The organism is Bosea beijingensis (assembly GCF_030758975.1).
GTDB lineage: Bacteria > Pseudomonadota > Alphaproteobacteria > Rhizobiales > Beijerinckiaceae > Allobosea > Allobosea beijingensis.
This window is the reverse complement of record NZ_CP132359.1, coordinates 1341556-1569673: the sequence shown is the minus strand read 5'-3', so window position 1 is coordinate 1569673 and position 228118 is coordinate 1341556. Positions and strand designations below refer to the sequence as shown.

205 protein-coding genes, 3 tRNA genes and 1 pseudogene (2 of these 209 running past the window's edge) are annotated in these 228118 nt (G+C 66.7%); 109 read left to right on the top strand and 100 right to left on the bottom strand.

Annotated features, from left to right (window positions below):
- The 8 genes from rplI to Q9235_RS07585 form a co-directional block, all read left to right on the top strand.
- Nucleotides 1–350: the 3' portion of a 50S ribosomal protein L9 gene (rplI, locus tag Q9235_RS07620; RefSeq protein ID WP_306226208.1), read on the top strand. The gene continues 214 nt to the left of window position 1, outside the view; the window shows 350 of its 564 coding nt (coding positions 215–564); its start codon lies off the left edge, out of view; the stop codon is at nt 348–350.
- Between the two features lie 217 nt (nt 351–567).
- Entirely contained in the window at nt 568–2055 is a 1488-nt protein-coding gene (locus tag Q9235_RS07615) for a replicative DNA helicase (protein ID WP_306226207.1), read from the top strand.
- On the top strand, nt 2055–3182 hold the full coding sequence (alr, locus tag Q9235_RS07610) for an alanine racemase (RefSeq protein ID WP_422678354.1): 1128 nt from the start codon (nt 2055–2057) through the stop codon (nt 3180–3182). The genes Q9235_RS07615 and alr overlap by 1 nt, the downstream gene beginning before the upstream one ends.
- A gap of 158 nt (nt 3183–3340) precedes the next feature.
- Entirely contained in the window at nt 3341–4741 is a 1401-nt protein-coding gene (radA, locus tag Q9235_RS07605) for a DNA repair protein RadA (RefSeq protein WP_306226205.1), read from the top strand.
- Between the two features lie 106 nt (nt 4742–4847).
- Entirely contained in the window at nt 4848–5465 is a 618-nt protein-coding gene (locus Q9235_RS07600; RefSeq protein ID WP_306226204.1) for a CvpA family protein, read from the top strand.
- A gap of 46 nt (nt 5466–5511) precedes the next feature.
- Nucleotides 5512–6984 carry an amidophosphoribosyltransferase gene (gene purF, locus Q9235_RS07595; RefSeq protein WP_306226203.1) on the top strand — a complete coding sequence of 491 codons (1473 nt, stop codon included), beginning with the start codon at nt 5512–5514 and terminating at the stop codon, nt 6982–6984.
- A gap of 162 nt (nt 6985–7146) precedes the next feature.
- A complete protein-coding gene (locus Q9235_RS07590; protein ID WP_306226202.1) occupies nt 7147–7887 on the top strand; it encodes an SDR family NAD(P)-dependent oxidoreductase in 741 nt (246 codons plus the stop codon).
- A 32-nt stretch (nt 7888–7919) separates the two neighbouring features.
- Nucleotides 7920–8729 carry a tetratricopeptide repeat protein gene (locus Q9235_RS07585; RefSeq protein WP_306226201.1) on the top strand — a complete coding sequence of 270 codons (810 nt, stop codon included), beginning with the start codon at nt 7920–7922 and terminating at the stop codon, nt 8727–8729.
- On the opposite strand, the gene Q9235_RS07580 is transcribed toward Q9235_RS07585, so the two are convergent.
- The 3 genes from Q9235_RS07580 to Q9235_RS07570 form a co-directional block, all read right to left on the bottom strand.
- Nucleotides 8716–9813: an NAD(P)/FAD-dependent oxidoreductase gene (locus tag Q9235_RS07580; protein WP_306226200.1), complete on the bottom strand. Its 1098-nt coding sequence runs from the start codon at nt 9811–9813 to the stop codon at nt 8716–8718. The two genes, Q9235_RS07585 and Q9235_RS07580, sit on opposite strands and share 14 nt — an antisense overlap.
- A complete protein-coding gene (gene der / locus Q9235_RS07575; RefSeq protein WP_306226199.1) occupies nt 9813–11210 on the bottom strand; it encodes a ribosome biogenesis GTPase Der in 1398 nt (465 codons plus the stop codon). Before der ends, Q9235_RS07580 begins: the two co-directional genes overlap by 1 nt.
- Before the next feature lie 83 nt (nt 11211–11293).
- A complete protein-coding gene (locus Q9235_RS07570; protein WP_306226198.1) occupies nt 11294–11956 on the bottom strand; it encodes a tetratricopeptide repeat protein in 663 nt (220 codons plus the stop codon).
- Nucleotides 11957–12136: 180 nt separating this feature from the next.
- Here Q9235_RS07570 and Q9235_RS07565 point away from each other — a divergent pair, with 180 nt between their 5' ends.
- A complete protein-coding gene (locus Q9235_RS07565) occupies nt 12137–13165 on the top strand; it encodes a purine-nucleoside phosphorylase (RefSeq protein ID WP_306226197.1) in 1029 nt (342 codons plus the stop codon).
- A 119-nt stretch (nt 13166–13284) separates the two neighbouring features.
- Here the strand turns inward: Q9235_RS07565 and queA are convergent, their stop codons facing one another.
- The 26 genes from queA to Q9235_RS07435 form a co-directional block, all read right to left on the bottom strand.
- Nucleotides 13285–14370 (bottom strand): tRNA preQ1(34) S-adenosylmethionine ribosyltransferase-isomerase QueA, encoded by a 1086-nt coding sequence (gene queA, locus Q9235_RS07560; protein ID WP_306226196.1) that lies wholly within the window; start codon nt 14368–14370, stop codon nt 13285–13287.
- A 101-nt stretch (nt 14371–14471) separates the two neighbouring features.
- Nucleotides 14472–14942, bottom strand: coding sequence for a peptidylprolyl isomerase (locus Q9235_RS07555; protein ID WP_091859044.1), 471 nt, complete (start codon nt 14940–14942; stop codon nt 14472–14474).
- Nucleotides 14942–15586, bottom strand: a complete 645-nt coding sequence (locus tag Q9235_RS07550) for a hypothetical protein (protein ID WP_306226195.1) — start codon at nt 15584–15586, stop codon at nt 14942–14944. The genes Q9235_RS07555 and Q9235_RS07550 overlap by 1 nt, the downstream gene beginning before the upstream one ends.
- A 44-nt stretch (nt 15587–15630) precedes the next feature.
- A complete protein-coding gene (locus Q9235_RS07545; RefSeq protein ID WP_306226194.1) occupies nt 15631–16182 on the bottom strand; it encodes a peptidylprolyl isomerase in 552 nt (183 codons plus the stop codon).
- Nucleotides 16183–16662: 480 nt separating this feature from the next.
- Complete coding sequence (locus tag Q9235_RS07540; RefSeq protein ID WP_306226193.1) at nt 16663–17295, bottom strand: DUF1062 domain-containing protein; 633 nt, start codon at nt 17293–17295, stop codon at nt 16663–16665.
- A 397-nt stretch (nt 17296–17692) separates the two neighbouring features.
- The gene (locus Q9235_RS07535; protein ID WP_306226192.1) at nt 17693–17923 is read right to left on the bottom strand and encodes a DUF1467 family protein; all 231 of its coding nucleotides are present in this window, start codon (nt 17921–17923) and stop codon (nt 17693–17695) included.
- Entirely contained in the window at nt 17920–18327 is a 408-nt protein-coding gene (locus tag Q9235_RS07530; protein WP_306226191.1) for a RidA family protein, read from the bottom strand. Before Q9235_RS07530 ends, Q9235_RS07535 begins: the two co-directional genes overlap by 4 nt.
- Before the next feature lie 5 nt (nt 18328–18332).
- Nucleotides 18333–18737: a methylmalonyl-CoA epimerase gene (mce, locus tag Q9235_RS07525; RefSeq protein WP_306226190.1), complete on the bottom strand. Its 405-nt coding sequence runs from the start codon at nt 18735–18737 to the stop codon at nt 18333–18335.
- 33 nt (nt 18738–18770) lie between these two features.
- The gene (locus tag Q9235_RS07520; protein WP_306226189.1) at nt 18771–20441 is read right to left on the bottom strand and encodes a ribonuclease J; all 1671 of its coding nucleotides are present in this window, start codon (nt 20439–20441) and stop codon (nt 18771–18773) included.
- 110 nt (nt 20442–20551) lie between these two features.
- Nucleotides 20552–21310, bottom strand: coding sequence for a biotin--[acetyl-CoA-carboxylase] ligase (locus Q9235_RS07515; protein ID WP_306226188.1), 759 nt, complete (start codon nt 21308–21310; stop codon nt 20552–20554).
- An 11-nt stretch (nt 21311–21321) separates the two neighbouring features.
- The gene (gene nuoN, locus Q9235_RS07510; protein WP_306226187.1) at nt 21322–22749 is read right to left on the bottom strand and encodes an NADH-quinone oxidoreductase subunit NuoN; all 1428 of its coding nucleotides are present in this window, start codon (nt 22747–22749) and stop codon (nt 21322–21324) included.
- A 9-nt stretch (nt 22750–22758) separates the two neighbouring features.
- Complete coding sequence (locus Q9235_RS07505) at nt 22759–24279, bottom strand: NADH-quinone oxidoreductase subunit M (protein WP_306226186.1); 1521 nt, start codon at nt 24277–24279, stop codon at nt 22759–22761.
- Nucleotide 24280: 1 nt separating this feature from the next.
- Nucleotides 24281–26302 carry an NADH-quinone oxidoreductase subunit L gene (nuoL, locus tag Q9235_RS07500; RefSeq protein ID WP_306226185.1) on the bottom strand — a complete coding sequence of 674 codons (2022 nt, stop codon included), beginning with the start codon at nt 26300–26302 and terminating at the stop codon, nt 24281–24283.
- 29 nt (nt 26303–26331) lie between these two features.
- A complete protein-coding gene (gene nuoK / locus Q9235_RS07495; RefSeq protein ID WP_047575211.1) occupies nt 26332–26640 on the bottom strand; it encodes an NADH-quinone oxidoreductase subunit NuoK in 309 nt (102 codons plus the stop codon).
- Complete coding sequence (locus Q9235_RS07490) at nt 26640–27263, bottom strand: NADH-quinone oxidoreductase subunit J (RefSeq protein WP_306226184.1); 624 nt, start codon at nt 27261–27263, stop codon at nt 26640–26642. The genes nuoK and Q9235_RS07490 overlap by 1 nt, the downstream gene beginning before the upstream one ends.
- Nucleotides 27264–27543: 280 nt before the next feature.
- Nucleotides 27544–28032 carry an NADH-quinone oxidoreductase subunit NuoI gene (gene nuoI / locus Q9235_RS07485; protein ID WP_306226183.1) on the bottom strand — a complete coding sequence of 163 codons (489 nt, stop codon included), beginning with the start codon at nt 28030–28032 and terminating at the stop codon, nt 27544–27546.
- A gap of 20 nt (nt 28033–28052) precedes the next feature.
- On the bottom strand, nt 28053–28289 hold the full coding sequence (locus Q9235_RS07480) for a hypothetical protein (protein ID WP_306226182.1): 237 nt from the start codon (nt 28287–28289) through the stop codon (nt 28053–28055).
- Nucleotides 28286–29338 carry an NADH-quinone oxidoreductase subunit NuoH gene (gene nuoH / locus Q9235_RS07475; protein WP_306226181.1) on the bottom strand — a complete coding sequence of 351 codons (1053 nt, stop codon included), beginning with the start codon at nt 29336–29338 and terminating at the stop codon, nt 28286–28288. Before nuoH ends, Q9235_RS07480 begins: the two co-directional genes overlap by 4 nt.
- A 6-nt stretch (nt 29339–29344) precedes the next feature.
- A complete protein-coding gene (gene nuoG / locus Q9235_RS07470; protein ID WP_306226180.1) occupies nt 29345–31408 on the bottom strand; it encodes an NADH-quinone oxidoreductase subunit NuoG in 2064 nt (687 codons plus the stop codon).
- 4 nt (nt 31409–31412) lie between these two features.
- Entirely contained in the window at nt 31413–32717 is a 1305-nt protein-coding gene (nuoF, locus tag Q9235_RS07465; RefSeq protein WP_306226179.1) for an NADH-quinone oxidoreductase subunit NuoF, read from the bottom strand.
- An 11-nt stretch (nt 32718–32728) separates the two neighbouring features.
- Complete coding sequence (gene nuoE, locus Q9235_RS07460) at nt 32729–33946, bottom strand: NADH-quinone oxidoreductase subunit NuoE (RefSeq protein ID WP_306226178.1); 1218 nt, start codon at nt 33944–33946, stop codon at nt 32729–32731.
- Nucleotides 33946–35136 (bottom strand): NADH-quinone oxidoreductase subunit D, encoded by a 1191-nt coding sequence (locus Q9235_RS07455; RefSeq protein ID WP_306226177.1) that lies wholly within the window; start codon nt 35134–35136, stop codon nt 33946–33948. The genes nuoE and Q9235_RS07455 overlap by 1 nt, the downstream gene beginning before the upstream one ends.
- Nucleotides 35133–35573 carry a GFA family protein gene (locus tag Q9235_RS07450; RefSeq protein WP_306226176.1) on the bottom strand — a complete coding sequence of 147 codons (441 nt, stop codon included), beginning with the start codon at nt 35571–35573 and terminating at the stop codon, nt 35133–35135. Before Q9235_RS07450 ends, Q9235_RS07455 begins: the two co-directional genes overlap by 4 nt.
- The gene (locus Q9235_RS07445) at nt 35573–36178 is read right to left on the bottom strand and encodes an NADH-quinone oxidoreductase subunit C (RefSeq protein WP_306226175.1); all 606 of its coding nucleotides are present in this window, start codon (nt 36176–36178) and stop codon (nt 35573–35575) included. Before Q9235_RS07445 ends, Q9235_RS07450 begins: the two co-directional genes overlap by 1 nt.
- 41 nt (nt 36179–36219) lie before the next feature.
- The gene (locus Q9235_RS07440) at nt 36220–36804 is read right to left on the bottom strand and encodes a NuoB/complex I 20 kDa subunit family protein (protein ID WP_306226174.1); all 585 of its coding nucleotides are present in this window, start codon (nt 36802–36804) and stop codon (nt 36220–36222) included.
- Nucleotides 36805–36869: 65 nt separating this feature from the next.
- On the bottom strand, nt 36870–37250 hold the full coding sequence (locus tag Q9235_RS07435; RefSeq protein ID WP_061968175.1) for an NADH-quinone oxidoreductase subunit A: 381 nt from the start codon (nt 37248–37250) through the stop codon (nt 36870–36872).
- A 342-nt stretch (nt 37251–37592) separates the two neighbouring features.
- On the opposite strand from Q9235_RS07435, the gene Q9235_RS07430 reads away from it, so the two are divergent.
- The 9 genes from Q9235_RS07430 to Q9235_RS07390 all read left to right on the top strand — a co-directional run bounded on the left by Q9235_RS07430 (nt 37593) and on the right by Q9235_RS07390 (nt 45433).
- Nucleotides 37593–38285 (top strand): YcbK family protein, encoded by a 693-nt coding sequence (locus Q9235_RS07430; protein ID WP_306226173.1) that lies wholly within the window; start codon nt 37593–37595, stop codon nt 38283–38285.
- 210 nt (nt 38286–38495) lie between these two features.
- Nucleotides 38496–39152, top strand: coding sequence for a TetR/AcrR family transcriptional regulator (locus Q9235_RS07425; RefSeq protein ID WP_306226172.1), 657 nt, complete (start codon nt 38496–38498; stop codon nt 39150–39152).
- Nucleotides 39149–39913 (top strand): ABC transporter ATP-binding protein, encoded by a 765-nt coding sequence (locus tag Q9235_RS07420; protein ID WP_306226171.1) that lies wholly within the window; start codon nt 39149–39151, stop codon nt 39911–39913. The genes Q9235_RS07425 and Q9235_RS07420 overlap by 4 nt, the downstream gene beginning before the upstream one ends.
- Nucleotides 39910–40632 carry an ABC transporter ATP-binding protein gene (locus tag Q9235_RS07415; protein ID WP_306226170.1) on the top strand — a complete coding sequence of 241 codons (723 nt, stop codon included), beginning with the start codon at nt 39910–39912 and terminating at the stop codon, nt 40630–40632. The genes Q9235_RS07420 and Q9235_RS07415 overlap by 4 nt, the downstream gene beginning before the upstream one ends.
- 44 nt (nt 40633–40676) lie before the next feature.
- Nucleotides 40677–41882 carry an ABC transporter substrate-binding protein gene (locus tag Q9235_RS07410; protein ID WP_306226169.1) on the top strand — a complete coding sequence of 402 codons (1206 nt, stop codon included), beginning with the start codon at nt 40677–40679 and terminating at the stop codon, nt 41880–41882.
- Nucleotides 41879–42742 carry a branched-chain amino acid ABC transporter permease gene (locus tag Q9235_RS07405; RefSeq protein ID WP_306226168.1) on the top strand — a complete coding sequence of 288 codons (864 nt, stop codon included), beginning with the start codon at nt 41879–41881 and terminating at the stop codon, nt 42740–42742. Before Q9235_RS07410 ends, Q9235_RS07405 begins: the two co-directional genes overlap by 4 nt.
- Nucleotides 42742–43653 (top strand): branched-chain amino acid ABC transporter permease, encoded by a 912-nt coding sequence (locus Q9235_RS07400; RefSeq protein WP_306226167.1) that lies wholly within the window; start codon nt 42742–42744, stop codon nt 43651–43653. Before Q9235_RS07405 ends, Q9235_RS07400 begins: the two co-directional genes overlap by 1 nt.
- Before the next feature lie 15 nt (nt 43654–43668).
- Nucleotides 43669–44157 carry a GAF domain-containing protein gene (locus tag Q9235_RS07395; RefSeq protein WP_047576679.1) on the top strand — a complete coding sequence of 163 codons (489 nt, stop codon included), beginning with the start codon at nt 43669–43671 and terminating at the stop codon, nt 44155–44157.
- 40 nt (nt 44158–44197) lie between these two features.
- On the top strand, nt 44198–45433 hold the full coding sequence (locus Q9235_RS07390) for a metal-dependent hydrolase family protein (RefSeq protein WP_306226166.1): 1236 nt from the start codon (nt 44198–44200) through the stop codon (nt 45431–45433).
- Between the two features lie 34 nt (nt 45434–45467).
- Here the strand turns inward: Q9235_RS07390 and Q9235_RS07385 are convergent, their stop codons facing one another.
- Complete coding sequence (locus Q9235_RS07385) at nt 45468–46325, bottom strand: LysR substrate-binding domain-containing protein (protein ID WP_422678287.1); 858 nt, start codon at nt 46323–46325, stop codon at nt 45468–45470.
- Between the two features lie 175 nt (nt 46326–46500).
- On the opposite strand from Q9235_RS07385, the gene Q9235_RS07380 reads away from it, so the two are divergent.
- The 11 genes from Q9235_RS07380 (at nt 46501) to Q9235_RS07330 (ending at nt 60723) form a co-directional block, all read left to right on the top strand.
- Nucleotides 46501–47595 carry an ABC transporter ATP-binding protein gene (locus tag Q9235_RS07380; protein ID WP_306226164.1) on the top strand — a complete coding sequence of 365 codons (1095 nt, stop codon included), beginning with the start codon at nt 46501–46503 and terminating at the stop codon, nt 47593–47595.
- Nucleotides 47592–48446, top strand: coding sequence for an ABC transporter permease (locus tag Q9235_RS07375; RefSeq protein WP_306226163.1), 855 nt, complete (start codon nt 47592–47594; stop codon nt 48444–48446). The genes Q9235_RS07380 and Q9235_RS07375 overlap by 4 nt, the downstream gene beginning before the upstream one ends.
- A 2-nt stretch (nt 48447–48448) precedes the next feature.
- Nucleotides 48449–49252 carry an ABC transporter permease gene (locus Q9235_RS07370; protein ID WP_306226162.1) on the top strand — a complete coding sequence of 268 codons (804 nt, stop codon included), beginning with the start codon at nt 48449–48451 and terminating at the stop codon, nt 49250–49252.
- A gap of 19 nt (nt 49253–49271) precedes the next feature.
- Nucleotides 49272–50390, top strand: coding sequence for an ABC transporter substrate-binding protein (locus Q9235_RS07365; RefSeq protein WP_306226161.1), 1119 nt, complete (start codon nt 49272–49274; stop codon nt 50388–50390).
- A 68-nt stretch (nt 50391–50458) separates the two neighbouring features.
- Nucleotides 50459–51388 carry an arginase family protein gene (locus Q9235_RS07360; RefSeq protein ID WP_306226160.1) on the top strand — a complete coding sequence of 310 codons (930 nt, stop codon included), beginning with the start codon at nt 50459–50461 and terminating at the stop codon, nt 51386–51388.
- Nucleotides 51389–51516: 128 nt separating this feature from the next.
- Nucleotides 51517–52893: an ABC transporter substrate-binding protein gene (locus tag Q9235_RS07355; protein WP_306226159.1), complete on the top strand. Its 1377-nt coding sequence runs from the start codon at nt 51517–51519 to the stop codon at nt 52891–52893.
- Nucleotides 52890–54833, top strand: a complete 1944-nt coding sequence (locus Q9235_RS07350) for an ATP-binding protein (RefSeq protein ID WP_306226158.1) — start codon at nt 52890–52892, stop codon at nt 54831–54833. Before Q9235_RS07355 ends, Q9235_RS07350 begins: the two co-directional genes overlap by 4 nt.
- Nucleotides 54830–56185, top strand: coding sequence for a sigma-54-dependent transcriptional regulator (locus tag Q9235_RS07345; RefSeq protein WP_306226157.1), 1356 nt, complete (start codon nt 54830–54832; stop codon nt 56183–56185). The genes Q9235_RS07350 and Q9235_RS07345 overlap by 4 nt, the downstream gene beginning before the upstream one ends.
- Nucleotides 56186–56378: 193 nt before the next feature.
- Nucleotides 56379–57716, top strand: coding sequence for an ABC transporter substrate-binding protein (locus tag Q9235_RS07340; protein ID WP_422678286.1), 1338 nt, complete (start codon nt 56379–56381; stop codon nt 57714–57716).
- Between the two features lie 191 nt (nt 57717–57907).
- On the top strand, nt 57908–59623 hold the full coding sequence (locus tag Q9235_RS07335; RefSeq protein ID WP_306226156.1) for an ABC transporter permease: 1716 nt from the start codon (nt 57908–57910) through the stop codon (nt 59621–59623).
- Between the two features lie 2 nt (nt 59624–59625).
- A complete protein-coding gene (locus Q9235_RS07330; protein ID WP_306226155.1) occupies nt 59626–60723 on the top strand; it encodes an ABC transporter ATP-binding protein in 1098 nt (365 codons plus the stop codon).
- 179 nt (nt 60724–60902) lie between these two features.
- Here the strand turns inward: Q9235_RS07330 and Q9235_RS07325 are convergent, their stop codons facing one another.
- Genes Q9235_RS07325 through Q9235_RS07310 form a run of 4 tightly spaced genes read right to left on the bottom strand, consistent with a single transcriptional unit; the run spans nt 60903 to nt 66442 of the window.
- Nucleotides 60903–62507: a hydantoinase B/oxoprolinase family protein gene (locus Q9235_RS07325; RefSeq protein ID WP_306226154.1), complete on the bottom strand. Its 1605-nt coding sequence runs from the start codon at nt 62505–62507 to the stop codon at nt 60903–60905.
- Nucleotides 62507–64558 (bottom strand): hydantoinase/oxoprolinase family protein, encoded by a 2052-nt coding sequence (locus Q9235_RS07320; protein ID WP_306226153.1) that lies wholly within the window; start codon nt 64556–64558, stop codon nt 62507–62509. The genes Q9235_RS07325 and Q9235_RS07320 overlap by 1 nt, the downstream gene beginning before the upstream one ends.
- A 15-nt stretch (nt 64559–64573) precedes the next feature.
- Nucleotides 64574–65410: a PfkB family carbohydrate kinase gene (locus Q9235_RS07315; RefSeq protein WP_306226152.1), complete on the bottom strand. Its 837-nt coding sequence runs from the start codon at nt 65408–65410 to the stop codon at nt 64574–64576.
- An 18-nt stretch (nt 65411–65428) separates the two neighbouring features.
- Nucleotides 65429–66442, bottom strand: coding sequence for an SIS domain-containing protein (locus tag Q9235_RS07310; RefSeq protein ID WP_306226151.1), 1014 nt, complete (start codon nt 66440–66442; stop codon nt 65429–65431).
- 86 nt (nt 66443–66528) lie between these two features.
- Between Q9235_RS07310 and Q9235_RS07305 the strand changes: the two genes are divergently transcribed.
- Nucleotides 66529–67404: a GntR family transcriptional regulator gene (locus tag Q9235_RS07305; RefSeq protein ID WP_306226150.1), complete on the top strand. Its 876-nt coding sequence runs from the start codon at nt 66529–66531 to the stop codon at nt 67402–67404.
- Between the two features lie 54 nt (nt 67405–67458).
- Entirely contained in the window at nt 67459–68784 is a 1326-nt protein-coding gene (locus Q9235_RS07300; RefSeq protein WP_422678353.1) for an NAD(P)/FAD-dependent oxidoreductase, read from the top strand.
- Between the two features lie 170 nt (nt 68785–68954).
- On the opposite strand, the gene Q9235_RS07295 is transcribed toward Q9235_RS07300, so the two are convergent.
- Nucleotides 68955–70481 carry an ABC transporter substrate-binding protein gene (locus Q9235_RS07295; RefSeq protein WP_306226148.1) on the bottom strand — a complete coding sequence of 509 codons (1527 nt, stop codon included), beginning with the start codon at nt 70479–70481 and terminating at the stop codon, nt 68955–68957.
- A gap of 395 nt (nt 70482–70876) precedes the next feature.
- Here Q9235_RS07295 and Q9235_RS07290 point away from each other — a divergent pair, with 395 nt between their 5' ends.
- The 11 genes from Q9235_RS07290 to Q9235_RS07240 all read left to right on the top strand — a co-directional run bounded on the left by Q9235_RS07290 (nt 70877) and on the right by Q9235_RS07240 (nt 81321).
- The gene (locus tag Q9235_RS07290; RefSeq protein WP_306226147.1) at nt 70877–71749 is read left to right on the top strand and encodes a transporter substrate-binding domain-containing protein; all 873 of its coding nucleotides are present in this window, start codon (nt 70877–70879) and stop codon (nt 71747–71749) included.
- 73 nt (nt 71750–71822) lie between these two features.
- A complete protein-coding gene (locus Q9235_RS07285) occupies nt 71823–72491 on the top strand; it encodes an amino acid ABC transporter permease (protein ID WP_306226146.1) in 669 nt (222 codons plus the stop codon).
- A 4-nt stretch (nt 72492–72495) separates the two neighbouring features.
- The gene (locus Q9235_RS07280; protein ID WP_306226145.1) at nt 72496–73131 is read left to right on the top strand and encodes an amino acid ABC transporter permease; all 636 of its coding nucleotides are present in this window, start codon (nt 72496–72498) and stop codon (nt 73129–73131) included.
- Nucleotides 73132–73143: 12 nt separating this feature from the next.
- A complete protein-coding gene (locus Q9235_RS07275) occupies nt 73144–73956 on the top strand; it encodes an amino acid ABC transporter ATP-binding protein (protein WP_306226144.1) in 813 nt (270 codons plus the stop codon).
- A gap of 7 nt (nt 73957–73963) precedes the next feature.
- Nucleotides 73964–74452, top strand: a complete 489-nt coding sequence (locus tag Q9235_RS07270; protein WP_306226143.1) for a RidA family protein — start codon at nt 73964–73966, stop codon at nt 74450–74452.
- 42 nt (nt 74453–74494) lie between these two features.
- Entirely contained in the window at nt 74495–75694 is a 1200-nt protein-coding gene (locus tag Q9235_RS07265) for an aminotransferase class V-fold PLP-dependent enzyme (protein WP_306226142.1), read from the top strand.
- Between the two features lie 82 nt (nt 75695–75776).
- The gene (locus Q9235_RS07260) at nt 75777–77300 is read left to right on the top strand and encodes an ABC transporter substrate-binding protein (RefSeq protein ID WP_306226141.1); all 1524 of its coding nucleotides are present in this window, start codon (nt 75777–75779) and stop codon (nt 77298–77300) included.
- Nucleotides 77301–77361: 61 nt separating this feature from the next.
- Nucleotides 77362–78303, top strand: coding sequence for an ABC transporter permease (locus Q9235_RS07255; protein WP_306226140.1), 942 nt, complete (start codon nt 77362–77364; stop codon nt 78301–78303).
- Nucleotides 78303–79175 (top strand): ABC transporter permease, encoded by an 873-nt coding sequence (locus Q9235_RS07250; protein WP_306226139.1) that lies wholly within the window; start codon nt 78303–78305, stop codon nt 79173–79175. Before Q9235_RS07255 ends, Q9235_RS07250 begins: the two co-directional genes overlap by 1 nt.
- A 1-nt stretch (nt 79176) precedes the next feature.
- Nucleotides 79177–80382, top strand: a complete 1206-nt coding sequence (locus Q9235_RS07245; protein WP_306226138.1) for an amidohydrolase/deacetylase family metallohydrolase — start codon at nt 79177–79179, stop codon at nt 80380–80382.
- A gap of 96 nt (nt 80383–80478) precedes the next feature.
- Entirely contained in the window at nt 80479–81321 is an 843-nt protein-coding gene (locus Q9235_RS07240; protein ID WP_306226137.1) for an IclR family transcriptional regulator, read from the top strand.
- Nucleotides 81322–81460: 139 nt separating this feature from the next.
- On the opposite strand, the gene Q9235_RS07235 is transcribed toward Q9235_RS07240, so the two are convergent.
- The 4 genes from Q9235_RS07235 to Q9235_RS07220 form a co-directional block, all read right to left on the bottom strand.
- Nucleotides 81461–82801 carry an HlyD family type I secretion periplasmic adaptor subunit gene (locus Q9235_RS07235; protein WP_306226136.1) on the bottom strand — a complete coding sequence of 447 codons (1341 nt, stop codon included), beginning with the start codon at nt 82799–82801 and terminating at the stop codon, nt 81461–81463.
- Between the two features lie 22 nt (nt 82802–82823).
- The gene (locus Q9235_RS07230) at nt 82824–84908 is read right to left on the bottom strand and encodes a type I secretion system permease/ATPase (RefSeq protein WP_306226135.1); all 2085 of its coding nucleotides are present in this window, start codon (nt 84906–84908) and stop codon (nt 82824–82826) included.
- Nucleotides 84909–84951: 43 nt separating this feature from the next.
- On the bottom strand, nt 84952–86949 hold the full coding sequence (locus Q9235_RS07225; RefSeq protein WP_306226134.1) for a hypothetical protein: 1998 nt from the start codon (nt 86947–86949) through the stop codon (nt 84952–84954).
- A 132-nt stretch (nt 86950–87081) separates the two neighbouring features.
- Nucleotides 87082–87930: a hypothetical protein gene (locus Q9235_RS07220; RefSeq protein WP_306226133.1), complete on the bottom strand. Its 849-nt coding sequence runs from the start codon at nt 87928–87930 to the stop codon at nt 87082–87084.
- Between the two features lie 643 nt (nt 87931–88573).
- Between Q9235_RS07220 and Q9235_RS07215 the strand changes: the two genes are divergently transcribed.
- Entirely contained in the window at nt 88574–89209 is a 636-nt protein-coding gene (locus tag Q9235_RS07215; protein WP_422678284.1) for a transposase, read from the top strand.
- A 55-nt stretch (nt 89210–89264) separates the two neighbouring features.
- Here the strand turns inward: Q9235_RS07215 and Q9235_RS07210 are convergent, their stop codons facing one another.
- Entirely contained in the window at nt 89265–89726 is a 462-nt protein-coding gene (locus tag Q9235_RS07210; protein WP_306226131.1) for a hypothetical protein, read from the bottom strand.
- Between the two features lie 149 nt (nt 89727–89875).
- On the opposite strand from Q9235_RS07210, the gene Q9235_RS07205 reads away from it, so the two are divergent.
- Complete coding sequence (locus Q9235_RS07205; RefSeq protein ID WP_306226130.1) at nt 89876–90352, top strand: hypothetical protein; 477 nt, start codon at nt 89876–89878, stop codon at nt 90350–90352.
- A gap of 73 nt (nt 90353–90425) precedes the next feature.
- On the opposite strand, the gene Q9235_RS07200 is transcribed toward Q9235_RS07205, so the two are convergent.
- The gene (locus Q9235_RS07200) at nt 90426–91736 is read right to left on the bottom strand and encodes an amidase family protein (protein ID WP_306226129.1); all 1311 of its coding nucleotides are present in this window, start codon (nt 91734–91736) and stop codon (nt 90426–90428) included.
- Nucleotides 91737–91778: 42 nt separating this feature from the next.
- A complete protein-coding gene (locus tag Q9235_RS07195) occupies nt 91779–92219 on the bottom strand; it encodes a LysR family transcriptional regulator substrate-binding protein (protein WP_422678283.1) in 441 nt (146 codons plus the stop codon).
- A 471-nt stretch (nt 92220–92690) separates the two neighbouring features.
- Between Q9235_RS07195 and Q9235_RS07190 the strand changes: the two genes are divergently transcribed.
- The 4 genes from Q9235_RS07190 (at nt 92691) to purU (ending at nt 98348) form a co-directional block, all read left to right on the top strand.
- Nucleotides 92691–94151: an NAD-dependent succinate-semialdehyde dehydrogenase gene (locus Q9235_RS07190; RefSeq protein WP_306226128.1), complete on the top strand. Its 1461-nt coding sequence runs from the start codon at nt 92691–92693 to the stop codon at nt 94149–94151.
- 13 nt (nt 94152–94164) lie between these two features.
- Nucleotides 94165–94935 (top strand): DeoR/GlpR family DNA-binding transcription regulator, encoded by a 771-nt coding sequence (locus Q9235_RS07185; protein ID WP_306226127.1) that lies wholly within the window; start codon nt 94165–94167, stop codon nt 94933–94935.
- Nucleotides 94936–95009: 74 nt separating this feature from the next.
- Nucleotides 95010–97427, top strand: a complete 2418-nt coding sequence (locus tag Q9235_RS07180; protein ID WP_306226126.1) for a GcvT family protein — start codon at nt 95010–95012, stop codon at nt 97425–97427.
- 15 nt (nt 97428–97442) lie between these two features.
- Nucleotides 97443–98348 (top strand): formyltetrahydrofolate deformylase, encoded by a 906-nt coding sequence (purU, locus tag Q9235_RS07175; protein WP_306226125.1) that lies wholly within the window; start codon nt 97443–97445, stop codon nt 98346–98348.
- Nucleotides 98349–98350: 2 nt separating this feature from the next.
- Here purU and Q9235_RS07170 read toward each other — a convergent pair whose 3' ends face one another.
- Together Q9235_RS07170 and pbfA are read right to left on the bottom strand one after the other, a co-directional pair.
- Entirely contained in the window at nt 98351–99361 is a 1011-nt protein-coding gene (locus tag Q9235_RS07170) for a 2-hydroxyacid dehydrogenase (RefSeq protein WP_306226124.1), read from the bottom strand.
- Nucleotides 99362–99372: 11 nt separating this feature from the next.
- Nucleotides 99373–100734 carry a (R)-1-hydroxy-2-aminoethylphosphonate ammonia-lyase gene (gene pbfA / locus Q9235_RS07165; RefSeq protein ID WP_306226123.1) on the bottom strand — a complete coding sequence of 454 codons (1362 nt, stop codon included), beginning with the start codon at nt 100732–100734 and terminating at the stop codon, nt 99373–99375.
- Between the two features lie 143 nt (nt 100735–100877).
- Between pbfA and Q9235_RS07160 the strand changes: the two genes are divergently transcribed.
- The gene (locus tag Q9235_RS07160) at nt 100878–101747 is read left to right on the top strand and encodes a LysR substrate-binding domain-containing protein (RefSeq protein WP_306226122.1); all 870 of its coding nucleotides are present in this window, start codon (nt 100878–100880) and stop codon (nt 101745–101747) included.
- Nucleotides 101748–101753: 6 nt separating this feature from the next.
- On the opposite strand, the gene Q9235_RS07155 is transcribed toward Q9235_RS07160, so the two are convergent.
- The 7 genes from Q9235_RS07155 to Q9235_RS07125 all read right to left on the bottom strand — a co-directional run bounded on the left by Q9235_RS07155 (nt 101754) and on the right by Q9235_RS07125 (nt 110409).
- A complete protein-coding gene (locus tag Q9235_RS07155) occupies nt 101754–102485 on the bottom strand; it encodes a metallophosphoesterase family protein (protein ID WP_306226121.1) in 732 nt (243 codons plus the stop codon).
- A gap of 10 nt (nt 102486–102495) precedes the next feature.
- Nucleotides 102496–104211, bottom strand: coding sequence for a putative 2-aminoethylphosphonate ABC transporter permease subunit (locus tag Q9235_RS07150; protein ID WP_306226120.1), 1716 nt, complete (start codon nt 104209–104211; stop codon nt 102496–102498).
- Nucleotides 104208–105299, bottom strand: a complete 1092-nt coding sequence (locus tag Q9235_RS07145; protein WP_306226119.1) for a putative 2-aminoethylphosphonate ABC transporter ATP-binding protein — start codon at nt 105297–105299, stop codon at nt 104208–104210. The genes Q9235_RS07150 and Q9235_RS07145 overlap by 4 nt, the downstream gene beginning before the upstream one ends.
- Before the next feature lie 118 nt (nt 105300–105417).
- The gene (locus Q9235_RS07140; RefSeq protein ID WP_306226118.1) at nt 105418–106437 is read right to left on the bottom strand and encodes a putative 2-aminoethylphosphonate ABC transporter substrate-binding protein; all 1020 of its coding nucleotides are present in this window, start codon (nt 106435–106437) and stop codon (nt 105418–105420) included.
- A gap of 108 nt (nt 106438–106545) precedes the next feature.
- Nucleotides 106546–107997 (bottom strand): phosphonoacetaldehyde dehydrogenase, encoded by a 1452-nt coding sequence (phnY, locus tag Q9235_RS07135; protein ID WP_306226117.1) that lies wholly within the window; start codon nt 107995–107997, stop codon nt 106546–106548.
- 1 nt (nt 107998) lies between these two features.
- Complete coding sequence (gene phnA / locus Q9235_RS07130) at nt 107999–109246, bottom strand: phosphonoacetate hydrolase (RefSeq protein WP_306228148.1); 1248 nt, start codon at nt 109244–109246, stop codon at nt 107999–108001.
- A 17-nt stretch (nt 109247–109263) separates the two neighbouring features.
- The gene (locus tag Q9235_RS07125) at nt 109264–110409 is read right to left on the bottom strand and encodes a 2-aminoethylphosphonate--pyruvate transaminase (RefSeq protein ID WP_306226116.1); all 1146 of its coding nucleotides are present in this window, start codon (nt 110407–110409) and stop codon (nt 109264–109266) included.
- A 107-nt stretch (nt 110410–110516) separates the two neighbouring features.
- On the opposite strand from Q9235_RS07125, the gene Q9235_RS07120 reads away from it, so the two are divergent.
- The gene (locus Q9235_RS07120) at nt 110517–111395 is read left to right on the top strand and encodes a LysR substrate-binding domain-containing protein (RefSeq protein WP_306226115.1); all 879 of its coding nucleotides are present in this window, start codon (nt 110517–110519) and stop codon (nt 111393–111395) included.
- Between the two features lie 78 nt (nt 111396–111473).
- Here Q9235_RS07120 and Q9235_RS07115 read toward each other — a convergent pair whose 3' ends face one another.
- From Q9235_RS07115 to Q9235_RS07090, 6 genes are all read right to left on the bottom strand, one after another.
- Nucleotides 111474–112319 (bottom strand): inositol monophosphatase family protein, encoded by an 846-nt coding sequence (locus Q9235_RS07115; protein ID WP_306226114.1) that lies wholly within the window; start codon nt 112317–112319, stop codon nt 111474–111476.
- Nucleotides 112320–112360: 41 nt separating this feature from the next.
- A complete protein-coding gene (locus Q9235_RS07110; RefSeq protein WP_306226113.1) occupies nt 112361–113167 on the bottom strand; it encodes an inositol monophosphatase family protein in 807 nt (268 codons plus the stop codon).
- Nucleotides 113157–113885, bottom strand: coding sequence for an ABC transporter permease (locus Q9235_RS07105; RefSeq protein ID WP_306226112.1), 729 nt, complete (start codon nt 113883–113885; stop codon nt 113157–113159). Before Q9235_RS07105 ends, Q9235_RS07110 begins: the two co-directional genes overlap by 11 nt.
- Nucleotides 113886–113887: 2 nt before the next feature.
- Nucleotides 113888–114586 carry an ABC transporter permease gene (locus tag Q9235_RS07100; protein ID WP_306226111.1) on the bottom strand — a complete coding sequence of 233 codons (699 nt, stop codon included), beginning with the start codon at nt 114584–114586 and terminating at the stop codon, nt 113888–113890.
- A 73-nt stretch (nt 114587–114659) separates the two neighbouring features.
- The gene (locus Q9235_RS07095; RefSeq protein ID WP_306226110.1) at nt 114660–115457 is read right to left on the bottom strand and encodes a transporter substrate-binding domain-containing protein; all 798 of its coding nucleotides are present in this window, start codon (nt 115455–115457) and stop codon (nt 114660–114662) included.
- 11 nt (nt 115458–115468) lie between these two features.
- Nucleotides 115469–116245 carry an ABC transporter ATP-binding protein gene (locus Q9235_RS07090; RefSeq protein WP_306226109.1) on the bottom strand — a complete coding sequence of 259 codons (777 nt, stop codon included), beginning with the start codon at nt 116243–116245 and terminating at the stop codon, nt 115469–115471.
- Nucleotides 116246–116420: 175 nt separating this feature from the next.
- Between Q9235_RS07090 and pdxR the strand changes: the two genes are divergently transcribed.
- The 5 genes from pdxR (at nt 116421) to Q9235_RS07065 (ending at nt 121315) form a co-directional block, all read left to right on the top strand.
- Nucleotides 116421–117947, top strand: a complete 1527-nt coding sequence (pdxR, locus tag Q9235_RS07085; RefSeq protein ID WP_306226108.1) for a MocR-like pyridoxine biosynthesis transcription factor PdxR — start codon at nt 116421–116423, stop codon at nt 117945–117947.
- A 50-nt stretch (nt 117948–117997) separates the two neighbouring features.
- Nucleotides 117998–118780 (top strand): 2-keto-4-pentenoate hydratase, encoded by a 783-nt coding sequence (locus tag Q9235_RS07080; RefSeq protein ID WP_306226107.1) that lies wholly within the window; start codon nt 117998–118000, stop codon nt 118778–118780.
- Nucleotides 118781–118798: 18 nt separating this feature from the next.
- Complete coding sequence (locus tag Q9235_RS07075; RefSeq protein ID WP_306226106.1) at nt 118799–120004, top strand: aminotransferase-like domain-containing protein; 1206 nt, start codon at nt 118799–118801, stop codon at nt 120002–120004.
- A 60-nt stretch (nt 120005–120064) separates the two neighbouring features.
- Entirely contained in the window at nt 120065–120727 is a 663-nt protein-coding gene (locus Q9235_RS07070; RefSeq protein ID WP_306226105.1) for an RraA family protein, read from the top strand.
- Between the two features lie 123 nt (nt 120728–120850).
- A complete protein-coding gene (locus Q9235_RS07065; protein WP_306226104.1) occupies nt 120851–121315 on the top strand; it encodes a hypothetical protein in 465 nt (154 codons plus the stop codon).
- 1 nt (nt 121316) lies between these two features.
- On the opposite strand, the gene Q9235_RS07060 is transcribed toward Q9235_RS07065, so the two are convergent.
- Entirely contained in the window at nt 121317–123218 is a 1902-nt protein-coding gene (locus Q9235_RS07060) for a caspase family protein (RefSeq protein ID WP_306226103.1), read from the bottom strand.
- 266 nt (nt 123219–123484) lie between these two features.
- Between Q9235_RS07060 and Q9235_RS07055 the strand changes: the two genes are divergently transcribed.
- The 14 genes from Q9235_RS07055 (at nt 123485) to Q9235_RS06990 (ending at nt 138814) form a co-directional block, all read left to right on the top strand.
- Nucleotides 123485–124564 (top strand): LacI family DNA-binding transcriptional regulator, encoded by a 1080-nt coding sequence (locus Q9235_RS07055; RefSeq protein ID WP_306226102.1) that lies wholly within the window; start codon nt 123485–123487, stop codon nt 124562–124564.
- 80 nt (nt 124565–124644) lie between these two features.
- Nucleotides 124645–125520: a carbohydrate ABC transporter permease gene (locus Q9235_RS07050; protein ID WP_306226101.1), complete on the top strand. Its 876-nt coding sequence runs from the start codon at nt 124645–124647 to the stop codon at nt 125518–125520.
- The gene (locus Q9235_RS07045) at nt 125510–126343 is read left to right on the top strand and encodes a carbohydrate ABC transporter permease (protein ID WP_306226100.1); all 834 of its coding nucleotides are present in this window, start codon (nt 125510–125512) and stop codon (nt 126341–126343) included. Before Q9235_RS07050 ends, Q9235_RS07045 begins: the two co-directional genes overlap by 11 nt.
- A gap of 25 nt (nt 126344–126368) precedes the next feature.
- On the top strand, nt 126369–127664 hold the full coding sequence (locus Q9235_RS07040; RefSeq protein WP_306226099.1) for an ABC transporter substrate-binding protein: 1296 nt from the start codon (nt 126369–126371) through the stop codon (nt 127662–127664).
- Nucleotides 127665–127737: 73 nt separating this feature from the next.
- Nucleotides 127738–129177, top strand: coding sequence for an FAD-dependent oxidoreductase (locus tag Q9235_RS07035; protein ID WP_306226098.1), 1440 nt, complete (start codon nt 127738–127740; stop codon nt 129175–129177).
- 1 nt (nt 129178) lies between these two features.
- Nucleotides 129179–130834, top strand: a complete 1656-nt coding sequence (locus Q9235_RS07030; RefSeq protein WP_306228147.1) for an FGGY-family carbohydrate kinase — start codon at nt 129179–129181, stop codon at nt 130832–130834.
- Complete coding sequence (locus tag Q9235_RS07025; RefSeq protein ID WP_306226097.1) at nt 130831–131559, top strand: SDR family oxidoreductase; 729 nt, start codon at nt 130831–130833, stop codon at nt 131557–131559. The genes Q9235_RS07030 and Q9235_RS07025 overlap by 4 nt, the downstream gene beginning before the upstream one ends.
- Nucleotides 131560–131715: 156 nt before the next feature.
- Nucleotides 131716–132537: a metallophosphoesterase family protein gene (locus Q9235_RS07020; protein WP_306226096.1), complete on the top strand. Its 822-nt coding sequence runs from the start codon at nt 131716–131718 to the stop codon at nt 132535–132537.
- An 80-nt stretch (nt 132538–132617) separates the two neighbouring features.
- On the top strand, nt 132618–133805 hold the full coding sequence (locus Q9235_RS07015) for an ABC transporter ATP-binding protein (protein WP_306226095.1): 1188 nt from the start codon (nt 132618–132620) through the stop codon (nt 133803–133805).
- A gap of 2 nt (nt 133806–133807) precedes the next feature.
- Entirely contained in the window at nt 133808–134731 is a 924-nt protein-coding gene (locus tag Q9235_RS07010; RefSeq protein ID WP_306226094.1) for a carbohydrate ABC transporter permease, read from the top strand.
- A gap of 110 nt (nt 134732–134841) precedes the next feature.
- Entirely contained in the window at nt 134842–135606 is a 765-nt protein-coding gene (locus Q9235_RS07005; protein ID WP_422678352.1) for a carbohydrate ABC transporter permease, read from the top strand.
- An 89-nt stretch (nt 135607–135695) separates the two neighbouring features.
- The gene (locus tag Q9235_RS07000) at nt 135696–136967 is read left to right on the top strand and encodes an extracellular solute-binding protein (RefSeq protein ID WP_306226092.1); all 1272 of its coding nucleotides are present in this window, start codon (nt 135696–135698) and stop codon (nt 136965–136967) included.
- Between the two features lie 186 nt (nt 136968–137153).
- A complete protein-coding gene (locus tag Q9235_RS06995; protein WP_306226091.1) occupies nt 137154–138026 on the top strand; it encodes a phosphodiesterase in 873 nt (290 codons plus the stop codon).
- Complete coding sequence (locus Q9235_RS06990) at nt 138023–138814, top strand: inositol monophosphatase family protein (RefSeq protein WP_306226090.1); 792 nt, start codon at nt 138023–138025, stop codon at nt 138812–138814. Before Q9235_RS06995 ends, Q9235_RS06990 begins: the two co-directional genes overlap by 4 nt.
- Nucleotides 138815–138824: 10 nt before the next feature.
- Here Q9235_RS06990 and Q9235_RS06985 read toward each other — a convergent pair whose 3' ends face one another.
- Entirely contained in the window at nt 138825–139775 is a 951-nt protein-coding gene (locus Q9235_RS06985; protein ID WP_306226089.1) for a sugar-binding transcriptional regulator, read from the bottom strand.
- 193 nt (nt 139776–139968) lie between these two features.
- Between Q9235_RS06985 and Q9235_RS06980 the strand changes: the two genes are divergently transcribed.
- The 9 genes from Q9235_RS06980 (at nt 139969) to Q9235_RS06940 (ending at nt 149836) form a co-directional block, all read left to right on the top strand.
- Nucleotides 139969–141009 (top strand): zinc-dependent alcohol dehydrogenase, encoded by a 1041-nt coding sequence (locus Q9235_RS06980; protein ID WP_306226088.1) that lies wholly within the window; start codon nt 139969–139971, stop codon nt 141007–141009.
- Between the two features lie 37 nt (nt 141010–141046).
- On the top strand, nt 141047–142507 hold the full coding sequence (gene xylB / locus Q9235_RS06975; RefSeq protein WP_306226087.1) for a xylulokinase: 1461 nt from the start codon (nt 141047–141049) through the stop codon (nt 142505–142507).
- Nucleotides 142508–142580: 73 nt separating this feature from the next.
- Nucleotides 142581–143264 carry an HAD family hydrolase gene (locus Q9235_RS06970; RefSeq protein ID WP_306226086.1) on the top strand — a complete coding sequence of 228 codons (684 nt, stop codon included), beginning with the start codon at nt 142581–142583 and terminating at the stop codon, nt 143262–143264.
- A gap of 7 nt (nt 143265–143271) precedes the next feature.
- On the top strand, nt 143272–144219 hold the full coding sequence (locus Q9235_RS06965) for a sugar-binding transcriptional regulator (protein ID WP_306226085.1): 948 nt from the start codon (nt 143272–143274) through the stop codon (nt 144217–144219).
- Between the two features lie 155 nt (nt 144220–144374).
- Complete coding sequence (locus tag Q9235_RS06960; RefSeq protein WP_306226084.1) at nt 144375–145688, top strand: extracellular solute-binding protein; 1314 nt, start codon at nt 144375–144377, stop codon at nt 145686–145688.
- Nucleotides 145672–146679, top strand: a complete 1008-nt coding sequence (locus tag Q9235_RS06955; protein WP_422678282.1) for an ABC transporter permease subunit — start codon at nt 145672–145674, stop codon at nt 146677–146679. Before Q9235_RS06960 ends, Q9235_RS06955 begins: the two co-directional genes overlap by 17 nt.
- A 4-nt stretch (nt 146680–146683) precedes the next feature.
- Nucleotides 146684–147574, top strand: a complete 891-nt coding sequence (locus tag Q9235_RS06950; RefSeq protein WP_306226082.1) for an ABC transporter permease subunit — start codon at nt 146684–146686, stop codon at nt 147572–147574.
- A gap of 30 nt (nt 147575–147604) precedes the next feature.
- Nucleotides 147605–148345 (top strand): glycerophosphodiester phosphodiesterase family protein, encoded by a 741-nt coding sequence (locus Q9235_RS06945; protein WP_306226081.1) that lies wholly within the window; start codon nt 147605–147607, stop codon nt 148343–148345.
- Between the two features lie 3 nt (nt 148346–148348).
- Nucleotides 148349–149836: a mannitol dehydrogenase family protein gene (locus tag Q9235_RS06940; RefSeq protein ID WP_306226080.1), complete on the top strand. Its 1488-nt coding sequence runs from the start codon at nt 148349–148351 to the stop codon at nt 149834–149836.
- 234 nt (nt 149837–150070) lie between these two features.
- On the opposite strand, the gene Q9235_RS06935 is transcribed toward Q9235_RS06940, so the two are convergent.
- Nucleotides 150071–150147 (bottom strand) — tRNA-Asp (locus Q9235_RS06935).
- Between the two features lie 116 nt (nt 150148–150263).
- The gene (locus Q9235_RS06930) at nt 150264–150716 is read right to left on the bottom strand and encodes a hypothetical protein (RefSeq protein WP_306226079.1); all 453 of its coding nucleotides are present in this window, start codon (nt 150714–150716) and stop codon (nt 150264–150266) included.
- Nucleotides 150717–150846: 130 nt separating this feature from the next.
- On the opposite strand from Q9235_RS06930, the gene Q9235_RS06925 reads away from it, so the two are divergent.
- A tRNA-Val gene (locus Q9235_RS06925) sits at nt 150847–150922 on the top strand.
- A gap of 26 nt (nt 150923–150948) precedes the next feature.
- On the opposite strand, the gene Q9235_RS06920 is transcribed toward Q9235_RS06925, so the two are convergent.
- The 6 genes from Q9235_RS06920 to Q9235_RS06895 all read right to left on the bottom strand — a co-directional run bounded on the left by Q9235_RS06920 (nt 150949) and on the right by Q9235_RS06895 (nt 158146).
- Nucleotides 150949–151074 carry a hypothetical protein gene (locus tag Q9235_RS06920; protein ID WP_306226078.1) on the bottom strand — a complete coding sequence of 42 codons (126 nt, stop codon included), beginning with the start codon at nt 151072–151074 and terminating at the stop codon, nt 150949–150951.
- Between the two features lie 222 nt (nt 151075–151296).
- Entirely contained in the window at nt 151297–153723 is a 2427-nt protein-coding gene (gene lon, locus Q9235_RS06915) for an endopeptidase La (RefSeq protein ID WP_306226077.1), read from the bottom strand.
- Nucleotides 153724–154068: 345 nt separating this feature from the next.
- Nucleotides 154069–155340: an ATP-dependent Clp protease ATP-binding subunit ClpX gene (clpX, locus tag Q9235_RS06910; RefSeq protein ID WP_199092832.1), complete on the bottom strand. Its 1272-nt coding sequence runs from the start codon at nt 155338–155340 to the stop codon at nt 154069–154071.
- A 266-nt stretch (nt 155341–155606) separates the two neighbouring features.
- The gene (locus Q9235_RS06905; protein ID WP_306226076.1) at nt 155607–156230 is read right to left on the bottom strand and encodes an ATP-dependent Clp protease proteolytic subunit; all 624 of its coding nucleotides are present in this window, start codon (nt 156228–156230) and stop codon (nt 155607–155609) included.
- A gap of 262 nt (nt 156231–156492) precedes the next feature.
- Nucleotides 156493–157923 (bottom strand): trigger factor, encoded by a 1431-nt coding sequence (tig, locus tag Q9235_RS06900; RefSeq protein ID WP_306226075.1) that lies wholly within the window; start codon nt 157921–157923, stop codon nt 156493–156495.
- Nucleotides 157924–158061: 138 nt separating this feature from the next.
- Nucleotides 158062–158146 (bottom strand) — tRNA-Leu (locus Q9235_RS06895).
- Between the two features lie 189 nt (nt 158147–158335).
- Here Q9235_RS06895 and Q9235_RS06890 point away from each other — a divergent pair.
- Nucleotides 158336–159769: a multicopper oxidase family protein gene (locus Q9235_RS06890; protein WP_306226074.1), complete on the top strand. Its 1434-nt coding sequence runs from the start codon at nt 158336–158338 to the stop codon at nt 159767–159769.
- 9 nt (nt 159770–159778) lie between these two features.
- Here the strand turns inward: Q9235_RS06890 and Q9235_RS06885 are convergent, their stop codons facing one another.
- The 3 genes from Q9235_RS06885 to Q9235_RS06875 all read right to left on the bottom strand — a co-directional run bounded on the left by Q9235_RS06885 (nt 159779) and on the right by Q9235_RS06875 (nt 162243).
- On the bottom strand, nt 159779–160303 hold the full coding sequence (locus tag Q9235_RS06885; RefSeq protein ID WP_306226073.1) for a gluconokinase: 525 nt from the start codon (nt 160301–160303) through the stop codon (nt 159779–159781).
- A gap of 4 nt (nt 160304–160307) precedes the next feature.
- The gene (gene gnd, locus Q9235_RS06880; protein WP_306226072.1) at nt 160308–161294 is read right to left on the bottom strand and encodes a phosphogluconate dehydrogenase (NAD(+)-dependent, decarboxylating); all 987 of its coding nucleotides are present in this window, start codon (nt 161292–161294) and stop codon (nt 160308–160310) included.
- A 79-nt stretch (nt 161295–161373) separates the two neighbouring features.
- Nucleotides 161374–162243, bottom strand: a complete 870-nt coding sequence (locus Q9235_RS06875) for a helix-turn-helix domain-containing protein (RefSeq protein ID WP_306226071.1) — start codon at nt 162241–162243, stop codon at nt 161374–161376.
- On the opposite strand from Q9235_RS06875, the gene Q9235_RS06870 reads away from it, so the two are divergent.
- From Q9235_RS06870 to rpmG, 5 genes are all read left to right on the top strand, one after another.
- Nucleotides 162242–162652, top strand: a complete 411-nt coding sequence (locus tag Q9235_RS06870; protein ID WP_306226070.1) for a DUF2000 family protein — start codon at nt 162242–162244, stop codon at nt 162650–162652. The two genes, Q9235_RS06875 and Q9235_RS06870, sit on opposite strands and share 2 nt — an antisense overlap.
- A 423-nt stretch (nt 162653–163075) precedes the next feature.
- Nucleotides 163076–165445 (top strand): ribonuclease R, encoded by a 2370-nt coding sequence (gene rnr, locus Q9235_RS06865; protein WP_306226069.1) that lies wholly within the window; start codon nt 163076–163078, stop codon nt 165443–165445.
- Nucleotides 165445–165891 (top strand): DUF983 domain-containing protein, encoded by a 447-nt coding sequence (locus Q9235_RS06860; protein ID WP_306226068.1) that lies wholly within the window; start codon nt 165445–165447, stop codon nt 165889–165891. The genes rnr and Q9235_RS06860 overlap by 1 nt, the downstream gene beginning before the upstream one ends.
- Entirely contained in the window at nt 165888–166622 is a 735-nt protein-coding gene (locus Q9235_RS06855) for an NUDIX hydrolase (protein WP_306226067.1), read from the top strand. Before Q9235_RS06860 ends, Q9235_RS06855 begins: the two co-directional genes overlap by 4 nt.
- Nucleotides 166623–166762: 140 nt before the next feature.
- The gene (rpmG, locus tag Q9235_RS06850; RefSeq protein WP_038367996.1) at nt 166763–166930 is read left to right on the top strand and encodes a 50S ribosomal protein L33; all 168 of its coding nucleotides are present in this window, start codon (nt 166763–166765) and stop codon (nt 166928–166930) included.
- A gap of 202 nt (nt 166931–167132) precedes the next feature.
- On the opposite strand, the gene Q9235_RS06845 is transcribed toward rpmG, so the two are convergent.
- The 5 genes from Q9235_RS06845 to Q9235_RS06825 form a co-directional block, all read right to left on the bottom strand.
- Entirely contained in the window at nt 167133–167447 is a 315-nt protein-coding gene (locus Q9235_RS06845; protein ID WP_306226066.1) for an I78 family peptidase inhibitor, read from the bottom strand.
- Nucleotides 167448–167535: 88 nt separating this feature from the next.
- The gene (locus Q9235_RS06840; protein ID WP_306226065.1) at nt 167536–168222 is read right to left on the bottom strand and encodes a DUF2161 domain-containing phosphodiesterase; all 687 of its coding nucleotides are present in this window, start codon (nt 168220–168222) and stop codon (nt 167536–167538) included.
- Between the two features lie 202 nt (nt 168223–168424).
- Entirely contained in the window at nt 168425–169993 is a 1569-nt protein-coding gene (gene guaA / locus Q9235_RS06835; RefSeq protein ID WP_306226064.1) for a glutamine-hydrolyzing GMP synthase, read from the bottom strand.
- Between the two features lie 126 nt (nt 169994–170119).
- Nucleotides 170120–170806 carry an alpha/beta hydrolase gene (locus Q9235_RS06830; RefSeq protein ID WP_306226063.1) on the bottom strand — a complete coding sequence of 229 codons (687 nt, stop codon included), beginning with the start codon at nt 170804–170806 and terminating at the stop codon, nt 170120–170122.
- A gap of 114 nt (nt 170807–170920) precedes the next feature.
- Nucleotides 170921–172219, bottom strand: a complete 1299-nt coding sequence (locus Q9235_RS06825; RefSeq protein ID WP_306226062.1) for an RsmB/NOP family class I SAM-dependent RNA methyltransferase — start codon at nt 172217–172219, stop codon at nt 170921–170923.
- 181 nt (nt 172220–172400) lie between these two features.
- Between Q9235_RS06825 and Q9235_RS06820 the strand changes: the two genes are divergently transcribed.
- Both Q9235_RS06820 and Q9235_RS06815 read left to right on the top strand, forming a co-directional pair.
- Nucleotides 172401–172538, top strand: a complete 138-nt coding sequence (locus Q9235_RS06820; RefSeq protein WP_170843263.1) for a lipoprotein — start codon at nt 172401–172403, stop codon at nt 172536–172538.
- Between the two features lie 501 nt (nt 172539–173039).
- Nucleotides 173040–174200 (top strand): glycerophosphodiester phosphodiesterase, encoded by a 1161-nt coding sequence (locus Q9235_RS06815; protein ID WP_306226061.1) that lies wholly within the window; start codon nt 173040–173042, stop codon nt 174198–174200.
- A gap of 84 nt (nt 174201–174284) precedes the next feature.
- Here Q9235_RS06815 and Q9235_RS06810 read toward each other — a convergent pair whose 3' ends face one another.
- Complete coding sequence (locus Q9235_RS06810) at nt 174285–174566, bottom strand: hypothetical protein (protein WP_306226060.1); 282 nt, start codon at nt 174564–174566, stop codon at nt 174285–174287.
- 165 nt (nt 174567–174731) lie between these two features.
- On the opposite strand from Q9235_RS06810, the pseudogene Q9235_RS06805 reads away from it, so the two are divergent.
- The 6 genes and pseudogenes from Q9235_RS06805 to Q9235_RS06780 form a co-directional block, all read left to right on the top strand.
- Nucleotides 174732–175082: pseudogene (locus tag Q9235_RS06805) on the top strand (ABC transporter permease); the annotation flags it as partial.
- Between the two features lie 113 nt (nt 175083–175195).
- Nucleotides 175196–176131 (top strand): N-carbamoyl-D-amino-acid hydrolase, encoded by a 936-nt coding sequence (locus tag Q9235_RS06800; protein ID WP_306226059.1) that lies wholly within the window; start codon nt 175196–175198, stop codon nt 176129–176131.
- Nucleotides 176132–176155: 24 nt separating this feature from the next.
- Nucleotides 176156–177319, top strand: coding sequence for an amidohydrolase/deacetylase family metallohydrolase (locus Q9235_RS06795; protein ID WP_306226058.1), 1164 nt, complete (start codon nt 176156–176158; stop codon nt 177317–177319).
- Between the two features lie 7 nt (nt 177320–177326).
- On the top strand, nt 177327–177875 hold the full coding sequence (locus Q9235_RS06790; protein ID WP_306226057.1) for a GNAT family N-acetyltransferase: 549 nt from the start codon (nt 177327–177329) through the stop codon (nt 177873–177875).
- Nucleotides 177876–177887: 12 nt separating this feature from the next.
- Entirely contained in the window at nt 177888–178346 is a 459-nt protein-coding gene (locus Q9235_RS06785) for a RidA family protein (RefSeq protein WP_306226056.1), read from the top strand.
- Entirely contained in the window at nt 178343–179464 is a 1122-nt protein-coding gene (locus Q9235_RS06780) for an alanine racemase (protein ID WP_306226055.1), read from the top strand. The genes Q9235_RS06785 and Q9235_RS06780 overlap by 4 nt, the downstream gene beginning before the upstream one ends.
- 122 nt (nt 179465–179586) lie before the next feature.
- On the opposite strand, the gene Q9235_RS06775 is transcribed toward Q9235_RS06780, so the two are convergent.
- The 6 genes from Q9235_RS06775 to Q9235_RS06750 all read right to left on the bottom strand — a co-directional run bounded on the left by Q9235_RS06775 (nt 179587) and on the right by Q9235_RS06750 (nt 186245).
- Nucleotides 179587–180246 carry a hypothetical protein gene (locus tag Q9235_RS06775; protein WP_306226054.1) on the bottom strand — a complete coding sequence of 220 codons (660 nt, stop codon included), beginning with the start codon at nt 180244–180246 and terminating at the stop codon, nt 179587–179589.
- Between the two features lie 83 nt (nt 180247–180329).
- A complete protein-coding gene (locus Q9235_RS06770) occupies nt 180330–181058 on the bottom strand; it encodes a DUF1028 domain-containing protein (protein WP_306226053.1) in 729 nt (242 codons plus the stop codon).
- A gap of 11 nt (nt 181059–181069) precedes the next feature.
- Nucleotides 181070–182869: a gamma-glutamyltransferase family protein gene (locus tag Q9235_RS06765; RefSeq protein WP_306226052.1), complete on the bottom strand. Its 1800-nt coding sequence runs from the start codon at nt 182867–182869 to the stop codon at nt 181070–181072.
- A 17-nt stretch (nt 182870–182886) separates the two neighbouring features.
- Entirely contained in the window at nt 182887–183768 is an 882-nt protein-coding gene (locus Q9235_RS06760) for an ABC transporter permease (protein ID WP_306226051.1), read from the bottom strand.
- Complete coding sequence (locus Q9235_RS06755; RefSeq protein ID WP_306226050.1) at nt 183768–184712, bottom strand: ABC transporter permease; 945 nt, start codon at nt 184710–184712, stop codon at nt 183768–183770. The genes Q9235_RS06760 and Q9235_RS06755 overlap by 1 nt, the downstream gene beginning before the upstream one ends.
- 27 nt (nt 184713–184739) lie before the next feature.
- Nucleotides 184740–186245, bottom strand: coding sequence for an ABC transporter substrate-binding protein (locus Q9235_RS06750; RefSeq protein ID WP_306226049.1), 1506 nt, complete (start codon nt 186243–186245; stop codon nt 184740–184742).
- Nucleotides 186246–186549: 304 nt separating this feature from the next.
- Between Q9235_RS06750 and otnK the strand changes: the two genes are divergently transcribed.
- The 3 genes from otnK to Q9235_RS06735 all read left to right on the top strand — a co-directional run bounded on the left by otnK (nt 186550) and on the right by Q9235_RS06735 (nt 190767).
- Entirely contained in the window at nt 186550–187815 is a 1266-nt protein-coding gene (gene otnK / locus Q9235_RS06745) for a 3-oxo-tetronate kinase (RefSeq protein WP_306226048.1), read from the top strand.
- Between the two features lie 58 nt (nt 187816–187873).
- On the top strand, nt 187874–189208 hold the full coding sequence (locus tag Q9235_RS06740; RefSeq protein ID WP_306226047.1) for a malonyl-CoA decarboxylase: 1335 nt from the start codon (nt 187874–187876) through the stop codon (nt 189206–189208).
- A gap of 65 nt (nt 189209–189273) precedes the next feature.
- Nucleotides 189274–190767: a malonate--CoA ligase gene (locus tag Q9235_RS06735; RefSeq protein ID WP_422678351.1), complete on the top strand. Its 1494-nt coding sequence runs from the start codon at nt 189274–189276 to the stop codon at nt 190765–190767.
- A 132-nt stretch (nt 190768–190899) separates the two neighbouring features.
- Here the strand turns inward: Q9235_RS06735 and Q9235_RS06730 are convergent, their stop codons facing one another.
- Nucleotides 190900–191664 carry an MBL fold metallo-hydrolase gene (locus Q9235_RS06730; protein WP_306226045.1) on the bottom strand — a complete coding sequence of 255 codons (765 nt, stop codon included), beginning with the start codon at nt 191662–191664 and terminating at the stop codon, nt 190900–190902.
- 200 nt (nt 191665–191864) lie between these two features.
- On the bottom strand, nt 191865–192458 hold the full coding sequence (locus Q9235_RS06725; protein ID WP_306226044.1) for an NADPH-dependent FMN reductase: 594 nt from the start codon (nt 192456–192458) through the stop codon (nt 191865–191867).
- Nucleotides 192459–192534: 76 nt separating this feature from the next.
- Between Q9235_RS06725 and soxR the strand changes: the two genes are divergently transcribed.
- Nucleotides 192535–192990 (top strand): redox-sensitive transcriptional activator SoxR, encoded by a 456-nt coding sequence (gene soxR, locus Q9235_RS06720; RefSeq protein WP_306226043.1) that lies wholly within the window; start codon nt 192535–192537, stop codon nt 192988–192990.
- 3 nt (nt 192991–192993) lie between these two features.
- Here the strand turns inward: soxR and Q9235_RS06715 are convergent, their stop codons facing one another.
- Nucleotides 192994–193794, bottom strand: coding sequence for a creatininase family protein (locus tag Q9235_RS06715; protein ID WP_306226042.1), 801 nt, complete (start codon nt 193792–193794; stop codon nt 192994–192996).
- Nucleotides 193795–193941: 147 nt separating this feature from the next.
- Between Q9235_RS06715 and Q9235_RS06710 the strand changes: the two genes are divergently transcribed.
- From Q9235_RS06710 to Q9235_RS06700, 3 genes are read left to right on the top strand one after another with little or no spacing between them, the layout of a single operon-like run.
- On the top strand, nt 193942–194973 hold the full coding sequence (locus Q9235_RS06710) for an ABC transporter substrate-binding protein (protein ID WP_306226041.1): 1032 nt from the start codon (nt 193942–193944) through the stop codon (nt 194971–194973).
- Between the two features lie 23 nt (nt 194974–194996).
- Entirely contained in the window at nt 194997–195815 is an 819-nt protein-coding gene (locus Q9235_RS06705; protein ID WP_306226040.1) for an ABC transporter ATP-binding protein, read from the top strand.
- Nucleotides 195816–195874: 59 nt separating this feature from the next.
- Nucleotides 195875–196687 (top strand): ABC transporter permease, encoded by an 813-nt coding sequence (locus Q9235_RS06700; protein WP_306228146.1) that lies wholly within the window; start codon nt 195875–195877, stop codon nt 196685–196687.
- A gap of 18 nt (nt 196688–196705) precedes the next feature.
- On the opposite strand, the gene Q9235_RS06695 is transcribed toward Q9235_RS06700, so the two are convergent.
- On the bottom strand, nt 196706–197563 hold the full coding sequence (locus tag Q9235_RS06695) for a hypothetical protein (RefSeq protein ID WP_306226039.1): 858 nt from the start codon (nt 197561–197563) through the stop codon (nt 196706–196708).
- A 310-nt stretch (nt 197564–197873) separates the two neighbouring features.
- On the opposite strand from Q9235_RS06695, the gene Q9235_RS06690 reads away from it, so the two are divergent.
- The 5 genes from Q9235_RS06690 to Q9235_RS06670 all read left to right on the top strand — a co-directional run bounded on the left by Q9235_RS06690 (nt 197874) and on the right by Q9235_RS06670 (nt 202509).
- Entirely contained in the window at nt 197874–199019 is a 1146-nt protein-coding gene (locus Q9235_RS06690) for an ABC transporter permease (protein WP_306226038.1), read from the top strand.
- A gap of 2 nt (nt 199020–199021) precedes the next feature.
- Nucleotides 199022–199852: an ABC transporter ATP-binding protein gene (locus Q9235_RS06685; RefSeq protein ID WP_306226037.1), complete on the top strand. Its 831-nt coding sequence runs from the start codon at nt 199022–199024 to the stop codon at nt 199850–199852.
- A 3-nt stretch (nt 199853–199855) separates the two neighbouring features.
- Complete coding sequence (locus Q9235_RS06680) at nt 199856–200998, top strand: MlaD family protein (RefSeq protein WP_306226036.1); 1143 nt, start codon at nt 199856–199858, stop codon at nt 200996–200998.
- 3 nt (nt 200999–201001) lie between these two features.
- Nucleotides 201002–201607: an ABC-type transport auxiliary lipoprotein family protein gene (locus tag Q9235_RS06675; RefSeq protein ID WP_306226035.1), complete on the top strand. Its 606-nt coding sequence runs from the start codon at nt 201002–201004 to the stop codon at nt 201605–201607.
- A gap of 188 nt (nt 201608–201795) precedes the next feature.
- Nucleotides 201796–202509, top strand: coding sequence for a DNA helicase (locus Q9235_RS06670; protein ID WP_306226034.1), 714 nt, complete (start codon nt 201796–201798; stop codon nt 202507–202509).
- Nucleotides 202510–202584: 75 nt separating this feature from the next.
- Here the strand turns inward: Q9235_RS06670 and Q9235_RS06665 are convergent, their stop codons facing one another.
- A complete protein-coding gene (locus tag Q9235_RS06665; RefSeq protein WP_306226033.1) occupies nt 202585–208794 on the bottom strand; it encodes an apolipoprotein A-IV repeat region-like domain-containing protein in 6210 nt (2069 codons plus the stop codon).
- Nucleotides 208795–209056: 262 nt separating this feature from the next.
- Here Q9235_RS06665 and Q9235_RS06660 point away from each other — a divergent pair, with 262 nt between their 5' ends.
- The 3 genes from Q9235_RS06660 to Q9235_RS06650 all read left to right on the top strand — a co-directional run bounded on the left by Q9235_RS06660 (nt 209057) and on the right by Q9235_RS06650 (nt 210584).
- Nucleotides 209057–209395, top strand: coding sequence for an Hpt domain-containing protein (locus tag Q9235_RS06660; RefSeq protein ID WP_306226032.1), 339 nt, complete (start codon nt 209057–209059; stop codon nt 209393–209395).
- An 83-nt stretch (nt 209396–209478) separates the two neighbouring features.
- On the top strand, nt 209479–209799 hold the full coding sequence (locus Q9235_RS06655) for a 2Fe-2S iron-sulfur cluster-binding protein (protein WP_306226031.1): 321 nt from the start codon (nt 209479–209481) through the stop codon (nt 209797–209799).
- Nucleotides 209800–210161: 362 nt separating this feature from the next.
- Nucleotides 210162–210584: a universal stress protein gene (locus Q9235_RS06650; protein WP_306226030.1), complete on the top strand. Its 423-nt coding sequence runs from the start codon at nt 210162–210164 to the stop codon at nt 210582–210584.
- Nucleotides 210585–210587: 3 nt separating this feature from the next.
- Here Q9235_RS06650 and Q9235_RS06645 read toward each other — a convergent pair whose 3' ends face one another.
- From Q9235_RS06645 to xdhA, 10 genes are all read right to left on the bottom strand, one after another.
- Nucleotides 210588–211196 (bottom strand): hypothetical protein, encoded by a 609-nt coding sequence (locus Q9235_RS06645; RefSeq protein ID WP_306226029.1) that lies wholly within the window; start codon nt 211194–211196, stop codon nt 210588–210590.
- The gene (locus Q9235_RS06640) at nt 211193–212368 is read right to left on the bottom strand and encodes a vWA domain-containing protein (RefSeq protein ID WP_306226028.1); all 1176 of its coding nucleotides are present in this window, start codon (nt 212366–212368) and stop codon (nt 211193–211195) included. The genes Q9235_RS06645 and Q9235_RS06640 overlap by 4 nt, the downstream gene beginning before the upstream one ends.
- Nucleotides 212369–212453: 85 nt before the next feature.
- The gene (locus Q9235_RS06635; protein ID WP_047582325.1) at nt 212454–212726 is read right to left on the bottom strand and encodes an HU family DNA-binding protein; all 273 of its coding nucleotides are present in this window, start codon (nt 212724–212726) and stop codon (nt 212454–212456) included.
- A gap of 314 nt (nt 212727–213040) precedes the next feature.
- Entirely contained in the window at nt 213041–214120 is a 1080-nt protein-coding gene (locus Q9235_RS06630; RefSeq protein WP_306226027.1) for a BMP family ABC transporter substrate-binding protein, read from the bottom strand.
- 31 nt (nt 214121–214151) lie between these two features.
- Nucleotides 214152–215075 carry an ABC transporter permease gene (locus Q9235_RS06625; protein WP_306226026.1) on the bottom strand — a complete coding sequence of 308 codons (924 nt, stop codon included), beginning with the start codon at nt 215073–215075 and terminating at the stop codon, nt 214152–214154.
- A gap of 256 nt (nt 215076–215331) precedes the next feature.
- Complete coding sequence (locus Q9235_RS06620; RefSeq protein WP_306226025.1) at nt 215332–216396, bottom strand: ABC transporter permease; 1065 nt, start codon at nt 216394–216396, stop codon at nt 215332–215334.
- Complete coding sequence (locus Q9235_RS06615; RefSeq protein WP_306226024.1) at nt 216389–217933, bottom strand: ABC transporter ATP-binding protein; 1545 nt, start codon at nt 217931–217933, stop codon at nt 216389–216391. The genes Q9235_RS06620 and Q9235_RS06615 overlap by 8 nt, the downstream gene beginning before the upstream one ends.
- The gene (xdhC, locus tag Q9235_RS06610) at nt 217917–218759 is read right to left on the bottom strand and encodes a xanthine dehydrogenase accessory protein XdhC (protein ID WP_306226023.1); all 843 of its coding nucleotides are present in this window, start codon (nt 218757–218759) and stop codon (nt 217917–217919) included. The genes Q9235_RS06615 and xdhC overlap by 17 nt, the downstream gene beginning before the upstream one ends.
- Complete coding sequence (gene xdhB / locus Q9235_RS06605) at nt 218756–221098, bottom strand: xanthine dehydrogenase molybdopterin binding subunit (RefSeq protein ID WP_306226022.1); 2343 nt, start codon at nt 221096–221098, stop codon at nt 218756–218758. Before xdhB ends, xdhC begins: the two co-directional genes overlap by 4 nt.
- Entirely contained in the window at nt 221091–222581 is a 1491-nt protein-coding gene (gene xdhA, locus Q9235_RS06600) for a xanthine dehydrogenase small subunit (RefSeq protein ID WP_306226021.1), read from the bottom strand. Before xdhA ends, xdhB begins: the two co-directional genes overlap by 8 nt.
- A 254-nt stretch (nt 222582–222835) precedes the next feature.
- On the opposite strand from xdhA, the gene guaD reads away from it, so the two are divergent.
- Nucleotides 222836–224140, top strand: coding sequence for a guanine deaminase (guaD, locus tag Q9235_RS06595; protein ID WP_306226020.1), 1305 nt, complete (start codon nt 222836–222838; stop codon nt 224138–224140).
- Between the two features lie 130 nt (nt 224141–224270).
- Here guaD and Q9235_RS06590 read toward each other — a convergent pair whose 3' ends face one another.
- From Q9235_RS06590 to Q9235_RS06580, 3 genes are all read right to left on the bottom strand, one after another.
- Nucleotides 224271–225128 (bottom strand): D-amino-acid transaminase, encoded by an 858-nt coding sequence (locus tag Q9235_RS06590; RefSeq protein WP_306226019.1) that lies wholly within the window; start codon nt 225126–225128, stop codon nt 224271–224273.
- 112 nt (nt 225129–225240) lie between these two features.
- Entirely contained in the window at nt 225241–226839 is a 1599-nt protein-coding gene (locus Q9235_RS06585; protein ID WP_306226018.1) for a peptide ABC transporter substrate-binding protein, read from the bottom strand.
- 143 nt (nt 226840–226982) lie between these two features.
- Nucleotides 226983–228118, bottom strand: the end of a protein-coding gene (locus Q9235_RS06580) for an NADP-dependent malic enzyme (protein ID WP_306226017.1). 1165 nt of this gene lie beyond the right edge of the window; only the last 1136 of its 2301 coding nucleotides appear in the window; the start codon falls outside the window, past its right edge; the stop codon is at nt 226983–226985.

The window sequence follows — 228118 nt, the reverse complement described above, 5'->3', positions numbered from 1 at the left end:
TGAACGGCCAGAGCGTCACCATCCTGCGCCAGTCGGGCGAGTCCGGCGTGCTCTATGGTTCGGTCTCGACCCGCGACATCGCCGAGGCCCTGACCAAGGACGGCTTCAATGTCTCGCGCGGCCAGGTGACGCTGAACACCCCGATCAAGACGCTCGGCCTGCACACGGTCCCGGTCGTGCTGCACCCGGAAGTCGCGGTCTCGATCACCGTCAACGTCGCCCGTTCGGCTGAAGAGGCCGAGCGCCAGGCCGCCGGCGAGAACGTCACGGCCCGCGAGGAGTTCGATCTCGACGATCTCGGCCTCGAGGTCGGTGCGGCGCTGGCCGAGGCCGGCGACGCCGAGCTCTGAGCCGAAACGCTCTCAAATCGAGTCAAGGGCGCCGTGGCAACACGGCGCCTTTTTCATTGCGGGGGCTGTGCAAAGGGGTGGATGGAACCGGAACCTGCTGGCACCGATTGTCAGAATGTTAAGTTAGCTTTCTGCCCGACTCAGCCATGCCGAGCTGCAAGGTTCCGCGGCTGATTGTCGGCTTGAATTCATCCAGCATTGATTTATCGGGACGGCCATGGCCACCGCTACTGCACTCGTTGCCCGCCTCGACAATCGCGAGGCCGAATTCCGCGTCCAGCCTCACAATATCGAGGCTGAGCAGGCGCTGCTGGGCGCGATCCTGGTCAATAACGACGCGTTCTACCGCGTCTCCGACTTCCTGCAGCCCGAGCATTTCTTCGAGCCGGTCCACCAGCGCGTCTACGAGCTGGTGTCGAGCATGATCCGCGCCGGCAAGATCGCGACGCCGATCACGCTGAAGACCTTCGTCAACGATATCGATCTCGGCGAGATCACGCCGAGCCAGTACCTCGCGCGTCTCGCCGCCGAGGCGACGACCGTCATCAACGCCGCCGATTACGGCCGGACGATCTACGACCTCGCCGTGCGCCGGCAGTTGATCGGCGTCGGCGAAGACCTGGTCAATATCGCCTATGACGCGCCGGTCGAGATGGCGCCGCGCGAGCAGATCGAGGATGCCGAGCGCCGGCTCTACGAACTCGCCGAAAAGGGCCGCTACGAGGGCGGCTTCCAGAAATTCGACGGGGCGCTGCGCCTCGCCATCGACATGGCGGCGAGCGCCTACCAGCGCGCCGGCGGTCTCTCCGGCATCTCGACCGGCCTGCGCGATGTCGACCAACGCATGGGCGGCCTGCAGCGCTCCGACCTGCTCGTACTCGCCGGGCGCCCCGCCATGGGCAAGACCTCGCTCGCCACCAACATCGCCTTCAACATCGCCAAGGCCTGGCGCGGCGAGCGGCAGGAGGATGGCTCGATCAAGTCGGTCGACGGCGGCATCGTCGGCTTCTTCTCGCTCGAAATGTCGGCCGACCAGCTCGCGACCCGTATCGTCGCCGAGCAGTCGAGCATCTCCTCCTACAAGATCAGGCAGGGCCGCATCACCGAGGGCGATTTCGCCCGGCTGACCGATGTCGCCGCCCAGATCGAGAAATTGCCGCTCTATATCGACCAGACCGGCGGCATCTCGATCGCGCAGTTGATGGCGCGCGCCCGGCGCCTGAAGCGCCAGAAGGGGCTCGACGTCCTGTTCATCGACTACCTGCAGCTCCTCTCCGGCTCGTCCAAGAACAGCCAGAACCGCGTGCAGGAGCTGACCGAGATCACGACCAGCCTGAAGGCGCTGGCCAAGGAGCTCAACGTTCCCATCATCGCGCTCTCGCAGCTCTCGCGTCAGGTCGAGAATCGCGACGACAAGCGCCCGCAACTCTCCGACCTGCGCGAATCCGGCTCGATCGAGCAGGACGCCGACGTGGTGATGTTCGTCTACCGCGAGGAATACTACCTCAAGGGCAAGGAGCCGCGGCCGGGCACCGAAGAGCACAACAAGTGGCAGATCGAGATGGAGGCGATGCACGGCGTCGCCGAGCTGATCATCGGCAAGCAGCGCCACGGCCCGACCGGCGCGGTGGCCTTGCAGTTCGACGCGGATGTGACACGCTTCTCCGACCGCGCCGACGAGTTGCGCCTTCCGGACCGTGAATGATGCCTGCCGACCTGACTGATTCCACCGCGTTCGGCGCGACGCTCACCATCGATCTCGACGCGCTGGTCTCGAACTGGCGCCTTCTCGGCAAGCGCGCCGGCACCGAGGCCGGCGCCGTGGTCAAGGCGGACGCCTATGGCATCGGCATCGAGCCGGCCGTGACAGCGCTGGCCAAGGCCGGCTGCAAGAGCTTTTTCGTCGCGCATGTCTCGGAAGCGATCCGGGCCCGCAAGGTCGCGCCGGACGCGACGATCTACGTGCTGAACGGGCTCCTGCCCGGCACCGCCGAGACCTTCGCCGCCCATGGTCTGTCGCCGGTGCTGGGCTCGCATGAGGAATTGCTGGAATGGGCCTCGTTCCGCCAGACCGGCGCGCAGGTCCGGCCGGCGGCTTTGCATGTCGACACGGCGATGAACCGGCTCGGCCTCTGGCCGGGCGAGGGGCTCAACCTCGCCCGCGAGCGCTCGGGCGTGATCGCAGCGGCGGGGATCGGGCTGTTGATGAGCCATTTCGCCTCCTCCGAGGACGAGGCCGACCCGGCCAATGCCCGCCAGATCGCCGCCTTCGCGGAGATCGCGGCGGCCCTGCCCGGTGTGCCGGCCTCGCTCAAGAATTCGTCGGGCCATTTCCTGAAGGACTGCCCGTCCTACCAGCTCACGCGGCCGGGCTACGCGCTCTATGGCGGCAATCCGACGCCGGGGCAGCCGAACCCGATGAAGCCGGTCGTGGGACTGGAAGCCACGATCATCCAGACCCGCGAGGTCGAGGATGGCACGCAGGTCGGCTATAACGGGCGCTGGACCGCCAAGGGCAAGCGCAAGCTCGCGACGATCTGCCTCGGCTATGCCGACGGCTATCCGCGCAATGGAAGCTGGACCGATAGCTCCACCGGCGGATCGGTGCTGATCGACGGCGTCTCCTGCCCCTTCGTCGGTTCGGTCTCGATGGACCTGATCATCATCGACGTGACCGATGCGCCGGCTGACGCGGCCAGGCGCGGCGCGAGCGTGACGCTGATCGGCGGCCCGCTTGATCTCGAAACGGTAGGCGGCGGCGCCAAGACGATCGGCTACGAGATCCTGACCAGCCTCGGCCGCCGCTACCACCGACGGTATGTGGGGCTGTAGAGAGTGGCTCATTCCCTTGTCATTCCGGGGCTTCGCGCCAGCGGAGAGCCCGGAATCCACGACCGGGCGAGCGGTTGCCACCGCGCTCGGCAAAGGTCACGCCAGATCGTGGATTCCGGGTTCACGGCTGCGCCGTGCCCCGGAATGACAATTTAGCGATGGCCAAGCGCGGACCGACCTATCACTGCCAGGCCTGCGGGGCGGTCTATCACCGCTGGCAGGGCAAGTGCGACGCCTGCGGGACGTGGTCCTCGCTGGTCGAGGACGCGCAAGCAGCGCCCGTTCCGGGTGGTGGCCGGCCCTCCTCCGGCGGGCGGGCGCGCGGGCGCGTCTTCGCGTTGGAGACGCTGAAAGGCGAGACGCAGGACGCACCGCGCATCGCCTCCGGCATCGGCGAGCTCGACCGCGTCACCGGCGGCGGCTTCGTGCCGGGCTCGGTGCTGCTGATCGGCGGCGACCCCGGCATCGGCAAGTCGACGCTCTTGATGCAGGCCTGCGCGGCGCTGGCACTGGGCGGTCGCCGCGTCGTCTATGTCTCGGGCGAAGAATCGACCGGACAGGTCAGGCTGCGGGCCGAGCGGATGGGACTGGCCGAGGCGCCGGTCGATCTCGCAGCCGAGACCAATGTCGAGGATATCGTCGCGACGCTGGGTCAGGGCGAGCGCCCTGCCCTCGTGGTGATCGATTCGATCCAGACGATGTGGTCGGGCGAGGTCGAGAGCGCGCCGGGCACGGTGACGCAGGTGCGCGGCTCGGCCCAGGCGCTGATCCGCTATGCCAAGACATCAGGCGTCTGCCTGATCCTCGTCGGCCACGTTACCAAGGACGGGCAGATCGCCGGCCCCCGTGTGGTCGAGCACATGGTCGATGCCGTGCTGTCCTTCGAGGGCGAAGGGGCGCATTCCTTCCGCATCCTGCGCGGCCAGAAGAACCGCTTCGGCGCAACCGACGAGATCGGCGTCTTCGAGATGACCGGCAAGGGCCTGTCGGAGGTCACCAACCCGTCGGCGCTCTTCCTGGCGGGCCGCGACCAGCCGGCGCCGGGCGCAGCCGTCTTCGCCGGCATGGAGGGCACGCGGCCGGTGCTGGTCGAAATCCAGGCGCTGGTCGCCCCGACCGCGCTCGGCACCCCGCGGCGCGCCGTCGTCGGCTGGGAGAACAGCCGGCTCGCCATGGTGCTGGCCGTGCTGGAGACGCATGGCGGCCTGCGGCTGGGCCAGCACGACGTCTATCTCAATGTCGCAGGCGGCCTGCGGGTCAACGAACCGGCCGCCGATGTCGCGGTCGCCGCGGCGCTGGTTTCCTCGCTCAGCGGGGCCACCCTGCCGCAGGAAGCGGTCTATTTCGGCGAGATCGCATTGTCTGGCGCGATTCGCCCCGTCGCCGTCGCTGCGGCGCGGCTCAGGGAAGCGGCCAAGCTCGGCTTCGAGGCCGCGCTGATGCCGGCCGGCGGCGCCGATCACGGAGACGGCAACGGGCTGAACCTGCGGCGTTTCGGCCATGTCACGGAACTCGTTGCGGATATCGCCGCACGTGCTCCTCGCAGAGATGTGAAATGACTTCGCCGAAAGGGTGACGGAAAGCCCCGGAACGCGTATAGCAAAGCCGAAACGGCCGCCCTGCTCCGGCCGGTCGGCACCTGACCACAGCAAAGCGGCCCTCCCAATGCCTGTCACCATTCTCGATCTCGTCGTCATCGGCGTGGTTCTGATCTCGGCTTTGCTCGCGGCCGTGCGCGGCTTCACGCGCGAAGTGCTCGCCATCGCCTCCTGGGTCGCCGCGGCGGCCGTCGCCTGGGTGTTCCATCCCCAGCTCGTGCCCTTCATCAAGCAGTACATCCCGGCAAGCTCGGCGCAGGACACGATCGCGCTGGTCGCCGCGATCGCGGCCCTGTTCCTGGGCACGCTGATCGTCGTCTCGCTGATCACGGCCCGGATTTCCGATTTCGTGCTGGATTCGCGCATCGGCGCGCTCGACCGCACGCTCGGCTTCGTCTTCGGCGCGGCGCGCGGCCTGCTGCTGGCAGTGATCGGCTACCTGTTCTTCGCCGCGCTGGTCGGCGCCGAGAAGATGCCGGTCTGGGCCAAGGACGCCAAGGCCAAGCCGATGCTGGAAGAGACCGGCCGCTCGCTGATCTCGATGCTGCCGCAGGACGTGAACGCCGATTTCATCAAGAACCTGCTGAAGAAGCCGGCCTCCGAGACCGCTCCGGAAGCACCGGCCGAGGAGCCGCGCAGCCCCGCGACGCCTGCACCGGTTGCACCTGCCCCAGCCCGTCCCTAATTAGCGCGTAGAACGAAAGCTCAAGCCCCGTCGCCTGGAGCCAGACATGATCTCGCAAACCGAGCGTGATGCCGCCTTCGACCCCAATGCCGACCGGCTGCGGGAGGAATGCGGCGTCTTCGGCATCTATGGCCATGCCGATGCCGCCGCGCTGACCGCGCTCGGCCTGCATGCGCTCCAGCATCGCGGCCAGGAGGCGGCCGGCATCGTCTCCTTCGACGGCAAGCGCTTCCATTCGGAGCGCCGCCTCGGCCTCGTCGGCGACGCCTTCTCGGAAGCCAGCGTCATCGACAAGCTCAAGGGCAAGCAGGCGATCGGCCATGTCCGCTACTCGACGACCGGCGAGACGATCCTGCGCAATGTCCAGCCGCTCTTCGCCGAACTGCATGGTGGCGGCTTCGCCGTCGCGCATAACGGCAACCTGACCAACGGGCTGACGCTGCGCCGCAATCTCGTCCGCGACGGCGCGATCTATCAGTCGACCTCCGATACCGAGGTATTGCTGCATCTCGTGGCGCGCAGCCGCAAGCAGCAGTTCGTCGACCGCTTCATCGAAGCGATCCGCCAGATCGAGGGCGCCTATGCCTTCGTCGGCATCACCAACAAGAAGCTGATCGGAGCCCGCGACCCTCTCGGCATCCGCCCGCTCGTGCTCGGCGAACTCGATGGCTGCCCGATCCTGACCTCGGAAACCTGCGCGCTCGACATCATCGGCGCCAAGTTCGTCCGCGAGGTCGAGAACGGCGAGGTCGTGATCATCTCCGAATCCGGGATCGAGAGCCACAAGCCCTTCCCGCCGGTGGCCGAGCGCCCCTGCATCTTCGAATACATCTATTTCGCCCGCCCCGATTCCATCGTGAAGGGCCGCAGCATCTATGAACGCCGCAAGGCGATGGGCGCTGTGCTGGCGCAGGAAGCGCCGACCGAGGCCGATGTCGTCGTGCCCGTGCCGGATTCCGGCGTTCCGGCGGCGCTGGGCTATGCCCAGGCCAGCGGCATCCCGTTCGAGCTCGGCATCATCCGCAACCACTATGTCGGACGCACCTTCATCGAGCCGACGCAGAAGGTCCGCGAGCTCGGCGTCAAGCTGAAGCATTCGGCCAATCGCTCGGTGGTCGAGGGCAAGCGCATCATCCTGGTCGACGATTCGATCGTGCGCGGCACGACCTCGTTCAAGATCGTGAAGATGATGCGCGAGGCCGGCGCCCGCGAGGTGCATTTCCGCATCTCGTCGCCGCCGATCACCCATCCCGACTATTATGGCATCGACACGCCGGACCGGGAGAAGCTGCTCGCCGCGACCCATTCGCTGGAGGAGATGCGCCAGTTCGTCGGCGCGGATTCGCTGGCCTTCATCTCGGTGGACGGGCTCTACCGCGCCATGGGCCACGAGCGCCGCGACCCGCAGCGCCCGCAATTCACCGACCATTGCTTCACCGGCGACTACCCGACCTCGCTGACCGACATGGTCGGCGAGAGCGCCAAGCAGCAGATCTCGCTGCTGGCCGAAGCCGGCTGAACGTTTCACGAATGGGGCTGTCATCCCGGGCGAAGCGAAGAGCAGACCCGGGATCCATGCCTGAACCTTCATCGGAAGCGCTCCGGCATGGATCCCGGATCGGCGCCGCTATCGCGGCTCGTCCGGGATGACGGCGCGTAGGGAAGCGGGACAACTCTCATCATGACCCAACCGCTCAAGGGGCGCGTCGCGCTCGTCACCGGCGCCTCGCGCGGCATCGGCCGTGCTGCGGCTCTCGCCTTCGCCGAAGCAGGCGCGCATGTCATCGCGCTCGCCCGCACCGCAGGCGCGCTCGAGGAGCTCGACGACGAGATCGCCGCGATCGGCGGCAGCGCCACGCTGGTGCCGCTCGACCTCGGCGATGCCGGCGGGCTGGAGAAGCTCGGCCATGCGGTGACGCAGCGCTGGGGCAAGCTCGACATCCTGCTCGCCAATGCTGGCGTGCTCGGCTCGCTGAGCCCGCTCGACCACGTCACCGAGAAGGACTGGGCCAAGGTCCTCGACATCAACGTCACCGCCAACTGGCGCCTGCTCAAGGCGCTCGATCCGGCGCTGCGTGCATCGGATGCCGGCCGCGTGCTGCTGATGACCTCGGGCGCCGCGCATAAATGCACGGCCTATTGGGGTCCCTACACCGTCTCCAAGGCCGCCGTGGAAGCGCTGGGGCGCACCTACGCGGCCGAGACCGCCACGACGCCGGTCAAGCTCATGCTGGTCAATCCCGGGCCGCTGCGCACCAAGATGCGGGCCGAGGCGATGCCGGGGGAAGACCCGGAAACGCTGAAAGCGCCGGAGGAGCTGGCCCCGCATCTGGTCCGGCTGGCTTCGCCCGACTGGACCGAGAGCGGCAAGATCTTCGACTTCCCGCAGGGCAAGGTGCTCACCCCGCAACTGCCTGTCTGAGACGCAGCCATCACCAAGACGAAGGAGACAGAGTGCTCTCGCCTTCCGTCCGCTGGTTCCTCACCGCTTCAGCCCTCGGCTTCACCGCCGCCCTGGTCGCGGCGCCGGCGCGTGCCGATGACGGCGCTGCGGCCGGCACGGCCACTTCAGTAGCGGAACTGCGCCAGACCTGCCGCTCGGGACATGACGAGCCTCCACCCGATCCGCTTGCGATCATCGCACGCCATGACAAGGCGCTCGCCGCCTGCAACGCGCTGATCGACCGTCACAATCTTGCGGGGCAGGCGCTCGTCACCACCCTTCTGGATCGCGCCGATCTCCTGGCACCGGGAACGGGCACAGCCTACACGCAGGCACTAGCCGACTATGCCCGTGTCATCGCTCTTGCACCGAAGATGTCCGTGGCGTTCTGGAAGCGCGGCCAGGCACGGCTGCTCTATATGCGGGACCTGCCGAGGGCGCTGAGCGACCTCGACACCGCCATCGGGCTCGATCCATCGCAGGCAGAGTTCTTCGTCACGCGTGCGTCGATCCAGGCCTCGCTCGGAGAGCCGACAAAAGCTTTGGGGGATCTCGATCGCGCCATCACCCTGGTGCCACATCTCGAACGGGCCTGGTCGCTCCGCGGCCTGACCCATTTCAACAATGGCGACACCAACCGGGCCATCGCCGATTTCGATGAAGCAATCCGCCTCGCGCCGGATGCCGACGACAATTATCGCTTCCGCGCCGCGGCCAAACGCGCCGCCGGCCGCGAGGCCGAGGCGGTTGCCGACGAAGCGAAAGCCGAGGCGCTGTCGGCGCGCTCTCCGGGCACGCCCGCGCCAGTCACTCGGCCCTGAGCCAGCGCAGCAGGCCGGCCTGGTCGCCGCTCTCGACGGCGGCTGCGACGCGCCGGCCGACCGCCGCGCCGAACTTGTAGCCGTGGCCGGAGCAGGCCGAGACCGCCGTCACCCGGCCGATCTGCCGCGACAGGAACTTGCGGTCAGCCGTGAAGGTGTAAGCGCAGGTCACGACGCGCTCGACCCGGTACTCGGCGATGCGCGCGAAGGGCGGCGCGAAATAGTCGCGAATCTGCTCGCCCTCGCCCGCCCGCGGCTCGCGCTCCTCGTCGGGCTGGCGCGGGCGCTTGTGGACACCGGCGCCGACCTTGAGACCCGTGCCGTCGACCGGCGGCAGGACATAGCCGTCGACCGAGCCGCCGACATCGACGATGACAGGGACAGCCTCCCAGGCCGCCTTCAAATCCGACGGCGGGTCGAGATAGGCGACGGCGGTGCGGTAGGTCGTCAGCACATCGGCAAGCTCCGGCAGGAGCTTCAGGACCCACGCTCCGGAACTGACCACGATGCGGTCGAAACTCGCCGCCTCGCCGTTGGCAAGGCCGATCCGGCCGGTCTCGGGATCGATCGCTGTGACCGTCGCGCCCTCGCGCAGGGTGACGCCGCGCTCACGCAACAGACGCACCATGTCGGCAGCGATGCGGGCAGGAAAGAGCGCGCCGCCTTCCGGGCTGAGATAGGCGTAGCGGATCGTCGCGGCGTCGACGAAGGGATAGCGCCGGGCGGTCTCCGCGGCGTCGTACAGCTCGTAGGGCGAGGCCATGCGGTCGAGGCCTTCGCGATACTCCTCGCCGTCGTCGCCCTCGGTCTGGGAGATGCCGAGCACGCCGCAAGCAGCATAATGCTGCTTGCCGAGATCGGCCCAGAGCTCGCTCCAGGCGTCGAAAGCCTCGGTGATGGTGCGGGCATAGCCGTCGGCGCCGCCATAGGCGCGGCGGATGATGCGGTGCTGGTCGCCCGAGGCCGCATAGGGGTTGGGGATCTGCCGCGCCTGCTCGAAGAGCGTCACCTCATGCCCGCGCTTGCTCAGCGACCAGGCGGTGGAAAGCCCGGCGATACCGGCGCCGACGACCGCGACCTTCATCAGCCCTTGCGCTCCTTGTCATAGGGATTGGCGCCGCCGCGACGATGCAGGCGGATCGGCGTGCCCGGAAGCTCGAAAGCGTCCCGGAGGTTGTTGACGAGGTAGCGGGTATAGGACACCGGCAGATGGTCGAGCTGGTTACCGAACAGCGCGAAGGTCGGCGGCCGGGCCTTGGCCTGCGTCATGTAGCGGATCTTGATGCGACGACCGGCGACAGCCGGGGGCGGATGCGCCGAGAGCACGCCTTCGAGCCAGCGGTTGATGCGCGCGGTCGAGACGCGACGGTTCCAGACCCCGTAGGCCGAGAACACGCCCTGCATCAGCTTGTCGATGCCTTCGCCGGCGAGGCCGGAAAGCGGAATGATCGGCACGCCGCGCACCTGCGCCAGCAGATGGTTGGCCTTCTCCTTGAGCTCGGCCAGCAGGCCCTGCTTGTCGGCGACGAGATCCCATTTGTTGAGGCCGATCACGACGGAGCGGCCCTCGCGCTCGGTCAGATCGACCAGCGTCAGGTCCTGCTTCTCGAAGGGGATGGTGGCGTCGAGCAGCACGACCACGACCTCGGCGAAGCGGATCGCGCGCAGCGAATCGGCGACCGAGAGCTTCTCCAGCTTCTCCTCGATGCGAGCGCGCTTGCGCATGCCAGCGGTGTCGAAGAGCTTGACCTTGCGACCGCGCCATTCCCAGTCGACCGAGATGGTGTCGCGGGTGATGCCGGCCTCGGGGCCGGTCAGCATCCGCTCCTCGCCGATCATGCGGTTGACCAGCGTCGACTTGCCGGCGTTCGGGCGGCCGATGATGGTGACGCGCAGAGGACGATCGGGATCGATATCCTCTTCGTCATCCGAATCAGCCGCGGGAACATCGGCCCAGGCCGCTTCGTCCTCGTCATCCTCGGATTCGTCGGCGATATAGGGCATCAGCGCCTCGAGCAGGTCCGAGGTGCCCTCGCCATGCTCGGCCGAGAACGGCACGGGGTCGCCGAGGCCGAGCCCGTAGGACTCGATGATGCCGTCAGTACCCTTCTTCCCCTCGGCCTTGTTGGCGAGCAGGATCACCGGCTTGCCGGAGCGGCGCACCAGATCGGCGAAAGGCTGGTCCATCGGCGTGATGCCGAGGCGGGCGTCGATCATGAAGAGCACGACATCGGCCTGCGCGATCGCCGTCTCGGTCTGGGCGCGCATGCGGCCGGCGAGCGAATCCTTGTCGGCCTCCTCGAGGCCGGCAGTGTCGATCACCTTGAAGCGGAGATGGCCGAGGGTGGCATCACCCTCGCGGCGGTCGCGCGTCACGCCCGGCCGGTCATCGACCAGTGCGAGCTTCTTGCCAACCAGCCGGTTGAACAGCGTCGACTTGCCGACATTGGGGCGCCCGATCAGGGCGACGATGGCTGTCATCAGATTTCACACATTTTCGCCGTCGTCCCGGCTCGCCGACGCGAGCAGCCGGGGCGGCGGCGCCGTTGGAGCCAAGCTCCGGTTCAGTTCTTCACCGTGACGGGGCCGCCACGGACCAAAGCGAGATAGAGCTCGACGCGCTGGCGCAGGGCCGCCGGCGCCTGCGGATCGGTGATCGCGGCGTCGAACCAGCGTCCGGCATCCTCGAAGAGATTGGCCTTGAGCGCCGCGATGCCGAGGAATTCGCGAGCGGTGTGGCGCCAGACGCCCTGCGCGGCCGCCAGCGGCTCCAAAGCCGCCTTGACCTCGGGATAGCCCGCGAGATCGACGCGCAGGATGCCGGCACGGAGCTTGGCGAGGTCGCGGGAGGTCTGGTCGAGCGAGGCGTCTGCGGCGAGCGCATCGAACACAGTGGCGCCGGCAGCCGCATCGCGCTTGGCGGCCTCGGCCGCGAGGCGGAAGCGGGCGATCAGGCGGTAGCCGGCCGGCGCCGTGGTCGAGAGCTCCTTCAGGATGGTCTCGGCCTGGGTAGCGTCGCCATCGCGCGAGGATTTCAGCGCCGCTTCGAGGCGTGCGCCGACGGCCTGCGAGGCCTGATTCTCGCGATGCAGCCAGAACTGCCATCCGGCAACGGCAAGCACAGCCAGCACGGCGAGGCTGGAAATCACCCAGCCATATTTCTTCCAAAGCTCCGCCGCTCGGTCGCGACGGACTTCCTCTTCGATCTCGCGAAAAATATCGGCCATTTGACTGTCAAAATCCCTGTTGGGAGCCCGGTAGCATTTTCAGCCGGGGAATGCGAGCCGGTTCAGCGCATGGAGCGTCGCACCCGATAGACGAGCGCGCTCCCGCCGTGGCAAATTTGACCCGGCCCTTGCTGCGCCCGCCCCGGACGGCCCTTTCAGCTTTCGGCCGTGGAGAGTTTCATGACGCAGACCATCACCGGACGGGCCGGCCTCGCCGCCCTCAGCTTTGCCGCCTTCGGGGCTCTGGCGACGCCCGCCGCGGCGCAGACCCAGCCGGTCAAGGTCAAGGTCTTCATCGCCGCGATGTTCGAGATCGGCGAGAATACCGGCGACCGGGCCGGCGAATTCCAGCACTGGTACGAGCGCTACTGGAAGGCGAGTGGGCCACATGAGGTCAAGGGCGCGCTGAAGCCGGTCTACTGCAACGGCGACGGCGTCTGCGGCGCCGTGCTCGGGATGGGCAAGGTCAATTCCTCGTCCTCGATGCAGGCGATCCTGCTCGACCCGGCCTATGATTTCTCGCAGGCCTATTTCGTGCTGAGCGGCGTTGCCGGCACGCCGCCTTCGCGCGGCACGATCGGCGACGTCTCCTGGGGGAGCTGGCTGGTCGATTACGATCTCGGCCATCGCTGGGCACCGGAGGAAGGCAAGCCGGGCGAGCCCGTCTTCATGCCGCGCAAGGGCTATGAGGCCTATCGCGTCTTCCAGCTCAACCCGCTGCTGGTGAAATGGGCGGTGAGGCTCGGCTCGGGCGTCAACCTGCAGGATTCGGATTCCGCCAAGCAGTACCGCATGCGCTATCCCGACAAGCAGGCGCAGGCCGCGCCCTCCGTGCAGGTCGGCACGCATATGACCGGCGACACCTTCTTCCATGGGCCCGGCCTGTCGAAAGAGGCGCAGTACATGGCCAAGCTCTACGGCGCCGACGATTATGTGATCACCGAGATGGAAGCCGCGGCGATCACGCTGGTGATCAAGCGGCAATTCGGCACCGACCGGATCATGAGCCTGCGCGGCGCGGTCAATTTCGACCAGGGCAACCCGAACGAGACGACGCTGCAGCATCTCGACCCGGCGCCGGGCCAGACGGCCGGCGGCTTCGCTGAGACCGTTGCCAATATCGAGGCCGTCGGATCGAAGATGGTCGATCACATCGTGGCGGAGTGGCCGGTCTGGCAGAAGGGCGCGCCAGCGCTGCCGGGGAAGTGAGCGGCTGAGATCGTCATTCGCGGGCGAAGCGCAGCTTCGACCCGAGAATCTCAGGACAAGAAGACACCGGTTTCCGCGATGCTCGGGTCAAGCCCGAGCATGACGGCGGCTGCGGGGTATCACCCAGTCCTGAACAACAAGCTGCCGTCGCCGTAGGAATAGAAGCGATATTGCTCTGCGATCGCATGGGCATAGGCCCGTTTCATGATGTCGAGTCCGCAGAAGGCGGAGACGAGCATGAACAGTGTCGAGCGCGGCAGGTGGAAATTCGTCATCAGCATGTCGACCGCGCGGAAGCGGTAACCCGGCGTGATGAAGATCGCAGTGTCGCCGGAGAAGGGCTGGATCGTGCCATCTGCCGCCGCCGCGCTTTCGATCAGGCGCAGCGAGGTCGTGCCGACGCAGACGATGCGCCCGCCCTTCGCCTTAGTGGCGTTCAACGCGGCAGCGGTCTCGGGCGAGACCGTGCCCCATTCGGCATGCATGCGATGCTCGTCGGTATCATCAGCCTTTACCGGCAGGAAGGTGCCGGCACCGACATGGAGCGTGACGAAATGCCGGCTGACGCCGCGCGCCTCCAAGGCCGCCAACAGCTCCGGGGTGAAATGCAGGCCCGCGGTCGGTGCGGCGACGGCGCCGTCCTTGCGAGCAAAGTTCGTCTGGTAGTCGGTGGTATCGGCGCTGTCGGTCGGGCGCTTGCCGGCGATATAGGGCGGCAGCGGCAATTCGCCGAGCCGTGCGATCGCCTCGTCGAGATAGGCGCCGGTCAGGCTGAACTGCAATTCGACCTCGCCGCCCTCGCCCTTGGCGATGACCTCGGCATGCAGGCGGCCGAGCTCGCAGGCATTGCTGGCGGCTTCCGAATCGAAAACCACGCGTTCACCGACGGAAAGCTTCTTAGCCGGCCGGGCGAAGGCGAGCCAGCGATCCTCGCTCTCGCGCTTGTGCAGCATGATCTCGACACGGGCCGAATCCGCGCCGCGATAACGCCGGCCACGCAGCCGCGAGGGGATGACGCGGGTGTCGTTGAGGACGAGCGCATCACCGGGCTGAAGCAGCGAGACGAGATCGCGGATGCCGCGATCCTCCAGCGGCTCGGGCGCATCGGGGCGCACTACGAGCAATCGCGCCGCATCGCGCGGGCTTGCAGGCCGCAGCGCGATGCGATCCTCGGGCAGGTCGAAATCGAAGAGATCGACGTTCACGACCGCAGCGTCCTTCTGGTCAAACGAAACGAGCCCTCACCCCATTGGCTGCGAGCGCCGCTCGCGTCCCGGGATGAGGGCTCGCCTCAAACTATCGAAGATCAGGCCGCGTCGGCCATCACCTTCATCGAGACGATCGAGTCGGGATCGCGCACCGGCTCGCCGCGCTTGATCAGATCGACATTGTCCATGCCTTCGACGACTTCCCCCCAGACGGTGTACTGCTTGTCGAGGAAGCGGGCGTCGTCGAACACGATGAAGAACTGGCTGTTGGCCGAGTTCGGGTTCTGGGCGCGAGCCATCGAGCAGATGCCGCGGACATGCGGCTCGGCGTTGAACTCCTGCTTCAGGTCCGGATAGCTCGAGCCGCCCGTGCCGGTGCCGTGCGGGCAGCCGACCTGGGCCATGAAGCCGTCGATGACGCGATGGAAGACGATGCCGTCATAGAAACCCTCGCGGGCGAGCAGCTTGATGCGCTCGACATGGCCCGGCGCGAGATCCGGACGCAGCTTGATCACCACCTTGCCCTTAGTGGTTTCCATGACGAGGGTGTTCTCGGGATCGAGGGACATCAGGTCTGCCTTTCATTGAGCCGCGCGCGGCCGTGGAAGCGGATGGTGAAGGGTCGCCCCGCGATACTCGCTCCGAGGCCCGCCGACAACCTCATCGGCGTGCAGTAGCGGATGGCGGCGACGGCGGATTCGCTGAAGCGCCGCTGGAATTCGGCATCGCCGCGCTTCGTCTCCCAGGTGACGCGCGGCTGGCCGAAGAGGCTGCCGTCGCGCCGGAGGCTGAAGCGGAGCGAGACCATCGCGCCGGTGAGCTCGCCTGGCAATGGCGGCGGACTCCAGCAGCGCCGGAGCGCCGGGGCGATCTGGTCGAGCCGGTCGACGGTTTCGGTGCCGTCCTGCGGCTCGTCAGGCGTGACCTGGCCGATCAGGCCGATCTCGCCGCCGCCCTGCAGGACGCGCGGCGTACCGAGCCGGCGCTGATCCAGGCCCGGCACGTCATTGCCGCTGAAGGGCCCGCCGACACCGGGATTGTAGCGCTGGCCGCTCTGCGGCGGCAGGATCGGGTTCTGCGAGCCCGAAGGCGGAGGCAGAACCGGATTCTGCGAACCGGAGGGCGGCGGCAGGCCGAGATCGCGCGTGTCCTGCGCGAGCGCTCCATTGACGCCGAGCGCCAGGGCGATCCCGATCAGGGCCGTCCGAACCATCGCCGTACCCCTCCCCGGCTCGCCCTGCCCCGCTCTATGCCGGCTTACTTGGCGTCGGCCTGCATGCGCATGCGGACGATCTTGTCCGGGCCGCTCACCTGGCCGTTATTGGCGCTGGAGCCCTTCTTGATCTTGCGCACGGCGTCCATGCCGGAGACGACCTCGCCGAAGAGCGTGTACTGGCCGGTCAGCGAGCCGCAGCCCTCGTAGCAGATGAAGAACTGCGAATTGGCCGAGTCCGGCGAGGATGAACGGGCCATGCCGAGCGAGCCGACCTTGTAGGGCGTGGGGGTGAATTCGGCGGGCAGGTTCGGCAGGTCGGACTTGCCGGTGCCGGTGCCGGTCGGGTCGCCGGTCTGGGCCATGAAGCCGTCGATGACGCGGTGGAAGACGATGCCGTCATAGAAGCCGCGCTTCACCAGCGCCTTGATCTGCTGGACATGCTTCGGCGCCAGGTCCGGCCGCAGGCGGATCGTCACCGGGCCGTCCTTGGTCTCGAGGATGACAGTGTTCTCCGGATCGGGCTTCGGCGTCTGGGCCTGGGCGAAACCGAACGAGGCGACGACGGCAAGGGCGGCGAGCGAGCTGCGCAGCATGAAGATCTCCATGGCCGCCAGTGAGCCCGGCGGATGCCGGTCGATAGCCCTATCCTTTGGCCGGAACAAGGCATTGCGTCGATCCGACACCTGCCCTTGCTGCACTGCACAAGTGCAAAGAAGACTAATCTTGCAAAAATTCCAGGCTTGAACTGCCTAAACTGATGACAGCGCCGTCACAATCGGCTAATCCTTCCAGCGCTGGGAGCGCTTTGCGGGTCGAAGCGCTGCGGACCAGGTCTTGGGAGGAACAAACGCCCGCCTTGCAAAACGAGTCGCACGCTTTTCGAAGACGTGTGCCGGTGCAGCGGTAAAAGCGGACTATCAAAGGCAAGGCATCGGCCTTGCCTTTTTTCTTGCGCGGTACCTCGGACGGGTGCGCCTGACCTAGTGCCCTTGTCATTCCGGGGCGCGCCAAAGGCGCAAACCCGGAAGGACAGAGGTGGCTCCCGGCCACAGATCGCAGTGATGGCGCCCTCTTCACGCAACGCCGGTCGCCAGAGGCCGCCACAGCTCTTCCCGCCCGGCTTCCGCCGACAGATCGAGCACGACGACGGTGCCGGACCTGATGCGCCGCCGCAGGCTGTCGGCAGGACCGGAAGCGAAGCGAAGCGCGCCCTGATCATGGAGCACCTGCAGTCGCGTTCGTGAAAGCCCCAGCTCGGACGCCAGCATACGATCCAGTCGCAGGCTGACCGGAAACGGAACCGTCAGTTCAATCGCCAGATGCGTCCAGTGGCGGACCTCGCACAGGACATCCTTGACGATGCTGCATTCCGGGAATTCGTCGATGCGCCGCGCCTTGCGTCGCAAGGCGTCGAGGTCGAACGCTTCCGCCTGAATCCAGAGCGGATCATTGGACTGAAGCGCCGCGAGAATACGGGGCTCAATGTCGCGGATGTTCCGCCGCTCGAAGATCGGGCGGTTCCAGGTCTTGTCGCAGTCGACGCATCTGTAGATCAGCCAGGCATCGAGGCTGCGGCCATTGGCGTTGAGCCTTACCTTTCCGCTGGAGCGGAAGGCTCTCGGCCCGCCGCAGCCGTTGCAGTTTATCCAGGGTTGGGGAGGGATTTGCGGCGTGATGGTCCAGCGGACCCGAAGTTTCGCGCACATAGCAGTCTTGGTCTTCCATTCGGAAGTTCACCAAGATGGCGCGTGAGAAACCCTTGTCGGGAGCGGTATGGCGGTGCTTCAGGCGGGCGAAGAGCAGAGACAGCGGGCGCTGTACTGGCACATTGGACAATGCCAAACCGGTCTCTCGCCGCCACCCGACGAACGTATTCATACGCCGATGGCAGGCCGCCACCGGCTGTACGGGTGAACTGGATTGAGACCGGACTTACTTAGGCAAAGCCTACCTCGACGTGCCAACGCTCTTCGACGTCAGCGATAGCAGGCGATCCGCGTCAGCGGGAGCCGTGCGCGGCCCAAAGCAGGAAGAACCGCGCGGCATGAGATAATTCTGCAACGTCGCGCGAAAACGCCTCAACACGCTCCGCGCGAAGCCGTGTCAGAGGTCGTAGGTCGCCCAGACATACCAGACGACGGCGAAGATCACCGCCGCGAGCAGCGAGGTGATGACCGCCTTCTTCAGCAGCCCGGGCAGCACCGGCGCGCCGGGTTCGGTGCCGGCCACGAAATCGCCCGCTTCATGCTGGCTGCGGATGCCGAAGGGCAGCACCGCGAAGAGCGTGATCCACCAGATCACGAAATAGAGGGCGAGGCTGCCGACGATGTTCATGCTGTCTTCCCGGCGAGCGCGATGCAGGAGAAGGCGACCTTCGCCTCGGTCGGCACGCCGAAGCGTGCGGTGTGCCGGGCCGGCAGGCCGCCGGGGAAATGCTTCACATATTCGGCATTGCAGGCGGCATAGTCGGCAGGGTCGGTGATCAGCATCGTCATCTGAACGACGCGGTCGAGCGAGCTTCCGGCTTCCGCGAGGATCTTCGCAATGTGGCCGAGCGCATTGCGGACCTCTGCGGCCGGCGTCTCGCCACGGTGGATGCCGCGGGCCGGATCATGCGGCGCCGAATGGCCGGAGACGAAGACTAGCCCTCCGGCAACGGTGGCAGCGCTGAAGGGGCGTGGCGAGCCGGCCTCGGGCTGGCCCAGGAAAGCGATCTCGGTCGAAGCGAAGTCGGTCATCGTCGTCAGGCCTGTTCGAGTTCGACCAGCGTGCCCAGGAAATCCTTGGGGTGCAGGAACAGCACCGGCTTGCCATGGGCGCCGATGCGCGGCTCGCCGGAGCCGAGGACGCGCGCGCCTTGCGTCTTCAGGCGATCCCGCGCTGCGAGTATGTCGTCGACCTCGTAGCAGATGTGGTGGATGCCGCCATCGGCGTTGCGCTCGAGGAACTTGGCGACCGGCGAATCGGCGCCGAGCGGCTCCAGCAACTCGATCTTGGTGTTGGGCAGCTCGACGAAGACGACGGTGACGCCGTGCTCCGGCTCGGCCTGCGGCTGCGAGACCCGCGCGCCGAGCGTGTCGCGATAGAGCGCCGTCGAGGCTTCGAGGTCCTTCACCGCTATGGCGACGTGGTTCAGGCGTCCGATCATCTGCATCCTCTCCGGCGTGGCTATGCGGCCTTTCTACACCTCGACCACCAGCGCATGCACCAGCGGCTTCTTGCCCCACTCCTCGTTGACAGCGCTGCGCACGCCACGCTCCAGCGCGTTGCGCAAGGCCTCGGGGTCGCGGCGGCGGGCCTTGGGGATATTGTCGATGAGATCGCCGACGGTATCGGCGACGAACTCGTCGAAATCGATGCCGCCGAGCGTGCGCGGCGGCAGGCCGAGCACGGCGATCTCCGGCTCGCCGGCGACGCCGCCCTTGTCGTCGATTGCGACCGCGATCGAGACGATGCCGGCGAAGGACAGGCGGCGACGCTCCTGGATCGTCCGCTCCAGCGCATTCACCAAGAGCGAGCCGTCCTGGTAGAGCCGGCCATGCTGGACTTCGTCGACCTTGCGGGCGCCCTCTCCCGAGATCGCGACGACGTCGCCATTGCCGGCGCGCAGGACGTGCTTGACGCCCAGGCTGCGGGCGAAGGTTTCGTGCTCAGACAAATGCAGGTCCTCGCCATGGGCGGGGATCGCGATCTGCGGCTTCAGCCAACCATAGAGACGGGCCATCTCCTCGCGGCGGGGGTGACCGGAGACATGGACGAGATGCGTCCGGTCGGTGATGATCTCGATCTTGTCGCGGGCGAGCGCGTTCAGGATGTTGCCGACCGATTTCTCGTTGCCGGGGATGGTGCGCGACGAGAAGATCACGCGGTCGCCCGGCGAGAGGGCGATCTCGGGATGGTCGTCCGAGGCGATGCGCGAGAGCGCGGCACGCGGCTCGCCCTGGCTGCCGGTGACCAGGGCGACGACCTTGTCGCGCGGCAGGTAGCCATAGGCGTCGACCGCACGGAAACCGGGGATGCCGTCGAGATAGCCGCATTCGCGGGCGACGTCGATGACGCGGTCCATGGCGCGACCGACGACCACGACCTCGCGGTCGTTGGCCATCGCGGCTTCCGCGACGGCGCGCAGGCGCGCGACATTGGAGGCGAAGGTGGTGACGGCGACGCGCCCCGGTGCGGACGCGACCAGTTCCTTCATCTTGGCGGCGACATCGGCCTCGCTCGGGCTGGTGCCGTCGCGCATGACATTGGTGGAATCGCAGACCAGCGCCAGCACGCCTTCGTCGCCGAGCTCGCGCAGGCGCTTCTCGTCGGTCGGCAGGCCGACGCGCGGAGTCGGGTCGATCTTCCAGTCGCCGGTATGGACGACGAGGCCGGCCGGCGTGCGGATCGCGAGCGCGTTCGATTCCGGGATCGAATGGGCCACAGGCACGAACTCGATGTCGAACGGGCCGAGCGTGATCGCCCCGCCCTGCGGAACGACATTGATCTCGACATTGGGCGCGCCGGGCTCGGAGAGGCGGCGTGTCGCGAGCAGGCCCGCGGCGAAGCGCGTGCAATAAACCGGTGCGCGTAGCGAGGGCCAAAGCGCGGCGAGCGCGCCGATATGATCCTCATGGGCGTGGGTGATGACGATGCCGAGGAGGTTCGCCCGTTCCTCGATGATGTAGCGCAGGTCGGGCAGGACGATATCGACGCCCGGCGCCTCCGGCCCGGCAAAGGACAGGCCGCAATCGACCAGGATCCACTTTCGTCGGCCCTCGGGCCCGAAGCCGTAGAGAGCGGCGTTCATGCCGATCTCGCCGAGGCCGCCGAGGGGAACGAAAACGAGCTGGTCGCTGGAGCGGGTCACTGGCAATCCTGATTGTGGCAGTGGCTTGATCTAATGCCGCGTGATGGCAAGGAGCCCTAGCACGCCAGCGATTTAGCCTCCAGATCGACGGAGGTCGAGCGATGGCAGGATCAGGCGGGTAGGCCGAAGAAGAGGTCACCGGCATCGATCACGCGCCGGCCGGCTTCGGTTTCGAGTTCGAGGCGCCCCGTCGGGTCGAGGCCGATGAAGGTGCCGGCGAGCGGCCCCTCGGGCAGGCGGATGGTGATGGTCTCGCCGAGGAAGGCGGCGCGCTCCAGCCAGGCGGCGCGGGTCGGGCCGAAACCGCCGGGTTGCGACCAGATGGCAAAGCGCTGGGCGAAGGCGTCGCTCAGGCCCGTCAGCATGGCCTCGACATTGGCCTGGGGAGCGGTGGCCTTAAGGAAGGTCGCGGGATAGGGCGTGTCCGCCGGGCAGGACGCGATGTTGACGCCGCAGCCCACGATGACGTTGAAGCGCCCTGCCCGACTCTCGCCCTCCAGCAGCAGGCCGGAGGTCTTGGCGCGACCAAGCAGCAGGTCGTTGGGCCATTTCAACCTGAGGCCGGAGGCGGCCGGGCCGAGCAGCTTCGCGGCGGCGTCATGCAGGGCGAGGCCCACGACGAAGCCAAGTTGAGGCGCCAGTGCGGGCTCGCACGGATCGGTCAGCAGCAGGCTGGCGTAGAGATTGCCGGGCGGGGAGCCCCATTGCCGGCCATGGCGCCCGCGGCCGGCGTTCTGGCTGCGGGCAACGATCCAGAGCTTGCCCGGCTCGCCCTGGTCGAGCGCACGACGGGCCTCCTCCATGGTGGAGCCGACCTCGTCACGGACGATCAGACGATAGCCCGCGGCGCGCGCGGCCTCACCAAGCACGCGTCGCCAGCTCAGAAGAGCGACTTCGCCGCGGCGGCCGCCGAGTCGAACAGCGGCGCAGGAACCAGCGAGAGCACCAGCACGAAGATCGCCGAGACCAGCAATACGGTGCGCACGCCGAGATCGGCCTTTTCGAAGGCCGGCTTCGGCTCGTCGAAATACATCACCTTGACGAGGCGCAGGTAGTAATAGGCGCCGACGACGCTGGTCAGCACGCCGATCACGGCGAGCACATAAAGCTTGGCATTGATCGCGGCCAGGAAGACGTACCACTTGGCCCAGAAGCCGGCGAGCGGCGGGATGCCGGCAAGCGAGAACATCATCATCGCCATCGCGAAAGCCATCCAGCCATTGGTGCGGGACAGGCCGGCGAGCTCCGAGATGTCCTCGACGAGCTTGCCGTCGCGGCGCATCATCAGCACGCAGGCGAAGGCAGCGAGCGTCGTGGCGAGATAGATCGCCATATAGGTCATAACACCCTGCACGCCCTCGGCCGTGCCGGCAGCGAGGCCGACCAGCGCATAGCCCATATTGGCGATCGAGGAATAAGCGAGCAGGCGCTTGATGTTGCGCTGGCCGATCGCGGCGAAGGCGCCGAGGCCCATCGATGCGATCGAGATGAAGACGATGATCTGGCGCCAGTCATGGATCGCGCCGGGGAAGGCGCCGATGAAGACGCGGATCACCATCGCCATGGCGGCCATCTTGGGCGCCGATGCGAAGAAGGCGGCGACCGGGGTGGGCGCGCCCTCGTAGACGTCCGGAGTCCACATGTGGAACGGCACGGCCGAGATCTTGAAGGCGACGCCGGCCGCGATGAAGACGATGCCGAGGATGAGGCCGATGCCGGCATGGCCGCCGGCCGTCGCAGCCGCGATGCCCGGGAAGGTTACGGTGCCGGTGAAGCCATAGACCAGCGAGCCGCCATAGAGCAGCATGCCGGAGGAGAGCGCGCCGAGCACGAAATACTTCAGGCCGGCCTCGGTCGACTTCGCGTTGTCGCGGTCGAAGGCGGCGACGACATAGAGCGCCAGCGACTGCAGTTCGAGGCCGACATAGAGGCTGATGAGATCGTTGGCCGAGATCATCATCATCATGCCGATGGTCGAGAGCACGACGAGGATCGGGAACTCGAAGCGCATCGTGCCCTGGCGCCGCAGCGTATCGGCCGACAGCAGGATCGCGGCGCCGGCACCGAGCAGCGTCAGCACCTTCATGAAGCGAGCGAAACCGTCGACGATGAAGCCGTCGTTGAAGGTCAGCATCTTGCCGGTGCCGGACACGACCATGACCAGTGCGACCGCCAGCAGCGCCAGCGCCAGCCCTTCGAGCAGGCGCGTCGAGCGCTCGCCCTGGATCGCGCCGACCAGCACCATGGCAATGGCGCCGAGGGCGAGGATGATTTCCGGCAGGGCCGGGCCGAGAGCGGGCAGAGCCATGACGAGACCTTACTGCGCGACCGCCAGCGCCGTCTTCGCGACGGCGAGGGCTGCCTGATAGTTCTTGATGAGCGCTTCGGTCGGCGCCGCGAAGGCGTCGAGGATCGTGTGCGGCTGGATGCCGTACCAGATCGTCAGCAGGACGAGCGGGACCAGCGTCACGTATTCGCGGACGTTCAGGTCCTTGATGTCCTTCAGCTCGGGCTTCACCAGTTCGCCGAACACGACCCGGCGATAGAGCCAGAGCGCGTAGGCCGCCGAGAGGATGACACCGGACGTCGCGAAGAACGCCACCCAGGGATTGGCGCGGAAGGCGCCGAGCAGCGTCAGGAATTCGCCGACGAAGCCGGCCGTGCCGGGCAGGCCGACATTGGCCATGGTGAAGACCATGAACATGACGGCATAGGCCGGCATCCGCTTCACGAGGCCGCCATAGGCCGCGATCTCGCGGGTGTGCATGCGGTCGTAGATCACGCCGACGCAGAGGAAGAGCGCGCCGGAGACCAGCCCGTGGCTGACCATCTGGAACATCGCGCCCTGGATGCCCTGCGGCGTCAGGGTGAAGAGGCCCATCGTCACGAAGCCCATATGGGCGACCGAGGAATAGGCGATCAGCTTCTTCATGTCCTCCTGCATCAGCGCCACCAGCGAGGTGTAGACGATGGCGACGACAGAGAGGGCGAAGACCATCGGCGCGAACAGTGCCGAGGCTTCCGGGAACATCGGGATCGAGAAGCGGATGAAGCCGTAGCCGCCCATCTTCAGCAGGATCGCCGCCAGGACGACCGAGCCGGCGGTCGGCGCCTCGACGTGGGCATCGGGCAGCCAGGTATGGACCGGCCACATCGGCATCTTCACCGCGAAGGAGGCGAAGAAGGCCAGCCACAGCCAGGTCTGCATCTGCGACGGGAACTTGTGCGCCAGCAGCGTAGGGATGTCGGTGGTGCCGGCGTTCCAGTACATCGCCATCACGGCGAGCAGCATCAGCACCGAGCCGAGCAGCGTGTAGAGGAAGAACTTGTAGGAGGCGTAGACGCGCCGCTTGCCGCCCCAGATGCCGATGATCAGGAACATCGGGATCAGGCCTGCCTCGAAGAACAGGTAGAACAGCACGAGGTCGAGCGCCGCGAAGACGCCGATCATCAGCGCTTCCAGCACCAGGAACGCGATCATGTATTCGCGCACGCGCTTCTGGACCGAGGTCCAGGAGGCGATGATGCAGAACGGCATCAGGAACGCCGTCAGCACGATGAAGGGGAAGGAGAACCCGTCGACGCCGAGCTTGAACTTGATCGCATCCGAGACCCAGGCGTGGGTCTCGACAAGCTGAAAGCCGGGATTGGCGGTGTCGAACCGACTCCAGGCGACGCAGGCGAGAGCGAAGGTCAGGACCGTCGTGAACAGAGCGATCCAGCGCGCATTGGAATCGACGGCCGACTGATCGCCGCGCTGGACGATGATCAGGATGGCGCCGACCAGCGGCAGAACCAGAAGACCGGTGAGGATACCGAAGCCGAAGAAGGACATCATCTCACCCGCGAGCCAAGAGATACCAGGTCACGAGCCCAGCGACACCGATGAGCATGGCGAAGGCATAGTGATACAGATAGCCGGTCTGCAGCCGGACCACCCGGTTGGTGACGTCGACCACGCGGGCCGAGACGCCGTCAGGACCGAAGCCGTCGATGACGAAGCCGTCGCCCTTCTTCCAGAGGAAGCGGCCGAGCCATTTCGACGGACGCACGAACAGGAAGTCGTAGAGCTCGTCGAAATACCACTTGTTGAGCAGGAACTGGTAGAGCGCCGGGTTGGCGGCAGCCAGCTTGCCCGGGATATCCGGCCGCCGGACATACATGTACCAGGCCAGCGCGAAGCCGATCACCATCGCCACGAAGGGCGAGAATGCGACCCAGGTCGGCACGCCATGCATGGCTTCCAGGATTTTGTTGTCCTTGCCGATGAACAGGGCCGACTTCCAGAATTGCTCGAAGTCGTGGCCGATGAAGGCCTCCTTGAAGAGGACGCCGGCCAGGATCGCGCCGATCGACAGCACGACGAGCGGGATGAGCATCACCCAGGGGCTCTCATGCGGGGTGTGGTCATGGCCGTGGCCGTGATCATCATGGCCATGCGCATGGTCGCCATGGTCGTGGCCATGCGAGTCGTGCCCACGGCCCCAGCGCGGCGCGCCCTCGAAGGTCATGAAATAGAGGCGCCAGGAGTAGAACGAGGTCATGCAGGCCGCGACCACCAGCAGGATGAAGGCATAGGACGAGGCGAAGCCGCCAAGTCCCAGCGCGGAGGCATAGGCGCTCTCGACAATCGCGTCCTTCGAGAAGAAGCCGGCGAAGCCGAAAATGGTGCCGGGGATGCCGACGCCGGTCAGCGCCAGCGTGCCGATCGTCATCGCAGCGGCGGTGATCGGGATGTGCTTCCGGAGGCCGCCCATGTGGCGCATGTCCTGCTCGTGATGCATCGCATGGATGACCGAGCCGGCGCCCAAGAAGAGCAGCGCCTTGAAGAAGGCGTGGGTGAAGAGGTGGAAGATGCCGGCGCCATAATTGCCGACGCCGAGCGCGACGAACATGTAGCCGAGCTGCGAGCAGGTCGAATAGGCGATGACGCGCTTGATGTCGTTCTGCACGAGGCCGACCGTTGCCGCGAAGAAGGCGGTGGTGGCGCCGAAGACGACGACGACTGTCAGCGCGACGGGAGCATATTCGAAGACCGGCGACAGGCGCGCCAGCATGAAGACCCCGGCGGTGACCATGGTCGCGGCATGGATAAGCGCGGAGACCGGAGTCGGGCCTTCCATCGCGTCCGGCAGCCAGGTGTGCAGCAGGAACTGCGCCGACTTGCCCATCGCGCCCATGAAGAGCAGCAGGCAGGTCAGGGTCAGGGCGTTCCAGTCATAGCCCAGGAAGCGGAAGCTTTGGCTCGCCACCTCGCCGGCGCGCGGGAAGATCGCGTCGAAGCCGACCGAGCCGAACAGGACGAAGACGAGGAAGATGCCGAGCGAGAAGCCGAAATCGCCGACGCGGTTGACGATGAACGCCTTCATCGCGGCCGCATTGGCCGAGGGCTTCTGATACCAGAAGCCGATCAGGAGATAGGAAGCGAGACCGACGCCTTCCCAGCCGAAGAACATCTGGACGAGGTTGTCCGACGTCACCAGCATCAGCATGGCGAAGGTGAAGAGCGAGAGATAGGCGAAGAAGCGCGAGCGATGCTCGTCCTCGTGCATGTAGCCGATCGAATAGAGATGCACGAGGCTGGAGACGGTGTTGACCACGACCAGCATCACCGCCGTCAGCGTATCGATGCGGAAAGCCCAGTCGATCTGGAGCTGGCCGGACGAGATCCAGTTCGCGACCTGCACGCGGGTCGTGCCGGAACCGAAGCCGACCTGAACGAACGCGACCCAGGAGAGGAGCGCGGAGACGATCAGCAGCGAGGTCGTGACGATCTCGGAGCCGCGCGCGCCGATCAGCCGGCCGAACAGGCCGGCGATCAGGAAGCCGATGAGAGGGAGGAAGACGATCGCGTGATACATGGCAGTGAGGTCCAGGCGCTGGGGCGCGCTCAGCCTTTCATCATGTTGATGTCTTCCACCGCGATCGTGCCGCGGTTGCGGAAGTAGACGACGAGAATGGCGAGGCCGATCGCGGCCTCAGCCGCCGCCACCGTGAGCACGAGCAGCGCGAAGACCTGGCCGACGATGTCGTTCAGGAAGCTCGAGAAAGCGACGAAGTTGATGTTGACCGAGAGCAGGATGAGCTCGACCGACATCAGGATGACGATGACGTTCTTGCGGTTGATGAAGATGCCGAGCACGCCGAGCGTGAACAGGATGGCGCTGACGGCGAGATAATGGCCCAGTCCGATCGTCATCACGCCATCTCCTCGGGAACGCCGGCGCGCGAGGGCACCTGCTTGACCGCCATCGCCGCGTCCTTGGTACGGGCGTTCTGGGTCGGGACATGCTGGCGCTTGATGCCGGGACGGTCCCGCAGGGTCAGCACGATCGCGCCGATCATGGCGACGAGCAGCACGAGGCCGGCCGCCTGGAAGTAATAGACATACTGGGTGTAGAGCACGCGGCCGAGCGCCTCGGTGTTCGAGATGCCCGCAGGGATCGCGGCGACCGGCGCCTTGACGATCTGCGGATCGATGACCCAGGCGCCGACGACCAGCAGCAGCTCGACGGCGAAGATGAAGCCTATCAGCGCGCCGATCGGCAGGTAGTTCAGGAAGCCCTGGCGGAACTCGGCAAAATCGACATCGAGCATCATCACCACGAAGAGGAAGAGCACCGCGACCGCGCCGACATAGACGACGACCAGCAGCATCGCGAGGAACTCGGCGCCGAGCAGCATGAACAGCCCGGCCGCGTTGACGAAGGCCAGGATCAGGTAGAGCACCGAATGCACGGGGTTGCGCGAGGCCACCACCATGAAGGCGGATGCCACGGTCACCCCTGCGAAGAGATAGAAGAAAGCCGCTGCGGCATTCATCTCGGCCAGCCCTTCCCGCCCCTTTTCGGCGCGGTCCTCGTTTGGTTCGTGCTCCGGGACTCAATGGACCCCGAGCCATTTGGAGCGTCTATAATCAGGCCCGCCGGGCGGGACAACCGCACGGCGGGTCTGGTCTCACTCTGTTTCCACGCCGTCATCCCGGCCGCAGCGAAGCGGAGAGCCGGGATCCATGCCGGAATGCCCCCGGCAAAGGTTCAGGCATGGATCCCGGGTCTCCTACGGTCGCCCGGGATGACCGCCCTGAGGCGGTCAGAAAACGTCACCGATAAGGCGCGTCCATCGCGATGTTGCGCGCGATCTCGCGTTCCCAGCGCGCGCCGTTCGCGAGCAGCCTGTCCTTGTCGTAGAACAGCTCCTCGCGGGTCTCGGTCGCGAACTCGAAATTCGGCCCCTCGACGATGGCATCGACCGGGCAGGCTTCCTGGCAGAAGCCACAGTAGATGCACTTGGTCATGTCGATGTCGTAACGGGTGGTACGGCGCGTGCCGTCGTTGCGGCGCGGGCCGGCTTCGATGGTGATGGCCTGCGCCGGGCAGATCGCCTCGCAGAGCTTGCAGGCGATGCAGCGCTCCTCGCCGTTCGGATAGCGGCGCAGCGCATGCTCGCCACGGAAGCGCGGCGAAAGCTGGCCCTTCTCGAACGGGTAGTTCAGCGTCGCCTTCGGCTTGAAGAAATAGCGCATCGACAGGCCGATAGCCCCGACGAACTCCTTCAGCAGCAGGCCCCTTGCGGCTTGCGCGAGTGACATCGCCTTCGTCCTTTACATCCTCAGCCGAACAACGTCCGGCCGATCACGAAACCAAGGATCGGCATCAAGCCGATCGTCATTACAACCAGCACCGCCCGCAGGATGCGGATGCGGCGCTCGTAATCATCCTTCTCGGCCTGCGTCTCCGAGCGATCCGTGCGCCGGAGCGCCCCGATCACCACAGCCGACATCAGCCGGTATTCCAGCAGGCCGAGCCCGAAGCCGATCAGGGCACCGAGCGGGCCGGCCCAACTCATCCCGCCACCGGCCCCCAGCCGGTCAACTGCAGCACCAGCGCCACGATCACCACGCAGGCGAGCGAGAGCGGCAGGAAGACCTTCCAGCCCAGGCGCATCAACTGGTCGTAGCGGTAGCGCGGCACGAAGGCCTTCACCAGCGCGAACATGAAGAACACGAGGCAGACCTTGAGCGCGAACCAGAACACGCCGGGCAGCCAGGTGAAGGGCGGCAGCGCGACCGGCGGCGCCCAGCCGCCGAGGAACAGGATCGTGGTCAGCGAGCACATGGTCATGATCGCCACGTATTCGCCGAGCATGAACAGCAGGTACGGGGTCGAGGAATACTCGACCATGAAGCCCGCCACGAGCTCGGATTCCGCCTCGGCCAGATCGAAGGGCGGCCGGTTCGTCTCGGCCAGAGCCGAGATGAAGAAGACCACGAACATCGGGAAGAGCGGGATGAAGTACCAGTTCAGGATCGAAAGCCACGGCACGCCCAGCGCGTGAGCCAGCCCTCGGTTCTGCTGCGCCTCGACCACCGCCGAGAGGTTCAGCGAGCCGACGCAGAGCAGCACGGTGATGATCACGAAGCCGATCGAGACCTCGTAGGAGACCATCTGCGCCGCCGAGCGCAGCGCGCTCATGAACGGGTATTTCGAGTTCGAAGCCCAGCCGGCCATGATGATGCCGTAGACGCCGAGCGAGGAGATCGCGAGGATATAGAGCACGCCGACATTGATGTCGGCGATCGCCCAGCCTTCCGCCACCGGGATCACCGCCCAGGCGCCGAGCGCCAGCAGGCAGGAGATGAAGGGCGCCAGCAGGAAGATGCCCTTGTTGGCGCCGGACGGGATGATCGGCTCCTTGAGCGCGAACTTGATCAGGTCCGCGAAGCTCTGGAACAGGCCCCAGGGTCCGACCACGTTCGGGCCACGGCGAAGCTGCACCGCCGCCCAGACCTTGCGGTCGGCCAGCAGGATATAGGCGATGAAGACCAGCAGGCAGACCAGCAGCAGCAGGCTCTTGCCGAGGATGATCGCGATATCGAGGACGAGGTCCCAGTTCATGGCCGCTTACTCCGCCGCCTGCTGATGCCGGCCGGAGGCCAGCGCCGAGCATTCCGCCATGATGGCGGAGGCACGCGCGATCGGGTTGGTCTGATAGAAATCGGCGACGACGGGCGCGAAGCCCGCCTTGTCGGTCTTGCCGCCGATGCCGGCGAGCTTGCCGATCTCCGCCGCATCATTGATCGAAAGACTGTCGAGCGCCGCGAAATGCGGATGCGCCTCGTAGAGCGCCTTGCGCAAGCCGGACAGCGAGTCGAAGGGCAGCGTCTTGCCTAGCGTTGCCGAGAGCGCGCGCAGGATCGCCCAGTCCTCGCGGGCATCGCCCGGCGGGAAGGTGGCGCGGTCGCCCATCTGCACACGACCTTCCGTGTTCACATAGGTGCCGGACTTCTCGGTATAGGCAGCGCCCGGCAGGATGACGTCGGCGCGGTGGGCACCCTTGTCGCCATGCGTGCCCTGGTAGACGACGAAAGCACCTTCCGGCACCTCGATCTCGTCGGCTCCGAGCAGGAAGAGCACATCGAGCGCTCCCGGCTTGACCATCGCAGCCGCGTCAAGCCCCCCCTCGCCCGGCACGAAGCCGAGATCGAGCGCGCCGACGCGGGAAGCGGCGGTATGGATCACGCCGAAGCCGTTCCAGCCCTCAGCGACGGCGCCGAGCGCCTGCGCCGCCTTGGCGGCGAGCGAGAGCACGGCCTCACCGTCAGCGCGGGAAAGAGCGCCCTGCCCGACCAGCACCATCGGCTTGCCGCCGGCAGCGGCGGCCGACTTCACGACCTCGGCCAGCGTCTCCGGGCCGGCGCCGAGATATTCGTAGGTATAGGTCAGGTCGGCCTTCTCGCCGATGACGGAGACCTTGAGATCGCCACGCAGCCAGCGCTTGCGGATGCGGGCGTTCAGGATCGGCGCCTCGCGGCGCGGGTTCGAGCCGATGATCAGCAGCGAGGTCGCATCCTCGATGCCGGCGATGCCGGCGTTGAGGACGTAGGACGCGCGGCCGAACTTCGGATGCAGCCTGGTGCCATCCTGGCGGGCATCGAGATTGGCGGAGCCGAGCGAGACGATCAGGCTCTTCAGCGCGAACATGTCCTCGACCGCGGCGAGATCGCCGGCGATGGCGCCGATCTTCTCAGGGGCCGTCGCCTTCACCTTGGCGGCGATGGCGGCGAACACCTCGTTCCAGCTTGCCGGACGCAGGCGGCCATTCTCGCGGATATAGGGCCGGTCGAGGCGCTGGGTCTTGAGGCCGTCGGCGACGTGGCGGGTCTTGTCGGAGATCCACTCCTCGTTCACCGCCTCGTTGAGGCGGGGCAGGATGCGCATCACTTCCTTGCCGCGCGAGTCGACGCGGATGGCAGAGCCGACCGCGTCCATCACGTCGATGCTCTCGGTCTTCGAGAGCTCCCAGGGACGGGCCTTGTTCTGGTAGGGCTTCGAGGTCAGCGCGCCGACCGGGCAGAGATCGACGACGTTGCTCTGGAGCTCCGACGCCATCGCCTGCTCGAGATAGGTCGTGATCTCCATGTCCTCGCCGCGGCCGATGGCGCCGAGATCAGAGGCGCCGGCCACCTCGGTGGTGAAGCGGACGCAGCGCGTACACTGGATGCAGCGCGTCATCTGCGTCTTGACCAGCGGGCCGATATACTTGTCCTCGACCGCGCGCTTGTTCTCGGCATAGCGCGAGGTGTCCGCGCCATAGGCCATCGCCTGATCCTGCAGGTCGCACTCGCCGCCCTGGTCGCAGATCGGGCAATCGAGCGGGTGGTTGATGAGCAGGAACTCCATCACCCCTTCGCGGGCCTTCTTGACCATCGGCGACTTGGTCAGGACGACCGGCGGCTCGCCGTTCGGGCCGGGGCGCAGGTCGCGCACGCCGATGGCGCAGGAGGCCTGCGGCTTCGGCGGGCCACCCTTCACCTCGACGAGGCACATGCGGCAGTTGCCGGCGATCGAGAGACGCTCGTGGAAGCAGAAGCGCGGCACCTCGACGCCCGCCGCCTCGCAAGCCTGGAGCACGGTGTACTCAGGCGGAACGTCGACCTCGATGCCGTCGATGAGGAGTTTCGTCATGGTCTCACTCCGCCGCCATCAGGCGCACAGGCTCGCTGTGCGGGTTGGCGGCATAGTCGTCGATGCGCTGCTCGATCTCGTGACGGAAATGCGCGATCAGGCCCTGGATCGGCCAGGCCGCGGCGTCGCCGAGCGCGCAGATCGTGTGGCCCTCGATCTGCTTGGTGACGTCGAGCAGCATGTCGATCTCGCGCTTCTGGGCGCGGCCTTCGGCCATGCGCTCCATGACGCGCCACATCCAGCCCGTGCCTTCGCGGCAAGGCGTACACTGGCCGCAGCTCTCATGCTTGTAGAAATGGCTGATGCGGGCGATGGCGCGGACGATGTCGGTCGACTTGTCCATCACGATCACCGCCGCCGTGCCGAGGCCGGAACGCAGCTTCGAGAGCGAGTCGAAATCCATCGGGGTGTCGATGATCTGCTCGGCTGGGACCATGCGCACCGACGAACCGCCGGGGATGACGGCCTTGAGATTGTCCCAGCCGCCGCGGATGCCGCCGCAATGCTTGTCGATCAGCTCGCGGAAGGTCAGGCCCATCGCCTCTTCGACGTTGCAGGGCTTGTTCACATGGCCCGAGACGCAGAACAGCTTGGTGCCGACATTGTTCGGCGTGCCGATCGAGGAGAACCAGCTCGCGCCGCGGCGCAGGATGGTCGGGGCGACGGCGATCGACTCGACGTTGTTCACCGTGGTCGGGCAGCCGTAGAGGCCCATATTGGCCGGGAATGGCGGCTTCAGCCGCGGCATGCCCTTCTTGCCCTCGAGGCTCTCCAGCAGCGCCGTCTCTTCGCCGCAGATATAGGCGCCGGCGCCGTGATGCACATAGAGATCAAAGGGATAGCCGTGGACGTTATCCTTGCCGATGAGCCTGGCCTCATAGGCCTCGTCGACGGCGCGCTGCAGCGCCTCGCGCTCGCGGACATACTCGCCACGGATGTAGATATAGGCCGCATGCGCGCCCATGGCGAAGGAGGCGATCAGGCAGCCCTCGACCAGCGTATGCGGGTCGTTGCGCATGATCTCGCGATCCTTGCAGGTGCCCGGCTCCGACTCGTCGGCATTGACGACGAGGTAATGCGGGCGCCCGTCGCTGACCTTGGGCATGAACGACCATTTCAGCCCGGTCGGGAAGCCGGCGCCGCCGCGGCCGCGCAGGCCGGACTTCTTCATCTCGTCGATGATCCAGTCCCGGCCCTGCTCCAGGATGAACTTGGTGCCATCCCAGCCGCCGCGCTGGATCGCACCCTTCAGGGTACGGTCATGCAGGCCGTAGAGATTGGTGAAGATGCGATCGCGATCTGCGAGCATGTCCTAGTGCCTCACTCTGCCGGCTTGTCGCCAAGCTTCGACTCCGGGCGCCAACCCGTCGCGAGCTTCTTCGACTGAGCAATCCAGTCGTCACGCTCCGCCCGGCCCTTGAAGCCGGTCAGCCGCGCATCGACCCAGGCGAGCTCCGCCGGTGTCCACTTGGCGATCTGGTCGTAATGCCAGACCCCCATCTCGTTGAGCATCTTGCCGAGCTTCGGCCCTACGCCCCAGATCAGCTCGAGATCGTCGCCCTTGCCGCCGCGCGCCACGGTCAGCAGTTCGGGCTTGCTCTCGTCGGTCGCGGTGACCTTACCCGCCGCCGCAGGCTTGGCAGCCTCGGCGACATCCTTCTTCTCGACCTTGCCCTTGGCGGCCGGGGTGTCCTTGGCCGCGTTGGAAGGCTGGGTCGGCGAGGAAGGCTGCGGGCGGGCGGCAGCGGCCGTCTCGGTCGCAGGCTTGGCAGCGACGGCGGCCGGGGTCGCGTCGGCCTTCTTCGCTTCGGCTTCGGCCGCCTTCTTGGCTTCCGCCTCGGCGGCGGCCTTGGCGGCGGCGGCTTCGGCAGCGGCCTTGCGCTGCTCGACGATGCGCTTCTGCCAGTCGCCGGCGCCGATCATCGACCCGTCATAGAGCGCCTTGTCGGTCAGCGTCTGCGGACCACCTTCCGGCTCGGAGCCGGTGCGACCGTTCTGCGGGCCGGGCTTGGTGGCGCGGCCGTTGCGGAGATCGTCGAGGAGCTGGCGGAAATTCGCCGGCGTCAGGTCCTCGTAGTAATCGACATTGATCTGCGCCATCGGGGCGTTGCAGCAGGCGCCCAGGCACTCGACTTCGAGCCAGGAGAGCTTGCCGTCGGCTGTCACGGTCGATTGCGGGCCGATGACGTCCTCGCAGACCTTCTTCAGCGCTTCCGCGCCGCGCAGCGCGCAGGGCGTCGTACCGCAGAGCTGGACGAAGAATTCGCCGACCGGCTGCAGGTTGAACATGGTGTAGAAGGTCGCGACCTCCAGCACCCGCATCGGCGCCATGCCGAGGCGCTTCGCGACGGTCTCGATCACGGCGCGGGAGACCCAGCCCTCCTGCTCCTGCGCCTTCCACAGCAGCGGGATGACGGCGGAAGCCTGCCGGCCTTCGGGGTACTTGGCGATCTGCTGGACGATCCAGTTCTCGTTCGCCGCGGTGAAGGCGAAGGAGGCGGGCTGAACCGGATCAGGGGCGAGACGACGGACGGACATCAGCGGTCAACTTCACCAAAGACGATATCGAGGGAGCCGAGGATCGCGGAGACGTCGGCGAGCATGTGCTTGCGGCACATGAAATCCATGGCCTGGAGATGGGCGAAGCCCGGGGCCTTGATCTTGCAGCGATAGGGCTTGTTGGTGCCGTCCGAAACCAGATAGACGCCGAACTCGCCCTTCGGCGCCTCGACGGCGGCATAGACCTCGCCGGCCGGCACCTTGTAGCCCTCCGTATAGAGCTTGAAATGGTGGATCAGCGCTTCCATCGAGCGCTTCATCTCGCCGCGCTTGGGCGGCACCATCTTGCCGTCGAGCGAGGAGACCGGGCCGCCGCCATCGGGGGCCAGCAGCTTGTCGCAGCACTGCTTCATGATGCGGACCGACTGGCGCATCTCTTCCATGCGGATGTGATAGCGGTCGAAGCAGTCGCCGTTCTTGCCGACGGGAATGTCGAACTCCAGCTCCTCGTAGCACTCGTAGGGCTGCGACTTGCGCAGGTCCCAGGGCGCGCCGGAGCCACGCACCATCACGCCCGAGAAGCCCCATTTCCAGCAGGTCTCGAGATCGACCACGCCGATATCGACGTTGCGCTGCTTGAAGATGCGGTTGTCGCTGAGCAGGCCTTCGAGGTCGTCGCAGACCTTGAGGAACGGATCGCACCATTCGGCGATGTCGTGGATCAGCGAGACCGGGATATCCTGGTGGACACCGCCCGGACGGACATAGGCTGCGTGCATGCGCGCGCCGCAGGCCCGCTCGTAGAAGATCATCAGCTTCTCGCGCTCCTCGAAGCCCCAGAGCGGGGGCGTGAGGGCGCCGACGTCCATCGCCTGCGTGGTGACGTTCAGGAGATGCGAGAGGATGCGGCCGATCTCGGAATAGAGCACGCGGATGAGCTGGCCGCGGCGCGGCACGGTCACGCCGACGAGGCGCTCGACCGCCAGCGCATAGGCATGCTCCTGGTTCATCGGCGCGACATAGTCGAGCCGGTCGAAATAGGGCACGGCCTGGAGATAGGTCTTGGCCTCGATCAGCTTCTCGGTGCCGCGATGCAGCAGGCCGATATGCGGATCGACACGCTCGACGATCTCGCCGTCGAGCTCCAGCACCAGACGCAGCACGCCGTGCGCGGCCGGGTGCTGCGGGCCGAAATTGATCGAGAAATTGCGGATATTGTGCTCGGTCATGACCGGCCTTCCTGCTGCGCCTCGAAGCGCGCCAGCACCTCGGCGCCCGTCAGCCGGGGGCGTTCCCCGGCGAAATCATAGAGCGCGGGCTTCGCGTCGATGAAGATCTCTTCGAGGAAGATGAAGGAGTTCTTGTCGTCGAAGCTCTGGAACGAGACCGCGACATGGTCGCCACCCTCGCGCAGTCGCCAGAACAGGCTGGAGCCGCAACGCTTGCAGAACTGGCGCATCGCCCATTCCGACGAAGGATAGGTGCCAAGCTCGCTCTCGTCCTCGACGGCGACCTCGCCGCAGGACACGGCCATGAAGACGCCGCCGCTCCAGCGCTGGCACATGCCGCAATGGCACGCATCCATCTCGGCCTTCTTGGGCACGGCGGTGAAACGCACCGCGCCGCAGAGACAACCGCCAGACAGCTTTTTCGCCGCAGCAGTCATCACGCCCCCTTCGCCTTCTCGTCGCCCGGCAGCACGTAATCCGTGCCTTCCCAGGGCGAGAGGAAATCGAAGTTGCGGAATTCCTGGTTGAGCTTCACCAGCTCGTAGACGACGCGCTTCTGCTCGTCGTCATAGCGGACCTCGACGAAGCCGGTCAGCGGGAAGTCCTTGCGCAGCGGATAACCCTCGAAACCGTAATCGGTGAGGATGCGGCGCAGATCCGGGTGGCCGGAGAAGAGGATACCGTAGAAGTCGTAGGCCTCGCGCTCGAACCAGTTCGCCGCCGGGAACACGTCGATGACGGAGGGGACGGGCGTCGCCTCGTCGGTCTGCACCTTCACGCGGATGCGGCGGTTATGGTGCGGCGCAAGCATATGATAGACGACGTCGAAGCGTTTCTCGCGGCCGGGATAATCGGCGCCGGCGATGTCGGTGAAGTTCACGAAGCGGAAGCGCGGATCGCTGTAGAGCGTGCGCAGCACCGCGACGATCGAAGCCGCCTCGGCATGGATCGTGAGCTCCTCGAAGGCGACGACGGCCTCCGTCACCGCGCCGGGCAGCGCGGCCTTGATCTCTTCGCCGAGTTGTACGAGCGCTTCGCTCATCGTCTCACCTTCATCGCCTGCAGCATCGACCGAAAGAGCGCTCAGCGCTCGATCGTGCCGGTGCGGCGGATCTTCTTCTGCAGCAGCAGGACGCCGTAGAGCAGCGCCTCGGCCGTCGGCGGGCAACCCGGGACATAGATGTCGATCGGGACGATGCGGTCGCAGCCGCGCACCACCGAGTAGCTGTAGTGGTAGTAGCCGCCGCCATTGGCGCAGGAGCCCATCGAGATGACGTAGCGCGGCTCCGGCATCTGGTCGTAGACCTTGCGGAGCGCCGGGGCCATCTTGTTGGTCAGCGTGCCCGCGACGATCATCACGTCCGACTGGCGCGGCGAGGCGCGCGGCGCGAAGCCGAAGCGCTCAACATCGTAGCGCGGCATCGAGAGCTGCATCATCTCGACGGCGCAGCAGGCCAGACCGAAGGTCATCCACATCAGCGAGCCGGTACGGGCCCAGTTGATCAGATCATCCGTGGCGGTGACGAGGAAGCCCTTGTCGGCCAGCTCGTTGTTGATCTCGACGAAGAACGGATCACGCGCTCCCAGCGGCTTGCCGTCGGGACCGAGCAAGCCCCTCGGCGCCTGCGCGACGAGCGGATCACCACGATCGATCGCTGTGATTGCCATAACCTAATCCTTGTGAACCTTTGCCTGCCGGATCGAAAGCGGAGCGCCGCCTCGCAACCCGACAGTCAGTCCCACTCCAGCGCGCCCTTGCGCCACTCGTAGATGAAACCCACGGTGAGCACGCCGAGAAAGATCATCATCGACCAGAAACCATACCAGCCGAGCCCGCCGAAGGCGACGGCCCAGGGGAACAGGAACGCGACCTCGAGATCGAAGATGATGAAGAGAATCGCGACCAGATAGAAGCGGACGTCGAACTTCATGCGGGCATCGTCGAAGGCGTTGAAGCCGCATTCATAGGCCGAGAGCTTTTCCGCATCCGGCTTGGAATAGGCGATCGCGAAGGGCGCGATCAGCAAGGCCAGGCCGATCACCGCCGAGACGCCGATGAACAGCACCAGCGGCAGGTAGTCGCTCAGGATGGAAGGCACCGTGGCAGCTTGCATGGTCGAACTCACTTCAGACGCCCGCGGGGGCGGCTCGCTGTCCCAGTCGCTTAGACCCTCGATTAGAATGAAGCAAGACTCCGCCGCGCCGCACAATCGCCGTATCCGGGTTGAACCCAGCGCAGATTAGGGCAAAATCCGGCTACGTCCCGCCACCGCCATGCAGAGCAACGGCGAAAATCCGACAAAATCGTCTGCTTTCGGCATGCGGCAGCGGCAATCATCCGTTCACCGTGCCGAATCGTTGCCGGCTGCGCGAGCGCTTCATCCCGAAAGGCCTTCGATGTTTCGTGATCCTCGCTCCGCTCGTCAGTCATCCTGTAGCGGACGCCCGACGGCACGATGAGCCCGGCCTGCCTCCCGCGCGCGCTGGCCATGCCGGCGCTCGCCCTGCTGCTCTCGGCGGCTGCCGTCTCCGCACAGGAAGGCGAGCCGATGCGCGCGCCGCTGCCGCCGCAGCGCCCGTTCGATCTCGACATCGAGGGCACGCCGAAGCTGCCTCCCATCATCGTGCCTCCGCCAACGCCGCGCGCAGTTGCTCCCGATACGCCGGTGCCGGCTTCTTCCGAGGAAACTCCACCCGCGACGCCGGCCCCGGAAACCCCGCCTGCCGAAGCCACGCCACCCCAGCCCGGTGAGCCGGATGACGACGAAGGCGTCGAATGGCCGAAGCTGACACCAGGGCAAAAGGCTGGTGCCGAGCCGGATTTCGATCCGAACGAGAGGGCGGAACGGCCGGGCATCTCGACCGACCCCGGCACCTCCATCGCCTGCCTGCCGCAGGAACTGAAGCTGATCCTCGGCAAGATCGCCGACAGATACGGAGCGGTGAAGGTGACCTCGACTTGGCGGCCACCCTGGCGCGCCCGGCGCGGCTCCTATCACAAGGGCTGCCAGGCGATGGATTTTCGCGTCCCCGGCGTCAGGCCGCGACTGGTGCTGGAATGGGTTCGCGCCCTGCCCGAAGTCGGCGGCAACCATGTCTACTGGAACGGGCTGATCCATATCGATACCGGGCCGCGCCGGCCCTGGTAGGAGTCTCTCCTCGGAATCGCGTCATGCCCGGGCTTGCCTCGGGCATCTCATGACAAGCAGGCGCATCGCCTTTTCCTGCATGAGATTATGGGATCTGTGCGGCGCTCCGTCCGAGAATGACGGCGTGGATTCGCCCTCTCAAAAAACAGGCTTGACTGTTTGTAAGTTGAGTCGCACCGTTTCCCCATCGTCAAGGGGAGCGAGGTCGGGATGAGCAGCGCCGGCAAGCGACGATCGCAGAAGGAACGCAGCGCGGAGACCTCCGCGCGGCTGATGAACGCGACCATCGACCTGCTGCACGACCAGGGGCTCGCCCGCACCACCACCCCGGAGATCGCCCGCATGGCCGGGGTCTCCCGCGGGGCCCTGACCCATCATTTCGCCGGCCGCGAGGCAATCATCAGCGCCTCGGTCGCCGACATGCTCGGCAAGGCGGCGCGCGATCTGCACCGTTTCGCCGAGGACTTCATGGCGCGCGGCGGCTCCAGCGACGAGATCGTCGACTATGCCTGGCGCATGATGGACGACCGGCTGTTCTACGTGACGATGGAATACCTGCCGGAAGCCCGCCACAACCCGGCTTTCCGCGCCGACCTGATCCCGACCGTCAAGGAATTCCATGCCGGGCTCGACGCGGTCTGGACCGCGCTTGCGGCGCGCGCCGGCACCGACCCCGACCATACCCGCACCGTGATGAACGCGACCATGTGCCTGGTCCGCGGCATGATCAGCCAGACCGTGCTGCGGCCGAACGACCCGGCCTATTACGAGGGCTTGCTCAGCTTCTGGAAGCAGCAGGTCAGGCAGCATTTCCCGATGAAACCAGCGGCTGCCCAATCCGGCCGGCGCAAGACGGCGGTGGCATGACGGCTGCTCTGACCATCCAGGGGCTGAAGCTCGGCTTCTACGGCGTGCAGGTGCTGCGCGGCGTCGATTTCGCGGTGCCGCAAGGCTCCTTCACCGGGTTGATCGGGCCGAATGGCGCCGGCAAGTCCACACTGTTCAACGCGGTTTCCGGGCTCTATCGGCCGCAGGCCGGCTCGGTCAGGCTCGGCGCGACCGAGACGGCCGGAATGCCGCCGGAGAAGCTGGTCGCGGCGGGGCTGGTGCGCTCCTTCCAGCTCGCGCGCGGCTTTCCCAAGCTCAGCGTCTTCCAGCACCTGATGCTCTACGGCGCCGACCAGCCGGGCGAGGGCCTGCTGGCCGGGCTGATTGGCACAGGGAGCGCGAAGAAGCGCGAGGCCGAACTCTCCGAGCGCGCCTTCGGCATCGCCCGCAGGTTGAAGCTCGACCATGTGCTCGACAACCCCGTCACCGCCCTCTCCGGCGGCCAGAAGAAGCTGGTCGAGATCGGCCGCGCTCTGATGGCCGAGCCGAAAATCCTGCTGCTCGACGAACCGATGGCCGGCGTCAATCCGAGCCTGACCGAGCAGATCGCCGAGCATCTCGTCGCGCTCAATCGCGACGGGCTGACGATCTGCCTGATCGAGCACGACATGGGGCTGATCAGGAAGCTCTGCGCGCCCGTCATCGTCATGGCCGAGGGCAAGACGCTGACGCAAGGGTCGTTCGACGAGGTCGCCGCCGACACCCGCGTGCAGGAAGCCTATCTCGGGAGGCGTCATTGAGCGCGGCACAGGGCGAACTCCTCGCCGTCGAAGGCGTCGTCGCCGGCTATGGCGCGGCCGAGCAGATCCTGAAGGGCACTTCGCTCACGGTCGCGCCGGGCGAGATCGTCTCGATCATCGGCCCCAACGGCGCCGGCAAATCGACGCTGCTCAAGACCATCGCCGGGCTCGTGCAGGCGCGAGACGGCACGATCAGGCTCAAGGGCGGCGACGTCACCCGCGAGAACGCGCTCGGCCGGGCCAGGGCCGGCATCGGCTTCGTGCCGCAGGAGCGCAATGTCTTCGGCGCGATGACGGTCGCCGAGAACCTCGCGATCAGCGGCTTCCAGGAGCCGGGCAAGGTCGGAGAACGAGCCGAGCAAATGTATGCGCGCTATCCGATGCTCGCCGAGAAGCGCAAGGCGCTGGCCCGCACGCTCTCCGGTGGCCAGCGCCAGATCCTCGCGATGGCGATGGGGCTGATGAACGCCCCTGCCCTGCTGCTGCTCGACGAGCCGACAGCCGGGCTCTCGCCGAAGGCCGCCGACGAGTTGTTCGACGCGATCGTCGCCCTCAACAAGGGAGGCCTGCCGATCCTGATGGTCGAGCAGCATGCGCTCGAAGCGCTGCAGATCTCGACGCGCGGCTATGTGCTGGTCTCCGGCCGCAACAGCAGCGAGGGCGCTGGGCCAGCGCTCGCCACCGATCCCGAAATCCGCCGGCTCTTCCTCGGCGGCTAGGACGACGACACGACAGCAAACCAACAAGACAACAGGGGAACAGCATGACCGCTTTCACGACCGACCGCCGCACGCTTCTGGCAGGCGCCGCCGCGCTTGCCAGCCTTTCCGCCCTGCCCGGCCGCGCGCTCGCCCAGGGCGCGCCGATCAAGATCGGCACGCTGACGCCGCTCACCGGCGCCGGCGGCCCCTATGGCCCGGTGATGGTCAAGGCGGTGAAGGCCGTGGTCGACGAGGTCAACGCTGCCGGCGGCGTGCTCGGCCGCAAGGTCGAGCTGATCTCGGAAGACGACCAGACCAGCCCGGAAGCCGGCGTGCGCGCCGCCCGCAAGCTGATCGATGTCGACAAGGTCTCGGCCATCCTCGGCACCTGGTCTTCGGCCGTCACAACCGCCGTCGCACCGCTGTGCTGGGAATCGAAGACCTTCCTTGCCACCGTCTCGGGTGCCGATTCGATCACGCAGCTCCCGCATCAGGGCTACCTGATCCGCACCCAGCCCAACACGACCCTGCAGGGCCGCAAGTTCGGCGAATTCTGCATCGCCGAGAAGGCCAAGCGCGTCTTCTTCCTCTCGCCGCAGACGCCCTTCGCCAAGAGCCAGTTCGACAACATCACCGAGGCCGTGAAAAAGGCCGGCGGCGAGACCGGCTCGCTGATCTATGACGACAAGAAGCCGGCCTATCGCAGCGAGATCGACGAAGTGCTGCGCTTCAAGCCCGACGCGATCATCTTCGGCGGCTACACGCCCGACACCGCCGTCATGCTCAAGGACGCCTATCGCGCCGGCTATGGCGGGCTGAAGGTCGCCTTCGGCTATGCGGTCAACCAGAAGCTGGTCGAGAGCGTGCCGGCCGAGGTCGTCGACAAAACCTTCACCATCGCGCCTTCGCCGGCCGAAGGCTCGAAGGCCTATGCCCGGCTGGTCAAGATGATCGGCGTCGCCTCGCCCGATCCTTACACCACCCAGGTCTACGACCAGATCAACCTGATCCTGATGGCGATCGCGATCGCCGGCGACAGCTCGGGCACCGCGATCAAGGACGCGGTGCGCAAGGTCAGCCAGGCGCAGGGCGGCGCCAAGGTCGACAACGCGCTCGACGGTCTCAAGGCGATCGCCGCCAAGCAGCCGGTCGACTATGACGGCGCCAGCGGCCCCTGCGACTTCACCGAAACCGGCGACATCGCGGACTGCCAGTTCCGATACGAGCAGGTCCAGGGCGGCAAGCTGACGCTGGTGAAGATCGCGTGAGCCAGTTGCTGCAGGCGCTCGTCAACGGGGTGATGACCGGGACGCTGATCGCCGTCCCGGCCATCGGCTTCTCCGCCATCTTCGCGGTGCTGCGCTATCCGAACTTCGCCATCGCAGCCTATGCCACCATCGGCGCCTTCGCCGCCTGGTGGGCGAATGTCGCGATGGGGCTGCCGGTGCCCGCCGCGCTCCTCGTCGCCTTCGCGGTGACGGGCGTTGTCGGCGTCGTCGCGGAAGAGACCTCGCTGAAGCGCCTGCGCAACAACGGCGCGCTGATCGTGGCCATCGCCTCGATCGCGCTCAATCTCGTGCTCGAGAACATCGTCCGCTTCATCTTCGGCAACGAGATGCGCGGCTACGACCTGCCGATCGCGCGCGACATGCGCTTCGGCGATCTGCGCATCGGCCCCCAGCAGCTCCAGAGCCTGCTGCTCGCCGTCGCGATCATGGCGGCGATGTTCCTGTTCCTGCGCTATACCCGCTTCGGCAAGGCGATGCGCGCCGTCGCCGACAATCCCGACCTCGCCCGGCTCAAGGGCATCGACCCCGCCAAGATCGCGATCGTCACGCTGTTTCTGGGCGCAGGCCTGACCGGCGTCGGCGGCGTGCTGATCGGGCTCGATACCTCGATCGATCCGCTGACGGGCTATCGCGTGCTGCTCTCGGTCTTCGCTGCGGCCGTGCTCGGCGGGCTCGGCTCGATCCCCGGCGCCGTCGCCGGCGCGCTGATGCTCGGCATCGCCGAGGAGCTCGCATTGCTCGTCGTGCCCGCGACCTACCGCACCGGCGTCGGCTTCGTCGCGATCCTGCTGATGCTCACCTTCCGGCCGCGCGGCCTCCTCGGGGAAAGGGCCGCCTAATGCTGTCCTATCTGATCTTCACCCTAACGCTCTGCGCCATCTACGGCCTGCTCGCGCTCAGCCTCAACCTGATCTGGGGCAGTGCCGGCCTGGTCAATCTCGGCCTCGCCGGCTTCTTTGCGGTCGGTGCCTATGCCTCTGCGCTGGCGACGGGAGCCGGAGCGCCGGTGCTGATCGGCTGGGGCGCGGCGCTCGTCGTGGGCGCTGCGGTCGGCCTCGTCGTCACCTTCGCGACGCTACGCCTGCGCGATGACTATCTCGCCATCGTCACGCTCGGCTTCGCGGAAGTCATCCGGCTGGTGGCGCTGAACGAGCGCTGGCTGACCAACGGCTCGGACGGCATTTCCGGCATCAAGGCGCCGCTCAAGGCAGAGCTCGGCACGCAGAACTTCGCCTATTTCTATCTCGGCCTCGCCACGCTGGTGCTGGTGATCGTCTGGGCGCTCCTGCGCCGGCTCGATGCCTCGCCTTATGGCCGGGCGCTGAAGGCGATCCGCGAGGACCAGCAGCTCGCGTCCTTCGCCGGCAAGCCGGTTTTGCGCTTCAAGCTCCAGGCCTTCGCGCTCTCGGCTGCGATCGCGGCGCTGGCGGGCGCGCTCTACGCCCATTTCCAGTCCTATGTCTCGCCTGACCATTTCCAGCCGCTGATCACGATCTACATCTTCCTCGCCGTCACGGCCGGCGGCGTCGGGCGTCCGAGCGGAGCCGTGCTCGGCGCCTATCTCGTCGTGATCTTCCTGGAGGCGACGCGCTTCGTCACCGAATGGGTGCCCGGCCTGCAGCCGGTCCAGCTCGCAGCCACGCGCGAGATGTTGATCGGCATCGCCCTCATCCTCGTCCTGCATCTCAAGCCGCAGGGCATCCTGCCCGAGCGCATCCCGAAGGCGCCGGTTCCTCCGACCGCCGCTTAAACCGAAGGCCTGCCCATGTCCGACGATCTCGCCACCCTCTCCGCCCTCATCAGGGAGCCCGGCCAGCCCGACACGGTGTTCAAGGCCTTCGAGGACATCACTCGCCGCCTCGTCGGCCATGAATTGTTCACGCTGCTCTATGTCGACGGGCAGGAGGTCGCGCGCATCTATTCCAACCGCCCGGCCGAGTACCCGGTCTCCGGCCGCAAGACGATGGGCCCGACGCCCTGGGGCAAGCATGTGCTGGACGGCCGCCAACCCTATCTCGGCAAGGACAAGGCCGGCATCCGCTGGGCGTTCTTCGACCACGAGCTGATCGAGAGCATGGGGCTCGGCTCCGTGATCAACATCCCCGCGATCTATGACGGCAAGGTCGTCGGCACCATCAACCTGCTCGCGCCCGAGCACCATTACCGCGAGGAGCATGTCGCGCCGGTGGAGCGTTTGGCGCCTCTGCTGGTGCCGGCCTTCCTCGCCGCGCGCGCCGCCAACAAGGCCGCCTGATCCCGTTTCCCCGACGCAACCTGACCGAAGGAACATGCCAGTGGCTTCAACCCTGTTCACCAATGCCCGCATCGTCGACGGCTCGGCGCCGGAGGCTGGCGCGCCCGTCAGCGTCCTCGTCGAGGGCGGCACCATCCGCGAGGTCGGCAAGTCCGTGACCTCGGCCAAGGCCAAGGTCGTCGATCTCAAGGGCAAGACACTGATGCCCGGACTGATCGACGCTCATGTCCACGTCGTCGCCGGTGTCGCCGATCTCGGCGCGAATGCACGCCTGCCGGATTCGCTGGTCACCGCGCGCTCCTTCGGGATCATGCGGGCGATGCTGATGCGCGGGTTCACCACGGTGCGCGATGTCGGCGGCGCCGATTTCGGCCTGAAGCAGGCGACCGAGGAAGGCGATTTTCCGACGCCGCGCCTCGTCATCTCCGGAAAGGCACTGAGCCAGACCGGCGGCCATGCCGATTTCCGCGGCCGCTATGACGACCGTCCGAGCGTGATCGAGCGCCATCGCCTGGGCGCGCTCGGCCGCATCTGCGACGGTGTCGACCAGGTCCGCCGCGCCGCGCGCGAGGAGCTGAAGGGCGGGGCCGACTTCATCAAGATCATGGCCAATGGCGGCTGCGCCTCGCCGACCGACCCGATCCATTTCCTCGGCTTCTCGGTGAGCGAGCTGGAGGCCGTGGTCGAGGAGGCCCGGATGGCCGGCACCTATGTCTCGGCCCATGTCTATACCGACGACGCCATCCGCCGCTGCGTCGAGGCCGGCGTGCATTCGCTGGAGCATTGCAACCTGATCCAGGCCGAGACGGCGAAGCTCGCCGCTTCCAAGGGCGCCGTCGCCGTGCCGACGCTGGTGACCTATGACAAGCTGGTCTCGGACGGGCCGAAGCTCGGCTTCCCGCCGGATTCGGTCGCCAAGGTCGATGTCGTTCGCTCGGCCGGCATGGAATCGCTCGCGATCATGAAGAAGGCCGGCCTGACCATGGCCTATGGCAGCGACCTGCTCGGCGAGATGCACAAGTACCAGTCGGAAGAGTTCGTGATCCGTGGCCGCGCCCTGCCGGCGCATGAGGTCATCGCCTCGGCGACCCATGTCGCTGCCAAGCTCCTGAAGATGGAGGGCCTGATCGGCACGGTCTCCGCCGGCGCCCATGCCGACCTGATCGTCGTCGACGGCGACCCGCTGAAGGACCTCTCGCTCCTGACCCGCCAGGGCCGGCACATCCCGCTGATCATGAAGGGCGGCGCCTTCATGAAGCGCGCCAGCCTGAACTGACGCTTCGGAGCCGGCGGGGACATCCTCGCCGGCTTCAATCCTCGTAGGGGCTGTGCTCGCGGATCAGCGCGGCATTGTGCTCGCGGAAGGCCTCGACGAATTCGCGGGCGATGCGCGAGAGCGGCCGCGGCGCAGGCTGGAACATCGCGTAGCGATAGGACAGGCGCGGCGCGAAGGGCCGCGCCACCAGCCCGACCTTCCGGAAATGCAGGCTGGTGACGACGTCGACGATGGTGACGCCGACGCCCTCCATCACCAAAGCGCAGGCAGTGCCGAAGAACTCGACATGCACCGCCATGCGCAGCCGCGCGGAATGCTCGGCGAAGGCGCGTTCGATCGCTTCGTGAAGGAAGTGATCAGCATAGAGCGAGATGAAGGGTGCATCGTCGAGATGGGCCGGCGTGATGACCGGCTCGGCCGCCAGCGGGTGATCGGCCGGAACCATGCAGACGCAGGGAACATCGATGGTCTCGATGACCAGGGCCGGACTTTCGATCGGATGCTCGGCGAAGCCGATATCGAAGGCCTCGATGCGACCGAGATCGCGCACGGTCGGCGACGAGCGAGTGATGAAGCGCACCGTGCCGTCCGGCCAGCGCGTCAGCAGCCGGGCGATGATCGGCGGCAAGGCGTAGGTGGCGAGACCGGGCTGGCTCGCCAGCGACAGCGTTCCCGAGCGCAGACCTTTGAGATCGCGCGCGACCTGCCGGGTGCGTTCGAGCACGCCGAGCGTGCGCCGCGCCTCCTCGTAGAACAACGTCGCCTCGGGCGTGACCTGCAGCCTGCCCTTCTTGCGCTCGAACAGGGAGACGCCGAGCTCGTCCTCCAGCCGCGTGATCAGATTGCTGATCGCCGGTTGCGACTTCGCCAGCAGGGTTGCTGCGGCGCTCATCGAGCCCGTCTCAATGACGGCCCTGAAGGCTTCCAGATGCCGCGTATCCAAGCCCGTTCCGCCCCAAAGTTATAATCCAGATTTATACCTTTTAGCTCATTTCGTTTTTGACGGAAGCCGCGAAAACGGGACCATGGCTCCAAGCCTGAACGGCATGGGGAATGGGACTGCATCGGTGAAAGACTCGCTTGTCCTCGACAAGGTTGGGAAGCGCTATGGCGATTTCGTCGCGCTCGAACCGACCGATCTGACGATCAAGGCCGGCGAGTTTATCACGCTGCTCGGCCCCTCGGGCTCGGGCAAGACCACGATCCTGATGAGCATCGCCGGCTTCGTCGCGCCCAGCAGCGGGCGCATGCTGCTCGACGGCCGCGACGTGACCGCGCTGCCGCCCGAGCGGCGCAATTTCGGCGTGGTCTTCCAGGGCTACGCGCTGTTCCCGCACCTCACCGTCTACGACAATGTCGCCTTCCCCTTGAGGGCGCGCGGCATCACCGGTGAGGCAGCCCGGCCGAAGATCATGGCCGCGCTGGAGATGGCGAAGCTCGGGGCCTTCGCGCATCGCTATCCCCGCCAGTTGTCGGGCGGGCAGCAGCAGCGCGTCGCGCTCGCCCGCTCGCTGGTCTTCTCGCCGGAGCTGCTGCTGCTCGACGAGCCGCTGAGCGCGCTCGACAAAGCGCTACGCAAGGAATTCCAGACCGAATTCCGCTCGATCCATCGCGAAGTCGGCTCGACCTTCATCTATGTCACCCACGATCAGGAGGAGGCGCTGACGATGTCGGACCGCATCGTCATCCTCGATCGCGGCCGCATCCTCCAGATCGCCCCGCCGGCCGAGCTCTACGAGCGCCCGGCCACAGAGTTCGTCGCCGGCTTCCTCGGCAAGAGCAATTTCCTGCGCGGCAAGATCGCCTCGGCCAGCGGCGGGCAGGTCGAAATCCATATGCCCGGTTTCGCCGCGACGGCGAACGGGAACGGCATCGCGGCACAGGCCGGCCAAGCAGCCGTCGCCGCGCTCCGCCCGGAGAAGATCAGGCTGGCGGCGCCGGCTGCGGCGGCTGAAACAGCGCCTTGCCAAGTCAGCGGCAGGGTCGCCGACATCACCTATCTCGGCTCCTCCGTCGAGGTCGAGGTCAGGCTGGCGGATGGCGAGACGCTGCTGGCGACGGTTCCGGCCGGGCAGCGCAGCTTCACTGAGGGCGAGGCGATCGTCGCCTCCTGGGCGCCGGATGCTGCGATCCTCGTACGCGGCAACGAGGCCTCGCCGTGAGCGCGGCTGCCGCCACCAGCGCCGGCGGAAGCGAGCGGCTCTACTGGCTGATGCTGCTGTCGCCCTGCGTCTTCCTGGCGCTGTTCTATCTCGTGCCGGTGCTGAACGTGCTGGTGCTGAGCTTCACCGTGCCCAAGCCCGGCCTCGCCAACTATGCCGAGCTCGCCCAAAACGGCGCCGTGCAGCGCGTGCTCTGGACGACGCTCAGGATCGGCGCGATCACCACGGTTCTGGCGCTGGGGATCGGCTATGTCGTCGCCTATGCCCTGCTGCAATGCGGGCCGCGCGAGCGCCAGATACTCCTCGGTATCGTCGTCGCGAGCTTCTGGATCAGCGCCCTGATCCGCGCCTTCGCCTGGGTCGCGCTGCTGCAGTCGAAGGGGCTGGTCAACTCGATCCTGCTATCGACCGGGCTGATCGAGAGCCCGCTCAGCCTCGTGCGCAACGAGCTCGGCGTGATCATCGGCATGGTCCATTACATGCTGCCCTATGCGATCCTGCCGCTCTACACGAGCCTGCGCGGCATCGACGACCGGCTGGTGCCGGCGGCCCGCGCGCTCGGCGCCACGCCGGGACAGGCCTTCCGCTGGGTCTTCCTGCCGCTGAGCCTGCCCGGCCTGATCGGCGCGGGCGTGATCGTGATGATCTTCTCGCTCGGCTTCTACATCACCCCGGCGATCCTCGGCGGCGGGCGCACGATCATGGTGGCCGAATTCATCAGCGTGCAGATCTCCGAGACGCTGCGCTGGGGGCTGGCGGCGATGCTGGCGACCGTGCTGCTCGGCGCCGTGCTGCTGCTCGTGATGTGGCTCAGCCGCTTCATGGATGTCGAACAGGCGCTGAGGAAATAGCCATGGCAGCGCTCGGCGTCCCCTCGACCCATAACGGCATCTCGCTCAACCGCATCGTCGCCTGGCTGGCGGCCTCGTTCCTGCTGCTGCCGATCCTCGTGATCATCCCGATCTCGCTGACGCCGGAGCGCTATCTCTCGCTGCCGACCAATGCGATCTCGTTTCGCCATTACAACAGCCTCGTGACCGACGGCCGCTGGACGAAGAGCATCGTCGACAGCCTCGTCGTCGGCATCGGCGCGACGGTGCTCGCGACCGGGCTCGGCGTGGCCTTCGCGCTCGGGGCCTGGCGTCTCGGGGCGCCGCTCGCCAAGCGCCTGCGCCTTTTGCTGCTGGCACCGATCATCGTGCCGCCGATCGTGCATGCCGTCGCCTTCTACCGGGCATGGGCGACGCTCGGGCTGCTCGACACCTATCTCGGCCTCATCCTGATCCACGCGATGAAGGGGCTGCCCTTCGTGGTGCTCACCGTCGCGGGCACGCTGGCCAATGTCGATCCAAGGCTGGAGCAGGCGGCGCGCAGTCTCGGCGCCAATCCGCGGCAGGCGATGGGCTGGGTCGTGCTGCCGCAGATCAAGGCCGGCATCATCGCCGGCGCCGCCTTCGCCTTCATCACCTCCTGGGACGAGACCATCGTCGCGCTCTTCGTCACCAGCCGCGCCGTCACCACCCTACCCCGCCGGATCTGGGAGGGGCTCGCCGACAATATCGATCCCGCCATCGCCGCGCTCGGCACGGTGATGATCGCCCTCACCTTCGCCGCCGTCGCGATCTCGACGCTGCGCAGCACCGCCGCAAAAGCCTGACAACAGAGGGGAGACCAGCATGACCAGAGAGCATCAGGAATTCCGTGACGACTGCCTGGCGATCCTGCGCCGGGAGACCGAGGGCAAGCGCGTGCATCGCCGTCGCTTCCTGCAGGCGCTGGCCATGCTGGGTGCGATCCCGGCTGGCCTGCGCCTGACGCCGGCCCATGCGCAGACCGGCGAGATCGTCGTCGTAAACTGGGGCGGCGATGCCGTGCCGGCCTATGACGCGATCTGGGCCCAGCCCTTCAACGCGGCCAATCCCGGCGCGAAGGCGCTGATCAACGGCTCGGGGCCGAGCTCCGGCAAGATCAAGGCTATGGTCGAGAGCGGCACTGTTACCTGGGACGTCTGCGACCGCACCGTGCCGGCCTCGATCGAGCTCGGCCGGCAGAACCTGCTCGAGAAGGTCGACTGGTCGATCGTGTCGCAGGACAAGGTCCGCGCCGCGCATCGCTCGGACTGGGGCGTCGGCGCCTATCTCTATTCCTTCGTGCTGACCTACGACGCCAAGGCCTTGAAGGGGCCGGCGCCGAAGAACTGGAAGGACTTCTGGAACGTCAAGGAATTCCCGGGCAAGCGCACGCTCCGCAACAATATCGAGGGCATGCTGGAGGCGGCGCTGCTCGCCGACGGCGTCAGCCGCGACAAGATCTACCCGATCGATGTCGACCGGGCGCTCGCCAAGATCAAGGAGATCAAGCCGCACACGATCTTCTGGACCACCGGCGCGGAGAGCCAGCAGCTCTTCCGCAACCAGGAGGTCGTGATGGGGAACCTGTGGCACACGCGCTCGATGCTGCTCGCCAAGGAGGTCGGCGACCACATCAAGTTCACCTTCGAGGACGGCATCCTGTTCCCCGGCGCCTGGATCGTGCCGAAGGGCAACCCGGCCAAGGCCGGCGCCTGGAAGTTCATCGCCGCGGCGCAGGACCCGAAGAGCCAGGTCGAACTGTTCAAGCGTGTCGGCAACGGGCCGGTCAACCCGGCCGCCGCCGCGATGGTGCCGGCCGAGATGAAGGCGCTCGACTGCGGATCGCCGGAGAATTTCGCGCGCCAGGTCGCCGTCGACAACGAGTGGTACGCGCAGCACTACGCCACCATCCTCGCCCGCTACATGGACGCGATCGCGTCCTGAGCCTCGACACTGACGGGCGGCATCGCGCCGCCCGTCCCTGCCTCTCCGACCAAGACACAGGACTATTGATGACAACGGCGCCGTTTTCGCTCGCCCAGACCTTCATGGGCGTCCCGCACCGCACCGAGATCGGCGACGCCAAGGCGGTGGTCCTCGGCCTGCCCTTCGATTGCGGCACCCATCCGCAGCGCGTCGGCTCCAGGCTCGGGCCGTCCTCGATCCGCGAGCAGTCGCTGCTGCTGCGCGCCTTCGACTTCGTCAACGGCATCAACCCGCTGGAGGCGCTCGGCGTGGTCGATGTCGGCGATGCCAAGGTCAGCCCCGGCGATCTCGAAGCCTCCTATGTCGCGATCGAGGCGGCGGTCGGCGCCATCGCCGAGACGCGGGCCGTCGCGGTGACGCTCGGCGGCGACGGCGCCATCGCGCTGCCGGAGATGCGGGCGCTGCACCGGGTCTATCCCGATCTCGTCACCATCCATATCGACGCCCATACCGACGCCTATCCGATCGAGGGCTACAACACCGCGACCGCCTTCGGCCGCGCCGCCGAGGAAGGACTCGTCGACGCAACCCGCTCCTACCAGATCGGCATGCGCGGCACGACGATGCTGCCCGGCGTCGGCGAGTACGGGCGCAGCCTCGGCTACAACGTGATCCCGCTTGCCGAATTGCTGGAACGCGGCATCGCCAAGGTCTTTGCCGAGATCCGCGCCCATATCGGCGACCGGCCGGTCTATCTCTCCTACGACATGGATTTCTTCGACCCCTCGGTCGCACCGGGCGTCTGCACGCCGACCTGGGGTGGCGCGACCTCGCGGGAGGGGCTGGCGGTATTGGAAGCCTGCGCCGGGCTCAATCTGGTGGGCGTCAACATCAACACGATCAGCCCGCCGCATGATGTCGGCGGCATGTCGGCGCTGCTCGCGGCCCAGGTGACGCTGAACGCGCTCAACCTGATCGCCCGGCAGCATCAGTCGAAGGCCGCGACGGGAGCGTAACAGCCTCCAGCAGAGGCGCCCTGACAAGCCATCGGCTTCCCTGCCCGTAGGGTAGAGGCTGGCCCGGCGCGCCAGATGAAGACGCGCCCAGCCTAGCCGGGCCACGAAGCCGGCTATATGACGGGTTCATGGGTCGCTGCGCCGCCACGATCAGGCTTGTCCTCCTCGCCCTGCTGGCTTTCGGCTGGCCGGCCGCCGGCATGGCCGAGGGGCGGCGCGTCCAGATCATCACCTCGTTCCCGCCCTCCTTCTTCGAGCCGTTCCGCAACGCCTTCCGCAACCGGCATCCCGACATCGCCGTCGAGGTGGTGCAGCGCAAGACGACGGCGGCGGTCGTCGATATCCGCACGCAGAAGCGGCCGGAAGCCGACCTGTTCTGGGCCTCGGCGCCGGACGCCTTCGAGTTGCTGAAGCGCGCGAACCTGCTGGCACCTGTGCAGCCGCGGGCGACCGGTGCGCCGGAGACCATCGCCGGCTATCCGGTCAACGATCCCGATCACCGCTATCTCGGCTTCGCCGTCTCGGGCTACGGGCTGGTCTACAACCCCGCCTATCTGGCGGGGCGCGGCCTGCCCGTGCCGCGCAACTGGGCCGATCTCGCCGCGCCGGTCTATGCCGGCCATATCGGCCTGACCTCGCCTGCCCGCTCCGGCACGACGCATCTGATGGTCGAGGCGCTGCTGCAATCGCTCGGCTGGGAACGCGGTTGGGCGCTTTGGTCGGCGATCGGCGGCAATCTCGCGACGATCACGGCGCGCAGTTTCGGCGTCACCGCTGGCGTTGCCCGCGGCCGCTTCGGCATCGGTATCTCCATCGACTTCCTGACGGAGGCCAAGAGCGCCGAGGGCGAAGGCAACCGTTTCGTGCTGCCGGGCGAGACCCTGTTCGCACCTGCCAGCATCGCAAGGCTCGCGACTTCGCCCAACCCGAAGGAGGCTGAGCTCTTCATCGATTTCGTGCTTTCCCGCGAAGGCCAGACGATGCTGCGCGAGCCCCGGATCGGGCGCCTCGCCGTCTCGCCCTCGGCCTATGGACCGGACGAGACGCCGCCGCATCTCTCGGAGACCGAAGGCATCTTCAACCGGACAGGCTTCGACGCCGGCCTCTCGGCCGGGCGCTACGAACTGGTCAACCTGATCTTCGATGAGTGGATCACCTTCCGCCGCACCGAGCATGCCAGGCTCTGGCGCAGCCTCCAGGCGATGGAAGCGGCGCTGCTCACGCGCCCTGACGAACAGGCCGCGAAGCTGCTGACCCAGGCGCGGGCCGCACTGACGCAGCCTCCGATCTCGGCCGCGGAACTCGGAGAGCCCGGGCGTTTCCGCAACCTCGCCCGCGTGCCGCGCGGCCTGCCCGTGCCCGAGGAACAGGCTCGGATCGAAGCCGGTATCAGGACTGCGATCGCGGCCCGCGCAACGGAAGCCGGCGACGGCCTGCAACAGGCCGCCGAGCGGCTCGCGGCTTTGGGCTGGCGCGACGAGAGCCTGACCGGGGCGCGGCCATGACGCCTGCCCTGCCCAAGCGGCGTTTCGGCATCGGCGGGCGCTTGATCGCAGCCTTCCTCGGCGTCGGCCTCTTCGCGGTCGGTGCCGGCATCGTCGGCGTGATCTCCTATGAGCGCCTCAGCAAGGAGCTGGCGGCTATCGCACGCGAGCATCTGCCCGGCCTCGCCTCCGCCGCAAGGCTGGCCGAAGCCAGCGCCCGCGTCATCGCCGGCATGCCGGAACTGGCCAATGCCGAACGGCGCGACAGCTACGAGCGCGGCCGGCGCGTGGTGGGAGAGCGCTTGAGCGAACTCGACAAGGTGCTATCCGAGCGCACCGGCAGCGGCTTCGACGCGCCCGCCCTGACCGCCGTTGCGGCCGAGATACGCCGCAATCTCGGCGCGATCGATGATGTCGCGGGGCGGCGCTTCACGCTGGCCGAGCGCATCCGCGGCGTCAGCGAGGAGCTGCGCTGGCTCCAGGCCGATCTCATCGACGAGATCGAGCCGCTGACCGACGATGCCCGCTTCAATATCGATACGGCGCTCGGCCAGCTCAGCAGCGAAGCGTCGTCCTCCGCCAAGCCGAACACGATCCGCGAGGAGACCCGCAAGAGCGAAGCGCTGATGACGCTCAATGCCCAGGCCAATTTGATCGTCGGCCTGTTCGGGCGCCTCGGCACGGTGCAGACCCGCGAGGACATGGAGCAGACCGGCCATGTCATCGGCGAGGCGGTCGACCAGCTCGAGGTCGAGGCCAAGGCGCTCACCGGCTGGCCCGACACGATCACGGTCCGGCAGATCACGCAGCGCCTGATCGGACTCGCCGATACGACGACCGGCCTGCCGGGCCTCAAGCGTTCGGAACTCGCCGCGCTCGCCGATGCGCAGCGCCTGATCTCGGAAAGCCGCCGCCTCGTCACGGAACTGGGCTCACTGGTTTCGCAGGAGGTGCAGCGGACCGAGGCCGTGGCGAAGGAGGCCGCCGACCGCTCGGCCGAGGCGATCCGGCTCGGCCGCAACCTGCTGCTCGCCATCGCCGCGGCCTCGCTCATCGGCGCGCTATTGATCGGCTGGTTCTATGTCCGGCGCCATCTCGTGGCGCGCCTGCGCGTCCTGACCGAAGCTGCGACCAGCATCGCCAGCGGCCAGTCCTCGGCGCTGCTACCGAAGGCGGGCAATGACGAACTCGGCGACCTCACTCGCGCGCTCACCGTCTTCCGGCAGACGCGCGACGACCTGATCCAGGCGGCCAAGCTCGCCGCGCTGGGGCAGATGGCGGCGGGCCTGAGCCACGAGCTCAACCAGCCGCTCGCCGCGATCCGCTCCCATGCCCATAACGGCGCGCTGCTGCTGGAGCGGGGCCGGCCTGAGGAGGCGCAGAAGGCGATCGGCCGCATCCAGGCGCTGACGACGCGCGCCGCCGACCTGATCGCGCATCTCAGACGCTTTGCCCGCAAGCCCGGCGTGGTGCTGACTCCGGTCGCGGTCGGCGACACCATCGAAACCGCGCTGTCGCTGTTCGAGCCGCGATTCGCGGCTGAGCGCGTCACGCTCACGCGCGATCTGCCTTCCGGGCGCCTCCATGTCCATGCAGAGGAGATCCGGCTTGAGCAGGTTCTGGTCAATCTCATCGCCAATGCGCTCGATGCCGTCACCGGCATGGAGGAATCCGCGATCGCGATCGGCGCGCGTCGGAACGGCCACAAGGTCGAGATCTGGGTCGCCGATAGCGGCCCCGGCATCGACCGGGCCCATCTCGAACGCATCTTCGACCCGTTCTTCACGACCAAGCCGGTCGGCTCGGGGCTCGGCCTCGGGCTCTCGCTGTCCTACAACATCATCAAGGACCTCGGCGGCACGCTCGCGGTCGCAGAGACCGGCCCTGCCGGCACCCGCTTCCTGATCACGCTCGAAGGGACGACAGCCCACGTCATGGCCCCGCTGGAAATCGACGCATGAGCGCTCCCAAGGTCGTCCTCGTCGATGACGATGCCGAGGTACTCGAAGCCTGGCGGCTGACGCTGGAACTCGAAGGCTTCACAGTCACCGCCAAGCGCTCCGGCGATGCCGCCCTGGCAGAGCTTGGCCGCGATGCCGCTGCCGTGCTGGTCAGCGATGTCCGCATGCCCGGCCGCGACGGCTTCGGACTGCTCTCGGCCGTGACCGCGATCGATGCAGAGATCCCCGTCGTGCTGATCACCGGCCATGCCGATGTTCCCATGGCAGTTAAGGCGATCCGCGAAGGTGCCTGGGATTTCGTCGAAAAGCCCGCCGACCCCGTCCGCCTGATCGAGACGATCCGGCGCGCCAGCGAATACCGCCGGCTGATCATCGAGAACCGTTCGCTCAAGGCCGGGGCTCATTCCGAGGACCCGTGGGCTGCGCGTGTCGTCGGGCATTCGCCGGCCGTCGCGCGCCTGCGCAGCCGGCTTGCCCTGCTCGCCGATGCGGATACCGATGTGCTGCTCTTCGGCGAGACCGGGACCGGCAAGGAGGTCGCGGCCCGCGCGCTGCACGATCTCGGCAATCGCCGCGGCGGACGCTTCGTCGCGGTGAACTGCGGGGCGATCCCCGAGACGATGATCGAGAGCGAGCTGTTCGGACACGAGGCCGGCGCCTTTACAGGCGCGCGCGAGCGGCGGATCGGCAAGATCGAGCATGCCAGCGGCGGCACGCTCTTCCTCGACGAGATCGAGTCGATGCCGATGGCGGCTCAGGTGCGCCTGCTGCGCGCTTTGCAGGAGCGCCGGATCGAGCGCCTCGGCTCCAACAAGGAGATCGCCGTCGATATCCGCATCGTCGCCGCGACCAAGACCGACCTCGCCGCGCTCGCCAAGGCTGGCGGCTTCCGTGAGGACCTCGTTTATCGGCTCAACGTCATAACGCTGCGCCTGCCGCCCCTGCGCGACCGACGCGAGGACATTCCGCTGCTGTTCCAGCACTTCCTCGCGCTCGCCGCTGCCCGTGTCGGCCGTTCCGCTCCTCCGCTGGGGCGCGACCTGCTGCAAAGGCTGGCGCGGCAGGACTGGCCGGGCAATGTCCGCGAATTGCGCAATGCCGCCGAGCGGAGCCTGCTCGGCATGGACGAGGATTTCGAGGATGCGGATGCCAGCGCGACGGCCTCCGATGGTGCGGAGCGCACGCTGGAGGAGCTGGTCGCGGTCGCCGAGGCGGACGGGATCGGGGCCGCGCTGAAGCGCCATAACGGCCGCATCGGCGTCACGGCCGCAGCGCTCGGCATCACTCGCAAGACGCTCTACCTGAAGATGCGCCGCTACGGCCTGAGCGGATCGGCGGCGCTCGCGGACTGAGAGACGATGTTACCGCAATGACCCATCAGGGGTGTTGGCAGGTTACCGCTACACCCCCGAAATTGGGGAACTGAAAACCCCTCCTCCCGAATTCCGCAACGAAATCAATACCGCTCGCACTTGGCATCGCGGTTGCTGAGCGGAAAGCATCGACCTCGACGTCGAGCCAAAAAATCTGCTTCGGGAGGAAGCCATGTTGAATCGTCGGACCGCGCTCGCGGCCACTCTCGGCCTGTCGCTGAGCGCCTCGTTTACGACCATCGCGCTGGCACAGGCGCCGGCCGGCAAGGTCACGGTGGTGACCTCCTTCTCCAAGGACGTCACCGACCCGATCAAGAAGGCCTTCGAGAAGGCGGTGCCGGGCGTCACGCTCGAAGTGCAGAACCGCAACACCAATGCCGGCGTGAAATACGTCGAGGAAACCAAGGCCAACAACCAGGTCGACCTGTTCTGGGCCTCGGCGCCCGACGCCTTCGAGGTGCTGAAGGGCAAGAAGCTGCTCACCGCCTACAAGCCCAAGGCGACCGGCATCCCCGAGAAGATCGGCTCCTATCCGATCAACGATCCGGCGGGCTTCTATTTCGGCTTCGCGGCCTCCGGCTACGGCATCATGTGGAACGACCGCTACGCCAAGGCCAACAAGCTGCCCGAGCCGAAGGAATGGCAGGACCTCGCCAAGCCGGTGTTCTACGACCATGTCTCGATCGCGGCACCGTCGCGCTCCGGCACGACGCATCTGACGATCGAGACGATCCTGCAGGGCGAAGGCTGGGACAAGGGCTGGCGGACCATCAAGGAGATGGCCGGCAATTTCCGCTCGATCAACGAGCGCTCCTTCGGCGTGCCGGAGCAGGTCAATTCCGGGCAGGTCGGCGTCGGCATCGTCATCGACTTCTTCGCCTTCTCGGCCCAGGCCTCCGGCTTCCCGGTCAAGTTCGTCTATCCGAGCGTGACGACGGTCGTGCCGGCCAATGTCGGCATCATCGCGAACCCGCCGAACAAGGCCGCAGCCGAAGCCTTCATCGAGTTCCTGCTGTCGCCGACCGGCCAGGAAGTGCTGCTCGAGCCCGGCATCCGCCGCCTGCCGGTCAACCCGGCCGTCTATGCCAAGGCGGGTGCCGACTATCCGAATCCCTTCACCGATCCGCGCTTCCAGAAGATGATCGGCTTCGACGTCGACAAGTCGGAAGGCCGCACCGCGGTGGTCGACACACTGTTCGACCAGATCATCTCCTTCCAGCTCGACGGGCTGAAGGGCGTCAACAAGGTGCTGCACGAGGTCGATGCGGCGCTGGCCAAGAAGCCGAACGACAAGGCCAAGGCGATGGCCGAGGAAGCCCGCGTGCTGCTCGCCGCCATGCCGGTGACAGAGGCGCAGGCCGCGAGCCCGGAGCTGCGCGGCGCCTTCACCGGCGGCAAGGAGAAGGGCGCCCGCCAGGCCGAGGTCGAGGCGCAATGGGCAAGCTTCGCCCGCGACAACTACGCCAAGGCCAAGGCCAAGGCGGAAGAGGCGCTGAAGGCGGCGAAGTAACTCGTCGGGAGCGTGTCATCCCGTGTGCGCTGCAGCGTGGAACGCTGCGGCGCAGACACGGGACCGCGCGACCAGCAGGCGCCTTTTCCTGAAGCGCGCCTCGTAAGCGCCTTTTCCTGACAACGGTCCCGTGTCTGCGCAGCGGCATTTCCATGCCGCGGCGCGCACGGGATGACACCCGGCACCCATCCATGACAGCCATTCCGACCTCGGCTCCCCGCCCCCGTCGCATCGCCGGCACACCCGGCCAGATCGCGCTGGCACTGGCGATCGCCGCCTTTCTCCTGATGTTCCTGGTGCTGCCGGTGGCGACGGTGATCTATGTCGCCTTCACCGAGAAGGGCACCTCGACCTTCACGCTGGTGAATTTCTACGATTTCGTCCGCACCGAGCTGTTCATGCGCTCGCTGTGGAACTCGTTCTATGTCTCTGCGATGTCGGTGGTCTGGGCCTCGGTCTTCGCCCTGCCGCTGGCCTATCTCACGACGCGCTTCGTCTTCCGCGGCGCGGCCATCGTCCAGACGCTCGGCTTCCTGCCGCTGATCATGCCGCCCTTCGTCGGCGCGGTGGCGATGCAGCTCTTCTTCGGCCGCAACGGCTCGGTCAATCTGCTGCTGGACGACTGGTTCGGCTTCAAGATCGACTTCATGGAGGGGCTGAACGGCGTCATCTTCGTCCAGTCCGTCCACTATTTCCCGTTCATCCTGATCAATCTCTCGGCGGCGCTCCGCAATGTCGACCGCGCCATGGAAGAAGCCGCGCAGAATCTCGGCTCCTCCGGTTTCCGGCTGTTCCGGCGGATCGTCTTCCCGCTCGCCATGCCGGGCTATCTCGCCGGCGCCTCGCTGGTCTTCGTCAAGGTCTTCGACGATCTCGCGACCCCGCTGCTGCTCAACGTCAAGGACATGCTGGCGCCGCAGGCCTACCTCCGGGTGACCTCGATCGGCATCGCCGACCCGATGGGCTACGTCATTTCGGTCGTGCTGATCATCGCCTCGGTGCTGGCAATGTGGCTCTCGGCAAGGGCGCTGAAGGGTCGCGACTACGCCACGACGCAGCGCGGCGGCGGCGGGCTCGCCAAGCGGATGATGACCCCGATGGAGGCCGTGTTCGGCTACGGCATCGTCATCCTGATCCTGGCGCTGGTGCTGGCGCCGCATCTGGGCCTGCTGCTGCTCTCCTTCGCGACGATCTGGTCGTTCTCGCCCCTGCCCGACGCCTACACGATCGCGCATTACGGCCGCGTTTTCGGCGAAAGCTCGGTCTACATCAAGAACACGCTGATCTATGCCTCGATCGCCGGCGGCATCGACGTCGTGCTCGGCGTCGCCATCGCCTATCTCGTGCTGCGCACCAAGCTGATCGGCCGCGAATGGCTCGACTGGATGGCAACCGCGGCGCTCGCCATTCCCGGCGTGGTGCTCGGCATCGGTTATCTCAGGACCTTCTATGGCATCACCCTGCCGGACGGGACGCCGCTCGCCGCGCTCTGGATCACCATCGTGATGGCGCTGGCGATCCGGCGCCTGCCCTATGCCCTGCGCGCCTGCTATGCGGCGCTCCAGCAGATCTCGGTCTCGCTCGAGGAAGCCGCCGAGAACCTCGGAGCCACCAAGGCGCGCACGGTCCGGCGCATCGTCGTGCCGCTGATGGCGGGCGGCATCCTCGCCGGCTTCGTCACTTCGTTCTCGACGGCCGCCGTCGAGCTCTCGGCGACGCTGATGCTGGTACAGTCCAACTCGGACGCGCCGCTGGCCTACGGGCTCTATGTCTTCATGCAGTCTGCGGCGGGGCGCGGCCCCGGTGCCGCGCTCGGCGTCGTCGCGGTGATCCTCGTCGCGGCCTGCACCTTCCTCTCCCATCTCATCATCGAACGTAGCCAGAAGGCCAAGGGAATGGGCCACTGATCATGAACGCGACCGTCTCCCTGACCACGCCCGCCGTCGCCGTCGATATCGAAGGCGTCAACCTGTCCTACGGCACCAACCATGTGCTCAAGGACGTCAATCTGGCGATCAAGCCGGGCGAATTCTTCGCCTTCCTCGGCCCCTCCGGCTGTGGCAAGACCACGCTGCTGCGCCTGATCGCCGGCTTCAACCATGCCGATACCGGCGAAGTCAGGATCGGCGGCAAGCCGATCACCGACCTGCCGCCGTGGAAGCGCGATGTCGGCATGGTGTTCCAGTCCTATGCGCTCTGGCCGCACATGACGGTGCGCCGCAACGTCGCCTTCGGGCTGGAGGAGCGCGGCGTGAAGCGCGCCGAGGTCGAGCGGCGCGTCGAGGCGGCGCTGGGCCTCGTCGGCCTCGCCCATCTCGCCGAGCGGCGGCCCTCGCAGCTCTCGGGCGGCCAGCAGCAGCGCGTCGCCGTGGCGCGCACCGTCGCGGTCGAGCCCAAGGTGCTGCTGCTCGACGAGCCGCTCTCCAATCTCGACGCCAAGATGCGCGTGCAGGTTCGCCGCGAACTGCGCGACCTGCAGCAGCGGCTCGGCCTGACCACGATCTTCGTCACCCATGACCAGGAGGAGGCGAACACGATCTGCGACCGGATCGCCGTGATGAATGACGGCATCGTGCAGCAGGTCGGGACGCCGATGGAGCTTTACGAGCACCCGGCGAACCTGTTCGTCGCCGGCTTCCTCGGCACCGCCAATATCCTAAGTGGGAAACTCACCGGCAGCGGCGGGACCCGGGTCTTCGAGATCGAGGGCGGGACTCGCGTGCCGGTTCCGGCGGAGGCGCAGGTGCCGGACGGCGCCAAGCTGGTCTTCCGGCCGCAGCATGCCAGTCTCGGTGATGCGGGCCCGGCCGGGGACGGGATGCTGGCGCTGCCCTGCACCGTCGCCAACCGCGAATTCCTCGGCGCGAGCGTGCGCTACGGCGTCCGCATCGGCACGACGGAAGTGGCAGTAGACGTGCCCTTCCAATCTGGCAGCGGGCTGTTCGAGGTCGGCAGCGGAGCGACGCTGAGGCTGTCGCCGCATGCGCTGTTGTGGCTGGCTGCCTAAGCGGCACCGCCATTTGTCATTCCGGGGCGCGCCATAGGCGCGAACCCGGAACCCACGACCGGGTGAGCGATCGCAAGCGCCATCGACAAAGGGCTCGCCCGGTCGTGGGTTCCGGGCTCTTCGCTACGCGAAGCCCCGGAATGACAAGCCGTTCCGCCTAGGCGGGCCTCATTGTTTCTTCACCCCCGCTGCTCGGCCTTGTCTCGCGCCCTCGCCTCGGCACTGCGCTCCGCGGCCGGGCCATAACCGCCGGCGCCGGGCGTGATGATCTCGGCGATCTGGCCTTTCTCCAATGCGCCGTCGCCCTTGAAGAAGGGTGCGACGCCCTCGCTGAATGAGAAGGAGCCGCCCTGCCCCTCGCCGCCGCCGGCAAGCCCCCAGGGCCGCGAGGTCAGGCGCGAATTATCGACGCTCAGACGACACGGCGCCTCCGCCCGATAGACGCGGCGGAGCCCCATGCCGCCGCGCTGGCGGCCATCCCCGCCCGAACCGTCGACCAGTTCGTAGCGCAGCAGGGTCAGCGGATATTCCAGCTCCAGCGCCTCGACCGGCAGGTTCGAGGTGTTGGTCATGTGGACATGGACGCCGTGGAGGCCGTCCTTGTTGGTGCGGGCGCCGGAGCCGCCGCCGATCGTCTCCAGATAGACCCAGAGCTCGCCGCTGCCGGGCTGCTCGCCGGCGAAGGTGGCCGAGGCAACCGCGCCCGAACAGGCCGCGATCACCCGGTCCGGCACGGCCTGCGCGAGCGCGCCATGGATCAGGTCGACCACGCGCTGGCAGGCGGCGATGCGGCCGTTGACGGCGGCCGGATGCACGCAGTTCAGCACCGTGCCTTCGGTCGCGGTGACGGTGAGCGGCCGGGCGAGCCCCGCATTGGGCGGAATGGTCGGGTCGGCCACGGTCTTGACCGCATAATACACGGTCGAGAGCAGCGCGGTGTAGACCATGTTGAAGCCAGCGCGCATCTGCGGCGGCGAGTCGAAGGCGAGCGTCATTTCCTCGCCCGCGACGGTGATCGCGACCGAGAAGGTCAGCGGCTCGTCGATCTCGGGATTGTCGAAGGAATCCGAGAAGCGATAGGTGCCGTCGGGGATCGAGGCGATGCCGGCGCGCATCTTGCGCTCGGCATAGTCCTGCAAGGCCTTGCCGGCGGCGAGCACCGTGTCGCGGCCGTATTTGTCGCAGAGTGCGCGCAACCGCTCGACACCGAGACGGTTCGCCGCCATCTGGGCGCGCAGGTCCGAGAGTCGCTCGCGCGGGACCTGACAGTTGAGCAGGATCAGCTCCTGCACGTCCTTCATCAGCACGCCGCCGTCATAGAGGCGGATCGGCGGGATGCGCAGGCCCTCCTGATAGATATGGGCGTGGCCGCGATCGGCGAAATCCGAGTGGTGCGCCGTGTTGACGGCCCAGGCGATCATGACGCCTTCGTGGAAGACCGGCTCGGCCAGCACGATATCCGGCAGATGGGTGCCGCCGCCTTCATAGGCATCGTTGCCGATGAAGACGTCGCCCGGCTTCATGTCCGCGACGGAGTGGCGCTTCAGGATATGCGGGATGATGCCGATGAAGGAGCCGAGATGCATCGGGATATGCTCGGCCTGGCAGAGCGTCTGGCCCTCGACGTCGAAGAGCGCGGTCGAGCAGTCGCGACGCTCCTTGATGTTGGTCGAGTAGCTCGCCTTGACCAGGGCTTCGCCCATCTCCTCGGCGATGGAGGCGAAGGAGGAGCCGATGACCTCGACGGTGATCGGGTCGACGCTGACGGATGCGGTCGCGGTCATCACGGCATCTCCAGGATCAGGTTGAGATAGGGCTCGACCGTCGCGGTCATGCCCGGAAGCAGCACGGTCGTCGAATCCATCTGCTCGACGATGGCCGGGCCGGCGAAGCGGTTGCCCGACTTCAGCTTGTCGCGGTCGTAGATCGGGCAGGCGACGAAGCCGCCGGCCTCGGGGAACCAGACCTCGCGGCTGCCGATGATGGCGTGCGAGGCGTCAGGCCCGGCATCGGGCTCCGGCCGGAAGGCGGCCTTGGGCACGAGGCCGACCGCCTCGACGCGATAGGTCACGAGCTGAACCGCCTCGCCTTCCGCGACGAAGCCGTAGAGCCGTTTATGGGCGGCGGCGAAGCCCTCGGCGAGCGCCGCGATGGTCGCGGGCGTGATCGGCCCGTCCGGCACGTCGATGGCGAGTTCGTAGTTCTGGCCGTGATAGCGCAGGTCGGCGGTGCGCTTCAGCCGACGGTCGGCCGAAGCCACGCCCTCCTCCGCGAACCAGTGATCGGCCTGTTCCTGCAAGGCGACGAAGATCTCCGCCATGTCGGGGACCAGTGCATCGGAGAGCGTCGCCAATCGCGTCGTCGCGAAATTGGCGCGCAGATCGGTCAGGAGCAGGCCTAGCGCGCAGCCGATGCCGGGATTGCGCGGCACGACGATGCGCTTCATGTCGAGTTCGCGTGCGAGCCGCGCAGCATGCAGCGGCCCTGCCCCGCCGAAGGCAACCAGCGCGTAATCGCGCGGATCATGCCCGCGCTGGACGCTGATGACCCGGATCGCCTTGGCCATGTTGGCGGTGACGACCGAGATGATGCCCTGCGCCGTCGCCATCAGGTCGAGGCCGAGCTCATCGGCGAGGCGGCCGATCGCCTGCTTCGACAGCGCCTGGTCGATCGGCATGCGGCCGCCGAGCAGATGGGTCGGGTTCAGGGTCTGGAGCACGACATTGGCGTCGGTGACGGCGGGCTCGGTCGCGCCGCGCCCGTAGCAGACGGGGCCGGGATCGGCGCCGGCCGAGCGCGGACCGACCTTGAGCAACCCGCCGGAATCGATCGCGGCGAGCGAGCCACCGCCGGCGCCGACCGTGTGGATGTCCAGCATCGGCGCCTTGATCGGATAGCCGTGAACATTGGCCTCGGAGGCGAGCTTGGCCTCGCCGTCATCGAGCAGGGCGACGTCCGAGGAGGTACCGCCCATGTCGAAGGTGATGAGGCTGGGTATGCCGATCATGGCGCCGATCGCCTGCGCCGCGACGACGCCGGTCGAGGGACCGGAGAGAACCGTGCGCACCGGCAGGCGCGCCGCCATGTCGAAGCCGATAACGCCGCCATTGGACTGCGTCAGATGCGGCACCGCCTTGAGGCCGAGTTCCTTCAGGCGGTCGGCGAGGCGGCGGATATAGCCCTGCATCACCGGGCCGAGATAGGCGTTGACCACCGCGGTCGAGATGCGCTCGTACTCGCGGAACTCCGGCGCGACCTCATGCGAGGCGCAGATGAAGGACTCGGGGAATTCCTCGGTGACGACGCGCTTGGCGGCCTCCTCATGCTCGGGCCGGACGAATCCGTAGAGGAATCCGATGGCGACGGCCTTGACGCCCTCCGCCTTCAGCGCCCGCGCCGCCTGCCGGACGGCATCCTCGTCGAGCGGCGTCTCGATCGAGCCGTCATGGCGAACGCGCTCGGCGACGCCGAAGCGCAGGTCTCGGGTGACCAGCGGCGGCGCCTTGTCGGCCTGGAGGTCGTAGAGGTCCGGCCGCTTCTGCCGGCCGATCTCGATCAGGTCGCGAAAGCCCTCGGTGGTGATCAGGCCCGTCTTCACGCCGCGATGCTGGATCAGGGCGTTGGTGCCGACCGTGGTGCCATGGCCGAAATAGGCGATGTCGGCGGGGCTGGCGCCGACGCGCTCGACGCCCTCCTGCGTGCCGCGCGCGATGGCGCGGGAGGGATCGTCGGGCGTCGAGGGCACCTTCCAGACCGCGACCATGCCGGTCGCGTCCTCGAAGAGGCAGACATCGGTGAATGTGCCACCGGAATCGATCCCGATCCGCCACGCCATCTCTGTCGTCCTCCCTTACGGTACCGCCGCTTCGGTTCTCGTCCACGCCACGCCGTGGCCGAAGCCGCCGTGATAGCCGCAGACCTGCGCAGCCTGTTCGGCCCCCGCCGCCAGGGCGGCGGCGATGCCGGCTCCGTCGAGTATGGCCAGCAGGCAAGCGGCGATGAAACCGTCGCCGGCGCCGAGCGTATCGACCACGGATGCAGGGCTCGCCGGCTGCTCGTGGAAGCGGTCCGAGGCCAACGCCAACGCGCCCTTTGCGCCCCGCGTCGCTACGACCAGCCCCGCGCCCCAGCCGATACAGCGCTCCAGCAGGGCGCGGCACTCGACGTCGGAGGCGGAGGGGTGCGACAGGAAGGCGATCTCGACGGCCGGCAGCGTCGCGGCGAGATTCTCGTCGGTCCAGCGTTCGGAGAAATCATAAGACAGGCGCCGGGCCGCGCCGCGGATGACGGGCAAGGCGTCGCCTAGCTCGCTGTAGATGCTGGAATGGACGAGATCGTAGCCGGCGATATAGGCGCGGTCGGCGTCATCGAAGGTTCCCCATTCGCCACGCACCCCGCGCTCGGAGCGCAGGAAGCGCCGATCCTGCCCGTCATGGCCGATGAAGGCGCGGGCATTGGAGCCAGGCCGGATACGACAGCGGGTGGTGTCGACACCCTCCTGCGCCAGCGCATCCTTCAGGAGCTCGCCGGCCTCGTCCGAGCCGAGGCAGCCGAGATAGCCTGTTTCCGCTCCGAGGCGCCTCGCCTGCACCGCGACATTGACCGCGTTGCCGCCCGGGAACTGGAGACCGCGATCGACATAGGTGTCGACCGTGTTGTCACCCAGCCCAAGCAGCCTCTGCGCCATCGCGGCAACTCCCCTGGATCAGTACGCCACTTTCCACATGTAGCGGCGGGTGGTCAGGGGCTGGTTGCGCAGCACCGAGAGATGCGCCGAGAAGCGCTTGAGCGCCGCCTGGAGGATATAGGGCGCGACGATCGGGCGGATCTCGGGGTCGATGCCCGTCATCGTGAAAGCGCGGGAGTCGTAGTTCATCACGCGCCCGGCATAGGTGTCGCAGAACTTGACGACACGCTCCATCAGCGGCCTGCTCGGGTCTTCGCCGGTGATCAGGATCAGCGGTGTCTGCTTGTCGACGATCTCGAAGGGGCCGTGGAAGAACTCGGCCGCCTCGATCGGGTAGCTGTGCAGCCAGAGCATCTCCATGAGGATGCAGACGCCGAAGACATAGGCCGTGGTGAAGCCCGGTCCCGAGGCAACATGGTAGATGCGGTCGTCGCTGGCATAGGTCGCGGCGTCGGCCGCGGCGCGGGCCTCGTTCTGCTGGGCAGCGTCGCACATCGCCGCCGGCAGCGCATCGAGCGAGGCCAACAGCTTCTCGCCGAGCGGCCAGCCTTCCCTGGCCGCCATCAGCCCGCCGATCAGGGCCTGCATCAGCATGAACATCGCGGCGAAGGATTCACTGGTGTCGCCGACGAGGAAATGGCGGGGCACCGCCTGTGCCAGCGGCTTCTCGCCATACTGGCTGAAGGCGACGACCTGACAGGGCTTGTCCCTGAGGAAATGCGCGGCGGCGACGGTCTCCGGCGTCGTACCGGATTTCGAGGCCAGCAAGACCAGCGTCCGTTCGTTCAGGCGCGGCGGGTCGATCGCCATGAACTCGGCGGGGAAATAGCGCCTGACCTCGATGCCCGGCGAATAGCGCTCCAGCCAGTACTGGATGCCGAGCATGGCCCGGTTCGCCGAGCCGCAGGCGATCAGGTAGATGCGGTCGATTCCGGGGGCCAGTTCCTGCCCGAGCGCATAGGCCTTCGGCAGCGCGGTGCGCGTCGGCTCCAGCCCGGACAGAACCGCGTCACGGTCGAAGGCGATGGACATGGACGGGCTCCCGAGCGGGCTTTAAACTGGGCAGCAGAATTGGTATACACCAATTCCATATACCAATCACTGTCAAGCCTGTTGAGATGCCATCCAAACGCCCCTCCCGCCCCGCAGCGCTGCGCGACCGCTTCGCCCTCAAGACGAAGAAGGCGCCGCGGCTCGGCCTCCGGCAGCCGCGCGTGCCGAAAGCCGCGGGAACCGAGACGTCGGGCGCGCCGAGCCCGCTGAAGGGGACCAAACCGATCTATGTCGAGGTGCAGGATTACCTGCTCGACCTGATCGGCGAGCCGGATTACGGGCCCGGCGATCGCATCCCCTCGGAACGGGCGCTGGCCGACGCACTCGGCATCAACCGGATGACGGTGCGCAAGGCTATCGACCGGCTGGTCGAGCGCAACGTGCTGGAGCGCAACGGCACCAGCGGCACGCGCATCCCGCTGGTCCAGGTGTCACGGCCGATCGATGCCTCAGCTTCGCTGGGCATCACCCGCATCATCCGCAATGCCGGCGGCGAGCCCGGCAGCAAGCTCCTGCATTTCGGCGAGGAAGGCGCGAGCGAGAGCATCGCGCAGCGCCTCGAACTGGCGCCCGGCAGCACGCTGATCATGGCGCGGCGCCTGCGCAGCGTGAACGACGAGGCCTTCTGCATCGAGACCAGCTATCTGCCGGCCGGCAGCGTGCCCGGCCTGTCGGCCGAGGACCTGGTCTCCGGCCAGTCGCTCTACGAGTTGCTGCGGCAGCGCTACGGCATCGAGATCAGCATCCGCGACCGCGAGATCAGCGTCGGCACGGCGACCGAGCGGGAGGCGCAACTGCTCGCGCTGGCGCCGGGCTCGCCGACCCTGGTGCTGCGGATCGTGGCCCGCGACGGCGAGGGGCGGCCGGTCGAGTACATGCGTTCGGTCAACCACCCCCATCACGTCGTCTTCCGCAGCTCCGCGCCTCCTACCCGCGCTTGAGCGGAGCCAACCAACGCCGCCTTTCGGCCTCTCCCTCCCGCCGCCGGAGCCACCCTGATGGGCATCACCATCGAGACCATTGAGCCGGATGTGTCCCTGCCCGCTTCCAGCGACGTCGTGGTCATCGGCGGCGGCATCATCGGCATCACCACCGCGCTGTTCCTGGCCCGCGAGGGCATCTCGGTCACCGTCTGCGAGAAGGGCGAGGTCGGGCACGAGCAGTCGGGGCGCAACTGGGGCTGGGTCCGCGTCATGGGGCGCGATCCCGGCGAGATTCCGCTCGGGCTCGAAAGCATGCGACTCTGGGAGGATATGGACCGGCTCGTCGGCGGCGATACCGGATTCACCCGCTCCGGCATCGTCTATGTCGCCGACACCCCCGCAAGACATGCCGAGCAGGAGGCCTGGCTCGAACATGCCAAGACCTACCAGCTCGACACGCGCCTCCTCAGTTCGCGCGAGATCGATGCCGTCATTACAGGGGGAAAACGCGCCTATGCAGGCGCGATGTTCACGCCGAGCGATGCCCGGGCCGAGCCGCAGAAGGCCGTGCCGGCCATGGCGCGGGCGCTGCGCCGCCATGGCGGCACCGTGCTGACGCGCTGCGCGGTGCGCGGTATCGATACCGCCGGCGGCCGCGTCAGCGCCGTCGTCACCGAGCGCGGCCGCATTGCCTGCCAGCGCGTCGTGCTGGCGGGCGGAGCCTGGTCGCGCCTGTTCCTCGGCAATCTCGGCATCGACCTGCCGGCGCTCAAGGTGCTCGGCTCGGTGTTCCGGACGGAGCCGCTCGACGGCCCGCCGACCCATGCCGTCGGCGCCTCCGACTTTGCCTTCCGCAAACGGCAGGACGGCGGCTACACCATCGCGCATCGCGGCGCGAGCGTGGCCGAGATCGTGCCGGACAGTTTTCGGCTGCTCTTCGATTTCCTGCCGTCGCTGGCCAAGCAGCGTCACGAATTACGGCTGCGGATCGGCGGGCGTTTTCTTGAAGAAGCGCGCCTGCCGAAAAGCTGGTCATTCGATCAGGAAACACCGTTCGAGCGCGCCCGTATCCTCGACCCCAAGCCGTCCGAGGCCATTCTGGAAGAAGCGAAGCGCAACCTGATCGCGGCTTTCCCGGCCTTCGCCGGCCTGAGGATCAGGGAGAGCTGGGGCGGGTTGATCGACGCGACACCCGATGCCGTCCCCGTCATCGGCGAGGTGCCGCGGCTACCGGGCTTCTTCCTCGCCACCGGCTTTTCGGGCCACGGTTTCGGCATCGGCCCCGGCGCCGGCCGGCTGATCGCCGATCTCGTCAGCGGCCGCACGCCAATGATCGATCCGAAGCCGTTCCGGCTGGAGCGGTTCGCGCGGTTGGAGCGGACCACGCGGGTGGGGTGAGCATCTCGTTGCCGCATCTATTGCAATCACTCCATCGCCGTCATTCCGGACAAGCCGCGAAGCGGCGCTGATCCGGAATCCATCATTGGACTCGGCGCTCTATGATGGATCCCGGGTCAAGCCCGGGATGACGGGGTGGATCCATTGCAAAGACGGAGAGCGCCGAGCGCTCAGGCGAGCGCCGCCTCGTCCAGCGAATAGGCCGAGAAGAAGTTAGTTCCGCCCGGATAGCATTTGAAGCCGCTGAGGCCCGTGACCATCGCATAGCCCTGCGAGCGCCAGGCCAACCCGACGAGCGGCGCTTGCTCCAGCGCGGTCTTCTCCAGTTCGGCATAGATCGCCTTGCGCTTGGCCGCATCGAATTCGGCGCGGCCCTTGGCGAAGAGCGCGTGAATCTCCGGCGTCGGAATCTGCCAGCTCCGGGCCATGTTCGGCGGCAGGTCGCCGTCGAGCAGCGGCGCGAGGCCATCCGGGTCGTTGTTGTCGGCGGTCGTGCCCTGAATCATGAAATCGTAGCGGCCCTTGCCGGCGAGATCGACGCGCGCGGCCCAATCCGGCAGGTTCAGCGTCACCTGGATGCCGATCTCGGCGAGATTGGCCTGGACCACCTCCGCCGTCGATTTGTGCATCCCGTATTGCGCGGTCGAGAGCAGCGTGCAGGGGAAGCCGTTCGGCACGCCGGCCTCGGCCATCAGCTTCTTCGCCTTCGCCGGATCGTATTTCCAGAACTCGGAGCGCCCCTTGTCGAAATAGGGGCTGCTCGATGCGATCGGGATGCCTTCGAGCTTGCTGCCGCGACCGAAGAAGGCGGCCTGCACGATATCCTCGCGGCGGATGGCATGGGCCACCGCCTGGCGCAGGCGCACATCCTTGAACGGCCCGGCGCCGCCATTGAAGTTCAGCCCCATGAAGGGCCCGTCGACCGCGACCAGCCGCAGGCGGGAATCCTTCTCGATCGTGCCCATGGACTGCCAGGGCACGTATTCGATCAGGTCGACATCGCCGGCCTGGAGCGCGGCGACGCGCAGGTTCTCGTCGGCATAGGCAACGAGCTTGATGCCGGCGAGCTTGGGCAGGCCCGGCTTGTAGTACTTGTCGAATTTCGCGACCTCGATCGAGGCCCCGCGCTCCTGCCCCTTGAGCACGAAGGGGCCGGCGCCGACGCCGAGTCCCGCACGCCCCTCGATCGAGTCTTTGGCGATGATCGGCATATGCGGGCTGGCGAGCCAGACCGGCAGCGTCACGGTCGGCTGCTTCATGACAATGCGGACGGTGCGGGCATCCGGCGTCTCGATGCGCTCGACACCGCCGAACTCGGCCTTCAGGAAGGCGGTCGAATTGGGCGCGGCGACCTGCTCGAGCGTCCATTTCACGTCCTCGGCCGTGACCGGCTTGCCGTTCTGGAAGGTCGCCTGGCGGAGCTTGAAGACCCAGGTGGTCTCACCCTCGCGCTCCCAGGATTCGGCGAGCTCGGGCCTGACCTCGCCCTTTTCGTCGAAACCGGTCAGGCCACGGAAGATCAGGAGCTTGACCGTGAGCGCGGCCGTTCCGGTATGAAGCCAGGGCTGCAGACTGGGCGGAAAACTCGACAAGCCGAAGCGGAGGATTTTGCCCGCGGCCTGCGCATGGGCTCTGAGGCCCAGGAGAGGCAGGGCTGCACCGGCGGCGAGCACAGTACGGCGAGAGACCGGCACCATCGAATACCCCTCCCTATTTTATGGCGGCCTGCGCGGCCGAGAGGGCAGAATGGTTTGGTATATACCAGATTGTCAATGCTTCCGCGCATTCCCCTGCGGCACAGCCCGGCAGCTCCCGCACGGCGCCCATGGAAGCGCCCGGTAAGAGCCTTCCTGTACCGCAACGCGGAAGATCGAGCCGCCTCGCGCCGACCGCGCGCCCGATCCGCGACAGAGCCGCCCGACGCCGCCCTGGCCTCATCCAGAAAACAAGTGACGTCGTTGGAGTACACCAGCTCCGCCCTTGCCCTTCGCCGCTCCGACGCTTGACTTCGAGGCGAAAGCCTCACTAGCATCCCTTACTACAAGATATATTCTGCAGTTATGGATTAATCTTGCAAAGAGGGGTATCGCCAATGAGCGGGACGGATGAAGGCAAAAGGCTTCTGCTGAAGGGTGGGCTGGTCGGCGGCCTCGCACTGGCCGCGGCGGCGAGCACCGCACGGGAGGCTGCCGCGCAATCGGCGCCGAACAGCCTGCTGCGCACGGTGCTGGATCGCGGCAAGCTGATCGTCGGCACGGGCTCCACCAATGCGCCCTGGCATTTCGAGGACGAGAAGGGCCAGCTCGTCGGCATGGACATCACCATGGGCCGTATCCTAGCCAAGGGGCTGTTCGACGATGCCAGCAAGGTCGAGTTCGTCCGGCAGGACGCGGCCCAGCGCATCCCCAACATCAACACCGGCAAGGTCGACATCGTCATCCAGTTCATGACCATGTCCCCGGCGCGCGCCCAGCTCATCGCCTTCTCGCGCCCCTATTATGTCGAAGGCATCGCACTGCTGACCCGGCCGGACAGCGACAAGAAGAGCTTCGACGCGCTGCTCAAAGCGGGCTCCTCGGCCCGCGTCTCGATCCTGCAGAATGTCGATGCCGAGGCCTCGGTCAAGAAGGTGCTGCCGCAGGCAACCGTGATGCAGATCGACAGCCAGGCCAACGTCATCCTGGCGCTCGACTCGAAGCGCGTCGATGCCGCCGCCGTCGACCTCTCCACCGTCGGCTGGCTCGCCAAGCGCCATCCCGACAAATATGCCGATGCCGGCAAGTCCTGGAACACGATGCTCTACGGCGCCGGCATGAAGCAGGGCGATCCCGACTGGGTGCGCTTCGTCAACACCACCTTCGACATCGCGATGTTCGGCCATCAGAACGAGCTCTATGACGCGGCGGCGAAGGACTATTTCGGCGCCGAGCCGCCGGTACGCCAGCCCGGCCTGCCGCGCTTCTGAGCATCCCACGCTTCGCAAGCGGAAGGGCGCCCAGCGCCCTTCCGTCCCCGTCGCCCGGCTGATCCTCGGGACCATGGCGAATTACCATTTCAACTTCGCGATCGTCTGGCGCTATGCCGGCAAGCTGTTCGAGGGGCTCTGGCTCAGCCTCGAACTCGCGGCGGCAAGCATCGCGATCGGCATGGCGATCGGCCTCGTGCTGGCGCTGATCAGCCTCGACGGGCCGAAATGGGCGCGCCCGCTGATCGCGGCCTATGTCGAATTCGTCCGCAACGTGCCGCTGCTGCTGCTGGTCTATCTCGTCTTCTACGGCATCCCCAGTGCCGTCGACCTGCAATATGACGCCGTCACCTCCTTCGTCGCGACGCTCGCGCTCTATTCCGGCGCCTATCTCGTCGAAGTGATGCGCGCGGGGCTGGAGGCCGTGCCGCGCGGGCTGGTCGAGGCCGGCAAGGCGATCGGGCTCACCCCGATGAAGGTGCTCTGGCATGTGCGCCTGCCGACCGCGATGCGCATCGCCCTGCCCTCGCTGTCCAACACCTATGTCTCGCTGTTCAAGGACACCTCGATCGCCTCGGCCATCGCCGTGCCCGAGCTCGCCTATGGCATGCGCTGGATCGAGACCCAGACCTTCCGCACGGTCGAGGTCTATCTGCTGGCGACGCCGATCTACCTGATCACCAGCTATGCCATCCTGCTGCTGCTGCGGCTCGCCGAGCGGCGCTACGCGATCGCGCGGTGACGGCATGGCGACGCTGATCCAGACCCTGCCCTTCCTCGTCGACGGCCTGCTGATGACCCTGCTGGTCTCGGCCTGCGTGATCGTGCTGTCGCTGATCGTCGGCCTGCCGCTGGGCTGCGTGCTCGCCTTCGGGCCGCTCTGGGCGCGTGCGCCGATCCGGCTCTATGCCGATTTCGTGCGCGGCGTGCCGATCCTCGTCCTGCTCTATTTCGTCTATTACGGCCTGCCGGCGATCAAGGTGAACCTGCCGAGCCTGCTCGCCGCGATCGTGGCGCTGACGGCGTTCAAGTCGGCGCAGATCATCGAGATCACGCGCGGTTCGTTCCAGTCGATCCCGGCCGGCCAGACCGAAGCTGCCAAGGCGATCGGGCTCACCCTGTTCGACCGCTTCACGCATGTGCTGGCGCCGCAGGCCGTGCGCCGCTTCCTGCCTCCTTTCGTCAACAGCGTCGTCGACACCGTGAAGGGCTCCTCGCTGGTCTCGCTGCTCGGGATCGTCGACCTGATGCTGTCGCTGCAGCAGGTGATCGGGCGCACCCATGTGGCGCTGCCGCTCTATCTCATCGGCGCGCTGATGTATTTCGCCATCAACTTCCCGCTTTCGGCGCTCAGCCGCAGGCTCGAGAAGCGCTTCGTCTGAAAGGAGGCATCCATGGCCGAGACGGATGCCCGTGCTTCCGCCGTGCAACCGGTGATCGCGATCGAGGGCCTGACAAAATCCTTCGGCGCCAACCAGGTGCTGAAGGGCGTCGATCTCCGGGTCGGCAAGGGCGAGGTCGTCGCGATCATCGGCCCCTCCGGCAGCGGCAAGACCACGCTGCTGCGCTGCATCAACTTCCTCGAAGAATATGATGGCGGCTCGATCCGGATCGACGGCACCGAGGTCGGCTATCGCGACGGCACTGGGGGCCGCAAGCGCCGCAGCGATCGGGAACTGGCCGCGATCCGCGTCGATGCGGCGATGGTGTTCCAGCAGTTCAACCTGTTCCCGCATCTCACCGCCGCGCAGAACATCATGCTCGGGCTGATGAAGTCGCGCGGGCGCTCCAAGGCCGAGGCGCGCGCCATCGCCGAGAAATGGCTCGCCCGAGTCGGGCTCTCCGCGAAGGTCGATGCCATGCCCTCGCAGATGTCCGGCGGCCAGCAGCAGCGCGTCGGCATCGCGCGGGCCGTGGCAATGGAGCCGAAGGTATTGCTGCTCGACGAGATCACCTCCGCGCTCGACCCCGAGCTCGTCGGCGAGGTGCTCGCCGTGGTGCAGGAACTCGCGGCCGAGGGCCGCACCATGATCCTCGTCACCCATGAGATGGCTTTCGCGCGCGACGTGGCAAACCGCGTCGTCTTCACCGACCAGGGCCGGATCGTCATCGACGCGCCGCCCGCAAAGGTCTTCGGAGAGCAGCCGCATGAGCGGCTGCGCTCCTTCCTGTCACGTTTCGCCGGGTTCCGTCCCGATCCGGCCTGAGGAACCTATGAACGCAGTCCTGTCCACCCTCCCCGATACCACGCCCTATGAGCGGCTGGCCAAGCTCGGCCTGACCCTGCCCGAACTGCCGAGGCCGATCGGCAATTTCGCCACCCATGTCCAGGAGGGCGGCCTGATCTACCTCTCCGGCCAGGGGCCGACGCATGAGGACGGCCGGCTCCATACCGGCAAGGTCGGCCGCGACGTCAGCGTCGCCGAAGCCTATGAGCATGCCCGTCTGACCGGGCTCAACCTGCTCGCCGTGCTGCATGAAGCGCTCGGCGACCTCGGCCGCGTCAGGCGCGTCGTCAAGCTGCTCGGCATGGTCAATGCCACCCCGGAATTCAGCGACCATCCCGCCGTCATCAACGGCTGCTCCGACCTGTTCGTCGCCGTGTTCGGCGAGGCCGGAAAGCACGCCCGTTCGGCAGTCGGCTTCGGCTCGCTGCCCAGACAGATCACCGTCGAGATCGAAGCGATCGTCGCCGTTTCATGACCGGGGCCTTAAGCCCCAATGCCCGCTTTCCAGGAGAATCCCATGTCCGCTTCCGATATCCGTCCGTCGCTGGGCCTGCGCCCCGTCATCAACGTCTCCGGGACGATGACCTCGCTCGGCGCCTCGATCGTCGTGCCTGAGGCGATCGCGGCGATGACGGCGATCCTGCCGCAATTCGTCGAGATCGACGATCTCCAGCGCAAGGCCAGCGCCGTGATCGCGCGGCTCTGCGGCAGCGAGGCCGGCTTCGTCACCGCCTCCTGCTCGGCCGGCATCACGCTTGCGATCGCCGGCGCGATGACGGGCGACGATCTCTTCGCCGTCGAGCAATTGCCGGATGCCAGCGGCCTCCAGGACGAGGTCGTGATCATGATGGGCCATATGGTCGGCTACGGCGCCCCGGTCGACCAGGCAATCCGGCTCGCCGGCGCGACGCCGGTCGTCGTCGGGCAGGCCACCAGCGCCCGCGCCTACCAGCTTGCCGGGGCGATCTCGGAGCACACGGCGGCGGCGCTTTATGTCGTCTCGCATCATACGGTGCAGTACGGGCTCATGCCGCTCGACGAGTTCGCTGCTGTCTGCCACGAGCACGGCGTGCCGGTGATCGTCGATGCGGCCTCCGAATACGACCTGCGCGGCTTCCTCGAGGCCGGCGCCGATATCGTGCTCTATTCCTCGCACAAGTTCCTGGGCGGGCCGACCGGCGGCATCGTCGCCGGGCGCAAGGACATGGTCCGGGCCGCCTATATCCAGAATGGCGGCATCGGCCGCGGGATGAAGATCGGCAAGGAAAGCGTGCTCGGCACGATGGCCGCGCTGGAGGCCTGGGAGAAGCGCGACCATGCCGGCATCCGGGCGCGCGAGCAGCGCGCGCTCGATCTCTGGCTCGCCCGCTTCGCCGAGCGGCCCGGCGTCACCGCCGTGATCGAGCCCGACCCGACCCATAACCCGCTCGACCGGATGAAGCTCTCCGTCGATCCCGAGCAGGCGCATATCACCGCCTGGGACCTCGCCGACGCGCTGGCCCGCGGCGACCAGCCGGTGATCGTCAGGGACCACGAGGTCGAGCACGGCTATTTCTACCTCGACCCCTGCAACCTGCATCCGGGCCAGGAGGAGATCGTCGCCGATCGCATCGTCACCGAGCTGGAGACCGCGCGGCGCAGCAACACGATCATCGCGAGCCCCTTGCTCGAACGCCGCAACCGGCGCGCCGCCTCGCTGGCGAAATGGCCTGACTAAGCGTCAACCGCGTTGATATTGGCAGCGCGGCAATATTCTGTTATTAAGAACTCTATTACATAATAAAAGAATGTGAGGGATTATGAAACGCCTGTTCGGATGTCTGCTCGCCTGCAGCCTGCTCACCGCCCCGTCCGTCGCCTTCGCACAGGAGGCGGGCGGCATCGCCACGATCGCGACCGTCGGCGAACCGCCGACGATGGACCCGATGGTCTCGACCGCCGACCTGGTCGGGACGATCACCCAGCATGTCTTCGAGACGCTCTACACCTTCGACAAGAGCTGGAACGTGACGCCGCTGCTCGCGGACGCGCTGCCCACGATCAGCGCCGACGGCAAGCAATATACGATCGCGCTCAGGGCGGGCGTGAAGTTCCATGACGGCTCGGACCTCACCGCCGAGGACGCCGTCGCCTCGCTGAAGCGCTGGATGAAGCTCGCCTCGCGCGGCAAGCAGGCGGCAGGCTTCATCGAGAGCGTCGAGGCGGCCGGGCCGGGCTCGCTCAAGATCATGCTGAAGGAGCCCTATGCGCCGCTGATGTCGCTGCTCGCCTTCAACAACTCCGCGGCGATCATCATCCCCGCGAAGAAGCAGGACGAGCCGATGAAGGAGTTCATCGGAACCGGCCCCTACATGCTGAAGGAGCGCAGGGCCGACCAGTATATCCAGCTCGTCCGCTTCGCCGGCTACAAGCCGCGCGAGGGGGCCGGCGACGGCTATGGCGGCGCGCGGCGCCCGCTGCTCGACGAGGTCCGCTTCGTGCCGGTGCCGGATGCGAATACCCGCGTCGAGGCGGCGGTCTCCGGCCAGTATTCCTATGTCGACTCGCTGCCGGTGGAATCCTTCGACCGGCTGAAGGGCTCTGCCTCGCAGCCCATCGTCCTGAAACCGTTCGGCTATCCGGTCTTCGTCTTCAACACAGCCGAGGGTGCCGCGAAGGACGTAGCGATCCGCAAGGCGATCCGCACCGCGCTGAACATGGAGGACATGCTGGCGGCGGCGTTCGGAACCAAGGACTTCTACGCGCTCGACGGCAACATCTATCCGCCGGGCTATGTCTGGCACACCGATGCCGGCGTTGCCGGAAACTACAATATCGGCGATGCCGACAAGGCGAAGGCCGCGGCCAAAGCCGCTGGTTACAAGGGGCAGCCGATCCGGATCCTGACCAGCCGGCAGTACGAGTTCCACTACAAAGCGACGCAGGTCGCGGTCGAATATCTCAAGCTCGCCGGGTTCACCGTCGACATGCAGGTCGTCGACTGGGCGACGCTGACGCAGCGCCGGACCGACAAGGCGCTCTGGGAAATCTACGTGACGAGCAGCCCGTTCCTGCCGGAGCCGGCCTTGATCGGCTCGCTATCGGCCAGTTCGCCCGGCTGGTGGGATACCCCGGCCCGCAAGACCGCCGTCGACGCCTTCAGCTCCGAGGCGGATCCGGCCAAGCGCGCAGCGCTCTGGGCCAATGTGCAGAAGACGATCTACGACGAGGTGCCCTTCATCAAGATCGGCGACTTCAACGCGCTGTCGGCGAAATCGCCGAAGCTCGACGGCATCGTGCCGGCTCCCTGGCCGTATTTCTGGAACGTCACCCTGAAGAAATGATCCCCCTCGCCATCCGGCCGCCTGATCGCGGCCGGATGGCGAGCAACGAGACGGTCAGGTCATGCTCGGCTACATCCTTCAACGCCTCTCAGGCATGATCGCGGTCATGCTGCTCGTCGTCACGATCGTCTTCGTGATCGTGCGCGTCACGCCCGGCGACCCCGCCGCCGTGATGCTCGGCCCCGAGGCGACAGCCCAGGACGTTGCCGACCTGCGCACGCGGCTCGGGCTCGACCGTTCGATCCTCTCGCAATACGTGATCTATGTCGGGCAGTTGCTGCGCGGCGATCTCGGCCAGTCGATCTTCCTGAACATGCCGGTGACGGCAGCACTGATGGACCGGGCCGAGCCGACCTTCTTCCTGACGCTGCTGTCGCTGGCGATCGCCAGCATCATCGCGCTGCCGGTCGGCATCTATGCCGCCTATCGACGCGGCTCCTTTGTCGACCAGGCCGCGACGACGCTCGCCATGCTCGGTGCGAGCATTCCCGGCTTCTGGCTCGGCCTCATCCTGATGCAGATCTTTGCGGTGCGGCTGGGGTTCCTGCCGGTTTCCGGCTATGGCGGGCCCGATACCAGCCTGCTCGAGCGGATCAAGCACCTGATCCTGCCGGCGGTGGCGCTCGGGCTCGTCTCCTCGGCGCTGATCATGCGCTTCACCCGCGCCTCGATGCTCGACGTGCTCGGCGACGACTATATCCGCACCGCCCGCGCCAAGGGGCTGGGCGAGCAGCGCGTCGTTCTCAAGCATGCGCTGAAGAACGCGCTGATCCCGATCCTGACCGTGCTCGGCCTCACCGCCGCCGTGCTGGTTTCCGGCGCGGTGGTGACGGAGACCGTGTTCGGCCTGCCCGGCGTCGGCAATCTCGTGGTCTCGGCCGTGCTGCGGCGCGACTATCCGGTGATCCAGGGCGCGCTGCTCGTCATTGCCGGCCTGTATGTCCTGATCAATTTCGCGATCGACATGCTCTATCTGCTGGTCGATCCAAGAGTGCGCTACTGATGACCGACCTCGCTCCCGACGCACCGGCGCCGAACCGCGGCCGGATCTTCCTGCGCGATCTGCTGAAGCGCCGCATGGTGGCGATCGGCCTCGCGATCCTCATCGTCTTCGTGCTGCTGGCGGCGCTCGCACCGCTGCTCGCCCCCTACGCGCCGGGCCGGCTCTCGGTCGTCAATCGCCTGAAGCCGCCCTCGGGGATCTACTGGTTCGGCACGGACGAGTTCGGCCGGGATATCTTCTCGCGCATGCTCTATGCGGGCCGGTTGTCGCTTTCGGTCGGCGCCGCGGTCGTGGTGCTGTCCTCGCTGATCGGCGTGACGCTCGGTCTGATCGCCGGCTTCTTCAAGCGGCTGGACACGCCGATCGCGCGCCTGATCGACGCGATGATGGCCTTCCCCGACATCCTGCTCGCGATCGCGCTGGTCGCCGCGCTCGGCCCCTCGCTGATGACCGTGATCATCGCGCTCTCGATCGTCTATGCGCCGCGGCTTGCGCGCATCGTGCGGGCCGCGACGTTGGTGATCCGCGAACTGCCCTATGTCGAGGCGGCGCGCGCCTTCGGCAACTCGACCTCCCGGATCATGTTCCGGCATGTCCTGCCGAACATCGTCTCGCCGATCACGGTGCAGGCCACCTTCATCTTCGCCAGCGCCATGCTGGCGGAGGCCGGCCTCTCCTTCCTCGGGCTCGGTGTCAGCCCGGACATCCCGACCTGGGGCACGATGATCTCGTCCGGCCGGCAATATGTCGGCCAGGCCGACTGGATGACCTATTTCCCCGGCCTCGCCATCGTGCTCGCCGTCCTCTCGCTGCAGATGGTGGGCGACGGCCTGCGCGACCTGCTCGATCCGCGCCTACGGAAGGATCTCTGACATGACACCTGCCACGCGGCAGCCGCTGCTCATCGCAAATGTGAAGCCGGTCGCATTCGGGCCTGAGGTAACACAGAGCGAAACGGATATTCTCGTCGGCGGCGACGGCAAGATCGCGGCCATCGGCCCCGGTCTGGCAGCACCGGCGGACGCGGCGCGCGTCGACGGCAAAGGAGCCTTCGTCTCGCCGGGCTGGGTCGATCTCCACGTCCATATCTGGCATGGCGGCACGGACATCTCGCTCCAGCCCCGGGATTGCGGGGCCGAGCGCGGCGTCACCACCATGGTCGATGCGGGCTCTGCCGGCGAAGCCAATTTCCACGGCTTCCGCGACTATGTCATCGAGCCCGCACGCGAACGGATCAAGGCCTTCCTCAATCTGGGCTCGATCGGGCTCGTCGCCGGCAACCGCGTTTCGGAACTGCGCGACATCGGGGATATCGACCTCGATCGGATCCTCGAATGCTACGCCGAGAACAGCGAGCACATCGTCGGCATCAAGGTGCGCGCGAGCCACGTCATCACCGGCTCCTGGGGCGTGACGCCGGTCAAGCTCGGCAAGAAGATCGCCAAGCTCCTGAAGGTGCCGATGATGGTCCATGTCGGCGAGCCCCCGGCCCTCTATGAAGAGGTACTGGAAATCCTGGGGCCGGGCGACGTCGTGACCCATTGCTTCAACGGCAAGGCCGGGTCGAGCATCCTGGAGGACGAGGACCTGTTCACCCTGGCGGAGCGCTGTGCCTCCGAGGGCGTCCGTCTCGATATCGGCCATGGCGGCGCGTCTTTCTCGTTCAAGGTCGCGGAGGCCGCGATCCAGCGCGGGCTGATGCCGTTCTCGATCTCGACCGACCTGCACAATCGCAGCATGAACTTTCCAGTCTGGGACCTGGCGACAACGATGTCGAAGCTGCTTGCGGTCGGCATGCCCTTCGACGCCGTCCTGCAGGCGGTGACCCATGCCCCCGCCTCGGTGATCAAGCTCGACATGATGGACCGGCTGACGGTCGGCCAGCGTGCCGATTTCACGATCTTCGACGTCGTCGACAGCGATCTCGAAGCGACCGATTCCAATGGCGACGTCTCGACGCTGAGCCGGCTGTTCGAGCCGCGCCATGCCGTCATCGGGGCGGAGGTGATCGCCGCCAGCCGCTACGTGCCGCGCCCGCGCCGGCTCGTCCGGCACAGCCACGGCCTGTCCTGGCGTTGACGAAACGCCCGGCAAGGGAGAGAGGTTGGCCCCGATGGAAACCGAAGCGGGGCAGCACCGTTTGAATCGGTACGCGGCAGGCATGAAAGCCCGGACATGAGCAAGGCCACGACGATGCCAGTCAACGGAGACGCGCCCGAGACCGCCGGACCGCGGCGCTCGCGCGTCAGCGGCATCGACCGCGCCGTGCAGATCCTCGACCATCTCCAGCAGGAGGGCCGGGCCCAGACCGCCTATGAGGTCGCCCGCGCCATCGGCGCGCCGCTCTCGACGGTCTATGCGATCGTCGAGGACCTGCTCGACAAGAACCTGCTCGCCCGCTCGGGCGATGGCGGCGTCTGGCTCGGGCCGCGGCTCTATCACTACGGCCTCGCCTATGCGCGCGACCTCCAGGTCATCAATGTCGCGACCCATGAGATGCATGTGCTGGCGCGCGAGGTCGGCGAGACCGTGCAGATCTGCGGCCGCGACGGCGGCATGATGGTGGTCGAGGCGATGGCCGAGGGCCCCGGCCACTTCGTCATCACCTCGCGCGTCGGCACGCGCGTGCCCCTGAACTGGACGGCCTCCGGCCGTTTGCTCGTCGCCGGGCTCGATGAGACGGAGCGGGCCACCCTCTTCCGCAAGAGCGCCAAGGCCTCGCCGACCGGGCGCGCCGTCACCGACCTCACGACCCTGCTCGCGCAGGCGCGCGACGCGCTCGCGGCGGGCGTCTCGATCCAGGCCGGCGAGTCCGATTATGCGGTCGCCTGCATCGCCGCGCCGGTGCTGGACGAGACCGGCGCCTGCCCGATCACCGTCTCGATCGTGCTGCCGGAGTTCCGCGTGACCGAGGAACATGCGAATTTCGTCGAGGCGGTGAAGGACGCGGCGCGGCGGATCGAGGACAAGCTCGGCTGGCGCGTCGGCCATTTCACCGCCGGCCGCAAATACGGCTAGGCGCTGCGGCGCGGCCTGAAGCGCCTTCCCCCTGAATGAGCACACAGTTTCCCTGGCGCGGAGAGCACCAGGGAAACTGCCGTCCCGACCGGCCTGAGGGCGATCCTGCCGGTCGACGCCCGGAAAAGCAGCACGGGCTTCAGGTCTCGCGGAAGGCGCGGGCCATGCTGTCCTTCAGCGGCTGCATCAGATACTCGAAGAAGGTGCGCTCGTGCGTCTGGATATAGACGTCGGCGGGCATTCCCGGCGTCGGCTGGAAGTCGGGAACGCTGGCCACGCTGCTCGGATCGAGCCGGGCGCGGACGATGTAGAGATCCGGCACGCCGGGATAGGCGCGCTGCTTCTCGTCGGGCAGCGCGTCGGCCGAGATATAGATGACCCGGCCGCTGACCATCGGCGTGATGCGCTGGTTGAGTGCGGTCAGGCGCACCGTGGCAACCTGGCTGTGCCTGATCTTGTCGATGTCCTGCGGGCGCACGCGCGCCTCGATGATGAGCTCATCCTGCAGCGAGACGATCTCCATGATGTTCTTGCCGGCTTCGATCACGCCGCCGGAGGTGTGGTAGCGCAGCTTGACCACGGTGCCCTTAACCGGGGCGATGATGTTCGAGCGGTCGAGCACGCCCTTCACGGTGTGGATGCGCTCGCGCACGTCGTTGAGATCGGCGCTGATCTCCTGGAGCTGGTCCGAGGCGACCTTCTGCGCGTTCTTGCGCACGCCGTCGATCTGCTCGACCGAGCGCGCGATCCGCTCGCGGGAATCGCCGATGTCGCCGGTGATGCGACCCGCCTCGCCGCCAAGGTTGGCTGCAAGCCGCTGGAGCGAAAGCACCTCCGGCTTGCGAATATAGCCGCGCTGCAGCAGCGCCTGCTTGCCTTCCAGCTCCTCCTTCAGCAATTGCGCCTGCCGCTCGACGCCGGCGAGCTGCACCTTGCTACCGGCAACCTTCTCCTCGAGCGCATCGATACTCTTCTGATGGGTCGCGATCTCGCTCGCCATGTTGTTCTGCCGGGCACGGAAGGCGCTGCGCTGGTTTGCCAACAAGGCTGCGATGTCGGGGTCGCCCAACTTCTCGAGCAGGTGCGGCGGCCCCGTGAAATCGTCGAGACCGGCGATCTCGGCCCTGAGACGCCCCTCGATCATCTCGAGGCGATAGAGCTTGAGCTCGTGGCGCCGCAATTCGGCACGGGCCGAGGTGTCGTCGAGCTTGACCAGCGGCTGGCCGGGCACGACGACATCGCCTTCGCGCACGAGAATCTCGCGGATCACCCCGCCTTCCAGATGCTGGATCGTCTTGTTCTGGCCGGTGGTCACGAAGACGCCGGTGGCGATGACGGCGCCGGCGATAGGCGCGGTATTGCCCCAGACGCCGAAGCCCATAACGGTCACCGCGACGATGACGACGCCGCCGATCGTCGCCGAACGCGTACTGCGCGGCACATCGGCGTACCAGGGTTGCGAGATCGGCTGAACGCTCATGTATCCCACTCCCCTTGCTATGCTATTGCGGCTGCGGCCGCGGCGTGCCGCCATCGATGCTGCGCTGGCCGACGATCATCGGCAGGATCTCGTCACGGTTGCCGATGGCCTGCACAGCGCCGTCCTTGATCATCATGATCTTGTCGACGCTGCGCAGCAGGGACGGCCGCTGCGTCACCGCGACCACGGTCATGCCGCGTGTCTTCGCCCGCTCAAAGGCGCGGGCGAGAGCGGCCTCGCCCAGCACGTCGAGATTGGAGTTCGGCTCGTCCAGCACGACCAGCCGGGGATTGCCGTAGAAGGCTCGCGCCAGGCCGAGACGCTGCTTCTGCCCGCCGGAGAGCGGGGCGCCGTCGATGCCGATCTGCGTCTCGTAGCCATGGGTGAACTGGGCGATCATCTCGTGGATATCGGCAATCTCGGCCGCCTCGAAGACATCGGCGTCGGAGGCGTCCTCGCGCATGCGGGCGATATTGGCCTTGATCGAGGCCGGAAAGAGCTGAACGTCCTGCGGGAGGTAGCCGACATTCTCGCCGAACTGGCGCGGATCCCAGTTGCGCTGCTCCATCCGGTCGAGGCGGACCGTGCCGGCCGTCGGCGAGATCGAGCCGACGAGCATGCGGGCTAGCGTCGACTTTCCGCAGCCGGAGGCGCCGACGATGGCGAGCGAGTCGCCCGGCTCGAGGCTGAAGCTGATGCCGTTCAGGATGACCTTCTTGTTCGGCGGCGGCACATAGAGGATGCGCTCGACGTCAAGGCGGCCCTTCGGGCTCGGCAGCTTCAGCCGGTCGAGATTGAGCGGCGAGGCCTGGAGCAGCGCCTTGACGCGCTGGAAGGCGGCGCGGGCATGGATGAAGCTGCGCCAGCCCTCGATCGTGCCTTCCATCGGCGCCAGCGCCCGACCGGCGACGACCGACGAGGCGATCACCATGCCGCCGGTCAACTGCCCTTCGAGCGATAGCATGGCGCCCCAGCCGAGCATCGCGACCTGCGTGCCCAGCCGGAAAAACTTGGAGGCGCCGGTCATCGCGATGTTGCGGTCCTGGGCGCTGACCTGGGCCTTGAGGGATTCCGCGGTCTCGCGGCCCCACATCACCACGCCCTCGGGGATCATGCCCATGGCGTTGATCACCTGCGCGTTGCGGGACATCGCTTCCGACTGGAGGTTCGCGCGCGTGGTGAAGACGCTGGAGCGCGCGAAGGGCACGGCGGTGAACTGCTGATTGAAATAGGCGATGACGAAGAGCACCACCGCCGCGATGGTGACGATGTAGCCGAGATGCGGGTGGATCAGGTAGACCGCCAGCAGGTAGATCGGCGCCGTCGGCGCATCGAGCATCGTCAGGATCACCGGGCCGGTCAGGAAACTGCGGATCTGCTGGAGATCGGCCAGCGTCTGGAATTCGCGGTTGGAGCCGGTCTGCGCGGCCTTGGCCGCGGCCGCGAGCACGGGCCCGCCGAGCCGGCTTTCGACATCGACCGCCACGCGCATCAGGATGAAGCGGCGCACCATGTCGAGCAGCACATGCGCGCCGATCGCGACCATCACGATCAGCGACAGCATGATCAGCGTGTCGAGACTGCGGCTTGTGAGCACGCGATCCGACATCTGGAAGAGATAGATCGGCACGGCGAGCACCAGCGTGTTCACCACGACGGAGAACACCGCCACGATCACCAGGTTGTGCCGCGCGCCGGAAAGGCCCTGGCCGAGAACCTGCTTGAAGTCGCGATCTCCGAGGCGCTGCTCGATCGGCGTGCCGCGGCCCGACCCGCCGCCTCCACCGCCACCACCTCCCCCGCCGCTGCCCTTGCCGCCGCGATCGCCGCCAAGCGCGGTTTTCGGCGCCTCAGCCTCCGTTTTTGGACGCAGCAGGACCCGCTCCGGGGCCGGCTGCCCGTCACTGCGTGCATCGGCGCGCGGGCCATCGTCTTTCGGGAGCGGTGCCGGCTCGACCGGCGTCAGGCCGATGCGGCTGTTGCTGTTGGCAGTGCCCTCCAGCCTGGCACCTGCCAGGCCGATCGCCGGCGGCAGACCGAGCACGCGAACCGGCGCGTGACCGCCCGCGATCGGTGTTGCCGGCGATGCTTCGCTTTTCTCGCTCATGCCCCGTCCCCGTCCTCTTTCCGCCCCGTCCAGTTCCTACGTCTCAAACCATGATGCTCGACGTCAGATGATCCTGTTGGGGATCGACGGTCTGCGCGGGCGGGCAATCGGGCTCCGGCTCCTGGGCCGCCTGCGTGGCGAAAGCGACGAGCTCGGGCACCAGTGTGGTCGTGTCGCGGATCGTCACGGTGTCGCTGTCGGTGACGATGTCGACCTGGATCAGCACGGCCTCCTCATAGGCCTCGCCGCCGAGATAGTTGGAGGTCGAGAGGAGGCCGGGATCGACGATGATGGCTTCGTTGAGGGCGCTGTTGCCGCCTGCCGCGACGCCTTGCACCGTGCCTTCGTTGGCACTGGCCTGGATGGACTGGTCGCCATCGACCAGGAAATTCACCTGCGTGATGACGTTGACGTCATAGTAGTCGCCCGGGACGTAGAGAACCCGCAGCGTGCCGGAGGCACTGCCGTAAAGCTGCCAGTCGGCGTCCGGGACGAGGATCGTCGTGCCGTCGGCGAGAAGCCCCATCAGGTCTTCATGCGCATCGAGCATCGGCTTGAAAGCCGGCGCGTCGTAGCTCTCGATGGTGGCCTTGTTGGTCAGGCTGTTGAAGCCCGTGGTGACCGTGGTCTCGCTACCCTCTCCGCCGGTGCTGAAGAGCTTGGCGGAATCGGGGTCGAGCATGATGTTGTACTGATAGATCCAGTCGGCCCGGTGATAGTCTCCGCCGATGATGATGATGTCGTAGCGGTCGACCCCGAAGATCTTTGTCAGGTTGAGCTGCTGATTCTCGCCTGTGCCCAGGTTGAAATAGGTGCCGCCCCCGGCCTGCACGGTGCGGTCGTTGTCGTCGAGCCCGTTGAACTGGACGATCGACTTCACGTCGTAGAAGTCGCCCGGCGTGACGTCGACGACCCATTGCGGGGTACCAGCCGCGCCACGGACGCTGATCGTCGATTCATGCGTGATGAACTCGGCGATGTTGTGGACCTCGTTGCCCGCGGTCTTCGCGATCGGCGAGAGGTCACCCGCGACGGCGATATCGACCTGGTCGTTGTCGACCAGGATGTTCACCTGGACGATGCCGCGGCTGTAGAAATAGTCTCCGCCGACCATCATCGAGCCGACGGCCTCGTTGGCGTCGAAGATCAGGGCAGCATTGACCTGTGAGTTGAGGCCGGTCTCGGCCAGCGTCGCGACGCCTCCGGTCGGACCGGCATGATCGAGCTTCGCCTCGACGACGCGCTCCCCCGGCGCGTCGTCAGGCGTCTCCTCCGGGCGCCAAGGCGCGATGTCGAGCACGGTCGGCGCGTATGGATCGGGAGCATTGGCGACGCCGTCGACGATGCGCCCCTGCGGCACCGGCTCCGTCGGGCGGCCATCCGGATAGGGGCTGCCGGTCTCGGCCCAGGCCGCGTCACGGCCGGAGACCATCGCGACGACGCTCTCGGTTCCGAACTGGAGAGCCGTCGTCATGTCGGGGATGCCGTCCGGTGCGACCGCGTTCGCCTCGCCAATCAGGTCGGCAAAGCGGCCGGCGAGTTGCAACTCCTCGGGAATCACGACGCTGCCATCGGCGTATCGGATATCATCGGAGGTGATCAGGTCGCGGTCGTTCTGGATATTGACCTGGCGGATCTGAATCAGGTTCTCGATGCCGCCTTCCCGGTATTCGGCGGTGATGACACGCTGCGTCGCAGGCAAACCGACGCTTTGTTCCTGGACCTGGAACGGGATGGGCTTCAGCGGCGGTGGCAAAGCCGGCAAGAGCCGTCCCGGATTCCCGAGACCGGCCGGCGACAGGGCCTGGCTCAGGCTCGCCTGCGGATTCGCCGCCAGCGGCTCCTGGATCACGGTCGGAAGCGAGACCAGCTCGTCGAAGGCGAGGCCGCGGATCGGCTCGGGGGCGAGGTCGCCAGGATCGAGCGGAAGCGATGGCGACGGATCGCCGTCATAGAAGACGGGCGCGCGCGCCACCGAGTCGGCGAGATGCAGATAGCCGATGAAGTGCCAGATGGTCTCGGTAATGCCGCCGGCCTGCATGGCACGATCCTCCGCTGCGTCCGGCTCGCACCGGGCGGGAAGATACCACGCGCATATCGCGCATGAGGGGAAAGAAACCCAGAGCGAAAACCGCGCAGGGCAACCCGCGCGGCTCTCTGGTCTGATCAGGTCTTACAGGGAGTCGTAGGCGTCCCCGGCGACCATCGTCACATCGGCGGAATTGAACTGGATGTTCGCACCCTGGACGATCGACTGGGTAAAGGCCTCCTGGTTGACGCTGGCCGCAGCCGTAGCCGCGCCGGAGCCGCCGAAGTCGCCGTCATCGCCGCTGAGGGAGCCGATGCTGGCAGACGCGACACCACCGGTCGCGCCAGCGGTCATCGTGAAGTCGCCGACCGCGCTCGCATCGGAGCCGCAGAGATCATAGCAGCCCGCATCAGCCAACCCGCCAGCATTGTAGCTGACGTTCGGGCTCGACAGCGTGTCGTTGTCGGTCAGGTTGTTGACCTGGTCGAGATTGAACGCGTTGCCGGTCGTGACCGACTGCCAGACGACATCCGGCATGATAATCGAGTTGCTGATGCCGGAGATCGTTTCGATGTCGATGTTATCGGGATCGATCGGGCCGGCCGGGGTCGGCGGCTCGTACGAATTCGCATCGACGTTGACCTTCACGTTCACGTCGACGCAGGTGTTGACGCTATTGTTGATGTCGTTGGTGACCTCGTTGTAGTTGAGGTTGCCGTTGGCATTGAGATTGCCATTGCCGTTGAGATTCTCGTTGCCATTGAGATTACCGTTGGCATTCCAGACGTCGGTCTCGACGGCCTGCCCGGCATACTGCGATTGACCCTGCGACTGGCCCTGGCCCTGACCCTGTCCCTGTCCCTGGCCCTGTCCTTGCAACTGGGCCTGCAGTTCGGCCTGCCCCTGGAGCTGGCCCTGGGCCTGATCGTCGTTGTTGTTGCCGCCGCCGCCGTTGCCGCCGCCGTGATTGCCGCCGTTGTTTCCGCCACTCATGACACGCTCCTGCTGTTCAGGAGACATCGCGGCGTGCCGGTGATGCGCTTCTCTTCTGCGCTGCGCGTTCCGTCACAAGCGATGTCGATTGAATGAAAACACGATGCATTCTGGACATTCGTCTCGCCGATTCAGCGAAACATCCTTCCGTTCCCGGGTTTCGAGCCCGGCTAGTCGCGGTGCTAAATCATTGGCGTCACTCCCGGTCGCTTACTGCGGAACATTCATTCCGGTTTTGTCTTCATTTGTTATTTTTATTCTGAAGCAACCCACCGAACTGAATGACGAACTCAAAGAATTGATTATATGCACTAGAGTTAATCCGTATTAATCTTTGAAAATATAAAATATATATACGCTTCGCGATCACCATCGATCGCGCTTTTTTCGACGTAACAAGGCCGTGATTTCAGAAACTAAGCTGGATGGCCTCTTGTGATTTTTGTTTCCTCGGAGGCGATCCGTTGCTATAAAGAGCCATGACGCACGGGATGCGTCAACGTGTCGAATAACTACCCTGCGTTAACCGATTATTGACTTTTACCGACCCAGAGATCGTCTCACTGCTGCGCGCCGGAGGCTGGCTATGCCGAATGCCGTCCGCCTGCACGACGAACAAGCCGCCTTTCGTTCGCTGGAGACATTGGTCTGGCGCGACGGGCCGGTTTGTCCTCATTGCCGGGAAAGCTCCCGCCTCGGCCGGCTGAGCGGATCGAGCTGCTCGATCGGCACCTGGAAATGCTATGGCTGCCGCAAGCCCTTCACGGTGAGGCACGGCACGATCTTCCAGAACAGCCATGTCCCGATGCATGTCTGGCTGCAGGGGCTCTATCTGCTCATGTCGAGCAGCCACCGCCTCAGTTCGCAAAAGCTAGGGCAGATTCTCGGCATTTCCGTCCGGACGGCCTGGCACCTGAAAGGGAAGATCGTGGCAGCGCTCGCGCCAGGAGACGAGCTTGCCGATCCGCCGCCGCCCGCCGCCTGGCCACCGCTCGACATCCGTTCTCCCCTGCAGGAAACTGCATCGCCGCCCCAGCCGGGACAGGCGGTGTACCGGGCACGCTACCAGCGCTTCCTCAGTGCTCTCGACAATCTCGCCTCGCCCTGCAGCGACGCTGTTTTTTTCGACGCACTTCACCGATTGCTGGCTTATTCTTCGTCCTCCCACCGGCCCGCCGCACGTTTCGAGGCAGCCGCAGAGCCGCAGCTCCAACTGAGCTTGTTCGACGAGCCGGAACAGCAGATGGGCAGTTGCGGCCATGACGATGCCCGGCTCTAGGGTCCCCGCGCAGCCACGATACCGGTCTTGCGCCACGGCACCCATCGTCACGCCCTCAAGCATCCGGGCGCCTGCCTCGCGCCCGCGCGAGCACAAGGCCGACATGCTCCTCCCAGAGCAAGGCGAGCGCCGCATCCGTTGCTTCGTCACCATCCGGATCGGCACCTCGGTTCGACATGGCTTCCAGAAACGCCGCCGCGCCACCGACGCCGGCCGCGAAAGCCGGATCGCCGCGGCTGCTCCACAAGCAGATCTCCTCCCCGATCAGCTCGGGCCCGATCTCGGTCACCGCGTTCAGGACATCCGCCTGCACGGCGGCGAGCGCGTGGCTGCGCATCGGGCCGCAATCGCGTTGCGCGACCAGCGTGACGAGCGTCGCGAGGAAGCCGATGATCTGGGGATGCAGCCAGTCGCCCGCCTGCAGGCCGTCGCCGCCGCCCGATGCCCCGCGCAGAAAGGGGTCAAGCGTGGCCTGAGCCAGCCGCCGCGCCCTGCGGATCTTGAGCAGCTCGAACATGGCGTCCCCGCCCGCCTCGAAACCTCGCCCTGAAGGGGGTGCTCATGCGCAGGCCCGCGAAGGGATCATCAGTCCTGCCGCCCCGCCCGGATTTCGACGCGCTGGACATCATTTCAGCGCGGCGTTCCTCCACGCGCAGGCTAGCCTTCATGAACCTCGTAGGCGACCTGAATCTTACGTGGTCGAACGACGAGAGCCTGTTCATCTACCTGCTGATGCTGCTGCTCCGCACGGACGAGCGGGCGGCGGCCATCGTCTTCGCCACGCTGAACACGACGCGGGCGCGACTCGACCTGGTGCAGCGCCTCGCCAAGATCGCCCCGCTCGACAAGGCCGTCCGCAACGAACTCAACGATATCGTCGAGCGCTTCTCGGGCGCGACGCGGCTGCGCAACGATCTCAGCCACGCGACCTTCGTCATCGATGCCGAGGGCGAGATTACCCATACCCAGCACATGAAGGTGGAGGAGAACCGCGGCAACCTGCGCTTCGGCCTGCGCAAGCCCGTCGACGACGACCGGCTGGAGGAGATCGCACGCACGATCCAGGATCTCCACGCGCTCAATCGCCGGATCTGGGACCTGATGCCCGTCCTGGAAGCCGCGATGAGTGGGCCGGAGAAATAGCTGCGACCGCGCCGGGCGACGATCGCCAGCGGAGCGGGGAAGCCGGATAGCCGGCCTCCGCTCTCCTCTGCCCTTATGCGCGAGCCAGCGCCGTCTCGACACCTGCCGCCATCGCCAGCAAGGCACGATCGGCCCCGCGCCGGCCGATCAGCATCATCCCGGCCGGAAGTGCTCCTGCGGGAACCGGCAGCGGCAGCGAGAGCGAAGGTGTGTCGAGCAGGTTGCCGATGCGGGGATTGCGCAGCACGAGGCCGTTGGCGTGATGGAAGCCGGCATCATCCGCGACAGACGCCAGGAGCGGCGCCCGGATCGGGGTCGTCGGCAGGAGATAGACGGTCTCGTCGGTCATCGCCGCTGCAAAGGCCGCGACGGCCGCCGCGCGCCGACGCTGCATGCGGACATAGTCGACGCCGAGGATGCCAGCGCCCAGTTCGATGCGCACGCGCGTCTTGGGATCGACCTCGTCGAGGCTGTCGACGCCGAGATCGCGCAGCGTCGCGCCAAGCTCGATCGATGGAAAGCCACCGATCTTGTCGAGCGCGGCCAGAGCATCGAGATGCGGGTCGAGCGAGCCCTCCTCGACGCTGAGGCCAGCGCGGCGCAGCCGCTCCAGCCCGGCCTCGAACGCCTCGGCGACCTCGCCCTCCATCGCGTCGAACAGGCGCCCGCGCGCGACCACGAAGCGGGCCTGCGGCCGCGGAGCGAGCGGCGACTGCCTCTCTCCGGCGAGGACAGCGTCGGTGATGGCGCAATCGGCGACGCTCAGGGCGATGGGGCCGACCGTATCGAGCGTGCTGGAGAGCGAGAAGGCACCGGTCGTCGGCACGCGGCCGGAGGTCGGCTTGAAGCCGACCGCGCCGGTCAGGGCCGAGGGGATGCGGATCGAGCCGCCGGTATCGCTGCCGATCGCGATCTCGGCCATGCCGTCGACCACCGAAACCACGGCGCCCGAGGACGAGCCGCCCGGCGCGCGGCTGCGGTCATGCGGATTGCCGGCGACGGGATCATGGGAATTGGTGCCGAGCGCCGAGAAGGCGAATTCGGTCATCTGCGTCTTGCCGACGATGACGGCACCCGCGGCGCGCAGGCGCCGGACGATCGGGGCATCGGCACTGGCCGGCGGCTGGCGGCGCAGGACGGCGGCGCCGGCGCGCGTCGTTTCGCCTGCCACGTCGAACAGGTCCTTGATCGAGACGATGCGCCCATCCAGCGGCCCCAGCGGGTTGCCGGCCGCGACCCGGGCGTCGGAGGCCTCGGCCTCGCGCCGCGCCGAGGCTTCATAGAGGGTCGTGAAGACCTTCCCGCCTTCGAGCTTGGGATCGCGGATCCGCGCGAATGCCTGGTCGAGGCGATCGGCGGCGGACGGGCGGGAGCTTTCGGTCATCGGAACACCTTCTTGCGTAACCAGGTCAGCCGCGGAAACGGCTCATTCGAGCGGACGCGCGAGGCCGGCGCCGACAGCGGAAGCAAAGCGCATCGCCTCCCCGGCGATGAGCTTTGCCACGCCTTCGGCAGCGTCACTTGCCGGACCCTCGCGATAGCTGACCACGAGCCGCATCGGCCCGAGATCGACCTTGGAGGGAATCGTTGCCAGCGTACCGACTGCCAGCCCGGCGTAAATGGTCGCCAGCGGCAGGGTGGCAATGCCGAAACCGCCGCGGATCCAGCGCACGATGGCGGCGATCGAGCCGACGCAATGCACGGTCATCGGGTTGGCGCCGGCCCTTCGGCAGGCTTCCAGCAAGGTGCGGTGCGGCTGCGAACCGCGCGTCATCGTCACGATCGGCCGGGAGACGAGATCATGGATCGAGAAAGGCACCGCGGTCCCGCGGCAATCTTCAGGCAGCCCGACCCATCCCAGTTGCATCGAGCCGATATCGCGCTTGCTGATGCCTTCATGCAGAACGGGATCGCACGCCCCGGAAGGAGCGCCGTCATGCTGCGAATTGTTGTCGAGAGGCCACTGGCAGGCAGATCAGCGGCCGCCTTGGGTTCAAAAATACCCCGGAGGACGCCCAGCCCCACGAACGGAATATTTCGATCGCCAGCGACAAGTTTTTCTTCGCGGGGCGCTTGATGGAGTTCCAGCCGCTCCGGGCTGGCCTGTCTCCGCGATGTCGGCGGCCAAGGCGAGCCATCCCGCATTCCCCTGATCGTGAAATTGCTCCAGCGCCTTGTTTTATCGCATTTTCTTCACGCGAACCGGTGTCCATTTCGCGTGAAAATGCTCTAGAAAGGACCGGTGATATCTCGTCCGCAGCCCCGCATCGTCAGAGCCCGCCCTGCGCAGGCGACGACCCACGGCCTGCGCCTTCCCGCATTTCCGAAAGGCTGAATCATGTCCCAGTGGAGCGATTTCAAGCGCGACGCGATCTTCGTCGGCGGGCGCTGGCTGGACAAGGCATCCGGCGGAACGATCGATGTCACCAACCCGGCGACCGGCAAGTCGATGGGCACCGTCCCCTCGGCCGGCGTCGAGGAAACGCGCGCCGCGATCGAGGCTGCGCATGCCGCCTTCCCGGCCTGGGCCGCCAAGACCGCGCAGGAGCGCGCGGTGCTGCTGCGCAAGCTCGCCGACGAAATCCTGAAGCATCAGGACGCGCTGGCCGAACTCCTGACCCGCGAGCAGGGCAAGCCCTTGGCCGAGGCCAAGGGCGAGGTCGGCATGAGCGCGGCCTATGTGCTCTGGTTCGCCGAAGAAGCGCGGCGCGTCTATGGCGACGTCATCCCCTCGCCCTGGGCCGACCGGCGCATCATCGTGACCAAGCAGCCGCTCGGCGTGGTCGGCGCGATCACGCCCTGGAACTTCCCCTCCTCGATGCTGGCCCGCAAGATCGGCCCGGCTCTGGCCGCCGGCTGCACCGTCGTCGCCAAGCCGGCCTCGCAGACGCCCTATTCGGCACTGGCCTGGGGCATCCTCGCCGAGAAGGCCGGCATCCCGGCCGGCGTCGTCAATGTCGTGACGGGCGACGCCCGCACCGTCGGCGGCGAGCTCACCGGCAATCCGCTGGTGCGCAAGATCACCTTCACCGGCTCGACCCCGGTCGGCAAGGTGCTGCTGAAGCAGGCGGCCGAGACGGTCAAGAAGGTCTCGATGGAGCTCGGCGGCAACGCCCCCTTCATCGTCTTCGACGATGCCGATCTCGACCGGGCGGTCGAGGGCGCGATCGCCGCAAAATTCCGCAATTCCGGCCAGACCTGCGTCTGCACCAACCGCTTCTACGCGCAGGCCGGCATCTACGACGCCTTCGTCGAGAAATTGGCGGCCGCAACCCGCAAGCTCAAACTCGGCTCCGGTCTCGAAGCCGGCGTGACGCAAGGGCCGTTGATCGACGACAAGGCGCTCGCCAAGGTCGAGGAGATGGTGGCCGACGCCAAGGCCAAGGGCGGCACCGTCGCGACCGGCGGCAAGCGCTCGGAGCTGGGGCTCAGCTTCTACGAGCCGACCGTTATCGCCGGCGCGACCAGCGCCATGCAGTTCGCCCGCGAGGAGATCTTCGGGCCGGTGGCCCCGGTCTTCCGCTTCGAGACCGAAAAGGAAGCCATCCGCCTCGCCAACGACACCGAGTACGGGCTCGCCTGCTATTTCTACACGCGCGATCTCGGCCGCACCTTCCGCGTCTCGGAGGCGCTGCAATACGGCATCGTCGGCGTGAACGAGGGGCTTGTGACCACCGAGGTCGCGCCCTTCGGCGGCGTCAAGGAATCCGGCCTCGGCTCGGAAGGCTCGAAATACGGCCTGCAGGACTATCTCGACGTGAAATATACCTGCATCGGCGGGATCGGGGCTTCGGCCTAGCGATCCCGCGGCCATGACACGCGACATCGCAGCAAGACGGCACAACGCCATCCTGGCGAAGCTCGACGAGACGGGCTCCGTCACGGTGGAGGAGTTGGCGCAGGCGCTCGATGTCTCGCGCGAGACGATCAGGCGCGATCTCAAGGCGCTGTCGGCCGGGAGCCTGCTCGCGATCGTCCATGGCGGAGCGATCCGCAACGAGCGTTCGGAAGCCTCCTTCGCCAGCCGCCGAACGGTGAATCGCGCCGGCAAGGAGACGATCGCCGATCTCGCGGTTTCGCTGATCGGCGACGGCATGACCGTCCTGCTCGATTCCGGCACGACGACCGAGGCGCTGGCACGGGCCCTGGCCCGCTCCGACCGCAAGCGCCTGATCGTACACACCACCTCGCTGGAGAACGCCCGGCTTGTCAGCAGGCTCGCGGGTACCCGCGTCTTCCTGATCGGCGGCGAATTCGACCGCAACGAGGATGCGACGACCGGCCCGGAGACGTTGCGAGCAATCGCGCGGCTTTCCGCCGATTTCGCCTTCGTCAGCGTCGGTGGCGTCGATCCGGACGGGCACCTGACCGACTATACCCGCGCCGGCGCCGCAACCCGCACCGCCCTGCTGAACGCGGCCGAGCAGGGCTTCCTGATGGCCGACAACAGCAAGTTCGGGCTCGTCCTGCCCAGCCGTATCGGCAGCGACAAGGCTTGCGCCGGGCTGCTGGTCGATCAGGCCCCGCCCGCCCCGCTCGCGGCGAAACTGGCCGAGCAAGGGGTTCAAATTCACGCCGGATAGCTTGCCCGTTTTTGTGGTTTTTTGTTGTTTTCTGAATTCGCCGCGCTAAGCTGCCTTTTATCGCGGAGGCGCTCATGTCCATTCCCACCCAATCTCGTGTCGTCATCATCGGCGGCGGCATCATCGGCTGCTCGGTCGCCTATCACCTGACCAAGCTCGGCTGGCGCGACGTGCTGTTGCTGGAACAGGGGCGCCTCTCCTCGGGCACGACCTGGCATGCGGCCGGCCTTGTCGGTCAGCTCCGCAGCCAGTCCAGCATGACGCGCCTGATCCGCTATTCGACGGAACTCTACGCCTCGCTCGAGAGCGAGACCGGGCTCGCCACCGGCTGGAAGCGCTGCGGCTCGGTTTCGGTCGCGCGCACCGAGGAGCGGATGACGCAATTGCGCCGGACGATCTCCGCGGCGCGAGCACAGGGCGTCGAGATCGAGGAGCTGAGCCCACAGGAGGCCGGCGAGAAATGGCCGGTGATGCGCACCGACGATCTCGTCGGCGGCGTCTGGCTGCCCGGTGACGGCAAGGCCAACCCCTCCGACATCACGCAGGCGCTGGCGCGCGGCGCCCGCAGCGGCGGCGCGACCGTGCGCGAGGGCATCCGCGTCACCGGGATCGAGACGGAGAAGGGCCGGGTCAAGGCCGTACAAACCGATCAGGGCCGGGTCGAATGCGAGGTGCTGGTGATCTGCGCCGGGCAATGGTCGCGCACGATCGGGCAGATGTGCGGCGTCTCGGTGCCGCTGCATTCGGCCGAGCATATGTACATCGTCACCGGCAAGATCGCCGGCGTCTCGCCGGACCTGCCGGTGATGCGCGATCCCGACGGCTATATCTACTTCAAGGAGGAGGTCGGCGGCCTCGTCATGGGCGGGTTCGAGCCCGACGCCAAACCCTGGGGCATGGACGGCATCCCCTACCCGTTCGAATTCCAGCTCCTGCCCGACGACTGGGACCAGTTCGGCATCCTGATGGAGAACGCCCTGCAGCGCGTGCCGGCGCTGGAGACCGCCGAGATCAAGACCTTCCTCAACGGCCCCGAGAGCTTCACGCCGGACAACAACTTCCTGCTCGGCGAGGCGCCCGAGGTGGCCGGCGTCTATATCGGCGCCGGCTTCAACTCGATGGGCATCGCCTCGGCCGGCGGCGCCGGCCGGGCGCTGGCCGAATGGATCGTCGAGGGCGAGGCGACGAGCGATCTCTGGCCCGTCGACATCCGCCGCTTCGCCGATTTCAACAGCAACCCGGCTTGGCTGAAGGACCGCATCAAGGAGACGCTCGGGCTGCACTACGCCATGCCCTGGCCGAACCGCGAGCTCGACACCGCCCGCCCCTTCCGGCGCTCGCCGCTCTATGACCGGCTTGCGGCCAAGGGCGCCGTCTTCGGCTCGAAGATGGGCTGGGAGCGCGCGAACTATTTCGCCCGCACCGAAGCCGAGCGCACGATCGGCTATTCCTTCGGGCCGCAGAACTGGTTCGAGACCGTCGCGGCCGAACACCGAGCCTGCCGCGAAGCGGCCGGGCTCGTCGACATGTCGAGCTTCGCAAAATTCCTGCTGCAGGGGCCGCAGGCCGAGGCCGCCCTGCAGCGCCTCGCCGCCAACGATGTCGCCGTGCCGGTCGGCACCTCCGTCTATACAGCGCTGCTCAATGCCCGAGGTACATTCGAGAGCGATCTCACCGCCGCCCGGATCGCTCCCGACACCTATCTCCTGCTGACAGGTACCGCCCAGGCGACGCGCGACGCGCACTGGATCAGGCGCCAGCTCCCCGAGGGCGTGACGCTGACCGACGTGACCTCGTCTTATGCCGTGCTCTCGCTCGCAGGACCAAAGGTGCCGGAGATCCTCAGCCGCCTCTCGCCGACCTCCTTCGACCTCGCCGACTTCCCGGCCAACGCGATCCGCAAGATCACGATCGGCTATGCCACGACCTGGGCCTGCCGCCGCTCCTATCTCGGCGACGGTTTCGAGCTCTATGCTCCCGTCGAGTTCACCGCCGCGATCTATGATGCGCTGCACGAGGCCGGAGCCGATCTTGGACTGGTGGACGCCGGCTACTACGCCGTCGACTCGCTGCGCATCGAGAAGGGTTTTCGCGCCTGGGGCCGCGAGCTGACCCCGGACGTCAACCCTTACGAAGCGGGCCTCGGCTTCGCGGTGAAGCTCAACAAGGGCGAGTTCCTCGGCCGCGAGGCGCTGGTCGTCGCCAAGGCCGCGCCGCGCACGAAACGCCTGATCGCTCTTGTCGGGCCGCGCCCGGACGGGCAGATGGCCTGGGGTGGCGAAGCGATCCTGGCGGATGGCAAGCCGGTCGGCGAGATCACCTCGGCCGCCTTCGGCGCGAGCCTGGACGGCATCGTGGCGCTGGGCTGGGCCTCAAGCGATCAGCCAATCGACCAGACCTGGCTCGATGCGCGGAGCTGGTCTATCGACCTCGCCGGCACAGCCGTTCCGGTCAGCGCCAGCCTCACGGCGCCGCTCGACCGCAAGGCATAGCCGGGAAACGCGACCATGACCGAGGCCCATTCCTCACATGCTCCGGCCCCGGGGCGGGACTTCAAGGTGCAGAAGCCCGACCACATTCTGACGCTGTCCTGTGAGGACCGGCCCGGCATCGTCCATGCCGTCAGCGGCGTGCTCTACCGCCAGGGCTGCAATATCCTGGAGAGCGCGCAGTTCAGCGATCCGCGCGACGGCCGCTTCTTCATGCGCGTCGCCTTCGCGGCGGGCGCGCGCTTCGACGAGGCCGCGTTTCGGCGCGAGTTCGACGGCATCGCTGGCACGTTCCGCATGGACTGGGACACGATCGATGCCGCTGCTCCGGCGCGGGTGCTGCTGATGGTCTCGCGCTTCGGCCATTGCCTGAACGACCTGTTGTTCCGGCAGGCCACCGGCAACCTGAACATCGAAATCCCGGCGATCGTCTCCAATCACCGCGATTTCGAGGCGCTGGCCAAGAGCTACGGCATCCCCTTCCACTATCTGCCGGTCACGCCGGCGACCAAGGCCGAACAGGAAGCGCGATTGCTGGAGATCGTCGCGGAGACGAACTCCTCGCTGGTCGTGCTCGCGCGCTACATGCAGGTTCTCTCGAACGATCTCTGCCAGGCGCTGGATGGACGGGCGATCAATATCCACCACTCCTTCCTGCCGAGCTTCAAGGGCGCCAAGCCGTATCACCAGGCCTATGATCGCGGCGTGAAGCTGATCGGCGCGACCGCCCATTACGTCACGCCCGATCTCGACGAAGGCCCGATCATCGACCAGGACGTCGGCCGTGCCGATCATTCGCTGGCGCCGGACGATCTGGTCAGCGCCGGTCGCGATATCGAGGCGGTGGTGCTGGCGCGAGCGCTCAAGCTCCATATCGAGCGCCGCGTCATGCTGGCAGGTCGCCGCACGGTGATCTTCCGCTAGGCTCAGGCGAAGGCGACGTTCCGCGTCTGCGCCCGCAGGCGCGGGTCCTGCGAGCGAATCTCAACCGGCCGGCCGTCGAGGATCTCGAAGCAGCGCGCCAGCGTGTCGTCCGAGAGCCGCCGCATCGCCTCCGCGGTGAAGAAGGTCAGGTGCGGGAACAGGATAACGTCGTCGCGGCCGAACAACGGGCTGAGCGGATGCCCGTAGCGTGCGAGCGGCTCCTGGCTGTAGACGTCGAGCCCGACGCCGCCGAGCTCGCCCGCCAGCACCGCCTCGACCAGCGCCGCCTCGTCGATCAGCGCGCCGCGCGAGACGTTCACGAAGATCGCATCGGGCCTGAGGCAGGCGAGCTCGGCCCGGCCGATGATGTGGCGCGTCGCGTCGTTGAGCACGCTGTGCAGCGAGACGAGATCGCATCGCCGGAGCATCGCGTGGAGATCATCGACCTTCTCGATCCCGGAGGCGGCCATGGTCGCGGCATCGACATGCGGGTCGTAGCCGAGGACGCGCGCGCGAAACCCCTCCCCCGCCATGCGAGCCATGCTGCGCCCGATCTTGCCGGTGCCGACGAGGCCCAGCGTCGCACCGGAAATGTCGCGGCCGAGCCAGCGCGCTGCCGGCCAGATCCAGCCTTCGCGATCCATGGCGCGGCCGATCTCCGGCAGGCGCTTCGCCAGCGCGATCATCAGCGCGAAGGCGCCCTCCGCGACCGTCTCCTCGGCATATTCGGGCACGTTGACGACAGGGATGCCGCGCGCGATCGCGGCGGGGATGTCGATCGCGTCGATGCCGACGCCGTATTTGACGATGCCCCTGAGTTTTGGCGCCGCCGCGATCACCCGCGCAGTCACCGGCGTGTAGCACATCAATAGCAGGTCGGCGTCGGCGACCTCCCGTATCAGCCCCTCCTGCGAAACCCCGTCGGGAAGCGTGACGAGTTCGACGCCGCGGGCGCGAAGCCCTGCGTCGATCTCCGGGCATTCCAGCTCCCGGTCGGTGCGGACAGCCTTCATCGTCGTCCTCCTCAGCCGGCCAGGATCGCCTGCTCGACGATGCCGAGAGCGCGTTCGAGATCGGCCCGCGCGATCACCATCGGCGGCGACAGGGTCAGCACATTGCCCTGGCTGATCTTGAAGCTGAGCCCCGCTTCAAGGCAGCGATAATAGACGCGCTCGGCCAAGGCGTTGTCCGGCGTCCAGGCATCGCGGTCCGAGACCAGCTCGACTCCGAACAGCAGGCCACGCCCGCGCACGTCGCCGACGGCCGGGCAGCTTGCGCCGAAGTTCCGCAGGCGCTCCATCGCGTAGGCGCCAAGCTCGGCAGCGCGCTCGGTCAGCCCCTCCTCGCGGATGATGTTGATCGTGGTCAGCGCAGCGCGGGTGGTGACCGGGTTCTTCTCATGGGTGTAGTGGCCGATCGCGTAGCCACCGGCGACATCGAGATCGTGCCGCGCCACCACGGCGGCGATCGGCAGGATGCCGCCGCCCAAAGCCTTGCCGAGCACGACCATGTCGGGCTGAACGTCGTCATGCTCATGCGCGAAGAAGCGCCCGGTCTTGCCGAGCCCGGTCGGAATCTCATCGAAGATCAGCAGCGTGCCGTGCCGGTCGCAGGCCTCGCGTACGCTCTTCCAGAAGCCGGGCGCCGGCGGATACGGCGTCGCCCGCATCGGCTCGGCGACGACGGCCGCGACATCCCCTTCCCGCGCCAGCACATAGGAGATCATGCGGGCGCAGGCGCGCGCCGAGTCCTCCAGATTGTCATGGCCATAGGCGCAGTTGCGGGTGCCCCAGGGCGCGACATGCTCGGCGCCCGGCAATAACGGGCCGGCAATGCCGGAGCGGAAGGTCGCCTCGCCGCCGACGCTTGAGGCGCCGAAGCCGGCACCGTGGAAGGCATCCCAGAAGGACAGGGTCTTGAAGCGGCCGGTCGCGGCGCGCGCGAGCCGGAGCGCCACCTCGATCGCGTCCGAGCCGCCGGTGGTGAAGAGCACCTTGCCGAGATCGCCCGGCGCCATCCGTGCGAGCGTCTCGGCCAGTTCGACGGCGGGCTCGCAGGTGAAGCGGCGTGGCGCGAAGCAGAGTTCGTCGAGCTGCGCCTTGATCGCCTCCTTCAGGCGGGGATGGCCATAGCCGATATGGTGGACGCTGTTGCCATGGAAATCCATGTAGCGGCGCCCCATCGTGTCCTCGATCCAGATGCCTTCCGCCTTGGCGATGGCCGTGAGGCACGGGCTGGACAGGCTCTGATGCAGGAAGGCGGCGGAGTCCCGCGCGAGCAACTCGCGCGTCCCAGCATCGCCGATGCCGGCCGACCAGTCGCTACGAGCAGCGGAGGTGTTGGATTCGCCTTCGGTGTGGACGATGGCGGCGGTTTCGGCGCGCATGGCAAGGTCTCGGTTCGCGCCGGTCGGGCGCTGTCGAGAGTTACAATGCCTGCGCGGGATTGATCTGAAAAATCGCTATTTCATATCCAAGTATAAATTTTAGCGATATCGTTCAGGATTGGCTTCTCGAGGTTCCGCCTGCCATGCGCTATGTCCAGCTCCGTGCGTTCCATCAGGTCGCGCTGTCCGGGGGCTTCTCGAAGGCGGCGCTGGCGCTCAACCTCACCCAGCCGGCGATCTCGGATCAGGTCCGGAAACTGGAGGAGGAATACGACGTCGCGCTGTTCAGCCGCCGCCATCGCCAGATCGTCCTGACGCCGGCCGGGCAGAGGCTGCTCACTTTGACGCATCGCCTGTTCGGGGCCGAGGGCGAGGCGCTGGAGCTCCTGCAGGAGGAGCGTTCGCTGCGCACTGGCGCGCTCAGGATCGTCGCCGATTCCGTGCATCACGTGCTCGATGTGCTTACCGACTTCCGCGAACGCCATCCCGGCATCCAGGTCTCGATCGCGCAGGGCAATACCGGCAGCATCGTCGAGACGCTGATCGGCTACGATGCCGAGATCGGCGTGCTCGGCGAACTGGCGGACGAGCGACCTTTCGAAGTGCTGCCGCTCAATGTCTCGCCGATCATCGCCTTTGCGGCGAAGGGCCATCCGGCGGCGATGCATCCAGCGCTTTCATTGCCGGAGCTGGCAGGCTGGCCGCTGGTCATACGCGAGCGTGGATCGCGCACGCGCCAGTTGCTGGAACAGCGGGCGACGGAAATGGGCGTTGCCCTCAGCTACGCGGTCGAAGCTGAGGGGCGCGAGGCCGTGCGCGCCATCGTGGCGGCCGGCGGCGGAATCGGCTTCGTCTCGGCTGCCGAATTCGGCGAGGACGATCCCATGCTCGTCCGCATCCCGCTCGCCGGGCCGCCGCTCCTGATGCACGAGAAGCTGATCTGCCTGCATGAGCGCCGCAACAGCAAGGCGATCCAGGCCTTCTTCGCGCTGGCGCGGTCTTTGCGCGGGTGAGCGGCGCTAGGGGAGCGCCCTTCCCGTCCGAAGCGCATGAGCCCAATCGGCCCGCCCGCTCTCCTCGGCACGCCGGGCCGAGCGCTCCCAATCATAGACCGCGAGATGATGCTCGACCGCGATCTCCAGGCCGAGCGTGACGATGGCGAAGCGGGCATGGGGCATGCCGCTTTCGGAGACATGGGCAGGCTTCGTATCGCGATAGGCCGGATTGCCGACGCTGCCGGGATTGAGGACCACCGCGCCGGAGCTCAACCTCGCCGTGCGCGCTTGATGGCTGTGCCCGCAGAGCATCAAGGGTGCCGCCCGCCCGGCGAGGCGTTGCTCGATCGTTAGGATCGGCGACGGCACGAGATAGCCGTTCCGGACCTCCTCCATCAGATAGGTCGAGTCGTTGCCTGGGCAGGCATGGAAGCAGAGCGCGCCCTCTACCATGATTTCGACCGGCAGGCCGGCGAGCCAGGTGCGGGCCTCAGGATCGAGCGCCTGCCAGGCATAGCTATCCGAGGTGCCGAGTTCGTCGGGCGAGGTCGCGCCCATCGCCCGGTCGTGATTGCCCCGGACATGGCTCATCGCCCGTGATCTCAGCAGCGCTGTCGTCTCGGCCGGCCAGAGCGGGCCTGAGGCACAATCGCCGAGATTGACGATGCGATCCGGCGCGAGCGCATCGAGCTTCGCCAGCACCGCTTGGAGCGCCGGCAGGTTGCCATGGATATCGGCGATCACTCCAAGACGCACAGCCGGCATCCTAACGCTGGCGCCATTGCTGCAGGCGGCCGAAGACCAAATGGTCGAGGCCGACATGGGCGAGCTTCACGGCGATGGCGGTCGCCATGATGACGCTCGCCATGCCGGCGGCGGAAGCCATGGCGCCAGCCTCATCCATATGGACGATCGCGATCGAGGCGAGCTTGGTGTCGGCCCCGTAGAGGAAGATCACGGCGGAGACCGTCGTCAGCGCGTTGACGAAGACATAGACCGCGATGTCGAGGATCGCCGGGAGGCAGATCGGCGCGGTCACGCGGCGGAAGGTCGACCAGAACGGCACCTTGAGCGAGGCAGAGACCGACTCGAACTCGCTGTCGAGCTGCTTCAGGCTGGTCAGCGCCGTGATGTGCCCGACCGTGTAGAAATGCGCGACGGTATTGATCACCAGGATCGCCAGCGTCCCATAGAGGAAACCGAGCGGGTTCCAGCCGGCATTGTAGAAGAAGACGTAGCCGAGGCCGAGCACGAGGCCGGGCACCGCCATCGGCAGCATAGCCAGGAACTGGGCGAAGGCGCGCAGCCGCGGGAAGAGCTTCACCTTCTCGATCAGATAGGCGCCGGTAAAGATCAGCGCCGTGCCGATCACCGCCGTCAACGAAGCCAGCAGCAGCGAGTTGCGGTAAGGCCCCCAGCCCTCAGGCTCGACCGTCGAGAAGTCGTAATTGCCCAGGGTCAGCGAGAGATTGTAGGGCCAGTATTTGACGAAGGAGCCCCAGAAGGCGACCGCGTAAGGCCCGACGATGGCGAGCGCGATCAGGCTGACGAAGCCGAGCAGGGCAAGGTCGCGGCGCCGCTCCGGCTTGGGAACGTAAGGGACGGCGCGGGCCGAAAGCATGGCGCTCTGGCGCCGCTGCACGACGCGATCGACGAAGAAGGCGAGCACGGCCGGCACGAGCAGGATGATGCCGACGACGGCGCCCATTGGGAAATTCTGCTGGCCGACGACCTGCCGGTAGGCGTCGGTCGCCAGCACGCTGAACTGGCCGCCGATGACTTTGGGAATGCCGAAATCGGTGATGACCAGCGTGAAGACGACGAAGGTCGCGCTGATCACGCCATAGCGCGCGCCCGGCAGGGTGATCGTGTGGAAGATGCGCCAGCGCGAGGTGCCCATCGCGTCCGCAGCCTCGCGCAGGCGCCCGTCCGAGAGCGCCAGCGCCGTGACGAGGATCAGCATCGCATGCGGGAAGCTGTAGAGCGCCTCCGCCGCGATGATGCCGACGGGGCCATAGAGCGAGGCGCCCATCATCCAGGACTTCAGGATGCCCTGGTTGCCAAAGAGATAGATCAGCGCCAGCCCCGACAGCAGCGAAGGCGCGAAGACCGGGATCATCGCCGCGGCGTAGAAGGCGCCCTTGGCCGGGATGCAACTGCGACGCAGCGCATAGGCGTAAAGGAAAGCCAGCGGCACCACGATCACGGTGGTCGCGCCGGCGACGAGCAGGCTGTTCAGCAGCGAATAGAACAGGCTCGGCGTCGTCGCGTAGCTGACGAAATTGGCGAGGCCGACGAACTTCCCGTCCGTGTTTTCCAGGCTCTTGGAGAGCAGCGACCAGAGCGGCAGCGCGATGATCAGGACGAGCACCGCGCAGAGCGCCAGGATCAGCGCGCCGGCGACATGGCGCTCGCTGATCCGCAGCGGCGCGACTTTCACGGGTGCATCGGTCATCGGCAAGGGCGGTGCGAGATCGCTCATCGTCCGTCGCCTGCAAAGACATGCAGGGCCTCGGGCGGAAAGGCGACGGAGCGCACCTGCCCGGGAACGATGCCGAGATCGCGCATGGCATTGGTCGAGAAATCGGCGGCGATCCGGGTCTTGCGCGAACCGGTCGGCTCGAGATGCGCCCGGCAATAGGAGCCGAGGAAGGCAAGGTCCCCGATCGTCGCCTCGAAGCGGTTCGGCGTGTCATCGCCGATGCTGCGGGTGCGCACCTCTTCGGGGCGCATCGCGAGCCTGACCGGCGTGCCGACGGCGAAGGGCGTGGCATTGGCTACGACGAGGTCGAGCTCGTCGACGCGGACCTTGCCCGGGCCGGTCACGATCGCGTCCATGAAGGTCATATGCCCGACGAAATCGGCGACGAAGGGCGTGGCCGGGCGGCGGTAGATCTCCTCGGGCGAGCCGACCTGCTCGACGGCGCCGTCGCGCATCACGACGATGCGGTCGGCCATGGCGAGCGCCTCCTCCTGGTCATGCGTCACCATGATCGTGGTCACGCCGAGCCGCTGCTGCAGCGAGCGCATCTCGTCGCGCAGGCGGACACGGACCTTGGCATCGAGCGCCGAGAGCGGCTCGTCAAGCAGCAGCAGTTCCGGCGAGGTGGCGAGCGCGCGCGCCAGCGCCACGCGCTGCTGCTGTCCGCCCGAGAGCTGGACCGGATACTTCCTGCCCTGGTCCGGCAGGCCGACGAGCGCCAGAAGCTCATTGACCCGCTTGGCGATCTCGTCACGCGAGCGGCGCCGGTTGACCAGCCCGTAGCCGACATTGTCGGCGACGGTCAGATTGGGAAAAAGCGCATAGGACTGGAAGACGATGCCGAAATCGCGCTCTGAGGGGCTGGCATGCGACACGTCGCGTCCGCCCATATGGATGGTGCCGCTATCCTGCAGGTCGAGCCCGGCGACCGCCCGCAGCAAAGTGGTCTTGCCGCAGCCGGAGGGGCCGAGGAAGCAGACGAACTCGCCCCGATGGATATCGAGATCGATGTCGCGCAACGCCCGGAACGCGCCGAAATTCTTGGCGAGATTGCGGACCGAGAGGAACGGGGTCGTGTTTGTGGACATCGGGCCGGCCTTCATCTGAACGGGCAGAGATCCGCCCCGCGCAGCAGCGGGACTTCTCCTGACGTCTTGCACAGACCGTGCCGCCGGCCGCCCAAGCGGCCGGCGGCACGGCAGAGGCTCAGTTCTTCGGCGCAGCCTTGGACTCGTAGCGCTTCGACCACTCGGCGAGCACGCGGTCGCGATTGTCGGCCATCCAGCCGAGATCGTTCTTGATCATGCCGGCTTCGGCATTGGCGGGGTAGTTGGCCGGCTTGGAGCCGACGCCGGGCGCGGCGACGATCGCATAGGTCTTCGAATAGAGCTCGTTGGCATCCTTCGTGGTCGACCAGTCGGCGATCTTCTTGGCGAGCGCGAGGTTCTTGGACCCCTTGACGATGGCGCTGGCCTCCATCTCCCAGCCCACGCCCTCCTTCGGGATCACGACCTCGATCGGCGCGCCCTTGCTCTTCTCGGAAGCGCCGCGCATGTCGAGCGCCAGACCGATGGTGCGCTCGCCGCGCGCCGCCTGGACGCAAGGCGCCGAGCCCGAATGCAGGTAGGCGCCGATATTCTCGTGCAGCCCGTCCATGAACTTCCAGCCCTCGGCCTCGCCCATGCTCTGCAGCCAGCCGGCGACCATGAGGTAGCCGGTGCCGGAGGAAGCCGGATGCGGCATCACGATCTTGCCCTTGAAGGCCGGGTTGAGCAGGTCCTTCCAGGAGCTCGGGACCGGGACGCCCTTGGCCTCGGCGGTATTGTAGCAGACGACGCCGAGATAGGCGTCCATGCCGGTCCAGGTATAGGGCTCCTTCTCGTCGCGGAAGACCGGCTTCAGCGCGTCGGCGCCGGCAGGCTTGTAGGTTTCGAGCAGGCCGGCCTTCTCGAACATCAGCAGGCTCGAGGCCGCCAGACCCATCACCATGTCGGCGCGGGGATTGTCCTTCTCGGCGAGGAAGCGGGCGGTGATGACGCCGGTGGAATCGCGGACCCAGACGACCTCAGCCTCGGGCACGGCCTTCTCGATCGAGGCCTTGAAGGGTCCGAGCTGGTCGTTCTCCAGGGCGGTGTAGACGGTCACCTTCGTCTTCTGCGCCTGGGCGACGCCCGGAAACGCGAGCGCGATGGCCCCGATGACGCAGGAAGCAAGCCAGTTCTTCATATTATCATCCCCTGTTTTTCGATTGGTTTGAACGCTCTTGCGACGTTTTCTTCCCCTGACAGACGAAAACGCAGGCGGATCGCTCCGCCTGCGTTGGCTTTTCTTGTTTCACGCGGTCCAGGGCATGGACCACGTCTTGACGTTGGTGAAGGACTTCATCGCCTCGACGACGCCCTCCTTGTAGCCGAGGCCGGAATCCTTGATGCCGCCAAACGGGGACATCTCGATCCGGTAGCCCGGGACCTCCCAGAGGTTGACCGTGCCAACCTCCAGATCGGCGACGAAGCGCTGGATGTAATCGTAGCGGTTAGTGCAGATGCCGGAAGAGAGGCCATAGGCGGTGGAGTTCGAGATCCGGATGACCTCGGCGATGTCGTCGGGCACGCGAATGATCGGGATCACCGGACCGAAGGTCTCCTCATGCACCAGCTCGCAGGTGTAGGGGATCTTGTCGACCACGGTCGGGTGGAACAGCGCGCCTTCCGCCCGCTTGCCGTAGAGAACCTCGGCGCCCTTGGTCACCGCGTCGTCGACGCGGGCCTGGAAGAGCGCGGCCGAGCGGGCGTTGATGACACAGCCGACATCGGTATTCGGTTCCATCGGATCGCCGCATTTCAGCTTCTTGGCTTTCTCGACGACGAGCTTGGAGAAGGCGTCGGCGACGCTCTCGACCACGAGGATGCGCTTCACCGCCGTGCAGCGCTGGCCGGAATTCTTGGTCGCGCCGGTGACGGCAAGCTCCGCCGCCTTGTCGAGATCGGCATCCTCCATGACGATCAGTGGATCGTTGCCGCCGAGCTCCAGCACGATGCGCTTGTAGCCCGCCGTATCGGCGATGTGCTTGCCGACGCGGACCGAGCCGGTGAAGGTCACCAGATCCGCGTCCGGGTCGGTGATCATCGCATCGCCCATGGTCGAAGGGTTGCCGGTGACGACCGAGAGCATCTCCGGCGGCAGGCCGGCCTCGTAGAGCACGTCGGCGAGCGCCAGCGCGGTCAGCGGGGTCAGCTCCGTCGGCTTCAGCACGAGGCGGTTATTGGTCGCGATCGCCGGGGCCAGCTTGTGGCTGACCATGTTGAGCGGGTGGTTGAACGGGGTGATCGCCGAGATCACGCCGAGCAGCGGCTGGCGCGTGGTGAAGATCTTGCGCGCCTTGCCGTTCGGCGAGATGTCGCAGGAGAACATCTCGCCATCGTCCTTGATGGTGAGCTGGGCCGCGAAGGACCAGACGTCATAGGCGCGGCTGGCCTCGTAGAGCGAATCCTTCCAGCACAGGCCGGCTTCCGCCGTGATGAGCTTGGCGAAAAGCTCCTTGCGGTCGCGCAACAACTCGGCCGTCTTCTGCAGGATCTGCTGGCGCTCGTAGCGGGAGAGCGTCGGCTTGAACGCTTTCGCCTTGGCGAAGGCCTCGCGGACATGCTCGGGCCGGGCGGCCGGGATCAGGCCGACGACGCTGTCGTCATAGGGGTTCCTGACCTCGACCATGTCGTCGGTCGTGACCAGCTTGCCGGCGATGCGCATCGCCTCGCGCCGCACCGGCGGCTTCACCGTCGCGTTCATCTCAGTTCACCAGGTTCAGGGCGACGTCGAAGACGTCGAAATTGCGGAGCGTGCGGCCCATCGGCACCGTTATCGGCCGGTTGGCGATCATCGGCACGCGCTGCTCGGTGATGCCGCCATGCGAGCGCAGCGGCTCGGTCAGGCCCGAGAGATCGTGCCTGTCGGGCGAGGTGCCGATCACCTTCCGGCGGGTCGAGACGACCACGACATCGCCGATCCGGTCGGCCGGCAGTTCGAAGCGCTCGCAGGCCTCGGCAGACGTCACCGCCAGCGCGATGCCGTCGAGGCCGGAGATGCGGGCCGCGACCTCCTCCTGGCTGGCGCCATCGGGCAGGTAGACCGTGGCGAAGGAGCCGAGCGCGCCGTGATGAACGACATAGGGGTCGGTGATCGGCAGGATCACGCGCATCGTGCCCTTGCCGTACCACTCGTCCATCAGGCTCTGGAGATAGACGACATCCGGCTCGCCATTGGCGAGATGCTTGTCGTTCATGCCGTGGTCGGCGGTGATGACCAGCGTGCAGCCGAGCGCATCGAGCTTGCCGACATAGGCGTCGAACATGGCGTAGAACGAGTCCGCCATCTCCGAACCCGGCCCCGCCTTGTGCTGCACATAGTCGGTGGTCGAGAGATACATCAGGTCCGGCTTGAAGGTCTCCAGCAGCTTGACGCCGGCGGCGAAGACGAATTCCGAGAGATCGGCCGAATAGACCGACGGGACCGGCATGCCGACGAAATCGAGCACGTTCTCGATGCCGTTCTCGGCCTTGTTGGCCTTGTCGGCCTTCTCCGACGAGAAGGCGATCGCGCTGCCGGCGGTGAAGTCGAGCCCCTTGCCGAGCAGGGTGCGCAGCTTGTCCTTGGCGGTGACCATCGCGACCTTGAAGCCGGCCTTCTGGAACTCGGCCAGGATGGTCGGCGCCCGCAGGAAGCGGGCATCGTTCATCATCACCTCTTCCTTGGCCTCGCGGTCATAGAAGAAGTTGCCGGCAATGCCGTGCCAGACCGGCGGGCGGCCGGTGATGATCGAGAGGTTGTTCGGGTTGGTGAAGCTCGGGATGACCGAATAGGCGTGCGTGCTGGCACCGGTCTTCATGATCCGGTCGAGGTTCGGCGTCAGGCCCTTGGCGCTCGCCGCCTCGATATAGGCCGGCTCCGAGCCGTCCATGCAGATCACCACCGTCGGGCGCTGCGGCCGCGCATATTCGCGACCGTTCGCAACGACATCCGAGCCGATCTTCGTGTGCATCGTCATCTCTGGGCTCCTCACGCGGCCGACTTCAGGCCGACGCCCATTTCATCAAGGACATCCGACACTGTGGCGACGAAGGCCCGCATGTCCTGCGCGCCGAGCGCGCCAATGCAGCCGATGCGGAAGCTGTCGGCGACCGTCAGCTTGCCGGGGTAGATCACGTAGCCGGCATCCTTCAGCGCGTCGTAGAAGCGCTGGAAGACGAAGTTCTTGTCCTCCGGCATGTGGAAGGTGACGATGATCGGCGCCTGCCGGGCCGCCGGCAGCAGCGTGCGGAAGCCGAGCCCTTCCATGCCCTCGATCAGGATGCGGGCGTTCTCGGCATAGCGCTCGCCGCGGCCGGCGACGCCGCCCTCGGCCCAGAATTCCTGCAAGGCCGCGTGGAAGGCGACGATGACATGGATCGGCGGGGTGAAGCGGTACTGGCCGGTGCGCTCGAAGCCGGCATTCTGGTCGTGGAGGTCGAGCACCAGCGTGGTGGCATTGCCCTTGGTCTCGGCGAGAGCGCTCTTGCGGGCGATGACGAAGCCGAGGCCGGGAACGCCCTGGATGCACTTGTTCGAGGAGGCGGCGACCGCGTCGAAATAGACCTCGCGGCTGTCGAGCGGCAGCGCGCCGAAAGCGCTCATCGAGTCGACCAGCAGGCGGCGGCCATGGCGCTTGGCCAGCGCGGCGATCGCCTCGACCGGGTTGCGGATGCCGCTGGTCGTCTCGCAATGGACGGTGAAGATGTGGGTGATCGCCGTGTCGGCGACCAGCATGCGGTCGACCTCGGCGAGATCTGGCGGGGTATCCTCGGCGGTTTCGTGGATGGCGACGGCGCGGCCGGCAATCTCGACGATGCGCTTGGCGCGCTGACCATAGGCGCCGTTGATCAGGATCAGGATCTTGCCATCGCGCGGCACGAAAGTGGTCAACATCGCCTCGACGGCGAAGGTGCCGGAGCCCTGCATCGGCACCGTGACGAAATCATCGCCGCCATGGATGATCTTCGGCAGCTCTTCCAGAACCGCCTTGTTGATGCCGACGAAGGTCGCGTCGCGGGAACCCCAGTCATGGACCATCGCCTCCTTGATTGCCTTGCTGGTGGTCAGCGGGCCGGGCGTGAGCAGGAGCGGATCACCGGTTTCGGAAGAGGCAGGGCGGCGGGCCTGGGCCATGATGGTCTCGCGATGTGTTGCGGCGGATGATCGCGAAGCTAGGAGGGCCGTTGACATAGGTCCAATACATCGTTTCCATATCTCCTATAGATAAGATCTATAGAAACATGGCGATCAGCTATTCCGGCCTTGCAGCCTTCCATGCCGTCGCCGAGGCGCAGAGCTTCACCGGCGCGGCCAAGACGCGCCATGTCAGCCAGCCGACCCTCTCCGCCCAGGTCCGCGGGCTGGAAGATGCCTATGGCGTCAGGCTTTTCGATCGCGCCGGGCGGCAGGTGAAGCTTACTCCGCTAGGGCAGAGTCTTTTCGTCATCACGACCAAACTGTTCTCGGCGGAGGACGAGGCGGAATCGCTGCTTGCCGGCAGCCGCACGCTCCAGCGCGGGCATCTGCGCATCGCCGCCGACAGTGCCACCCATGTCATGGCGGCGCTGGCCCGCATGCGCGAGCGCTATCCGGGCCTGACCTTCTCGCTGACGATCGGCAATTCCTCCGAAGTCGTCGACCAGATCATGGATTTCGCCGCCGATGTCGCGATCACGGCCCGCGCCAATTCCGACCCGCGCATCCACAGCGTCCGGCTGCGCTCGGACGATCTCGTCGCTTTCGTCTCTGACCAGCACGAACTGGCCCGGCACGATCACATGCCGATCGAGGCCTTCGCCGGCCAGGACATCGTGCTGCGCGAGCGCGGCTCGATCACGCGCGAGGTGTTCGAGAACAGGCTCTCGACGGCCGGCATCAAGCCGGCGAACCTGCTGGAGGTGCAGTCGCGCGAGGCGGTGCGCGAGGCTGTCGCCTTCGGCTTCGGAATCGGCGTCGTCTTCGCCGCCGAGTTCAAGCCGGAAGCCGGGCTCAAGCGCATCATCATCACCGGCGCCGATTTCGACGTCGGCGAGTACATCGTCTGCCGGGCGGAGCGCCAGCGTCTGCCGCTGGTGCGCAGCTTCTTCGAGACGGTTCAGGACGTGATCGACGCGCGGTGAGACCCGCGAGCGGGCACGATGCAGGACGGCGCAGTCGGGACTACGATCTGGGGACGTTCCCGAGCCGGCTCTCTGCGGTCAGGCAACAGCAGCTCCGCCGAGCGCCCCCGTCGCTCGGGTCGTGCGGAAAATATCGATGAATTGCTCGTGGAATTGCTTGGGCGCCACGACGAGGCTGCGGCACTGGAGGGGATCGCCTCGGCCGTCGATCTCGGTCGCGAGGCAGCCGGCTTCCCGCGCGATGATCACCCCGGCCGCGAGATCCCAGAGATCGAGCTTGGCGCCTGAGGTCCAGAAGCCGTCGAAGCGCCCCTCCGCGACATAGGCGATCTCCAGCGCCGCCGAGCCCGGGCTGCGGATGCCGGAGACGCGCGGCATGATCGCGGCCATCTCGCGGGCGGCCTTCTCGGTGTCGCCCTTGCCGTTATAGGGAAAGCAGGTTCCGACGACGGCATGGGCCAGCGACTTGCGGCTGGAGCCGTTCAATTTGCGGTCACCGAGATAGGCGCCCTGCCCGGCCACGGCCCAGAACATCTCGCCGCTCAGCGGATTGAAGGTCACGCCGGCCATGACCTCCCCGCCTTCCATCAGGGCGAGCGAGGCCGAGAATTGCGGGATGCCGTGCAGGAAATTGTTGGTGCCGTCGAGCGGATCGATGATGATCCGAAGGCCGTTGCCGGCATCGGCCGTGGCCGCCCCCTCCTCACCAAGCACCGCAACCTCGGGCAGCTTCGCGGCGAGATGCGCCACGATCAGGCGCTCGGATTCGATATCGGCGGCGGAAACGAAGTCGGAGGGACCCTTCTCCAGAATGGGCAGGGCGGCAAGGCGCGCGAAATTCTCGGCGAGCGAGGCGCCGCCGATGCGCGCAGCCTCCTTCATGACCTCGACGATCTCACTGCGGGTCGGAGTGTTGGTGGTCATGGTGGCTGGCCCGGCTGGAAGTGATGCGATGATCGGTCGGCTCACGCCGCCGGCACGACCCCGGCGCGCGGCGCCGCGATCCGGCCGAGCGCCGCCCGGTGGAGTTCGGAATTGGCGGCGGCCAGACAATGCCCACTCGAATGCAGGGTCAGCGGGGCGCCGTCCCAATCCGTGATGACGCCGCCGGCATTGGCGATGACCGGGACATGGGCGAGCACGTCATGCGGGGTGGTGAAGCGATCGATGGCGATGTCGATCCCGCCCGAGGCGAGCCGGCCGTAGGAATAGCAGCTCCCGCCATAGACGCACCAATGCACCGACGAGCGTAGCGCCTGAAAAACCGGCAAGGTCTCAGAGTCGTAGAGCTCGATATTGCTGGTCGAGAGGACGGATTCCGGGAGGAGCTTGCGGCCGGAGGTCGCGACGCGGGTGTCGTTCAGCGTGGTCGGGTAGCCGTCGGCGCCGATCCAGCGCTCGCGCGTCATCGGCTGGTCGATGACGCCGAGGATCGGCACGCCCTTGCGGGTCAGCGCGATCAGCGTACCGAAGACCGGAATGCCGGCGACGAAGGCCTTGGTGCCGTCGATCGGATCGAGCACCCAGACATAGTCGGCATCGGTCGCCTGGGCACCGAACTCCTCGCCCTGGATGCCGTGATCCGGAAAGGCCTCGCCGATGCGGCGGCGCAGTTCCGTCTCGACGCCGCGGTCGATCTCGGTGACCGGGCTGTCGTCGCCCTTGGAGACGAAGGCGTTGTTCGTGCGGGCGGCCTCGCGGATGATCGTGCCGCTCGCGTCGGCCAATCCCTGGGCGAAAGCGATGAAGTTCCTGATGTCGCTAGTCGGCATGACGGACCTGTCCGGGTATCGCTGCTGTGCTCTTGAGGGGGCGCTGGTGCTTGCCGAGCGCGTATTCGAGGTATTTGAAGCAGCGCGTGATCACGAGCGTGATCGTGAGGTAGATCAGCGCCGCCATGATGAAGACCTCGTAGGGCTGGAAGGTGCTGGCGACGATGGTGTTGGCGACGCCGGTCAATTCCATCAGCGTGATCGTGCTGGCGAGAGACGTGCCCTTCAGCATGCCGATCGCCTGGTTGCTGTATGCGGGCAGCATGAGCCGCAATGCGATCGGCAGCACGATGAAGCGCTGGACCTGAAAGGCCGACATGCCGCAGGCGCGCGCCGCCTCCACCTCACCCGCCGGCACGGCCTGGATCGCACCGCGCAGGATGTTCGCCGTATAGGCGGTGGAATGCAGCGCGCAGGCGATCAGGGCACAGACGAAAGGCTGGCGCAGCCAGGGCCAGAGGAAGCTCTGGCGCACGAAATCGAACTGCGCGAGCCCGTAATAGACGATGAAGATCTGCACCAGCAGCGGCGTGCCGCGGAAGAAATAGACGAAGCCGTAGATCGGCGCGCGGGCGAGCCGGGAGCCGTTGGCATAGAGGATGCCGAGCGGCAGCGCGCAGACGAAGCCGATGACCTCCGTCAGCAGCAGCAGCTTGAGGGTGAGGACCGCGCCTTCCAGCAGGCGCGGCAGGCTGTCGATCATGAGCGACAGGTCCATGATCAGACCCTCCGGACGCCGCGGTTCGCGCGGTTTTCAAGCAGCTCGATGATGAGGGAATTGGTGATCGTCAGCAGGAGATAGATGATCGCCGCGACCATGTAGAAATGGAACGGGCTGCGCGTCACCGAAGTGGCGATGTAGCTGACGCGCATCAGCTCTTCGAGCCCGACGACCGAGATCAGCGAGGTGTTCTTGATCAGCGAGATCCAGATATTGCCAAGCGCCGGCAGCGCGTAGCGCCACATCAACGGCAGGCGGATATGGACGAACAGCGTCAGCGGCGACATGCCGAAAGCCTTCGCCGCCTCGATCTGGCCGGGCGGGATGGCGAGGAAGGCGCCGCGGAAGATCTCGGCCGCGTAGCCGCCGAAGACGAGACTCAGCGCCAGCACGCCGGCGCCGAGCGCGGGCATCTCGAAATAGGTGTTCGGCCCGCCGATCCAGCGCAGCGCGGCCGACAAGGCGACGGTGCTGCCGAAATAGACGAGCAGAATGATCAGCAGTTCCGGCGTGCCGCGGATGCAGGTGGTGTAGAGATCGCCCACGGCGCGCAGGGTCCGCGACGAGGAGAGCTTGGCGAGCGCGACGAGGAGCCCGATCGCAAGTCCCGCCAGCAAGGCCAGGAACGCGACCTTGAGCGTGACCATCGTGCCCCAGAAAAGCTGGGCGCCCCAGCCCTGAAAGAGGTCAGCCGTCATCGTTCATTCCCGTGCGGCGAGGATGGTGCCGGGCATGGCCGGCATCAGGCCATGCCCGTGCAGCCGCCGCGGCTCAATCGTTCCAGACGCTCGGCATGACCGTGAACTTCCAGTATTTCTGATTGATCGCCTTGAAGGTGCCGTCGGCGAACATGCCCTTCAGGGCATCGTTCACCTTGGCGAGCAGCTCCGGCTCGTTCTTGCGCAGGCCGACGCCGACACCCGGACCGAAATACTTGAGGTTCTCAAGCTCAGGGCCGACATATTTGAAGCCCTTGCCCTGCGGCTCCGCGAAGAAGCCCTCCATCTTGATCGGCCCGGCCATGATCGCGTCGACGCGACCGGAGACGAGGTCGAGCAGCAGGGTCTCGTAATTCTCGTAGCGCGAGATCTGCACGCCCGGGAACAGCTCGGTGAAATAGCGGTCATAGGTGCTGGAGCGGATGAGCCCGACGGTCTTGCCGTCCAGCGCCTTGGGATTGGGTGTGCCGTCGGCCGTCACGGGCTCCAGCTTCGACGCGTTCGGGGCGACGAAGCGGCCGGTCGAGGAGCGATAGGGAACGCTGAAATCGATGCTCTTCTGGCGCGCCTCGGTGATCGAGAGGCTGGCCAGGACGAGGTCGAACTTGCGCGACGTCAAGGCGGGAATGACGCCTTCCAGCGACTGGCAGACGAAGCTGAGCTGGAAGCCGGCACGCTTGCCGATCTCACGGGCGATGTCGACGTCGAAGCCGGCAAGCTCGCCGCCCGAGGTGCGATAGTTGAAAGGTGGATTGGTGCATTCCGTGCCGACCTTGACCTCGCGGGCGAAGGCGGAGCCGGCGAGCAGCAGGGCCGCGCCGGCGAGCAGGGTGAGAGCCGTCTTCTTCATGGTTCTTCTCCTCACAGAACCCGCTGCAGGAAGCGCCTGCACCGCTCGGACGCCGGGTTTCCGAAAATGTTCTCCGGCGTGTCGCGCTCTTCGATCTTCCCCTCGTGAAGGAAGAGCACCTCGTTCGAGACTTCGCGGGCGAAAGCCATCTCATGGGTCACGACGATCATGGTGCGCCCCTCCTCCGCGAGCTGGCGCATGACGCCCAGAACCTCGCCGACCAACTCGGGGTCGAGAGCCGAAGTCGGCTCGTCGAAGAGCAGGAGCTTCGGCTCCATGGCGAGCGCCCTGGCAATGGCGCAGCGCTGCTGCTGGCCACCGGAAATGTGGGCGGGATAGTGGAAGCGCTTGTCGAACAGGCCTACCTTGGCGAGCAGCGCCTCGGCCCGCTCCTTCGCTTCCGCCTTGGGCACGCCGAGCACCTTGATCGGCGCGATCGTGACATTGTCGAGGACGGTCAGATGGCTCCAGAGATTGAAGCTCTGGAAGACCATGCCCATCCGGCTGCGAATCCGGTTGATCTGCTTCGCGTCGAGAACGGGAGCGCCCTTGCCACGGCGATCCAGGTTCAGCTCCTCGCCTTCAAAGTGGATCGTGCCGGATTCGGGTGTTTCGAGCAGGTTGATGCAGCGCAGGAAGGTGCTTTTCCCTGAGCCGCTCGCGCCGATCATGCAGATCACGTCGCGCTCGCGGGCCGCGAGGCTGACGCCCTTCAGAACCGGGAAATCGCCGTAGCTCTTGTGGATGTCGTCCGCCGTGAGGACGGTCTTCGCCTCGGGTCGAGACACGGTTTCCCCTCCGCTTGCGCTGGATGGCCGGCTTTGTCCGACCTTGATTGGCAGGGACCGTATCGGCGGCTAAAAGACGCCTCAAGTACCAATTTCTCGGAAGCAGCCAAACCAATCCGGAGGTGCGCTTGACCACGCGGTTCCCGCGCCGCTCAATCCGGAGCGGGCTGGCCGGGTGACCGCGCCGCTCCGCTCTGACCACGCCATCGGGGACATGACCGCGAGCTTCAACTACCCTTTCTGGAACACGATCGCGCTGGCGCCGAACGGCCCCGAGCCGCTCTACGACCAGATCGCCGGGCAGCTCCGGATGCTGGTGGTCGCCGGCGCGATCCCCCGCGGCGTGCGCCTGCCGCCAACCCGCAAGCTCTCGGACGAGCTCGGCGTCTCGCGCTCGACCATCGTGCTCGCCTATGCCCGGCTGAAGAACGAAGGCTATGCGCATGGGCGCACCGGCGCGGGCACCTATATCGAAAAGGACCTGCCCGAAGACCTGCATCGCCGCACCGGAGAACCGCCGCCTCCGGCGCCGCTGCGGCAGCCGCGTCTGCTGGCCGCGCGCGGACGCGCCCTGATGGGGCAGTCCCTGCCGAGCGAACGCGAGCTGGGCTATGATCTGAGCCCCCTGCTGCCGGCGCTCGACGAACTGCCTTTCGCGGATATCCGCCGCAGCACCGCGGAGTACTGGGGATCGGAACCCTGGCCCCAGTTCAGCTTCAGCGAGCGGCTGGGCCTGCCAGCCTTGCGCCAGCAAATCGCGAAATATCTCGGCGAGTACGAAGGTATCCCCTGCCGGGCGGAACAGATCGCCGTCGTCGCCAGCACGACCCAGGCCTTCATTCTTCTCGCGCAACTGCTCCTCGATCCCGGCGACGGCGTCGTGATCGAAGACCCCGGCTATCCGACACGAACGGCCGCGATGGTCGCGAACGGGGCGCGCGTGCTGCCCCAGCGCGTCGATCAGGAGGGGCTCTGCGTCGACCGGTTCGGCCCCGAAACCGAGGCTGCCCGGATGGTGATCGCCTCGCCGACGAACCAGTTCCCCTACGGCTCGACCATGTCGATGGAGCGCCGGCTCGCCCTGCTCGCCTGGGCGCGAGCCCGCAACACCTGGGTGATCGAATACGACTACAGCAGTCCGATCGGCATCAATCGCCAGCCGCTTCCCTCGCTGCTCTCGCTCGACGCCGACCAGCGCGTGATCTTCATCGGCAACATCAACCGCATCTTCTCGCCGTCGCTCGGCCTGACCTATCTCGTGCTGCCGCCGGACCTCGTCGAGCTGTTCTACCGGGCGAAGCTGGTCTTTTCCTGCTACCTGCCGCCGCCGCTGCAGCAGATGGTGGCCGACATCATGGGGCGCGGCGTCCTCGCCCGCCACGTCCGGCGCATGCGCCTGCTCTACCGGGAGCGGGCGACGATCCTGGTCGATGCGCTCCGGCAGTCGCTCGGTGAGCGCCTGCTCATCCCGGACGTCACGGCGGGGCTGCATCTGACCGCCCATGCGCGCGGGCCGTTGAATGATGCGGCCGTCACCGATGCGGCCCGCCAGCGCGGCATCGATGCGCCCGCGCTGTCGCGCTATCGTTTGCAGGACAGGACGGCGGCGGGCTTTGTCTTCGGCTTCGGCAATACGGCGCCCGAACGCATCGCCCCGGCCGTACGACGCTTTGCCGAGGTCATGGCCTCGGCCGAAGAATAATGGAAACGACTTTTCACCCGGCGACCACGAGGCCGGGACAGGAGGCTGGAATGATGGATACGGATGGCTTGGCCAACAGGCTGATCGACGAGCATGACCGGAACGAAAAGTTCCGCCCCTTCGCCGCGGCGAACGGCATCGTCTCGCTCGACGATTCCTATGCGGTGCAGGAGCGCTATGTCGCGCTGCTCAAGCCGCGCTGTGGCGCCGTCGTCGGCTACAAGATCGGGCTGACCTCGCAGCGCATGCAGACGATGTGCGGCATCGGCCACCCGATCGCCGGCGTCGTGCTGGCCGACCGGCTGCATCGCTCCGGCGCGCGTCTCGCCATCGCCGATTACGGCCGCATGGGCCTGGAATTCGAAATCGCGGTGCGCATGGCCAGCGATCTTCCCGTCGGCGGCCCGGCCTGGACGCCGGAGAATATCGCCGAGCATGTCGCGGGGGTTTGCGCTGCGATCGAGATCGTCGACGACCGCGCCGCCGATTATGCCGAGCTCGACGTGCTCTCGCTGGTCGCCGACAATTCCTGGAATGGCGGCGTGATCCTGTCGGAGTTCTGCAGCAACTGGCCGGCGCTCGACGCTGTCTCCGGAACGATCAGCCACAATGGCACGCAGATCGATCGCGGCTATGGCCGGGACGCCCTCGGCCATCCCTTCGCGCCGCTCGCCTGGCTCGCCAATGCGCTCGCCGCAAAGGGGCAGAGCCTGCGCGCCGGCGAGATCGTGATGACGGGCAGCCTCGTCACCACCCGTTTCCCCACCGAAAGCGAGAGCTATCGCTTCGAGCTCGAAGGCATCGGTGCCGTCGAGCTCAACGTCACCGCCTGAATGCCGGAAAGTACGATCATGACGTCTCGCCTCGCTGCCCGGATGAGCCGGGTCAAACCTTCCGCCATCCGCGAGCTCCTGCGGCTCGGCGCCGATCCCAGCGTGATCTCCTTCGGCGGCGGCTATCCCGACGCCTCCTTGTTCCCGATCGCGGGACTGGACGAGGTCTTCCGCAAAACCTTGGCCGAGAACGGACAGGAGGCGCTGCAATACACCGTCTCGAACGGCATGGCGCTGCTGCGCCGGCAGATCGCCGAGCGGATGACGCGCGACGGCGTGCCTTGCACCACCGACGAGGTGCTGATCCTCCAGGGCGGCCAGCAAGGGCTCGACCTCGTCGCCAAGATGCTGGTCGACAAGGACGACATCATCGTCGTCGAGGACCCGACCTTCCTCGGCGCGCTGATCGCCTTCAACCCGTGCGAGCCGCGCTATGTCACGGTCGGCATGGACGAGGACGGCATGGATGTCGAAGCGCTCGACGCGGCGCTGAAGGCCAATCCGGGCGCCAAGTTCATCTACACGGTCCCGGATTTCCACAATCCGACCGGCGTCACGATGAGCCTGGCGCGGCGCAAGCGCCTGGTCGAGATCGCCAATGCCCATGACATCATCATCCTCGAGGATTCGCCCTATCGCGAAATCCGCTTCGAGGGCGAGCGCATCCCGCCGATCAAGAGCTTCGACACCGAGGGCCGCGTGATCTATCTCGGCAGCTTCTCGAAGATCCTGGCGCCGGGCTTGAGGCTCGGCTGGGCCGTCGCCTCGACCGACCTGATCGAGCAGCTCGGCCTGCTCAAGCTCGCGGCCGACACGCAGACCAGCACGCTCAACATGGCGGTCGCCTCGCGCTTCCTCGCGGATTACGACATCGACGCGCATATCGCGACGATCCGCACCGCCTATCGCCACAAGAAGAACCTGATGCTGGACACGATCCGGCAGAGCTTCCCGCAGGAGATCGCCTGCACCGATGCGAGCGGCGGGCTCTTCACCTGGCTGACCTTCCCGGAAGGCTTCGACACTGCCGCCTTCATGCTGGACCACGCGCTGCCCGAGGCCCGCGTCGCCTATGTACCCGGCGCGACCTTCTTCGCGCTGGACCAGCGACCAAACCATGCGCGCATGAGCTATTCGACGCAGACCGACGAGCGGCTCGTCGCCGGCATCAGCGCGCTCGGCAACGTCCTGAAGGCCCGCATGGGATCGCGGCTGCGGAGCTGAAGCCACCCCTGTCCACCCGACACCACCAGATCGCCACATCGCGACGATGAGGACCGCACCATGCCCGTGACCATCCACCAGACCCCCAAGAGCGATCTGACCGCCGCCGAGATCGAGCGCTGGCGGGCGATCCCCGTGGCGGTCGCGGTCGATCTCGGCCGCAATCTCAACCAGATCGACCCGGCGATCCGCCCCCTGATGCCGCCCGGCCAGCAGCCGCGCCTGTTCGGGCGCGCGGTCACCGCCTTCTGCGAGGCGCCTGATTTCGGCTCGGTGGTCCGCGCGATGGACATTATCGGCCCCGGCGACGTCCTGGTCATCGCAGCCGCAGGGCATGCCGAAAGCGCGATGATCGGCGAGATTCTGGGCGGCCATATCCGCCGCAAGGGCGCCGTCGGCCTCGTCTGCGACGGGGCGATCCGCGATGTCGGGACGCTGGCCGGCTGGACGGATTTCTCGGTCTTCGCGCGCTCGGTGACGCCGCGCGGGCCGTCTTCAGCGGAACGGGGCGAGATCAACCGGCCAGTGACGATCGGCGGCGCCATCGTTTCGCCCGGCGATCTCCTGATCGGCGACGACGACGGGCTCGTCGCACTGACGCCGGCGACGATCCGCGGCCGCATCGCCGATGCGGAGGCAAGGCTGGTGCTGGAGGCGAAATGGGAAGCGGCTCTGGCGTCCGGCCAGACGGCCGAAGCCGTCTTCGGCCTGACACCGCCCTGACGACCAAGCATGCGCTCAAGGCGCATGCTTACCTACCGGTACCGGTCATGCCAATTGCGGCGTTGACGCGGAGCCATGGCTTCAGGATCATCGCAGGGAATGCGATCAACCCGAGGGGTGACGATGACTCGCGTGCATAAGGTCAGAACGGTCGTTTCCGCGCTGCTTTTGATCGCCAGCGCTTCCGCAGCGCTTGCCGTGGAACCCGTACGCCTCATCACGCCCGAGGAGGCGCGCCTGCCCTCCGCCGATTCTGGAGCGGCGCAGGAGCGCAATCTGACTCGCGGTCCCGGCATCGATGCGGTCGCGCCGCCGCCCATCGGCGTGAGCGGGACCTTCCGGCTCGCCGTGAAGTTCAAGCCGCGCAACAGCGTCGCGATCGATCCCGAGAGCGTGCGCGTCACCTATCGGCGCCAGCCCGAGATCGATCTGACCGCGCGTCTCAAGCCCTTCGTCACGGCGGCTGGCATCGAGGCGCCGGCCGTCATCGTGCCACCCGGCAAGCATGTCATCGTCATCGAGGCGACCGACAAGGAAGGCCGGATCGGCCGCAGCCAGATGACGCTGACGGTCGCGGAAGCCAAGTAACTCAGCGCGCTGCCTTCTTCGGCAGCAACGCCACGGCCGGCGCCGCGCCATAGGCCGCCGGAACCTGGCGGCCATCCGTCTTTTCGGAGACGCGGGTCGCCGTTTCCTGCACGACCGCATCCAGCGTCTTGCCAGGCGACGAGAGCGTCTCCAGCAGGGCGCGCACGAAGGGACTGTCGAGACCGTCGCCGTCTGAGGCGGTCTTGCCCGGCTGCGTCGAGTGCAGCACGACATTGTTGGGCGCGGGCTGCGGCACGGCCGCCAAGCCGCCATGGATGCGCTCGGGCAAGGCGGCGAGTTGCCGCCCGCCCGTTCCGCGCGACGCCGCCACGGCCTGCGCCTCCGCGAAGGGATCGTCGCGGCAGGCATCGACGATGACGAGCGCGCCGCGGCGCGCCTTGGCTGCAGCCGCCGTCAGGTCACCAAGCGCGAGCGCATCGGTCCGAAGAACCTTGTCGCTATCGAGCGTAGCATCGGTCGGCACGAGATAATTGATCCCACCGGTCTCGACCCCGTGCCCGGCATAGAACACCAGCACGACATCGGCCTGTGCGGCCTGTTCGGCGATCAGGGCGGGAATCCGGCGCAGGTCGGCCTTCGCGACATTCTCCGCGATCTCGATCGCATCGAAGCCCATATCGGCCAGCGCATTCGCCATCACGGCGGCGTCGCGTCGCGCATTGGGCAGGCTGGACAATTCGGCATAGTCGCTGGAGCCGATCACGAAGGCAATGCGCTTCAGACCGTCCGGCGAGGGCTTGGCCGGAGCGACGCCTGAATCGAGCCCGCTGCGGAAGGGCCCCGTGCCGCGGAAGGCCGGCTGCGAAAGCTGCTTAAGCCGCCACGACGCGAGAATGCGCTCCAGCAGCTTCGGCGTCGCGCGCGTCCCCGCCAGGATGCGCTTGTAGATGGCCTCGGCCTTCGCCTTCTCGCCCGTGGCCTCGGCGACCCGCGCCAGGCCGAGCGCCGCGGACCAGTTCCTAGGCGCCAGCTTCTGGGCCTCGCGATAGAGCTTTTCGGCGGTCTCCGTGTCCTTGAGCTTGTCGAGCGCGAGCGCCCCCGCCTGCACGAACAGATCGGCGCTCGCCAGCGCGGCATCCGCCTTCGGCATGTCGCCGGTCTCGCGCGAGGCCGCGACCAGATCGTCATAGGCGGCGCGCAAATCCCCCGCGCGCAATTCGAGCTCCGACTTGCGCATCAGCGCCAGCCGGCGGAATGGCGGCCCCAGTGCCGCCGCGCCCTCCAGATCGGTCCGCGCCCGCTGGAGATAGCCAAGACGCCGCAGCAGATCGCCGCGCGCCGACAGTGCCGTCCCGGCTTTCGGGTCGAGCTCGAGCGCCCGGTCGAGATCGATCATCGCGGCATTCACATTACCGTCGCGCTCGTGCTCCAGCGCACGCTGCACGAAGGGGGTCGAATCTTTCGGGGCGGCCTGCATCGCCTCGGCGACATCCGCCCGCGCCTCCGCATTGCGCCCGATGGTTTGGTTGATCGTGGCGCGCAATGTCAGCGCATCGCCCTTCATCGGGCCATCCAGCCCGATCGCCACCTCGACATCGACGAGCGCGGGCCGGACCTGCGCCAGGGTCGGCAGCGCATAGGCGATCGAGCCATCGGCCTTCCCCGTCGACGCCATGCCCTTCTGCACGACCTGCAGAAAGCGCATCAGCCCGCGATAGAACGAGGCTTTCTGCTGCTCTGCTGCGGAGGCATTGGCAGCCAGTACGCGGCTGCACGCCGCTTCGGCCGCCGCAAGCTGCGTGGGCTGCAGCATTGCCGTCTTGACCCGCTCGTCGGCACAAGCCGTGACGTCGGCCGGAGCTTGTGCTTCGGCTACCGCTGCCAATGAAAGCAGAGCCAGAGCGACCGCACCGTTGGCCGAGACAAGACGTTTCTGAGGCATCCGGCTCTCTCGCCTATCCCGCGGCACGACGCATACCGCCAAACGAAAACAGACATACCTGTGCGGCGAGATCAACTCGGCCCCAGCGGGCGAGCACGATCCGTTGGACTCTCAGGCTTCGACAAGAAGCCAGGTCGGCCGCCTGAGCAATCTGCTCGTTCGGGGCGTCGGCTGACTTTTGCCGAGCGTGCTTGCCTCGCGGCGCGCGCCCTGTTAAACGTTTTTCTGTAAAACGTTTAACAGGGCGCCCGATGGATAATGGACGCGTGACGATCCGGGATGTGGCGGCGCGCGCCGGCGTGTCGATCGCGACCGTGTCGAACGTTTTCAGCGGCAACAAGCCGGTCAATGCCGACCTCCGCGCGCGCGTGCTGAAGGCCGCCGACGAGCTGGCCTATCAGGTCGACCGCGCCGCCTCGCAACTGCGCTCGGGCCAGGCCCGCGTCGTCGGCGTCCTCGTGCCCGATCTCGACGACGTCTTCTTCACTTCGCTGGTCTCGCAGCTCGAGGTGCTCGCGCAGAAGGACGGCTACGACATCCTCGTCGCCAGTTCCCGTGACGATCTCGGACTGGAGCAGTCGCGGCTGCGGACCTTGCTCGCCTGGCGCCCGTCCGGGCTGATCGCCGTGCCCTGCTCCGATGCGGTTCCGGACGCCTTGCGCAACGAGATCGGTCGCCTGCCCATCGTCTTCGCCGACCGCGTGCCGCCCGAGGGCTCGGTCGTCGACACCGTCGCCATCGACAACCGCGAAGCCGGCGAGATTGCGGCCCGCCACCTCCTCGCCAAGGGCCATCGCGACATCCTGGTCGCAGCCTCCAGCCTCGCGATCTCGCCGATCCGCGAGCGCGTCCGCGGCGCCTGCGAGCTGATCCGCAGTACGCTCGACCGCGAACCGACCGTGATCGAGCTCGGCTCCAATGCCGATCGCGGCGCCGCGGCTTTCCTGCACTGGCTCGAACGGCATGCGCAGCCGAGCGCCGTGATCGCGCTCACCAACGTCACGACGCTCAGCACGCTCTCGGCGCTCGCCCGGATGCGGATGGATATTCCCGATCCGGTCTCGGTCGTCGGCTTCGACGATTATCCCTGGATGAGCGCCCGCAAGACCGGCCTGACCGCGATCCGCCAGCCGATCGCCGAGATCGCGGAAGCCGCCTGGACGCGCCTGCGCGCCCGCATGGCCGGCGACCAGGCACCGCCGACGCATTCCGTGCTGCAAACCAGCCTGCAGGCACGCGATTCCGTCCGCGATCTCGCCGCCACGGCTGAACACGGCGTCAACCGCGATCCTGATCCGCTTCCGAATCCGGAGAGGCCTAACGGCTCCGCCAAGGCGGTGCATTGACGGAGACCGACGACGGACGCCCAAGCGTCCGAGCCACCGGGCCGACAGAGTCCGGAGCAAAAAAGCCCTGGAGGAAACGCGTGCAGCTTCAACGAACGGCACGACTCTTGCCGCTGCTTGCGCCGGTACACCTGCTCATCCTGAGCGTGATCGTGCTGCCGTCGCTCTATGTCGTCTGGCTGAGCCTGAACACGTCGAGCTTCGGCCAGGCGCCGAGCTTCGTCGGCTTGCAGAACTATTGGCGTGTCCTCTCCGACCCGGCCTTCCACAGCGCGCTCTGGAACACCGTCGTCCTCGTCGTGGTGGCCGTGCATCTGGAACTCGCCGTCGGGCTCGGCATGGCGCTGCTCTTCGCCAGCGGCCTGCCCTTCCGTCGTTTCCTGCTCGTCGCGGTGCTTGCGCCCTATGCGGTCAGCGAGGTCACCGCCGTGGTGATGTGGCGCTTCCTGTTCGATCCCGATGCGGGGCCGATCACACTGACGCTGCGCACGCTCGGCCTGCCGACGCTCGACTGGTCCTTCGAGCCGTCGCACGCGATGGTCCTGATCGGCCTTTTGACGATCTGGCTGCACCTGCCCTTCACCTTCGTCATCGTCTATGCGGCCCGCCTCGCCATTCCCGCCGAGCTCTACGAAGCCTCCCGGATCGACGGCGCGACGCGCTGGCAGGCTTTCCGGCAGGTGACGCTGCCGCTGCTTGCGCCAGCCATGCTGATCGCGCTGCTGTTCCGCTACATCTTCGCCTTCCGCCTGTTCTCGGAGGCCTGGCTCCTGACCAAAGGCGGCCCGGCGCGCTCGACCGAGGTGGTGGCGATCTACCTCTATCAGGAGGCCTTCAGCTTCAACGCCTTCGGCCCGGCCGCGGCGACCGCCTGGATCATGGTGCTGGCCTCGCTGCTGCTGGCAGGCGCCTATGTCTTCCTGCTCAGGCGTGGAGGCGTCTCTCATGCGCACTGAGCGGCTTCTGATCGGGCTGGGCAAGGCGCTCGCCGTCGCGGCGATCCTGTTCTGGTCGCTGTTCCCGATCCTGTTCATCGCGATGTCCTCGCTGAAGCCCGGCCAGGACATCTTCGCGATGCCGCCGAAATGGCTGTTCACCCCGACCTTCAAGCACTACGCCGCGCTCTGGCGCTCGTGGGGCGTGTTCTTCGAGGGGCTGCTCAACAGCCTGCTGATCACGGTCGGCGCGACCCTGCTCGCCATCGTCGCCAGCGCCTGCGCCGGCTATGTCTATTCGCGCAATTCCGGGCGTTGGCTCGGCGCAAGCCTGCTCGGGCTCATCATCGTCCGCCTGATCCCGCCGATCGTGGTGACCCTGCCGCTTTTCCCGATCGTGAACTGGCTCGGGCTCAGCGATACGCATCTCGTGCTGATCCTGCTCTACGCGACCTTCTTCGTCTCGCTCGGCACCGTGCTCATGCGCACCTTCATGGACCAGATCCCGCGCGAGCTCGACGAAGCCGCCGCGATGGATGGCGCAAGCCGCATGACCATCCTGCGCAAGGTCATCGCGCCGCTGGCGATGCCCGGCGTGCTCGCGGTCTCGGTCTTCGTGATCGTCTTCTCCTGGAACGAGTTCCTCTTCGCCTTCATCTTCACCGCGACCAAGGCGAAAACCGCCCCGCTCGTGATCTCCGAGATGATCGGCTCCATCGACGGGGTCGACTGGGGGATCCTCTTCGCCGCCGCGACGGTGCAGCTCGTGCCCGTCCTTCTCTTCGTCGTCTTCATGAACCGCTACCTCGTGGCCGGCCTCACCGCCGGTTCGACGAAGGGATAGCCAACCAAAAAGAGGGAGGAAGAACATGCCGAACAAGCCTAAGACCAAGCTTACCCGCCGTGCCTTCATCGCCGGCTCCGCCGGTGTCGCCGCCGCCTTCACCGTTGGCACAGCGCGCGCCGCCGGCAAGACGCTGAACGTGCTCAGTCACAAGGTCCACCAGACCGTGCTCGGCAGCGGCGACGGCGACCTGATGGCGGGCTGGCGCAAGGCCAACGACGCCGAGATCGCCTTCACCACCTTCGACTCTAACCCGTTGCAAGACCGGCTCTTCCGCGAAGCCAGCCTGAAGGAAACCGAGTACGGCGTCGGCTATCTCATCGACAATCGTCCAACCTCGCAGATCGCCGCCTTGTTCGAGCCGCTCGGCCCGTATCAGGATAAGGACGCGATCGAAGATTTCGGCGATATCGCGCCGGGCCTCGTCCAGGGCATGACGGTCGACGGCAAGCTGATCGGAATTCCCGTGCGCCACGCGACGCAAGGCCTGTTCTACAACGAGGCGCTGCTGGAGGAGGCCGGCATCTCCGCCCCGCCGGCGACGCTGGAAGAGCTGATCGAGCAGGCGAAGAAGACGACTTTCACCTCCAAGGCCGGCACGCCGGTGACCGGTATGGTGCTGGCGAGCGACCTCGCCGTCTTCCCGGTGATGTTCGCCCGCGCCTATGGCGGCGACTTCATCAGCCCCGATCTCAAGCTCGTGCCGAACCGCGAGGCGCTGGAGCAAGGGCTCAGCGCACTGCGTGGCATGTTCGAGGCCGGCAGCCTGCCCCGCAGCTACGCCACGACCAAGAACGACGACCAGGTGACATGGCTGCAGCAGGGCCGTGCCGCCTTCACCGTTCTGCCCTTCGCGCGGGGCGCGCAGCTCAACAATGCCGAGCAGAGCAAGTTCCCCGGCAAGATCAAGGCCGTGCCCTTCCCCGGCTCAAAGGCGATCGAGGGCAAGATGCCGATGGCTTCCGTCGTCGAGGCCTGGGCGATGTCGATCCCCAAGAACGCCAAGGACAAGGCAATGGCCTGGAGCTTCATCAAGGAGGTCTCCAGCAAGCGCGTGACGCTCGGCATGGCGATCAACGGCAACGGCCCGGTCCGCGTCTCCTCCTATGCCGATGAAGGGCTCAAAGCGAAGAACCCGCTCGCCGCCGTCGAGGCCAAGGTATTGGCGACGGCGCGGGGCGCCTTCCCGCCCTTCCCCGAAGCCGCCCGCGCCCAGGCGACCTTCCTCGAGGAGGTTCAGCTCGCCGTGATCGGCCGCAAGCCGGTCAAGGACGCGGTCTCCGCGATCATCGAGCGCGTCAAACCAATGATGCCGGCCTGATCACTCTTTCGACCTGCGGGCACCCGGCCGCGCAGGCGCTCGCTCCATTCGTTGCACCTGAAGGATCTCCGCCATGTCGACCGCCGCGACCCGCTTCATCGAGGAGCCGGCCCGCTCCATCCCCGTCTCCGCCGAATATGACGTGCTCGTCGTCGGCGGCGGCCCATCCGGCCTCACCGCTGCGCTCGCCGCCGCCGAGGATGGCCTGCGCGTCGGGCTGATCGAGAGCCGCAGCTTCGTCGGCGGCAATATGACGATCGGCCTGCCGGTGCTCGGCTTCCTCGGCCAGAAGGGCAACCAGATCATCGAAGGCCTGCCGCAGAAATTCATCGAGCGCCTGCGCCGCGAGCGCCAGGGCGCGAGCGAGCACCGGCCCTGCCCGCTCCACATGGGCATCACGCTGGTCGAGCCCGAGGCGGTGAAGACGGTCGCGCTGGAGATGCTGACGGAAGCCGGCGTCGACGTGCTGTTCTACACCTTCTTCGCCGGCGCCTTGGTCGAGAACGACACGATCCGCGGCGTCATCACCGAGAGCAAGAGCGGCCGCACCGCCATCCTTGCCAAGGTCGTGATCGATTGCAGCGGCGACGCGGACGTCGCCTACAGCGCCGGCGTGCCGACCGAGAAGGGCAACGAGCATGGCGGCATGCAGCCGCCGACGCTGATGTTCTGCCTCGCCGGCGTCGACACCGATGCGCTGCGCCTTTCCATCGCCAATGCCCCGCCTGCGGCGCGGACCTATCTCACCGACTTCATTCCGGCCGAGTATTTCGGCCAGAACCACCAGTTCATCGTCGTCGGAATGCGCGAATTGATGGCCAAGGCCAAGGCCGAGCGCGGCCTGCAGATCCCGAACGAGCGCACCATCATCATCACCGGCCTGAAGAAGGGCGAGGTCTGGATCAACATGACCCGCGTCAAGGGCACGGACGGGACCGATGCCCGCAGTCTGACCAAGGGCGAGATCGAGGGCCGCGCCCAGATCGACGACATCGTCACCTATCTCGTCAATTACGTGCCGGGCTTCGAGAACGCCTATTTCACCAAGACCGCGCCCTTCCTCGGCATCCGCGAGACGCGTCGCATCCGCGGCCAATATGTGATGACGCAGGAGGACGTGCTGGCCTGCACGCATTTCGACGACGCGATCGCGGTGGCGAGCTATCCGATCGACATCCACCGCCCTTCCGACGATGGCTGCACGCTGATCTGGTGCGGCGACTGCTACGACATCCCCTATCGCTCGCTGGTGCCGCAGAAGATCGGCAACCTGCTCGTCGCCGGGCGCAGCATCTCCGCGACCCATGAGGCGATGGGCGCGATCCGCGTGATGGCGACCTGCATGGCGATGGGCGAAGCCGCCGGCCGCGCCGCCAAGATCTCGGTGCGCGGCAACCGCCCGCCGGCCGATATCGATGTGGGCGAACTGCGCCGCCAGCAGCTCGAGCGCGGCGTCTACCTGCGCAACCCGGACGGCACCCGCGCCGGGCCGCCGAACCGTGCTGCCGCCTGACATGGCCGGCCATTTCATCGGCATCGATGTCGGCACCGGCAGCGCCCGGGCCGGCATCTTCGACAAGGCCGGGCGCATGCTCGCGACGGCGAAGCGCGATATCGCGCTCTGGCGCGACGGGCCTGACATCGCCGAGCAGTCGAGCGCGAATATCTGGCATGCGGTCTGTGTCAGCGTCCGAGAGGCGATGGATCAGGCTGAGCTCAGGCCGGACGACATCGCCGGTCTCGGCTTCGACGCGACCTGCTCGCTGGTCGTGCTCGGCCCCGGCGGGAAACCCGTCCCCGTCGGGCCGCATGGCGACGCCACCCGCGACATCATCGTCTGGATGGACCATCGCGCGCTCGACCAGACGGAGCGCATCAACGCGACCAGGCATCCGGTCCTCGCCTATGTCGGCGACACGATCTCGCCGGAGATGGAGACGCCGAAGCTGCTCTGGCTCAAGGAGAACCTGCCGGCGACCTATGACGCGGCCTGGCAATTCTTCGATCTGCCGGATTTCCTGACCTGGCGCGCGACCGGCTCGCTCGCGCGCTCGACCTGCACGGTCACCTGCAAATGGACCTATCTCGCCCATGAAGCGCGCTGGGACGCGAGCTATTTTCGCCAGATCGGCCTCGACGATCTCGCCGATGGCAATTTCGACCGCATCGGCACCGAGATCGTTCCGGGCGGTACGGCCCTCGGCGGTGGTCTCACTGAGCAGGCGGCGGCCGAGCTTGGCCTGAAGCCCGGCACGTGCGTCGCCGCCGGATTGATCGATGCCCATGCCGGCGGTGTCGGCTCGGTCGGCGTGCGCTCCCCGCACGGCTCGGCGCTGACCCGCATGGCCTATGTCTTCGGCACCTCGGCCTGCACCATGGCGAGCAGTGCCGAACCGGTCTTCATTCCCGGCATCTGGGGCCCGTATTTCTCGGCGATGGCGCCCGGTCTCTGGCTCAGCGAGGGCGGGCAATCCGGTGCCGGTGCCGCCATCGAGCAGCTTATCGGCTTCCACCCGGCGGCGCCCGAGGCGCAGCGCCTTGCCGAAGCCGAAGGGCTGTCATTGCCGAACTGGCTCGCGACACAGGCAGCCCGGCATGTCGCCACGCCGTCGGAAGCGGCCCGCCTCGCCGGCGAGATCATCGTCGTGCCGGATTTCCTCGGCAACCGCTCGCCCCATGCCGATCCGCAGGCGCGCGCCGTGATCGCGGGGCTCGGCATGGAGCGCGATCTCGACCATCTCGCCGCGCTCTATGTCGCGGGCCTGACCGGTATCGGCTACGGCCTGCGCCAGATCATCGAGGCCAGCCGAGCGAAGGGCGCCACGATCGACGCGATCGTGCTCAGCGGCGGCGCCGGGCGCCATCCCCTGATCCGGCAATTGCTGGCGGACTGCTCGGGATTGCCGTTGCTCGCCCCCGACGATGTCGACCCGGTTCTGCTCGGCTCGGCCATGCTCGGGGCGACGGCCGCGAAAGCCTTCCCCGGCCTCGGCGAGGCCATGACCGAGATGGCGCCCGGCGCCGCCGTCTTCACTCCGGCCGGTGGCGAGATCGCCGAGTTGCACGCAAATCGCCTTGCTGCCTTCGAGACATTGCAAGCCGCGGCCCGCACGGCTCGTGCGCTCATGCGCCCCCCGCGCCATCACGCTCTATCGGAGACCTCGACGTGACCCAGGACCTGACCGGAAAGACCGCCGCGATCACCGGCGCGGCCTCGGGAATCGGCCTCGCCTGCGCGAAGCGCCTGCTCGCAGCCGGCGCGCGCGTCGTCCTGGTCGATCGCGACGGCGAAGCGCTCGCGAAGGCCTGCGAACCGCTCGGTGGTGCGGCCATCCCGCTCGTCGTCGACCTCACCGATCCCGTCTCCGTCGCCGGCATGCTGCCGGCGATCCTCGACAAGGCCGGCCCGCTCGAGATCTTCCATGCCAATGCCGGCTCTTATGTCGGCGGGCCGGTGAGCGAAGGCGATCCCGATGCCTGGGACCGCATGCTCAACCTCAACGTCAACGCGGTCTTCCGCAGCATCCATGCCGTGCTGCCGCATATGATCGCGCGCAAGACCGGGGACATCCTCGTCACCAGCTCGGTCGCCGGCATCGTCCCGGTGGTCTGGGAGCCGGTCTACACCGCCTCGAAACATGCGGTTCAGGCCTTCGTCCACACCTTGCGCCGGCAGGTCATCCCGCATGGCCTGCGCGTCGGTGCCGTGCTGCCCGGCCCGGTGGTGACCGCCCTGATTGCCGACTGGCCAAAGGAGAAGCTCGACGCCGAGCGCGCTCGCGGCGGCCTGATCGAGGCGGAAGAGGTGGCGGAGGCCGTGCATTTCATGCTGACCCGCCCGCGCAATGTCACGATCCGCGACCTCGTGATCCTGCCGCAGAGTACGGATCTCTAGCCGGCAACAGTTTTCGACCGCAGCGAGGTGAAAGAACGCTTAAAATACAATTGTGTCATCAAACATTCATTTGTATGGTCCAAGGCAAAGCCGCTGCCCGGCGCTCGCTCCGGGATGAGACGGTCGCCCGAAGAAGTGGCGAATTCCGGAGGGGACATGCAGCGTATCGTGCAGATTTCCGACACGCATCTGAGTCCGACCAAGCGGCATTTCGCCGACAATTGGGCTCCGCTGACCGAGTGGCTCCGCGCACAGGCGCCGGACCTCGTCATCCATACCGGCGACGTCACGGTCGATGGTGCGGATATCGACGAGGACATGCGCCATTGCCGGACTTTGCTCGACGCGCTGGGCAGGCCCGTGCTCAGCATCCCCGGCAATCACGATGTCGGCGAAGCCTATCATCCGCACCAGCCGGTGAACGATGCCCGCCTCGTGCGCTGGCGCCAGCATCTCGGCGAAGACTTCTGGGTCCATGACCTCGAGGACTGGCGCTTGATCGGCCTCAATTCGATGCTCTTCGGCAGCGACGAGGCCGAGGAAAAGCGCCAGCTCGCCTGGCTCGACCAGCAGATCGCGGAGGCGCAGCGCCGCCGCCTCGGCTGGTTCCTGCACCGCCCGCTTTTCGTCCAGGCGCCCGACGAGGGCGACATGGGCTACTGGAGCGTGCCGCCGCGGCCCCGCGCGCATCTGCTCGATCTCATCAGCCGCCACGAGGTCGCCTTCGTCGCCAGCGGCCACCTGCACCGCGCGCATGACTTCACGATCGCCGGCACGCGCTATATCTGGGGGCCCTCCTCCGGTTTCGTCGTCGGCCCCGAATTGCAGCCGGGCATGGCCGGAACGACCACGCTCGGTGCCGTCTCCTACACCTTCGACGGACGGGAATTCACGGCCGAAATCCACGAGATACCCGCGCTGAAGACGCTCTGGATCGACGACGTGATCCACGAGGTCTACCCGCCGCACGCCGCCTGAAACGCCTTCCCGGCCGCCAGCGGGCGCCGGGCCGAAACACGCCCAACGATGAGCCCGCAGGGCCGCAGAAAGGCGAAGCCATGGCCAAGGTCACACTCTCCTCGATCGCCAAATCCTTCGGACCGACGAAGGTGCTGGGCGGCGTCGATCTCGATATCGCCGATGGCGAGTTCCTGACGCTGGTCGGCCCGTCCGGCTGCGGGAAATCGACGCTGATCCGGATCATTGCCGGCCTGGAGCATCAGGATGGCGGCAGTGTCGCGATCGGCGGCAGCGGCGTCGACCATCTGCGCCCGCATGAGCGCCGCGTCGCCATGGTCTTCCAGTCCTATGCGCTCTATCCGCATATGAGCGTCGGCGCGAACATCGCCCTGCCGCTGACGATGTCGCGGCTCAAGCTCTGGCAGCGCCTGCCGCTGCTGCGGCAGCTTTCCGCCCAGCGCAGGACGGTGATGCGAGGCATCGAGGCCGATGTCGCTGCCGTCGCGGCGCAGCTCCAGCTCGACCATCTGCTGGCGCGCAAACCGGCCCAGCTCTCGGGTGGGCAGCGCCAGCGCGTCGCGCTCGGGCGAGCCATGGTGCGCAACCCGGACGTCTTCCTGATGGACGAACCGCTCTCGAATCTCGACGCCAAGCTGCGCGTCCATATGCGCACGGAGCTGGCCGAGCTGCACAAGCGCCTCGGCGCGACCTTCATCTATGTCACGCACGACCAGGTCGAGGCGATGACGATGTCGGACCGCGTCGCGATGATGGATTCCGGGTCCGTGCTGCAGCTCGGCACGCCCTCGCAGCTCTACGAGAAGCCCGCCTCGCTGAAGGTCGCGCAATTCATCGGCAGCCCGGCGATCAACCTGCTGCCGGCGACGGTCGCGCAGGGTGGACGCCTCGAACTCTTCGGCCGACCGTTGGCGCTCGCCGTGCCCCTCGCGCAGGGACAAGCGGTGACGCTGGGCATTCGTTCGGAAGGGCTTTCGCTCATCCAGGGCGAGCCCGGCGGCAGCGGCCGGGCCTGGTTCTCGGCACGCCTGCGGCGCAAGGAGAATCTCGGCTCCGAGTACATCCTGCATTTCGATCTCGCCGGGCGCGATGCCGCGGGCGTGACGATGCGCGCGACACCCGCCGCAGCCGCCGGGGTGAACGAGGCCGCCGAGGTCACGCTCGGCTTCGACGAGACCGCCGCCCATGTCTTCGCCGCCGATGGCGAGCGCATCGAGCCGCGCGGCCCCGGCGCCGCGACCGGCTCCGTCGTGCCGCTGAGGGCCTGAGCATGACCCTCGCCCTCGCATCATCAGTTGACTTTGCTCCCGCCACGCGCCGCAGGCTCTGGATCGAGCGGATCACGGGACTCGGCTTCGCGCTGCCGGCCTTCGTCCTGCTGCTGCTGACGATCCTGCTGCCGCTCGCTGTGCTGCTCTGGCTCAGCCTGACCAATTACGAGTTCGGCGGCGTCGACATGGACTGGGTCGGGCTCGCCAATTTCCAGAAGGCGCTGGCCGATCCGATCATCCGGCGCTCGCTCGTCAACACGCTGCTCTACGTCGCCATTGTCGTGCCCGGCGGCGTGTTCGGCGCGTTGCTGATCGCCGTGCTGGTGCATCGGCGCAAGCGCACGCGCTCCTTCTACGAAGTGGTCTATTTCCTGCCGGTGACCTCGACGCTGATCGCGATGGCGACAGTCTGGCAGTTCCTGCTCCATCCTTCGCTCGGGCCGGTCAACGGCCTGCTGAAATGGCTGGGTATCGGCCCGATCGCCTTCCTCAGCGAGCCCTCGACCGCGCTGGCGACGCTCGCCGTGATCGGCATCTGGCAGCTCATCGGCTTCAACATGATCCTGTTCCTGGCCGGCCTGACCGCGATCCCGCGCGATCTCTACGAGGCCGCCGATATCGACGGCTGCTCCAGCGGGATCGACCGCTTCCTGACCATCACCTGGCCGCTGCTCGGGCCGACGACGATGTTCGTCCTGGTCACCACGATGATCACCGCCTTCAAGATCTTCGACACGGTGGCGGTGATGACGCGCGGCGGGCCGGTCGGCTCCACCGAGGTGCTGCTCTACAACATCTATCTCGAGGGTTTTCAGTACTTCCGCACCGGCTATGCCGCGGCGCTGACCTTCATCTTCCTCGCCTTCATCCTCGTCTTCTCGGCCGTGCAGACCTTCGCCCTCGACAAGAAGGTGCATTACTGATGACCGATCTCGCGCTCCCCGCCGCCACGGTCACGCCCGTCCACTCGGTGCTGCGCCGCTTCGTGACGCTGGCTCTGGTCCATGGCGTGCTGATCGCCGGCGCGATCTTCATGCTGGCGCCCTTCGTCTGGATGCTGGTGACCTCGATCAAGCCCCCGGCCGAGATCTTCAACGCCGAGATCTCGCTCTGGCCGAAGCAGTTCTACGGCCTGCAGAACTACGGCTTCGCCATGGAGAAGGCGCCGCTGCTGCGCTTCGCGCTGAACGGCGTCATCCTCTGCGGCGGCATCCTGATCGTGCAGCTCCTCGTCGCCATCCCCTGCGCCTATGCGCTGGCGAAGCTCGATTTTCCCGGCCGCAACGCGCTCTTCGTACTGGTGCTGCTCGGCCTATGCATTCCCGTGCAGGTGCCGGCGATGCCGCTCTATATCGCGCTCGCCCAACTCGGCCTGCTCAACACCTATTTCTCGATGATGGTGCCGTTCTTCCTCTCGGTCTTCGCCATCTTCCTGTTCCGCCAGTTCTTCCGCAGCTTTCCCGACGACATCATCAACGCCGCCCGGCTCGACGGCATGAGCGAGTTCGAGATCGTCTGGCGCATTGTCACGCCGAGCGCCTGGCCGGCCATCGCCGCTTTCTCGGTGTTCTCGGCCGTGGCGCATTGGAACGACCTCTACTGGCCGCTCATCGTCATCTCCGACGCCAGGCTCGCGCCGCCGCCGCTCGGCATGATGTTCTTCGCCGATGCCGAGACCGGATCGAACTACGGCGCATTGACCGCCGCTGCGACGATCCTGACCGCGCCGCTCGTCATCGCCTTCCTCGTCGCGAGGCGCCGGTTCATCGACGGCATCACCATGACCGGGGTGAAGTAGCGGCCGCACGGCCGCCCGCCCCGCCCAAAGTTCAGGCCTGAAGCAACTGCAACCCGACAGCCCCGCTGTCCATGCCAAGGAGATCACGCATGAAACCTCTCGGCAAAATCCTTGCCGCTGCGGCATTGACCCTCGCCGCCTCGACCGCCGCGAAGGCCCAGCAGGTCACGCTCGACGTGCTCTACGCCTTCCCGGCCTTCGCCAAGTTCCACGAGCCGATCGCCGCGGAATTCATGAAGAAGCACCCGGACATCAAGATCAATTTCCGGGCGCCGGCCGCGAGCTACGACGAAGGCCATCAGGCGATGCTGCGGTCGTCCGTGACCAACCAGTTGCCGGATGTCTACTATTCCGGCTTCCACCTGCTGACCGAGCTCGTCGAGACCCTCGACAAGCGCAAGCAGGTCGTCGATCTCGGCCCGCTGCTGAAGGCCGAGCCGGAAGCCTGGCGCAAGGCCAATTACTCCGACGCGCTGCTCTCGCTCGGGCAGGTCGCGGGCAAGCAGGCGGGCCTCGCCTTCAACGCCTCGACCCCGCTGATGTACTTCAACGCCGATCTGGTGAAGAAGGCCGGCGGTGATCCCGACAAGATGCCCGACAACTGGGCCGACACCGTCGCGCTCGCCAAGAAGATCCGCAGCGGCGACACCGCCGGCATGGCCTACAACATCCATGACTGGCCGGATGACTGGCTCTGGCGCGGCGTGATCCTGCAGGGCGGGCATTCCATGCTCTCGGCCGACGGCAAGAAGGTCGCGTTCGGCGGCGAGACCGGCGAGAAGACATTGTCGCTGCTGCGCAGCTTCGTCACCGAAGGCGGCATGCCGCTGATCGACTGGGACCAGTCGCGCCAGCAGTTCATCGCCGGCAAGATCGGCATCTTCTTCGACACCCCCGCACGCCTGCGCCAGGTCACCGACCTGATCGGCGACCGCTTCACGCTGAAGACGGCCCTCTTCCCGGTCGACGACAAGGCCAAGGGCAAGCTGCCGACCGGCGGCAATGCCGCGCTGATCACCGCGAAGGACGCCGCCAAGCAGAAGGCCGCCTGGGAGTTCATCAAGTTCGTGACCGGGCCCGAGGCCCAGAAGATCGTCGTCGAGACCGCCGGCTACATGCCGACCAATCTGCGCGCCGGCGAGGATGCCTTCCTCGGCCCGTTCTACAAGGAGAATGCCAATTTCCGCACGATCAACGGCCAGGTCTCCCGCGCCGCGCCGTGGGAAGGCTATCCGGGCGGCAATTCGGTGCGCATCTGGCGCCAGCAGCGCGAGGTCGTCGCCGGCGTGATGCGCGGCGAGATCCAGCCAAAGGCCGGCATCGAGCGCATCGTCTCCGAGACCGAAGCCCTGATGAAGTAAGCGGCGGCGCTTCGGTGCTGCCTCGCCGCCCGGTTCCGACCGGGCGGCCTTGCTATTGAGCCCTCATCCTGAGGAGCGATCCGAAGGATCGCGTCTCGAAGGATGTTTCAGGGGACTCCGGAACCATCTGGAGCATCCTTCGAGACGCAGCCTCCGGCTGCTCCTCAGGATGAGGGCTGAGATTCCATGCCGGCCCATCATTCCAAAGGCTTTCCGATGATCATCGCCCAGCTCAGCGACTTCCATGCCCGCCCCCATGGCAATCCCGCCTATGGCATCGTCGAGACCAATCCGGCGATCGAGCGCGCCGTGGACGAAATCCTGAAGCTGGAACCGCGCCCCGATTGCGTGCTGGTCACCGGAGACCTCTCCGATTGCGGCCTGCCCGAGGAATACGGCATCGTCCGCGCGGCACTGAAGCGCCTGCCGATGCCAGTCTATGTCATCCCCGGCAACCATGACCGCCGCGACAGCTTCGCTAGGGAATTGCGTCCCGATCACCCCTACCTGCCGCAGGCGGGCTTCCTGCATTACATCATCGACGATTTTCCCGTCCGGCTGATCGGTCTCGACACCGTCGTCGCCGGCGAGGATGGTGGCGAGATCTGCGCCGAACGCGAGGCCTGGCTCGCCGGGCAGCTCGCGCAGGGACAGGGCAAGCCGACGGTGATCTTCATGCATCATCCGCCTTTCCCAGTTGGCGTCGACGGCATGGACATCATGCCCTGCCAGGTCTCGCCCGGATTCGCCTGCCTGATCGCCGATCACCCCGAGATCGAGCGCGTGCTCTGCGGCCATTATCACCGGCCGATCCAGCTACGTTTCGCCGGCACCATCGGCTATGTCGTGCCGGGCACCGCCCATCAGGTCGCGCTCGATCTGAGGCCCGGCACCGAAAACAGGTTCGTGATGGAGCCGCCGGCGCTGGCGCTGCATGTCTGGAGGCCCGGCCTCGGCCTCGTCAGCCATCTCCAGCCGATCGGCGACTATGGACCGCGCCGGGATTTCGTGCTCGATCCCGCATATCCCGGAAAGCCGCAAACGGTGCCTGCCCGATGACCGAACCACGTCTTCTCGCCCTGCTCGATCAGGCCGACGCCCTTGCCCGCCGGGCCGGCGAGGTGCTCGTGCAGATGCAGGGCGCCGAGCTCGGCGTTACCCGCAAGGAGCTGAACGACGTGGTCACGGCAGCCGACCTCGCTTCCGAGCGTCTCGTGATCGACGGCCTGCGCGTCCTGGCGCCCGAGGCGGCGATCCTCTCGGAAGAGGCCGGCTTCTCCGGCTCGGAACAGGCGCCGCGCTGGATCATCGACCCGCTCGACGGCACGGTGAACTATGCGTCCGGCCTGCCCTGGTTCTCCGTCACGATGGCCTATCAGGAACAGGGCCGCACCGTGCTCGGCCTGACCCATGCGCCGCTTGCCGGGCTCTCGGCTCGCTTCACTGAGGGCGGCATCGCGACGGTCGACGGCCGACCGGCGCGCGTCTCGGCCACGACGCGCCTCAGCGACGCCACTGTCTCGATTTGCCTGACCTCGCATTACAGCACCGAGGACGCCAACCGGACGAGCGACGTGATCCGCCGCCTCGCCGGCCTGTGCCGCGGCGTGCGAGTGATCGTCTCCGGCGGCCTGGAGATGTCGCTGGTCGCGGCCGGGCGGCTCGACGCCTTCATCGGCCTCAAGGCCGATATCGTCTCGCATGCCGCAGCAATGCCGCTGGTGCGGGCAGCCGGCGGCAAGGTCACCACAGTCGACGGCCGAAATTCGCTCGACGAAGACCTGGAGAAGGTCGTCACCAACGGCCTCATCCACGACGAATTGCTGGAAGCGATCCGCAGCGCCTGACATCCAGCCTTCAGGCCGGCGCCGGGCTCTCCAGCACGGCAGCCGCCGCCTCTTCGTCCGTGATCAGCACCGAGGCGAGCTTCCCGCGCAAGGTGGCCGCGATGACCTCCGCCTTGTTGGTCCCGCCTGACGCCAAGATCACGGTCGGGATCCGGCGCAGGGCATCGAGCGGGAGTGCGATGGCGCGGCGATTGATCGGATGCGCGATGGCCTGTCCGCGGCGGTCGATGAACTGGCCGAGCATGTCGCCGACCGCGCCGGCTTCCGCCAGCTCGGCGACACGGACATCGCCCGGCAGACCATAGCGCACCAGCAGCGAGCGCTCGCTCAGGTCGCCGGCGCTGAGGATCGCGACATCGGTCGCCCTGATCCGGGCGAAGGCCGCCTCGAACACGTCCTGCGCCAGGATGGTGTCGCGCGATTGCGGAGCGCCCGCATAGATCGGCGCCGCCAGATAATGGCACTCAGCCTGCCAGAGCCGGGCGAAATGGCTGGCGATCTCGAAGGTGTTGATCTCGATGCCATAGGTCAGCCCGCCCATCATCGAGGTCACCGCGAGGTCGCGATACTGCCCGGACCGGATATGGCGGATGGTTTCCCGCAGCGTCCCGCCCCAGCCGACGCCGAAGACGCCGCTGGGCTTATCCTCGATGACCCGGGAGACGAATTCTCCGGCCGCCTTGCCGATCTGCGCTGCGATCTGGTCGGGATCCGCGGGGCTCGGCACCACGATCGCGTCCTTCAGGCCGAATTCCGCCATCAGCGCGCGCTCCAGCCGGACGCAGCTTTCCAGCCTGGAATTGATGGTGATGTTGACGAGGCCACTGCTGCGAGCCTCGACCAGCAGCCGGTTGACGCGCAGGCGGGTCATCTTAAGCCGGTCCGCGATCTCCGCCTGGGTCAAACCTTCCATGTAGTAGAGCCAGGCGGCTCGAACTTGCGTCTGCGGTTCCTCCGGCATGGCGGTATCCTGATGCGATGGGAGCCGCCTAGGAAGCGGTCGGCAATGGCAGGCGAGGTCTTCAAAGCTGGCTTACATCGCTTTCACAAGCTGCGACAACGCAGTCAGCCAACGGATCATGCTTGACGTAAACCAATGTAAATCCCAAAATACATTTGCATAAGATTGTTCGCATAGCGAGTGGCGACCTCCCATGTCCCATGCCGTCTTCCTCCACGCTGCCGGCGATGCCCGCGTCGCGCCCTTCAATCTCCGGGAGGGAGCGGCGGGGGAAACCCTGCTCGATGTCGCCGCCGTCGGCCTCTGCGGCAGCGACCTGCACTACTACAAGGATGGCGGCATCGGCTCGGCCGTGATCGCGACGCCCTTCGTGCCCGGCCACGAGTTCAGCGGCTGGCTGACGGAGGACCTGCCCGAACTCGGCCTGACGCGCGGCGCCCTCGTCGCCGTCGACCCCAACCAGGCTTGCGGCCAGTGCGAGCATTGCCGGAGCGGGCATCCCAATCTCTGTCCCGAGGTCGTCTTCATCGGGGCTCCCCCGCATGACGGGGCGATGACGGAGCGTATCTGGGTGCCGAAATCGCAGGTCGTCGCGGTGCCCGAGACCTTCTCGCCGAGCGAGGCCGTCATGCTCGAACCGCTCGGCGTCGCGATCCATGCGGTCGATCTCGCCAAGCCGCGCCTGCTCGAACGCGTCGCGCTGATCGGCTGCGGCCCGATCGGCCTGCTGATCCTGCAGGTGCTGCGCACGGCCGGCGTCGGCGAGATTCTCGCCTGCGATCCGCAGCCGCATCGCCGCGAACTGGCGCTGAAGCTCGGAGCGAACAAAGCCGGCGCCAGCGTCGCCGACATCGCCGAATGGACGAAGAGCGAAGGCATGCCGCTGGTCATCGAGGCGACCAACGCCCCTGAGGGGTTCCGCGACGCCATTCGCGCCGCCCGCATCGGCGGCCGTGTCGTACTGGTCGGCATCCCCGACGGCGACAGCTACGTGATCCCGGCGGCGGAAGCCCGCAGGCGCGGGCTCAACATCAAGTTCTCGCGCCGGATGGGCCATGTCTATCCGCGCGCGATCGAACTCGTGGCGCTCGGCAAGGTCGATGTCGAGGCCGTGGTGAGCCATCGCTTCCCCCTTGCCGAAGGGCCGGCCGCCTTCCGCCGCCACGCGGCGAATGAAGACGGTATGGTCAAGAGCATGATCTATCCGGGCGGCTTGCCCCAGGACCATCGCTGAAGCCCAACGTCGTTGAACCTGCGCCACAGGCCCTGATGTGACCTATATCGGCATCGATCTCGGGACGTCCTCGGTCAAGGCCGTGCTGGTCGATCACCGGCAACATGTGCTCGCCTCAGTGACGCGGGAGCTGGCCGTCGCCCGCCCCTTCCCGCTCTGGTCCGAGCAGGACCCGGCCGACTGGATCGCCGCGACGTTGGAGGTCTTGCGCGGCCTGAAGGAAATGGCCCCGCAGGAGTTCCCCCGCTGCGCCGGCATCGGCCTCTCCGGCCAGATGCATGGCGCGGTTCTGCTGGACGAGCGCGATCAACCGCTGCGCCCCTGCATCCTCTGGAACGACGGCCGCGCCGCCACCGAATGCGCCGAGATCGAAGCCAACGAGCCGGACTCCCGTGCGATCACCGGCAACATCGCCATGCCCGGCTTCACCGCGCCCAAGCTGCTCTGGGTGCGCCGACACGAGCCCGAAATCTTCCGACGCACCCGCAAGGTCCTGCTGCCCAAGGCCTATCTGCGGCTTGTGCTCACCGGCGAGGCTATCGAGGAGATGTCCGATGCCTCCGGCACGCTCTGGCTCGATACCGGCCGCCGCGCCTGGTCGGACCGGATGCTGGCCGCGACCGGGCTCGATCGCAGCCAGATGCCCGCCCTTGCCGAGGGCTCGCGGCCTGCCGGCCGCATGCGCGCGAAAATCAGCCGCGAACTCGGCTTCGACACCCCGCCTGTCTTCGCCGGCGGCGCGGGCGACAATGCCGCAGGAGCGATCGGATTGGGTGCGATCGCGCCGGGATCGAGCTTCCTGTCGCTCGGCACTTCCGGCGTGCTCTGGCGCACGACCGCCGGCTTCGAACCGCGCGCCGGCAGCGCCGTCCATGCCTTCTGCCATGCCCTGCCTGAGCGCTGGCACCAGATGTCGGTTCATCTTTCGGCCGCCGCAAGCCTGAGCTGGTGGGCCTCCGTCTCCGGGCAGTCCGAAGCGGCATTGCTGGGCGAGCTTGGCCCGCGGGTAGAGCGCCCGTCACCGGCGCTTTTCACGCCCTATCTGTCGGGCGAGCGCACGCCACATAACGATCCGCAATTGCGTGGCGCCTTCGCCGGCCTCGGCCACGACACGGATCGCAAGGTCATGACCCAGGCCGTGCTTGAAGGCGTCGCCTTCGCCTTCAGGGACGGCAAGGAAGCGCTTGAATCCGGGACATCGCGCATCGGGGAGGCCATGGCCATCGGCGGCGGGGCGCGTTCCGACCTGTGGCTCTCGATCCTCGCGGATGTGCTGGACCTGCCGCTCAGGCGCTATCGCCAGGCAGAGGCTGGCGCGGCCTTCGGCGCCGCGCGCCTCGCCCGCCTGGCCTACACCGGCGGGTCACCGGACACCGTCTGCACACTGCCGGCGGGCGAAGCCGACATCTTCATGCCGCAGCCTGCCAGGGCAGCGGCCTATGCGCAGCGTTACGCGATCTGGCGGCGCGCTGCAGAGGTCAGCAACACGCTGCGCTGACCGAGGCGACGTTTGACAGATGATCGGGCGAATGCTCTTCATGTGAGCATCCGTTCATATCGACTGTTGCCCGATGCCCTCTCTGCCCCCGCCCTCACCCTTCGACCTCGTCATCCTCGACTGCGACGGCGTGCTCGTCGACAGCGAAACCATAAGCTGCCGGACCCTCGTCGATATTCTCTCGCCTTTCGATGCGAGCTATGATCTGGAAGCGGTCATGCGCCGCTATCTCGGGCGGCCGGCCAGCGCAGTCATCGAGGACTACGAGAGAATGACCGGCCGCCCGGCCTCGGCTGATTTCACACGGGACTGGCGGGCGCAGCTCTTCGCGGCGTTCAGGCGCGACCTCCAGCCGGTCGAAGGCGTCCGCGATGCCGTCGAAGGCCTGAGCAGCGACTATTGCGTGGCTTCGTCCAGCGACGAGGAGCGCATCGAGACTTGCCTGCGCAAGACCGAACTCTGGGACCTGTTCGCCGGCCGGATTTTCAGCACGACGCGCGTGCAGCGCGGCAAGCCGGCGCCCGACCTCTTCCTGCTGGCAGCAAGCGAGCGCGGCGTCGCGCCCGAGCGCTGCCTGGTGATCGAGGACAGCGTCAGCGGCGTGACCGCGGCGAAAGCGGCGGGCATGACGGCCTATGGCCTCGCCGCCGGCAGCCATTTCGCCGTGCTTGACCAGCGCCAGGCCTTGCTGGCAGCCGGAGCCGATCGCCTCTTCGAATCCTGGCGGGAGCTCGCGCTTGCGCCCGCGCCCCACTGAGACGGCGATGGCAGAGAACGACAGCACCCGCCTCGAAGATGCAGCCCGCGCCGGCTGGCTCTACTATATCGCCGGGCGCACGCAGGACGACATTGCGCAGATCCTGAACATCTCGCGCCCGGCGGCGCAACGCCTCGTCTCGCTCTGCCGCAGCGAGGGGCTGATCAGCTTCCGGATGAACCATCCGATCAGCACCTGCATGGACCTCGCGGCCAGATTGCGCGACCGCTTCGAGCTGCTGCATTGCGATGTCGCCCCCTCCGACGGCTCGCCGGAAACGGGCGCAGCAGGCATCGCCGCGCTGGGCGGCGTCCTGATCGAACGCTGGCTGCGCTCGCGCAAGTCGCTGGTCATGGCGCTCGGCACAGGCCGCTCGATGCGCGCCAGCATCGAGCGCGTGCCTTCGATGTCCTGCCCGCTGCACCGGCTGGTTTCGCTGGTCGGCACCATCTCGCCGGACGGCTCGGCCAGCCCGTTCGACACGCTGGTGAAGCTCGCCGAGATCACCAAGGCGCAGCATTTCCCGATGCCGCTGCCGCTTTATGTCTCAAGCCCCGAGGAGCGCGCCCAGCTCGTCGAGATCGAGTCGATCCGCCGCATCCGCGCCATCGCCGGCGAGGCCGATCTCTGGGTCATGGGCATCAGCCAGATCGGCGAGGACGCCGTGCTCTATCGCGATGGCTTCATGAACCGCAGCGAATTGCTCGACATGGTCCGCCACGGCGCTGTCGGCGAAGTCACCGGCTGGGTTTTCGATGCCGAAGGTCGCTTCCTCGATCGCGGCACCAACCTGCGCGTCACCAGCGTACCGCCGGAACCGGGCAGCAGCCGCCTGCGCATCTGCATCGGCCAGGGCCCGGCCAAGGTCTTGCCGCTTCGCGCCGCCCTGACCGGCAGGATCGTCAACGGCCTCGTCACCGACGAGGACACCGCCCGCGCCCTGCTCGCGGACTGATCCTCACATACACGCCCCCATCCACCCGACGCGCGAGCGATCGCGCGCGGCTGTCATGCGCCCGTCACCAACGGTTGACATAACAAGCCAGTATGCGAGCATATGCTTCAACAAAGAGCATATGCTCGCAAAAGACGAATGAGGGAGGCTTTGACATGCGACCTTTCTATGGCGCTTTGGCGGGTGCAGGCGCCCTGCTGCTGACGGGAATCTCCGCCGTGCAGGCGGCAACCGAAATCGAACTCTGGCACGCGATGAGCGGCGCGCTCGGCGAGCGCGTCGACGAGGTCGTGAAGAAGTTCAACGACTCGCAGAAGGACTACGTCGTCAAATCGATCGCCAAGGGCACCTATGACGAGGTCCTGAACGGCACGATCGCGGCCTATCGCGCCAAGCGCCAGCCCGAGATCGTACAGTCGAACGAGCGTTCCTTCCTGACCATGGTCAATTCCGGCGCCATCGTCCCTACCAACGAATTGATGGCCGAGCAGGGCATGCCGCTCGACACCTCGAAATTCATCGCCCCGGTGGTCAGCTACTTCGCCATCAACGGCAAGCTGCAGGCGATGCCGTTCAACTCCTCGACGCCGATCCTGTTCTACAACCGCGACCATTTCAAAGCGGCCGGCTTCGACAAGCCCGCTGCGACCTGGCAGGAACTCGAGCCGCAGCTCGACGCGATCAAGGCCAAGGGCGTCTCGAAATGCGCGATGGTGCTCCCCGGCGACTACGAGTGGAGCTTCCTCGAGAACTACAGCGCCGTGAACGACATCCCTTATGCGACCAAGCGCAACGGCATGGACGGGCTCGACACCAGCTTCGTCTTCAACAAGGGCAAGCTCGTCGGCCAGGTCGAGCGGATGAAGCGCCTCGTCTCGTCGGGCGTGATGCAGCTCGCCGGCCAGGGCATCATCCCGATCCAGCTCTTCACCTCCGGCGAATGCTCGACGATCATCGCCTCCACCGCTTCGCATGCCGCCGTCGTCGCGGCCGCCAAGTTCGACTGGAGCGCGAGGGAAATCCCCTATGAGCAGGGCGTCACGCCGAAGAACAGCGTCATCGGCGGCGCCGCGCTCTGGACCCTTAAAGGCCACACGCCGGAGAAGTACAAGGCGGTCGCCGCCTTCTACGACTTCCTCGCCAAGACCGACACGCAGGTCTGGTGGCACCAGGCGACCGGCTATGTACCGGTCACGACCGCCGCCTATGACGCCGCCAAGGCGCAGGGCTACTACGAGAAGAACCCAACCCGCGAGATCGCCGTGGTTCAGTTGATGCGCGGCACGCCCAGTGACAATTCATTGGGCTTCCGCATCGGCAACAGCAACCAGATCAACGTCGCGATCATGGAAGAGGTCTCGGCCGCCTTCCTCGGCAGGAAGCCGGTGCAGCAGGCGCTCGACGATGCCGTGTCGCGCGGCAACGAGGCGCTGCGCCGCTACGAGCAGCTCAATGCTGGCAAGAAATAAGGCTGCTGGCCTCGCCCAAGCGGCTGGCGGGGGCGGTCCACGCCTCCGCTCGCCGCTGCGGCGCCTTTTCGTGAAGGGCACCAGCGATGGCCAGACCGAGAGCGGGCTGAAGCGGGCGCATTTCAAGGAATGGCGCCTGCCCTTCTGGCTGCTGGCGCCGCAGCTCTTCATCCTGCTCTTGTTCTTCTTCATTCCCTCGATCAGGGCTCTGATCCAGGCCTTCCAGCTCACCGACCCGTTCGGCGCCACGACCCAATGGGTCGGCTTCCAGAATTTCGAACGGCTCTTCCGCAGCAACGTCTACTGGTCCTCGGCGCAGGTCACGCTGATCTTCACGATCGCGCAGAACGTGCTGACCCTGTCGCTCGCGCTGCTGCTCGCCTTCGCCTCGAACCACATCCTGCGCGGCCGCGGCGCCTATCGCACCGTGCTGCTGCTGCCCTATGCCATCGCGCCGGCGATCGCCGGCATCATGCTCGCCTTCCTGTTCAATCCCCGCGTCGGCCCGGTCGCCCATATGCTGCAGGGGATGGGGCTGGACTGGGACCCGAACCGCAATTCCTGGCATGCGCTCGCGCTGGTGGTCATGGCCGCCTCGTGGAAGCACATCTGCTACAACTACATCTTCCTCGTCGCGGCCCTGATGTCGGTGCCCCAGTCGATCCTCGAATCCGCTTATCTGGACGGCGCTGGGCCGATCCAGCGCTTCCTGCGCATCTCGCTGCCGATGATCGCACCGACACTGTTCTTCCTGATCGTGATCAACTTCGTCTACGGGCTGTTCGAGACCTTCGCCATCGTCGACGCCACCACACGCGGCGGCCCGGCCGGTGCTACCTCGATCCTGGTCTACAAGGTCTATCAGGACGGCTTCGTCACGCTCGATCTCGGCTCGTCGGCCGCGCAGTCCGTCGTGCTGATGGCGCTCGCGCTGCTCCTGACCTTCGCGCAGTTCCGCTTCGTGGAGCGCCGCGTGAACTACAGCGTCTAGAACCATGAACGAGCGCACCCCCGTCATCGACGCTCTCTGCCACATGATCCTGCTGGTGGGCGCGGCGCTCGTCTGCCTGCCGATCTATTTCGTCTTCGTCACCGGCTCGCTCTCGCAGCAGGAGATCATGCGTGTACCGATGTCCTGGCTGCCCGGCAGCCAGTTCTTCGCGAACATGCAGACGGTTTTGAGCAACGCCAATTTCGGCCGGCTGCTGCTCAACTCCTTCATCATCGCAACCGGCATCACTGTGGGGAAGCTCGCGGTCTCGGTGATCGCGGCTTTCGCCGTCACCTATTTCCGCTTTCCCTTCCGGATGACGGCCTTCTGGCTGATCTTCATGTCGCTGATGCTGCCGATCGAGGTGCGCATCGTGCCAACCTATGAATCCGCCGCGAATGTCGCGCTGCCGCTGAACATCCTCGGCTCCTGGCTCGGCATCAAGGCGCTGGTCGATCTCGACTGGAACCTGGTCAACACCTATTCCGGCCTGATCCTGCCGCTGATTGCGTCTGCAACCGCGACCTTCCTGTTCCGCCAGTTCTTCCTCACCATCCCCGACGAGCTCTGCGAGGCCGCGCGCATCGACGGCGCGACGCCCTGGCAGTTCTTCCGGCTGATCCTGCTGCCGCTGTCGCGCTCGAACATCGTGGCGCTGGCGATCATCCTCTTCCTGATGGGCTGGAACCAGTATCTCTGGCCGCTGCTGCTCACCACCGAGCCCGCCATGGCCAATGCCGTGATCGGCCTGAAGAAGCTGATGCCGCAGAGCGACTCGCTGCCGACCTGGCATCTCCTGATGAACGCGGCCTTCCTGACGATGCTGCCGCCGACCATCGTCATCCTCATCCTCCAGCGCTGGTTCGTGAAGGGGCTGGTGGATAGCGGCAAATAACCCGCCAACAGGCTAGCAGGGCTTTTCGACATGCGGATCATCGGTCATCGCGGCGCGCGCAACATCTGGGCGGAGAACAGCCTGAGCGGCTTCCGCAATGTCTGCGGCCTGGGCGTCGACGCCGTCGAGCTCGACGTTCATCTCTCCAGCGACGGCGAGATCATGGTGATCCATGACCCGTTGCTCGACCGCACCACCGATCACAAGGGGCCGGTCGCGCATCTCTCGCGGGCGGCGCTCGCCAAGGTGACGCTTGACGACACGCTGGGCGAAACCATCCCGACCCTGCCGGAGGTGCTCGATGTCTTCGGCCCGACCGGGATCGAACTCGAGATCGAGATGAAGATGGATGCCTATGGCAATCCCTATCCCGGCCTGCTCGACAAGGTCATCGCGCTCGTCGAGGCCCGCAAGATGGCCGCGCGCGTGGTGCTGACCTGCTTCGTGCCGGAGGTGATCGAGGAGATCCGGACGAAGGCGCCGCATATGCGCCGGCTCGCCTCGGTCGACCGCCGCTCCTGCGAGGCCTTCGGCGGCGTCGACCGAACCTTGCAGCGCTTCGTCGATCTCGGCTGCATCATCGCCGTCGAGCAGTCGCTGCTGCGGCTATGCGTCGAGCGCGCCGTCGGCATCGTCGGGCGCGACAAGCTCGGCGCCTGGGTGCCCAACACGGTGCGCGAACTCGATTTCTGGCTCGGCCAACCGATCGCACAGATTACCAGCGACCGTCCCGACCTCGCCTTGATGCTGCGTGCTGCTCGGAAAGGCTAAGCCATGGCAGTGTGCCTCTCCCGCGCGACGCTCGGGCAGCTCAGCCCGTCGGTCGGTGTTCCCAGCTATCAGCGGGAAGAGCTAAACCCGGGCATCGTCCATATCGGCGTCGGCAATTTCCACCGCGCGCATCAGGCCGCCTATCTCGACGAATTGTTCGAGCGCGGGCGCGATCATGACTGGGCGATCATCGGCACCGGCGTGCGCGAGAGCGATGCCGAGATGGGCCGCGACCTCGCCGCGCAGGATTTCCTGACGACGGTGGTGACGCAGGAGGCCGAACGATCGCAGGCGCGCGTCACCGGCGCGATGATCGATTTCGTCGCGCCGGGCGACAGCGCCGCGATCCTCGAAAGGCTCGTCGATCCCCGCACCCGGATCGTCTCGCTCACGGTCACCGAGGGCGGCTATTATATCGACCCGGCGACGCAGGCCTTCGATCCCGGCCATCCCGATATCATCGCCGACGCCGCCGACCGCCTTGCCGCCCCGAAGACCGCCTTCGGCCTGATAGCCGCTGGTCTCCTCAGACGGCGTGCGGCCGGCTTGCCGCCCTTCACCGTGATGTCCTGCGACAACCTGCCGGGCAACGGCCATGTCACGGCCGACGCCGTGGTCGGGTTGGTCGACCTGATCGACAGCAACGATGCGCGCTGGCTTCGCGAGAGCGTCGCCTTCCCCAATGGCATGGTCGATCGCATCACGCCGGCGACCTCGGAGCGCGAGCGCCAGTCACTGCACGACGACTTCGGCATCGCGGACAGCCGCCCGGTCTTCTGCGAGGATTTCCGGCAATGGGTGCTGGAGGATCATTTCCCGGCCGGCCGGCCGCGTCTCGAAGAGGTCGGCGTGCAGTTCGTCGCCGATGTCGCGCCGTTCGAGCTGATGAAGATCCGCATCCTCAATGGTGGCCATGCGGCGATCGCCTACCCCGCCGGCCTGCTCGACATCCATTTCGTCCATGAGGCGATGGAGGACGCCCAGATCGCCCGCTTCCTCTCGGCCCTGCTCGACGACGAGGTCATTCCGGTCGTCCCGCCGGTGCCGGATACCGATCTCGCCGCCTACAAGCGCACGATCGAGCGGCGCTTCGCCAATCCGAAGATCGGCGACACCATCCGCCGGCTCTGCCTCGACGGGTCCAACCGCCAGCCGAAATTCATCCTGCCGACGCTGCGCGATGCCTTGCAGGCCGGCCGGCCCATCGACGGACTCGCGCTCGTGAGCGCGCTCTGGTGCCGCTACTGCTACGGCGAAACGGAGAGCGGGCGACCGATCGCGCCGAACGATCCGAATTGGTCGCGGCTCAGCGCAGAGGCGCGGCGAGCCCGCCTTACGCCGGATGCATGGCTCCAGATGCGCGACATCTATGGAGACCTGCCGGATGATCGGCGCTTCCGGGAAGCGTTCTCTCAAGCGCTGCAGAGGATCTGGCGATCCGGGACCCGCGCCAGCATCGACGCGTTTCTCGGATCACGCAGCGCTTCCTAGCTGGGCCGCCAGCGTCTCCGCGCGCAAGCGGGCGACTATAGCGCCCAGATCGGGTCACCTTCGGGACCAACAAGCTGCAAGACGCGCGGGCTGTCGCAGCGCCGCCGAAAAGGTCGTTGAGCCGCGCCTGTCAGAGGAGCGCTCCGGAGAACGAAGGGCGTTCAAATCTCCAACGCACCCGGCGGCCCGTTTCTAACGGGCGCCTCGGAAATCATGCTAAGTGCTTGGGAAATATGGCGCGGGCGACGGGGCTCGAACCCGCGACCTCCGGCGTGACAGGCCGGCACTCTAACCAACTGAGCTACGCCCGCGCTGGGCGGCTGAGGCATTCGCCGTCAGCGACGTGGTGAGTATTGCCCTCGGCCCGAAGTGTCAAGCGAGTGTCGCCGGCAAAATCACATCTGGGGAAAAATATCCTCGGACACGCTCAACGCTCGGCCGCGCCCTCTCCGCTTTCGGGCGATGCAAGGCAGGGATCGAGCAGGACGTGACGCTTGTCCTGGCGATTATATCCGCCTCGCAGCACCGCCCTGTCGCCCAATTTCAGGTCCCCGGCACCATAGGTCACGCACAGAACCCGCACACCCGGCTCGGCACAAACGGCGATATACCAGAGCGCACCATCCGTCCGGAGCAGACTGACCGCTCCCGCGATCGCCATGTCGACGCGCGAATCGGCGGGCGTCGAATCGGGAAGCTGCGCTGCAATGGATTCGCAGCTCGCCGGCTTGCCCGACTGCTCAGGCTGGGAGAAGGCGGGGCGGTCGACGAAGAAGGAATCAGGCAGCAGCGTCTGCGCGGGCGCTTGCCCCGCCACAAGGGCAAGGCTCACGCAAGCGACAACGCCTGCGTAGCTCAGGACAGGACGAGAGCGGATCAAGCAGCACGTCATCATGGTGCCGGCAGGGTGACGATGAAGATGGCGGAATTCGGCCGCGGGCGAGCCATCTTGGGCGACCAGGCCAACAACCCTTGCGATGCGGCTGCCGAGGCCTTAAACGCGACCGCGAGGGCGGTTAGCTCAGTTGGTAGAGCGTCTCCTTTACACGGAGAGGGTCGGCGGTTCGAGCCCGTCACCGCCCACCATGATCCAGCCACATCGATGACGCCGGTTATTCGGAGCGCTCCACGCGCCGTCTGGCCGCGGCATCGAGCCGGGCAATCCGGCGGATCGCGTCCTCGACACCGCTCGCATTGACCAGCTTGAGCGGATCCAGCGGATAGGCTGCCTGCGCCATCGCCTGTCGCACCAGCGCGGGAAGGCTGTCGAAGGCGGCCCAGCGATCCGGCCTTGGCCTGTGCTTCCGAGAGCGTCGCAGCTTCATGAGCTTCCGATCGGGTCCATTGCCGAGAAGCCATCGAGATGGGTACCGGCGAACGCCGCGGCAATGACCGGGGTGCCCCCAAACGAAAACCGCCGGCGCTTGTGCGCCGGCGGCTCGTTCTTCCAAGATCGGAGGTCAGTGGGCGACGACGCCCGCTGCATCCTCGTCGCCGCCCTTGGGCAGCGGGGCCTTGAGATCCTCTTCCCAGACGATCGGAACCGGCTGGCGGGTCAGCGCGTGCTGGAGCACCTGCTCCATGCGCGCCACCGGGACGATCTCCAGCCCGTCACGGACGGACTTCGGCAGGTCGATCAGGTCCTTGGCGTTCTCCTCGGGGATCAGCACCTTCTTGATGCCGCCGCGCAGAGCCGCCAGGAGCTTCTCCTTCAGACCGCCGATCGGCAGCACCCTGCCTCGCAGCGTGACCTCGCCGGTCATGGCGACGTCGCGATTGGTCGGGATGCCGGTCAGGATCGAGACGATGGTGGTCGCCATCGCGATACCGGCCGACGGGCCGTCCTTCGGGGTCGCCCCTTCGGGAACGTGGACGTGGATGTCACGCCGGTCGAAGAGCGGCGGCTCGATGCCGAAATCGACGGCTCGCGAGCGGACATAGGATGCCGCCGCCGAGATCGATTCCTTCATCACGTCGCGCAGGTTGCCGGTGACGGTCATGCGGCCCTTGCCGGGCACCATGACGCCCTCGATCGTCAGCAATTCGCCGCCGACCTCGGTCCAGGCCAGACCGGTGACGACACCGACCTGATCCTCCGTCTCCGCCATGCCGTAGCGATAGCGCGGCGGGCCGAGATATTCTTCCAGCAGTGGCTCGTTGACCACGACCTTGGCCTTCTTGCCGAGCACGATGTCCTTCACGCCCTTGCGGACCGTGTTGGAAATCTCGCGCTCGAGGCTGCGGACGCCGGCTTCACGCGTATAGCGCCGGACCAGGGTCTGCAGAGCCTCGTCGGTGATCGACCATTCCTTACCATTGAGCCCGTGCTTCTTGATCGCGTTCGGGATCAGGTGCTTGCGCGAGATCTCGGTCTTCTCTTCCTCGGTGTAGCCGGCGATGCGGATCACCTCCATGCGGTCCAGCAGGGCCGGCGGGATGTTCAGCGTGTTCGCCGTCGTCACGAACATCACGTTCGACAGGTCGTAATCGACCTCGAGGTAATGGTCGTTGAAGGTCGAGTTCTGCTCGGGGTCGAGCACCTCCAGCAGGGCCGCCGAGGGATCGCCGCGGAAGTCCTGGCCCATCTTGTCGATCTCGTCGAGCAGGATGAGCGGGTTCGAGGTCTTGGCCTTCTTCATCGACTGGATGATCTTGCCGGGCATCGAGCCGATATAGGTGCGGCGGTGACCGCGGATCTCGGCCTCGTCACGCACGCCGCCGAGCGACATGCGCACGAACTCGCGGCCGGTCGCCTTGGCGATCGACTTGCCGAGCGAGGTCTTGCCGACGCCCGGAGGGCCGACGAGGCACAGGATCGGACCAGCGAGCTTATTGGCGCGCTGCTGCACGGCGAGATATTCGACGATGCGGTCCTTGACCTTGTCCAGGCCGAAGTGATCGTCGTCGAGCACGAGCTGGGCGGCGTTGAGGTCCTTCTTGATCTTGGACTTCTTGCCCCACGGAATGCCGAGCATCCAGTCGAGATAGTTGCGCACCACGGTCGCTTCCGCGGACATCGGCGACATCTGGCGCAGCTTCTTCAGTTCGGCCGTCGCCTTGTCGCGGGCTTCCTTGGTGAGCTTGGTCTGGGCGATGCGCTCTTCCAGCTCGGCCAGCTCGTCACGGCCTTCCTCGCCGTCGCCAAGCTCCTTCTGGATCGCCTTCATCTGCTCGTTGAGATAGTACTCGCGCTGGGTCTTCTCCATCTGGCGCTTGACGCGCGAACGGATGCGCTTCTCGACCTGGAGCACGGACATCTCGCTCTCCATGAGCGACAGGACCTTCTCAAGGCGATGAGCGACGTTGGTGATCTCCAGAACGCCCTGGCGGTCGGCGATCTTGACCGCCAGATGCGAGGCGACGGTGTCGGCGAGCTTGGTCGGCTCGTCGATCTGCGTGACCGCGGCGACGATCTCGCCCGAGATCTTCTTGTTGAGCTTCACATAGCTCTCGAACTCGGAGACGACCGAACGGGCGAGCGCCTCGACCTCGACCTTCTTGCCCTCTTCCTCGGCCAGGCCGGTGGCCTCGGCCTCGTAGAACGACTCGCTCGCCGAATAGGACGAGGCCTTGGCGCGGCCGACGCCCTCGACCAGCACCTTCACGGTGGAGTCGGGCAGCTTCAGGAGCTGCAGCACGCGGGCGAGCGTGCCGATCTCGTAGATCTCGTTGGGCTGCGGGTCATCGTCGCCGGCGTTCTTCTGGGTCGCCAGCAGGATGAGCCCGTCCGTCTTCACCACTTCCTCAAGCGCGCGGATGGACTTCTCGCGGCCGACGAAGAGCGGGACGATCATATGGGGGAAAACGACGATGTCGCGCAAAGGCAGAACCGGGTAGGTGCCAGTCTCGCCTGTGACGAAAGGAGCGCGGGGCGTCGAGCCAGTCATGGCAGTTCCTTTGCAGTTGCGCCCGGCGGACCCCCAAGATGGGCGGAGCGATCGGACGTGTGCGGCCAAAGCGACCATTCGCCTCTCCGCCCTCGCGCACCGCACCCTCATCAGGCATGCGACTCTCGCAAGTGCACCTAAAGTGGAGACTTCCTCGCCGGCTTTCAAGCGAGGTATCCGGCTCATGCACCGCTGTCCTGCAGACGAAGGACGGATACCGCGAGGTCAGGCGGTTCAATCTCGCGCAGGGCTGTCGCGATGCGAAACCGCTGCCAGCCCATATCCATCGCAAACGCAAAACGCGCGCCAAGGGGCGCGCGTCCTGTTGTCGCAATGCGGGAGAGATCAGGAGGCCGAGGCCGTCTTGGTCTCGTCCTCGCGCTCCGCATAGATGAAGAGCGGACGGGCCTTGTTCTCCACAGCCTCGGGGCCGATCACGACCTGCTCGACGCCTTCGAGGCCGGGCAGCTCGTACATCGTCTCCAGCAGGATGCCCTCCATGATCGAACGCAGGCCACGCGCGCCGGTCTTCCGCTCGATCGCCTTGCGGGCGATCAGGCTGACCGCCTCGTCGGTGAAGGTGAGCTGGGTGTCCTCCATTTCGAACAGGCGCTGATACTGCTTGACCAGCGCGTTCTTCGGCTCGGTCAGGATGGTCTTCAGCGCCGGCTCGTCGAGATCCTCCAGCGTCGCCAGGACTGGCAGGCGGCCGACGAATTCGGGGATCAGGCCGAACTTCAGGAGATCCTCGGGCTCGACCTGACGGAAGATCTGGCCGATGCGGCGATCGTCCGGGGCCTCGACCTTGGCGCCGAAGCCGATCGAGGTGCCCTTGCCGCGGCTCGAGATGATCTTGTCGAGACCGGCGAAGGCGCCGCCGCAGATGAAGAGGATGTTGGTGGTGTCGACCTGCAGGAACTCCTGCTGCGGATGCTTGCGCCCGCCCTGCGGCGGCACGGATGCGACGGTGCCTTCCATGATCTTCAGCAGCGCCTGCTGGACGCCCTCGCCCGAGACGTCGCGGGTGATCGAGGGGTTGTCCGACTTGCGGCTGATCTTGTCGATCTCGTCGATATAGACGATGCCGCGCTGCGCCCGCTCGACGTTGTAGTCGGAGGCCTGGAGCAGCTTGAGGATGATGTTCTCGACGTCCTCGCCGACATAGCCGGCCTCGGTCAGCGTCGTCGCGTCGGCCATGGTGAAGGGCACGTCGAGGATGCGGGCGAGCGTCTGCGCGAGCAGCGTCTTGCCCGAGCCGGTCGGCCCGATCAGCAGGATGTTCGACTTCGCAAGCTCGACGTCGTTCTGCTTCGTCGCGTGCGAAAGGCGCTTGTAGTGGTTATGCACCGCCACCGAGAGCACCTTCTTGGCGTGCTCCTGGCCGATGACATAGTCGTCGAGGACCTTGCGGATCTCCTTGGGGGTCGGCACGCCGTCCTTCGACTTCACCAGCGCGGATTTCGATTCCTCGCGGATGATGTCCATGCAGAGCTCGACGCATTCATCGCAGATGAACACGGTCGGGCCCGCGATGAGCTTGCGCACCTCATGTTGGCTCTTGCCGCAGAAAGAGCAGTAAAGCGTGCTCTTCGAGTCGCCGCCGGGCTTGTTAGCCATCCGTCCATCTCCAGTTCGGGAGCCGGGAGCCGCATCGCCCGTGGCGGGTGCGGCCGTCGTCTCTCCGTCATATCTAAGCGCTCAGATCACGATGATTAGGTTAACGGCCCGTTCCGGTACATTCGGATACGCAGGGCCGGCCTAAGCCGGATCAGAATGGAGCGCCTGTCCGCTCACCCCCGACCCCATGCAAACACGGGGCCGTCCTTCGTTCAATATGGGGGCTCCGATGAGCAGGGCCAACCCACAGGATCGCGAGCGCCCGATCAGGCCTCGGCCTCCGGCCGACGCTCCATGACCTTGTCGATCAGGCCGAACTCCTTGGCCTGTTCGGCGGTCATGAAATTGTCGCGCTCGAGGGCGGCCACGATCTCCTCGTAGGGGCGCCCGGTGTGCTTCACGTAGATCTCGTTCAGCCGCTTCTTCAGGCTCTCGACCTCCTTGGCATGGATCAGGATGTCGGTGACCTGGCCCTGATAGCCGCCCGAAGGCTGGTGAACCATGATGCGGGCATTCGGCAAGGCGAAGCGCATGTCCTTGGCGCCGGCCGTCAGCAGCAGCGAGCCCATCGAGGCGGCCTGGCCGATGCAGACCGTCGTCACCGGGCAGCGGATGAGCTGCATGGTGTCGTAGATCGAGAGGCCGGAGGTGACCACGCCGCCGGGGGAGTTGATGTAGAAGGAGATTTCCTTCTTGGGGTTCTCGGCTTCGAGGAACAGGAGCTGCGCCACGATCAGCGAGGCGGAGTAATCCTCGACCGGGCCGGTCAGGAAGATGATGCGCTCGCGCAGCAGGCGCGAATAGATGTCGAAGGCGCGCTCGCCGCGGCTCGACTGCTCGACCACCATCGGGACGAGATTGTTGTAGGTCTCGAGCGGATCGCGAAGCATGGATCTGTCCTTGAGATGGAGCGCTGGGAAACCCAGCGAGATGTCGAATCGGCAGCGTTTAGGAAGCCACCCACATAAGCACGGCAATCGCGGCTGAAAAGGGAAGCGCCGCCGGTCGCGAAGGCCAGCGGCGCAAATGCTGTCGTTAAGGTTGCCGCTAGGCCAGATCGCGATGCGTCCTGTCGGACGCAAAGTAGCGATCCGGCTCTTTGGCCAGCATCGGATTGTTCCGAAAAGTGGCACCCACTTTTCGGTCCGATGCTCAGGCAGAGGCGTCGTCGGCCTTGGCTTCGGCCTTCTTCGTCTTCTTGGCGGCGGCCTTCTTCGGCTTGGCCTCGGTGGCTTCCTCGGCGTCGTCGTCGGCGTAAAGCGCCTCGCGCGAAACCGTCTGGTCCTCGACCTTCACCTGGCCGAGCAGATGGTCGACGACCTTCTCCTCGAAGATCGGGGCGCGGATCTCGGCCAGAGCCTGCGGGTTCTTGCGATAGAAGTCCCAGACTTCCTTCTCCTGGCCCGGGAACTGGCGCGCGCGCTCGATCAGGGCCTGGGTGACCTCGTCATCCGAGATCTGGACCTTGGCCTGCTCGCCGATCTCGGCCAGCACGAGGCCCAGGCGCACGCGGCGCTCGGCGATCTTGCGATAGTCGGCGCGGGCGGCGTCCTCGGTGGTGTCCTCGTCGGCGAAGGTCTTGTTGGCCTGCTTCATGTCGGCTTCGACCTGGCTCCACACGCTGGCGAACTCCTGCTCGACCAGGGTCGGCGGCAGTTCGAAGGTGTACTTGCCGTCCAGCGCGTCGAGCAGGCCCTTCTTGAGCTTGCGCCGCGACTGCGCGACGAAGTCACGGCCGATCTGCTCGGTCACGGCTTCCTTGAGCTTGTCGAGCGATTCCATGCCGAAGCCCTTGGCGAGCTCGTCGTCGATCTTGATCGCCTCGGGAGCCTGGACGTCGGTCACGGTGACCTCGAACTCGGCCGGCTTGCCGGCGAGGTTCTCGGCCGCGTAGTTCTCGGGGAAGGTCACCTTGACGGTGCGGGTCTCGCCATTCTTGGCGCCCTCGAGCTGCTCCTCGAAGCCGGGGATGAACTGGCCGGCGCCGAGATCGAGCGGGATGCCCTCGCCCGTGCCGCCGTCGAACTTCTCGCCGTCAAGCGTGCCGACGAAGGAGATGATCAGGCGGTCGCCCTTCTCGGCCTTGGCCTTCTCGCCCTTCGAGGTGTAGCTGCGGTTGCCGGAGGCCATGCGCAGCAGCGCGGCGTCGACATCGGCGTCCGGAACCTCGGCGACCGGCTTCACCAGCGAAACGTCCGAGAGGTCGGCGAGCTCGATCTTGGGGAGAACCTCGAGCGCGACGGTGAAGGCGAGATCGCCCTTGGCCTCCATAGCGGCCTCGATCTCTTCCTTGTTCTCAGGGAAGCGGATCTGCGGCTCGAAGGCGAGCTTCAGGTTGTTGTCGGCGACGATCTTCTGGTTCGCCTCGTTGACGGCGTTCTGCAGCACGTCGGACATGACCGAGCGGCCATAGAGGCGGCGCAGATGCGCGACCGGCACCTTGCCCGGGCGGAAGCCATTGATCTTGGCCTTGCCCTGGAGGTCCTGCAGGCTGCCATCGAGCCTGGACTTCAGGTCGGCGGCGTTCAGCACCACCTGGAATTCGCGCTTGAGGCCCTGGGACAGGGTTTCGGTCACGTTCATTTTTGTACCGCCAACAGCTCGTTTACGTCTCAATATCCAAAGCGCGACGCCGGTTCCGACCGCCGCCGCGCTCGCGAAAAATCTTTCACACCGATCACCGTTTCCGCGCCCTGAAGGGCGCGCGGCGATCTATGCCAGTGGTGCGGGCGGAGGGACTCGAACCCCCACGACTTTCGCCGCTGGTACCTAAAACCAGTGCGTCTACCAATTCCGCCACGCCCGCCGGCCGATAGCGCTTACGCGCGAGCAAACGCAGCGCGGCCATCGTCAAGCCGCAGGCCTATACGCATTTCGGCCGGGCCATGCAGCAAAAAAATGACGGTTCTGCAAAACAGGCGGCGCGCAGCGCTTTTCGAGGCCGGGTCTGGACCGGCTCTCGCCAGAACCGGCCGGCCGGATTATGCGATAGGCCATGACGAAGCCCCGCGCCGCCCGCCCCTCGCTCACACGCCGCCATATGCTGGCGGGGCTCGGCGGCACCTGCCTGCTCGCGCCCGAGGTCGGTTTCGCGCAAGCTCCCGGCCCGGCTGCCAAGCCCGTCGCGGAACCGCAGCGGCAGACGCTCGTCGCAGCCCCCACGAAAGTCCGACTGCGCCCGTCGTCGCCGGTCGATACGGAAATCTGGGCCTTCGATGGCACCGCGAACGGCTCTGCCTTGCGAATCAAACAGGGCGAGACCTTGGCCCTGAAGCTCGAGAACAAGACGACGGCACCGCTCGACCTGCACTGGTATGGCCTGCGCGGCGAGGCCGAGCGCGACGGCGCCGCCAGCTTCACGCGCCCGCCGATCGCGCCCGGAGAAACCGGCGAATTCCGGATCACGCCGCCGGATTCGGGCACCCTGCTCTACCGCCCGCTCCGGGCCGGCAGTTCGTCCGAACCTGCCGGCCGGGGCCTGAGCGGGCTCGTCATCGTGGAGGAGAAGGAACCGCTGCCTGTCGATCTCGATCTGCCCGTCCTCGTCACGGACTGGCTGATCGGCGACGATCAGGCGCTCCAGCCCTTCGTGCTGCAGGGCAACGCCGGGGCCTCGGCAGGACGGCTCGGGAGCTGGCTCACCGTGAACGGGCGCTCACCGCCGCAGCCGATCTCGGCGCGGCCGGGCGCGCGCATTCGTCTCAGGCTCGCCAATGCCTGCAATGCCCGGATCATGCGACTTCGCTTCGATGGCGGAAAGGCGACCGTGATCGCCGTGGATAGCCAGCCAACCGAGAGTTTTGCACCCGTGCGTTCGCAACTGCCCTTCGCGCCGGGCGCGCGCTACGACGTCATCCTCGACCTGCCGATCGAGGTCGGTGCCGCCGTTAATATCAGCGCCCTGATCGGCGGCGGGCTGCCTTTGGTCAGGATCGTGACGGCCGGACAGCCGCAAGTGCCGCCGGCAGCGGCGCCTGCGCTGAAGCTCAACCCGGCCCTGCCGCTCGGCGTGCGCATGCAGGACGCGCTTCGCCCCGAACTCGTCATCGAGGGCGGCGCGAAGCTGACCGAGGACCAGAAGCTCGATTTCAGCGGGCTCGATCTCGCCCGCCCCTGGCGGGTCAATGGCGGCACCGGCTCGTTCGACGGCAAGCCGCTATTCAGCGTCAAGCGCGGCACGCCGATCGTGATGGCGATCGACAACCGCACCGCCTTCGTCCAGCCGTTCCATGTCCATGGCCACAGCTTCCGGCTGCTGCACCCGCTGGACGACGGCTGGGAGAACTATTTTCTCGACACCGTGCAGATCCCCGAGCGCAAGAAGCTGCACATCGCCTTCATCGCCGAGAATCCCGGCCGCTGGCTGATCTCGTCGACGGTGCTGGAGCGCTTCGATCTCGGACTGTGGAGCTGGTTCGAGGTGACGTGAGGCGGCTCGTCAGAGGCCGAGCCGATCCACCACGTCCTGCACGATCGCGTCCTTGCTGTCCTCGACCGAGACGACCAGCGGCTTCTCGTCGTCGCCCGGCTCCTCAAGCGCGGCGAACTGACTATCGAGCAGGGCCGGCGGCATGAAATGGTGCTGGCGGGCGGCCATGCGCCGGCCGATCAATTCGCGCGAGCCCTTGAGATAGACCAGCGTCACGTCGGGCCGGTCGCCGACGATCACCTGCCGGTAGGCGCGCTTCAGCGCCGAGCAGGTGACGATGCCGTGCTCGCCCTTCGCGCGGAGATCGTCGATCCAGGCGGCGATGGCCGCGAGCCAGGGCTTGCGGTCCTCGTCGGTGAGCGGCGTGCCGCCGGCCATCTTGGCGACGTTCTCGGGCGGGTGGAAGGAATCGGCGTCGCGGAAGGGCCAGCCAAGACGCTCCGCCAGACGCTCGCCGAGCGAGGTCTTGCCCGAGCTCGCCACGCCCATGACGACGATGACGGCCGGGCGGCCGCCGCTTGCTGCCTCTGCCACCGTCTCAGCCCTGCTTCTTGGGTTCGACATGGCCGCCGAAGCCGGCGCGCATCGCCGAGAGGATCTTCTCGCCGAAGGTGTGGTCGACGCGGGAGCGGAAGCGCGCGAACAGGGCCGAGGTCAGCACCTCGGCCGGGGTCGCAGTCTCGACAGCGGCATCGACCGTCCAGCGACCCTCGCCGGAATCCGAGACGTTGCCGGTATAGGAGGAGAGCTCCTCGTCGGCGGCCAGCGCCTCGGCGGTGAGATCAAGCAGCCACGAGGTGACGACCGAGCCGCGGCGCCAGACCTCGGCGATCTCGGCGGTATCGAAATCGAAGCCGTATTCAGCCGGCAGGCCTTCCTTGGCCGAGGCGTTGCGCAGGAGGTCGAAACCCTCCGCGAAGGCCTGCATCATGCCGTATTCGATGCCGTTATGGACCATCTTGACGAAATGGCCTGCGCCGGTCGGGCCGCAATGGAGATAGCCCTGCTCGCTCGTCGGGTTGCGACCCTCGCGATGCCTGGTCGGCTCGATCTCGCCCTTGCCGGGCGCCAGCGTCGCGAAGATCGGCTCCAGCCGGTCGAAGGCTTCCTTGTCGCCGCCGATCATCAGGCAATAGCCGCGATCGAGCCCGTGGACACCACCGGAGGTGCCGATGTCCATGTAATGGATGCCCTTCGCGCCAAGCTCCTTGCCGCGGCGGACATCGTCCTTCCAGAAGGCGTTGCCGCCATCGATCAGCGTGTCGCCCTCGCCGACCAGGCCGGCGAGTTCGGCCAGCGTCGCCTCAGTGATCTTGCCGGCCGGCAGCATCACCCAGATGGCGCGCGGCGCCTTGAGCTTGGCGACCATGTCCTTGAGATCGCTGGCGAGCGTCGCGCCATCGGCGGCGAGCGCCTGGCCCGGCTTCGGATCGCGATCATAGACCACGCATTCATGGCCGGCGCGCATCAGCCGGCGCACGATATTGCCACCCATCCGGCCGAGGCCGATCATTCCAAGCTGCATGTCAGATACTCCGCAAAGCCGGCTTTCGCTGCTTCAAGCATGGAGGCGGCGGGCGGGGCAAGCCAAAGCGATGCCGGTCTCAGGCCCGGATTTGCCGTTGCAGAGCCCGCCACCGACCCGGCGTGACGCCATAGGCGCGGCGGAACTGGCGGGTGAAGTGGCTCTGGTCGGCGAAGCCACAGGCGAAGGCTGCGTCGGCCAGGGGCGTTCCTAGCGCCAGCATCCGGCGGGCGCGATCGAGGCGGCGCATGACGAGGTAATTGTAGGGGCTCGTACCGAAGGCCGCGCGGAACTGACGCGCGAGAGCGAAGCGATCGAGCCCGGTCATGGCCTCCAGCCGGCTCGAATCGACGGTTTCGGTAGCGTGGGCATCGAGATAGTCGCGCGCCTGTTCCAAAGCGGAGGCGTCGAACTGGGATGAACGGACGTGCCCGGCAGAGCGATCGACCGCGAGCAAGGCCTGGGCCAGCCCCTCGACCAGATCGTCCGCCGCCAGCGGGTCTAATGGCTGGTCGAGATCGCGCAGCGCATGAGCTATCGCCGCGACAAGGCGCGGTTCCTGCGAAACGGCTGTGGATATGAAGGGCAAAGCGCGGCCGCCCTCGCCCATCGCCTGCCGGATCAGGCGCGGCTCGACATAGAGCATGCGGTAGCGGAAGCCGCTCTCGATCCCGGAGCGGCCGTTATGGACCTCGTCGGGATGCAGGACGATGGCGTAGCCACCGAGGCTGTCGCGCCTTGCGCCACGATAATCGAAGGACTGCACACCCGAGAGCGTCAGCCCGAAGGCATAGGTGTCGTGGCGGTGCGGGTCATAGGCATAGCCCCGGAAGAACGCCTCCATGCGTTCGATACCGGGCGCGCCGGTGCCGAGCCGGACCCAGTCCCGCTCAGGCCCGCACGATCGTTCAAGACGGGCCTTCCCGGCCTCGGCTAGCGATGCATCCATGCGTTACGATACCAAGATCGCCATCGTGGTTCGCGATGATCTCGCAACCTGGCAAAAACTCAACGTCGCCAGCTTCCTCGCCGGCGGGCTCGTCGGAACCGCCCCCGAACTCGCGGGCGAGCCCTATCAGGATGCGTCCAGCCGCTTCTACGGGCCGCTGATCCGCCAGCCCGTCCTGATCTTCGCAGCTAGCGCCACGGAGCTCACGACAATGCTACAGCGGGCGCAGCAGCGCGGCGTCAGGCCGCATCTCTATACCAGGGAACTGTTCGCAACCGGCAACGATATCGACAACCGCGCCGCCGTTGCGGCGGTGGCAACGGATGCGCTCGATCTCGTGGGTCTCGGGGTCCATGCCGAGCGCAAGGAGATCGACAAGATCACCAAGGGATTGAAGCTGCACGGATAGCACCTTGCGAATCCTGCCTTTCCGGCAGACTTCATTGCCTCATTCCAGAGCAGGGCAAGGATCGCCTCCCGCATTCATGGGCTGGAACGCGACTTTGGTCGTGCTCGTCCAGCGCATTTTTTGGCATTTGCGAGTCCCGCAGAATCGCCTTAGCCTCCTTCTTGTCGGCAACAACTGAAAGGAGGTGATCCAGTGTCTCATTGTCATCAACCGCTGGTGCAAGGCGGGCGGACCTGGACCTCTTCTTGCTGGGGTTTCTATTCCGCGTGAGTTTTCGCACCTTAAGATCCGGTTCGCCGGATCGCGGTTCGGCAATGGAAGGGCTGCCCGCAAGGGCGGCCCTTCTTGCTTCTGAGCGGCTAACGCTGGCGCATGGCCGCGAGCCGTGGCAGACAGGCGGCGTGTCACGCTTTTCCTTGCCCAATGCCCCGAGTGCCGGCCGTGTCCGTTCCTGATCCGAGCCGCGAGGCCATTCTCGACTTCATCGAGGAGGAGCGCGCTGCCGGCCGCGAGGTCGGCCGCCGCGAGATCGCCAAGGCCTTCGGCCTCGATGGCGGCGGCAAGATCTGGCTGAAGCGCCTGCTCAAGGAGATGGCGGAGGAAGGCGAGATCGGCGGCGACGGCAAGGAGCGCCCGGTCCATCCGCGCGGCGCGCTGCCGCCCGTGCTGCTCTCCGAGATCAAGCGCCGCGACCGCGAGGGCGACCTCGTCGCCCAGCCGCTGGAATGGGACGCGGTCGAGAACGGCGACCCGCCGCAGATCCTGATCGAGCGCCCCCGCGAAGGCCGGCGCAAGGACAAGTCGGCAGCGCCGGTGCCCGGCGTCGGCGATCATGTCATCCTCAAGCTGACGCGGCTGCGTGGCGTCGAGGGCTTTGGATATTCCGGCCGTGTGCTCAAGGTGATGGGCAAGGCCAAGGCCGCCGTGCTCGGCATCTTCCGCGCCCTGCCCGACGGCTCCGGCCGGCTGGTGCCGATCGACAAGAAGGCGCAGGGGCGCGAGGCGATCATCCCCAAGGGCCGCACGGGAGAAGCGCAGGACGGCGATCTCGTCTCGGTCGCGATGCGCCGCGAGAGCCGCTTCGGCCCACCGGAAGCGCACGTGCGCGAGCGGCTGGGCTCGATCAAATCGGAGCGCGCCGTCAGCCTGATCGCGATCCATGCCCATGGCATTCCGCACGAGTTTCCGCCGGCCGCGCTTCAGGAAGCCGCGAACGCACCGCTCGCCTCGCTGAAGGGCCGCGAGGACTGGCGTGACCTGCCGCTCGTCACGATCGACCCGGCCGATGCCAAGGACCATGACGACGCGGTCCATGCCGTGCTGGATGACAACCCGGACAATCCCGGCGGCTTCGTCGTCACCGTCGCCATTGCCGATGTAGCAGCCTATGTGACGCCGCATTCGGCGCTCGACCGCGAGGCGCTGGAACGCGGCAACTCGGTCTATTTCCCCGACCGCGTCGTGCCGATGCTGCCGGAGCGGATCTCGAACGATCTCTGTTCGCTGCGGGAGCATGAGGACCGGCCGGCGCTCGCCGTCAGGCTCGCGCTCAAGGCGGACGGCTCGAAGAAAAGCCATTCCTTCCACCGCGTGCTGATGCGCTCGGCGGCGAAGCTCTCCTACCAGCAGGCCCAGGCTGCCATCGACGGGCAGACCGACGAGAAGACCGCGCCGATCCGCGACAGCGTGCTGATGCCGCTCTGGGCGGCCTATGGCATCGCGGCCCGCGCCCGCGACCAGCGCCAGCCGCTCGAGCTCGACCTGCCCGAGCGCAAGCTGATCCTGAAGCCCGACGGCTCGGTCGATCGCGTCATCGTGCCGGACAGGCTCGCGGCGCATCGCCTGATCGAAGAATTCATGATCCTCGCCAATGTCGCGGCGGCCGAGACGCTGGAAAAGGCCGGCAGCCAGTTGATCTATCGCTGCCATGACGAGCCCTCGCTGGAAAAGATGCGGGCGCTCGGCGAGGTGCTGGCCTCGATCGGCATCAAGCTGCCGCAGGACGGGGCGCTGAGGCCCGTGCTGTTCAACCGCATCCTCGGCATGATCAAGGGCTCGGAGAACGAGACGCTGATCAACGAGGTGGTGCTGCGCACGCAGGCCCAGGCCGAGTATGTCGCCGAGAATTACGGGCATTTCGGCCTCAACCTGCGCCGCTACGCGCATTTCACCTCGCCGATCCGGCGCTATGCCGACCTGATCGTGCATCGCGCGCTGATCACGGCGCTGAAGCTCGGCGACGATGGCCTACCGAAAAGCACCACGCTCGCAGAGCTGCGCGAGGCCGCGACCCGCATCTCGGCGGCGGAGCGGCGCGCCATGGCGGCCGAGCGCGAGACCACCGACCGCCTGATCGCTCATTTCCTCGCCGACCAGATCGGTGCGAGCTTCGACGGGCGCATCGGCGGCGTGCATAAGGCCGGGCTGTTCGTAAAGCTCGACGGCACCGGCGCCGACGGCTTCATCCCGGCCTCGACGCTGGGCGGCGACTACTATCGCTATGACGAGGCGGCCCACGCCCTGATCGGCGAGCGCACCGGCGAAAGCTGGCGCCTCGGCGACCGGGTCCATGTCAAGCTGATCGAGGCCGCGCCCGTCGCAGGCGCGCTGCGCTTCGAACTGCTCTCGGAGGGACGTGTCGTGGCGACGGGGCGCGCCGGCAAGCGGCGCGGCGGCGCAGTACCTTTCGGTACGAGCCGGCCGGCGGCGAGCTTCGGCAAGAAGGGCAAGCCGGGCGGGGGCGGCTTCGGCAAAGGCAAGTCGGGCAAGAGCAAGCCGGGCAAGAGGCGGTGATGGGCGTCCAGATCCACAGCGCGGGGACACATCTCGACACGCGCGACTGGCGCCAGGCGGTGGCGCGCGGCCTGCGCGGCCGCTGTCCGCATTGCGGCCAAGGCCGGCTGTTCCGCGCCTTCCTGAAGCCGGTAGACCGATGCGAGGCCTGTGGCGAGGACCTGCACCACCAGCGCGCCGACGACCTGCCGCCCTATATCGTGATCACGATCGTCGGCCACATCATCGTCGGCGGCCTGCTGCTCGCAGAGAAATTCGCGGAATGGCCGATGTGGCTGCACATGACCGTCTGGCCGCTGCTTACCATCCTCCTGTCCTTCGCGCTGATGCAGCCCGTCAAAGGCGGTGTCGTCGGCCTGCAATGGGCCGTGCGCATGCATGGCTTCGGCGGCGAGCCCGATAGGCCCGAGCGCCAGCCGCTGCCCCCTTCGGATTCACGTTCATGACCGACCATACCGTCACGCTGACCCAGGCCGAGCGGGCGCGCACCACCAACAATCAGCGTCCCAAGGACGCCGCGACCATGATGATTCTGGATCGCAGCGGCGCGCGGCCGAAGGTGCTCATGGGCAAGCGCCACGCCAGCCACAAGTTCATGCCGGGCAAGTACGTCTTTCCCGGCGGGCGCGTCGATGCCGGCGACCGGCAGATGGTCGCGACCGGCGCGGTGCCCCAGATCTGCGAGGACCGGCTCGGCAAGCGCTGCCTGCGCCCCAGCGCTGGCAAGGCGCGGGCGCTGGCGATGGCCGCGATCCGCGAGACCTTCGAGGAAACCGGCCTGCTCTTCGGCTCCGACGAGTTCGGCACGCCAGAGATAGTACTGCCCGGGAGCTGGAGCGATTTCGCGGCGCAGGGCGTCTATCCCGATCTCTCGGAGGTGACCTTCGTCGCGCGCGCGATCACGCCGCCGCGCCGGCCGAAGCGATTCGACACCCGCTTCTTTGCGATCGACGCCTCCGCCGTCGCCAAGCGGATCGACGGCATCATCGGGCCCGATTCGGAGCTGGTCGATCTGGTCTGGGTCGATTTCGACGAGGCCAAGGAACTCGACCTGCCGACCATCACCAAGGTGATCATCCAGGAGGTCGAGGCCCGGATCGAAGCCGGTTTCGCGCCCTGGCTGCCTGTCCCGTTCTACTGGGAGAAGCGCGGCAGCTTCGTGCGCGAGGAGCTTTGAGGAGCCATTCGCGCCGCAGAGCTATTCTTCCTTGACTTCGCCGGCCCTTTGCGGCATTCCCCGCGCTGACGGTTTGCCGGGTTCGCCCGGCCATTTTCTTTTCCGAGGGCCTTTGGCCCGCATGGTTCGAGGATAGACCCATGGCCAAGGCCGTGACGATCAAGATCAAGCTGCTTTCGACCGCCGACACCGGCTTCTTCTACGTGACGAAAAAGAACTCGCGCACGATGACCGAGAAGATGTCGAAGAAGAAGTACGACCCCGTCGCGCGCAAGCACGTCGAGTTCAAGGAAACCAAGATCAAGTGAGGCCCTGCCTCCCGATCTGACTTCGCTTTGAAAAGCCGCCCTTTCGGGCGGTTTTTTCGTTTATAGCGTCCAGAACTTTCTCACAACTGCCGAACGATCCCGAGCTTGCCCCCCGGTCCATCGCAAGGCTCCGGAGCTCCATGATGGATCCCGGATCGGCGCTGCTGCGCAGCTCGTCCGGGATGACGCGGCCGGCTCCTGCCTAACCGCAATAGGCGCGGACGATCTTGCCGGTTTTCGGATTGGTCTCGATGGTCACGCGCTCCCGGCGATAATCCATCGTCACGCCCTGCCCCGGCCGAATCTGCCGAACGATGGTCGCGCCGGTGGTCTCCTGGGCCTCGGCATCACTGACGCGGGCCTTGCCCGCCAATGCCTCGGCCGCGTCCTCACGGCAGGTGCCGGGCAGGCCGGGCGCAGCTCCTACCGGCGTCTGCTGCACATCGCTCTGGCAGGCCGCCAGCGTCAGTGCAGCAAGAGACAAGGTTCCAGCGGCAAGCAGTTTCCGACCAAGCATCCAGGCAATTCCTTCATCTCAACTCTGGGGGGTCTGAAAAGCCCTACGATCGCGATGCGGCACCTCCATGGCAAGCGGATGGCTGCGCTCAGGCCGCAAGCCCCGCAACGTCCTGGCTTGCTGGAGACGGCGCATGCCATGTCGCCAGGGCGCTGCGGCCGGCCTCCGTCAGCGCATAGACGCCGCGCCCGGAGCGCTCGAACCAGCCATAGACGTTGCGGTGCAGGATCTTCTGGGCGTCGGGACAGGACGGCTTGAGGTCCCGCGGCCGCTTCGGCTCGTCGGCCATCGCAGCCGCGCAGGCCAGAGCCTGCTGACGATAAGCCGTCATGATCGGCCTGCGCGTGCCCCCGCCCATGGCCGGATCGCCCTGACGGCGCCTGTGTTCGTCCACCAGCCGCGAACGCCGGCGCGGGTCCTTGCGCGGCGGGGCGGCCGCCGGCGACACGAGGATGGCGACCTCGCCGGCTTTGGAGACGCCGAGCAGGCCGAAGCCGAGGCGCCGGCAGAGATTGCGATAACGCGGATCGCTCTCGCGCCCCTTGCCTCTCGCGGAGAGCTGGGCCGCAAGCCAGATCTCGTCGCCGATGCTCAGCCGGTCGACGCCCTGCAGGATGAGCTCGAGATTGAAGCTGAGCTTCAGTTCGCCGATCACCACGACGGACGGATCGCCGTCGCGGAGCCCGACGAGATCGCACGGTCCGATCTCACCCTTCACGGTGTAGCCGTGCTCTTCGAGGAAGCGTTTGACGGGCAGATAGAGCGACGTTTCCACATCAGCCTCCGGGCAGCAGAGCGCCAAAGATGCCCGATAGTCGTTTCGGAGAGGCAAACGCCGGAAACGCCATCGATCGCTCAAACGAAAAATCCACCCGCCACCGACTGAATCTGTTCAGCCCGCGACGGGTGGATCGTTTCGCTTCAAAGGGCCGCACCGTATCGAAGGGTGCTGCCTGATGTGATCGGAATGCTCCCGATCACTCCCACTCGATCGTGCCGGGGGGCTTCGATGTCACGTCGTAGACGACGCGGTTGATGCCCTTGACCTCGTTGATGATGCGGGTCGCGGCGCGGCCGAGGAAGTTCATGTCGAAGGGGTAGAAATCCGCCGTCATGCCGTCGACCGAGGTCACCGCGCGCAAGGCGCAGACATGGTCATAGGTGCGGTAGTCGCCCATCACGCCGACGGTGCGGACCGGCAGCAGCACGGCGAAGGCCTGCCAGATCACGTCGTAGAGTCCGGCCTTGCGGATCTCGTCGAGATAGATCGCATCGGCCTTGCGCAGGATGTCGAGCTTCTCCTTGGTGATCTCGCCGGGGCAGCGGATGGCAAGGCCCGGTCCCGGGAACGGGTGGCGGCCGACGAAGGCCTCGGGCAGGCCGAGCTCGCGGCCGAGCACGCGGACCTCGTCCTTGAACAGTTCGCGCAGCGGCTCGACGAGCTTCATTTTCATGCGCTCGGGCAGGCCGCCGACATTGTGGTGGCTCTTGATCGTGACCGAAGGCCCGCCGGAGAAGGAGACGCTCTCGATCACGTCGGGATAGAGCGTGCCCTGCGCCAGGAAATCGGCCCCACCGAGCTTGGCGGCTTCGGCGTCGAAGACGTCGATGAAGAGCCGGCCGATGGTCTTGCGCTTGGCTTCCGGATCGGCGCCGCATTTGGCGAGCTCGGTAAGGAAAAGCTCTTCGGCCTCAACATGGACCAGCGGGATGTTGTAGTGATCCCTGAACAGGCGGACGACCTCTTCGGCCTCGTTCATCCGCATCAGGCCATGGTCGACGAAGACGCAGGTGAGCTGGTCCCCGATCGCCTCGTGGATCAGCACCGCCGCAACGGCCGAGTCGACCCCGCCGGAAAGCCCGCAGATGACGCGGCCGGTGCCGACCTGCTCCTTGATCTTCTTCTGCATCTCGGAGCGGTAGGCCGACATGCTCCAGTCCGGCTTGCAGCCGCAGATCCCGACGACAAAATTGCGCAGCAGCTTGCCGCCATCAGGCGTGTGGACCACCTCGGGATGGAACATCGTGGTGTAGAAGCGCCTGGTCTCGTCGCTCGCCACGGCATAAGGGGCGTTCTCCGAGGTCGCCTTGACCGTGAAGCCAGCCGGGAGCTGCGTGACCCGGTCGCCATGGCTCATCCAGACCGGATAGCGGCCGCCCTCTTCCCAGACGCCCTCGAACAGCGCGGACGGCGTGACGATCTCGACATCGGCACGGCCGAATTCGGCAGCATGCCCGCCCTCGACCTTGCCGCCTAGCTGGTGCGCCATGGTCTGCTGGCCGTAGCAGATTCCCATCAGCGGGATATTGGCCGAGAAGACCGCCTCGGGAGCCCGCGGGCTGCCCTCGTCCGGCACCGAAGCCGGGCCGCCCGAGAAGATCACGCCCTTCGGCTTCATGCGGGCGAAGGCCTCGGAAGCGGACTGGAAGGGGGCGATCTCGCAATAGACGCCGATCTCGCGGATGCGCCGCGCGATGAGCTGCGTCACCTGCGAGCCGAAATCGATGATGAGGATGGAGTCGTGATGGGGCTGAGCGCTCGTCATCGCGTTCCGTTAATGGATCGCGCGGGCGCGCGCAACGGGGCCGCGCCCGAACGCATGGCGCCACTGCCGCCAGGGTCTGTACTCGTTATGGACGGTGTTCTGATCGGGCCAAAACGAGTACAGACCCTAGGCCTTGGCGGCGTCCTCGATCAGGTCGGAGACCTCGGCCGGACGGGAGGCGAGCGAGGCGTGGCTGGCGTCGAGCGTCAAGGTCTTCTGCGGGCGCATGCGCTGCGCCATCATGACCTGATTTTCGGGCGCGATCATCCGATCGGCGGTCGAGATCTGGTACCAGTTCGGCGTCTTCCGCCAGGCCGGCGCCGTTACGGTGTCGCCGAAGGTCGAGCCGATCGGCGCCTTCTGCGTGATCGCCATGATCATGGCCTCGTCGGCCGGCAGGTCCTGGCAGAAGCTCTCGCGGAACTTGTCCGGCTTGATCCAGAGATAGCCGTCGCTGTCGGGTGCGATGTTGGGGAAGGCCTTCGGCGGCCTGGCCTGGCTGATGCCGTCGGCGCTTTCGCCGGCATCGGGCGCGAAGGCCGCGATGAAGACCAGCGCCTTGACGTTCGGCAGGTCGCCCATCTCGGTGATGACCTTGCCGCCATAGGAATGGCCGACGAGCACGACCGGACCGGCGATCTGCCGCACCATCTTGCGGGTGCGCTCGGCGTCGTCCGCCAGCGATGTCAGTGGATTCTCGACGGCATGCAGGCCGGAGTGGCCGCGCCGGGAGAGCTCGAGGATGACCTTCGACCAGTGGGCGGCGCCGCCCCAGAAACCATGAACAAGGACGATTGCGGGCTTGTCGGACATCTCACGATCCCCTGTAGCAGCCGGCTTCAGGTTCCGGCCGGACACGTCGCCGGTCGGAAACCTCGCAGAGTTTCAGCGCGGTGTCGATGCGGAAGCGAAACCGCTCCCGAGATCTCACGCGTTGCGCGTCAGGCAGGCCAGATAGAACCCGTCCGTGCCGGTGCGTCGCGGCGAGAGCTGCAGGCCACACTCGGTGGCGAAGCGGGCGAGCAGGGAGAAATCGCTCTCGGCGCCCCTGAGCACGTCGATCGGCGCCACGATCGAGAAGCCGGCATGCTTGCCGAGGAAGGCGCGGATCGCCTCATCGTTCTCCTCCGGCAGCACCGAGCAGGTGATATAGGCGATGCGGCCGCCGGGCTTCACCAGCCTCGCGGCGCGCGCCAGCACCTCGGCCTGGTCCTTGATGCGCTCGGCCAATGCGCCGGGGCGCACGCGCCACTTGGCATCCGGGTTGCGCCGCCAGGTGCCGGAACCGGTGCAGGGCGCATCGACCAGCACGAGATCGACCTGGCCGGCGATATCGGCGAAGGGCTCGTGGCCGCGCGAGCGGGGAATGCGGACCTCGACGATGCCCGCTCCCGAGCGGGCCAGCCGGTCATGCAGCGGTGCGAGACGACGGCTGTCGAGGTCGGTGGCGTAGAGGCTGCCGCGATTGGCCATCAGCGCGGCGAGCGCCAGCGTCTTGCCCCCTGCCCCGGCGCAAAGATCGATCACGGTCTGGCCGGGCCGGGCACCGGCGAGCAACGTCACCAGTTGCGAGCCCTCGTCCTGAATCTCGAAGGCGCCGGCGAAGAATCCTGGTTCGGTCTGGAGCGAGGGGCCGCGGCCGTCATGGCCGGGCTGGAAGCGCAGGGCGTCAGGCGACCAGGGCGCCTGCTCCGGCTGGAGAGGATCAAGGTCCTTCAGCACGGCATCGCGGCCGGCCTTGAGCCGGTTGACGCGCAGGTCGATCGGCGCGCGGGCAGCCAAGGCTTGCCCCTCGGCGATTGCCACTTCGCCTAGGCCCGTCCGGAACGACGGCCAGAGCCATTCCGGTACGTCGGCCTGCACCCAGTCCGGCGCACCTTCGACCGAGAAGGCGGTCAGCAGCGCCGTCTCGTCGTCGCTCAGGGGCTGCGGCGCGTGATTCTCGCCCGAGCAGAGTTCCGCGATCTCGGCGACACCCATCCCGCGCAGGCCTGCCAGCATGCCGAGAACGAGCGCGCGCGGCGCCTCGGAGGCCATGGCGTAGCCCGAGGACGCCTTGCGGCGGAGCGCGTCATAGACCAGCGAGGCGATGGCGGCGCGGTCCTTCGAGCCGGCGAAACGGCGCGACAGGCCCCAGTCCTTGAGAGAATCGGCAGCCGGGCGGCGGCGCTCGACGATATCCTGGAGCACCTCGATGGCGGCGCTGATCCGGGCGGCTGGAGTCATGACGCTTCAATCCTGGCGCCGGACAGCTTCCGGGGCGCCGTAACGACGGTGTCGAACAAGCTTCGACCGATTCAAGCATGACGCCGGGACATGAAGACCTCAGCGCCACACTCTTGACGCGGTCGTTCCACAAGCGGAAAGACGATGCAACCGCATGTCGCGGCCATTGGGATACACTCGCATGAAAAGCGCCAGCCGCATCGTCATCCTGAGCCTCGTCGCGCTCGGCCTCGCCGCCTGCGCCACCCAGCAGCCGGACTACACCCCGCCGGCCTCCAAGCGCCTCGACGCCAAGACGACTCTCGAAAACCGCCGCTGAGGTTGCACGGGAGGGCTGGCTTACGCCCAGCAACCTCCCGCTCATGTCCGCCAGCGACAGTACAACCCGCGCCGGCCTCCGCCGGGGCGGGTTTTTTTGTCGCGAACAGAGCGAGGGAACCGGCAGACAAAAGCCGGATCAGCCGCAGCAATTCGATATCGCGGCCAACCGCGAATTTGGCGCAACGGACAGCTTTCGGGCGTTCGTCATTCCAGGCTCTAAAGCTTCCACCTCTCGGCTGCGATCCAGGTGATCGCCATCAATGCAGTTGTTCCGATCGTAGCGACGAGCCAAAGCCACATGCGTACCTCCGCCGACCATCGCCGAAACAACAACCTTCGGTTGCATTTGTTTCCTGGCGGAAGGGTTTTGGTAAACTAGACCTTTCCGCGACTGCAGATCGAGCCGCTCTCTGGCGGGCGAGGCCGAACAGTGGCTTCATGGCCGTGTCATGTCCGCCACCTTAAGGTCCCACGCATTTTCGCGAGGCTGAGCCAGACTATGACAAAGCACTTCCTTCTCTCGACGACGTTCCTCGCCGCTCTGGCCTTTCAGGCGCCGGCCGCATTCGCGCAGGCGGCCCCGACGCTGTCGGGCCAGAAGCCGCTCGTCGTCGCCCATCGCGGCGCCAGCGGCTACCTGCCGGAGCATACGATCGAAGGCTACAAGCTCGCGATCCAGCAGGGCGCCGACTTCATCGAGCCGGACCTCGTCTCGACCAAGGACGGCGTACTCGTCGTCCGCCACGAGCCGATGCTGTCAGGCACGACCGATGTCGCCGACCGCCCGGAATTCGCCAACCGCAAGACCACGCGCAAGGTCGACGGCGTCGACACGACCGACTGGTTCGCCAACGACTTCACCGCTGCCGAGATCAAGACGCTGAAGGCCAAGCAGGCCTTCGCCGACCGCGACCAGTCGCATAACGGCAAGTACCAGATCCCGACCTTCCAGGAAGTGATCGACCTCGCCAAGGCCGAGAGCGCCCGCACCGGCCGCACCATCGGCATCTATCCCGAGACCAAACATCCGACCTATCACGCCGCGCTCGGCCTCGCCTTCGAGGACAAGCTTCTGGACATGCTCAAGGCCGCCGGCTGGACCGACAAGACCGCGCCGGTCTTCATCCAGAGCTTCGAGACCGCGAACCTGAAATACCTGCGCCCGAAGACGCAACTGCGCCTCGTCCAGCTCGTCGATGGCGACGGCGTCGACAAGGACGGCAAGGTTACGCTCGCCGCGCCCTTCGACCGCCCCTACGACTTCGCAGTGCTTGGCGACAAGCGCACCTTCCAGGACATGCTCTCGGCCGAGGGCCTCAAAGAGATCGCGACCTATGCCGACGGCGTCGGTCCGTGGAAGCCGTACCTGATCGGCGCCAAGCAGACGATCGGTGCCGACGGCAAGCCGCAGGACCTGAATGGCGACGGCGCGATCGACGAGCGCGACCGCACGCTGATCGCGCCGACCAATGTGGTGAAGGATGCTCACGCAGCGGGGCTGCTGGTCCATAGCTGGACCTTCCGCAGCGAGGCGAAGCGTCTGACCTCCGACTTCAAGGGCGATGCGGGCGCCGAATACAAGGCCTTCTTCGCGCTCGGGCTCGACGGTGTGTTCTCGGACTTCCCCGATCAGGCTGTGAAGGCGCGCGACGGCAAGTAAGCCTCGTTCCAGCAGAAGGCCCGCGACGCTTGGCGTCGCGGGCCTTTTCATGGGCGGATGCCGTGCCTGCCGGCGCGGCTGAACTCAATCGCAGACGCGGGTCGTCCGACGCACGACGCCGCGGCGGGTTTCGCGCTCGGTCGTCACGGTGCGGCAGTCGCGGCGAGAACTCGCGCGGCGCCATTCGCGCTCGCGACGGCGGTCATAACGGTCGCGCCGCTCCTCCCGGATTTCCCGATCGATGGCCCGCTCGCGCGGCGAGCGCGTATCGACGCTGACGCCGCCGGGACCGACATTGATCGACTGGGCATAGGCCCCGCCGCTCATCAGAAGCGCGGCGAGCAGGGCAGGAACAAGACGTTTCATGACGTATCCTCCGTTCCCGTCACCAACGGGGCAGGCCCGGTTTCGTTCCGAAACATCCCGAAACGCAAAACGCGCCGGCGGAGCCGGCGCGTTGGCAATCGCTGACGGAAATGCCCGCTCTCAGTGCAGGATCTGCGAGAGGAAGAGCTTGGTGCGCTCGTGCTGCGGCGCGAGCAGCCCTATGTCGAGGCGGCTGTGGCGAACGGCGCGCGCGTGCCGCGCATCATCTTCCGCCACATCCTGCCCAACACCTTCGCGCCGATGAGCGTGCAGGCGACCTATATCTGCGCCAGCGCGATGATCGTCGAGGCGATCCTGTCCTTCATCGGCGCGGGCGTGCCGCCGGCGACGCCCTCCTGGGGCAACATCATGGCCGAGGGCAGGGCGCTCTGGCAGGTCCGCCCGCACATCATCCTGTTCCCGGCCGTGTTCCTCTCGATCACCGTGCTGGCGGTCAACTTGCTCGGCGATGGCCTAAGAGACTCCCTCGATCCGCGTCTCGCCAAGACGCTTTGAGAGCCCGCCCCGCAACTGGGACAACCCACGCCCCGCATTGCCGGCGCTTGACGCGCCGGCTCGGCACATCGAAGCCTTGCCCTGTAGGGTGATTTTCATCCGGAGCCTCCGACGTGACCCGTATCCTGACCGTCGCCGCCGCCCAGCTCGGCCCCATCCAGCGTGATGAGAGCCGGGCCTCGGCCGTCGTCCGCATGGTCGAATTGATGCGGCAGGCGAAGAGCCACGGGGCCGATCTCGTCGTCTATCCGGAAGCGGCGCTCACCGCCTTCTTCCCGCATTGGTGGATCGACGACGAAGCCGAGATCGACGGCTGGTTCGAAAGCGCCATGCCCTCGAACGAGACCGCGCCGCTCTTCGAGGAGAGCAAGCGCCTCGGCGTCGGCTTCCATCTCGGCTATTGCGAGCTCGCCTTCGAGCAGGGCCGCAAGCGTCGCTTCAACACCGCGATCCTTGTCGACAAGTCGGGCTCGATCGTCGGCAAATACCGCAAGATTCATTTGCCGGGCCATCCCGAGCATCGCCCCGCTGCGCCCTTCCAGAATCTGGAGAAGCGCTACTTCGAGACCGGCGAACTCGGCTGGCCGGTCTGGCGCACGATGGACGCCAATATCGGCATGATGATCTGCAACGACCGCCGCTGGCCGGAGAGCTACCGCTCGATGGGTTTGCAGGACGTCGAACTGATCGTGCTCGGCTACAACACGCCCAAGCATAATCCGCCGGCGCCCGACCATGACCGGCTCGGCAATTTCCACAACCAGCTCGTGATGCAGGCCGGCGCCTATCAGAACGCCACCTGGGTCGTCGGCGTCGCCAAGGCGGGGCTGGAGGCCGGCGTCGACCAGATCGGCGGCTCCTGCATCATCGCGCCGACCGGCGAGGTCGTGGCCCAGGCCGTGACCGAGGATGACGAGCTTGTCGTCGCCCGCTGCGACATGGACCTCGGCAAGAGCTACAAGGCCTCCACCTTCAATTTCGCCCGGCATCGCGAGCCCCAGGCCTATGGCCTGATCGTCGAGCGCAAGGGCGCCGTCTCCCCGGTTTGATCAGCCTCCAAAGGAAGAAACAAAGTGACCCACGATCTCATCCTGAAGGGCGGCCGCGTCATCGACCCCTCCCAGAAGCATGACGGCATCCTCGATGTCGCCTTCACGGACGGCAAGGTCTCCGGCTTCGGCAAGGACCTGAAAGGCGCCAAGGAAATCCGCGACGTCTCCGGCTACATCGTCTCGCCCGGCCTGATCGACCTGCACACCCATGTCTACTGGGGCGGCACCTCGCTCGGGATCGACGCCGACGAGTTCTGCCGGCTCTCGGGCGTCACCACCTCGGTCGATACCGGCTCGGCCGGCCCAGGCAACTGGCCGGGCTTCCGCAAGCATGTCATCGAGCAGAGCCAGGCGCGCATCCTCGCCTATCTCCACGTCTCGCATGCCGGCATCTACGGTTTCGACCATCGCGTCATGGTCGGCGAGAGCGGCGACATGCGCCTGATGAACCCGATCGACTGCGCCGAGGTCGCCGACAAGAACCGCGACTACATCGTCGGCATCAAGGTCCGCGTCGGCCTTCACGCCTCCGGCGATCAGGGCACCAAGCCCCTGAACATCGCGCTGCAGGTCGCCAACGAGGTTGGCATGCCCTTGATGTGCCATATCGACCATCCGCCGCCGTCCTATGAGGAAGTCATCGGCATGCTGCGGCCGGGCGACGTGCTGACCCACGCCTTCCGCCCCTTCCCGAACGCGCCGGCGACTGCGCAGGGCACAGTGAAGCCGGAGGTGCTGGCCGCCCGCAAGCGCGGCGTCATCTTCGATATCGGCCACGGCAAGGGCTCGTTCTCGTTCAAGACCACGCGAGCCATGCTCGCCAACGGCTTCGAGCCGGACGTGATCTCGTCGGACGTTCATAAGCTCTGCATCGACGGCCCGGCCTATGACCAGGTCACCACCATGTCCAAGTTCCTCTGCATGGGCATGAGCCTGAACAACGTCATCGCCGCCTCGACGGTGAATGCCGCCATGGCGCTGAAGCGCCCGGAATACGGCTCGCTCAAGGTCGGCTCGCTCGGCGACGCGACGATCCTGACCGTCAAGGAAGGCAAGTTCGACTATGTCGACGTCGTCGGCGAGCACCTGATCGGCGACAGGAAGTTCGTCTCCGAGGGCGTCGTGCTCAAGGGCAAGTGGTGGCACCCGAAGCGGACCGGCAAGTTCCCGAAGGTCGCGGCGTAGGTTTTTTATGTCACGCGAAACGGGCTGGCGCCGCATGGCGCCGGCCGACCTGCCGGGCGTGATGGCGATCGCGGCCGTCGTGCATCCAGGTTATCCGGAGGACGAGGCGGTCTTCGCGGAGCGTCTGCATCTGGCGCCTGAGGGCTGCCATGTGCTGGCCGGCGAAGACGGTGTGCTGCAAGGATATCTCGTTAGCCATCCGTGGCCGGCGGGCACCGTCCCGGCCTTGAATTCCCTGCTCGGCGATATCCCGCAGGATGTCGCGAACTGGTATCTTCACGACCTCGCCTTGTTGCCGGCTGGGCGCGGCAGCGGAGCGGCGGGTACGATTGTCGCCGCGATCGCCGGTCAGGCTGCTGAGCGCGGCTATTCGAGCCTTGCGCTCGTCGCGGTCAACGACTCGATCGGCTTCTGGCGACGGCAAGGTTTTCGCGAGGTGCATGACCCCGCGCTTGATCGCAAGCTCGCGAGCTATGACGATGCGGCACGCTATATGCGCCGCGAACTGAACGACGGACAGGACAGGCCGGCGCGGCAGATGCCGGCTGGATTTTGAGGAGAGAACGCCATGAGCGCTGAAGACAGGTTGAAGGAGCTGGGGCTGACCCTGCCGGACGTGCCGACCCCGGTCGCGACCTATGTCAGCTTCAAGCAGGTCGGCGACACGGTCTATCTCTCGGGCCAGGGCCCGAAGCGCGCCGACGGCACCTATCCCACCGGCAAGGTCGGCACCGACGTCACTGTCGAGCAGGCATACGAGCACGCCAAGCAGACCGGGCTGGGCCTGCTGGCCGCCATGAAGAAGGCGGTCGGTTCGCTCGACAAGGTCGAGGTCGTCAAGCTGCTCGGCATGGTCAATGCCGCGCCTGATTTCTCCGATCATCCCAAGGTCATCAACGGCTGCTCGGACCTGTTCGTCGCCGTGCTCGGGGATCGCGGCCGCCATGCTCGCTCGGCCGTCGGCATGGGCTCGCTGCCGAACCGCATGACCGTCGAGATCGAAGTTATCGTCAAGGTGCATCCATGAGCGTGACCGCGACCACCTCCAGGGCCGTCGAGCAGCCGGCCGCCACCCCGCTCGCCGCCGAGATCGCGCGCGTCTACGGCACGCCCGCCGTTGTCATCGATCTCGACAAGGTCGATGCCAATATCGCCCGCCTGCAGGCCACCTGCGACGCCGCCGGCCTCGCCAACCGCCCGCATATCAAGACGCATAAATCGCCCGAGCTGGCCCGCCTCCAGATCGAGGCCGGCGCCCGCGGCATCACCTGCCAGAAGCTTGGCGAAGCCGAGATCATGGCCGATGGCGGCGTCGACGACATCCTGATCAGCTACAATATCATCGGCGAGGAGAAGCTCGGCCGCCTTGGCGCGCTCCAGCGCCGCGTCCGGATGATCGTCGCCGCCGACAACCCGGTCACCATTTCCGGCCTGCCGCGGGCCGGGGAGATCGCGGGCCGCGATCTAGAGGTCGTCATCGAATGCGATACCGGCCGCAAGCGCGCCGGCGTCGAGACGCCGGGCGAAGCGGTCGAGCTTGCCAAGATGGTCGCGGCTTCGCCCGGCCTGCGTTTCGCCGGCTTCCTGCTGTACCCGCCGGAGGATGGCTGGGAGCGGACGCAGGTTTTCCTCGACACCGCCAATGCCGGCCTGCGCGATGCCGGCCTCAAGGCCGATATCGTCTCGACCGGCGGCTCGCCCAATCTGCCCCATATCGGCAAGCTGAAAGGCTCGACCGAGCACCGCTCGGGCACCTCGATCTTCAACGACCGCATGCAGATCGCGGCCGGCGTCGCGACGCTCGAGGATTGCGCGCTCATGGTCTATGCGACCGTAGTGAGCCGCGCCGGCGCCGATCGCGGCATCCTCGATTCAGGTTCGAAGACGCTGACCAGCGACAAGGGCAATCTCGACGGCCACGGCTATATCCTCGAATACCCGGCGGCGCGGATCGCGCAGTTCGCGGAGGAGCATGGCTTCCTCGACCTCTCCGCCTCGAACAAGCGCCCGCTCGTCGGCGAGATCGTGCGCGTTGTGCCGAACCATGTCTGCGTCGTCGTCAACATGGTGGATCGCCTGGTCACCGTGCGCGGCGACAAGCTTATCGGGGAACTACCGGTCGCGGCCCGCGGCAAGCTGACCTGAGCTCATCGAACCGACGTCGGCCGTCATGGTCGGGCTTGTCCCGACCATCCACGTCTTCACTGATCGAGACCGGTGTTCAAGACGTGGATGCTCGCCACAAGGGCGAGCATGGCGGACGGGCTTCAATTCTGCAGGATCTTCGATCCCTTGATCGTGACATGGCCGGACGCCTTGGCTTCGAGGCGTCCGGAAGCCTTGAGTGCGATATCGCGTCCTTGCAATTCGACGCTGCCATCCTTCTTCATGTGCAGCTTGGCATCGCCGCTCCTGAGCGTCGCGGCGTCGGCGCTTTCGATCGCAAGCGACTTGCCGACACTGAGGGCCATGCCCGCGCCGACGCTCATCGCCATGTCCTTGCCCGCTGTTATGGCAAAGTTTTGCCCGCTTTCGATATCGCAGCCCACCGCCGCGCTGACGTTGAAGCTGCGCGTCTCGAATGAGGCCGCGTTACCACTGACGCGCAGCCGGCCGCTGACGGCTATCGTTGCATTGTTGCTTGTGGTCAGGTTCAGATAGTTGCCTGAGGTCAGGTTCAGACTGTTGCCTGAAGTTGCGTTCAGGTCGTGCCCGGGCCTTAAAATCAAATCCATGCCAGGCGTCAGCGTGATGGAGTTGCCTGCGTACAGCACCATGCCCGTTCCGCAATTAACCGTCAGCGAACCGCGCGCGTTGATGACCACATTGCCGCTGCGATCCGCCGAAATCGCTTGCATCAGGTTTGCAACCTGCGCCTCAAGCGTGGCGATGCGTTGCTGCAGGGCTTCGGTGTTCGGATCGGCCATCTCACTACCCTATCGTCGGCATGACAACGTGACGGAGCGTCAACCTATCATGCCCCGGAGGTGGCGAGAATGCGCTTGGCCGGTCAGGTCTCCGGGTGCCGGGCGTTCCAGGCGGCGGCGTATTCCGTGCAGAGGCGGTCGAGCTCGGTCCGGTCGGTGACGCCGGCAGGACGCCCGCGCGAGGGCGAGGCCTGCTGGAACGGCACCGAGCGCTGATGCGCCACGCGCCAGAGCCGCCGCAACTCCGTGAGCGGGTCCGTGTGGTCGTCGACGCGGATGTCGATGCTCGGCACCGGCTCGCCGTTCCAGATGCGGATCGCGGCGGATTGCTTGCCGCGCTTGTCGCCGCCGGCCTTCTCGCCGGCCTCCAGCGCGACCAGCAGGCGCTCGTCGAAATCGAGCGCCGAGGAGGCGATATAGGCCTTCAGCGTTTCCTGAACGACCTCCGGGCCGGCAAGCATGTTGCCGGCAACCGAAACCTGCGGCCCGTCGACGGCGCCGCACCAGTCGATGCAGGCCGCGCCGGTATGCGAGGCGCTCTTGCCGTCGCGGTCGATGACGTGGAGCTGCCTGTGGGCGCGGCCTTCGTCGGCTGCCGTCAACGTCGCGATGATCTCGACCGCCGAGCGGCCCTCCTGCAGGAGCCTCAGCCCATCGACACCGTAGAGCGGATTGACGAAGGCCTGCGTGGCGATGGCGCCGACGCGCCCGCCGCCATAGGGCACGCGGGCACCGACCGCGAAGGCGCAGGTCGAGACGGCGACGCCATAGGCGCCGGTCGCGGCGTCGCGGGCGACGATGGACCAGGTCATGCGATTATCCCTCAGCGGCCGGCGGCATAGGCTTGCATCAGACGCGGCGTCGCGGCGGCGCGCAAGAGGCCGTCATCGCCGCGTTCTGCCGCAGTGAGCCGCCCCACCGTCCAGGCGGGCGCCTTCTCGACGGCATGGCCGCGGCGCTCCAGTTCGGCCAGTGCGGCGGCGCCGATGCTCTCCTCGATCATCATATGGCCGGGCCGCGACGAGCGCGGGTAGAAGGAGGAGGGGAAGTGCTGTGTGTGGAACAGCGGCAGGTCGATCGCCTCCTGCAGGTTGAGGCCGTGATGGACGCGGCGCAGGAACAGGCCGAGCTGCCACTGCTCCTGCTGGTCGCCGCCCGGCGTGCCGAAGGCGAGGCGGGGCTTGCCGTGCTCGAAGGCTATCGAGGGCGTCAGCGTCGTGCGCGGCCGCTTGCCCGGCGCGAGCGAGGCCGGCAGGCCTTCCTCCAGCCAGAAGCTCTGGGCGCGGGAATTCAGCGGGAAGCCGAGCTCTGGAATCACCGGGGAGGATTGCAGCCAGCCACCGGAAGGCGTTGCCGCGATCATGTTGCCCCATTTGTCGATGACGTCGATATGGACCGTATCGCCCTTGCGGCCGGCCGCGACCATCGAGGCCATGGTCGGCTCGCCGACGCTGGCGCCGCCCTGGGTGGGCTGGGCGATGGCGCCGAGCGCCTTCATTGCATGCGCGACCTGCGCCTCGTAGCCGGAGACGACGCCCGGCCGCAACTCCAGCGAAGCGCGCTCGCCGATGAGCCCGCGCCTGCCGGCGGCATAGTCTTCGGAGAGCAGCGTCGCGAGCGGCACCTTCACGAAATCCGGGTCGCCGTAATAGGCCTCGCGATCGGCGAAGGCGAGCTTCATCGCCTCGACGACATGGTGGACGAATTCGGGGCTCGCGGGCCCCATCCCGGCGAGATCGACGCCTTCAAGGATCTTCAGTGTCTGCAGGAAGGCCGGGCCCTGGCCCCAGGGGCCGATCTTGAAGACCTCCCAGTCATGATAGGTCACGGAGGTCGGCGTCTCGTAGGTCGGCTTGTAATTCGCCATGTCCTGCGCGGTCAGCAGGCCCTTGTTGCGCCGGCCGGAGGAATCCATCACCTCCTGCGTGCGGCAGAAGCGGTCCATCGCCTCGGCGACGAAGCCCTTGTACCAGGCGTCATAGGCGCCCTGGATCTGCTCCTGCCGGTCGTCGCCCTTGGCTTCCGCCTCGGAGAGGATGCGCTTGTAGGTCTCGGCCGCGGCCTTGTTGGCGAAGAGCTTGCGCGCTTCCGGCACGTTGCCGCCGGGCAGATAGACGTCGCCCGATGTCGACCACTCGTTGCTGAAGAGGTCGCTCAGCTCCCGGATCGAATCCGAGACGCGCGGCAGCATCGGGTGGCCGTTCTCGAAATAGCCGATCGCCGGCTCCAGCACGTCGCGCAGCTTCAGCCGCCCGTGGTCGCGCAGCAGAGTCATCCAGCCGCCGAAGGCGCCGGGGATAACGGTGGCGAGCAGGCCGGAGCCTGGGATCAGGTCGAGGCCGAGCGCCTTGTAGGCCGCGATGGTCGCCGCCTGTGGGGCCGGCCCCTGCGCGCAGAGCGTCTCCACCTTACCGGTCTCGGCCGAATAGAACACGGCCGGCATGTCCCCGGCCGGGCCGACGAGATGCGGCTCCACCACCTGCAGGACGAAGGCAGCGGCGGCGCAGGCATCGAAGGCGTTGCCGCCCTTTTCCAGCATCGCCATGCCGGACGCGGTGGCGAGCCAGTGCGTCGAGGTCACGACACCGAAGGTGCCGAGGATTTCGGGGCGGGTGGTGAACATGGGCGTATCCCTGAAGCTTAGTTTTCTTTCGGATCGAGCGCGTCGCGCAGGCCGTCGCCGAGCAGGTTGAAGCCGAGCACGGCGAGGAAGATGCAGACGCCCGGCGCCACCGACATCCACGGCGCCTGCTCCATGAAGTTCTTGGCGACGTTGAGCATCTGTCCCCAGGACGGCGACGGCGGCTGCTGGCCGAGGCCGAGGAAGGAGAGGGCGGCTTCCAGAATGATCGCCTGCGCCATGAACAAAGTCGACTGCACCACGATGGGGGACAGGGTGTTGGGCAGGACATGGCGGAACATCAACCGGAGGTCCCGTGCCCCGACCGCCCGCGCGCCCTCGACGAAATCCTCCGCTTTCACATTCATCACCTGCCCGCGGATCAGCCGGATGAAGATCGGCACGGCGGACAGGCCGATCGCGATCATCGCATTGGTCAGCGATGGCCCGAGCACGGCGGCGAAGGCGATGGCGAGGATCAGGAACGGGCAGGCGAGCAGGGCCTCGGTGACGCGCGAGATCACGATATCGATCCAGCCGCCATACCAGCCGGCGAGCAGGCCGAAGGGCAGGCCGATCGCCACCGCGATCAGCACCGATACGATGCCCGCGAGCAGCGAAGCCTGCGCCCCGTAGAACAATCGCGAGACCTGATCGCGGCCGAGCTCGTCCGTGCCGAACCAGTAGAGTTCGGAGGGCGGCTTGCGGATGGCGAGGAAGTTCGACTTGAACGGATCGGCCAAAGGCAGCACCGGCGCCAGAACCGCCATCAGGACGAAGATCAGGACGAGCCCGCCGCCGAGCAGCGCGGACTTGTTGCGGATGAGGCGCGCCAGAACGCCGGGGCGACCGCTGACACCGGCCGATCCGCCTGCCGAGGCGATGGAATCGAGCGAAGCCATCAGCCGGTCCTCAGGCGCGGATTGACGAGGATGTAGAGGATGTCGGCGATCAGGTTCATCAGGATGAAGCCGATGGCCGTGCACAGCACGACGCCCTGCACCACGCCATAGTCGCGGTTGAACACGGCATCGACGATCAGCTTGCCGAAACCGGGGATGGTGAAGACCTGCTCGGTCAGCACCGCGCCGGCCAGCAATTCGCCGAAGAGCAGGGTGGTCAGCGTGATGATCGGCACCAGCGCGTTGCGCAGCGCATGGCGATGCACGACCGTGTCCTCGTCGAGCCCCTTGGCGCGGGCGGTGCGGACATAGTCCGAGCGCAGCACCTCCAGCATTGCCGAGCGGGTATGGCGCATCAGGAAGGCGGCGAGCCCGTTGCCAAGCACGAAGGCCGGCATGATCAGGCGTTTGATCGCCTCCCAGGGGTTCTCGAAGATCGATTCATAGCCCGAGGCCGGCAGCCATTTCAGGTATACCGAGACCAGCAGGATCAGCATGATCCCGAACCAGAAATTCGGGATCGACAGGCCGGAGAGCGCGACCGCGCTGGCGGAATAGTCGACCACCGTGCCCTTGCGCCGCGCGGCCAGGATGCCGATCGGAATGCCTATGACGATCGCGACCAGGATCGAGGCGGTGGCGAGCTGGATCGTCACCGGCAGCTTCTGCAGGATCAGCCCGAGGACCGGCTCGCCGGTGCGCAGCGAGCGGCCGAAATCACCCTGCACGACCTGCCCGAGCCAGGCGAAGAACTGGACGAAGATCGGATCGTCCAGCCGGTAGATCTCGCGCAAGCGCGCGATCACCTCGGGGTCGCGTTCCTCGCCGGCGATCACGAGGAAGGGGTCGCCCGGCAGCGCGCGCTGCAGGGCGAAGACGAAGAGCGACACCAGAAAGAGCGTCGGTATCGCGATCAGGAAACGGCGGAGGATGAGCGTGGCCATGGGCCAGCCCTCAGATCATGAGCAGCGTCACGAGCGCTTCATTCCCGCCAGCCGGATGATCCCGTCGGGGTTGATTGCGAAGCCCTGCAGGTTGGAGCGCATCGCGAAGAACACCGTCTGGTTATAGAGATAGACGATCGGCAACTCGTCCTGCAGGATCTTCTGCGCGGCGTCGTAGCGCTTCTTGCGCTCGGCCGGCTCGTAGATCGTGCGGGCCTCGTCGAGCAGCTTGTCGACCTCGGCATTGGCGTATTTGCCGTCGTTCTGGTTGCCCTTCGAATGAGCGAAGGGGTGAATGTTGCCATCCGGGTCGATGCGGCCGGACCAGCCGACGCGGCTCATCTGGAACTTGCCCTGCTGCTGGTCGCGCAACTGGCTGGCGAATTCGGTCGAGCGGATCTGGATGTCGATGCCGGCTTCCTGTGCCATCGCCTGGATCACCTGCCCGAGCTGGGCGTCGACCGGGTTGTTGGTGACGAAGAGCTCGACCGTGACCTTGGACTGCCCGGCTTCCTTGAGCAGGGCTTTGGCCTTGGCGAGGTCGCGGGCCGGTACCGGCAGGTCGGCGCTGACATAGTAGTTGCCGGGGTTGAACGGCTGGTTCGAGGGAGCATAGAGCCCTTCGAACACGACCTGGCTCAGCACCTTGCGATCGATCGACAGCGAGAGCGCCTGGCGCACGCGCTTGTCCTGGCCCATCGGCTGCTTAGCCGCTTCGCCGTTATTGGTGTTGATGGTGATGCCCTGGTAGCCGAGATTGGCGATGCTCTCGATCTTCAGCGACTTGTCCGATTGAGCCGACTTCACGTCGGTCGGGGCCAGCCGCTCCAGCATGTCGAGCTCGCCGGAGCGCAGGTTGGCGAGACGCACCGTCGTATCGGGGATCGAGCGGTAGAGCACGCGGTCGAAATTGTACTTGTCGGCCTCCCAGTGCTCCTTGAACTTCTCCAGCACGATGCGGTCGTTCTGCACCCGCTCGACGAATTTATAAGGACCTGAACAGACCGGCTTGGCGGCGACGTCGCCCGAAAGCGTCTTGGGCGACAGCATCATGCCGGCGCGGTCGGTGAGCTGCGAGAGCAGCGTTGCGTCCGGGCGCTTCAGCTTGATCACCAGCGTGGTGGCGTCAGGCGCCTCGATGGTATCGACCGAGGCGAGCTCGGCCTTGCGCAGCGAGTCGGGCAGGGTGCGGGCGCGCTCCAGATTGGCCTTGGCGGCCTCGGCATTGAAGGCTTCGCCATCGTGGAACTTCGCATCGCTGCGCAGCTTCATCGTCAGCGTCAGGCCGTCGGCGGAGAAGTTCCATTCCGTCGCCAGCCGCGGCACCAGCTTCAGCTCCGGCGTGATGTCGACCAGCCGGTCGCACAACCCCATGAAGACGATGCGGCCGACGAAGGTGCGCGCCTTGTGCGGATCGAGCATGTCGGGGTCTTCCTGCAGGCCGATGCGCAGGGTGGATGGCGCCTGGGCCAGGGCCGGCAACGTCGCGAGCGCGAGCGCGGCGGCGGAGATCGCAACCTTCAAAAGCTTCATGATATCCCCTCGTTCCGGACGGTTGTCGGCGAACGTTCCCGCCGCGTCGGCAGCGGGTCGTCCTGCTCAATTCGTTCCTTGTGGCACTAACCTGACTCAGATCGCGGCCGCCGTCGATGATGCGCCGCATCAATTCGCAGGCAGCCGTGCTTGTCCCCTGGGCACGAGAGGCATTGCCGGAAACGGGTTTCCATGTGCGGGGTGGACATGCACGATGCGGCAACGGCGGTCGCCAGCTTTCTCGGCAGGGACTAGAACGGCGGTCGGCAAGGCAAGGCGCCCGAGTGGGCAGGGGAGATCGAGCATGCTGCTGGGCGTGATCGCCGACGACATGACGGGCGCGACCGATGTCGCGCTGATGCTGAACCGGGCGGGCATGCGCACCGTGCAGGTCATCGGCGTGCCTCCGGCCGACGCCGCCCTGCCGGAAGCCGATGCCGTCGTCGTCGCGCTGAAATCACGGACCAATCCGGTTGCGGAGGCCGTCGCGGATTCGCTCGCCGCCTGCGAGGCGCTGCTGAAGGGCGGCGCGCGCCAGATCCTGTTCAAATACTGCTCGACCTTCGATTCGACGGCGCAGGGCAATATCGGGCCGGTGGCGAATGCGCTGGCGCAGCGCCTCGGCGCCAAGCTCGCCATCGTCTGCCCGGCGTTCCCTGCGAATGGCCGCTCGATCTATCAGGGCTATCTCTTCGTCGGTGCCGTGCCGCTGCACGAAAGCTCGATGAAGGATCATCCGCTGACGCCGATGCGCGATTCCAGCCTGATGCGATTGATGTCGACGCAGGCGAAGGCCGAGACCGGCCTCGTCGACTACGCCACCGTGCTCGCCGGTCCTTCGGCGGTGAAGGCGCGCCTCGCGAAGCTCCAGGCCGACGGCATCCGCTATGCCGTTACCGATGCCTTGACCAACGAAGACCTGATGACGCTCGGCCATGCCGTGTCGGAGCATGTGCTGCTGACCGGCGGCTCGGGCATTGCGATGGGCCTGCCGCAGAATTTCCGTCGTGCCGGTCTCTTGCCCGAACGTCCGGGCCCGGCGGAGCTGAAAGCCCCGGCCGGGCGCGCCGGCATCATTTCCGGCAGTTGCTCGACCGCGACGCGCGGCCAGATCAAGGCGGCGCTGGGCGCTGGCTTTCCGGCGCTCAAGGTCGACCCCTTCGCGCTGGCCGATGGCAGCCAGAATGCGGAAAGCCTCGCCGCCTGGGCATTGGCCCAATCGGCCGACAAGCCTTTTCTCGTCTATTCCAGTGACGATCCGGCCGAGGTCGCGGCGGTGCAGGACAAGCTCGGCCGCGAGAAGGCCGGCAGCATCGTCGAGCACGCCTTTGCCGAAGTCGCGCGGCGGCTGTCGGAGGGCGGCGTGACGCGGCTTCTCGTCGCGGGCGGCGAGACCTCGGGCGCGACCGTGCTGGGCTTGGGCATCCGCACGCTGGAAATCGGCCCGGAAATCGATCCCGGCGTGCCCTGGACCCGCGTCGTCGACGGGCCGGAGATGGTCGTCGCACTGAAATCCGGCAATTTCGGCACGCCGGATTTCTTCCTGAAAGCCTGGAACCTGCTGCGCTGATGCCCAATTTGCCTGCGCTGAATCTCGTATAGGATCAGGCTACGGATTGGGAGCCGGCATGGACATGGCATTTCTCGGCGAACTTCTGACCAACGTGGCCGATCGCGGCCGCGCGCTGATCGGTTTCGAGCGCTTCCTCGGCAACCGCTCGCGCCCGATCGACAAGCTCTGCGAGGACCTGCTGTCCGGTCGGGGTGAGGCCTCGGGGATGGCGCTGGCGCAGGCCGTGCTGGAAGCCTGGCAGGGGCTCGACAAGCCCGGCCGGCTCGCCTTCTTCAACCTGCTGCGGGAGCGTTTCGGCCCCGATCACGACCGGCTCGACGCCGCGATCGAGGCCTATCGCGCCAAGCCCTATCCGGCGACCGTCGCGGCCCTGCATCAGGCATCCGAGCCGCGCCGGCAGGAATTGCTGCGCCGCCTGAATCTCGCCCCCGAGGGCACCCATGTTCTCGTGCGGATGCGCGAGGCCCTGTTCGAGGCGATGGCGGCGGAGCCGGAGCTCAAGGGCATCGACGAGGATTTTCGCCATCTCTTCGGCTCCTGGTTCAACCGTGGCTTCCTCGTCCTGCGCCGGATCGACTGGCGCACGCCGGCGAACGTCCTGGAGAAGATCATCCGCTACGAGGCGGTCCATGAGATCCAGGGCTGGGACGACCTCCGGCGCCGGCTGGAGCCGGCGGATCGGCGCTGCTTCGCATTCTTCCATCCGCAGCTCGTCGACGATCCCCTGATCTTCGTCGAGGTCGCGCTGACCGGCGACATCCCGCGCAGTATCGGCGAGGTGCTGGAGGCCGAGCGCGCGATCCTGCCCGCGCAGCAGGCGACGACGGCGGTGTTCTATTCAATCTCGAACTGCCAGGAAGGCCTGCGCGGCATCTCCTTCGGCAATTTCCTGATCAAGCAGGTGGCCGAGGACCTGAAGCGCGAATTGCCGGGGCTCGATACCTTCGTGACGCTCTCGCCGGTGCCCGGCTTCGCCCGCTGGCTTGCCGGCGTTGCGGACGAGCCCGGCGATCTCGTCCTGACCAATGAGGAGCGCGCCGAACTGGCCCGCCCGGCCGGCGAGACGATCTCGCTCGACGACGCGACGAAGGCGCGCCGCGACAAGCTGCTCGGCCAGATGATGGCGCATTACATGCTACGGGCGCGCACGGCCTCGGGCCGCGTCATCGACCCGGTCGCGCGCTTCCATCTCGGCAATGGCGCGCGGCTGGAGCGCATCAATGTCGGCGGCAATCTCTCGGCGCGGGGCCTGCGCGAGTCGCATGGCGTGATGGTCAATTACCGCTACGACCTCGACGATATCGAGACCAACCACGAAGCCTTCGCCACCCGCAACACGGTTGTGGCCTCCTCTGGCGTGCGCAAGCTGTTGCGCCCGGCGGGAAATTAAGACGGAAATGCCTGAAAGGACCCGAAATCATGGGCAATCATCTCTTCGACCTGATCCGCTCGCGCATGCCGGCGCCGGACGCGCCCTTCGCGCTGCTCGATGACGGCCGGCGTTTCTCCTATGGCGACATGGTCGCAGTCTCCGCCCGCTTCGCCGCTGCGCTCGCCGGGCTCGGCGTCAAGCCGGGGGACCGCGTCGCCGTCCAGGTCGAGAAGAGCTTCGAGGCGCTGATGCTCTATCTCGGCACGGTCAGGGCCGGCGCGATCTTCCTGCCGCTCAACACCGCCTATACCCCGGCCGAGATCGAGTATTTCCTCGGCGATGCCGAGCCCGCCGTCTTCGTCTGCGATCCCGCCAAGGCCGAAGCCTTGCGTCCCTATGCCGAGAAGGCCGGGGCCAGGCTGGAGACGCTCGGCATCGGCACCGGCAGCCTGCTCGACAAGGCCAACGTCGCCTCTGGCGATTTCACGGACGTCGCGCGCGGGCCGGACGACCTTGCCGCGATCCTCTACACCTCCGGCACGACCGGGCGCTCCAAGGGCGCGATGCTGAGCCATGACAACCTGTCGTCCAATGCGCTGGCGCTGGTCGACTACTGGCGCTTCACCAAGGGCGACGTGCTGCTGCACGCCCTGCCGATCTTCCACACCCACGGCCTCTTCGTCGCGACCAATGTGATCCTTTTGTCCGGCGCCTCGATGATCCTGCTGCCCAAGTTCGATCCGGAGCAGGTCTTCAAGTACCTGCCGCAGGCCACGAGCATGATGGGCGTGCCGACCTTCTATGTCCGGCTGCTGCAGGATGCCCGCCTGACCAGGGAGGCGACCAGCCATATGCGCCTTTTCGTCTCCGGCTCGGCGCCGCTTCTGGCCGAGACGCATCGCGAATGGCGCGACCGCACCGGCCACGCCATCCTCGAGCGCTACGGCATGACCGAGACCAACATGAACACCTCGAACCCCTACGAGGGTGATCGCGTCGCCGGCACGGTCGGCTTCCCGCTGCCGGGGGTTTCGGCCCGCGTCACCGAGCCTGAGACCGGCAAGGAGATCGCCCGCGACGAGATCGGCATGATCGAGGTCAAGGGCCCCAACGTCTTCAAGGGCTATTGGCGCAATCCCGAGAAGACCAAGGCCGAGTTCAGGGCCGACGGCTTCTTCATCACCGGCGACCTCGGCAAGATCGACCCCACCGGCTACGTCCATATCGTCGGGCGCGGCAAGGACCTGATCATCACCGGCGGCTACAACGTCTATCCCAAGGAAGTCGAGACCGAGATCGACGAGATGCCGGGCGTGATCGAGAGCGCCGTCATCGGCGTGGCGCATCCCGATTTCGGCGAGGGCGTCACCGCGGTCGTGGTCTGCAAGCCCGGCGCCGAGATCACCGCGAAGGGCATCGCCACGGCGCTGGAGCAGCGGCTCGCCAAGTTCAAGCAGCCCAAGCAGGTCTTCGTGGTGGCCGAGTTGCCGCGCAACACCATGGGCAAGGTCCAGAAGAACCTGCTGCGCGAGCAGTACAAGGACATCTACGCCAAGCAGTTGAAGGCAGGGGAGTAAGCCACCTCTACCTTCATCGCGTGTCATCCCGGCCGGAGCGAAGCGAAGAGCCGGGATCCATGCCTGAACCGTTCCGGAATGGGTCCCGGGTCTCCTTTCGGTCGTCCGGGATGACGCCGCGTATTGAGTGATTCACACCAAAGCCGGCACGCCGAGCTCGATCGTCTCGCCATCAGCGGGAATGCGCAGGCGCCGCGTGTCGACGCCACGCTCCTTCGCCGACTTGCGCAAAGCTGTGCGGCTGACGGTGGCGTGATCGAGCGCCTCCATATGCGTCGCGATCACTGTTGCCAGCGGGAAGGCCTCGGCGAGATCGAGCGTCTGCTCGTCGTCCATCACGATCAGCGTGTTGTCCCACATCGCTCCGCAGGAATGCGTGACGATGACGTCCGGCCCCGTCGCCGTCGCGGCATCGCGCAGCGGCGGATAGAGCACGCTGTCGCCGCACCAGTAGAGCGTCGGCTCGCCCGGCGCCTCGAAGCTCAGACCCATCACCGGCCCCATCTTCTCGACGACGGCGCCGGTGCCGTGCTGGGCCGGATGCCGCTTCAAGATGATCTGGCCGAGCCGGATGAAGCAGTCGATCGCCGTGATCGAGGAGAAGCCGGCCTGAGCGATCACGGCCTCGTCGCCGGGCTGGCAGATGATGGCCAAGTCCTTCGGCAGGCGCTCCTTGGCGACCTCGTCGAAATGGTCGGCATGGAGATGCGAGACGATCACGGTGTCGACGCCCGCGACGATATCCTCGATCGGCTCGGGCAGCTCGACCATCGGGTTCTCCGAGCGCCCGGTGAAGGAGCGGCGGCTATGGCGCGGGCCGAAATCCGGGTCGATCAGGAAGGTCCTGCCGCCATAGGTGAGCTTCAGCGTCGCGTTGCGGAGAAGTTTGAGCTTCATATCCGTCGGCTCCTCCTGCATCGGACCGAAAAGTGGGGACCACTTTTCGGACAAATCCGATGCGATGACAAAGAGCTAGGTCGTCGCCTTGCGTCCGGCAGGACGCACGACGATCTAGTCTCGGGGCAGGCATTCTTCCGCCCACGTCGCGATGAAACCAGTTCGGATTTGTGAAGCACTTCCCACGTTCGCGTGACGTATCACGCCGCCGCGAACTGGCCGTAGGGCACCTCCTGGCGCGCCTTGCGCAGGGCGCTCGCCCACCAATGGAGCTGTGCCAACATCGTCGCCATCGCCTGCTCGGCCCGGTCGGCATCGAGCAGGCGGCCCTCCGCATCGAAGCGGCTCCAGACATCGGCGAAGGCGACGCCGTCGCGGATCGGCGCGGCGTGCAGTTCCCCGAAGACGAGGCGGAGTTGCTCGACGGCGCGCAGGCCCCCCGAGATGCCGCCATAGGAGACGAAGCCCACCGGCTTGCCGCGCCATTCCGGGCCGACCGCGTCGATCAGGAACTTCAGGATCGCCGGATAGCCGCGGTTGTATTCCGGCGTCACCACGACGAAGCCGTCGGCCCAGCCGATGATGTTCCGGAGCTCTTCGAGGGCTGGGTGCTTGCCGCTGACATGGCGCGGCGGCAGGTCGATCTCGCCGGGATCGACGACCGCGAGGTCGAAGGGGCCATCGCCCGCGATCTGCGAGATCGCCCAGCCGGCGACCTTGTCGCAGAATCGGCCTTCGCGGCTGCTGCCATAGATCAGGGCGAGCCTGATCCGCGTATCGACCTTCTGGTGCATGGAAACGCTCCGGTTTGCATCACGGGAGCGGGGCTTATAAAACCTCAAGTAAAGTTTAGGTCAAGAGGTGTTTCCGATGTCCCAGCAGGCGCGTCTGCCGGGCGAGCTCAGCGTCGGCGATGTCGCCCGCCGCAGCGGGCTCGCCGTCTCGGCATTGCATTTCTACGAGGCGGAAGGGCTGATCCGCAGCCATCGCACGGCGGGCAACCAGCGTCGCTATGCCCGCGAGGTGCTGCGCCGGGTCGCCATCATCAAGGTGGCGCAGCGCGCCGGCATCCCGCTGAAGACCATCCGCGAGGCCTTCAAGGCCCTGCCGCAGGAGCGCACGCCGACTGTCGCCGACTGGACGCAGCTCTCGTCAGCCTGGAAGCAGGAGCTGGAGCGTCGTATCGACCGGCTGACGGGACTGCGCGATCACCTCAACGGCTGCATCGGCTGCGGCTGCCTTTCGGTGCGGGATTGTCCGCTGCACAATCCGCTTGATCGCTTGGCCGAGGAGGGGCCAGGGCCGCGCCTCCTCGATCCAGAGTGAGGCTCAGCCAGCCTTGTAGAGCCTATCGAGCGGCATCCGCGCGACATCGGCCATGAGCGCGACGAAGCCCTTCGCCTGTAGGGCGGCGGTCGCCTTGCCCTTCTCGGCCGTTGCGAGCGTGGCGTCGCCGGCCGCGCCGGCACGGTTCACGTCCTGCGCCATCCAGGCGAAGGCATGCGGGCCGGTCGGGCGCAGATGCGCATAGCCTTCCTCGGCCATCGTCACCGTGTGCGGCTTGAACAGTGCGGCCTGTGTCATGTCGACGAGGTCCGGCCGGAAATGCAGCATCAGCGAGGTCTCGGCGTCGCCGGCATGGATGCCGTGGCGGAGATCCAGCTCGCCAAAGAGCCCCTCAGGCAGGCCGAATGACGACCAAGCGGTGCAGACGGCGAGCATGCCATGGCTGACGCGCAGCTCCCGCGCCACGATCTTCATCGGGTCGACATTGCCGCCATGCGAGGTGACCATCACGAGCTTGCGCAGGCCGGCGCGTTTCACGCTCTCGCCGATCTCCAGCCAGGAGTGGATCGCGCTCTCCCAGCCGATCGTCACCGTGCCCGGCGAATGCAGGTGCTCGTTCGATTTGCAGACCGCTTGCGTCGGCAGGACGAGAAGGTCGAGATCATCAGGCACCAGCGGCATCGCTTCCGCGAGCATCCCGTTCATCACGGTGGTGTCGACCGAAACAGGCAGATGCGGGCCATGCTGCTCGATTGCCGCCAGCGGCAGCACCGCCACGGTGCGCTCGGATGAAAGGGCAACGAAGTCGGAGCTCTTCAGGTCGCCCCAGAAGCGTGCGGTCATGATCAGGCCTGTCAGGAGCCGATGTCATCGCCTTGTTTCTGTGCAGAAACCCGGCGATGCGGCGTTGCATTGTCCCGCCGTCCTATCGCATGGGATAAGGAGACGGGCCAGTGGCTGACCGGCCGCAGCATGAGGGGAGAGAGCGAGATGACGACGATGAAATATCGCGTGAACCGGCGTGCCGCGCTCGGGCTGATCGGCGGCTCCGCCGCCTCCCTGCTGATCCCCGTGCCCGGCGCGCGCGTCAATGCGCAGACGCTCGACAAGGTCAGCTACCAGACCAATTGGCGGGCCCAGACCGAGCATGGCGGCTTCTATCTCGCGGCCGCCAACGGCATCTACAAGAAATACGGGCTGGACGTGGAGATCCGCCCCGGCGGCCCGCAGCAGAACCCGACCCAGCTCCTGCTCGGCGGCCGCGTCGACATGATCATGGGCAACTCGCTGGAGGCGCTCTCCTTCGCGCACGAGAACCTGCCCTTCCTCTGCATCGCCTCGATTTTCCAGAAGGACCCGCAGGTCCTGATCTCTCATCCCGGCCAGGGCAACGACACGCTTGCCGATCTCAAGGGCAAGCCGATCCTGATCGCGGCGCAGGCCCGCGTCGGCTTCTGGCCCTTCCTGAAGCTGAAATTCGGCTACCAGGACGAGCAGATCCGCCCGTACACCTTCAACATGGCGCCCTTCCTGGCCGACAAGAAGCTGACGCAGCAGGGCTTCCTGTCTTCCGAGCCCTTCGTGATCCGCAAGGCCGGCGTCGATCCGGTGGTGCATCTCCTCGCCGATGCCGGCTTCGAGAACTACAACACCACGATCACGCTCTCCCGGAAGATGGCCCAGGAGAAGAAGGACGTCGTGCAGCGCTTCACCGATGCGACGCTGGAAGGCTGGGCCGAGTACATGAAGGGCGGTGCGGGCAACGAGGCCGCCAATGCCCGGATCCTGAAGGACAATCCCGACATGGATCAGGAGAAGATCGACTACGCGCTCAAGGTGATGAACGAGCGCGGCATCGTCGTCTCCGGCGACGCCAAGACGCTCGGCATCGGCGCAATGACCGATGCGCGCTGGGCGAGCTTCTACAAGACGATGAGCGAGGCCGGCGTCGTTCCGGCCGGCGTCGACGTGAAGAAGGCCTACAGCCTCGACTTCGTCAACAAAGGCATCGGCAAGGGCTGAGCCGGACAAGCGTTGACGACACGATGACTGTGACGATGGACGAGACGAAGCCGCAACCCGCCGCGAGCACTCCGCTGGTGGCGATCCGGCACGTCTCCAAGCAATTCGCCAACGGCACGCTCGCCGTGCGCGATGTCGATCTCGAACTGGGGACGGGGCAGTTCATCAGCCTGCTCGGCCCCTCCGGCTGCGGAAAGTCGACGCTCCTGCGCATGATCGCCGGCCTTGGCGCGCCGACGACCGGTTCCATCACCTGGCCGGGAGAGACCGGGGAGGCGCAAGGCAGCGCCGGCCATGGCGCCCGCGATCTCGGCTTCGTCTTCCAGGACCCGACGCTGATGCCCTGGGCCAATGCCTTGGCCAACGTCATGCTGCCACTCAAGCTCAAGGGCGTGACCCGCGCCGAGGCCGAGGCCCGTGCCGCCGAGATGCTGGCGCTGGTCGGCCTCGAGGGCTTCGAGAAATCCTATCCGCGCGAACTCTCCGGCGGCATGAAAATGCGCGTCTCGATCGCCCGCGCGCTGGTGATGCGGCCGAAGATCCTGCTGATGGACGAGCCTTTTGCGGCGCTCGACGAGATCACTCGCCACCGCCTCAACGACGACCTGCTGGCGCTGTGGGAGCGCGAGCGCTTCACCGCCGTGTTCGTCACCCATTCGGTCTTCGAGTCCGTCTATCTCTCGCAGCGTATCGTCGTGATGGCGGCAAGACCCGGCCGGGTCATGGCCGATCTATCGGTCGATGCCGCCTATCCGCGCGACGAATTGTTCCGGACCTCCGGCGAATACGCCCATCTCTGCCGCGTCGCCTCGACCAAGCTGAAGGAGGCGATCGGCCAATGAGCGCGCCCGTCGAAACGCTTCGCTCCGACGGCACCGACGCGCAGGCGCTGCCCGTCGCGATGGCGGAGACCCGCATCCTCGGCCTGCCCGCCAGCGTCTGGCCGCGCATTCTCGCGCCTCTGGTGATCGGCGTCGCCGTGCTGGGGCTCTGGGAACTCGCGGTGCGCTGGAACGATATTCCACACTATGTCCTGCCGGGGCCGATCCTGGTCGGGCAGACGCTGGTCGCCGACTGGGGCACGCTTTCGGGTTCGCTCTGGGTCACCTTGAAGATCACCTTCATGGCGCTGGCGGCCGCTGTCGTCGTCGGCGTAACGCTCGCCGTACTGTTCAGCCAGTCGAAATGGCTGGAGATGGCGCTGCTGCCCTATGCGGTCATTCTGCAGGTCACGCCGATCGTCGCCATTGCCCCGCTGATCATCATCTGGGCCAACGACATCGACCTGTCGCTGCTGATCTGCGCCTGGATCGTCGCCTTTTTCCCGATCCTGTCGAACACCATCCTCGGGCTGAACTCGGCCGACCATAACCTCGTCAACCTGTTCGAGCTCTACGGCGCCTCGCGCTGGCAGACGATGCGCTATCTCAAGCTGCCGGCGGCTCTGCCCTATTTCCTCGCCGGACTGAAGATTTCGGGTGGCCTCGCGCTGATCGGCGCGGTGGTGGCGGAATTCGTCGCGGGCACCGGGGGCAGCGCTTCGGGCCTCGCCTATCGCATCCTGGAAGCGGGCTACCAGCTCAAGATCCCGCGCGTCTTCGCGGCGTTGGTGATGATCTCGCTATCGGGTATCGCGATCTTCCTGGCGACCAGCCTGATCTCGTACCTGCTGCTGCACCGCTGGCACGAAAGCGCCATCCGCCGCGAGAACTGAGCGATCGGCCGGAGGGCGTTAGACGAAATAGGCGAGCTTGCGCTCCGCCGGCAGGGCATCGATGTCGCGCAGGGCGGTTTCCAAGGGGCTTGCGGCCAGTCGAACCTGCTCCGGCCGCGTGCTTTCGGGCTCGCTGAATACGATATCGTCGTCGAGTAGCTGAACGCTGACGAAGCGCGTTTCGGAAGCTGCGGCGTCCTTGGGTTCCAGCGGGACCGGTTCGTGGCCGTCGGTCGCGATGTCGAGATCTTCGTAGTGGCGCGGCGCTGCCGAGGGAGCCGGCACGACCATCGCCTCGGAACTCGCCGCCATCGCAGCGAAGCTTACGCTGCTCTCGCGCGAAACCTCGCCGAAGGCCCGCAGGCTCGAATCCAGCATGGCGATGGTGTCGGCGATCTTGTCGATGCGCTGGACCACGCCGTCGACGACGCTGATCGCCGTCGAAATCTCGGCGGCACGACGATCGAGCGCGTCGCAGGCTTCCTCGTCGGCTCCGGTCTCGCGCAGGCCCCAGGCAGCCTCCTGAATGCTCTCGGTCGCGGCGAGCACGGAGCCGGCTGCCTTCTCGATCTGGGCAGCGAGTCCGGATGAGCGCGCGTCGGCCTTGCCGCTGATCCGCTCGAGATCGGTCCGCAGGTCGTTGATCAGCGCGGCCGCTTCGATCAGGTTGGTTTCGCGGCTGGTCTCCTGCACGCCGAGCCCGACGACCCGCTCGATCCGCTGGATCGCGCCGAGCAGTTGCAGCGTGTCCGCCTGCCGGTTGCGCCTAGCATATTCCACCATGAACCAGCGGCCACGCGCCGTCTCCATGACCGCGGCTTCGATCGCCTCGTAATCGGCCTGGCTCAGCGGTGTCAGCGAGCGTACGTCGCCCATGACGAATCTGCCTTCGAAGGACCGGCCGAATCAGAGCGGCGGTCGTGAGTTCAACGCCGAAGCTGCCGCGCGATTGCTTAAGGAATTACTGCCGGCGCCCCGAATTGAAACAATATGCCGGCGGAGCCCGGTTTCCTCCGGCATTGCGGGCGCTTGCGGCAGGGCAGGGCGCTGTCGAGTGCCTGAAACTTGCCAAGCCGCGCCGCCGCGGCAATACAGGGCAAGGGGTGGGAGGCCGGCGCGACGACGAGTTGTGGTCGCTGGAGGCTGCATGGCCGATCGGGCCAGGGGATAAGGACCTCAAGGCGACATGGCGAGCCTCGATACCGCCGAACCGCAGGCGAACCTCCGCGACGACGCGGGCGTGCTCGCGGTGGCGCTTTCGGGCTCCTGGAGTGCCGATCGCGCCCCACGCATCGAAGAACTGATCGGCGAGATCGGCGAGCGCCTGCACGAGGCGCCCGGAGCACGCATCGACCTGTCCGAGGTGACGCGGCTCGACACGCTCGGTGCCTATGTCCTCAACCGCCTCAAGGCCAGACAGGGTCGGGACGGTGTCGAAGTCGAGCTCGTCAGCAGCAGGCCCGAGCACGGTATCCTCCTTGCCGAAGTGCAGGTTCATGACGACGATCCGCCGAAGCCCCACCGGCATGTCGGGGTGGTCGACATCCTCGTCGATATCGGCGAGGGCGTCGTGCGCTTCGGGCGGGACATGGTCGGCGGCGCGATGTTCCTCGGCGAGGTCGTCGTCGGCTCGGCCAGCGTCGTGCTCGGCCCGCGCAAGTTCCGGGGCCCGTCCCTGGTCAACCAGATCGAGCTGATCGCCTTCAACGGCGCGCCGATCATCATGCTGATCTCGTTCCTCGTCGGCTGCATCGTCGCGCAGCAGGGCATCTTCCAGCTCCAGCAGTTCGGCGCCTCCGCCTTCGTCGTGAACCTCACCGGCATCCTGATCCTGCGCGAGCTCGCGGTGCTGCTGACCTCGATCATGATCGCCGGCCGCTCGGGCTCGGCCTTCACGGCCGAGATCGGCTCGATGAAGATGCGCGAGGAGATCGATGCGCTGCGCGTGATGGGCCTGGATCCGATCGAGGTGCTGGTGGTGCCGCGCATCCTCGCGCTGATCATCTCGCTGCCGATCCTGACCTTCATCTCGGCGATGGCGGGATTGGTCGGGGCAGGGCTCGTCTCCTGGCTCTATGGCGGCATCGGCGTCGACACTTTCCTCGCCCGCCTGCAATCGGTCATCACCTGGAAGCATTTCGCCGCCGGCCTGATCAAGGCGCCCTTCATGGCCTTCGTCATCGGCCTGATCGCCTCGATCGAGGGGCTCGCAGTCAAGGGCTCGGCGGAATCGCTCGGCCGTCAGGTCACGGCCTCGGTGGTGAAGGCGATCTTCATGGTCATCGTCGTCGACGGGCTCTTCGCCATGTTCTTTGCCTCGATCGCGTTCTGACGATGGCGCAGCAGAACCCCTCCCAACCCGATCGGACACCACGCCCCGGCGAGCCCGAGGCGGTCATCCGCGTCCGCGATCTCAAGGTCGCCTTTGGCGACAAGGTGATCATGGATGGCTTGGATCTCGACGTGCTGCGCGGCGAGATTCTCGGCTTCGTCGGTGGCTCCGGCCAGGGCAAGTCGGTGCTGACGCGCACCATCCTCGGCCTCGTCCGCAAGCGGCGCGGGACGATCGAGGTCTTCGGCGAGGATGTCGACGATCTCAACCCGCAGCAGCGCCGCGTGCTCGAGCGGCGCTTCGGCGTGATGTTCCAGCAGGGCGCGTTGTTCTCGGCGCTCACCGTCAAGCAGAACATCCAGGTGCCGATGCGCGAGTATCTTCAGCTCTCGCCCGATCTGCTCGACGAGCTGGCGATGGTGAAGCTCGATCTCGTCGGCCTGCCGCGCGACGCCGCCGACAAGGCGCCTTCCGAACTCTCGGGCGGCATGATCAAGCGCGCTGCTCTGGCCCGTGCGCTCGCGCTCGACCCCGAGATCGTCTTCCTGGACGAGCCGACATCAGGGCTGGACCCGATCGGCGCCGCCGAATTCGACGATCTGATCATGACCCTGAAGCAGACACTGGGCCTGACCGTCTTCATGGTAACCCACGATCTCGACAGCCTGTATCATGCCTGCGACCGAATCGCCGCTCTGGCGGACAAGAAGGTGATCGCGGTCGGTACGCTGGCGACGATGCTGGCATCCGACCATCCATGGTTGAAGGCCTATTTCGGCGGGGAGCGCGCCATGGCCAGACTGCCGGCGGGAGAGCAGGGACAGAACGGCTAGACGATGGAATCGCGCGCCAATTACGCACTCGTCGGTCTGTTCACGCTCGCGGTCCTCGCGGCGGCCTTCGGCTTCGTCTACTGGTTCAACAGTGGCGGGACCGGGCGCAAGGAGAACATCCGCGTCATCTTCACCGGCACGGTGACCGGGCTCGGGCGTGGATCGAGCGTGCTGTTCAATGGCCTGCGCGTCGGCGAGGTCACCAGCATCGAGCTCCAGTCGGACGATCCGCGCCGCATCTATGCGGTGATCCAGGTCGCCAACACGACACCTTTGCGCGAGGACACGCGCGCCCGCATCGAGGCGCAAGGCCTGGCCGGCGTGGTCGCGCTCCAGCTCATCGGCGGTGATCCGGGGGCGCCGGTCCTGAAGGCCAAGCCCGGCGAGCCGATGCCGACCATCATCGCCGAGCGCTCCGAATTGCAGGACATCATCGAGACCGTCCGCAACGTCGCGCAAAAGGCCGACGGGATGCTCACCTCGCTCGACGGGCTGATCAAGCAGAACGCCACGCCGATCAACAACACCGTTCGCAATGTCGAGAAGTTCTCGCAGGCGCTCGGCAACAATGCCGACGGGCTCGACAAGCTGATGGCCGGCTTCGGCAATATCGCCGAGACGATCCAGCCGCTCTCGCAGAAGCTGCAAGCGCTCAGCGAGGAGCTGACGGCCGTGGTGCGCTCGGTCGACCGTGACCGGATCACCAGCATCGTCGAGAATGTCGATAAATTCACCGGCGCGCTCGGCGGCTCCAGCAGCGAAGTCGCCAAGGTGGTGAAGGACGCGGCCTCGATCTCGGCCAAGCTCGACAAGGCGGCCGATCAGGTCGAGGGCGTGCTCAAGGCGGCGAAGGGCTTCCTCGAATCCGGATCGGGCCCCGATGGCCGCAGCGCCTTCCAGGAGGTCGCCGACGCTGCCAAGTCGATCCGGACGCTCGCCGACAATCTCGACAAGCGCACCGCCGAGATCACCGCCGGCATCAACCGCTTCACCGGGCCGGGCCTGCGCGATGTCGAGTCGCTGGCCTCGGACGGCAAGAAGACCCTGACGGAACTCAATCGTACCTTGCGGAATTTCGAGCGTAACCCGCAGCAATTCATCTTCGGTGGCAAGCCGCCGCTTCCCCAGTACAACGGATCCCGCTAGCCCATGACGACCGAGGTTCAGGTTCCTCCGGCCCGCCGGGCTCGCCGCTTCCTTCCGACCTTGGCTCTCGCAGCCTCGGCTTTGCTCGCCGGCTGCGGCGGCGGAGCGACGCCGACAACCTTCGATCTCTCGGCACCGGGTGGATTCGGCAAGGTCGGCGGCTCGCGGGCCGCGATGGTCGTGGCCGAGCCGACGGCGGTTCAGGCGCTCGATTCAGACCGCGTCATCGTCAAGGATTCGAGCGGCGCGCTCTCCTTCGTCGGTGGCGCGCAATGGGCGGATCGGGTTCCCGCGCTGGTGCAGGCCCGCCTGATCCAGACCTTCGAGAATGCCGGCCGGGTCGGCTCGGTCTCGGGGCCAGGCCAGCGCATTTCGCCCGATGTCCAGCTCAACACCAATATCCGCAGCTTCAACATCGACGCCGCAACCGGCACGGCGGTGGTCGAGATCACCGCCCGTATCGTCGGTGACCGCACCGGGCAGATCCAGCGTGCGCGGCTCTTCGCAGCGCGCGTGCCGGCAGGCTCCGTCGACGGGGCGGGCGCGACCCAGGCGCTCGATCGCGCGCTGTCGCAGGTGCTGGTCGAGATCGTGCGCTGGGCGCGCTGAGCGCGCCCTCCCGGCAGTTTCCTTCCGCCAGCGGCGGCGCTAGACTCTGATTCCGGCTCGGCCCGAGCCTCCCCCCTCCAGCCGGGGCAGCATCATCATGCGGGGCATTTTCATCGACCTGACCGACTGTCCGGGCATCACGCATGAGGAGGGATTGCGTCAACTGCTCGTGATAGGAGGTTCACGTCATGGTTTTGTCGGCCCCGATCCATCAGTTGAAGCGTAAGGCGCGGCTCTTGAGCCGGGCGGAGCGCATCCCGCTCCATGCAGCCCTCGACCGCATCGCGGCTGAGGAGGGCTATCGCGGCTGGAGCCTGCTCGTCGCGAAGCAGCCCGGAATGGCATCGGTTCGTGCGTTCTGGCCGCTGCTGGAACCTGGCGATCTCGTCCTGATCGCGGGGCGGCCGGGGCAGGGCAAGACGCTGGCAAGCCTCGCGCTTCTGGCGGAAGCCATGGGCGCCGGACACCATGGCGTCTTCCTCACGCTCGAATACACGCCGGCTGACGTGCTCTCCCGCCTGCGGGGGATCAACGTCGAGCCGGCCGAATTCGCAGGTCTGTTCGACTGCGATTGCTCCGATGCGATCAGCGCCGACTATATCGTCGCAAGGCTGGCCGATGCGCCGCACGGCACGGTCGCGGTGATCGATTACCTGCAACTTCTCGACCAGCGCCGTGACACGCCGGAACTGGCGCTGCAGGTGAGGACGCTGAAAGCCTTCGCGCGGAAGAGGGGGCTGATCCTGGTCTTCCTGTCGCAGATCGACCGTTCCTACGAAGGCTCGGGCAAGCCGTTCCCCGAGATCGCGGACATACGATTGCCCAACCCCCTCGATCTCGCCCTGTTCGACAAGACCTGTTTCGTGAACAGGGGCGAGGCGTGCTTCCGCGCGGCGGCTTAGGCGAGCGCTGCACCTCAAAACAGGAAGGGCCGCCCTTTCGGGCGGCCCTTCTCATTTCTTGGCTGACGGCGGCGCTTACTCGAAGCGCCCGCTGGCATGGGCCAGCATCGTGTAGACCTTGCCGGTCTCCGAAGTCAGGTAGGTCTTGGCCACCATCGAGTCGCGGTCGTCCTTGGCCGCTTCGCCGAGCAGGCGCTCGAACTCGTCGATATAGCGGTCGACCGTATCCTTGAACTCGGCGTCACGGCGGTACTTGCGGCGCATCTCGTCGAAGGTCTGCTGGCCCTGCAGCGTGTAGAGCCGGCGGGTGAAGACGTTGCGCTCACCGCGCTTGTAGCGGTCCCACAACTCGACGGCGGCGTCATGGTCGATCATCCGCGCGATGTCGACGGAGAGCGAATCGAGCTTCTCGATCGAATGCGTCGTCGGCTTGCTCGGCTCGGGCTGCTTGTCCTCGCGCGAGGCGCGGGTCAACAGGTCGGAGAGCCAGCCAGCCTTGGCCGGCTGCTGCTGCGGGGCAGGCTCCGGTTGGCGGCGCGGCGCCTCCTGCACGGAAGCCGGCCGGGTCGGCGTCGTCGCGGTCTCGATGCGGACGGCCGGGCGCGGCGCGGCAGGCTGCTCGGGTTCGCTCGCCGCGGCATCGAGGGACGGCCGCAGAAGCGGCTCCTCCGCGGCAGGCGCGGGCTGCGGCGCAGGCGTGAACGCCGGAGCGGGCCGGGCCGGGGAGGCGACGGCGGCAGCCACGGCTGCAGTCGCTGCGGCGACCGGGCGCCGGCTGGCGGCATGGTCGATCGGCATCGAGACGTCGCCCCGCCGGCCGGCCCGCGTCACGATCTCCGTGAGGTCGTTCAGCGCCTTGATCTGCTCGGCCACGACCCGGCGCATGGCCGAAGTCGATTCCTGGGCTTCCGCCGGCAGTTCGAGCACGCCGCGCTTCAGCTCGGCCCGGGTCGCCTCCAGCTCGCGCTGGATGTCGCCGGTGATGCCGCGCATGTCCTGCGCCGCCTTCTGGAATCGCTCGGTGACCTTGGCGATCTCGCCGCCGACCTCGGCCGAGACCTGGGCATAAGCCGCGCGCAGGGCCTCCGCCGTGCGCTCGCGCTCCTGGCCGGTGGCCGAGCGGATCGTCTCGAACTGCTGGGCGATGGCGTTCGTGGTCGATTCCGCCGAGTCGGACAGAACGGTGCCGATCTGGCGGGCACGCGCCTCGGCTGTGCTTAGCGAATCGTCGATCAGCGTGCCGAAGGAGCGGGTGATCGACTCGATATCGTCGGTCCGGTTGGTAATGAGCCCATGGAGCTGCTCAAGCGCCTCGCGACGCTCGACCAGAGCCTTGCCGACGCGGCCCTCGATCTGCTCCAGCCTGCCGGCGACGGCGTTGAGCGCCGCGCTGCTGGCCTGGGTCACCTCATTGAGCGAGGTGCCGCGATCGTCGAGCTGGCCCACCAGCGCCGCGGTCTCGCGCAGCGTGCCTTCCGAGAAGCTCTTCAGCTCGGCGATCTGCGCCGTGACCTGCTGCGAGGCCGAGCCGGCCTCCGCCATCACGGTGCCGATCACCGTCTGCAATTCGCCGACGCGGGTCGACAGGCTGTTCTCGACGGCGGCGAGGTTCTTGTTCGCGCCGTTGACGATCTGCTGCATCAGCTTGTTGGCTTCGCCGAGGCGTCCCAGCATGCCGCCGAGCTCCTCGCGGAGCTGCTCGTTGGTGCCGACCAGCGCCTCGACCGATTGCTTCGAGCCGGCTTCGAGCGTCTCGCGCAGAGCACTGGACGAAGCCTCGATCGCGCTCGCAATGGCGGCGCCACGATCGCGCAGGCCGGCGACGATGGCGTTGCCGCGGCTTTCAAGCGCACGGACCACGATCTCGCCGACCGAGGCGAATTCGTTGGCGAGCGCTTCGCCGCGCTCGTTCAGCGCCTCGACGGCGCCGTTGCCCTTGGCGTCGAACGTGGCGCGCAGAGCCTCGACACGTTCGTCGACCGACTGGGTGAAGGCCGCGCCCTGCTCGCCGATAGCCGCGACGAGGCTGTTGCCCTTGGCATCGAACACGGTGCGCAAGGTCTCGACGCGCTCGTCGAGTGACTGGGTGATCGTATCGCCCTGGCGGCCGAGGGCTGCGACGAGGCCGCTGCTGCTCGTGTCGAAGGCAGCGTGCAGGGCGGTGGTCCGCTCCTCCAGCGAGGAGGCGACGGCCGCGCCCTGGCGCTCCAGCGCCGTGACGATGCCGGCGCCCTGGCCCTCGAAGATCGCGCGGAGCTGCTCGGCGCGCTGGTCGAGCGCGCCCGAGATGGCGTCGCCCCGACGGCCGAGCGCGGCGACGATGCCGAGCCCGCGATCGTCGAACAGGGTGCGCAACTGCTCGGCACGCTCGGTAAGCGCGGCAGCGATCGCTTCGCTCTGGCCGGCCAGCGCCGAGACCATGCCGCCGCCCTGGTCGTCGAACAGCGCGCGCAGCTCCTGCGCCCGCTCGGCGAGCACGGAGGCGATGGCTTCCGAACGGCCCTGCAGCGTGGCGGCGATCTCGTCGCCGCGGGTGTCGAGCGTGTGCGAGACGGTGTCGAGGCGGCCGACGACGCGCTCCTCGAAACGCGCGACGCTCTGGTCGAGCGTGTCGGCGATCTGGAGGGCACGGCCACCAAGCGTGGCGTTGATCGTGTCGGCCTTGTCGCTGAGCGTGCGGGTGAGCGACTCGCTCTTGGAGGTGACGACCTCGCCGATCTCGTCGGCCTTGGCTGCGAGTGCCTTGGTGACCTCGCGGCCCCCCTCGGCCAGCACGCGGGCGATATCGACCGTTCGCTCGACCAGCGCCTCGTTGAGGGCGGTGGCGCGCGAGCCCAGGCTGCCGTCGATGCGGGCGATCAGGCTGTCGAGCGTGCCGGCGATCTCGGCGCTCTTGGTGCCGGAGCGGTCCTCGAACAGCTTGATCTGGCTCTCCATCGCCTCCGCCGCCTCGCGGGTGCGGCTGGCGAGGAGCTCGGCCGCTTCCAGCGCGCGCGTTCCGGCCTTGTCGGCCAGCATGACGCTGTCCTCGGAGATCAGCTTCTCGACCTGCGCGATACCGGAATGGAGCGCGGCGGTAAGCTGCTGCGCGTCGCCCGAGATCTTGGCGGTCAGGACGCCGCCCTGGTTGACGATGAGGTCCTCGAATGCGCCGAGGCGCGCGGCGAGCGCGTTCTCGACATCGCGGCCCTGCGTATCGAACAGCGTCGAGAACGCGGCGAGACGCCCGCCGAGCGCGGCCTCGATCTCGTGCCCGCGCTCGTCGAAGAGCCTGGTCAGCGCGTCGTGGCGCAGCGCCAGCGCCTCGTTCAAAGCCTGCGCGCGGCCCTCGACCGAACGCAGCATCGACTCCGCATTGGCCGAGAGCGCCTCGTTCACGCGCCCGCCCTGCTGGGTCAGCGCCAGCACGATCTCGCGGCCGGTGCCGGCGAGCATGGTGCGTGCCTCTTCTGCATGGACGGTGAAGGTGTCGCGCAACCCTTGCGTCGCCTCGGAGACACGGTCGGCGACATGGCGGCCGTCGACATTGATCGTCTCGGTGAGGGTGCGGGTCGCCTCGGTCATGCGGCGCGCCAGATCCTCGCTCTGCTCGCCGAGCAGGGTGTGGACCTCGCGGCCGGTGCTGACGAGGTCGCGCACCATGGTTTCGCGCTGCTCGCCGAGCAGGGCGCCGACCTTCTCGGCCGTGTCGCTGATGTTGGTGAGGAAGCCGGTCTGCTGCTGTTCGAGAGCGGTCTTCGCCGCCTCGATGCTGCCGGTGACATGGGCGGCGAGCGTCGCGCCGCGCTCGTCGAGCTGCTGGTCGATATTGGCGCCGGTCTCGGCGAGGCGGATGATCAGCGCGTTCGAGCGCTCCGCCAGGATGCCGTGTACCGAGCGGCCGACATCGGCGACGCGGCTCGCCAGCGCCTGGCTCTCGTTGCCGAGCAGATCCTTGATCTCGAGTCCGGCCTGCGAAACCTTGACGGTCATCGCACCGGCCTGCTCCTCGAGCAGCGCGCTGACGCGCATGCCGGTCTCGGACAGACCGTTGATCAGGCGCTCGCTCTCGTTGCCGACGACGACGCCGACCTCCTGGCCAGCCTGGGTCAGGCGGCTGACGAGCAATTCGCTCTCGTCGCGCAGGCGGGTCTCGACCGTGTTGACCGCGCCCGAGACGCTGGAAACCAGCGCCTCGCTGCGCTCCGACAGCAGCTTGGCGACGTCGGCGCCGGCATTCGAGACGCGCGCGACGGTGGCGTCGCCCTGCTCGCCCATCAGGCTGGCGAGGTTGCGGCCGGCATCGGAGACGCTGGCAACCGCGGCTTCGCTACGCTCCGTGAGCACGCGAGCCAGCTCGCTGCCGGCCTGCGACACGCGGTTGACGACGCCGTCGCTCTGCTGGCCGACGAGATCGGCGAGTTCGTTGCCGGCGCTGGAGACGCGGTGGACCAGCTTGTCCGCCTGCTGGTCCAGCAGGCCGTGGACGGTCTGGCCGGTTTCATTGAGGCGGTCGACGAGCTTGCTGCCCTGCTCGGTGAAGAGCCCGTTCACCTGGCCTGCGACATCGGTGATGCGGCCGGTGAGCGTGTCGCCATGCTGGGCGACGGATTCGCTGAGGGACTGGCTGGCGTCGTTGACGCGCAGGATGATCGCCTCGCTGCGCTCGCGCAGCACGTCGTCGACGGTGCGCGCGGTCTCGTTGAGGCGGCCGACCAGAGTGTCGCCATGCGTGCCGATCAGGCCGTGGACGCTCTCGCCGACCTCGGTCAGACGGGTGGCGATGGCCTCGTTCTGGCGGTTGAGCAGGCTGTTGACGCCGCGGCCGACTTCGGCGAGGCGGGTGGTGACGCTCTCGCCCTCGTCGGACAGCGCGCTGCGCAGCGCCTCGCCCGATTCCGCCAGGCGTGCCTGCAGGGCCTCGCTCTGGCTTTCGATCAGCGCGACCATGTTGCGGCTGCTGACCTCGAAGCGCTCGGCCGCTTCCGTGCCGCGCGCCGAGATGTCGCGGGCGAGCGTCTCGCCGGTGTTCTTGAGCAGTTCGTTGACGGTCTCGACACGCCCGGTCAGCGTCTCCGCCACCTGGTTGCCGGTCTCGCTGATGGCGCGGGTGACGTCCTGGGCGCCGGTGGTCAGGCCCTCGGTCAGGACGGCGCCGGTGCGCTCCAGCGAGCTGGCGATCTCCTTGGCGCGGCCATCGAGCATGTCCGACAGGTTGCCGCTGGCGCCGGCCAGGCGCTCGGAGACTTCGCCGGAGGTGATCTGCAGGCGCTCGACGAGGTCGTGGCTGCGGCCGCTGATCTCCTCGATCATCTTCTCGCCGGCGCGGCCGAGCGCCTGCGTGATCTGGTCGCCCTTCGCGCCGAGCGAACCGGTGACGCGGTCGCCGGCCTGCGAGACCGCTTCCGCGATGGCGCGGCTGGCGCTGTCGAGATCCTTGGCGAGCCCGTCATGGGCACCGCTGATGGCGAGCTTGACGCGCTCGGCATTGCCGACCACCGCCTCGCGCTGGGTGACGAGCTCGTCGATCAGCGAACGCAGGCGGATCTCGTTATCGGCATAGGCGCGCTCCAGCGTCGAAATCTCGCCGCGGACGATGGTTTCCAGCTCGCCGGCACGTGCGACCGCGCGCTCGATGCCGTCGCCCATGGCGGCGACCTCGCGGCGGATGGTCTGGCTGAGCGAGAGGACGGAATCGGCGCCGGCAACCTCGGGCTCGGCGAGGCGAAGCGCGACCTCGGTCATGGCGCGCGAGATCAGGCGCATTTCCTGGGTGCGGCGATAGAGTGCCGCCAGGACGAAGAAGAACACGACCGGCGCGCCGATCGAGAGCGCGAGCAGCGTCCATTCGCCGATGCCGAAGCTGGCGACGGGCTCGGGCAGGCCGTTGCTGAACGAGCCGTAGCGACCGAGCAGGACGAAGGCGGCGCCGCCGAGCCAGGCGAGCGAAGCGAGTGCGGCGAACCAATACGGCCTGCTCGACGGGCGCACGGCGAAAGCCTGGACGAGGGAGCTCGAATCCCGGCGGTCGTCATTGGCGACGCGGCTGGTATCGGGCGCGATCGCGGCGCGCGGCGGCGCAGGCTGCTGCTGGGCGGGGGCGGCAGGCGCGGGCGGCGGCGAGGCAGGGGCCGGCTCGACGCGCGGCATTTCGAGCTTCAGGTCGTTCTCGCTGGTCGAGGGCAGGCGAGGCTCGGTTTCGACCGGCGTGTCGGTGCCGTCCTTGGGCTGGTCAAGCCGAAGCGCCTCTTCGATCGCCGACATCGCAGCTTCAGTGGGGTCCTGGAGCTTCTTGGGTCGATTCATCGTTGCCGCCTCGCCACGCTACTGAACATGGGCGCACACGGTGATTTCCGCCACCCCATGCCGCCTCTGGCCGGGTGAACGGAGACACTGCGCCCATCATTTACCAATTGGAAGGGTAGTGGACCCCCGGAGCGTTGGAAACCCATTTGACCGCGCGATTCACAAACGTCGTTAACGCCTCGTTTACCATCCGGGCGCTTCCTGAAGGGCATGAGGCCGACCCGTGCGGCCATTTGATGACATCTGCCGAAGAGCGTCCGACATGACCGAGAAGGCCATCGATTTCGCCTATCTCTCCCGCCAGACCGCCGGCGATCACGAGCTGGAGCGCGAACTGCTGGTGCTGTTCGCCCAGCAATGCGTCGTCCATCTGCGGGCCATCCATGGCAGCACCGAGCGGCAGGCGCGGATGGACGCGGCTCATACGCTGAAGGGCGCGGCGCGCGCCGTCGGCGCCTGGCAGGTGGCGGAGGCGGCGGATCGTATCGAGGCAGGCCTCGCCGGGCCGCAGCAGCAGGCGAGCGAAACCGCGCTCGACGCGCTGGCCCTGGCCGCGGCCGAGGCGAGGGCGGCGATCGCCCGCTTCGACTGCGCCGCCTGAGCACGGCTGCGGCGCGAAACCCCGTTCCGTGCCGCTTTGAAATGCTCTAAGCGGTGCCGGAGATCGCGCCGCCGGAGTTTCCCATGCCGAACATCACCTTCATCGACGCTCATGGAGAGAGCCGCACCGTCGAGGCGGAAGCCGGCTCGACGGTGATGGAGACGGCGATCCGCAACGCGATTCCGGGCATCGAGGCGGAATGCGGCGGTGCCTGTGCCTGCGCCACCTGTCATGTCTATGTCGACGATGCCTGGACCGCCGCCGTCGGCCATGCCGAGCCGATGGAGGAGGACATGCTGGACTTCGCCTTCGACGTGCGCCCGAATTCGCGCCTCTCCTGCCAGATCCGTATCCGCGCCGAGCTCGACGGGCTCGTCGTCCGCACGCCCGAGCGTCAGGGCTGAAGGCATACCGGCCTATCTCGGAGTCTCTTCGTCATCCCGGGCTCGCCCCGGGATCCATCGAAGGCCTCCGGAGCTCTACGATGGATTCCGGATCGGCGCTGCTGCGCAGCTTGTCCGGGATGACGATGTGTTTCTCAACAGAACCCGGCGAGCCTGAGGTTCCGCGCGCGGCGCTGCGCCGCATCCCCACATTTGCGCTGGATCATGGCGCGCGTGCTGGCAAACTCCATGATGGTTGCACAGCCCGCTCGGATTGCCGCACGCCCCGTCGGACGTGGCAACAGCGATCCGGGCATCTGTGGTATGATCGGCGCGTTCGACAGGCGGTGCCTGCCTGTCGGTTCGATGCCTAGGAGGATGCGATGTACAGATCGATCATGGTCCCCGTGGATCTCGCCGAGGCCGAACTCGCTCAGCCGGCGATCGCGGCGGCGGTATCCTTCGCCAAGATCTCGGGCGGGCGCGTGCGACTGGTCTATGTCCGTTCGCTCATCCCGGTCACCTATATGGAGTTCGTGCCGGCTGATTTCGATTCCGAGCAGCAGGAAGACGCAGAGGCCAAGCTCGCCGAGATCGCCGCGAAGGTCGATCTCCCGGCCGAGCAGGTCTCGGCCAAGGTGCTGATCGGCTCGGTCCATGGCGAGGTTCTGGCCGAGGCCGATGCCGGCGGCATCGACCTCATCGTCATCGGCTCGCATGAGCCGGGCATGCTTGCCTATGTCATCGGCTCGAATGCCTCGGCGATCGTGCGCCGGGCGAAATGCTCGGTGCTGGTCGTCCGCTGAGCCTCAGCCCGTCCCGCCCGGGACGAGGCTTTCAGGCACTTCGCCGGTCGCGAGTTCGCGCGGCTGGTTGAGATTGACCAGCGGCCAGACCTGCCAGAACGACGCGGCGATCAGCAGGACGCCGAGCAGGCCGGCATTGGTCGCGCCCTGCTGGAAGGCGCGCAGCGTGAAGGCCGTGAGCATCAGCAGCGACAATGCGCCGACGACGGCGACGCCGAGCCAGATCGGCTTCGGCCGCCCGGCGACGAAGCGGGCCTTGGGATTGGCGCGCGCGATCGCCGCCGACAGCGCCGTGACGAAACGATGATAGCGCGGATCGTCGCGGTCAAGATCGGTCAGCGAACGCCAGGAAAGGTTGCCGAAGGTCACGGTCCGGCCATCGCTGAGCCTGAGCTGTGTCTTGTAGCCCTTCGACGAGATATTGCCGGGCGCATAGACGAAGCGCACCTGCTCGACCGCGCTCAGGCGGATGCTGTCGACCCGGCGCGTCCGGTCGACCTCAAGCGTGTCGCCGTCGAGCTTGTAGGCGATCTCGAAGCCGACCGGCTTCGGGCGCTGACGCCAGCTCGGGGCAGGGGCGTCGTCATCCTCGTTCATAACCGTATGCGTCACCGCGCCAGAACCTTCATCGCGCCATCGAGCCCGTCGAGTGTCAGCGGGAACATGCGCCCGCCCATCAATCCGCCGATCTGGCGGATCGACTGGGTGTAGTTCCAGAGATTTTGCTGCACCGGGTTGAGCCAGACCGACTTCGGGAATTTCGTCGCCAGTCGTTCCATCCAGACCTCGCCGGCCTCCTCGTTCCAGTGCTCGACCGAGCCGCCGGGCATCGCGATCTCATAAGGGCTCATCGAGGCGTCGCCCACGAAGACGAGGCGATAGTCGGACGGGTAGGTCCTGAGCACGTCCCAGGTCGCGATCTGCTGGTCGTGGCGCCGGCGGTTTTCCTTCCAGACCCGCTCATAGGGGCAGTTATGGAAGTAGAAATGCTCGAAATGCTTGAACTCTGCCCGCGCCGCGGAGAACAGCTCCTCGGCCAATTCGATATGCCAGTCCATCGAGCCGCCGACATCGAGGAAGAGCAGCACCTTCACGGCGTTGCGGCGTTCTGGCCGGAGCTGGACGTCGAGATAGCCGTGCTTGGCCGTCTCTGAAATCGTGGTGTCGAGATCGAGCTCATCGGCCGCGCCGGTGCGGGCGAAGCGGCGCAGGCGCCGCAGCGCGATGCGCATGTTGCGCACGCCGAGCTCGCGCGTGTCGTCGAAGTCCTTGAACTCGCGCTTGTCCCAGACCTTCACCGCCCGGAAATTGCGGTTCTTGTCCTGGCCGATGCGGATGCCTTCGGGGTTGTAGCCATAGGCGCCGTAGGGCGAGGTGCCGGCCGTGCCGATCCATTTGCTGCCGCCCTGATGGCGGCCCTTCTGCTCGTCGAGCCGCTGCTTCAGCGTTTCCCAGAGCTTCTCCCAGCCCATCGCATCGATCTGGGCCTTCTCTTCGTCGGTCAGGAATTTCTCGGCGAGCTTGCGCAGCCATTCCTCGGGAATGCCGGCTTCCTCGATCGCCTGCTGCAGCGTCTCCATGCCCTTGAACACCTGGGCGAAGACGCGATCGAACTTGTCGAGATGGCGCTCGTCCTTCACCAGCGTGGCGCGGGCGAGATAGTAGAACTCGTCGACCCGATGTTCGGCGAGATCGGCCTCCACCCCTTCGAGCAGCGTCAGATATTCGCGCAGGGTCACGGGGACCTTGGCGGCGCGCAGATCGGTGAAGAGGCGAAGGAACATGCCGCTAATGTGAGGGCATGGGGCGCCGGGTCAAGCGGCGTCCGCGCAACAGGCGCGAACGCCGCTCGAACCCGAACGTTGGCTGTTACGCCACCGCGTCGGCGAGGTCCTTGGTGACCTTGAACTTCACGACGGTCTTGGCGGGAACCTTGATGGTCGCGCCGGTGGAGGGGTTGCGGGCCTCGCGGGCTTCGCGCTTGGCGGCGGAGAGCTTGCCGATGCCGCCGAGGGTGACGTCGTCGCCCTTCTTCAGGGTCTTGGCGACGGTCGCGCCGAGCGAGGCCAGGATGGCCGAGACATCGGCCTTGGTCTTGCCGGTCTCTTCGGCGATGGCGGCGATCAGTTCGTTCTTGGTCATGAATTCCTCCTTGAGAAGGTGGTTCAGGCGTCGCGTGCTGGATGACGGCCGTTCATGCTCGTTTCCGACACGAGCGACCGCGACACATGGATGCCATTCGCGGCGCGCAACTCACGCAGTTGCCACGGTTACCGCGGAAAGACGATGCCTGCGGCGGTAGATACGCACAGGAAACGGCTTCGTTCCATCGGTTTCACGCGGGAACAAGCCCATTTTAGAGCCACGACAGGCTTGTGCGGCCAACCTGACCTATCGTTACCTTCCGAAGCCGGCGAATCGCTGCGGCGGAAGCCGCCGCAGCACAGGTGTCGAACTCAGGCCTGGATGCCGTCGACGTACCAGTCCATCTTCGAGAGCATCTCGTCGCTGGCGGTCTCGCCGGCCTTCAGGCGTACGACACCCTTCTGATCCTTCAGCTCGCCGGTGAAGGGGTGGAGCGTGCCGGCGATGATGCCCTTGGTGACCTCGTCGGCGGCGGCGCGGGCAGCCGGCGTGACGGCGTCGTTATAGGGTGCGATCTTAACCATGCCCTCCTTGAGCCCGTGCCAGACCGCGCCGCTCTTCCAGTTGCCGTCCATCACGTCCTTGACGCGCTTGATGTAGTAGCCCGACCAGTCGTCGACGATGGCCGAGAGATGGGCCTTCGGCGCGAAGGACTTCATGTCGGAGGCCTGGCCGAAGGCGAAGACGCCGCGCTGCTCGGCCGCCTGGAGCGGGGCGGCGGAATCGGTGTGCTGGGTGATCATGTCGGCGCCCTGGTCGATCAGCGCCTTGGCGGCGTCGGCCTCCTTGGCGGGGTCGTACCAAGTCGAGCACCAGACGACCTTGGTCTTGAAGTTCGGGTTCACCTTGCGGGCGGCGAGGTGGAAGGCGTTGATGCCCATCACCACTTCAGGGATCGGGAAGGAGGCGACATACCCGGCCTGGCCGGTCTTCGACATATGGCCGGCGATGGTGCCGATCACGGCGCGGCCCTCGTAGAAGCGCGCATCGTAGGTCGCGACGTTCTCGGCGCGCATATAGCCGGTGGCATGCTCGAAATGGAGCTTCGGGAACTGCTTGGCGACCTGGATCGTCGGGTTCATGAAGCCGAAGGAGGTCGTGAAGATGAGCTGGTTGCCGGCCTGGGCGAGCTGGCGGATCGCGCGGGCGGCGTCCGGTCCCTCGGCGACGTTCTCGATGAAGCTCGTCTTGATCTTGGCGCCGTATTCCTTTTCCAGCGCGAGCCGGCCCTGGTTATGCGTCCAGGTGTAGCCGTGGTCGCCGATCGGGCCGACATAGACGAAGCCGACGCCGAGCGGGGTCTGCGCCGAGGCGCCCCGGCCGAGGATCGGCAGGGTGGAGGCGGCGGCCGCGCCGAAGGTCAGCCTGCGGCGGGTGATGATGCTGGTCATGTCCAAAAACTCCCCGTTATGGGTTGCGGCGTCAGGACGCCGAGAAGGGTTTGCCGAGGCAGGCGGGCGCGTCGAGCCGGCCGGTCTTCCGTCCTAGCGACATCATGGTCAGAACTGCAATCGTCGCAAGGTAGGGGGCCATCGCCAGGACCTCCGGCGCGAGCCAGGTGACGCCGGCCGCCTTGGCCTGCAATTCCAGCGTCATGACGGCGCCGAAAAGATAGGCCCCAAGCAGCAGGCGCCCCGGCTTCCAGGCCGAGAACACAACGAGCGCCAGCGCGATCCAGCCGCGGCCGGCGGTCAGGCGATCCGCCCACATCGGCGTCAGCGCCAGCGAGAAATAGGCGCCGCCGAGCCCCGCGAGCGCGCCGCCGAAGGCAACGGCCGCATAGCGGATGGCGATGACCGGATAGCCGATCGCATGAGCGGAAGCATCGTTCTCGCCGACGGCGCGCAGGATCAGTCCGGGCCGCGTCCGGCGCAGGAACCAGCCGACACCCGCGACGAGCGCTAGCGAGAGATAGACGAGGATGTCGTGGCCGAAGACCAGCCGCAGGATCGGATGCTCCGACAGTGCCGCTGGAAACACCGGCTGGAGCCGCGTGATGGTGCGCCCGACGAAGCCCGCGCCGATCAGCGAGGAGGCGCCGATGCCGAAGATCGTCAACGCCAGCCCCGTCGCGACCTGATTGGCCATCAGCGAAAGCGCGAGCACGGCGAAGATCATCGAGGCCGCGACGCCTGCGAAGGCCGCCGCGACGAGGCCGATGCCGGTGCTGCCGGTCGAGAATGCGACGGCGAAGCCAGCGACCGCGCCGCAGAGCATCATGCCCTCGACGCCGAGATTGAGCACGCCGGCCTTCTCGGCGACGAGCTCACCCAGCGCGGCCAGCAGCAGCGGCGTCGAGGCCGCGATCAGCGTCATCAGGATGGAGACGAGCATGGCTGAGGTCATAGCTCATCCCTTGTCATTCCGGGGCGCGCCGTAGGCGTGAACCCGGAACCCACGACTGGGTGAGATCTTTGCCGCACCGTCATGCTCGCCCTTGTGGCGAGCATCCATGTCTTGAACACCACGCGCGCCGAAGGAGGGCGTGGATGGTCGGGACAAGCCCGACCATGACGGGTTTTGCCGCTCGCCCGGTCGTGGGTTCCGGGTTCTTCGCGATGCGAAGCCCCGGAATGACAAAGGGGGATGCGCGTTGAGCCTGTCACACCACCCTCCGCTTCCAGCCGATCCGCCAGCGCACCAGCACGTCGGTGGCGAGCAGCATGAAGAGCAGCGTCGCCTGGAACAGGCCGGTTGCGGCCTGGGGCAGCCTCACCGTCGACTGCGCGATTTCGCCGCCCACATAGGTTCCTGCCAGCACGATGCCGCCAAAGACGATGCCGAGCGGGTTCAGCCGGCCGAGGAAGGCGACGATGATCGCGGTGAAGCCGTAGCCCACCGGGAATTGCGGCGTGAGCTGCCCGAACGGGCCGGCCGCCTCGAACAAACCGGCGAGGCCGGCGAGCGCGCCGCTGGCCAGCATGGTCGCCCAGGTCGTGCGCGCGGCACTGAAGCCGCCGTGACGGGCCGCGGCCGGCGCGAGGCCTACGACCTTGATCGCGTAGCCGGCGGTCGTCTTCTCCATCAGCAGCCAGGCGATGACCGCGAGGGCGAGCGCTGCGGGAATGCCGAGATGGACGAGCGTTCCCTCCAGTACGGTCGGTAGCGTCTGGTCGGCGGTGAACATCCGCGTCTGCGGGAAGTTGAAACCGCCCGGATCTTTCCACGGCCCACGCACCAGGAAATACAGGAACTGCACCGCGACATAGGTCAGCATCAGGCTGGTCAGGATCTCGCTGACCTGCAACTTGACGCGCAGGAAGGCGGGGATCGCGGCCCAGGCCATGCCGCCGAGGATGCCGGCCAGCATCATGGCGGGCAGGATCCACCATCCCGTCATGTCATAGGTCAGCAGGGCGACGCCGGTGCCGGCGATGGCGCCCATGACATATTGCCCCTCGGCGCCGATGTTCCAGACATTGGCCCGAAAGCCGATGGCGAGCCCGAGCGCGATCATGACGAGCGGCGCGCCCTTCACCCCGATATCGCCCCAGCGCTGCGGCTCCAGGAACGGTGTCAGGAAGATGCTCTCGACCGCGTGGAAACCGTCATAGCCCATGGCGGTGAAAACGATCATGCCGATCAGAATGGTGAGCCCGATCGCGATCAGCGGGCTTGCGAGGAGCATCAGCGCGCTCGGCTCACGACGGCGGCGCCATTCAAGCATGGGCTGCCTCCGCGCCATGGATACCACCCATCATCAGGCCGATCTCGTCGATGCCGAGGCTGGCGACCGGGCGCGGCGCCGACAACCGGCCTTCGTTGATGACGCAGAGCCGGTCGGCGAGCTCCAGCAATTCGTCAAGATCCTGCGAGATCACCACCACGGCCGAGCCCTTGGCAGCGAGATCGACCAATTCCTGCCGGATCGCGGCGGCGGCACCCGCATCGACGCCCCAGGTCGGCTGCGAGACGACGAGCACGGCCGGTTGCTGCCCGATCTCGCGGCCCATGATGAATTTCTGCAGGTTGCCGCCCGAAAGCGAGCGCGCGAGCGCGGCGTTGCCGGTGGTGCGGACGTCGAACAGCTTGATCACGCTGTCGGCGAAGCGCTTCACGCTGCCGCGGCTGATGATGCCGAGCGGGGCCAGGGGCAAGCGGTGGCGCGCGGTCAGGACGCCGTTATCGGCGAGCGAGAAATCCGGCACGGCGGCATGGCCGTTGCGCTCCTCGGGCACGCAGGCCAGGCCGAGCGCGCGGCGCGCGCCGGCTCCTTCCAGGCCGACAGCTCTCCCGTCCAGCGTGATCGCTTCGGCATGGGCGGCGAGCTTTTCGCCCGAGAGCGCGGTCAGCAACTCCGCCTGTCCATTGCCGGCGACGCCGGCGATGCCGAGGATCTCGCCGGCCCGCGCCTCGAACGAAACGCTCTCCAGATCGGTGCCGAAGGGTGGCTCGCCGGGGAGCGACAGACCCTTGGCCTCCAGCCGGACAGCACCGGCGCCAGACGCCTTGCCGTGCTCGATCTTGCGCAATTCCGCGCCGATCATCAGCTCGGCCATGCGCTTGGTCGTCTCGACACTGGGGTCGCAGGTCGCGACGACACGCCCGCCGCGCAGGATCGTGGCGCTGCCGCAGAGCGCTTTGATCTCGTGCAGCTTGTGCGAGATGTAGAGGATCGAGCAGCCCTCGGCCGCGATCTGGCGCAGCGTCGCGAACAGGCGCTCGACCTCCTGCGGCGTCAGCACCGAGGTCGGCTCGTCCATGATCAAGAGCTTCGGCTTCTGCAGCAGGCAGCGCACGATTTCGATGCGCTGGCGCTCGCCGACCGAGAGCGTATGAACCTCGCGCTCCGGGTCGAGCGGCAGCGAATAGGATTGCAGGATCGCGGCGACGCGCTGCTTCAGTTCCTCGCGGTCGACGGCCTCGTCGAGCCCGAGCGCGATATTCTCGATCACCGTCATCGCGTCGAACAGCGAGAAGTGCTGGAAGACCATGCCGATGCCGAGCTTGCGCGCGGCCTTGGGCGAGGGGATCGCAACGGGCGAACCGTTCCAGGAGATGGTGCCTTCGTCGGCCTGCTGGACGCCGTAGATGATCTTGACCAGCGTCGACTTGCCGGCGCCGTTCTCGCCGAGCAGGGCGTGGATTTCGCTCGGAGCGACGCTCAGGCTGATGTCTTCATTGGCTTTGACGCCGGGAAAGCTCTTCGAGATATGGGCGAGCGCCAGCCGCGGCGGCACATCCTGCTCACGCGGCGGTTTCATGTCGCGACCGTCTCCCTTTCGCCGGTGCCCTTCGGCCAAGCAAGCAACGCACCAGTTCGGCTGCCGTCAAGGCCGCGATCACCTCCGGGCGCTTGTCGTCCACATCCGAACCGCCGATCGGGCAGGTCAGGCGCGCGAGCGCCTCGCGCCGCCCGCCGCTGCGCAGGAAGCCCGATTCGAAGCGCGCGCGCTTCGTCGCCGAGCCGATCATACCGACATAAGCCGCATCGCCGCGCGCCAGCGCCGCCTCGGCCAGCCGGTAGTCGAGCGCATGGCTGTGCGAGAGCACGACGAAGGCGGCTCTTGCGGGAGCGCTCGCAACCGCATCGACTGGATCGGCCATGCGGATGCAAGTCACGGCCGCCGGCAGCCCGCTCATGACATCATCGCGATCGTCGATGAGCGAGACAGAAACCGGCAGGGGCGCCAGCGCCTTCGCCAGCGCGCGGCCGGTATGGCCGGCGCCAAATATCAGCACCGGCGGCCTCGCCGCCGCTTCCGCCTTCTCGCGGGCGCTGAACAGGGCGATTTCGGCCGCGCCGGTGTGACGGAGCGAGACACGCACCCTCCCGCCGCAGCACTGTCCCATCTGCGGCCCGAGCGGAATGTCGAGCAACTGATCCTCGGCGCCCTCGCTGAGCATGTGCCGGGCGATGTCGATGCAGTGGAATTCGAGCTGCCCGCCGCCGATGGTGCCCGCGATGGCGCCGGAGCTGACCGCCATGCAGGCGCCCGCCTCGCGCGGCGTCGAGCCCTCGGCGGCCTCGATTCGGACGAGAACGATGCCGTTGCGCTGATGGGTGATGAGGAAAGCGGCGAGGCTCATCGTCCGGCCTCCGCCCTGACCCTCTCAACCGCATCGAGCACCCGTTCCGGCGTCGCCGGGGCGTCGAGGCGCGGGCAGATGCGATGATCGCCGACGCTCGCCACCGCATCCGACAGCGCGTGCAGAACCGAGATCGCCAGCATCAGAGGCGGCTCGCCGACAGCCTTGGAACGATGGATCGTCGGCTCGCGGTTCGGCGCATTCTCCAGCAGATGCACGTTGAAGACGCGCGGCCGGTCGGAGGCTACGGGGATCTTGTAGGTCGAGGGAGCGTGGGTCCAGAGCCGGCCCTTCTTGTCCCAGACCAGTTCCTCGGTCGTCAGCCAGCCCATGCCCTGCACGAAGCCGCCCTCGATCTGGCCCTTGTCGATCGCCGGGTTCAGCGATTGCCCGCAATCGTGGAGGATGTCGACGCGCTCGACCTTGTATTCGCCGGTCAACGTATCGATCGCGACCTCGGCCGCCGCCGCGCCATAGGAGAAATAATAGAAGGGGTGGCCGCGCCCTGCCTTGCGGTCCCAATGGATTTTCGGGGTCGCGTAGAAGCCCGTCGCCGAAAGCTGGACGCGGGCCATATAGGCAGCGGCGATCAGGTCCTTGAAAGCGATCTCCCGGGCGCCAACCTTCACGCGGCCCGGCAGGAAGGCGATGTCCTCCGCCGCGACCTGCCAATGCTTCCCGGCGAATTCCGTCAATCGCTTCTTGATCGTGTCACAGGCGTCGAGCGCGGCCATGCCGTTGAGATCGGAGCCGGACGAGGCGGCGGTCGCCGAGGTGTTCGGCACCTTGCCGGTCGTCGTGGCGGTAATCTTGATCTGGTCGAGCCCGATGCCGAAGGCGTGCGCCACCACCTGCGCCACCTTGATATAGAGCCCTTGCCCCATCTCGGTGCCGCCATGGTTCAGCGCGACCGTGCCGTCGGTGTAGACATGCACCAGCGCACCCGCCTGGTTGAACCAGGTCGCGGTGAAGGAGATGCCGAACTTCACCGGCGTCAAAGCGATGCCGCGCTTGACGATGGGGCTTTTCGCATTGGCCTCTCGGATCGCGGCCTTGCGCGCCTGATAGTCGCAGCGCCGCTCCAGCTCCGCGATCACCTCGGCCGCGATATTGTCCTCGACGGTCTGGTGGTAGGGCGTGACGTTGCGGCCGGCATCGCCATAGAGATTGCGCCGGCGGACCTCCAGCGGGTCGAGCCCAGTCGCGTAGGCGACCTCCTCGATGAAGCGCTCGGCCCCCACCATGCCTTGCGGCCCGCCGAAGCCGCGGAAGGCGGTGTTCGAGCAGGTGTTGGTGAAGAGCGGCTCCGAGCGGGCGCGCACCGCCGGATAGAAATAGCAATTGTCCATGTGGAACAGGGCGCGGTCGGTAACCGGCCCCGACAGATCGGCGTTCCAGCCGCAGCGCGCCGCATAGACGGCGTCGAGCGCATGGATGCGGCCCTCGTCGTCGAAGCCGATCTCGTAGTCGCAGACGAAGTCGTGGCGCTTGCCGGTGATCGCCATGTCGTCGTCGCGGTCGGGCCGGAGCTTCACCGGCCGCTTCAGCTTGCGAGCACAGATGGCGGCGACGCAGGCGAAGAGATTGGCCTGCGTCTCCTTGCCGCCGAAGCCGCCGCCCATGCGCCGGACCTCGACGGTGACCGCATGCGAGCCGACCCCGAGCACGGCCGCGACCATGTGCTGGACCTCGCTCGGATGCTGGGTCGAGACCAGCACCGCCACGTCCTCGTCCTCGCCGGGGATGGCGAGCGCGATCTGGCTCTCCAGGTAGAAATGCTCCTGTCCGCCGATCGCCATCGTGCCTTTGAGCCGGCGCGGGCTCGCGGCGAGGCCGGCAGCGATATCGCCGCGCTCCAGCTTGAGCGGCGCGGTCACGAGCTTGCCGCCGGCTTGACGAGCCGTCGCGATGTCGATCAGCGGCACTTCTTCGGCATACTCCGTCTTCGCGAGCGTCGCAGCATGGCGCGCCTGCTCGCGCGTCTCGGCAACGACAGCAAAGAGCGGCTGGCCGTGGAACAGAATGGTTTCGGTCGCGAAGACCGGCTCGTCATGGAGATGGGTCGAGGAGATGTCGTTGGCGCCGGGAACGCCTGCTGCCGTCAAAACGGCGATCACGCCCGGCGCGGCGCGGACGGCATCGAGGTCGACCGAGAGCAGCCGTCCGTGAGCGATCGTGCTCGTGCCGAGATAGGCGTGCAGCAAGCCTTCGGGCGCGGCGATGTCGTCGATATAAAATGCTTCGCCCGCGACATGCTTGGGCGCGGAATCATGGATGCGGGAGCTGCCGATCGGGCCGCTCTCCACTCCGATATCGAGCTTGCGGCGTGCGTCAGCCATGGGCGGCCTCTGCCAGCAGGCCGGCAACCCGCGTCTGTGTTTCAGCTTCCGTCGTCTCGATCAGGAAGCGGTGCAGCAGGTTGCCGGCAATCCTGAGCCGATAATGCGCCGAGGCACGCATGTCGTCGAGCGGCGTGAAATCCTGCGGCAGGGCTGCGATGGCGGCTGCGACGGCCGTCTCGTTCCAGAGCTGGCCGACGAGTGCAGCTTCTGCCGCCTTCGCCCGCTTGGGTATGCCGGCCATGCCGCCATAGGCGAGACGAGCTTCGCTGATGCGCCCGTCGCTGCCGAGCGTCAGCCGGAAGGCGCCGCAGGCGGCCGAGATATCCTCGTCGAAGCGCTTCGAGACCTTGGAAGCATGGAACAGCACGCCCTCCGCCAGCTTCGGCACCAGCACGGCCTCGACGAACTCGCCGGGGCGCCGATCCTGCTTGCGGTATTCGATGAAGAAGCTTTCGAGCGGGATGGTACGCCGTTCGAGGCCGGTTTCGTCGCGCCGTGCCAGCACCAGCTTCGCATCGAGCGCGATCAGGGCCGGCGGCAGGTCGCCGATCGGCGAGCCGTTGGCGATGTTGCCGCCGATCGTGCCGGCATTGCGCACCTGCTCGCCGCCGAAGCGGCGCATCAGTTCATCGAGCTGCGGCGAGAGGGCGGCCAGCGCCGTGCGGACGTCGATATGACCAGCCATCGCGCCGAAGCGCAGATGGTCGCCCTCGTCTCTGATCGTGCGGAGCGCCTCGATCCGCCCGAGATAGATCACCGGATCGAGCCGCTTCATCGCCTTGGTGACCCAGAGCCCGACATCGGTCGCGCCCGCGACCAGCGTCGCCTGCGGATATGCCGCGACGAGTTCGGCCAGCGCTTCGGCAGTCGCGGGCGCATAGAAGCGACCGCCTTCGCCTTGCAGGGCGAGCGTCTCGGTATCGTTCAGCGCTGCAAGCCGCGCTGCAACGGCCTCGCGCTCCAGCAGGAAGCGATCCGCCTCGCGCGGCGCGATCTCGTCCACGCGGCGGCCGGCGGCGATGATCGGCTCGTAGCCGGTGCAGCGGCAGAGATTGCCGGCGAGCGCATCCTCGATGCGGCCGGTATCGGGTTCCGCCTCGTTGAGCCGGAGCGCCAGCAGCGACATGACGAAGCCCGGCGTGCAGAAGCCGCATTGCGAGCCGTGGCATTCCACCATCGCCTGTTGCACCGGGTGCAGGGAGCCATCCGCGCCCTTCAGATGCTCGACGGTGAGCAACTGGCAGCCGTCCAGCGTCGGCAGGAAGCGGATGCAGGCATTGATCGCCTCGTAGCGCACCCGCGCGCGATCCAGCCTTCCGACGACGACGGTACAGGCGCCGCAATCGCCCTCGGCACAGCCTTCCTTCGTGCCGGTCATGCGCTGGTCGAGGCGCAGCCAGTCGAGCACGGTCAGGGTCGGATCGCAGCTTTCGATCTCGACCAGTCTGTCGCCGAGCAGGAAGCGCAAGCTCTCACGCATCGCGTGGGCTCCCATCAAGATGCCGCCATGCGCGGGTCATCCCGGGCGACCGACCGGAGACCCGGGGATCCATGCCGGAACATGTCCGAAAGAGGTTCGGGCATGGATCCCGGATCTCCGCTGCGCTGCGTCCGGGATGACGGCGTTGAGGTCAAGGGCCATTCTCATGCCCGCAGATTAGGCATGATCCGCGCTTGGCCGGAAGCTTCGATTTGGTGCAGATGTGATGTGGAATTGTGCCGGAGCTGCCCGACGTGACTGCACCAACCGCCCTGCGCGCCTTGCGCGGCCGTCTGCTCTGGTTCGTCGATGACCCGCAAACGGCAGGTGAAGCCGCGCATCGCTATGTCGAGGATGGTTTGCTCGTCATCGAGAACGGGCTGGTCAAGGCGGCGGGCGAGGCGCGGGAGTTGCTGCGGACGCTGCCGGTCGATGCCGAAATCGTCGACCATCGTCCGCATCTGATCATGCCGGGCTTCATCGACGCCCATATCCACATGCCGCAGACGCAGGTCGTCGCCTCCTATGGCGCTCAGCTCATGGAATGGCTGAACAAATACACCTTCGTCGAGGAGCAGAAGCTGGCGCAGCAGGGCCATGCCGAGAAGCTCTCGCGCTTCTTCCTCGACGAGTTGCTGGCTAATGGCACCACGACGGCGGCGGTCTATTGCTCGGTGCATCCGAAATCGGCCGAAGCGTTCTTCTCCGAGTCGCAGCGTCGTAACACCCGCATGATCGCCGGCAAGGTGATGATGGATCGCAACGCGCCGGAGGCACTGACCGATACGGCGGAGAGCGGCTATCGCGATTCGAAGGCGTTGATCGCCCGCTGGCACGGCAAGGGCCGGCAGCTCTATGCGATCACCCCGCGCTTCGCGATCACCTCGACGCCGGAGCAGATGGCGGCGGCCGGGCGGCTGGCGGCCGAGCACCCCGACTGCCATGTCCAGACCCATATCGACGAGAACCGGGCCGAGATCGCCTTCGCTCGCGAGCTTTACCCGGAAGCCGCTGATTACGCCGATATCTACCGGCGCTACGGCCTGCTCGGCGCCAGGAGCCTGATGGGTCACTGCATCCACATGACCCATGACGAATGGCAGGCCTTCGCCGAGACCGGCGCGGTCGCGGTGTTCTGCCCGACCTCGAACCTTTTCCTCGGCTCAGGGCTGTTCGACTGGGCCCATGCCCGGCAGCGCGGGGTGAAGGTCGCGGTTGCGACAGATATCGGCGGAGGCACCTCCTATTCGATGCTCCGGACGATGGCCGAGGCCTACAAGGTGTTGCAGCTTCAAGGGCAAAGCCTGTCAGCTTTGGAAGCCCTGCATGCGATCACGCGCGGCAATGCAGTGGCGCTCGGTCTCGATCATCTGATCGGGAGCTTCGAGCCCGGGCGCGAGGCGGATGTCGTGGTGCTCGATACGGGGGCGACGCGGGCGATGGCGCATCGCATGGATACGGTTCGCGATCTCGCGGAGGAGCTTTTCGTGCTCGTCACGCTCGGCGACGAGCGCAACGTTGCTGCGACCTATGTGATGGGGGAGCGGGTGGGGCTGTAGCCCCAATCCACCACATCAAGAGATCCCGGGCGTAGCGAAGCGAAGACCCGGAATCCATGCTGGAACGGTTCAGGCATGGATCCCGGATCGGCGCGGCTGCACCGCTTGTCCGGGATGATTCGCGTGGGTATCAGCCCAGCACGCCGCCCTTGCGGGCGTAGTCGATATAGATCTCGCGCAGGCGCAGCGCGGTCGGGCCGGGGGCCCCGTTATGGATCGTGTGGCCGTCGATCGTGGTCACCGGCATGACGAGGCTGGTCGCGGAGGTGATGAAGGCCTCCTCGGCGTCGAGCGCCTCTTCCAGCGTGAACTCGCGCTCCTCGAAGCTGAAGCCGGATTCCGCGAGATAGGCCAGCACGGCCTTGCGGGTGATGCCCGGCAGCACCTTGTTGGAGAGCGGGCGCGAGATCAGGGTCTTGCCCTTGACGATCCAGGCGGTGGACGAGGCGCCCTCCGTCACCACGCCGTCCTCGGTGAGCCAGGCCTCCTGCGCACCGCTTTCCAGCGCGAACTGCTTGGCGAGGACGGGGGCGAGCAGGTTGACGCTCTTGATGTCGCGGCGGGCCCAGCGCAGGTCCGGCGTCGAGACGACCTTGATGCCGGTCTTGGCGCCCGGCGCGTTCACGAAGTTGCGGGCCTGGGTAAACATCACCAGCGTGGGCTGGATATCCTTCGGGAAGGGGAAATCGCGATCGGAGGCGCCGCGCGAAACCTGCAGGTAGATGCCACCCTCGTCGAGCTTGTTGCGCTTGATCAGCTCCTCGTGGATCGCGACGAGCTCGGCCTTCGACCAGGGCAGGCCAAGGCGGATTTCGCCGCAGGAGCGCTCGAGCCGGGCGAGATGCGCCTCGCAATCGACGAGCTTGCCGCCGATCACCGCCGAAACCTCGTAAATGCCGTCGCCGAAAATGAAGCCGCGGTCGAAAACGGAGATCTTGGCCTCTTCCTCGGGAAGATAGGCGCCATTGACGTAGACGATGCGGCTCATCGATGCGGACTCGCTGATTGGAAGGGAACGCCAGCCCTTCCTAGCGAAGCTTGGCGCCGGTTGCGAGCCTCAAGGCGGGGAAACGGCCCGGCGTCTGGTGCAGGGCCGGCCTTCAGGCCTTCAGGCCCAGGAAGCGCGTCGGGATCGCGCCGCGCAGGTTCTGCTCGAAGCCGGTGAGCTTCGGCGAGACCAGGTTCTTGGTCGAGTAGTGCATCACCGGAATCCAGGGCTGGTCGCGGATGACGATGCTGTCGGCCTCGCGCAGGACCGCGGCGCGCCGGGCGAGGTCGAGCTCCTCGGTCGCGAGCTTCATCAGCGCGTCGAATTGCGGATTCCTGTACTTGCCGATGTTGAAGCCGGCATTGTCGCTCTCGAACAGGAACAGGAAGTTCTGCGGGTCGGAATAGTCGCCGACCCAGCCGTAGCGCGCGACGTCGAAATCGCCGCCGTCGCGCAGATAGGCGAAATGCGTGCGGAAATCCGTCTCGACGAAGCGGGTCTCGACGCCGATGGCGCGCCACTGCTCGGCGATCGCCTCGGCCGTGTGGCGATTGTTGTCGGTGGTGTTGAAGCGGAACTCGACCTGGAGCGGCACGCTGCCGAACCCGGCCGAGGCGAGCAGGCGTTTCGCTTCGTCCTCGCGCTCCAGGATCGAGGCATGGCGGAAATCGAGTTCGGCCCGCTCGCCATAATTGCCGATGTGCGGGGGAATCACGCCATAGGCCGGCAGCATCGTGCCGCCCCAGATCCGGTCGGCGATGAATTCGCGATCGATCTGCAAGGAGAGCGCGCGCCTGACGCGCTCGTCGTCGAAGGGCGGCTTGGCGCTGTTGATGATCAGGAAATAGGTCGCGAGATAGGGGCCGATCTGGACCTGGTCGCCGAGCTTTTCCTTCAGGCTCTTGAACTGGTCGGCTGGGATGTCGGTGGTGAGGTGCAGTTCCCCAGCCTGGAAGCGCCGCGCAGCGGCTGCGAGGTCGGAGGCCGGATAGAAGATCACGGTATCGATCTTCACTGAGCCTGCCGCGTGGAAATGTGGATTGCGGTCGAGCCGGATATGCGAGTTCGGCGCCAGCTCCTTGAGCATATAGGGGCCGTTGGTGATCCAGTTCTCCGGTCGTGCCGGTTCTTGCGCGGCCCTGGCCACGCTGGCCGGATGCACCGGCAGGGCGCTCTGATGGGTCAGGAGTTCGAGCAGGTAGGGCGTCGGCTGCTCCAGAGCGATCTCCAGCGTGCTCTCGTCGGGCGCGGTGACGCCGAGCGCTTCGAGCGAGGAACCGGCCGCAGCCTTGTGGATCGCTTCGGCATTGCGGATCGGGAAGAGCAGGTTGGCGTATTTCGCGCCGGTCTCGGGATTGACGATGCGCCGGAAGGAATAGACGAAGTCCGAGGCCTTGACCGGGTCGCCATTGGACCATTTCGCGGTGCCGCGCAGCTTGAAGCGCCAGCTTTTGCCGTCCGGGCTCATCGTCCAGCTCTCGGCGACGCCGGGCGCGACCTCGCCCTTCATGTCGTGGATGACGAGGCCCTCGCGCAGGTCGCGCAGCAGATGCGCTTCCGCGACGGTCGAGGTCTTGTGCGGATCGAGCGTCTCGGGATCGCCGTCATTGCCGCGATGGAATACGATGCGGCCCTGCGCGGTGGCAGCGCGGGTCGCGGCCAGGATGGCGGCGAAGGCCAAAGGGGCATGGCGGCGCGTGACGTCGAGCATGGCAACCTCCCTGAGCCGGGCGTCGTTGCGAGCGATGCCCGACTTCAGGGGGAGTAGACCCTGTCGCGTTGAGTCTGCCAAGCGCGAAAGCGACGGCGTGGCCGTGGTTTTCGCTGCTCGCTTGTCAGGAGTTGGCTACAGGTTCACTTGCCGGCCGCTGCCGCAGCGCTCTCCTGCGCTTCGACCACCGCGACGGCGGTCATGTTGACCACGCCACGCGCCGTCACCGAGCCGGTGAGGATATGCGCGGGCTTGGCCGTGCCGATCAGGATCGGGCCGACCGGCAGGGCATCGGCCATCACCTTGGCGAACTGGTAGGAGATGTTGGCCGCGTCGAGATTGGGGAAGATCAGGACATTCGCCATCTCCTTCAGCGTCGAGGAGGGCAGCACGCGTTCGCGGATCAACGGGACGAGGGCGGTGTCGGCCTCCATCTCGCCGTCGCATTCCAGATGCGGCGCGCGCTCGCGGATCAGCTTCAGCGCCTTGCGCATCTTGAGCGAGGAGGGCGTGTCGGCCGCGCCGAAATCGGAATGCGAGAGGAGGGCGATCTTCGGATCGATGCCGAAGCGCTGGACATGGTCGGCCGCGAGCACGGTCATGTCGGCGATCTCCTCCGCCGTCGGATCGTGCTTCACATGGGTGTCCGACAGGAAGAAGGCGCCCTTGTTGGTGATGATCAGGGTCATCGACGCGAGATCGCCGACGCCTGGCGCTAGGCCGATGATGTCCTTGATGTGCCGCAGGCGCGACATGAACCGGCCTTCGAGGCCCGAGATCATCGCATCGGCATCGCCGCGCGCCACGGCGAGTGCTGCGATCACGGTGTTGTTGGTACGTACCAGCGCGCGTGCCGCCTCGGGCGTGATGCCGCGCCGGCCAGCAATGTCGAGATAGGTCTGGACGTAGTCGCGATAGCGCGGGTCGTCCTCGGGATTGACCACCTCGAAATCGACGCCGGGCTTGAGCGTGAGGCCGAAGCGCTGGATGCGCGTCTCGATCACGCTCGGGCGGCCGATCAGGATCGGAACCGCTAGCCCTTCCTCCAGCGCGACCTGGGCGGCGCGCAGCACGCGCTCGTCCTCGCCCTCCGCATAGATCACGCGCTTCGGATCGGCCTTGGCCTTCTGGAACAGCGGCTTCATCAGGAAGCCGGAGCGGAAGACGAAGCGCGAGAGCTGCTCGCGATAGGCTTCGACATCGACCAGCGGCTTGCGGGCAACCCCGGTCACCATCGCGGCCTCGGCGACGGCCGGGGCGATGCGCATGATCAGGCGCG

Excerpts from the sequence above, each read along its gene's own strand:
- pbfA (WP_306226123.1), bottom strand. The coding sequence starts at position 100,734 with ATGCGCGCCGAAACCGCCGCCATCGTCCACACCGAAGGCGAATCCAAC.
- Q9235_RS07105 (WP_306226112.1), bottom strand. The coding sequence starts at position 113,885 with ATGGACCTGTCGCTCATGATCGACAGCCTGCCGCGCCTGCTGGAAGGC.
- Q9235_RS07230 (WP_306226135.1), bottom strand. The coding sequence starts at position 84,908 with ATGAGCGAGAAAAGCGAAGCATCGCCGGCAACACCGATCGCGGGCGGT.
- rnr (WP_306226069.1), top strand. The coding sequence starts at position 163,076 with ATGCCCCGAGTGCCGGCCGTGTCCGTTCCTGATCCGAGCCGCGAGGCC.
- xdhA (WP_306226021.1), bottom strand. The coding sequence starts at position 222,581 with ATGCGTGAGAGCTTGCGCTTCCTGCTCGGCGACAGACTGGTCGAGATC.
- Q9235_RS06980 (WP_306226088.1), top strand. The coding sequence starts at position 139,969 with ATGTCCCATGCCGTCTTCCTCCACGCTGCCGGCGATGCCCGCGTCGCG.
- Q9235_RS06945 (WP_306226081.1), top strand. The coding sequence starts at position 147,605 with ATGCGGATCATCGGTCATCGCGGCGCGCGCAACATCTGGGCGGAGAAC.
- Q9235_RS06830 (WP_306226063.1), bottom strand. The coding sequence starts at position 170,806 with ATGTCCGACAAGCCCGCAATCGTCCTTGTTCATGGTTTCTGGGGCGGC.
- gnd (WP_306226072.1), bottom strand. The coding sequence starts at position 161,294 with ATGCAGCTTGGAATGATCGGCCTCGGCCGGATGGGTGGCAATATCGTG.
- Q9235_RS07070 (WP_306226105.1), top strand. The coding sequence starts at position 120,065 with ATGCCCGTGACCATCCACCAGACCCCCAAGAGCGATCTGACCGCCGCC.
- Q9235_RS07195 (WP_422678283.1), bottom strand. The coding sequence starts at position 92,219 with ATGCAACTGGGATGGGTCGGGCTGCCTGAAGATTGCCGCGGGACCGCG.
- Q9235_RS06725 (WP_306226044.1), bottom strand. The coding sequence starts at position 192,458 with ATGCACCAGAAGGTCGATACGCGGATCAGGCTCGCCCTGATCTATGGC.
- Q9235_RS06875 (WP_306226071.1), bottom strand. The coding sequence starts at position 162,243 with ATGGATGCATCGCTAGCCGAGGCCGGGAAGGCCCGTCTTGAACGATCG.
- Q9235_RS07065 (WP_306226104.1), top strand. The coding sequence starts at position 120,851 with ATGACTCGCGTGCATAAGGTCAGAACGGTCGTTTCCGCGCTGCTTTTG.
- Q9235_RS06995 (WP_306226091.1), top strand. The coding sequence starts at position 137,154 with ATGCCGGCCCATCATTCCAAAGGCTTTCCGATGATCATCGCCCAGCTC.
- Q9235_RS06660 (WP_306226032.1), top strand. The coding sequence starts at position 209,057 with ATGACCGAGAAGGCCATCGATTTCGCCTATCTCTCCCGCCAGACCGCC.
- Q9235_RS07490 (WP_306226184.1), bottom strand. The coding sequence starts at position 27,263 with ATGAATGCCGCAGCGGCTTTCTTCTATCTCTTCGCAGGGGTGACCGTG.
- Q9235_RS07365 (WP_306226161.1), top strand. The coding sequence starts at position 49,272 with ATGACCAGAGAGCATCAGGAATTCCGTGACGACTGCCTGGCGATCCTG.
- Q9235_RS07260 (WP_306226141.1), top strand. The coding sequence starts at position 75,777 with ATGAAACGCCTGTTCGGATGTCTGCTCGCCTGCAGCCTGCTCACCGCC.
- Q9235_RS07310 (WP_306226151.1), bottom strand. The coding sequence starts at position 66,442 with ATGTCCATCGCCTTCGACCGTGACGCGGTTCTGTCCGGGCTGGAGCCG.
- Q9235_RS06905 (WP_306226076.1), bottom strand. The coding sequence starts at position 156,230 with ATGCTTCGCGATCCGCTCGAGACCTACAACAATCTCGTCCCGATGGTG.
- Q9235_RS06735 (WP_422678351.1), top strand. The coding sequence starts at position 189,274 with ATGCCGGCGCCGGACGCGCCCTTCGCGCTGCTCGATGACGGCCGGCGT.
- Q9235_RS07505 (WP_306226186.1), bottom strand. The coding sequence starts at position 24,279 with ATGATGTCCTTCTTCGGCTTCGGTATCCTCACCGGTCTTCTGGTTCTG.
- Q9235_RS07225 (WP_306226134.1), bottom strand. The coding sequence starts at position 86,949 with ATGCAGGCCGGCGGCATTACCGAGACCATCTGGCACTTCATCGGCTAT.
- Q9235_RS07305 (WP_306226150.1), top strand. The coding sequence starts at position 66,529 with ATGCCATCCAAACGCCCCTCCCGCCCCGCAGCGCTGCGCGACCGCTTC.
- Q9235_RS07140 (WP_306226118.1), bottom strand. The coding sequence starts at position 106,437 with ATGAAGAACTGGCTTGCTTCCTGCGTCATCGGGGCCATCGCGCTCGCG.
- purU (WP_306226125.1), top strand. The coding sequence starts at position 97,443 with ATGACCGAGGCCCATTCCTCACATGCTCCGGCCCCGGGGCGGGACTTC.
- nuoF (WP_306226179.1), bottom strand. The coding sequence starts at position 32,717 with ATGCTCGCAGATCGCGATCGCATCTTCACCAATCTCTACGGCCTGCAT.
- nuoK (WP_047575211.1), bottom strand. The coding sequence starts at position 26,640 with ATGACGATCGGACTGGGCCATTATCTCGCCGTCAGCGCCATCCTGTTC.
- Q9235_RS06890 (WP_306226074.1), top strand. The coding sequence starts at position 158,336 with ATGACGAAGCCCCGCGCCGCCCGCCCCTCGCTCACACGCCGCCATATG.
- Q9235_RS06710 (WP_306226041.1), top strand. The coding sequence starts at position 193,942 with ATGACGACGATGAAATATCGCGTGAACCGGCGTGCCGCGCTCGGGCTG.
- Q9235_RS07435 (WP_061968175.1), bottom strand. The coding sequence starts at position 37,250 with ATGCAAGCTGCCACGGTGCCTTCCATCCTGAGCGACTACCTGCCGCTG.
- Q9235_RS07530 (WP_306226191.1), bottom strand. The coding sequence starts at position 18,327 with ATGACCGACTTCGCTTCGACCGAGATCGCTTTCCTGGGCCAGCCCGAG.
- Q9235_RS06770 (WP_306226053.1), bottom strand. The coding sequence starts at position 181,058 with ATGACCTGGTCCATCGTCGCCCGCGACGCCGCGACCGGCGCCTATGGC.
- Q9235_RS06940 (WP_306226080.1), top strand. The coding sequence starts at position 148,349 with ATGGCAGTGTGCCTCTCCCGCGCGACGCTCGGGCAGCTCAGCCCGTCG.
- Q9235_RS07270 (WP_306226143.1), top strand. The coding sequence starts at position 73,964 with ATGAACGCAGTCCTGTCCACCCTCCCCGATACCACGCCCTATGAGCGG.
- Q9235_RS06705 (WP_306226040.1), top strand. The coding sequence starts at position 194,997 with ATGACTGTGACGATGGACGAGACGAAGCCGCAACCCGCCGCGAGCACT.
- Q9235_RS07160 (WP_306226122.1), top strand. The coding sequence starts at position 100,878 with ATGCGCTATGTCCAGCTCCGTGCGTTCCATCAGGTCGCGCTGTCCGGG.
- Q9235_RS07265 (WP_306226142.1), top strand. The coding sequence starts at position 74,495 with ATGTCCGCTTCCGATATCCGTCCGTCGCTGGGCCTGCGCCCCGTCATC.
- Q9235_RS06670 (WP_306226034.1), top strand. The coding sequence starts at position 201,796 with ATGGTTTTGTCGGCCCCGATCCATCAGTTGAAGCGTAAGGCGCGGCTC.
- Q9235_RS07080 (WP_306226107.1), top strand. The coding sequence starts at position 117,998 with ATGATGGATACGGATGGCTTGGCCAACAGGCTGATCGACGAGCATGAC.
- rpmG (WP_038367996.1), top strand. The coding sequence starts at position 166,763 with ATGGCCAAGGCCGTGACGATCAAGATCAAGCTGCTTTCGACCGCCGAC.
- Q9235_RS07355 (WP_306226159.1), top strand. The coding sequence starts at position 51,517 with ATGGGTCGCTGCGCCGCCACGATCAGGCTTGTCCTCCTCGCCCTGCTG.
- Q9235_RS06965 (WP_306226085.1), top strand. The coding sequence starts at position 143,272 with ATGGCAGAGAACGACAGCACCCGCCTCGAAGATGCAGCCCGCGCCGGC.
- Q9235_RS07030 (WP_306228147.1), top strand. The coding sequence starts at position 129,179 with ATGGCCGGCCATTTCATCGGCATCGATGTCGGCACCGGCAGCGCCCGG.
- Q9235_RS07290 (WP_306226147.1), top strand. The coding sequence starts at position 70,877 with ATGAGCGGGACGGATGAAGGCAAAAGGCTTCTGCTGAAGGGTGGGCTG.
- Q9235_RS07570 (WP_306226198.1), bottom strand. The coding sequence starts at position 11,956 with ATGGCCGATATTTTTCGCGAGATCGAAGAGGAAGTCCGTCGCGACCGA.
- Q9235_RS07015 (WP_306226095.1), top strand. The coding sequence starts at position 132,618 with ATGGCCAAGGTCACACTCTCCTCGATCGCCAAATCCTTCGGACCGACG.
- Q9235_RS07325 (WP_306226154.1), bottom strand. The coding sequence starts at position 62,507 with ATGACCGCGACCGCATCCGTCAGCGTCGACCCGATCACCGTCGAGGTC.
- Q9235_RS06845 (WP_306226066.1), bottom strand. The coding sequence starts at position 167,447 with ATGCTTGGTCGGAAACTGCTTGCCGCTGGAACCTTGTCTCTTGCTGCA.
- Q9235_RS07220 (WP_306226133.1), bottom strand. The coding sequence starts at position 87,930 with ATGAGTGGCGGAAACAACGGCGGCAATCACGGCGGCGGCAACGGCGGC.
- Q9235_RS06730 (WP_306226045.1), bottom strand. The coding sequence starts at position 191,664 with ATGAAGCTCAAACTTCTCCGCAACGCGACGCTGAAGCTCACCTATGGC.
- Q9235_RS07360 (WP_306226160.1), top strand. The coding sequence starts at position 50,459 with ATGACAACGGCGCCGTTTTCGCTCGCCCAGACCTTCATGGGCGTCCCG.
- Q9235_RS07580 (WP_306226200.1), bottom strand. The coding sequence starts at position 9,813 with ATGAAGGTCGCGGTCGTCGGCGCCGGTATCGCCGGGCTTTCCACCGCC.
- Q9235_RS07040 (WP_306226099.1), top strand. The coding sequence starts at position 126,369 with ATGCCGAACAAGCCTAAGACCAAGCTTACCCGCCGTGCCTTCATCGCC.
- purF (WP_306226203.1), top strand. The coding sequence starts at position 5,512 with ATGATCTCGCAAACCGAGCGTGATGCCGCCTTCGACCCCAATGCCGAC.
- Q9235_RS06655 (WP_306226031.1), top strand. The coding sequence starts at position 209,479 with ATGCCGAACATCACCTTCATCGACGCTCATGGAGAGAGCCGCACCGTC.
- Q9235_RS07000 (WP_306226092.1), top strand. The coding sequence starts at position 135,696 with ATGAAACCTCTCGGCAAAATCCTTGCCGCTGCGGCATTGACCCTCGCC.
- Q9235_RS07445 (WP_306226175.1), bottom strand. The coding sequence starts at position 36,178 with ATGAGCGAAGCGCTCGTACAACTCGGCGAAGAGATCAAGGCCGCGCTG.
- Q9235_RS07550 (WP_306226195.1), bottom strand. The coding sequence starts at position 15,586 with ATGGTTCGGACGGCCCTGATCGGGATCGCCCTGGCGCTCGGCGTCAAT.
- Q9235_RS07245 (WP_306226138.1), top strand. The coding sequence starts at position 79,177 with ATGACACCTGCCACGCGGCAGCCGCTGCTCATCGCAAATGTGAAGCCG.
- Q9235_RS07345 (WP_306226157.1), top strand. The coding sequence starts at position 54,830 with ATGAGCGCTCCCAAGGTCGTCCTCGTCGATGACGATGCCGAGGTACTC.
- Q9235_RS06630 (WP_306226027.1), bottom strand. The coding sequence starts at position 214,120 with ATGACCAGCATCATCACCCGCCGCAGGCTGACCTTCGGCGCGGCCGCC.
- Q9235_RS07045 (WP_306226100.1), top strand. The coding sequence starts at position 125,510 with ATGCGCACTGAGCGGCTTCTGATCGGGCTGGGCAAGGCGCTCGCCGTC.
- Q9235_RS06650 (WP_306226030.1), top strand. The coding sequence starts at position 210,162 with ATGTACAGATCGATCATGGTCCCCGTGGATCTCGCCGAGGCCGAACTC.
- xdhB (WP_306226022.1), bottom strand. The coding sequence starts at position 221,098 with ATGGCTGACGCACGCCGCAAGCTCGATATCGGAGTGGAGAGCGGCCCG.
- Q9235_RS07060 (WP_306226103.1), bottom strand. The coding sequence starts at position 123,218 with ATGCCTCAGAAACGTCTTGTCTCGGCCAACGGTGCGGTCGCTCTGGCT.
- Q9235_RS07555 (WP_091859044.1), bottom strand. The coding sequence starts at position 14,942 with ATGTCCCTCGATCCCGAGAACACCCTCGTCATGGAAACCACTAAGGGC.
- Q9235_RS07005 (WP_422678352.1), top strand. The coding sequence starts at position 134,842 with ATGCTGGCGCCCTTCGTCTGGATGCTGGTGACCTCGATCAAGCCCCCG.
- Q9235_RS07190 (WP_306226128.1), top strand. The coding sequence starts at position 92,691 with ATGTCCCAGTGGAGCGATTTCAAGCGCGACGCGATCTTCGTCGGCGGG.
- Q9235_RS07590 (WP_306226202.1), top strand. The coding sequence starts at position 7,147 with ATGACCCAACCGCTCAAGGGGCGCGTCGCGCTCGTCACCGGCGCCTCG.
- Q9235_RS06635 (WP_047582325.1), bottom strand. The coding sequence starts at position 212,726 with ATGACCAAGAACGAACTGATCGCCGCCATCGCCGAAGAGACCGGCAAG.
- Q9235_RS06695 (WP_306226039.1), bottom strand. The coding sequence starts at position 197,563 with ATGGGCGACGTACGCTCGCTGACACCGCTGAGCCAGGCCGATTACGAG.
- Q9235_RS06780 (WP_306226055.1), top strand. The coding sequence starts at position 178,343 with ATGAGCGTGACCGCGACCACCTCCAGGGCCGTCGAGCAGCCGGCCGCC.
- nuoI (WP_306226183.1), bottom strand. The coding sequence starts at position 28,032 with ATGTCACTCGCGCAAGCCGCAAGGGGCCTGCTGCTGAAGGAGTTCGTC.
- otnK (WP_306226048.1), top strand. The coding sequence starts at position 186,550 with ATGCTGCTGGGCGTGATCGCCGACGACATGACGGGCGCGACCGATGTC.
- Q9235_RS07440 (WP_306226174.1), bottom strand. The coding sequence starts at position 36,804 with ATGGCAATCACAGCGATCGATCGTGGTGATCCGCTCGTCGCGCAGGCG.
- soxR (WP_306226043.1), top strand. The coding sequence starts at position 192,535 with ATGTCCCAGCAGGCGCGTCTGCCGGGCGAGCTCAGCGTCGGCGATGTC.
- Q9235_RS07615 (WP_306226207.1), top strand. The coding sequence starts at position 568 with ATGGCCACCGCTACTGCACTCGTTGCCCGCCTCGACAATCGCGAGGCC.
- der (WP_306226199.1), bottom strand. The coding sequence starts at position 11,210 with ATGACAGCCATCGTCGCCCTGATCGGGCGCCCCAATGTCGGCAAGTCG.
- Q9235_RS07275 (WP_306226144.1), top strand. The coding sequence starts at position 73,144 with ATGGCCGAGACGGATGCCCGTGCTTCCGCCGTGCAACCGGTGATCGCG.
- Q9235_RS07255 (WP_306226140.1), top strand. The coding sequence starts at position 77,362 with ATGCTCGGCTACATCCTTCAACGCCTCTCAGGCATGATCGCGGTCATG.
- Q9235_RS06690 (WP_306226038.1), top strand. The coding sequence starts at position 197,874 with ATGGCGAGCCTCGATACCGCCGAACCGCAGGCGAACCTCCGCGACGAC.
- Q9235_RS06765 (WP_306226052.1), bottom strand. The coding sequence starts at position 182,869 with ATGTTCACCACCCGCCCCGAAATCCTCGGCACCTTCGGTGTCGTGACC.
- Q9235_RS07350 (WP_306226158.1), top strand. The coding sequence starts at position 52,890 with ATGACGCCTGCCCTGCCCAAGCGGCGTTTCGGCATCGGCGGGCGCTTG.
- Q9235_RS07295 (WP_306226148.1), bottom strand. The coding sequence starts at position 70,481 with ATGGTGCCGGTCTCTCGCCGTACTGTGCTCGCCGCCGGTGCAGCCCTG.
- Q9235_RS07425 (WP_306226172.1), top strand. The coding sequence starts at position 38,496 with ATGAGCAGCGCCGGCAAGCGACGATCGCAGAAGGAACGCAGCGCGGAG.
- Q9235_RS07400 (WP_306226167.1), top strand. The coding sequence starts at position 42,742 with ATGCTGTCCTATCTGATCTTCACCCTAACGCTCTGCGCCATCTACGGC.
- Q9235_RS07240 (WP_306226137.1), top strand. The coding sequence starts at position 80,479 with ATGAGCAAGGCCACGACGATGCCAGTCAACGGAGACGCGCCCGAGACC.
- Q9235_RS07235 (WP_306226136.1), bottom strand. The coding sequence starts at position 82,801 with ATGAGCGTTCAGCCGATCTCGCAACCCTGGTACGCCGATGTGCCGCGC.
- Q9235_RS07420 (WP_306226171.1), top strand. The coding sequence starts at position 39,149 with ATGACGGCTGCTCTGACCATCCAGGGGCTGAAGCTCGGCTTCTACGGC.
- Q9235_RS07035 (WP_306226098.1), top strand. The coding sequence starts at position 127,738 with ATGTCGACCGCCGCGACCCGCTTCATCGAGGAGCCGGCCCGCTCCATC.
- Q9235_RS06625 (WP_306226026.1), bottom strand. The coding sequence starts at position 215,075 with ATGACCTCAGCCATGCTCGTCTCCATCCTGATGACGCTGATCGCGGCC.
- Q9235_RS07185 (WP_306226127.1), top strand. The coding sequence starts at position 94,165 with ATGACACGCGACATCGCAGCAAGACGGCACAACGCCATCCTGGCGAAG.
- Q9235_RS07330 (WP_306226155.1), top strand. The coding sequence starts at position 59,626 with ATGAACGCGACCGTCTCCCTGACCACGCCCGCCGTCGCCGTCGATATC.
- Q9235_RS07335 (WP_306226156.1), top strand. The coding sequence starts at position 57,908 with ATGACAGCCATTCCGACCTCGGCTCCCCGCCCCCGTCGCATCGCCGGC.
- Q9235_RS07205 (WP_306226130.1), top strand. The coding sequence starts at position 89,876 with ATGAACCTCGTAGGCGACCTGAATCTTACGTGGTCGAACGACGAGAGC.
- Q9235_RS06715 (WP_306226042.1), bottom strand. The coding sequence starts at position 193,794 with ATGACCGCACGCTTCTGGGGCGACCTGAAGAGCTCCGACTTCGTTGCC.
- mce (WP_306226190.1), bottom strand. The coding sequence starts at position 18,737 with ATGATCGGACGCCTGAACCACGTCGCCATAGCGGTGAAGGACCTCGAA.
- Q9235_RS06615 (WP_306226024.1), bottom strand. The coding sequence starts at position 217,933 with ATGAAACCGCCGCGTGAGCAGGATGTGCCGCCGCGGCTGGCGCTCGCC.
- Q9235_RS07315 (WP_306226152.1), bottom strand. The coding sequence starts at position 65,410 with ATGGCGCAGAGGCTGCTTGGGCTGGGTGACAACACGGTCGACACCTAT.
- Q9235_RS07150 (WP_306226120.1), bottom strand. The coding sequence starts at position 104,211 with ATGAGCGATCTCGCACCGCCCTTGCCGATGACCGATGCACCCGTGAAA.
- Q9235_RS07410 (WP_306226169.1), top strand. The coding sequence starts at position 40,677 with ATGACCGCTTTCACGACCGACCGCCGCACGCTTCTGGCAGGCGCCGCC.
- Q9235_RS06955 (WP_422678282.1), top strand. The coding sequence starts at position 145,672 with ATGCTGGCAAGAAATAAGGCTGCTGGCCTCGCCCAAGCGGCTGGCGGG.
- Q9235_RS06775 (WP_306226054.1), bottom strand. The coding sequence starts at position 180,246 with ATGGCCGATCCGAACACCGAAGCCCTGCAGCAACGCATCGCCACGCTT.
- Q9235_RS06785 (WP_306226056.1), top strand. The coding sequence starts at position 177,888 with ATGAGCGCTGAAGACAGGTTGAAGGAGCTGGGGCTGACCCTGCCGGAC.
- Q9235_RS06820 (WP_170843263.1), top strand. The coding sequence starts at position 172,401 with ATGAAAAGCGCCAGCCGCATCGTCATCCTGAGCCTCGTCGCGCTCGGC.
- Q9235_RS07120 (WP_306226115.1), top strand. The coding sequence starts at position 110,517 with ATGGCGATCAGCTATTCCGGCCTTGCAGCCTTCCATGCCGTCGCCGAG.
- Q9235_RS07385 (WP_422678287.1), bottom strand. The coding sequence starts at position 46,325 with ATGAGCGCCGCAGCAACCCTGCTGGCGAAGTCGCAACCGGCGATCAGC.
- nuoG (WP_306226180.1), bottom strand. The coding sequence starts at position 31,408 with ATGACGAAACTCCTCATCGACGGCATCGAGGTCGACGTTCCGCCTGAG.
- Q9235_RS06950 (WP_306226082.1), top strand. The coding sequence starts at position 146,684 with ATGAACGAGCGCACCCCCGTCATCGACGCTCTCTGCCACATGATCCTG.
- Q9235_RS07565 (WP_306226197.1), top strand. The coding sequence starts at position 12,137 with ATGACGCAGACCATCACCGGACGGGCCGGCCTCGCCGCCCTCAGCTTT.
- Q9235_RS07200 (WP_306226129.1), bottom strand. The coding sequence starts at position 91,736 with ATGACCGAAAGCTCCCGCCCGTCCGCCGCCGATCGCCTCGACCAGGCA.
- Q9235_RS07340 (WP_422678286.1), top strand. The coding sequence starts at position 56,379 with ATGTTGAATCGTCGGACCGCGCTCGCGGCCACTCTCGGCCTGTCGCTG.
- Q9235_RS06665 (WP_306226033.1), bottom strand. The coding sequence starts at position 208,794 with ATGAATCGACCCAAGAAGCTCCAGGACCCCACTGAAGCTGCGATGTCG.
- lon (WP_306226077.1), bottom strand. The coding sequence starts at position 153,723 with ATGACTGGCTCGACGCCCCGCGCTCCTTTCGTCACAGGCGAGACTGGC.
- nuoL (WP_306226185.1), bottom strand. The coding sequence starts at position 26,302 with ATGTATCACGCGATCGTCTTCCTCCCTCTCATCGGCTTCCTGATCGCC.
- Q9235_RS06685 (WP_306226037.1), top strand. The coding sequence starts at position 199,022 with ATGGCGCAGCAGAACCCCTCCCAACCCGATCGGACACCACGCCCCGGC.
- phnA (WP_306228148.1), bottom strand. The coding sequence starts at position 109,246 with ATGCACACGAAGATCGGCTCGGATGTCGTTGCGAACGGTCGCGAATAT.
- Q9235_RS07170 (WP_306226124.1), bottom strand. The coding sequence starts at position 99,361 with ATGAAGGCTGTCCGCACCGACCGGGAGCTGGAATGCCCGGAGATCGAC.
- Q9235_RS07285 (WP_306226146.1), top strand. The coding sequence starts at position 71,823 with ATGGCGAATTACCATTTCAACTTCGCGATCGTCTGGCGCTATGCCGGC.
- Q9235_RS06680 (WP_306226036.1), top strand. The coding sequence starts at position 199,856 with ATGGAATCGCGCGCCAATTACGCACTCGTCGGTCTGTTCACGCTCGCG.
- Q9235_RS07430 (WP_306226173.1), top strand. The coding sequence starts at position 37,593 with ATGAGCCCGGCCTGCCTCCCGCGCGCGCTGGCCATGCCGGCGCTCGCC.
- Q9235_RS07010 (WP_306226094.1), top strand. The coding sequence starts at position 133,808 with ATGACCCTCGCCCTCGCATCATCAGTTGACTTTGCTCCCGCCACGCGC.
- Q9235_RS06920 (WP_306226078.1), bottom strand. The coding sequence starts at position 151,074 with ATGGCGCAGGCAGCCTATCCGCTGGATCCGCTCAAGCTGGTCAATGCG.
- Q9235_RS06700 (WP_306228146.1), top strand. The coding sequence starts at position 195,875 with ATGGCGGAGACCCGCATCCTCGGCCTGCCCGCCAGCGTCTGGCCGCGC.
- Q9235_RS07320 (WP_306226153.1), bottom strand. The coding sequence starts at position 64,558 with ATGGCGTGGCGGATCGGGATCGATTCCGGTGGCACATTCACCGATGTC.
- phnY (WP_306226117.1), bottom strand. The coding sequence starts at position 107,997 with ATGAACGCGACGGTGAAGCCGCCGGTGCGGCGCGAGGCGATGCGCATC.
- nuoN (WP_306226187.1), bottom strand. The coding sequence starts at position 22,749 with ATGGCTCTGCCCGCTCTCGGCCCGGCCCTGCCGGAAATCATCCTCGCC.
- Q9235_RS07125 (WP_306226116.1), bottom strand. The coding sequence starts at position 110,409 with ATGGCCCAGGCCCGCCGCCCTGCCTCTTCCGAAACCGGTGATCCGCTC.
- Q9235_RS07535 (WP_306226192.1), bottom strand. The coding sequence starts at position 17,923 with ATGAACATCGTCGGCAGCCTCGCCCTCTATTTCGTGATCTGGTGGATC.
- radA (WP_306226205.1), top strand. The coding sequence starts at position 3,341 with ATGGCCAAGCGCGGACCGACCTATCACTGCCAGGCCTGCGGGGCGGTC.
- Q9235_RS06590 (WP_306226019.1), bottom strand. The coding sequence starts at position 225,128 with ATGAGCCGCATCGTCTACGTCAATGGCGCCTATCTTCCCGAGGAAGAG.
- Q9235_RS06620 (WP_306226025.1), bottom strand. The coding sequence starts at position 216,396 with ATGCTTGAATGGCGCCGCCGTCGTGAGCCGAGCGCGCTGATGCTCCTC.
- Q9235_RS07450 (WP_306226176.1), bottom strand. The coding sequence starts at position 35,573 with ATGACTGCTGCGGCGAAAAAGCTGTCTGGCGGTTGTCTCTGCGGCGCG.
- Q9235_RS06855 (WP_306226067.1), top strand. The coding sequence starts at position 165,888 with ATGACCGACCATACCGTCACGCTGACCCAGGCCGAGCGGGCGCGCACC.
- Q9235_RS07280 (WP_306226145.1), top strand. The coding sequence starts at position 72,496 with ATGGCGACGCTGATCCAGACCCTGCCCTTCCTCGTCGACGGCCTGCTG.
- Q9235_RS07100 (WP_306226111.1), bottom strand. The coding sequence starts at position 114,586 with ATGACGGCTGACCTCTTTCAGGGCTGGGGCGCCCAGCTTTTCTGGGGC.
- tig (WP_306226075.1), bottom strand. The coding sequence starts at position 157,923 with ATGAACGTGACCGAAACCCTGTCCCAGGGCCTCAAGCGCGAATTCCAG.
- xdhC (WP_306226023.1), bottom strand. The coding sequence starts at position 218,759 with ATGAGCCTCGCCGCTTTCCTCATCACCCATCAGCGCAACGGCATCGTT.
- nuoE (WP_306226178.1), bottom strand. The coding sequence starts at position 33,946 with ATGTCCGTCCGTCGTCTCGCCCCTGATCCGGTTCAGCCCGCCTCCTTC.
- Q9235_RS06640 (WP_306226028.1), bottom strand. The coding sequence starts at position 212,368 with ATGTTCCTTCGCCTCTTCACCGATCTGCGCGCCGCCAAGGTCCCCGTG.
- Q9235_RS07115 (WP_306226114.1), bottom strand. The coding sequence starts at position 112,319 with ATGACCACCAACACTCCGACCCGCAGTGAGATCGTCGAGGTCATGAAG.
- guaA (WP_306226064.1), bottom strand. The coding sequence starts at position 169,993 with ATGACGAGCGCTCAGCCCCATCACGACTCCATCCTCATCATCGATTTC.
- Q9235_RS06960 (WP_306226084.1), top strand. The coding sequence starts at position 144,375 with ATGCGACCTTTCTATGGCGCTTTGGCGGGTGCAGGCGCCCTGCTGCTG.
- Q9235_RS06815 (WP_306226061.1), top strand. The coding sequence starts at position 173,040 with ATGACAAAGCACTTCCTTCTCTCGACGACGTTCCTCGCCGCTCTGGCC.
- Q9235_RS06810 (WP_306226060.1), bottom strand. The coding sequence starts at position 174,566 with ATGAAACGTCTTGTTCCTGCCCTGCTCGCCGCGCTTCTGATGAGCGGC.
- Q9235_RS07110 (WP_306226113.1), bottom strand. The coding sequence starts at position 113,167 with ATGCCGACTAGCGACATCAGGAACTTCATCGCTTTCGCCCAGGGATTG.
- nuoH (WP_306226181.1), bottom strand. The coding sequence starts at position 29,338 with ATGAACTGGGACCTCGTCCTCGATATCGCGATCATCCTCGGCAAGAGC.
- Q9235_RS07020 (WP_306226096.1), top strand. The coding sequence starts at position 131,716 with ATGCAGCGTATCGTGCAGATTTCCGACACGCATCTGAGTCCGACCAAG.
- Q9235_RS06860 (WP_306226068.1), top strand. The coding sequence starts at position 165,445 with ATGGGCGTCCAGATCCACAGCGCGGGGACACATCTCGACACGCGCGAC.
- Q9235_RS06985 (WP_306226089.1), bottom strand. The coding sequence starts at position 139,775 with ATGCCGGAGGAACCGCAGACGCAAGTTCGAGCCGCCTGGCTCTACTAC.
- Q9235_RS06990 (WP_306226090.1), top strand. The coding sequence starts at position 138,023 with ATGACCGAACCACGTCTTCTCGCCCTGCTCGATCAGGCCGACGCCCTT.
- Q9235_RS06755 (WP_306226050.1), bottom strand. The coding sequence starts at position 184,712 with ATGGCCACGCTCATCCTCCGCCGTTTCCTGATCGCGATACCGACGCTC.
- Q9235_RS06585 (WP_306226018.1), bottom strand. The coding sequence starts at position 226,839 with ATGCTCGACGTCACGCGCCGCCATGCCCCTTTGGCCTTCGCCGCCATC.
- alr (WP_422678354.1), top strand. The coding sequence starts at position 2,055 with ATGCCTGCCGACCTGACTGATTCCACCGCGTTCGGCGCGACGCTCACC.
- Q9235_RS06760 (WP_306226051.1), bottom strand. The coding sequence starts at position 183,768 with ATGGCTTCGCTCGATTCCATCGCCTCGGCAGGCGGATCGGCCGGTGTC.
- Q9235_RS07095 (WP_306226110.1), bottom strand. The coding sequence starts at position 115,457 with ATGAAGAAGACGGCTCTCACCCTGCTCGCCGGCGCGGCCCTGCTGCTC.
- Q9235_RS07180 (WP_306226126.1), top strand. The coding sequence starts at position 95,010 with ATGTCCATTCCCACCCAATCTCGTGTCGTCATCATCGGCGGCGGCATC.
- Q9235_RS07250 (WP_306226139.1), top strand. The coding sequence starts at position 78,303 with ATGACCGACCTCGCTCCCGACGCACCGGCGCCGAACCGCGGCCGGATC.
- Q9235_RS06870 (WP_306226070.1), top strand. The coding sequence starts at position 162,242 with ATGCGTTACGATACCAAGATCGCCATCGTGGTTCGCGATGATCTCGCA.
- Q9235_RS06790 (WP_306226057.1), top strand. The coding sequence starts at position 177,327 with ATGTCACGCGAAACGGGCTGGCGCCGCATGGCGCCGGCCGACCTGCCG.
- Q9235_RS07210 (WP_306226131.1), bottom strand. The coding sequence starts at position 89,726 with ATGTTCGAGCTGCTCAAGATCCGCAGGGCGCGGCGGCTGGCTCAGGCC.
- Q9235_RS07540 (WP_306226193.1), bottom strand. The coding sequence starts at position 17,295 with ATGTGCGCGAAACTTCGGGTCCGCTGGACCATCACGCCGCAAATCCCT.
- Q9235_RS07600 (WP_306226204.1), top strand. The coding sequence starts at position 4,848 with ATGCCTGTCACCATTCTCGATCTCGTCGTCATCGGCGTGGTTCTGATC.
- Q9235_RS06750 (WP_306226049.1), bottom strand. The coding sequence starts at position 186,245 with ATGAAGCTTTTGAAGGTTGCGATCTCCGCCGCCGCGCTCGCGCTCGCG.
- Q9235_RS06825 (WP_306226062.1), bottom strand. The coding sequence starts at position 172,219 with ATGACTCCAGCCGCCCGGATCAGCGCCGCCATCGAGGTGCTCCAGGAT.
- Q9235_RS06675 (WP_306226035.1), top strand. The coding sequence starts at position 201,002 with ATGACGACCGAGGTTCAGGTTCCTCCGGCCCGCCGGGCTCGCCGCTTC.
- Q9235_RS07395 (WP_047576679.1), top strand. The coding sequence starts at position 43,669 with ATGTCCGACGATCTCGCCACCCTCTCCGCCCTCATCAGGGAGCCCGGC.
- clpX (WP_199092832.1), bottom strand. The coding sequence starts at position 155,340 with ATGGCTAACAAGCCCGGCGGCGACTCGAAGAGCACGCTTTACTGCTCT.
- Q9235_RS07145 (WP_306226119.1), bottom strand. The coding sequence starts at position 105,299 with ATGTCCACAAACACGACCCCGTTCCTCTCGGTCCGCAATCTCGCCAAG.
- Q9235_RS07545 (WP_306226194.1), bottom strand. The coding sequence starts at position 16,182 with ATGCTGCGCAGCTCGCTCGCCGCCCTTGCCGTCGTCGCCTCGTTCGGT.
- Q9235_RS07370 (WP_306226162.1), top strand. The coding sequence starts at position 48,449 with ATGGCAGCGCTCGGCGTCCCCTCGACCCATAACGGCATCTCGCTCAAC.
- Q9235_RS07455 (WP_306226177.1), bottom strand. The coding sequence starts at position 35,136 with ATGACCGAGCACAATATCCGCAATTTCTCGATCAATTTCGGCCCGCAG.
- Q9235_RS07075 (WP_306226106.1), top strand. The coding sequence starts at position 118,799 with ATGACGTCTCGCCTCGCTGCCCGGATGAGCCGGGTCAAACCTTCCGCC.
- Q9235_RS06740 (WP_306226047.1), top strand. The coding sequence starts at position 187,874 with ATGGACATGGCATTTCTCGGCGAACTTCTGACCAACGTGGCCGATCGC.
- Q9235_RS07480 (WP_306226182.1), bottom strand. The coding sequence starts at position 28,289 with ATGAGTTGGGCCGGCCCGCTCGGTGCCCTGATCGGCTTCGGGCTCGGC.
- Q9235_RS06970 (WP_306226086.1), top strand. The coding sequence starts at position 142,581 with ATGCCCTCTCTGCCCCCGCCCTCACCCTTCGACCTCGTCATCCTCGAC.